This is a genomic window from Enterococcus asini ATCC 700915 (assembly GCF_000407365.1).
Classification (GTDB): Bacteria; Bacillota; Bacilli; order Lactobacillales; family Enterococcaceae; genus Enterococcus_C; species Enterococcus_C asini.
In genome coordinates this window covers 777,501-1,008,186 of sequence record NZ_ASVU01000001.1, presented here as the reverse complement: position 1 = coordinate 1,008,186, position 230,686 = coordinate 777,501, and the positions used below count along the sequence as shown (strand labels likewise).

Here is a 230,686-nt window from a genome sequence, read left to right as displayed (position 1 = left end):
GTAATATGACCGCACCAACCTATGCAGCATTAAAAACCGAACTATTAGAAGCACTGGATACCCACATCGATATCCTAAAAGACGCTTCTTACATCCAAGAAGGCCATTTGGATGGCATCATGTTTATGATGCGTAGCTTAGGCTTTATCTTTGACCGAGCACCAAAAGTTTTAGCAGAAGAAGATCCAGAAGAAATGAACTATCAAATGTTCCAGTACTACAGCCTTTTAACGGAGCTTAAGTACAATTTGACTCTGCATTTTCCGTATGCTCAAATCAACAATGTCTCTTTGTTAGAAATCGCAGATCAATTCCCAACCACCTACGAAAAAGAAATGAAGGACTGGTGGGAAAACTTAACCGGACTCTCCGTGGAAGAAACCAAGCAAACCATTGAAATCAAAGAATTTGAGTACTAGTAGTAAAAAAACGGAGGCTGTGACATAAGTCATTTTCAAGTGATAAACAGCGTACGCTTAACTACAATCAATAAAGAACATCCGGATGAGAAAAAACTGTGACACTCTTTGTGTCATAGTCCGTAGAGAGAACAGTACCATACGTGTAAAGAGAAACAGCGCGACTACGCTCCTTGCAGTCGCCTAGTACAGTTGAACTAAGCAAAAATCGCTAAGTTCAACTAGCAATTACGCTGACTTAGCTTGATTAAATCAAGGTTAGTCAGTGTTTGAGATTTTTAGCAATGAAAAGAAGGCAATCTTCCAATGTTTTAATGGAAGATTGCCTTCTTTTGCTTGCGTCTCACATTTGGTATTGTTCGGTTCGTAGGACGATGACTTAGATATTGTCACAGCTGTCTTTCTTACTCAATTTCAGGAAAGAGGTATTTCAAGACTGCCATGGTCAATCGGCGGCTTTTGCCTGCATACGGATAGACGTGCATGTGCATGGCTGGATTGAAATTGGCTTCGATAATTCCATAGGCTCCCGGGGTTTTGGCGGGAACTGTCAAGTCGGGAATAATCAGATCGATGCCACTGATCTTAGCCCCCAACGCATTTACCGCTGCCGCCGCCGCTGCTTGATAGTCTTGAGGAATTTCGTCTGTCATATCGATGGAGTCGCCACCGGTGGAAACATTGGAGTTTTCCCGTAAGTAGACAGTCACGCCAGTGGGCACCACCGAATCAAAGGTGTAGCCTTGCTCTGCTAGCATTAATTCCTCAATCGGTCCTAATTGGATCAATTCCAATGGGGAGCGATGATGGGTTCCTCGGAGTGGGTCTTGATTCTTTTGGGCCACTAACTCCCGTACGCTGTGTTGCCCATCCCCGACTACATTGGCCGGCACTCGCAGCATAATGCCTTTCACTTGCCCATCTAAAACAAAGAAACGGTACTCTGTTCCCGGTAAAAATTCTTCCACTAAAACAGCACTGTCTTCACTAAACGCGATGTTCAAAGCTTGTTCGTAATTGGCTAAGGTAGTTGGTTCTTTAAAAATCGAAATGCCCAAACCGTAATTCGTCGACTTTGGCTTCACCACAATGGCCCGATTTTGATAGTGAGGAAAAGCGCGCAAAGCACTGGCTATATCGTCATACTCCCCACCGGCGGGTACAGGAAATCCTGCCTGTTGGAGAACTTTTTTCGTGACGGTTTTATTGGCCATCATCAAAGGGACCACGTAGCTATCTTTACTGGTCATATTGGCATTTTTCACGTACTCCCGGCGCCCGGCAAAGTCCAATTGCAAAAATTGATCCGCCTGATCCAAAATCGTCCCTTTCACGCCCTTTTGGATGGCATCAAAGAGGAGAATCTGGGTAGAGAGTTCCATGTCCGTAAAGCCTGCCAATTGATACGGTTTCTCCCAGGCCAAATGCCGATATTCTTCGGCTAATTGAATCGCTACTGCTTTTTGTGAGCTAGCTTCGGCCTTAGCCAAAAGTTGAGCCGCAACGGTTAGCGTAGGATCTTGAAGACAGGCTTGACTCCAGCTTAAAAAGTCGGAAACTAGCGGCAAATGCAACTCTTCCATCATCTGCTGCATTTCTGCTAAGAGCCATTCCCCTTCTGCTTGATAGGCCGTCTTAGCATAAGGATGCTCTAAGGCCACGGCATCGTTTTGCCCAGCGCCTTGTGCGACCCATTCTGGTGTCTCTTCTTCTGGCAACCACAGCATCAAAAGTAAGAAGACTTGGAGAAACTCGGCCTGTTTTGCAGAGAAGCCATAGCGTTCGAAAGGCTGAATGTCGATGTCCCGCAACTCAATGTATCGAATCCCCGACTGCTTCAAATCTTGAACCCGTTTGCCACCTCGCAAACGCAAGGGAGCATAGTATTCCTTGTCTTCTGAAAGCTTCCCGGTCTCCACTAGCTTCGCAATATCTGCCAAGTACTGTTCCAGACTGCCATACGAGACTTTCACATCCTCGTGGTTACGGTAGCCATACTTGCTATTGCGAATACTCCGCAATGGTTCCACCGACGCAGGCTGGTCCATGAAGTAATTGGCCTCACTAATCGGCGCCGCTCCATAGAGATAAGTAATCAACCAATGATAGCGCAAGTAGTTTCTGGCAACTTTCATGTAGACCTCCGTCTGAAAGTCTTGAAAAGGTAACGTAGGTTCTTGCCCATGGAGGGCTTGCATCAAATCAGCACCAAATTCAAAATTGAAATGAATACCGGAAACCATCTGTTTGCGCCGCCCGTACTCCCGGGCTAAATAGCGCCGATACAAGACATCTTCAAAAGCGTCTAGTTCTGCCAGTTTGATTTCACACTCATTTTCCGGTAAGGCCGGGGGCATACTTAAAGGCCACAAAGCCTCTTGTTCCGGCAAAGAGCGATAGGCCACATCGTGAATAGCCGCCAGCCACTGCATCAACTCGGCCGGTGAATTCGTCACCGGGGTGATTAATTCCAACTGAGTCTCGGCAAAATCCGTCTGTATATAAGGGTGGTAATTGCGATTGCCAAACGTTGTCGGATGAGGGCTTTTAGCCAAAGAACCCGTGGAATCCACTCGCTGTCCTTCTCGCTCCACGCCAAAGCGAGCGCTCAAAGCTAAGGGCGCGACGTTAGCTTGTTGCAACATTACTTTAAAATCCATTTTGTATTGTCCTCGTTTATTCGTTTTATCCCATTCATTATAGAGTATCTTGCCTAAAAACCCTAGCCGAAAAGTTGCCTTCAGAAAAAACAAAACCCACCTGGACTAGTCGTCAGACTAGATCAGGTGGGTTTTGTTTTCTAGCTTATTGTTGTTTGCCAATAGGGCCAAATTGGCGCTGCAAGTCTGCTAACAGGCGCTCCCGGTTTTCCGTAGTGCCATTTTCAAAGCGGAGCACTTTTCCATCGTAGACAAATTCCGACTTGTTAAAACTCGTCAGGCGTCCAAGTTTTTCCGGGGTCAAATCATAGGCAGCCACATAAGCCGCAAATGCTTTGTGAAAGTTCCGAGACTTTTGGACTTCTTGTAAAACAAAGCCTAGCACCACCAGAAACAAAACAACACCGATTAAAATCCTTGGCCAACCTTGACCATAGACTATTGCTTTCACAGGGCCATACTTCAGGACCACCGCAATAATGACGGCCCCGACTAATGTAGAGAACAGCACTTTTTTGTTTTTCATAAAGGCCTCCTTTACAAGGTCTGGAACATCACTAGAAATGTGATGCCGTTATACAGGATATGGGCAATCATATTGCAACGAATATCCTTGGTCTTCAAATACAACATCCCCAAAAAGACGCCGATTGCCGAGTAGACTACTAGATAAAGGGACAACTGGGGTTCATGAAGCAAGCCAAAGAGTAAACCAGAACTCAAGACTGCCAAGACATCATACATACGTCCTTTTTGATTCCAGAAGAAATTCATAAAGATGCCCCGGTATAGGAGTTCTTCGATAATCGGCCCTAAAACCGCACCGTAAAGCGTCACGCCTAAAACATGATTCAAAAACATCTGATCCACCACTTGTTGATTTTCCGCCGTGCCTTGGGGCAGTAGCGGAGAAACCAAAATCAAGAAAGCGTAAATTCCCACCACGGTTAAAATAATCCAGCCGACTTTCCCTTTAAAGGAAAGATTTTCCCCGAAGCCTCGAGGATTGTACTCTTGAAGTTGCCCTTGGTAATACTTGATGAAGTAGACCATCACGGCTAAAAATACTAAGGAGATGACGAGGGCATAGGCTATCTCGGATAAAGGGCGTCCGATTAATCCTTCAATTCCCATAATCATCGTGGATAAATTTTGAATAAAGACGAGGGCGATAAAAATCCCGATTCGTCCCGGTAATGAGCGTCGTTGGTTCATCGCTTCTCTTCCTTTCGTTTCTTTTACTACCTTATTCTTGAATCAAGCCTTTAAATAAGCCAATCACAAATTGGTTTGGATCAAAGACTTCTAAATCATCGATGCCTTCCCCAAGGCCGACTAATTTCACCGGCAAGTGCAACTCGTTACGAATCGCTAAAACAATCCCACCTTTGGCCGTACCATCTAGCTTGGTCAAGACGATGCCAGTTACGTCCGTGGTTTCTTTAAATTGTTTTGCTTGGACCATAGCATTTTGCCCGGTAGTAGCGTCCACAACCAACAAGACTTCATGAGGGGCAGCGGGTACTTCTCGCTGGATCACCCGTTTGATCTTGTCCAATTCTTTCATTAAGTTAACTTTGTTTTGCAGACGGCCGGCGGTATCCACCAAAAGCACGTCATAGTGTTCGTCCTTGGCTTTCTTCACCGCATCAAAGACCACTGCCGCAGGATCCCCACCGGCATTGTGTCGGATGACTTCCACACCCGAACGCTCGCCCCAAACTACTAATTGGTCAATCGCTCCGGCCCGGAAAGTATCTGCCGCGGCCATCAGAACTTTTTTACCCGCCATGCGGTATTCATAGGCCAGCTTCCCGATACTCGTGGTTTTTCCCACGCCGTTGACCCCTACAAAGAGCATCACCGTCAAATCGTTTGGCTGAATATTCAACGCGTGGTTCTCGTCTTCGCCGGCTTCATCATAGAGATTTACCAGTTTTTCGATAATGACGTTTTGAACTTCTTTAGGCTTCTTAACGTTTTTTAGTTTAACCTCTTGGCGCATTTCGTCGGCGATGCGCATAGCTGCATCAAAGCCCACGTCGGCACCAATCAGCGTTTCTTCGACTTCTTCAAAGAAATCCTCATCCACGCTACGGAAATTGGCAAAGAGTTCGTTTAAACGTTGGCCAAAGGTTTTCCGGCTTTTCTTCAAGCCCTTGTCGTATTTCTCAGTGATTTCGGCTTGTGTTTCAGGAACGATTGGCGTTTCTTCTAGGGCAACTTCTGTCTCTGCCGGCACTTCTGTTTCCGCAATCGCTGCTTCCAGCACTTCTTCAGAGCTTGCCGGTGTCTCAGGCTCACTGACAGCCTCTTCTGGAATTGTCTGACAAATTGTTTCCCGTGAAACATTTTCTTCTGGAATGCTGTCTGGTTGCGGTTCTTCGGAGGTGGTTTCTTGCTCTTCAGCCACTGGTTCGGTCTCTGGAACTGCAATTGATTCTTCTATTGAATCTTGGGTGTCCGCTTCAACTTGTTCAGATACTCCTGTACTTTGTTCCGCTGCGGGACTTTTTTCTGGTGTTACTGGCGCAGACGTAGCCAGTTCTTCCTCAAGGGCCGGTTGCTCCTCTAATGTTGCTTCTGGCGTTGCTTCCGATGTTTCCGGTTGTTCCTCAGAAGTTTCAGCGGAACTTACCGGCTGTTCGCCCTTTGCGGCAGCTTCGTCTTCGAGCGCTTGTTCTGATTTTAACGCTTCTTCTTTGGGTTCTTCTTTACCCATGAGCGCTTTTTTGATCTTATCGAAAAAACCCATCATTCATTCCCTCCCAACACGTATTGTTCAATCACTTGGGCTACTCCGTCCTCTTCATTAGAAGCGGTAATGACATCTGCTTGTTCCTTCACCTGGGGAACAGCATTTTCCATGGCCACCCCGATACCGGCAAAGGCAATCATGGGCAGATCATTTTCTTCGTCGCCGATGGCCATGACTTCTTCTTGGCGAATGCCTAAATCCTCGATCAACAACTGAATTCCGTATGCCTTGGTGATTCCCTTAGGCATAAATTCCAAAAGTACATCCCGGGTTTTAATGACTTCGTAGCCTTCCCGGATGCTGTCTGGAATTTTGGCAATCTGTTGATCCAGGTAAGTTTGTTCATAGGCGACTACCGCCTTATTGTACAAGGCTTCAGGGTCTAATTGCGCTACCGTGGTCTTTCGGCAGTCCAGTAAAGGATTTAACTGTCCGTAAATCGAAGGATAACTTGGAGCAGTGGGTAAACTCCACACTACTTCTTCTGATACCACATCGATCGGTAAGCTTAAATCCCGACCTAATTGTAAGAGTTCATTGACTTGTTCAAAGGACAAAGCGGCTTTTTCCATCACAGCACCGGTGTCGTTATTTTGCACCAAGCCACCGTTAAACGTGATGCTATAGTCTCCAGGTTCCTCTAAGTTCAACTCTTTTAAATAGGGGCGAATCGCCCGTAATGGTCGTCCGGTACAGATGACGATTTTCACACCTTGATCTTTAGCCGCCTGTAACGCCACCTTATTTTTTTCAGTGACGACTTTTTTGCCATTTAACAATGTGCCATCCAAATCGATGGCGATTAATTTAATCACGAATTTCGTCCTCCTTCCTTGGGACTTCCCGCTACGATTTTCCCGCCTTCCCGCACATCTTCTAAACGCACGGAGACGATCTTCGATACCCCGGATTCCTGCATGGTGACCCCATACAAGACATCGGCAGCTTCCATGGTGCCCTTGCGGTGGGTCACCACGATAAATTGAGTATCGTTTTGGAAGCGGCTGAGATAACTACCGAAGCGGGTCACATTGGCCTCGTCTAGCGCAGCTTCCACTTCATCCAAGACACAAAACGGCACCGGCCGCACTTGGATGATGGAAAAGAGCAAAGCAATCGCTGTTAGCGCTCGTTCCCCACCGGATAAGAGGCTGAGATTTTGCAGCTTCTTCCCCGGGGGCTGAGCTTCAATCTCGATTCCGGTATTTAATAGGTCCTCTGGGTCGGTTAGCAAGAGTTCTGCTCGACCGCCGCCAAACATATTCGGGAAGACTTCTTTGAATTTCAGGCGAATCGCTTCGAAGACCTCACTGAAACGTTGCTTCACTTCTTCGTCCATTTCGGACATGGTAGCGAAGAGTTGCTCCTTGGCCTGTAAGAGATCGTCTCGTTGGCCGACTAAAAATTGATAGCGCTCATTGACTTGTTCAAACTGTTCAATGGCATTTTCATTAACCGGTCCCAAAGCTTCAATGGCCTGTTTCAGATTCCCAATTTGATTTTTAGCTGACTCCGGATCGTCCACGACACCGTAGCGCTCTTGGCCCAATTCAAAGGTCATGGCGTAGTTTTCTTGCAAGTAAGCCAAAAGATTGTCCAAGCGAATATCCGCCCGGTTCTTTTCTACTTCTGCTTTGGTTTTTTGGGAAAGCAAGGCTTTTTGCTCTTGGTTTTGTTGACTGAGTTTTCCGTCGCCTTCCGTGATTTCCCCTTGCAATTTTATGCGCTGTTGACGCTTTTCCTGCAAGGTTTCTTTGATACTACTTTGTTTGGCCGCCAATTCTTGGACTTGTTTTTCCAAGGATTCTTCGGTGACTTCATGGCTGGAGAAATCGCTGTTCAACACTTGTAATTGCAGTTCCAAACTTTCTTTTTGCTTGGTTACACTGTCTAGTTCACTGCGTTTTGTTTGGATTTGTTCTTTTAGATGGAGGATTTGCTGCTTGGTCACCGCCATTTGGGCTTGGCTCTGAGCCAAGGTTTGGCTGAGCTCTTCTCGTTTTTCTTCAATCAAATCTTCGGTGCGGCTGATTTCTTGCATCTCTTGATTGATTTGTTCCCGGTCGGCCTCCACTTGTTTTTGCGCTTGCAAGTAGCTGGCCCGCTTTTCTTCGTATTCCGCTAAGAATTCTTGGACTTCCCGGTTTTCAAAGGTAAAGACGGACTGTTCTTGTTCCAAGCGTTGCAATTCCCGGTCATTAGTCTGACGCTGATGTTCCAACTCTTGTAAGTCCATCCGCCCTTTTTCGCCGGTTTCTCGCAGACTTTCCAACTGTTCTTGCTGGCTTTTCACTTGTTTTTCCAAGCGGGCTACTTGGGCTTCCGTCGCTTGTAGGCGGGCGTCTAACTGCTCTTGCGTCTTCTTTAGCTGTTGCAGTTCATTGCCTTGGGAGAAGAGATTGCCTCCATTGCCTTTCTTCGTAGCCCCACCGGTCATGGAACCCCCGGCGTTCATCACGTCTCCTTCTAAGGAAACCACCCGATAACGATAGTTTACCCCTCGAGCGATGGCATTGGCACTGGCCAAGTCTTCTGCCAAAAGGATGCCGCCTAATAAGTTGCCCATGATGTTTTGTACCCGGGCATCGAAGCGGACGACTTCTGAGGCGACTCCGATAAAGCCAGGCAAGCCTTGGACATTGTTTAAAAGGCTCCCAGGCACTTGCCGGGGTTGAATCGTGGTTAAAGGCAAGAAGGTCCCGCGACCGCCTCGTTGTTGTTTCAAAAAGGTAATGCCTTGGCGAGCATCTCGTTCGGTTTCCACGACGATGTGTTGGGCACTGGCCCCGAGTGCAGTTTCAATCGCCAAAGCGTAGTCTTCCGGTACCTCCAAAAGCTCTGCCACGGCCCCTACGATCCCTGTCAGTTCTTGGCGATGCTTCAAAATCATCCGTGGACCTTGGTAAAAGCCACTGTAGTTTTCTTGAATGTCTTGTAAGCTCTTTTCTTTGGCACGGTTTTGTTGTACTTGACTCATTAAGTCGTACATTTTCTTTTGCTCACTGTCTAACTGGAGCTTGCTAGTCTTAGCTTGCTCTTGTAGCAGCAAATACTCTTTGCGCTGGTGATCCAAGGCTTCCTTGGCACTTTCCAGCTTCGTAGCCAGCGCTTGTTGTTCCTTGCGACTGTGGGTGATTTTACTGGTTAATTCCCCTTGTTTTTGCAAGGCTTTTTGGTTTTTAGCGGCTTCTTGGGAGTAGCGCCGTTCCAAATATTTCAGGTCATTGCCGATATTGGCATGTTCCTGCATTTTTTCCACGTACTGACCTCGGAGATCCTCTAAGACTTCCTTGGTAGGCCGCTGGTATTTTTCCAGTTCCCGCTGTTTCTGGGCAATGGTTTCTTCCAGTTCTTGTTGTTCCCGATTTTTCTGGGACAAGGAACTGATCTGTTCGTTGATGTCCTCTTCTAAAGCCGTGATCCGTTCCCCGGCATTCTGGATATTTTGTTGGTATTCCTTCGTGCTTTGCAACGTATTCTTGGAGCGTTCGGCTAAAAGGGCTTGTTGTCCTTCCGCTTGCTTCAACGCTTCCGTCAGCGCTAAGAGTTCTTGGTTGGCACTTTCCAACCACTCGTCCAGCTCACTTCGAGTATGTCGTTGTGCGGTAAGGGCGCTTTCCTTGGCGTGGATGGCTTGGCCAATCCTTGTTAAGCGTTCGTTTAAAAGAGCCACTTGGTTATCTTGGCGCTCCCAGTTGGCTTTTTCTTTTTCGATTTCAGTTACCGTGTAGGCCACATCGACTTGAGTCAAATCAGACTTTAATTCCCGGTATTTTTTGGCAATCCGCGACTGCTCACTTAAAGGCAAGAGCTGGTCTTCTAATTCATAAACAATGTCTTGCACCCGGCTTAAATTGTCCTCGGTTTCAAAAAGCTTTTGCTCGGCTTTTTTCTTCCGTTGCTTGTATTTTAAAACCCCAGCGGCTTCTTCAAAGATGCCTCGGCGGTCTTCCGGCTTACTGGCGAAAATCGCCTCCACCTTGCCTTGGGAAATAATGGAGAAAGACTCCTTGCCCAGACCGGAGTCCATAAACAAATCTTGAATGTCTTTTAAGCGGCAAGCTTGCTTATTGATGAAAAAATCACTTTCACCAGTCCGGCGAAAGCGACGGGACACACTGATTTCACTGTAATCCAAAGGTAGGTAATGGTCACTATTGTCTAAGACCACCGTTACCTCGGCGATATTCAAGGCTTTGCGAGAATCAGAACCGGCAAAGATGATATCCGGCATTTTTCCCCCACGCAAACTTTTCACGGACTGCTCGCCTAGTACCCAGCGGATGGCCTCCGTGATGTTGCTTTTCCCTGAACCATTGGGACCGACGACTGCGGTCACGCTATTCTCAAAATCGATCACCGTCCGGTCGGCGAAGGACTTGAACCCGGCGATCTCGATTTTCTTTAAATACACAAATAGTTGCTCCTTTCAACAGTCCCCTACATCCCCGAGGCTTAGGGCCAGAGCCTAGGACTACTTCCCTAGACTCTGTAAAGCGTTGGCGGCGGCTGCTTGCTCCGCCAGTTTTTTGGATTTTCCTTGGCCGATGCCGATCATCTTGTCGTCACAGTAGACTTCTGTTACGAAGATGCGCTCGTGGGCCGGGCCTTCCTCTTTGATCAAACGATAATCGATCAACACATCGCCACTTTTTTGCAAGACTTCTTGCAAGCGTGTCTTGTGATCCCGCTCATGGGAAAAAGCACCAGCTTCCACTTGTGGATAAACGACGGTTTCTAAAAATTGCAAAACGGCTGCCAAGCCTTGGTCCAAATACAAAGCCCCTAAAAAGGCTTCGAATAAATCACAAAGCAAGGACGGGCGTGTGCGTCCCCCGGAATTTTCCTCCCCTTTGCCTAATTTCACAAAGGCGTCAAAGCCGCAGTCCGTGGCAAATTGAGCCAAGCTTTCTTCCCGCACGATGGCCGCCCGGGTCTTGGTTAGTTTGCCTTCCGGTAGATTGGGATATTCCCGGTAAAGGTATTGGGAGACGAGTAGTTCTAAAACCGCATCTCCTAAAAATTCCAGTCGTTCGTTGTCCGATAAGTGTAAGTTGCGATGCTCATTCACATAAGAAGAATGGGTAAAGGCTTGCTCTGCTAGATTGATATCGTGAAAAACGATGCCGAAGCGTTCTTCCAGCAGTTTCGCTAACTGATTGTCCATTGGTTTTCAGTCCCTCTTAATTATTCAATACTGTACCATTATACTGTTTTTTTCCCAATAAGAAAATCGCTAGGAAAAAAAGACCTCACAAAGTTGGCAACGTTTTTTGCTTCCGGGCAAAAGGCCGTCCCCGCCTCTTTGAAATCCTCTGAATTATACCACGCAGAAAAGAAAACAACGCGAAGGAAACACAAGCTTTGAGGAATTTTCATAAAGCTATGAAAAAATCGCGTAATTTTTATCCTTAATCCCCCCTATACTAGGGTCATGCCACAGCAAATCAGCACCAAACAGGAGTGGCACACACTAGGAATAGGAGGAATTTTCATGAACTACTACAACCAAACACCAGAAAAAACCTTGCAACATTTAGACACGACGCGAAAAGGCCTCCCGGAGACAGAACGCCACGCACGAGCAGTTCGCCTTGGGCCCAATAAACTAAAAGAAAGCAAACAAAAACCACTATGGCAAAAAATCGGCAAGCACTTCATTGACTTGCTAATGATTGTCTTAATCGTCGCCGGTATCTTAAAAGGAATCACCGGGGATTATGTGGAAATGGGCATCATCTTCGCCGTCGTCCTAATCAACGGCTTAATCGGCTACTTCCAAGAGCGCAAAGCCGAGGCTTCCTTGAATGGTCTAAAGCAAATGATGGCCCAAGAAGCCGTGATTTTAACGCAAGGTCAGCGGAAAAAAGTCGCCGCTGAAAGCTTAGTCCCTGGGGATGTGTTGCTCTTACACAGTGGCGACATCTTACCGGCGGATGTACGCTTACTGGAAGCTCACGACCTATTAGTAGAAGAAGCGGCTTTAACCGGGGAATCACTGCCCATTGAAAAAAGTACCAGGGTCTTAACAAGTTCCTTGCCTTTAGGAGACCGGGTCAACATGGCCTTTTCCGGTACGCAGATTCAAGCCGGCAGCGCCGTGGGAATCGTCACCAACATCGGGGACGACACGGAAATCGGGAAAATCAACCACGCCTTACAAAGTGTTGCGCCTCAAACCACGCCCCTAATTCGCAAGATGAATCAGCTGAACCAGCAGATTTTTAAAGGCTTAATGCTCTTCATCGTCTTTCTGATTTTCTTCACCACCTTGCGCTACGGTATGGAAGCAAACCTACTCCTCTCCGCCGTAATCGCCTTAATCGTTGCCGTAGTGCCAGAGGGATTGCCCGCCGTGTTGACCATGATTCTCTCCATGGGCGTCAAGGAAATGTCCGAGCAAAAAGCGATTGTCAAAAGCATGCCCGCAGTAGAAACTTTGGGCTCCATGACCGTGATTTGTTCCGACAAAACAGGAACCTTGACGAAAAATGAGATGACCGTCACCGACATCGTTTTACCGGCTGCACCGACTACGGTTACCACTAGAGACTTGACCTTGATTATGAACAACTGCCAAGACTTGCGCACCTCCGAAAGCCAAGACGTAACCAAGCTGCAAGGAAACCCTACGGAACTCGCTTTGTTGCGCTACGCCGCAAAGGATCAGCAGCCCCTACTAGCCCAAGAGCAAAAGATTCCTTTCCACTCGAAGCACAAGTACATGGCTACCGCTCACCTTATCGATCATAAACTGACACTCTTTGTCAAAGGCGCGCCAGAAGTCTTATTAGAAAAAGCAAACTTAACAGACGCCGAGCGGATTTACTGGCAAGAGCAAATCGCCCAACTGGCCCAAAAAGGGCAGCGAGTGCTAGCCCTGGCTCAAAAGTTCCTCGCCCCAGAAGCCATTATCCAAGATGAGTTGGCCGACTTGACCATTATGGGTCTAGCGGGTATCATCGACCCGCCAAAGGGAGCCGCTATTCACGCCATTGCAGAGTGCCAGCAAGCCGGCATCGTCGTGAAGATGATTACCGGCGACCACAAAGACACTGCCCAAGCCATTGGACGCCAAATCGGCCTGAAACACGACGCGGCGCTAGAAGGACAAGACATCGACCGCCTTACCGACGCGGACTTGGCGAAAGCCGTGAAGCAAACCGATATCTTTGCCCGTACTACTCCGGAGCACAAATTGCGGATCGTCACAGCCCTCCAAGCCCAAGGGGAAATCGTGGGCATGACCGGCGACGGAGTCAATGACGCTCCCGCACTAAAGAAAGCCGACATCGGAATCGCCATGGGTATCAAAGGAAGTGAAGTCACGAAAGAAGCCGCGGACATGGTCCTAGCCGATGACAACTTCGCCACCATCGCCCGGGCGGTAAAGGAAGGCCGGCGCATTTTTGACAACTTGAAGAAGACCATCAACTTCTTCTTACCTTCCGCACTGGCCCAAGGACTACTAGTCATCTTCGCTTTACTAACCGACCGCCCACTGCCTTTGTCCCCGGTGCAAATTCTCTGGGTGAATATGGTCACCACGATTACTTTGTCTTACGCCTTAGGATTTGAAAAAGCGCACAAGGATACCATGAAGCGCCCGCCACGAAACCCGCAAGAGAAGATTCTCTCCTTGCACAGTATCGCCCGCATCCTATACGTGTCCGTCTTGGTTACCATACCGGCGTACCTCTTCAGTAGCCAAGTAGCCAACCCGGTTGTTGCCCAGACCATGCTTCTCCACAGCATCGTCCTCGCCCAAGCCCTGTACATGATCAACTGTCGCGAACTACTGGACACTTCTGTGAATAAAAGCATGCTGAAAAACAAAGCATTGTGGATTTCCCTAGGAGCTCTGGTCTTAGTCCAAGGTTCTCTGCTGACCCTCCCAATTATGCAAAGCATGATTGGCACGACTTCCCTGACACTTATGCAGCACCTCGTTCTCCTAGCCGGTGCCCTACTGATTTTCTCCATCGTGGAGTTGGAGAAAAAAGTCTTGAAGCAATTAGCGAAAAAACGCCAAGAACAAACTGCATAAAAAAAAGGAGCAAGTTGCCTCATTAGCAAACTTGCTCCTGTTTTTTTCATTACCGTGTAGCTTGTCCTTTTTCATACTTCAAAAAGTAAATGAAGCGTAACACGAGAAACCACACAGGGGTGAAGAGTGCCGCCAAACGAGTTTCTGGCGACCACAGTAAAACTCCGGCCACAAAAAGTAGAAAAGCGAAAATCAAAAGATTGCTCAAGGGATAAAAAGGCATCTTAAAGCCGTGGCTTTGCTTACCGCGCATGCTGCGACGATATTTCATATGCGTATAAGTCAAAATCCCCCAGATAAATAAGAAGCACGTCGTAGCGATACTAGTAATAATCGTAAAGACTTGACTAGGCATGAAGAAGTTCAGCACCACGGCACTGAAAATCACCAAAGCAGAAAAGAAGATGGCATTAGCCGGAACTTGATGTTTCGTCAATTTAATAAAAGGTTTCGGGGCGCTGCCTTCTTGCGCCAAGGAGCGCATCATACGTCCGGTACTGTAAATGGCGCTGTTACAAGCCGAAGCCGCCGCACTGAGCACTACTAAATTGATAATGGTAGCTGCCGCCGTAATCCCCACCTCGGAAAAGACTTCCACGAAAGGACTTTCAGAAGCCACAAGAGAGTCCCAAGGATAAATGGCCATAATCACAAACAGTGAGCCTAAGTAAAACAAGATAATCCGAATAGGAATATTGTTAATGGCTTCCGGCAAGACTTTTTCGGGATCTTTGGTCTCTCCGGCTACTAACCCTACCAGTTCAATCCCCACAAACGCAAAGGTAACCATTTGGAAAGAAAGCAAGAAGCCCTTAGCTCCTTTAGGAAACCAGCCCCCATGACTCCAAAGGTTGGCGATTTTCACTGGACCGGCGGATGTGGGGTAATGAGTGATAATCATATAGGCGCCAATGGCAATCAAGGCGACGATGGCTACTACTTTGATCAAAGCAAACCAAAATTCCAACTCCCCAAATAGCGACACGGCAATCAGATTGAGCGCCACTAAAATCACCAAAGCACAGATTTCCGGCAACCACTGGGGCAAATTAGGAAACCAATAGCCCACATAAAGCCCCATGGCCGTTAAATCCGCCATGGCGATGGCAATCCAGCAAAACCAATAGGTCCACCCAGTAAGAAAAGCCCATTTCTTGCCTAAATATTCCGCTACGAAATCCAAAAAAGAATGATTCTCCGTATTGGATAAAAGCAGTTCCCCTAGCGCCCGCATAATCAAAAAACAAATGCCCCCAGTAATCATGTACGCCAGTAAAATCGACGGGCCGGTTTGTTGAATCGACTTCCCCGAACCTAAAAACAGTCCGGTACCAATCGCCCCGCCGATGGAAATCAGTTGCACGTGGCGATTTTTCAGACTGCGAGATAGTTCTTGTTGCGATTGTTCCATGAGTAAAAATCCTCCTAAGTCGGCCTAGCAGTGCGTAAGGTTTGCCACTAGCTACCACCAACTCTATTTACAGATAATTTTATCGAACTTACAGAAAATTTACAATAAAGACTTTCTTGCCCCAGAATCCAACACAAAAAAAACGGAGATTCCCCTCCGTTTTCTCACTTATAAATACCAGTTTTGCAACCAAGTCCGAAAAGCTGCCAATTCCCTTTCCGTGGGCACCATGGAGAGATAGATGACCGTGGCTTTGGTCTCCGAATCCAAGGGAAGATTGGACAAAATCAAGTGCTGGCTTCCCAAATCTTCTGGCAACTCTCCCGGGCTGACTTCTTGGAGGGAAACTCGTTTGCCACCTAAATCCTGTAACTCTTGAAGCAAGAACTGTTTCCAAGCCGGTTCCCCTTGGAAGACCAAGAAAGCTTGCCGCACTTGTGCGTTCACCTGAGCTTTAGCCGTCTGAATCAGCAACACCAGATTGCTCACCGCATGATTGGAAACTTCTGTAATACCAGAAAGTTGTCCGGCCGCCAAGCTTGTGGCTACTGATTGAAAGAGCTGAGGAAAGCGCGCTTGGCAGACGCTTAAGACTTCCTCGTATTCCCCAAGAAATTGATCCGTGAGACTCTTGGACTCGTAGTATTTCACCTGAAACAAAACCAAATCCTCTAGTAATTCCTGGTTCTCCACCAGAGCACGTCCTTCAGTCAGACTCGCCAAATAATCCCGGGCGTTTTGAAAAAGGTGCCCATAGGAACTTCGTAAAAGCGCAGAGCCATCAGGAGCAATCAAGTAACTCCAACTTTCCAAAAAACAAAAGTAGGCGAAGAAGGCCTCATCGCCTTTTAACAATACCCCTTCTTTTGCATAAAGGCCCTGAATCTCTTTTCGATAGATTTGAGCCAATGCGTCCTCCTCATAGTGAAGTGTTTCAATGGGACAACCGGCTTTAATGCGAATGGTATTGATAAAAAACCAACAGATGCCAAAGATTTCCTCGGTTTTGGCTGCCTTTTTCTGTCGCTGTAAACTGGCTAAAAAATCCCGATAATTGGACTCGTGCACTTGATAATCCTCGAAAAAGAAATGCTGGTGAGTAAATGGCGTCAACAGCCGATGATAAAAAATCCGTAAAGCCGACTCCTCCCCGACCCAGCTCAGATTGCGGGTGGTCAGTTTGATTTTCAGCTGAAAAGTTGCCAATTCTCGGTTTAGCTTTTGCACTTGTCGTTTCAAGGTTTCATAGGAGACTCCTTGCTCCATTAAAAAGTTCACCACGGCAATCTGACGTTGGCGCAGCAATTCTTTTAGTACCACCATGGCCAAGGATTGTTCCATGTAAAACTCCCATACCTCTTGTAAGGCAGTCGGTTGATTGGTCGTCAAAGATACCCCACTATTGCCCTGAGCCTCTAGTAGCCAGTCTTTAGGGAGTTCATAGCGCAGCGTCTGTAAGTCATGGAAAATCGTCCGCTGAGAGACCCCTAGACGTTCAGCCAAATCCTTTGTGGTCATTTGCCCCGTATTTACCAGTTGCTCCAGAATACTGATTTTGCGGCGTACATCTTTTTCGCTAATCAACTGCTTTGCCAGTGAGTACATGAACTTCCCTTCTTTCTGCTTTTATTGTAGCATGGCGCTTTCATAGAAAGACACTCAAAGACATTTCTTTACAAAGTAAGACAACAAAACAGGCAGACTCGCGTCTGCCTGTTTTGTCTCTCAATAGTTTGGTACAGAAAGTGGTATAGATAATAGCAACTGTTAGTTCTTAACAGCCGCTCGATACCCAGCGGTTTCCGCCTCATTTCCATAGACAAAGTGTCCCGGAATGATTTCGACAAATTTCGGTTTGTCCACGGAGTAGTCGTGCATGTTTGGATCATAGACATGCAACTCTTTTTTACGAGCCAAGATTGGGTCCGGTACTGGTACGGCGGACAACAAGGCTTTGGTATAAGGATGCAGAGGATTGCGGAATAATTCTTCCGCTTCCGCCAACTCCACAATCCGACCGGAGCGAATTACTGCAATCCGATCAGAGATGAAGCGCACCACTGATAAATCATGGGCAACAAAGAAATACGTAACGCCTTTGTCCCGCTGAAATTCTTTTAAGAGGTTCAAAACTTGTGCCCGAATGGATACATCCAAGGCAGAAATCGGTTCATCGGCTACTACCAATTCCGGTTCCATGATCAAGGCACGGGCAATTCCGATCCGTTGTCGTTGTCCCCCGGAGAATTCGTGAGGGTAACGGTTCAAGTGTTCCGGCAATAGACCTACTCGTTCGATCATGTTTTCAACTTTTGCTCGCCGATCTGCATCGGAGTCAAACAGATGGAAATTATACAAACCTTCCGAAATGATGTAATCCACCGTCGCCCGTTCATTTAAGGAGGCAGAAGGATCTTGGAAGATCATTTGAATTTTCCGGATGATATTCGATTCTTCTTTGGCAGTCAATTTTTTATTGATTTTCTGCCCTTCAAAGATGATGTCTCCGTGAGAGGTCTCGTTCAAGCCTAAAACTGCCCGACCGATCGTTGTTTTACCGGAGCCGGACTCCCCAACTAGTGAGAAAGTTTCGCCTTTATAAATATCAAAGTTGGCATCTTGCACCGCTACGAATTTGTTGCGACCTTCGCCAAAAGTAATTTCTAAATCTTTAATGGATAATAATACTTCTTTGTCCTTAGATTCCAATTGGTTGTCCTCCCTCTTCAAGATCTTTTGCCTCATAGTCCTCAGGTGCGATCTCTTCTTGAAGGGCCACTAGTTTTTCATGAAGTCCTTGGATCGCAGCCGGTTTTTCCACTTTTGGTGCCCGGGGATCCATTAACCAGGTTTTGGCAAAATGAGTCTCGGAAACTTGGAACATCGGTGGTTCTTGTTTAAAGTCGATTTCCATGGCATAAGGATTCCGTGGAGCAAACGCATCCCCGGCGATATCCTTGTACAAAGAAGGCGGTGTACCTGGCACGGAGTAAAGCTCCGAACCTTTTTGGCTCAACTGAGGCAAGGAAGATAGCAAAGCCCACGTGTATGGGTGTTTTGCGTTGTAGAAGATGTCTTCCACTGTCCCGGTTTCGATGATTTGCCCGGAGTACATCACCGCTACTTTATCGGCAATTGCTGCTACCACGCCTAAGTCATGAGTGATAAAAATGGTGGTGAATTTGTACTCTTCTTGTAATTCCCGAATCAAGTCCAAGATTTGGGCTTGAATGGTCACGTCTAGTGCGGTGGTCGGTTCGTCACAGATCAATACTTTTGGCCGACATGCCAAAGCAATGGCGATAACCATCCGTTGACGCATTCCCCCGGAGTATTGGAAAGGATATTCATCGTAACGTTTTTCCGCATCGGGAATCCCCGTGCGTTTCATCAGTTCGATGGCCATTTTCCGGGCTTCTTTTTTGTCTTTGCCTTGGTGCTTGATAATGACTTCAGAAATTTGCGAGCCGATGGTTTTAATCGGGTTCAAGGAAGTCATGGGATCTTGGAAAATCGTTGCGATTTCTTTTCCTCGGATGCCTTCCCATTGTTTGTCTTTGGTTAAGTCGCTTAAGACTTTGTCGTGGTAACGAATGGTTCCATTTGTGATATGTCCATTTTGTTCCAACATACCGGTAAACGTCTTCGTCAAGACGGATTTACCAGAGCCGGATTCCCCTACGATGGCTAGCGTTTCTTGTTCTTTGATTTCCAAAGAGACATTACGAATCGCTTTTAATTCACGATTACGGACGGTGAAGCCCACGGAGAGGTTTTCAACGGATAATACAGTTTCTTTTTCCATGATATCCCTCCTAATTACATATGTGTCCGTGGATCGGCAGCATCCGCCAAGGTTTGGCCGACGATATACAACGATACCGAAACGAGCGCCAAGACAGCCACAGGGATCCAAAACAGATACGGATAGTTACTCATATTTGCAGTGTATTTTGAAATCAGTTTTCCTAGGGAAGGTACATTGGCACTCAGACCAACTCCCAAGAAGGACAAGAATGTTTCATACGAAATGAAAGACGGCAATGCCCGCGAAACATCGGTTACGATAACCGAAGTCAAGTATGGCAAGATGTTCCGGAAAATCATGCGCATCGTTGGTGTGCCCAATGTTTTGGAAGCCAAGTTGTACTCCCGATCTCGCATGATCATTACTTGAACCCGAATAAAGTAAGCCGTAGCCAACCAACTGGTCAAGCACATAGCGAAAATCAAATTCCAAAAACCACTACCAAAGGAATAAGACAAGACCATGATGATCAACAATTGAGGAATGTTAGAAAAGATGTTGTAGATTTCGATCATGAAACGATCGATTTTCTTCGACGTGCCCCAAATTGCACCTACAACCACCCCGATAATCGTACAAACCACGGTTGCGATCACACTGATGGAAATGGAGGTTTTCGCTCCCGCCCAAACTGCGTCAAACAAAGAGTGACCGTTGGCGTCGGTACCGAACCAAAATTCGGCACTAGGTGGATTGTAACGTTTGCCAAAGTCATTGATTCCATCCACATTCATATAGTCATAACCAGATAACATTGGCTGGATGAAAGACATTAGGAGGATTGCCACCATTAAGACCAACATGGCAATCGCTACTTTACTAGAAAAGAACTTGCGCCATACCGCCCGCCAGTATGAGTAAACGGGGGCATCGATGCGTTCGGAGGCGTGTTCGTCCATTTTGACGAAACTAAAGTCGTTATTCGTTTGATTGACTTCCAAGTTACTTACCCCCTTTTTCGGAAAGTTTAATTCGTGGATCCACTAAGGTCATGGTGATATCCCCTAGAAGAATCGAGAAGATTGAAATCGTCGTGAAGATAAAGACTAAGCCGATAACGATTGGGTTGTTATGAGCTTTAATCGCATCCGGCAACATTTTCCCCATCCCTGGTGCGGCGAAGACCGTTTCGGTAATAGTCGCCCCGGCGATGGTTCCGATGACTGCGGATGGAATCCCGTTAACCAATGGAATCGCGGCATTTTTGAAGATGTGCTTGCGACTGATTTCCCCGGCACTTAAGCCTTTTGCTTTGGCAAATTTCACGTAGTCGGCGGATTGTTGGTCAATCATGTAACGTCGTAACCAAATGACAATCCCGGATACGGACAAAAGCCCTAAAATAATCGTTGGCAAAATATAGGAACGAATGTCTTGTGCCCCTAAAGTTGGGAACAAGTCTGGTAGGCCAAACGCACTAGAACCGATAAAACGGAAGAAGTAAATGAAGGCCAATGATGGTACAGAAATCAAGACGGTCACGATTGCCACACCGAATTTATCCGGCCATTTGCCCTTGTAACGGGACATAATCATGGACATCGGCACGGCTACCCCATAAGAAATCAAGACAGCGATAATCCCCATACGCATGGAGTTGCCGATCATGGATGGATCTTGTTTGTTATTTAGCGTAATCGTGTAGTTATCCGAGAACATGTTCTTTTCTCTGGTGGATAAGTTTGCCGTCATTTGATATTGACGGGAATAGATATTCATAGCCGTTTTAGAAGTCTTGCCATTTTCAAAAGTGACTTCTTGGGAATCGGCCTTCCCTTGGTCCCCACCGATAACTTGGGTTACAGGTTGTCCTGCGAAAGTTGGATAAGAAGTTCCCAGATTGAGATGGAAAATATTTTGGTGAATAAATGGAAACTCACCGTTGAAATAAATTTGGTATTTGTATTTCGTACCACTACCTACGACAGACCAGCCGGCTAATGGATCATTGGTGATTTTGTAGCCACGCTTCATGTCTTTGTTATCCGGGTCATTAATTTTCCACGGATGGTCCACTTGGATTAAATTTTTATAGAATCGGAAGACCCGGGTCGTCAAAGGCAATTCTTTAATCGCATAATAGCCCTTGCTAACTGGAAATTGTTCCAGCTCATAGCCGTTTGCCTTCGCCCATTCTTTAAAAATCTTAGTATTGGCAGCAGTATCCTCAGCGGTTACTTCTGGGTGGTCCTTTTTGACTTCTGCAATCAATTTACTGGACGGCAGATAATCCAAATAACCCATTTTGCTAAACGCCGTATTCTCGTAGTCTTTTAAATCATCCGGTTTGGATTTTAATTTCCCATAAGTGACGTCGTTTTGAAAAATGGTCTTTCGAGGGATCAGACTGTAAATCACACCGTAAGTTAAGGTAGTAACTAAAAAGATACTTAGGATTGATCTCAGGATCCGAAAAAACAGGTATCGTTTCACTATGAATCTCCTACTTTCTATACACTTATAAGTTAAGCCAGAACCGCTTAGAAGAATAAGCACCTGCTGTTTTAAAAAAACAATCACAGCAGGTCTTATTACTACTCAGCTTCAGCTAGACTTTATCATTCATGTAAAAAAGGCTAGTAAGCATTCGCCGTTAGCCTTTTTTACCGGTGAACCAACTATTTAGATGAAGCTTGCTCCCTGTGAGAGACAAGGAGCAAACCCTTTTGAATCATGTTTTTACTTATTCTGCTTTGGCAGCTTCTTCACGAGCTTTTGACCACTCGTCATGAGCTTTCGTCCATTGATCTTGGCTAACCGCTTCGTCTTGGACTTCCATGTATTTGTAGCGTCCTAGACCTAAACCGTCATATCCTAGACCAGAGTAACCAAAGGCTGTGGAGAATGGTACAACGTTTGATACAGATGGGACTCCTTGGCTAGCAAAGATTGGCACTTGGATAACATTTTCCACCAACCATGCTTCTGCATCAGCGTAAGCATCGTAACGTTTGTTTACATCGTCAGTAATAGCAGACGCTTTATCTAACAACGCATCGTATTCAGACAATTTCAAGGCTTCTTTGGCTGCCTTACCAGTGTCTTCGCCTTCAAGGGTTGTATCAGCATCAAGACCTAATGTAGTCAACATATCCCCAGAGTGAGAGTTGTAGATATTCAAGTAAGAAGATGGGTCCATATAGTCAGGTCCCCAACCAGAAGCAGTAGAGATATCGTAGTCAGTTGCGGCAGAAGAAGTTGCTTGGTAGGTTGCTGCATAGTAGGCATCTTCGTTTAGCAATTGGATGTCGATTACGACGTTTTCTTTGCCTAGGGCATCTTCTACGGATTGTTTCATGGATTTATCCGCATTTATGAGCACTTCAGCTGTTTCTTGTTCTGGCAAGTCCAAGTGAATTGGGAATTCTACGCCTTCCGCTTCCAACTCAGCTTTCGCTTTAGCGAAGTATTCTTTGGCTTTATCTACGTTGTACGTACCGTCTTGACCTTGCGCCAAGTTGATATCCCCAAAGGCTTCTGCATCAGCCGCTTGAACTTTCTCTTGAACCACTGCACCGAAGTCTTTGCCGTCGATGGTTACAAAGTCAGTTGGTACTAAGGTGTTGCGCAAGGCAGCTGCAGCACCGTCATCCCCAACGCTTTGTGCCCGATAAGCAGTTTTGTTGAACGCGAACTGGAAGGCTTTCCGGAAGTTCAAGTTCATGATTGCTTTTTGAGTATCTTCTTTTTGTTTGTCTGTTTCTTTAGAAGTGTGCTCATAAGCTTGACGGTTAAAGTTGAAGGTCATGTTAAAAGTAGAAGACCCCGGCAAAGCGAAGTTGACGTTGTCGCCATTTTCCGCTTGGACGTCTTTGTACCCAGCAGAGTTTGGATAAACCCGTGCTTCTGTTAAATCGCCAGCTTGGTATTGTTTGTACAACCAGTCCGGATCAGATCCGTCGTTGTAAGTTAATTTCACGCTATCGATATTCACGTTGTCTGGATCCCAGTAGGATTCATTTTTCGTGTATTCGATGGAAGATTTCGCTGTGTTGCTTGCCAACAAGAATGGCCCATTGTAAAGGATGGAGTCTGGTTCTGGTAGACCGAAGTCATCCCCTTTTTCATTTAAGAACTCTTCGTTGATTGGATACAAGATCCCGTAAGTTAGTTTTGAAGGCCAATAAGTTTCTGGCGCATTCAATGTGTATTCCAAAGTGTAATCATCGACTGCTTTTACACCCACTGTGGAGAAGTCGTCTGTCTTCCCAGCGATGTAATCAGACAATCCTTTGATGCTGTCAGCTACGATGTACAAAGTTTCGGATTTCTTTTCAACTGCATGTTTCAAAGCAGTTACCCAGTCATTCGCCGTTACGTCCGCACCGTATTCGTTGCCCTCAGCGTCCACCCAAGGTACACCTTCACGGATCTTGTAGGTATAGGTCAAACCATCTTCGCTGACTTCGTATGATTCAGCCAAAGCTGGTACTAAGTTGCCTTCTGGATCCCATTCATATAACCCGTCCACGAAGTTAGAATAATGGATACTGTTACTTTGGCGTTGAGAGAAGGTGTAGTCCAGGGTTTCGATGTCCGTCTTAAATACATAGTTGTATTCACTTGCCGCACCTTTGTCCCCTGAGTCACCAGAGCCGCCTTTGGAACTATTACCGCCACCGCCACAAGCGCTTAACGCGATTGCCGTAACAAATAAAGAACCGAGTACTTTTTTCATTTTCATGTCCATACCTCCAATTTTCCTTTTTTTCATAATCAACCGCTTTATGAAATTAGTGAGATATTATCGGAATAACGATGGTTTGTCAATTCAAAAAAGTCTATTATTTTTGAATTATCAGAAAAATGTGTCGTAAAAAAAAGCGAACTTCTTCAGCGCATACTCTTTTGTTTGCTAGGAAAACCTAGAAACAATCTGGGGATTTTTAGTAATTATTAAAATCCCAGCGTGAAAAAATTCGTATTTTAAAGTTTGCTGCACACATCAACTTTTTTTTCGAATTTAGTTGTTTTTTTAGCCAATTCGAAACGTAGGTTTTTCCATCGACGCACCAGTTATCCTTAAAAATATCTACGTGTAATTATAATAAAAAAAAAGCCAAAAGTCTATAAAAACAAACACTTTCTAATCGAAAAGTAGGTATGACCCGGAAAAAAGTCGGTAAAATCCGGGAAAACGCCTTATTTTCTGCTTTTTTTCAGAAAACACGGATAAAGAGCTCCCACTGCCATGTAAGCTAGTCGCAAGGGAAAATCAGCCCGCTAAAAATCATTACCACCCGTCTAACGGGTGGTTTGCTCTGCGGGTGTAACCCCTTGTTGCTATGGCTACGCCTAAAGACGTTATCCTTCACTTTGTTCAGGCTCAATGCCCTTGGCACTTTCACTTACCGGTCAAACCGGTTTATTTTTTTCTGAAGCCACCATCTGAAAATGGGTCTTCATATTCTCGTACACTCAATTTATCGAGTGCGATATCGTGTGATTCCTGTTCCCGAATATACTTTGCGATTGTTTTTTCGTTTAATCCCACGGTACTAACATAATATCCTTCTGCCCAAAATTTTCGATTGCCATACTTATATTTCAAGTTGGCATGACGATCAAAAATTTGTAAGGCACTTTTGCTCTTTAAATAGCCAACAAATGAAGAGATACTAATTTTGGGTGGAATACTTACCAATATATGAACATGATCTGGCATCATATGTCCTTCGATAATTTCGACTCCTTTGTACTTGCACAAGAGTTGGAAGATCTCAATTAAATCTCGCCTTACTTGATTGTAAATTACTTTCCGTCTATACTTTGGTGTAAATACAATATGATACTTACACATCCATTTTGTATGCGCTAAGCTGTTTGTTTTATTTGCCAAAAATCCCATTCCTTTCAATTGAGCCTGAACAACCCAATTGTACGACAGGAATGGGATTTTTGGTGGCATAGCCACTGATTCTCTACCCGCATAGCGGGTAGTTTTTTGTTTCGGACGCTGTGCGACCTCAACAGGGCTCCACGCCCAACTAACGAAAAAAGAACCGCTCCTAGCGGTTCTTTCCAAGGGCTTATTTATTCAAGCGATTGTAGACATAGTCCACGGCGCCGCCCACTGTTTCGATTTGTTCTGCGTCTTCGTCAGAAATTTCGGTACCGAACTCGTCTTCAAGTTCCAATACAAATTCCATGACACTGATCGAATCAGCGTTCAGATCGTCTTTAATACTCATCTGATCCGTTACTTTTTCAGGATCGATCTCAAAATGGTTTGCGATAACTCCCGCTACTTTAGAAAAAACTTCTTCTCGCGTCAATTGCATTCACCTCCACGCTTTTGACCAACAAGCAAAGATAGCTAATAGTCATTTTACTTTTTTTGGCAAACTTTGTCCAGAACATTTTGCAAAGAGATGACAAAGATGTCAATCAGATTGCACTTCTGGCGCGATGGTGCCCGTTTCAAATTGGGTTACTAAATCCCCTACCACATTGGTTTCCAGCATGGTGTGAATCTGTTTAATCGTATTGGCCACTGCCTCAGGACCGGTTGCCCCGTGGGTTTTGATCACCGGAGCCTTCAAGCCGAAGAGCACGGCGCCCCCGTACCGGGAATAATCCAAGGCGTCTTTTAAAGAGTACAGACTGTCCTTCATGAAGAAAGCCCCCATCTTACCCTTGGTACCAGAGTCTTTAATGGCATCTTTTAGAAGAGCCATTAAATTCAAGGCAGTTCCTTCGATGGATTTTAGCACCGCATTGCCGGTAAAGCCATCTGTCACCACCACGTCAGCAACTCCGTTCAGTAATTCCCGAGCTTCCACATTGCCGATAAAGTTAATGCTTGGTTCTGCGCTTAACAGTTGAAACGCTTTTTTGGTCAGCTCGCTACCTTTGGTTTCTTCCGTGCCGTTGTTTAACAAGCCGACTTTCGGATTAGTAATGTTGCGGACGTTTTTCGCGTAGAAAGAACCTAAAATGCCGTACTGCAATAAGTGTTCTGCCTTATTGTCCGCATTGGCGCCTAAATCAAGCATATCGAAGCCTTGGTCTTTGCCCATCACCGGTAAAGTCGACATCAAGCCGGGGCGTTCCACCCCTTTAATCCGCCCCACAATAAACAAGCCGGCTGCCAAAAGCGCACCGGTATTGCCGGCAGAAAAGATCGCATCGGCCTCTCCGTCTTTCACCGCTTGGGCGGCTAGTACCATGGAGGCTTGTTTTTTCCGACGAATGGCTTTCACCGGTTCGTCGTCGCTGTTGATTTTTTCATCGGTATGGATAATCTTGACGTTTTTTTCATCGTCCAAGTATTTTCTAATCTCGGCTTCTTTGCCGTAAAGTTGGAATTCAATATCTGGGAAGTTTTTTTTCGCCAAAACAACCCCTTCAATGATTGCCTTTGGTGCATTGTCGCCACCCATGGCGTCCACTGCGATTCTCATCATTTGTTTCAATCCTCCTGATCAAGCATTGTAATTTCTTCAAAGTATAGCATAGAACTTCCGGCGATTGAAAGACTCCGCCGGCTTCCCTGGTTCTCTTAATCAAAAAAGGCCTTTTCTGGGTCACTGATTTCTGCGGCTAGCTCTTGATAGTCCGGCAAAAGCTGCCAGTCTTTCATCTGCCAAACGCTCTGGGCCTCGCTACGTGCGACTTCTAAGATATTGGCATCTGCAACTAAGTCCCCAGCCACAAATTGTGGCAAGCCAGATTGACGGAAACCAAAGACCTCTCCCGGTCCCCGTAGTTCCAAATCCTTCTCACTCAAGACAAAACCGTTGTTGGTTTCGGTCATGATCTTCATGCGCTCTTTGCCCATTTCATTTTTCGGTTCCGCCACTAAGATACAAAAGGAAGCCTCGGCTCCTCGGCCCACCCGACCTCGTAATTGGTGCAACTGAGCCAAACCGAAGCGCTCCGCATCCATGATCAGCATCACCGTGGCGTTAGGAACATTGACCCCAACTTCAATGACCGTGGTGGAAACTAAAACTTGGGTTTTACCGTCTTTAAAGTCCGTCATAATGGCGTCTTTTTCGGTATTTTTCATCCGGCCATGTAACAAACCTACTTGGTAGCGGTCGCCATAAAAAGCGGCTAAGTGATCGTGGATTTCCACGGCATTTTTCACGTCTAACTGTTCCGACTCTTCAATCAAAGGACAGATGACATACATCTGGTGACCCCGGCCGAGTTCACTTAAGCTCCAGTCCAAGACGCTATCTAGCTGCCCCGGGCGTACCCAGCGCGTTTCAATAGGAATCCGGCCTGCAGGTAACTCGTCAATAATCGACACGTCCATTTCCCCGTAGGCCGTAATCGCCAAAGTCCGAGGAATCGGCGTCGCGGTCATAAAGAGGACATCTGGTCGCCAGCCTTTTTCCCGTAAGACTTTCCGCTGGTTCACCCCAAAACGGTGCTGCTCATCGGTGATCACCAGACCCAGATTGGCAAACTCCACCCCTTCTTGGATCAAGGCATGGGTCCCTACCACGATATCAATGGTGCCATTGGCCAACTCCTCTAAGATAACCCGCCGTTCTTTCGCCGGCGTAGAGCCGGTTAAAAGCGCCGTGGTGACTTCTAAAGGATCAAAGAGCTGGTTTAAGCTTTCGATATGCTGTTGCGCCAAGATTTCTGTCGGCACCATTAGCGCCCCTTGGAAGCCTGCGGTCATGGTGGCGTACAAGGCAATCGCCGCCACCACGGTTTTGCCGCTCCCCACATCCCCTTGCAACAAGCGCTGCATGTGCTCCGGACTCAATAAATCGCGACAGATTTCATTGGTAACTTTTTGCTGAGCCGCCGTTAACGTAAAGGGCAAGCTGGCAATAAAAGCCTTTAAGCGTTGATTGTCGTATTGAATGGCTAGCCCTTGGGACACGGACTTTTCCCGGATTTTTAAGCCTTGAAGTTTCATCTGAAACAAGAAGAACTCTTCAAAGACTACCCGGCGCTTGGCTTGGTGATGCTCGGCTGGGTCTTTTGGAAAATGCATGGCGTACATGGCCGCAGCCTTATCCATTAGCCGGTATTTTTCCCGCAATGCCAAGGGTAAATTTTCCTTGATTTGATCGCCATAGTCGGCAAAGGCTTGCCGAATCAAAGGGATCAAGGTCTTCTGTTTCACCTTTTGGGAGACGTGGTAAATCGGCGCAAAGTCCCCTTGATGCCCACTGCCGAGAATCTTCATGCCGGTTAAGGCCTTTTTCTTGGCATCCCATTTGCCATAAACCGCCAGCTCTTCCCCTAAGACGACTTGGTCTTTTAGGTAAGGCTGATTGAAAAAGGACACGCTAAAAACACCGTGGTCTTGCATCATGCGAAAGCGTAGGACGGACTTTTTATAGCCGAAGCGATTCAAGACCGCTGGAGCCACTACCACGCCTTTAATCGTGACTTTCTCCTGATCGTTAATCTCTGCCAGTGTTCGCTCTTGAATGTCCTCATAGCGGAAGGGATAGTAGCCCATTAAATCCCTCACTGTGGTGATTCCTAAGGCTGCCAAGTCTTGGGCTCGCTTTTCCCCCACACCTTTTAAGTATTGTACAGAGACTGCTTCCATCTACTTCCCTCCCTTATTAAAAAGAAGGCTCGGACAAAATCAACTGTCCCAGCCTCCTTTCCAAATCATTCTTTGTTGTTTGTTGTTTCTTATTCCGCCGCAAAGAGATAAGGATAAACCGGTTGATTCCCATTGTGAATCTCGATTTCCAAATCGCTGTGGGTTGCCACTAGTGCATCGGCAATTTTTTGTGCTTCTTTTTCGTCGGCTTCATCCCCAACGATGATCGTAACGATTTCGGTGTCTTCTTCCACCATCGCCGTTAAAGTATCGATAGCCGTTTGCAAACGATCTTTTTCGGAGTAGATGATCTTGCCGTCAACCATGCCGATAAAGTCACCCTCGGTAATGGTCACGCCGTCGATGGAAGTATCCCGAATGGCGTGGGTTACCGAACCGGAAACCACACCAGCCAAAGCTGCCGTCATATTGGCTTTATTTTCATCCAAGTCTTGTTGTTCATTAAAGGCCAACATTGCGGTCATCCCTTGAGGAATCGCGCGACTTGGTACTACAGCTACTGGAATTTCAGCAACTTCTGCTGCTTGTTCCGCCGCCATAAAGATGTTCTTATTGTTTGGCAACAAGACCACTTTGTCCGCATTGACTTCTTCAATGGCTTTCAAAATGTCCTCGGTGCTTGGGTTCATGGTTTGGCCACCGTTGATCACATAGTTTGCCCCAAGACTCGTGAAGAGCTCTTGCAACCCACTACCGGCTGCAATGGCAATCACCCCGTAAGGAATGCGTTCTTTTGGTGTTTCCACGAAGTTTACCACTTGTTCATCGTGTTCCAAGATGGTTTCGTGTTGCACCCGCATATTGTCCACTTTGACCTTGATCAAAGAACCAAATTTTTGGCCATAGTTCATGACTTCCCCTGGGTGTTCCGTATGCACGTGAACTTTGATGATTTCATCATCGTTAACTACCAAAAGTGAATCCCCGATACCGTCCAAATAATTCCGGAAAGTGTCGTAATCAAAGGTACTGTCCACGGTAGGACCTTCCCCGATTTTCACCATGATTTCGGTACAATAGCCGAACTTGATGTCTTCTGTAGCCAAGTGTCCTTGGACGCTGCGGTGGTGTTCCGCATTAACCATTTCATCCATGGCTGCAGGAGTTGGTTCGAAGGTTTCGGTAGCTTCGTATTCCCCGCTTAAAGCAGCTAAAAAGCCTTCATAGACAAAGAGCAAGCCTTGGCCACCACTGTCCACTACGCCGACTTCTTTCAAGACTGGTAAAAGGTCTGGCGTTTTCGCCAAAGCGCGTTTTGCCCCGCTGACCACGGCCTCCATAACTGCTACACAGTCGTCGGTTTCTTTGGCTTTGCGTTCCCCGTATTCCGCGGCCACGCGAGCAACCGTTAAGATGGTTCCTTCCACCGGTTTCATTACCGCTTTATACGCAGTATCTACCCCGTGGGTGAAGGCATGGGCCAAATCTTCTGCGCCTAATTCCACCACATCGGGAATCTGTTTTGAAAAGCCTCGAATCAATTGAGATAAGATAACCCCAGAGTTTCCTCGGGCGCCCATTAAAAGGCCTCGAGCAAAGACTTGGGCTAATTTTCCCACGGTATCAGCGGGAGAATCGGCCACGGCTTTCGCTCCAGACTCCATGGACATATTCATATTGGTCCCAGTATCGCCATCGGGCACGGGAAAGACATTCAAAGAGTTGACGTATTCGGCGTTTACCTGCAAGCGATTGGCACCGGCCTGCACCATTTCTGAAAACTGGCCGGCACTAATATTCGTTACTTTCACTGTAATCCTCCTTCAAATCGATCGTCATGGGTAAATGACGGATCTCCTACCTAGTCCGGTAGTACTCGTACCCCTTGGACAAACACGTTAACAGAATTCGCGGTGATCCCTAACATGGTTTCCAAATTGTACTTCACTTTCTCTTGCACATTGCGGGAAACCTCAGAGATTTTCGTACCGTAGCTGACAATGGTGTACACGTCCACTGCGATGCCATTTTCTTCTTGGCGCACGACGACCCCTTTGGAATAGTTTTCCCGTTTTAAAATTTCGTTGATATTGTCTTTGATTTGTTTTTTGCTAGCCATGCCGACAATCCCGAACACGTCGGTCGCCGCACCGCCTACAACCGTGGCGATCACTTCATTGGTAATTTCAATCGTACCGGCTTGAGTCTTAATTTTGACAGCCATGAATAAGCCTCCTTCGACGCAGAATGCGCCCAATTATTTCTATAATATTCTATCATAGGCCCGGGGGAAATAAAAGCCACGCCCCTTTGCAAAAAGCATTTGCTCATGAAACTGCAACGTTACAAATTTACATGGTTTCTCCGGACTTGTCAATGTTTCATGGAAAATCTGCTTGCAAAGTTTCCGGAATTGTGGTAAATTCTTTTGGTATGAGCGAAATCTGCGCTCCAACATCAGAGCAAAGGAGGAAACGAATCACATGGCTAAAGTTTGCTACTTTACAGGACGCAAAACAAAAAGTGGAAATAACCGCTCCCACGCGATGAACGCTACAAAACGTACAGTTAAACCTAACTTGCAAAAAGTACGCGTGATGATCGACGGGAAACCTAAGAAAGTTTGGGTCTCTGCTCGTGCTTTGAAATCAGGAAAAGTTGAGCGCGTTTAATTCACAATTTGCAACCGCCTGTTGATCAGGCGGTTTTTTTGTGCCTTAAATCACGCCCCTTTCCCAGACTTAGGATGCTCCCTTTCTTACCATCCTATTCATCTGTATCTTCCGCTGGCAGCTTGCCGGCGTTTTTTTTACCCGTTTGCGCTTTACGCTTCTTAGTATTTTCCTAAATCCCCTGCATCATACAGGTGCACTTTTCTCAATCCCGGGGAAATATGGTAAACTTAGCAAAGAAATTTTTAGAAGTAGGTGACTTGAATGTTTGCTTCCCAAAAGCAATTCATCAAAGAAAATAAGCGCTATTTATTGGCCAGTTTTGGCCTGCCTTTTTTGATTATGGCCTTCATTTATTTAACTCTGGGCATCTATCCAGGAAGTGCCCGTAGCGTCTTAGCCAGTGACGCCTTTTCCCAGTTTTCCAATTTTCACGCCAGCTTTCGCAATATGCTCTTAGGCAAACAAGGCTTTTTCTACACTTGGAATGCCTCCACGGGGCTGAATTACTTGTCCTTAGTTTCCTATTACTTAGGTGGCGTCTTCACTCCCTTGGTGATTTTGTTTCCCAACCAGTACATGCCCGACGCTTTGTACTTTCTCACCCTCTTAAAAATCGGTTCCGCAGGGTTGACCTTTTGGCTCTATGCCAAACATACCTTTAAACTACCCTCTCTGGCACAGGTGAGCCTAGCTGTCTTTTATGCATTAATGTCCTTTACCACGGCCCATTCGGAGTTGATCATGTGGTTGGACGCTTTCGTCTGGTTGCCACTGATTATCTGGGGCATCGACCGCATCCTAGCAGGAAAAAGTCCACGACTGTTATTTTTCAGTTATTTCATTTTATTCGTTACCAGTTTTTACATGGGCTTTATGGTGGCCATCTTCTCTGGCTTGTACTTTATCACCCGCTTTTTCATGGCTCCGAAAAAGCAGTTAAAAGCCTTGATTCCTTATGTACTTACCGCGGGACTAGCTACCGGGGCAGCGATGATCATGATTTTACCCGCCGTCTTAGACTTACAGGCTAATGGGGAAACCCTCTCCACCATTACCAAGCTCAAAACAGAAGCCACGGCGCCCTTGGACTTGATTATGAAGAATATGATTGCCGTCTATGACACTACGAAATACGGCTCCATCCCCTTCATCTTCGCCGGTCTGCTTCCTTTGGCCTTGTGTCTATACTATTTTATTAGCCGCAAAGTTCCTTGGTTGCACAAAGTTCTCTACGGCGCTTTATTCGCCATTTTGATTGCGAGCTTCTACCTAGTCCCATTAAATCTCTTTTGGCACGGGATGCATGCGCCAAATATGTTTTTATTCCGTTATGCCTTCTTGTTTTCCTTCTTAGTGGTCATGTTGGCGGGCTACGGCTGGGAGCAATTAAAAGACATCCATTGGCAGACTTTTGCCAGCTTGTTGCTCATTATGATGGCGGTCTTTTCTTTGGCCTATGGCTTGCGACCAAAGGGAACCTATACGTATGTAACGATTGCTTCCTTGATTTTGACCCTTGTTTTTCTAGTGCTTTACCTTTTATTATTCACCTTCAAAAAGTTAAATTTCTTTACCACGAAGCAGTTCACGATTCTCCTCTTGGTCTTGACCTGTCTTGAGGTAGGCGTCAATACAAACGGCATGTTGCGAGGCATCTTGCAAGACTGGAACTACGCTTCTCGCAGTCTGTACACGGAACCTTATCCGGAAATCAAAGAGTTGGTAGATGACAATGCCGCCGACAATCCGGATAGCTTTTACCGCTTGGAAAATCTCGATGCGGTTTCTTCCAATGACGGCTTGAACTACGGTTACAGTGGCATTAGCATGTTTTCTTCCATTCGCAATCGCCATTCCTCGGCTTACTTGGAAAAACTGGGGTTCCGCTCCCGTGGTACGAACTTAAACATCCGTTACGGCAACAACACCTTGATCATGGACAGCTTAATGGGCATTAAGTACAACCTGACCAAGGAACCTTTGAACAAATACGGCTTTATCAAAAACGATCACACGAAAAACTATATGTCCTATGAAAATGACAATGCTTTGCCATTAGGCTTTTTAACCGATCCTGCTGCCGCAAAAGTCGAGCAACCGGACAATGACAATTTAACTAGCCAGACCAATCTTTTAAATGGCTTAGCCGGCTTACAAGAGCAATACTTTAGTTTCCAACCAATCGCGTTAACCGAAACCAACAACGCCACGGTGACTCAGTCCGGGATTTACACGACCATTACCGAAGAAGAACCCAATGTGGCCAAAGACGTCACGTGGCAAGTCACGATCCCGGCTCACAGTCAAGCCTACCTTAGCCTGTATCCGCAAGATTTTGCGCAGTTGAAGAGCTCCACAGTCACCCTGTTGGTCAATGGCACTCAGCGAAAAAGCCAGTTGAGCATCACCGGTCAGTACTATGATCTAGGCTACTATGACACCACCACTACGGTGACTTTCACCGCTAGCTTCTACGGTACCACTAGCATCGGCCTGCAAAACCCGCAAGTCGTGCTGTTAGACACCGTGGCCTATCAAAAAGCGATGACTGCTTTGAAAGACCAAGGAGTCGACTTAAAAGTTGGCAAACAAAGCGCCAAAGCCACAGTGGATGCAAAGGAAGACCAACTTCTCGTCACCACGATTCCTTACGAAAAAGGCTGGAGCGCCACCATCGACGGCCACCCCGTTGAGATCACGGCTTTCCAAGATGCCTTTGTTTCAATCAAAGTCCCAGCAGGCAAACACGACATTGCCTTTAGCTACTTGCCTCAAGGCTTAAAAGCAGGGAGTCTTTCCTTTGTTCTCTGTCTTGCCCTGTTCCTCTTTTACGATTACACTTATCGCAAGAAACAGCGCCTAAACTAAATCCACGAAAAAGCACTCCTTGACTATGGCTGTAAAAGGCCCTTAGTCAAGGAGTGCTTTTTGATTGGATAAATTCCTTATGAAGCTTTTAAAACCCCTCAGAAGGCTTCTGAGAGGCTTTCAGGATATTTCCTGAAAGAAAGACTGACTATTTTCAGTCAAGCCCCTCAAATCGTAGGCTCACGAGCTAGTTGTCTGCATCTGCTTCGTAACACACTTTCGCCAAATACAGGCCTTCTGGATGTGCGGTAGGCCCGGCCAAATTCCGATCTTTGCCGGCGATGATTCCCGGAATGCTGTCCACGGCTAAGCGCCCATTGCCGATTTTCAGCAAAGTCCCCACTAAGATCCGAATCATCTTGTACAAAAAACCATCCCCGCGAAAAGTAAAAGTCAACTGATCACCGGCTTCATTCACCACCATGGAGGCTTCGTGGATCGTCCGCACCTTGTCATCCACCGAACTCCCACTAGCACAAAAGGACGTGAAGTCATGGGTGCCCAATAAGTCCGGCAAGGCCTGACGAATCCGCTCCAAATCTAAAGGATAAGGGTAATAGCTTGCGTAATGCCGGCGAAAAGGACTTCGAGGCTTGCCGATATCCACTTTAAACTGATAGGTCTTCTCCACCACCAAGTAGCGGGCGTGGAACGCTTCTGTGACTTGCTCCACACTAGACACTGCAATGTCTTCCGGAGACTGGGTATCTAAAGCGTAGCGCATGCGCTCCAAAGACCGTTCATAAGGGAAATCAAAATGAATCACTTGCCCTAAGGCGTGAACCCCGGCATCCGTGCGACCGGATCCATGAATCATAATCGGCTGCCCATCCGCCATACGGGTCAAGAGTGCCTCCAACTCCGCTTGCACCGTACGGCCATTGGGTTGCCGTTGAAACCCACTAAAATTCGTGCCATCGTAAGCGATAATCGCTTTGTAACGTACCATGTCTGTTGCATCCTTTCTCATTCTTGCCAGAAAAAGAGACTGCGACTTGTGTCACAGCCCCCATGATTATTTTCGTAATAAGACCAGACCTACCGTAAAGACTGCGAAGACGACAATCGTCAAAGTATCCCGCAAGTGCCAGTCTAGTTTGCGGTATTTCGTGCGACCTTCCCCGCCGTTGTAGCCTCGAGCTTCCATGGCCGTAGCCAAGTCCTCCGCCCGATTAAAACTAGAAACAAACAAAGGAATCAACAGCGGAATGACCGCCTTCATCTTTTGGATCAAATTGCCTTCCCCAAAATCCACGCCCCGAGCCCGTTGCGCATTCATGATTTTCTCCGTTTCATCCATCAATGTAGGCACAAAGCGTAAAGCAATGGACAGCATCAATGAAATTTCATGGACGGGAAAATGCAAGACCTTCAAAGGACGCAAGAGATACTCAATGGCATCGGATAATTCCAAAGGTGCCGTAGTCAAGGTCAGCAAGGTGGACATGAAGATGATTAAAATAAAACGACAGAAGATGAAAATCCCGTTCATCACGCCGTATTGTGTCAAAGTAAAAATCCACCAGCTCCAATAAACGACTCCTCCCGTAGTAAAGAACATCTGCAAAGCTACGGTAAAGAGGATCAACCAAATCAACGGTCTCACACCCCGGATAAAGAAGCTCAAGCTGATCTTAGAAAGCAAGACACAGCCTAAGGTAAACAGTCCCGCAAAGAGATAACTCTGCCACGTATTGGCAATAAAGATTACCCCGATAAAGTAAAAGCTGGCGACTAATTTTGCCCGAGGATCAAGCTTATGAATAATCGAGTCACCGGGAATGTAGCGCCCAAAAATCAGTTTATTCATCATGGGACAGCCCTCCCATCGCAACCAGTTGATCCGCCAATTCCTCAGCAGTCAAAGGCAAGTGGTCGAAGGTCAAGCCTTTTTGCACTAATTTTTCCGCAAAGGCGGTGGCAGTAGGCACACCGATTTGCTTCTCTTCTACCCAGCCCACATCTTCAAAGACCGTTTGCGGTGTGCCACACTTGACCACCCGGCCTTTTTCTAAGACATAAACATAATCGGCAAAATTCGCCACATCATCCATTAAGTGGGTTACCAAAACGATGGTCATCTGTTGCTCCTTGTGCAAGCGCCAGAACATCTCCATCATTTCTTTGCGGCCTTGAGGGTCAAGCCCTGCTGTAGGTTCATCTAAAACCAATACTTCCGGTTCCATGGCCAAAACTCCCGCAATGGCCACCCGGCGCATTTGTCCGCCGGATAGTTCAAAAGGCGAACGCTCTAAGTAGCTTTCATCCAGTCCGACCAACTCCAAGTAACGAGCCGCAAGCTTCACGGCTTCTTCATCGGTTGCTCCGAAGTTTTTAGGACCAAAGGCGATATCTTTTGCCACCGTCTCCTCAAAAAGCTGGGCCTCTGGAAATTGAAACACAATCCCCACCTTTTTACGAATCGGTTTTAAGTTTTTATTGTCGGTTTCCGGAGTAATCGTCCGTTCTCCGATTTTTACCAAGCCTGCTGTAGGCTTCAAAAGTGCATTTAAGTGTTGCAACAAAGTGGACTTGCCACTGCCCGTATGCCCCACTAAAGCCGTATAGGAGCCTTCTTTGACTTCTAAATCAATATCAAACAACGCCCGCGTCTCAAAGGGTGAATTGGGCTGATAGGTAAAGCCTACTTGTTCAAAACGGATGTCCATAACCAGTCCACCATCCCTTCCTCAGTCAGATACTCAGCGGGCACGGGAATCCCTCGCGCCTTTAATGCCGCCTTCAACTTCTCAGGAAAAGGCAAATCCAACCCTAGTTCCACTAATTTCGGCCCCGCAGAAAAAATCTTTTCCGGAGTTCCTTCGTCGATCAAGCGGCCTTCCTTCATAACCAAGACCCGATTAGCATTAGCCGCCTCATCGATATCATGGGTAATGGAAAGCACGGTTAGATTGCTCTGTTCCTTGATTTTCTTAATCGTGGCGATGACTTCTTCCCGTCCTTCTGGATCTAACATACTGGTAGCTTCATCCAGGATGATAATATCCGGGCGCAAGGCGACTACCCCGGCAATGGCCACCCGTTGCTTTTGGCCACCAGAAAGCCGCGCCGGTTCCCGGGTCTTAAAGTCCGACATCCGCACTTGTTCTAAGGCGTCCGCCACTCGCACCAACATCTCTTCTCTGGGGATTCCTTGGTTTTCCATACCAAAAGCCACATCGTCTTCCACCGTGGAGCCGACAAACTGATTATCCGGATTTTGAAAGACCATACCGACCATTTTGCGAATGTCCCAGATATTGCCTTCATTCAAGTCCATATTCCCCACTTGAATACTTCCGGACTGAGGCAACAACAAACCGTTAATGGTCTTTGCCAAAGTAGACTTGCCACTACCATTGTGACCGATGATGGCCACCCATTCTCCCCGTTTGATTTCCAAAGAAACCTCTGACAAAGCCGGGCGGGGAGTATCTATATCATATGTAAATGTAATATCCTGCAAATTAATGATGGAATCCATGTGCATTTCTCCTCATTCGAACTAAACAGGCCACAAGCGGCCAACACTATAGCTAAATCTATCAAAAAAAGCCTGGGAATTCAAATCATTCCTGTCTTTACACCTAAAAAAGACGAATAACGCAGGAATTTTGGGTAAAAAAAAAAGCACTTTATGATGAGAGCTTACATCCCGACTAAAAGCCGGGATGTAGCGCTGAGCTAGACTCGGAAAAGTTGACAAGCCCTTCCAACATCATAACACTCTAAAAATTCATCCATAAAGTGATGTTAAGTGTGATCTTAAACTAATTCCAAAATAACCATTGAAGCAGCATCGCCGCGACGTGGTTCGGTTTTCAAGATACGAGTGTATCCACCTTGACGATCTGCATAACGAGGAGCAACATCATTGAAAAGCTTTTGCAAAGCAGATTCAATAACGATTTCTTCGTTTTCTTCACGAACGCTAGCAACTTCATTGCGAACAAAAGCAGCTGCTTGACGACGTGCGTGCAAATCTCCACGTTTTCCAAGAGTGATCATTTTTTCAGCAGTTGAACGAACTTCCTTAGCACGAGCTTCGGTAGTGACAATGCGTTCGTTAATGATTAAATCGGTAGTCAAGTCACGCAACATCGCTTTACGTTGGCTTGATGTGCGTCCTAATTTACGGTAACTCACGTGGGTTTCCTCCTATTCCAAATTACTTCCTAATCGTCTTTACGTAGCCCTAAGCCAAGGTCATGCAATTTTGCTTTGACTTCTTCTAGAGATTTCCGGCCCAAGTTACGAACTTTGATCATTTCAGGTTCGGACTTGTTGGTCAATTCTTGAACAGTATTGATGCCAGCACGTTTCAAACAATTGTAAGAACGAACGGATAAATCTAATTCTTCGATGGTCATTTCCAACATTTTTTCTTTTTGTGTTTCTTCTTTTTCAATCATGATTTCCACGTTTTTCGCTTCATCAGTCAGATTCACAAAAATATCCAAATGCTCCGTCATGATCTTCGCAGCTAGACTCATTGCTTCTAATGGCAAAATGGATCCGTCTGTCCAGATTTCCATGGTTAATTTATCGAAATCATCCCGACGTCCAACCCGTGTGTTTTCAACTTGGTAGTTGACACGACGAACAGGGGTATAGATTGAATCAACCGGAAGAACGCCAATTGGCATATCTTCTTTTTTGTTTTCATCGGCTTGGACATACCCACGACCAGGTTTGACAGTCAAACGAGCATGGAATGTTGCGCCTTCAGAAACACTGCAGATGTACATATCTTTGTTCAAGATTTCTACATCGCTGTCAACGATAATATCGCCTGCTGTGACTGTTGCCGGACCAGCGATATCGATTTCCAGGGTTTTTTCTTCTTGAGTGTACATCTTCAGGGCGAGGCCTTTGATGTTCAAGATGATCTGTGCCACGTCTTCCCGTACACCTTTGACAGTTGAGAATTCGTGTAAAACACCATCGATCTGGATGCTGGTGATTGCTGCACCAGGTAAAGAAGACAACAAAATACGACGCAGGGAATTGCCTAAAGTAGTTCCATAGCCTCTTTCCAGAGGTTCTACGATGAACTTGCCATAATCTTTTTCTTCATCAATCTTTGAGATTCTTGGTTTTTCGAATTCAATCATTCTTATCATTTACCCCTTTCAAAACGAAAAGTGTCTTGCTTAATGACGTTACTTTTAGCACTCAAATGAGCAGCACTCATTAAACACGACGGCGTTTTGGAGGGCGGCATCCATTGTGAGGAACTGGAGTTACGTCACGGATAGCAGTTACTTCTAAACCTGCTGCTTGTAATGCACGGATTGCTGCTTCACGTCCTGAACCAGGTCCTTTAACGGTTACTTCTACGGTTCTCAAACCATGTTCCATTGCTGCTTTAGTAGCTGTTTCAGCTGCCATTTGCGCTGCGAAAGGAGTAGATTTTTTGCTTCCTTTAAAGCCTAGAGAACCTGCTGATGACCACGCTAATGCGTTTCCGTGAACATCAGTGATCATAACGATTGTATTGTTGAATGTTGAGTGGATATGCGCGATACCAGCTTCAATATTCTTTTTCACACGGCGTTTGCGACTCACTTTTTTTGCTGCCATGAAGTTTAACCTCCTTCACTTAGAAATTATTTTTTCTTACCTGCCACTGTTTTAGAAGGGCCTTTACGAGTACGTGCGTTGTTCTTCGTGTTTTGTCCACGAGTTGGCAACCCACGACGATGACGGATTCCACGGTAAGAACCGATTTCCATCAAACGTTTGATGTTCAAGTTAACTTCACGACGAAGATCCCCTTCAACTTTTAGCTTATCTACTTCCGCACGAATGGCGTCTGTTTGTTCGTTGGTAAGGTCCCGAACACGAACGTCTTCAGAAACACCAGCGTTAGCTAATACTTGTTTCGCAGTTGTGTTCCCAATCCCATAGATATAAGTAAGGGAAACTACTACGCGTTTATCACGAGGAATATCTACTCCTGCAATACGAGCCATATTTTGTTACACCTCCGATTATCCTTGACGTTGTTTATGTTTTGGATTTGCTGGGCAAATCACCATAACCCGACCTTTACGGCGGATTACTTTACAATGTTCGCACATTGGTTTTACTGATGGTCTTACTTTCATGATAATACCTCCTGTAGTTTTACGGAGTACAATTATTTAAAGCGGTAAGTGATACGACCCCGGGACAGATCATAAGGAGAAAGCTCCACTGTCACCTTGTCACCAGGTAAAATGCGGATATAATGCATCCGAATCTTGCCAGAGACGGTAGCCAACACTTGGTGTCCGTTTTCCAACTCCACTTTAAACATTGCATTCGGCAAAGTTTCGACGACTGTACCTTCGATTTCGATCACATCTTCTTTTGCCACGCACAGTACCTCCTTGTACTTGTGATTTTCACACGATAAAATGGCGGAAACACCGAAGTTCCCACCTAAGATTCTCAAAAAAGTTGCCTCTAACACAAGGCTAGAAGTCGGACTGACACATTGTATCACAGAATGTCAAACTTAACAAGAGAAAACTTTAAGGCTGCAAGTCGGTAACTAGCGATGTCGTTACTCGATGATTTTTTTAACATCGTTAAATACAGCATCGATTTCACGATCGCCATCAATAGACTGCAATAAACCTTGGTCTTTGTAATAGCTTAAGATCGGTTCACTACTTTTGATATTGACAGCAAGACGATTTTTGACCGTCTCAGGCTTATCATCTTCTCGTTGGTAAAATTCATGGCCTCCACAGCGATCACAAGTTCCTTCGACCTTTGTTGGGTTGAAGATTTTGTGATAGGTAGCGCCGCAGTTGCGACAAATGTAACGTCCGGCTAAACGTTCAACGAGCGTTTCTTCAGGGACATGGATTTCGATAACTGCGTCAATCTTCTTGTTTAGGTCCGTAAGCATTTGATCTAGCTCTTTGGCTTGATCCAATGTCCGAGGGTACCCATCCAACAAAAAGCCATTTTCAGTATCGGGTTCTGCTAAGCGTTCTTTCACGATACCATTCGTTACCGCGTCAGGAACGAGCTCCCCTTTGTCCATGTATGTTTTTGCTTCCAATCCAAGCTTTGTTTCTTTGGCAATGGCTGCCCGAAACATATCGCCGGTGGAAATTTGGGGAATTTTATATTCAGCAACGATCCGTTCTGCTTGGGTACCTTTACCAGCACCTGGTAAACCCATCAATACAAGGTTCATGCTAACTACTCCTCCTATTTAAAGGGTGCAACGGTGTTGAGGAAAATCCTCAACCCGCTAACACATTAATTGTTGATAAAGCCAGTATATTTTCGTTTCAACATTAAGCCTTCTAACTGTTTAGCAGTTTCCAGCGCAACACCGATCACGATTAATAAACTTGTTCCGCCCAACCCGATAGATTGAGGGAGGTTCCAAATCATTTGCGCTACGATTGGCAACAACGCAACGAGACCTAAGAAGATCGCGCCCACTGCACTTAAACGCATCAACAAACCAGAAACATACTCTTCCGTACCTTTCCCAGGCCGTACACTTGGAATGTAGCTGCCTTGCTTTTGCAAGTTTTCCGCTAATTTCTCAGGGTTTACTTGAACAAAGGCATAGAAGAAGGTGAAGGCAACGATTAAGACAGTATAGATAATCGCACCTGGAACGGTATTGTAACTGAAGATTTGGGTCAAAACTTGATACCAATCTTTGCCCGCATTATTGCTAGCTACCGCCTGCAAAATAGCATTTGGTGTGGCAATAAAGGATGAAGCAAAGATGACTGGGATTACCCCAGCAGCATTTACCTTGATTGGCAAATAACTACTAGTAGGTGCACCGGCAACTCGTTTGGTATATTGAATCGGAATTTTTCGTTCCGCTTGTTGAACATAGGTCACCAAAGTTACGATTACGAGAATCGCGATGACTAACAAAATCATGAAGATCGCGGACTTCCAGATTTCAGAGGATTCGATATTAATGAAGTAATCTTCAATCAAACCTTTGATATCTGTCGGCATCCGGGAGATAATCCCGGCGAAGATGATCATGGAAACGCCGTTACCGACGCCTTTTTCTGTAATTTGTTCCCCTAACCAAGTCACGAACATGGTACCTGCCGTTAAGATCAGGCCGATGATCATGAAGTTCTTCACGGAAGTATCCGTTACAAACCCTAGCTGGGTGAAGGAATTAAAGCCAAAGGTGATCCCGATTGATTGGACAAAGCCCAAAATCAGGGTCAATACTCGGGTCGCTTGGTTCAACTTCCGGCGTCCAACCTCACCTTGTTTCGACCATTCCACAAACTTCGGTACGATATCCATCTGCAAGAGTTGGATTACGATGGAAGCTGTGATATAAGGTGAAACCCCCATGGCGAAGATCGAGAAGTTTTGCATGGCGCTACCACTTACGATATTCAACATGTTTAGGAAAGGCAGTTCCGAAATGGTTTGCAATCGACTGGCATCTACGCCCGGCACCGTAATATGGGCGCCTAAGCGAAAGACAAACAGTGCAAAGATCGTAAAGAAGAGTTTCGAACGAATCTCTTTTACTTTAAACGAGTCCCGCAACAGTTTAATCATTAGATCACCTCGATTGATCCGCCAGCAGCAACAATCGCTTCTTCAGCTGCTTTTGAGAATTTAGCTGCTTTCACAGTTAATTTCTTAGTCAATTCGCCGTTAGCTAACACTTTGATTCCTGCTTTTTCGTTTTTCACAAAGCCGGCTTCAACCAAAGTAACAGGGGTTACTTCAGCACCGTCTTCAAAACGATTCAAGACATCTAAGTTGATAACTGCATATTCTTTACGGTTAATGTTGGTAAATCCACGTTTTGGCAAACGACGGAACAATGGAGTTTGTCCCCCTTCAAAGCCTAGACGTACACCACCGCCGGAACGAGCTTTTTGCCCCTTTTGTCCACGGCCAGCTGTTTTCCCGTTACCAGAAGATGTTCCGCGACCTACGCGATTGCGTACTTGACGAGAACCTTCTGAAGGTTTTAATTCATGAAGTTTCATAGGTTTGGCACCTCCTTAATCAAAATAGTTCGAAGCTAAAATTAAACTTCTTCAACTTCTACCAAGTGAGAAATAGTGTTAACCATGCCTTTGATTGCTTCATTGGCAGGTTTCACTACTGTTGAGTTCATTTTTTTCAAACCTAGCGCTTTAACGGTGTCTCGTTGATTTTGAGGACGTCCGATAACGCTGCGTTTCAAAGTGATTTTCAAATCAGCCATTATATTTGTCCTCCTTATCCGATCAATTCGTCAACGGAAATGCCGCGAAGTTCTGCAACTTCTTCAGCCCGTTTCAATTGTGTCAAACCTTCAACGGTTGCCCGCACTACGTTGATTGGGGTGTTAGAACCTAAAGATTTAGACGTAACATCGCCCACACCAGCTAATTCTAGGACCGCACGAACCGGGCCACCAGCAGCTACTCCAGAACCTTCTACAGCAGGTTTCATCAAGATGCGGCCGCCGCCAAATACGCCGATGACTTCGTGAGGGATTGTAGAACCAACCATTGGTACTTCAACCAGGTTTTTCTTCGCATTTTCGATTGCTTTGCGGATTGCTTCTGGTACTTCTTGTGCTTTACCAGTACCAAATCCAACGTGACCGTTTTTATCGCCCACGACAACCAAAGCAGCGAAACGCAAACGACGTCCACCTTTAACAACTTTGGTTACACGGTTGATAGCAACCACGCGGTCTTCTAATTCCAAATGTTTTGGATCAATATAAACCATGAATGGTGTTCCTCCTTCTCTTAAAATTCTAGTCCATTTTCGCGAGCAGCTTCAGCCAAAGCTTGCACGCGGCCATGGTAAAGGTAACCACCACGGTCAAAGACTACTACTTTAACGCCTTTTGCTGCGGCACGTTCTGCGACTAATTTTCCGACAGTTTGTGCTTGTTCAACTTTTGTTCCACCTGAAATTTCTTTATCCAAGGTAGAGGCACTTGCTAGCGTCACACCCGCTACGTCATCAATTACTTGTGCGTAGATGTTTTTGTTAGAACGGAAAACGTTCAAGCGTGGGCACTCAGCAGTACCAGAGATTTTGTTACGGACACGACGATGACGCTTTTGACGTGTTTTGTTTTTATCTGGTTTTGTAATCACAATTGTCACCTCTTTGTTTTTGCTGGCCTAGGCCGCGAATCGTAAACTTTGCAGCCTACGATTATTTACCAGTTTTACCTTCTTTACGGCGTACGTATTCGCCAACATAGCGAATCCCTTTGCCTTTGTAAGGTTCTGGAGGACGAACGCCGCGGATGTTAGCTGCTAATTCGCCAACAACTTCTTTGTCCGAGCCTTTTACGATGATTGAAGTATTGTTTGGTACTTCAATTTCGATACCAGCTGGTGCATCGATTTCAACTGGGTGAGAGTAGCCCACGTTCAAGACAAGTTTTTTGCCTTGTAATTGTGCACGATACCCAACCCCTTGAAGTTCCAATGCTTTTTGGAATCCTTCAGAAACACCTACGACCATGTTGTTGAAGTTGGCCCGGGTAGTTCCGTGGATGGTTTTCATTTCTTTTGTGTCATTTGGACGTGTAAATGTTACTTCGTTTCCTTCGATATTCATTGCGATATCAGAAGAGAAATGACGAGTTAATTCACCCTTTGGCCCTTTGACTGTAACGTTGTTGCCATCTTGCTTGATTTCAACACCAGCAGGCAATACAACGATTTTATTACCGATACGACTCACTTGAAGACACCTCCTTGTGTAATTATTTTATTACCATACGTAAGCGACAACTTCGCCGCCGATGTTTTTCGCCCGAGCTTCTTTGTCGGTGATAACACCTTCAGAAGTAGACAAGATCGCGATACCCAAACCGTTCAATACTTTTGGTACTTCGTCAGCTTTGACGTAAGCCCGCAAGCCTGGTTTAGAGATACGTTTCAAGTTGGTGATGACGCGTTCGCCGTTCCGTCCATATTTCAGGAAGACGCGGATTACGCCTTGTTTGTCATCTTCGATATATTCAACATCGCGGATGAATCCTTCTTTTTTCAGGATTTCAGCGATATCACGTTTGATTTTTGAAGCAGGTACTTCCAACGATTCGTGTTTGACCATGTTGGCATTACGAATACGAGTTAGGAAATCTGCGATTGGATCTGTCATGACCATTGGATGATTTACCTCCTTTATGCGAGTTTTCTTGGTTTACCAGCTAGCTTTCTTCACGCCGGGAATTTGTCCTTTATAGGCAAGTTCGCGGAAGCAAATACGGCAAAGTTTGAATTTACGATAAACTGAATGTGGACGTCCGCAACGTTCGCAGCGAGTGTATTCTTGACTAGAGAACTTAGCAGGACGTTTGTTTTTAGCAATCATTGATTTTTTAGCCACGTAGTTCGCCTCCTTTTTTTATTTTGCAAATGGCATGCCTAGTTGCGTTAACAATTCACGGGATTCTTCGTCTGTTTGTGCAGTTGTCACAATTACGATGTCCATCCCGCGGACTTTATCTACCATGTCATAATCAACTTCTGGGAAGATTAATTGTTCTTTGATACCTAAAGTATAGTTACCGCGACCATCAAAAGCCTTTTTGCTGACGCCGTGGAAATCACGGACACGAGGTAAGGAAACACTTACCAATTTATCAAGGAATTCATACATGCGTTCGCCACGCAATGTAACTTTAGCCCCGATTGGCATTCCTTCACGTAAACGGAAACCAGCGATTGATTTCTTAGCTTTCGTGATCAATGGTTTTTGACCAGAGATCAAAGCCAATTCTTCAACTGCTTTATCCAAGTTTTTCGCATTGGATACGGCATCACCCACACCCATGTTGATCACGATCTTGTCAACTTTTGGTGCTTGCATTACGGAAGTGTAATTGAATTTTTCTGTCAAAGCCGGAACGACTTCTTTAGTATATTTTTCTTTCAGGCGGTTCATTCGTTTGCTCCTCCTTTCCTACACGAGATTATTTATCCAGAACTTCGCCGGTTTTTTTAGAAACGCGGACTTTTTTGCCGTCAACTTCTTTGTAGCCGACACGGGTAGTTTGACCGTTTGAAGGATCAATCACCATCACGTTGGAAACATGAATCGGTGCTTCGACTTCAAGGATCCCACCTTGAGGAGCAGCTTGAGAAGGTTTTTGGTGTTTCTTCATCACGTTAACACCTTCGACAATCACTTTATCTTTCTTAGGAAACGCTGCAAGTACAACGCCTTCTTTGTTTTTGTCTTTACCAGTGATAACTTTTACTTTATCGCCTTTTTTTACAAACATTACTGTTTCGCACCTCCTTTGGTAATAGATACAAATTACAATACTTCTGGTGCTAGAGAAACGATCTTCATGAAGTTGTTTTCACGCAATTCACGGGCCACTGGGCCAAAGATCCGAGTTCCCCGAGGGCTCTTATCGTCACGGATAATAACCGCAGCATTTTCATCGAATTTGATATAAGAACCGTCAGTCCGACGAGCTCCTGTTTTAGTACGAACGATGACGGCTTTTACCACGTCACCTTTTTTGACAACTCCACCTGGCGTTGCTTGTTTAACCGAAGCAACAATGACGTCCCCGATATTTGCAGTCTTGCGGCCTGAACCACCAAGAACTTTAATCGTAAGGATTTCCCGGGCACCTGAGTTGTCCGCAACTTTTAAGCGGCTTTCTGCTTGGATCACGATGTGTATCCTCCTTTCAGGTTGTGCATATCACTCTATATCGGAAAGTCTCCGTGATTAGATAACCACTGCTTTTTCAACAATATCAACCAAACGGAAACGTTTAGTAGCTGATAATGGACGAGTTTCCATAATGCGCACGATATCGCCAACTTTTGCTTCGTTGTTTTCATCGTGGGCTTTGTATTTCTTAGAGTAGTTCATGCGTTTGCCGTAGATAGGGTGATTCTTTTTGGTTTCAACCACAACAGTGATGGTTTTATCCATTTTGTCAGATACCACGCGACCTTGGTAAACTTTGCGTTGATTTCTTTCTTCAGTCATACGCTAAATGGCCTCCTTCCACTCTTACTTAGATTGTTCACGCAACACAGTTTTGATGCGTGCAATCGATTTGCGAACTTCTTGGATACGTGCAGTGTTTTCTAATTGACCGGTTGCTAGTTGGAATCGCAAGTTGAACAATTCTTCCTTCAATTGCTTTTCTTGATCAAGCATTTCGGCAGTGGTTAATTCTCTGATTTCTTTAACCTTCATTCGATTCACCACCCATTTCCTCACGTTTTACGATTTTAGTCTTGATTGGCAACTTGTGAGATGCAAGACGTAATGCTTCACGAGCGACTTCTTCTGGAACCCCAGCAATTTCAAACATGATCTTGCCACGTTTCACAGGAGAAACCCATCCTTCAGGAGCCCCTTTACCGGAACCCATCCGAACGCCGATTGCTTTCGCTGTGTATGATTTGTGAGGGAAAATTTTGATCCATACTTTCCCGCCACGTTTCATGTAACGAGTCATAGCGATACGAGCAGCTTCAATTTGGCGGTTAGTGATCCAGTGAGATTCAACAGCTTGCAAGCCGTATTCACCGAATGCTACTTCTTTACCGCCTTTAGCTTCGCCCCGCATTTTTCCACGGAACTCACGACGGTGTTTCACACGTTTAGGTACTAACATGTTTATTTCCCTCCTTTCTCAGTGTTTTGAACGTTCTTTTTCGCTGGCAAGATTTCGCCGCGGTAGATCCACACTTTCACTCCTAATTTTCCGTAGGTAGTGTTTGCTTCTTCCCATGCGTAGTCGATATCGGCACGCAATGTATGAAGAGGAACAGTTCCTTCTGAATAACCTTCAGAACGAGCGATATCAGCACCGTTCAAACGGCCAGATACCATAGTTTTGATCCCTTTAGCGCCGGCACGCATTGTCCGTTGGATCGCTTGTTTTTGTGCACGACGGAATGCCACGCGGTTTTCTAATTGACGGGCAATTCCTTCGCCAACTAATTTTGCATCAAGATCCGGTTTTTTGATTTCCACGATGTTGATGTGGACCCGTTTGCCGGTCAACTTGTTTAATTCTTTTCTTAGGTTTTCGACTTCAGAACCGCCTTTACCGATCACCATACCTGGTTTAGCTGTGTGAATAGAAACGTTCACGCGATTTGCAGCGCGTTCGATTTCCACTTTAGACACAGCGGCATCAGCAAGTTTGGTCGCAATAAATTTGCGGATTCTTAAATCTTCGTGTAGGAATTCGCCGTATTCTTTTTCAGCATACCATTTCGCATCCCAGTCACGGATGATGCCAACGCGCATTCCAATTGGATTTACTTTTTGACCCACTGAATGTCCCTCCTTATTTTTCTGATACGACTACAGTAATATGACTTGTTCTTTTGTTGATTGGTGAAGCAGAACCTTTCGCCCGAGGACGGAAACGTTTCATAGTAGGTCCTTCGTTAACGAAGGCTTCAGAAACGATTAGGTTTTCAACATCTAAGTCAAAGTTATTTTCTGCATTCGCTACTGCTGACATCAAAACTTTTTCGATGATTCCGGCAGCTTTATTTGGTGTAAACTTCAAGATTGCAATTGCTTCTCCAACATTTTTCCCGCGAATCAAATCGATCACTAGACGGGATTTGCGAGGAGAAACGCGAACTGTTTTGGCAGTTGCTCTTGCTGATGTGATTTGTTCAGCCATTTGAAAATCCTCCTCTCAAATTTAACGTTTGGTTTTCTTATCGTCGACAGCGTGGCCACGGTAAGTTCTAGATGGTGCAAATTCACCTAATTTATGTCCTACCATGTCTTCTTGGATGTAAACTGGAACGTGTTTACGTCCATCATAGACTGCGATAGTGAAACCGATGAAGTTAGGGAAAATCGTGGAACGACGAGACCAAGTTTTAATAACTTTTTTCTTTTCGGCGCCTTCTTGCGCTTCAACCTTTTTCATCAAATGTTCATCGACGAAAGGTCCTTTTTTCAAACTACGACCCATGGTGACCCTCCTTTACAAAATGTAGATATCTGGTCAAATAGATTATTTAGCTTTACGACGACGTACGATAAGCTTGTCGGATTTGGCTTTTTTATCCCGAGTCTTGTAACCCAATGCAGGTTGACCCCAAGGAGAAACTGGTGCTTTCCGCCCGATTGGTGCTTTACCTTCACCACCACCGTGTGGGTGATCGTTAGGGTTCATTACGCTACCACGAACGGTAGGACGTTTACGCATCCAACGAGAACGACCAGCTTTACCGATGTTGATCAATTCGTGTTGTTCGTTACCAACAGAACCGATTGTCGCACGGCAAGTAGCCAAGATCATGCGTACTTCACCGGAGTTTAAGCGGATCAATACGTATTTGCCTTCTTTACCCAATACTTGGGCGCTTGTACCAGCAGAACGGATTAATTGTCCGCCTTTACCTGGTTTCATTTCAATGTTGTGGACAACAGTACCGACTGGAATGTTTTCCAATGGCAATGCGTTGCCGACTTTAATATCCGCTTCAGGACCGGATACTACAGTCATACCAACTTCTAGTCCTTTTGGTGCTAAGATGTAAGTTTTCACCCCATCTGTATAGTGCAGCAACGCGATGTTTGCTGAACGGTTTGGATCATATTCGATGGTTTTAACAACAGCGATAACGTTGTCTTTGTTACGTTTGAAGTCGATCAAACGGTATTGACGTTTGTGACCGCCACCTTGGTGACGTACAGTGATACGCCCGTTGTTGTTACGACCGGCATTATTTTTCAATGGTGCCAACAAAGTCTTCTCTGGTGTAGATGTAGTAATCTCAGCAAAGTCAGAGCTTGTCATGTTACGACGACCATTTGAGGTAGGTTTGTACTTTTTAATCGCCACGTCTGTTTCCCTCCTATGGTTTAATTTGGGACGCTTTATTCAGCGTCGAATAATTGAATGTCTTTAGAATCAGCGGTCAAAGCCACGATTGCTTTCCGACGTTTTTTAGTGTAACCAGCATATTTGCCCATGCGTTTGAATTTAGGACGCACGTTGATGATGTTCACATTGGCAACTTTCACACCATCAAAAGCTGCTTCAACAGCTTGTTTTACTAAAGTTTTGTTTGCGCGAGTGTCCACTTCGAAAGTGTATTTCTTTTCGTCCATAGCAAGCATGGATTTTTCAGTGATCACTGGGCGTTTGATAACGTCTAGTAAGTTCATTATGCAAGCACCTCCTCGATCTGAGTAAGAGCAGTTTGAGTTGCTAACATTTTATCGCTAGAAACGATGTCCAAGACGCTGATGTTGTCTGAAGAAACAACAGTAACGTTTGGCAAGTTACGAGCAGACAATGTTGCAAAATCGTTGTCGGCTTCAAGCACGACTAAAACTTTGCTGTCGATTGCTAGGTTAGCAAGCACTTGTTTGAATTCTTTCGTTTTTGGTGCGTCGAAGCTCAATGCATCAACAGCAACCAAGTTATTAGCAGCAACTTTTTCTGACAATACAGATTTCATTGCTAGGCGACGAACTTTCTTAGGCAGCTTGTAGCTGTAAGAACGTGGAGTTGGTCCGAAGACTACGCCACCTCCGCGCCATTGTGGTGAACGGATTGAACCTTGACGGGCACGGCCAGTACCTTTTTGGCGCCATGGTTTACGGCCACCACCGGATACTGCACTACGGTTTTTAACCGCGTGAGAGCCTTGACGCAATGAAGCACGTTGCATGATGATTGCATCATAAACAACTGATTCATTAGGTTCGATTCCGAAGATTTCTTCTTTCAATGTGATTTCGCCGTTTTGGCTTCCATCTTGTTTGAATAATGCTACGTTAGGCATTCCTTAGTTCCTCCTTCCGTCTCTTTTATTTTGCTTTAACAGCGGATTTAATGGTAATCAATGATTTCTTCGCGCCTGGTACGTTACCTTTAATCAAGATAACATTACGTTCAGCATCAACCCGAACGATTTCAAGATTTTGCATCGTTACGCGGTTGCCGCCCATACGACCAGCCAAGTGTTTGTTCTTGAAGACCCGGTTAGGTGCTACTGGACCCATTGAACCAGGACGACGGTGGTAACGAGAACCGTGAGCCATTGGGCCGCGGCTTTGTCCGTGACGTTTGATAACGCCTTGGAATCCTTTACCTTTTGAAGTCCCTGTAACGTCGACGATATCGCCTGCAGCGAATGTGTCAACTTTGATTTCTGATCCAACTTCTAAGCCCTCAAGCTCGACATTCTTGAATTCGCGAATGAAGCGCTTAGGAGCCGTGTTTGCTTTTGCAACATGACCTTTCGCAGGTTTGTTAGACAAAACTTCACGCATATCTTGGTAACCGACTTGAACTGCTTCGTAACCGTCGTTTTCGACAGTTTTCACTTGTAGGACTACGTTTGGCGTAGCTTCTACAACTGTTACAGGGATCAATTCGCCAGATTCAGTGAAGATTTGAGTCATTCCCACTTTTTTCCCTAAGATTCCTTTGGTCATGATTACACCTCCATCTTTTTAATGATTATAGTTTGATTTCAATATTTACACCGCTTGGCAAGTCTAGCTTCATCAAAGCATCAACTGTTTTTGGTGTAGGGTTCACAATGTCAATCAGACGTTTGTGAGTACGCATTTCGAATTGTTCGCGAGAATCTTTGTATTTGTGAGTCGCGCGGATCACAGTGTACAAGCTGCGTTCAGTTGGCAACGGAATTGGACCTGACACAGAAGCCCCAGTTCTCTTTGCCGTTTCAACGATTTTGTCCGCGGATTGATCCAGAATACGGTGTTCATACGCTTTTAATCGGATACGAATTTTTTGTTTTGCCATGTTTTTCCCTCCTTCGCCTATTTTAAAAAGTAGACATAGCTCCACGAAAATTTCCAACTCGCCCTTCCGTGGCAAAGCTTCCGGGCGTGTCGCAACCTCTCGTTTCATAGCCGGCAGAATAAAACCTTATCCCACCAGTGCTTTTCGCGCTTTCGCAAACAGCACCTTTCTGATTATATTACATTCTAACCTTGATAGCAAGCTTTTTTCATTGGTTTTACAAGGTTTTCTGGGATTTTATCAGGTAAGGGGTTTCATGCAAAAAGAGTTTAATTTTTTATTAATGGACGCAAAAAAAGCTCGACATCGGCCGTCGAGCTTCGTAAAAATATCTGACTGTTTTTTATCGATTTTGGAGAGTACTTTGCCAATTTTTAGGCAATAATTCATAATCTACAGCTGTGCGCCAAACCCCTAGTTGATCTTGCCAACAATCTTTGCGCACACCTACCTTTTGAAAGCCCAGAGATTCATAGACATGCTGAGCTCGTTGATTCTCCAGCATAGTATCCAAGCGTATCTTTTGGATTCCCTGAGCGAATAGAGAATCGATTAACAGACGCAAGTAGCATTTGCCTAACCCTTGCCCTTGAAAATCCTGCCGACAAATTTTAATCCCAATCTCTGCTGTGTCATGCCCTTCCATAGAATAGTACATCTCCCCAATCGCCTCTGCTCCCCGTAGCAAAAGCAAGCGGCGACCCGTAGCTAGTCCATCACCACTTAAACTTTCCGCGACTTTCTTTTCTGTGGTGCCAATACCTCTAGGAAATCCGGCATGAACCATTACTGCACCATCGTTCCACCAAGTCGCTAACTGTGTCGCATCCGTCACCAAGGCTGGTCGAATGGCTAAATCCCCATATTTTAACACTTCCATAAATTACTCCCATATTTACGCCTTACATTCACATACTACTGTATAAGTATAGCAAAGCTATTAGGAGACATCCTGAGAATTTTTCCCAAATCACCAGACAAAAAGACCCACAACTAGGAAATCCCATGCCTCACTGCGCAGAAACGGTTATCCTAGCTGCGGATCCTATTAGTTAGTTAATGAAACTCTTTGCGGAATGTCCGCTTCATGGCACTACGAAGTGGGAAGTAGACTACTGCCACAATCACCACGGTCAGAGTCACATTGATCAGCGTTGCCGGTAGTTTGGCCGCTGCCCCCACAAAGGCCGGGCCAAAATCCGCTCCTGCAATCAAGTTCATCACCGTATTTTTAATTTGAGTCATGCTGACTTTGGCGATTCCCGTGATAATCCCAATCACGATTATTTGATAAAGCTTGGTAGGATGCTTTTTAAATAGTACAAAAGCCCCATAAGCCGCTGCCCCCACGATAAAACTTTCCAAGATGAAATAAGGTGCTTCCGTGGCATAACCATTCATTAAATCAAAGATAAAAAAGCCCAAGCCTCCTGCTAGAGAACCTTTGACATACCCTAACAACAACACCGACAACAACAAAACGGCATTGCCTAAATGAACAAAGGCCCCTGTCGGCAGAGGAATTTTAATATAGGTTCCAATCACAGTCAAAGCCGTGAACAAAGCAACCAAGACGATGCTTTGAATCTTCGTATCTTTTTGCATATTTCTCCTTCTTTCCAACTACTAGTCTTGTTCTGGGGTGATGCGGTGTTCCGCGGTGTTGTACGCCCCATGCCACACATGGCCTACATAAGGGTTGACCTGTACCCCTTGTTTAATCGCTTGCGCCACAAATTTCTTTCCTAGAGCCACGGCTGCCGGGACAGACAAGCCCTTCGCCAACCCTGCCGTAATCGCCGCGGCAAAGGTACAGCCGGCACCGTGATTGCGGTCGGTTTGATAGAGTTCATTTTCCAAGAGAACAAAGTCTGTGCCATCGTAAAGCAGATCCACTGCTTTGTCCCCACCCAGACGATGGCCGCCTTTTACTACGACGTTTTTCGCCCCTTGTTGGTGAATCAGACGCGCGGCTTTTTTCATATCCTCAATGCTAGTCAAATCCCCCATTTCGGATAAAATTCCCGCTTCCAATAAATTCGGCGTAGTCACTAAGGCTACTGGTAACAAGTACTCTTTAATTGCTGCGACACTTTTTGGCTGCAAGATTTGCGCCGTTCCTTTACAAGCAATCACCGGATCGATGACGACTTTGGTTTCCGGATAGCGGGCGATGTATTCACTGGCTAAGGCAATATTGGTTTCATTGCCCATCATCCCTGTTTTCAGTGCCGCCACGGGACCACCGGCAAAGACAGAGATCAATTGCTTTTCCAGTAAGTCGACCGGCATCTCCGTTACTTCATGGGACCACCCTGAATCAGGATCCATGGTTACGACAGAGGTCAAACTGGAAAATCCAAAGACCCCATATTCTTGAAATGTTTTTAAATCTGCCTGCAAACCGGCACCACCGGTTGAATCGGAGCCGGCAATCGTTAAGACTTTTTTCATTTGGCACACTCCTTTTTTGTCAATGGCACTTCTACGTTAAGAAGAGTATAGACCGCCCATCTCTTGACGAAAACAGCCAATTGGTTTATTTTGGAGCCAACCAATTAAATTTTCTGACGATTTCACGAAAGGTGGTGCCTCTGGTTTGAAACCTTTGGATCGCAATAGTAAAGCCCCTTTATTCCAACAGATTATCAAACAAGTCATCGAGGACATCCAAAACGGCCGCTTGCAACCCGGAGACAAACTCCCTCCGGAACGGCAGTTGGCGACAGCTTATCAAGTCAACCGTTCCACGGTAAATCATGCATTAGAAGAGTTAGCGAGCCTAGGTTGGATTACCCGGCGCCAAGGCAGTGGCACGGAAATCTCCCAAGGCCCCTGGGGCAGTCGCCAAACACCCCATTACCAATGGCAAGCATTACTCCAACGAGCCCCCTTCACCCCGGACCCGTATTTAACCGAGCTCAATACCGCCAAGGCGCGCCCGGATGTTTTGGATCTCTATACGGGGGAATTACCGGCTAGCTTGATTCCCGACTTTGCCTTTCCCGCCATGCGTTGGGAAAAGATTTTAGCCGCCGAACAACAAGTGACTGCAACAGGCTACGAGCCTTTAAAAGAAGCCATTCTCCACAGTTTGACCCAGACGTTTTCTTTAGCGTCTCACAATCAGGATCTGTTAATCACCTCTGGTTCCTCCCAAGGAATTTCCTTGATCTTGCAAACCTTGCTGGCGCCTACTGAAGCCGTGGCGACGGAAGAACCTTCTTTTCTTTTTGCACTGCCCTTATTTCAGTCCTTGGGAATCCCCTTGGTGGGTATCGCCTGTGACGAAGAAGGGATTCTCCCTGACGCGTTGGAGCGCAGTATCCTTAGTAAGAAGATTCGCTTTTTGTATTTGAATCCGACTTTTCAAAATCCAACCGGGCGCGTGATGAGTCTGACCCGGCGCAAAGCTGTCGTCGAGCTCTGTCGCAAGTATTCCTTGCCAATTATCGAGGACGATGTCTTTGGGGAGTTGGACTTTGCTACTCCTTTGCCCAAACTCAAAGCACTGGCACCGGAATTAGTGATTTATTTGGGTTCCTTGTCGAAACTCTTCGGGACCTCCATTAAAATCGGCTGGCTTTTTGGTCCTGTGCCTTTAATTGCTAGCCTGGCCCATGCCAAACAACGCCTGGAAGCCGAAACCACGATTTTCCCACAGCTCTTGGCTACCAGTGCCCTTCAATCTCCAGAATACCCACTCAATCATCACTCTTTGATGACTACTTTGGAAACCCGGGCCCAAGCTTTCCAAAGAAATGTTGCACCTTTTGCAGAAGACTGGCAAATACGTTCCATTAAAGGTGGCCTCTACACTTGGCTAACTTGGCGCCACGAACCTTTACAGAGGAAAGATTGGCAACTTTTTCTGGAGGCGGGTCTTTTAGTCGCCCCGGCTTTTCTCTTTAGTAAAGAAACCAATTCCTTTCGCTTAAACTACACCCGCCTGGAAACCGCCGACTTGCCGGATTTTCAGAGACGGTTTACAGTGATTAGCGAACAACTAAAATTAAGGAGCGCAAAAAGATGACAGATACCTTGAACCTACTCCAAAACCACCGGACCTATCGCCAGTTCGATGAGTCTTATGAATTATCTCCAGAAGAATTACAAAACATACTAAACAGTGCTCGCCAAGCCCCTAGCTGGATGAATGGCCAACTTTATAGCATTATCGTGGTCAAAGACCCTTCAATCCGGGAAAAGCTCGTAGCCCTAAGCCCCCGCAATCCTCATATCCGCAAAAGCTCAGTGTTCTTAGTCTTTTTAGCGGACTTAAAACGCACGCAAAAAGTCGCTGTTCAGCACCAAGCGGACTATCATGTGGGCGATAGCGTGGATCCCTTATTAGTCGCTACTGCCGATTGCGCCCTGGCTTTGGAAAACGCCGTGGTTGCTACTAGTGCACTGGGCTTAGGTAGCGTCGTAGTTGGCGGGATTCGCAATGAAATCGATGCCGTAGCCGAACTCTTACACTTGCCAGATTACGTGTTTCCCGTGGCTGGCCTTTCGATTGGGAAGCCTGCTGTGGACATGGAAGTGAAACCCCGCCTGCCAGAAAAGGCCGTGGTACACTTCGACACGTATCAAGACTACGACTATTCTTTAATTGAAGACTACGATATCACCATGAAGAAATTCGGTGAAAAACGGGAAACCAAAGATTGGACCCAGAAGTTTTTAGACGTATACAGCGCTGAACCCACAGGTAAAATCGATGCTTTCCTAAAGAAACAAGGCCTACTGAAATAACCCTTCCCCCTTGAACAGGAGCTAAATAAACCGGAATGAACCAATAAAAGAAGTGTTCATTCCGGTTTATTTGCGTACAAAAAAAGCAGTCGCAAAATGCGACTGCTTTTAAATTTGTCTAACCTTTGCTTACGCTTGGATAGAAGTTACAACGCCTGAACCAACAGTCCGGCCGCCTTCACGAATAGAGAAACGAGTTCCGTCTTCGATAGCGATTGGGTGGATCAATTCAACTGTCATTGTAACGTTATCGCCAGGCATTACCATTTCAGTACCTTCTGGCAATTCAACAACACCGGTAACGTCAGTTGTACGGAAGTAGAACTGAGGACGGTAGTTAGTGAAGAAAGGAGTGTGGCGTCCGCCTTCTTCTTTCGTCAAAACGTAAACTTCAGCAGAGAATTTTGTATGTGGAGTGATTGAACCTGGTTTAGCCAATACTTGTCCACGTTGGATGTCTTCACGAGCAACCCCACGAAGCAATGCACCAATGTTGTCCCCAGCTTCAGCGTAGTCCAACAATTTACGGAACATTTCAACACCAGTTACAGTAGTTTTCGCAGTTTCTTCAGCGATACCTACGATTTCAACTTCATCGCCGACGCGGACTTGTCCACGTTCAACACGACCAGTTGCAACAGTACCACGGCCTGTGATAGAGAATACATCTTCCACTGGCATCATGAATGGTTTGTCAGTATCACGAACTGGAGTTGGGATGTATTCGTCAACTGCAGCCATCAATTCCATGATTTTTTCTTCGTAGACAGGGTCGCCTTCCAAAGCTTTCAAAGCAGAACCAGCAACAACTGGAGTGTCATCGCCTGGGAAGCCGTATTCGGTCAATAGGTCGCGAACTTCCATTTCAACCAATTCCAACAATTCTTCGTCGTCAACCATGTCCATTTTGTTCAAGAATACAACGATGTAAGGAACGCCAACGTTACGAGACAATAGGATGTGTTCACGAGTTTGAGGCATAGGACCATCAGCAGCAGATACTACCAAGATCGCGCCGTCCATTTGAGCAGCACCAGTGATCATGTTTTTAACGTAGTCCGCGTGTCCTGGGCAGTCCACGTGAGCGTAGTGACGAGTGTCAGTTTCGTATTCAACGTGAGCTGTAGAGATTGTGATCCCACGTTCGCGTTCTTCAGGAGCACCATCGATTTGGTCGTAAGCAGATGCTTGAGCCAAACCTTTTTTAGCCAAAACTGTAGTGATTGCAGCAGTCAAAGTTGTTTTACCATGGTCAACGTGTCCAATAGTACCAATGTTTACGTGTGGTTTGGAACGGTCGTATTTTTCTTTTGCCATTTTAGAATGTTCCTCCTAAAGTTAAGTTTTTTGTTTTTGATAGGTAGAAGAAAATCTTCTGCCCTTATCATCGATAATTATTTTACACAAATCCCAGGAAAAAGCTAGTTTTTCCTGAAATCTGCTGGGAGTATCCAAAGAAACTCTAAAGATTATTCAGCTTTGCCGCCGTTTTTCTTAATGATTTCTTCTTGGATAGATTTCGGTACATCTTCGTAGTGGTCAAAGACCATCATGAAGGTACCGCGACCTTGTGTTGCAGAACGCAAGGTTGTTGCGTAACCGAACATTTCAGCCAATGGTACGATCGCATTAACGATTTGAGAGTTACCGTGAGCTTCCATACCTTCGACGCGCCCGCGACGAGCAGTAACGTGGCCCATAATATCCCCTAAGTAGTCTTCAGGAACAGTGATGGTAACTTTCATCATTGGTTCCAAGATTACTGGATTAGCTTTCTTCGCAGCAGCTTTCAATGCCATGGAAGCGGCTACCCGGAAGGCAGTTTCATTGGAATCGACATCGTGGTAAGACCCATCATAGAGTTTTGCTTTGATATCAACCAATGGATAGCCAGCCAAGACACCATTTTGCATGGATTCAGCTAGACCTTTTTCAACGGCTGGGATGTATTCACGAGGAACCACACCACCGACGATTGCGTTTTCGAATTCGAAACCTTTACCTTCTTCGTTTGGTGTAAATTCAACCCAAACGTGACCGTATTGACCTTTACCACCGGACTGACGGACGAATTTCCCTTCAGCTTGGGTAACAGGGGCACGGAATGTTTCCCGGTAAGATACTTGAGGCGCACCAACGTTTGCTTCAACTTTGAATTCACGACGCATCCGGTCAACTAAGACGTCCAAATGCAATTCACCCATACCGGAGATAACTGTTTCGCCAGTTTCCACGTTGGTTTCCACTCGGAATGAAGGATCTTCTTCTGCAAGTTTTTGCAAAGCAACCCCCATCTTGTCTTGGTCTGCTTTTGATTTAGGTTCAACGGCAACTTGGATAACCGGTTCAGGGAACTCGATAGATTCCAAGATTACTGGAGAATCTACTGCACATAAAGTATCACCAGTTGTGGTGTCTTTCAAACCAACGGCAGCAGCGATATCGCCAGAGTAAACTTTGTCGATTTCAGTACGGCTGTTCGCGTGCATTTGTAGGATACGACCGATCCGTTCTTTTTTGTCTTTAGAAGCGTTCAATACGTATGAACCACTTTCCAAGACACCAGAGTAGACACGGAAGAAGGTTAGACGACCAACAAATGGGTCAGTCATAACTTTGAAGGCCAATGATGCAAATGGCGCTTCGTCGTCGGCTGGACGAGTTACTTCTTCGTCAGTCTTAGAATCGATCCCTTTGATTGCTTCGATATCTAATGGAGAAGGCAAGTAATCAAGAACGGCATCCAACATCAATTGAACCCCTTTGTTCTTGAAGGCAGAACCAGCTAAAACTGGGAAGAAGTCAACGCTGATGGTTGCTTTACGAATCCCGTCTTTCAATTCTGCTTCGGTGATTTCTTCACCTTCTAGATATTTCATCATCAAGTCTTCATCAGTTTCAGCTACTGCCTCCACCAATTTATCGCGCCATTCTTGCGCTAACTCTTTGTAATCTTCAGGAATTTCTTCTTCTTTGATTTCGGTACCTAAGTCGTTAGTGTAGATTTCGGCTTTCATGGTAACGAGGTCAATGATCCCTGTGAAATCATCTTCCGCACCAATTGGTAATTGGATTGGGTGAGCATTTGCTCCTAGACGATCGTGCAAGGTAGAAACAGAATACAAGAAGTCCGCACCGATTTTGTCCATTTTGTTACAGAATACGATACGAGGTACCCGGTATTCTGTAGCTTGACGCCAAACGGTTTCGGTTTGAGGTTCAACCCCTGATTGAGAGTCCAAAACGGTAACCGCACCATCTAGTACCCGCAATGAACGTTGTACTTCAATAGTGAAGTCCACGTGTCCTGGGGTGTCGATGATATTTACGCGATACCCTTTCCACTGTGCAGTTGTCGCAGCGGAAGTAATGGTAATCCCACGTTCTTGTTCTTGTTCCATCCAGTCCATCTGTGAAGCACCTTCGTGGGTTTCACCGATTTTATGGATTTTACCGGTATAGTATAAGATCCGTTCAGTGGTGGTAGTTTTACCAGCATCCACGTGGGCCATAATACCGATATTACGAGTTTTTTCTAGTGAAAATTCTCTAGCCATACTACGTTGTACTCCTCTCTAGATATGGGACTAAACGCTTAAAGCAAAGTTTCTAAAGGGCGAGGTGAGTCGCCACTTAGAAATCTTACCAGCGATAATGTGCGAATGCACGATTGGCTTCCGCCATTTTGTGTGTATCTTCGCGTTTTTTCACAGAAGCACCAGTGTTGTTAGCAGCATCCATGATTTCTTTAGCTAAGCGTTCTTCCATTGTGTGTTCCCCACGCAGACGAGCGTAGTTCACGATCCAGCGAAGACCTAAAGTCGCACGACGTTCAGGGCGTACTTCAACTGGCACTTGGTAGTTAGAACCGCCGACACGACGAGCTTTAACTTCCAAGACTGGCATAACGTTTTTCATGGCTTGTTCGAAAACTTCCAATGGATCGTTTCCAGTAGATTCCTTGATAGTTTCAAAAGCATCATAGATAATGCTTGATGCGATCCCGCGTTTTCCATCAACCATGACACGGTTGATTAAGCGAGTCACTAATTTTGAGTTATAAATAGGATCTGGTAAAACATCACGTTTTGCAACAGGACCTTTACGAGGCATCCGTAACTCCTCCTTTACGATAATTTGATAGTGTTAGTTTGAATATGTGCTTAGGCTTTAGGACGTTTGGTACCGTATTTAGACCGAGATTGTTTACGATCTGTAACACCAGCTGTATCCAAAGCGCCACGAACGATATGGTAACGTACCCCTGGTAAGTCTTTTACACGGCCCCCGCGTAACAAGACCACACTGTGTTCTTGCAAGTTGTGACCGATACCTGGAATATAAGCTGTTACTTCGATCAAGTTAGACAAACGAACACGGGCAAATTTACGCAATGCTGAGTTCGGTTTCTTCGGTGTCATAGTCCCCACACGAGTCGCAACCCCACGTTTTTGTGGTGAGTTCACATTCGTTTGAGTCTTCTTGAAACTGTTATATCCTTTGTTCAATGCAGGTGAATTTGATTTTTCAACCTTGGATTTACGAGGCTTCCGTACTAATTGGTTAATTGTAGGCATACCCTGATTTCCTCCTTCCTTGATTCGCTTTCTAGTTCCACACATCCAGGTGGTTCCTTTTTGGCGATAAAAAATAATGCATTGCTGCACGCTTATCAGATTGTGCTCATTCTGACAGTCAGCACGTCTCACTTTGAGACCTGTACACAAAGCACCTTTGATAGAATAGCATAGGTAAAAATCTCTGTCAAGCACTTGAAAATAAGTTTTCATGATTTTCCGAGAACAAGTCCTTGGTTACAGTTATCTCTACTATAAAGTGAGAAAGGCTACCAATTCTGCTCAAAACCCTTTACAATAAAGCCGTCCTTTCCTAGCACTTCCTAGGAAACGAGCGAGAAAATGACGAGGTGACAACTATGAATTTCAAGCAAATGGTCGGCATTGAAGCCGCCAAGTATGTGCAAGACGATATGATTGTCGGTTTAGGAACTGGTTCGACAGCCTATTATATGGTAGAAGAAGTCGGCCGCAGAGTAAAAGAAGAAGGCTTAAAAATCACAGGGGTAACGACTTCTAAAGCTACAGAAACCCAAGCTCTTGAACTAGGTATCCCGTTGCGCTCCGTGGATGCCGTGCCTTACGTGGATTTGACCATTGATGGCGCCGACGAAATCGATGAAAATTTCCAAGGAATCAAAGGTGGCGGTGCAGCCTTACTCTTTGAAAAAATCGTCGCAACCTATTCCAAAGAAGTCATTTGGATTGTGGATCAATCAAAAATGGTTCCCACACTGGGTGCTTTCCCCCTACCCGTGGAAGTCATCCCTTATGGTAGCCAACAAATCAAACACATCTTAACCGAACGGGGCTACCAGCCCACTTTCCGGACCACGAACGACGGGGAATTTTTACGCACGGATAGCAACAACTTGATTCTTGACTTACATCTCGGAACCATTGCAAAACCCGAACAATTGGCCACAGAGCTCACAAATATGGTCGGCGTCGTCGAACACGGCTTGTTTTTAAATATGGTCAATCGTGTTATTGTTGGTGGCGATTCAGGCGTCGTAACCCTTGAAAACCCGAAGTTTCTGTAAATTCTGACAATAGCCATTTTGTCAGATTCCTTAATTAATCATCATATTTAATAAAAATTCTTCTAAAATACGGTATCTTTTTGCTTTTTTTTATGCTAAGTTTTCCTTGAATACAAACTTGGAATAGGAAGGATTAGCAATGAGTAAAATTGGATATGTTAGGACAACGATTACGGACCACGATTACCAAACGCAACACGACTTGCTCCAGGATTTTGGCTGCGATCAGATTTTCTTTGATACCTATGAAGCACTCTCCCCTGAGCTATCCCCTACTGAATTGGACACAGTGGTGGCCCAAATGCGCAGTGGTGACGTCTTAATCACAGCGGACCTTTCCCGTCTTGGACGCTCCACCCGGCAATTGACCGAATTAATGAGTCTCTTGCAAAAGCGCAACATCCACTTAGTCAGCCTGGCAGAAAACATCGACACCAGAGAACCTATGGGGGCCATTTACTTCAACTTAATGGAAGGCCTGGCAGAAATGGAAAGCGTTTTGATCAAGGAACGGACTTTAGTCGGCTTGAACAACGCTCGCAAAAAAGGCAAAATCGGCGGCCGGCCAAAGATTGATCCAAAAACGGTGAAGAAGATTCGTCAGCTTTACTTCGACAAAAAAGAGACCATTCAGTTTATCTCCACCAAATGCGGCGTCTCTGTGGGCACTTGCTACAAGTACATCAACTTACCCGAAGAAGAACTGGGCAAGATTTTGAGTAAGTAAACCGATCACTGGGGAATCCCACTTAACAAAAACCGAAAGCGACTGGACATTTCCACTTGTCCAGTCGCATTTTTTTGCTGTTTCAATGGAAATATCCCGGGAAACATTGTACAATAAACGAGAAATTGAAAATTTCAGAAATCTGAAAACACAAAGGAGAGTTTTTCATGCCAAAATTAGTTTTCTCTCGTCACGGTTTAAGTGAATGGAACGCATTGAATCAATTTACTGGTTGGGTTGACGTTGATCTAGCTCCAGAAGGCGTTGAAGAAGCCAAAGCAGGCGGCCGTAAAATCAAAGAAGCCGGCATCGAATTCGATGTAGCCTTCACTTCTGTCTTGAAACGGGCAATCAAAACTTGTAACTACATCTTAGAAGAATCCGATCAATTATGGGTACCAACTGTTAAATCTTGGCGCTTAAACGAACGTCACTACGGTGCGTTGCAAGGATTAAACAAAAAAGAAACTGCTGAAAAATACGGTGATGAACAAGTTCACATCTGGCGTCGTTCTTACGACACTCTACCTCCACTTTTGAGCCCTGAAGATGAAGGTTCTGCAGCTAAAGATCGTCGTTATGCCGATCTTGACCCACGGGATATCCCTGGTGGCGAAAACTTGAAAGTTACTTTGGAACGGGCATTGCCTTTCTGGCAAGACCATATCGCACCTGCTTTGTTGGATAACAAAACAGTCTTGGTTGCGGCTCACGGTAACTCGCTACGGGCATTAGCAAAACACATCGAAGGCATTTCCGACGATGATATCATGGATCTTGAAATCCCAACTGGTCAACCACTTGTTTATGAATTAAACGACGATTTGACCGTTGCGAAAAAATACTACTTATAAGATTGCCTGTTGAGGAATTTCCTCAATCGACACTTCCATAGTCGTAACAAAAAACCAGCTTCCCATGGGAGGCTGGTTTTTTGTGGTTTATTTTGGCTGAAGTTACGCAATCGCCGTTTCCAAACCGACTTCGATCATTTCGTTGAAGGTGGTTTGGCGCTCTTCTGCCGTAGTTTCTTCCCCGGTGATGATGTGATCACTCACAGTGCAAATGGCCAAAGCTTGTACGTGGAATTTAGCGCCCAAGTAATACAATGCCGCCGCTTCCATTTCCACGCCTAAAACGCCGAGTTTTGCCAGCTCCATGGTTTCGGTCAAATCGTCCTTGTAGAAGGTATCTTCTGACAAGACGTTCCCCACGTGCACGGTAAAGTTCCGGGCTTTAGCCAGTTCGTAGGATTTCAGCAGTAAGTCAAAATCTGCAATCGGTGGATAATGGAATGCGTGGAAATTCTTTTGCACCATGGCAGAGCTAGTCGCCGCTCCTTGGGCAATCACTAGATCCCGCACGTGAACCTCTTCGGCCAAGGCCCCACAGGTACCAACTCGAATCAGTTTTTTCACCCCATAGGATTGAATCAATTCTTGGGCGTAAATCGTAGCAGACGGCATCCCCATTCCTGTGCCTTGCACGGAGACCCGTTCTCCTTTGTAAATCCCTGTATAGCCCAGCATTCCCCGGACTTCATTGTAACAAATCGCATCTTCTAAAAAGGTTTCCGCAATGTATTTTGCCCGCAATGGATCCCCAGGTAACAAGATTTTGTCTGCAATCTCCCCAGGTTTTGCACCAATGTGTACGCTCATCTGTTTTTCTTCCTCCCTGTCTTAAAGTGCTTCGTCCTTATAAAGCGGCTAAGGTTTCCTTAACCAGTGTTTTAAACTGGCTCTTCACTCGCTCGGTCGTCGCTACTACTTCTTCGTGGTTCAAGCTGGCTTGCATCCCAGCAGCCAAATTGGTAATGCAGGAAACACCTAGGACTTTCATGCCCCCGTGAACCGCCACGATCACTTCTGGCACCGTGGACATCCCCACGGCATCGGCGCCAATGGTCCGAGCAAAGCGAATCTCTGCTGGTGTCTCGTAAGTTGGTCCAGAAAAGCCCATGTAGACCCCTTCTTTCAAGGTCAAACCTAACTTTTCCCCCACTTTTTGAGCAGTTTGACGATAGCTTGGAGTAAAGGCCTGACTCATATCGGAAAAGCGTGGCCCTAATTCCTCTTCATTTGATCCGATTAACGGGTTTGCACCCATGAAGTTGATCTGATCATTGATCAACATCAAATCCCCAGGCACAAAGTTTTCATTCACGCCCCCACAAGCATTGGTCACGATTAGCGAATGAGCCTTTAAAGCTTGCATTACTCGCACAGGATACGTCACTTCTTGCATGGAATACCCTTCATAGTAATGGAAGCGACCTTGCATAGCCAGGACTTGCTTGCCGGCTAAGGTGCCATAAACCAATTGTCCCGCATGGCCCACCACGGTGGATACCGGAAAATGGGGAATCTCCGTATAAGGCACCCGCACTGGGTTTTCGATTTCTTCGGCTAATTCCCCTAGCCCGGAGCCGAGAATCAAGCCGAAGTCCACGGCGCCAATCCCTGCTCCTTGTAAATAATTCAATGTCTCTTGTACCTTCTTTGTCAATCCAGTCATAGGTCCCTCCTATTTTAAAGCGGCTAAAAAGCTCGTGCCATTTTCAGTCGCAGGCACGGCAAAGTTTTCTGCAATCGTTGCGGAAATATCCGCATAGTGTCCTTGAGGCAATTGTCCTTGCCCTTGAAGTTGCTTACTATAAACCAACAATGGCACGTATTCTCTGGTGTGGTCGGTTCCTGGGAACGTTGGATCATTCCCGTGGTCTGCGGTAATCATCAGCAGATCATCCTCTTCCATGGCTGCCAAGATTTCCGGCAAGCGCAAGTCAAAGTCTTCAATCGCATGGGCATAGCCTACTACATCCCGGCGATGACCATACAAAGCATCAAAGTCCACCAAGTTCGTGAAGCTCAAACCGGTAAAGTCTTCTTTCATCACGTCTAATAGCTTGTCGACCCCATCCATGTTACTCTTTGTCCGCACTGCTGCAGTGATCCCTTGACCGTTGAAGATATCGTTAATTTTCCCCACGGCGATCACGTCTTTGCCATTGTCTTTCAATGAATCCAAGACTGTCTTGCCAAATGGATCCAAAGCATAGTCATGGCGATTGCTGGTCCGAGTGAAGTTTCCTGGTTCTCCTACATACGGACGGGCGATAATTCGACCAATCATGTAAGGATCATCTTTGGTGATATCCCGAGCGAATTGGCAAATGCGATACAACTCGTCTAAAGGAATGATTTCTTCATGAGCGGCAATTTGCAACACGGGATCCGCCGAAGTGTAGACGATTAAGTCCCCGGTTTTCATTTGATGTTCCCCGTAATCTTTAATGACTTCAGTACCGGAATATGGTTTGTTGCAGACGATTTTCCGACCAGAGAAGTCCTCGATTTGTTTGAGTAATTCTTCAGGGAAGCCATCAGGAAAGACCCGAAACGGTTTTTGGATATTCAAGCCCATGATTTCCCAGTGGCCGGTCATCGTGTCTTTCCCCACGGAGACTTCTTCCAATTTTGTAGCATAGCCTTGATGATCCGCCACACTAGCCACGCCAGCCAGTGGTCGAATCGTCCCGAGGCCTAGATTTTCCAAGTGGGGAATGTTTAGCCCCGCTTGTTCCGCAATATGGCCTAGGGTATCCGCTCCCACATCACCAAAACGATCTGCATCCGGCGCTTCGCCAATCCCTACTGAATCCATGACAATCAAATGTACACGTTTAAACATCTCGCAACCCTCTTTCTTTTTTTTACAAAAGGGCAGAACAAAGCAACAATGTCCCTTAGTCCCACCCTTAATTTGTGTTGCTTATTTAGATTTGATATAGTTGGTCCCATTTGCCTTAGGACCAGAGGCTTTCCCTAAGAATAACACCAAGACGACAATCGTCAAAACATAAGGTGCAATTTGCAAATACACGTCTGGAATAGAGGAAATCACGGGGATATTTTTCCCGGCGATACTGATATTTTGGGCAAAGCCGAAGAAAATCGCGGCCCCCATAGCTCCTAAAGGATTCCACTTCCCAAAAATCATCGCCGCCATGGAGATAAACCCTTGTCCGGCAATCGTGGTAATGGCAAACCGGCCGGAGATGGATTGCGCAAAGATTGCTCCCCCCATACCGCCTAGAAAACCGGAAATCAAAACTCCGGCATAGCGCATAAGGTAAACATTGATCCCTAATGTGTCCGCTGCTTGGGGATGTTCCCCCACGGAGCGCAAGCGCAAACCGAATTTCGTCTTAAAGATCACAAACCAAGCCAATACCGCTACCAGAATCGCAAAGTACGCTGGTAAAAAGGTGTTCTTAAAGAGCAATGGACCCAACACCGGAATTTTTTCCAGACCGGGAACGGTAAAGTATCCCAAACGGCGGGTAATCCCATCTGTTTGTCCTTTACCGTACATTACTTTTACCAAGAAAATGGCCAAAGCCGGCGCCAACATATTCATCACGGTACCACTGATAATATGATCCGCGCGAAAATTCACCGTCGCCAATGCATGCAATAAGGAAAACAGCACACCGGCTAACCCAGCCACGATAATGGCCAACCAAGGAGTGGCTGCCCCAAAGGTATCTGCCATTTCCAAGTTGAAGACCACCGCAGTGAAAGCCCCGATGACCATGATTCCTTCCAAGCCCACGTTGACGATCCCACTACGCTCGGAGAAGACGCCTCCTAATGCGGTCAAAATCAGCGGCGTGGAGTAAATCAAGGTTTGCGTAATGATTGAAGCAATTTGATTCATATCCATTAGAGCACGCCTCCTTCCTGGTCTTGGTCACTTGGTTTGGTTTCGATTTCTTCCACCACAGCGACTTGTCGCTTGTTGCCAAAGAATTTGGCCAAGACAAAGCGAATCACAAAACTAATTCCCACAAAGAAGATAATAATGGCAATATCCACATCCACCAATTCAGAAGGAATATTAATCATCTGCATCCCCGCGCCTCCTAGTTTCAAGACACTGAACAACAAGGCGGAAAGCAAGATACCGATGGAACTACCGGAACCTAACAAGGAAACCGCCATGCCATCAAACCCGATACTTAAAGAAGATCCTTGACTGAAATAATACTGGAAGGTCCCAAGACCGTAGATTACGCCCCCGAGGCCGGCTAAGAAACCGGAAATCACCATGGAGAAAATAATCGTCCGCTTGCTACTCATACCGGCATACTCGGAAGCATCTGGGTTCAAGCCCACAGAGCGAATTTCAAAACCAAGAGTGGTTTTCTTCATCAAAAACCAAGTCAAAACTAGAAAAATCAGTGCTAGAAAAATCCCGATATTCAAGCGAGAACCTTGGGTCAAGTTACGCAAGAATTCCGTTTGCAAGGTGGCGTTTTGCCCTACCAACTTGGTTTTCCCGGTGTTACTGATCAAGTCTTTACTCATAACATGAGTCACGATATGATTGGCCCCATATAGGATGATGTAGTTCATCATAATCGTCACGATTACTTCACTGGTGCCAAACAACGCTCGTAAAACTCCGGGAACGGCCGCCGCCAAAGCGCCGGCTAGTGCCCCCACTAACAAAACCACGGGAACTAAAAGACCTTTGGGAACATCCGGCAAGGACAAGGCTAGCCAAATACTTGCCACCCAGCCACAAAGTGCTTGCCCGGAAAGCCCGATATTAAAGAAGCCGGCCGAGTTGGCCACGGAAAAGCCTAAAGCCGTAAAGATTAAAGGTGCCGCCGTCACGAAGATTTCCCCGATATTGCGGGGATTGATCTGATGGGTCTGAGGATTTAAAAAGGCCGTTTTAAACATTTGACTGTAGCCTTCAATCGGATTGTAGCCGAATGCGGCCATGACAATGCCTCCGATTAAAAAGCCTAACAAGACGGCAATCACCGGTACCAACAGATTGCGAATCTTTTCTGAGGTATTAGACAATTGGCTCACCTGCTTTCGTTTCTAATTCAGCGCGGGCTTCTTCAAGAGAATACCCTGCCATAAGCAAACCAAGTTCATTTTCACTGGTTTCTTTTGGATCCACAATCCCGACGATTTCCCCACCGTGAAGCACGGCGATACGGTCGGAAACATTCATGATTTCGTCCAATTCAAAACTGATTAACAAGACCGCTTTAAACTTATCCCGTTGTTCAATCAAACGCTTGTGGATAAATTCAATCGCCCCCACGTCCAATCCCCGCGTCGGATTGGCTACGATTAAAAGATCCGGGTCGCGACTGACTTCCCGAGCGATAATCGCTTTTTGCTGATTCCCGCCGGAAAGTGCTTTAGCTGGTACCAATTCATTGGTAGTCCGCACGTCAAACTCTTGAATCAATTCCCGGGCTTTGCTATTCATCTCCCCGTAGTTCAAGACGCCGTATTGACTCATAGGAACTTGGTAATAGGTCTGTAGCGCCATGTTTTCCGACAAGGACATATCCAAGACCAAGCCATACTTGTGCCGGTCTTCAGGAACGTGACCAACGCCGTGTTCCGTGATAAAGCGCGGGCGCTTATTGGTCATGTCTTCACCGTCAATCATGATCTTGCCGCTTTCGACTTTACGCAATCCGGTGATAGCTTGCACCAATTCCGATTGACCATTACCATCGATGCCGGCAATCCCTAGCACTTCCCCCGCCCGGACTTCCAAGCTCAGATTTTTCACCGCTTCTAAGCCTCGGCTTTCCTTAACCGTGAGATTTTCCACGGAAAGGATGACTTCTTTTGGTGTTGCGGTGCGTTTTTCCGTTTTAAAGGAGACCGACCGTCCTACCATCATGTCTGCTAATTCTTGGGAGCTAACATCGTTTACGTTTACCGTACCGATACCCTTGCCTCGACGAATAACTGTACAGCGATCCGCCACGGCTTTGATTTCGTCCAACTTATGGGTAATCAGAATAATCGATTTCCCTTCGGCAACGAGCTCTTTCATGATTTGGATCAAGCCTTCGATTTCTTGAGGCGTCAAGACGGCAGAGGGTTCATCAAAGATCAAAACATCGGCCCCGCGATACAAAGTCTTCAAGATTTCTACCCGTTGTTGCATCCCCACGGAAATATCCCGGACCAAGGCATCGGGATCCACGGCTAAACCATAACGACTGGAAAGCTCTTCAATCGTTTGCCGAGCTTTCTTCCGATTCAAGACACCTAAGGAATGGGGCTCACTACCTAAGATGATGTTTTCCGTCACACTAAAAGCATCCACCAGCATGAAATGTTGATGGACCATGCCGATTCCTAAGCGATTGGCTTCGGTGGGACTGGTGATTTTCACCGTTTGACCATTGATGAGGATTTCTCCTTCTGTAGGTTCTAACAAACCAGAGAGGATATTCATCAAAGTGGACTTGCCGGCGCCGTTTTCTCCTAAAAGCGCATGGATTTCTCCGGGACGCACTTGCAGATTGATATCATCATTGGCTTTAAAAGGGCCAAATTCTTTGGTAATATGCCGCATCTCAATGACATATTTTGTTGTTTCCGTCACTTCACTCACATCCTTTACTTTCTACACGCTTACCGACGATTTGGGCAAACCAAGGAGCTTGCGATCCCCTCCTTATGACAGCCGGCATTGCCCACAAGCTGTCATAAGGATAGGAACACACCTTACAAAAAAAGCGCTGCTGGTCTAACTGGAACAGCTTATCTGCACTTTTCAAGAAAAAAGGTCTTGCCTGTCAAACAGACAAGACCTCATTTACCCATTAGTCTTTTGGTGTTTCTGGTACTTCGATTTTGCCGTCGATAATGTCTTTTTTAGCAGTTTCGATGGCTGCTTTTCCTTCGTCAGAAACAGCGCCCGGTGTCAAATCAACCCCGCCGTCTTTCAAACCGTATTCCAAGTGTTCGCCACCAGGGAATTTGTCGTTCATCGCTTTATTCGAGATATCTTGAACAGCCGCGCCAACACCTTTCAAAGTAGAAGTCAGAGTACAGTTAGACTCAGTACCATCTTTAGAAGTGAATTTGCCGTCTGCTTCTTGGTCCCGGTCAACCCCGATAACCCAGATTTTGCTTTCTTCTAGTTCCGCATCGGTTTTTTGTTCGTTGGTTGTGATTGCTTCAGTAAAGACCCCAACCCCAGTACCACCAGCTGCGTGGAAGATCACGTCTGCGCCATTGGTAATCATGGAAGCGGCGATTGATTTCCCTTTGTCTGGAGAGCTAAAGGAAGCAGCGTATTGTACGTCTACTTTGATGTCTTTGCCCAATTCTTTAGCGGTATCTTCTACCCCTTTAACAAAACCAGCTTCAAAACGGTCGATAACCGCTCCTTCTTCCCCACCGACAAAGCCAACAGCGTTTGTTTTGGTTGTGTAAGCTGCAGCAATCCCTGCCAAGTAAGACGCTTCGTTGTCTTTAAAAGTTGCAGATACTACATTGTCTTGACCTTCGATCACATCATCGATCAAACCAAAGTTCACGTCAGGATTTTGCATCGCTGCGCTAGAGATATCGTCTTTCAACAAGTAGCCAATCCCGAAAATCGTGTGGAACCCATTTGTCACAGCAGTGTTGATGTTGTTCGCATAATCGGCAGCATCATCGGATTGGAAGTAGTTATAACCGCCAGCACCTTTTTCCAAACCATTTTCCTTACCCCATGCTTGTAAACCTTCCCAAGCAGATTGGTTAAAGGATTTGTCGTCTACACCACCGGTATCGGTGATTAAGGCTACGCTGTGGGCTGCATCATTGCTGCCGCTACCGCTCGTTTTTGTATCTGAGCTAGAGCTAGTTCCGCCCCCGCCACCACAAGCTCCTAGTACCATGACACTTGCCAGTACTACTGCGCCTACTTTCCATACATTCGCTTTTTTCATTTCTGTAAAGCCCCCTAGTTGAATTATTGTATTCAACGGCCACTACACTAGTAAGTGTCGCCGAGTGAATCCTAGTTTAAAGATCTTGGTTGGTAAATGAGTATGGGAGTAAATCTCCCACGGTCGTCTCCTTGATAACCCCTGCGTCCCCAATGAGGGTCACAGGCATCTCTGGGGTACAAAACTCCGCCATCACTTGACGACAAGCCCCACAAGGAGAAATGGGTGCCGGTGTATGTCCGGCGACCACTAAATGTACAAAATCTCGTTTGCCTTCCGAAATCGCCTTAAAAAAGGCCGTTCGCTCCGCACAATTGGTCAAACCAAAAGAAGCATTTTCAATGTTAATCCCTTGGTAAACCGCTCCATCGGCGGAAACTAAACAGGCCCCCACAGGAAAGTGGGAATAAGGCACATAAGCTCGATCCAAGGCGGAAACTGCAATATCAATCCATTCCTGCTGTGCTTTCATCGCTACTTCCTCTTAATATCCTTCGCCTTTAGCTCCAGTGATAATTGCCACGCTGGCACTGGTACCTAAACGATTGGCTCCAGCTTCGATCATCGCCATAGCTTCTTGGGCACTGTGAATGCCTCCAGAGGCTTTGACACCCATGGATGATCCCACGGTTTCCCGCATAAGTTTTACGTCTGCTGCAGCGGCCCCGCTAGTGGAAAAGCCGGTGGAGGTTTTGACAAAGTCGGCCCCAGCTGCTTGAGCGAGTTCACAAGCTTTGACGATTTCTTCTTTGGTTAAAAGAGCCGTTTCGATGATGACTTTCACCAATGCCCGGTCCTTCGCTGCCGCAACTACGGCTTCGATATCTTGTTGAACCTTCTTGTATTGTGCCGATTTTAGAGCACCTACATTGATCACCATGTCGACTTCATCAGCCCCATTGTTGATGGCATCTGTCGTTTCATAGGCTTTGACCTCTGAGGTATTCGCTCCTAGAGGGAAGCCAATCACGGTACATACGGCTACTGGTTCTCCCGCCAATTTTTCCGCTGCCAGCTTCACCCATGTTGGGTTGATGCAGACGGAGTAAAAATGATATTCCTTCGCTTCTTCAATCACTTGCAAGACATCTTGTTCTGTTGCGTCTGCTTTTAAAATTGTGTGATCCATCATTCGGTTTAATTCCATTTTTCCATCACTCCTTATTCTGTAATGATATCATGAATCAACGGTGGCTCCACGGCGGAAGCCCCGATCACGATATTTTTGTAGAGCCGTTCTTTGACCTCGGTGACCTCTTTTGAATCCGCATAAATCGTCACCAAAGATTCTCCCACAGCCACCGCATCACCAATCTTCTTGTGTAGTTTCAAGCCCACACCATAGTTAATGGTATCTTCTTTGGTTTGTCGGCCGGCACCTAGTAGCATGGCCGCTACGCCGATTTCATTGGCCACAAGTTTTGTTACGACCCCGGCTTCTTTTGCTGGAAGTTCGATTTGGTACTTCGCCGTCACCAAGCGTTCCGGCTGGTCCACCACACTGGCGTCGCCCCCTTGGTTTGTGATCATTTCTTTGAATTTTTCCAAAGCACGACCAGACGTCAAAGCTTCTTCTAGCAATTCTCGAGCTTCCGTGAGGTTTTCCGCTCTTTTGGCCAAGACCACCATTTGGGCGCCAAGGATATAACACATTTCCAAAAGATCTGCCGGACCATGACCTTGCAAGGTTTCAATGGCTTCCACCACTTCCAGGCCATTGCCCACGGCTTCCCCTAAAGGCTGGGACATATCGGAAACTACGGCCATCACTTGCCGCTTGGCTAGCTTGCCAATCCGAACCATGGTTTCTGCCAGACGCTTCGCTTGGGTCAAGTCCTTCATAAAGGCTCCTTCACCGGTAGTCACGTCTAAAACGATGGCATCGGCTCCTGCCGCGATTTTTTTGCTCATAATGGAGCTGGCAATCAAGGGAATCGAGCTAACCGTGGCCGTCACGTCTCGCAAGGCATACAGTTTCTTGTCCGCCGGTGCCAAATCTCCGGACTGACCAATCACCGCCACTTTGCTTTCATTCACAATGCGGATGAAATCCTCATCGGCAATCTCGATTTGAAAACTGGGAATCGACTCCAGCTTGTCCAAAGTCCCCCCGGTAAAGCCCAAGCCACGACCAGACATCTTCGCCACAGGTACCCCCACAGCCGCCACTAAAGGAGCCAGAACCAAAGTCGTGGTATCCCCCACGCCACCAGTCGAATGCTTGTCCACCTTGATGCCCTCAATGGAAGACAGGTCGATGACTTCTCCTGAGTGAGCCATAGCCAAGGTCAACTGGATAATCTCTTCGTCCGTCATATCCTCGTAGTAAATCGCCATAAGCAATGCACTCATTTGATAGTCAGGAATCGTCTCGTTCGTGTAATTAGCAATAATGTACTGAATCTCTGCTTGGGACAATGCCTTACCGTCCCGTTTTTTTTCGATTAAATCCACCATGCGCATGGGTTTTGCCTCCTAATCTTCGGTGCTATTATACAGGAAATAGCCTTTCAGTAAACCACTTTAGTAAAACAGTTTACCTAATTATACCCGAAAATAATAGCGCTTACAACTATGGATTTACAAAGGACTTAGCCCTTTGTACGCATCTGCACACTCTCACGAATAATTAATTTAGTATCAAAGACTTTATTCGGAATTCGCCGTTCTGGAAACTCAATGGCATCGATTAAAAACTTCGCTGCCGAAAAACCAATTTCAAAACTTGGTTGCTCAATAGTCGTCAAGGGCGGGGTAATGTATTGGGTCAGGTTCAAATTATCGAAGCCCACCACGGAAATATCCCCTGGAACCTGTTTGCCAATCTCGTAAATTGCTTGATAACAACCGATTGCCATGGCATCGTTGCCACAGAAAATTGCAGTGACTTCTTGTTGTTGCAGGAGTTGCTTGGCAGCCCGATAACCTCCAGGAACCGTTAGATTGCCACTGGTCACCAAGCGTCCTTTAAAGGGAATCCCGGCATCCTTTAAGGCATCCCGATAGCCATTGAAGCGCTCTTCTAATTGATAATAGCCGGTATTTTCCTTTAACATCCCGATTTCCCGGTGTCCTTGTTCGATCAGATAGCGCACCGCCTGATACGCCCCCTCATACTCTTTAACAATCAGCCGCCCCCCTTCTCGCTGGTTGATGCCCCGGTCGATTAAAATCATGGGCATCTTTTGAAAATAAGGACTCTTTACACTGTACTCTGGAGGTAATAAATGAGGCGTGGCAAACAAGACCCCATCTACCGAGCGATGGCGCAATTCTTCTAAATAGTTGATTTCCTTTTCCTGACTCTGCTGCGAATTACACAGCACCACCATATATCCCAAAGCATTAAAATATTGCTCTGCACCTTCCACGATTTTGGAGAAGAAGTAATCCGTGATATCCGGGATAATCATTCCCACGGTCTTTGATTTACGGTTAATCAAATTGGAGGCAAAAAAATCCGGCTTGTAATTGTGCTCTTTGACAATCGCCCAGACCCGATCTCTGGTTTCTTGGCTAAAGCGTGCCCCTTTATTATTCAAAATCTGCGACACGGTGGTCACCGATACCCCTGCCATGGCGGCGATTTGCTTAATGGTCAATTTCACTTGGCGTTCCTCCCAGAAAACGGTCTGCTGCACCTACACAGCCGTAGTGATCCCTTACCTACAGAAGGACCTACTCAGCCTCAGTGTAGCAAAATTTGCCACAAAAAAACAGCGTTCTCAAGAGAAAGAACGCTGTCTGATTGAATTAGTTTTTCACGCTACGCAGAATGTAATAACCTTTGTCTTTGGTTACGATTTCGCAGTTGCCAAAAACTTCCTGCATTTTTTTCTTTGCGCTAGGTGCCCCTTGCTTTTTCTGAATGACCACGGTCAAGCTCCCCCCGGGAAGTAACAAACCTTCAGCCCCGGTGAGAATCTCATGAACCACAGTTTTCCCCGCACGAATCGGGGGATTGGATACAATAGCGGCAAAAGGCGCTTCATGTACCTCCTGATACAAATTCGACTGGTGGATATCCACTGCCGTAATTTGGTTTCTTTGGGCATTTCTCTGAGCTAAGTCTACCGCTCGTTCATTGATGTCGATCATTTCCACTTGGCGCCCGGTGGCTTTTTGCAAAGACAGACCAATGGGACCATAGCCGCACCCCACATCCAAAAGAGGACCTGCCGGTAAGTCAGCATCCGTGAAGTTTTCCACCAAAACCCGGGAACCATAGTCCACGGTACCGCGGGAGAAGACGCCACTATCCGTCACAAAATGGAAGCGACTGCCCTTTAATTCAAAGTCCCACTCCACAAAGTCGTGGGCTAAGTCTGGTTTTTCAGAGTAATAATGATTCGTCATAGTGTTTATCCAATCAATTTGTTTTTAATATCTCGGGCGATTAAGCCTCCATATAGATGATACCCGAATTTAGACGGATGTAAACCATCTTCAGAGATAAATTCCAAAGGTGCTGGATAGACCATTTCATGATGGTACATATCGATGAATTTCGCCCCGGTAGCTAGTGCAATGGCCTTCAAGTTTTCATTGAACAATTGCAAGACGGCAGGATCGGCAGCCGGTTTCTTTTCACGGTCCACGACGCCTAAGCCCATTAAAATGACTTTTTCTGGATCAAATTTTTTGACCATGGCTTCCATGGTTGCTTTGTACGTAGCCACTTGTTCTGGCCGGTTCAAAGCGTCATTGATTCCTACATTGATGACCACAAAGTCGGCGTCAGCGGCCACTGCTTCCTCAATGCGAGCTGCGACTTCCGGACTGCCTTCTTTCGGGCGACCTAAGTTGATCACTTCATAGCCGGGAAAACCCATGCCGGTTAGTTCATCGGTGATAAAATCATCCAAAATACTGCTGACTGCTCCTTGGTACATCCCCGCTGCGATACTGTCGCCAATTACGACTATTTTTTTCATTGTAACTCCTTCTTTCTCCGTTTTACGCTTGTTGCCTACGTTGGATTTTGTCCACTCGTCACAAGACGCTCCAGTATCATAGTAGCACGGACCGTTCTTTCCTGCATTTATTTGCCCTCTTCAGCCCATTTATGGCGGTTTTATGGTAAACTGGTTCCGTGTGAATTTTCACCGGATACTTCCGACAGCTAGGAGCAAAAAGATGTCTGAAAATATGAATTACTACCGGATTCCCAGAAAAGAGTGGCAACACTTTTACAGCAGTGGCAACACGCCTTTGACCCAAGAGGAACTGGACAATATCAAGAGTCTCAATGACCGCATTTCCATGCAGGATGTAGAAGACGTCTACATTCCCTTGTGTCATTTGATTCACCTATATATGAAAGAAGCCGAATCCCTAACCTTGAGTAAAGGCCTCTTTTTACACCGCTACGTTAAGACACCACCTTTTATCATCGGCATTGCCGGTTCGGTGGCCGTGGGCAAGTCCACTACGGCCCGCCTAGTACAAACCTTACTCTCCCGGCTTTTTTCCCGACGAGACGTGCAATTGATCACCACGGACGGCTTTTTGTATCCAAATAAAATCCTCCAAGAACGAGGAATCATGGATCGCAAAGGCTTCCCAGAAAGCTACGACATGGAACGCTTGATCCAGTTTCTAAACGAAGTCAAATCCGGTAAACCCAATATTCCGGTGCCTACTTACTCTCATACGGTTTACGATATCGTGGAAGGACAATACGACATCATTGATCAGCCGGATATCTTGATTGTAGAAGGAATCAATACTTTGCAACTCCCCCAAAACCAACAGATTTACGTCAGCGATTTCTTCGACTTTTCGATCTTCGTGGACGCGGATCCTAACTTAATCGAGTACTGGTACTTGGAACGCTTCGAACAACTTTTGGACACCGCCTTTTTGGATCCTTCCAATTATTACTACCAATTCGCTATTGGGGATCGGAAGGAAGCCTTGGATATGGCGCGAGGAGTTTGGGAAAATGTTAATTTGAAGAATTTACAAGAGTATATCTTGCCTACTCGCGGTCGAGCGGATATAATTCTTCATAAAATCAAACACCATTTGATTGATGAGATCTACCTACGGAAATACTGAGTCTGCTGTACTGGGCCTTGTGCCCATTGCAATAAATAAAATTTATGAATCGAGGGATTACTTGTGACAAACGTTGACAATATGCCGAACGTGGAAAAAATCATCGTATTGGACTACGGTTCTCAATACAACCAACTGATTACCCGTCGAATCCGGGAATTCGGGGTTTTTTCCGAACTGCTGAGCCACCGCATCACCGCTGAAGAAGTCAAAGCCATCAATCCTAAAGGAATCATCCTTTCCGGCGGACCAAACAGCGTCTATGACGAAGGTGCTTTTGGTATCGACGAAGAAATTTTCAAACTTGGAATCCCCATCTTAGGGATTTGCTACGGGATGCAACTTTTAACCGACCGTTTGGGAGGTAAAGTCGAAGCCGCAGTAAACCGCGAATACGGGAAAGCCGAGTTGGAAGTAATCAGTGACGATGCTCGCCTCTTCCAAAACACACCAAGCAAACAAATCGTCTGGATGAGCCATGGGGACTTGGTTACCCAAGCACCAGCTGGCTTTGATATCGTCGGCACCAGTGCTGATTGCCCGATTGCCGCTATCCAAAACTTAACGGACAATCAATTCGGAATTCAGTTCCACGCAGAAGTGCGTAACTCCGAATACGGCAACGAAATCTTGAAGAACTTTGCTTTTGATATTTGTCATTGTAAAGGCGACTGGAGCATGGACAACTTTATCGACATGCAAATCGCCAAAATTCGCCAACAAGTCGGCGATAAAAAAGTCCTCTTAGGCCTATCCGGCGGTGTGGACTCCTCTGTGGTTGGGGTACTCTTGCAAAAAGCCATTGGCGATCAATTGACTTCCATCTTTGTGGATCACGGTTTATTGCGCAAAGGCGAAGGCGACCAAGTGATGGAAACTCTTGGGGGCAAATTCGGCTTGAACATCATCCGAGTTGATGCCAAAGAACGTTTCTTGAGCAAACTAGCCGGTGTTTCCGATCCAGAACAAAAACGCAAAATCATCGGGAACGAATTCGTCTACTTATTTGACGACGAAGCAACGAAACTGGCCGGTAAAGAAGGCATCTCCTTCCTAGCTCAAGGTACTTTGTACACCGACGTCATCGAGTCCGGTACCGAAACCGCTCAAACCATCAAGAGCCACCACAATGTCGGCGGCCTACCAGAAGACATGCAGTTTGAATTAATCGAACCGTTAAACACCCTCTTCAAAGACGAAGTTCGGGCGCTAGGAACTCAATTAGGCATGCCAGATGACATCGTTTGGCGCCAACCATTCCCAGGCCCAGGTCTTGGGATTCGCGTCCTAGGGGAAATCACCGAAGACAAACTAGAAATCGTCCGGGAATCCGATGCCATCTTGCGAGAAGAAATCGCCGCAGCCGGCCTCGACCGGGAAATCTGGCAATACTTCACCGTCCTTCCAGGCATCCGCTCTGTGGGCGTAATGGGGGATGGCCGGACTTACGATTACACAGTAGGCATCCGGGCAGTCTCTTCTGTGGACGGCATGACCGCTGACTTCGCCCGGATTCCATGGGACGTCTTGCAAAAAATCTCTGTCCGCATCGTTAACGAAGTGGCTCACGTCAACCGTATTGTGTATGATATCACCTCCAAGCCACCAGCAACTGTGGAGTGGGAGTAGTGAAAAGATAAACAAAACGGCTTTGAAACCAATGTTTCAAAGCCTTTAATAAAATAATCGCAAACAATTTGCAAACAAAAGGAGAAATAAGATGTGTGATGATATTTTTATTAAAACAATTATTGAAAAATTACCTAAAATAGATGATAAAAACGCTTGGGACTTACTTGGTTTTGTAAATGAAAAGAAAGAAGTTTTCCCATTTGGAAATGATTCAAAAATAATAGGACGATTATTTGAAGTGATAGTATATCCATATTTGCTTGAAGTTGCAGAGGAGTTAGGATATAAGTTGTTTGAATCTAAAAAACAGACAGTCTATCCAGATTTTTATTTCTTGAAACCTGATAAGAAAAGAATTGCACTTGATATTAAAACAACTTATCGACAATTTGATAAACAAGGTCAAATTAAAGAGTTCAATTTTACAGCTGGAAGTTTTACTAGTTACTTAAGAAATGGAACTAAAAATATTGATGGTAATTATAGTGATTATGATAAGCATTATATTCTAGGTTTTCTATATTCAAGGAATGAAGGTGAAAGTATTAGAAAGGTTAATTTAGAATCAGAAGACATTTCTTCAATAGTACCAGCTTATAAAGATGTAGAATATTTTGTTCAAGAAAAATACAAAGTAGCTGGTACAAGTAAAGGAAGTGGAAATACAGATAATATTGGAACCTTTAAATCTAAAATAATTAAGGATTTTCAAGATGGTAATGGTCCTTTTAGTAAATTAGGGAACGACCTTTTCCATATTTATTGGGAAAATTTTCCTAAATATAAAGATTCTCAAGAAGTAAAAGATAAACTCTTTAATAACTTAGAGACATTTACAGAGTGGGGAAAAGAAACTAAACAATTATCAACCGAACAATTAACACGACTTGAAAAATATTTATCAGTTGAAACAAATAAAGAATGTGAATAATAAAAAAGGATACACTTTGTATCCTTTTTTATTTAGAATAATAGAATTTATTGTTGTTCGTGATAAACTTCTTCTAAATTCAAATTTTTATCACTTATTACTAAAGCTTCTATCATTTTATTTCTATTAGATTCTTTTGCTCCTAAGTGATAAAAATGTTCAGTAGTCAATAACTTCCCGTCAGTCCATTTTTCCATATGTGTATTTTTTCTGTATTGATTTTCATACCACATACTAAAAGCATAACCAGCTTTTCCTTTTTGAGTAAGTTCTGCAAGTAATACTGCATATTCTTCACTCCAAGAATCGTAATACCCATCATAACGATCGATATATGGAGGGTCTAAATAAACAAAGTCATTTTCTTTCATCATCTTAAACGCTTCAGTAAAGGGCATACAGATAAATTGCCAATCTTTACCCTTCATTATTTTTTCAACCCATGCAACTTGATTTACAATTTTTGTAATTAATGCTTTTTGAAATCTCTCTGGTTTTCGCCCAAAAGGAACGTTATAATTCCCTTTATTATTAAAACGTATCATACCGTTAAAATTTGAACGTTGTAAAAATAGAAAATCTAGGGAGCTATGTTCTTCGTTAAATCTATCTCTGACTTCATAATAATAAGAGGTCTTGTCAGCTGGTGTACTAGATAGTTTAGTTGCTTCATTTTCTAAAAAAGTTCTAACTATTTTAGAAGTAATCTTCTTTGATTGAATATCTTTGTAAAATTGAATGATGTAGGGGTTGGTATCACTAAAAATAGCCCTCTGAGGCTCTAAATTAAAACCTACTACACCAGAACCCATAAACGGTTCAAAGTATGTTCCTTCACCATCCCACTTTATTGATTCAGCAATGAATGGAACTAACTTAGTTTTTATTCCTTGAATTTTGATAGGTGGGACTTTAGGTGTAATAATTTTTTTAGGTAACACTTGTAATCTCCTTTCTTACTGTTCTACACGTCTTCCTATTATACCATTTTTTAGACTTTTTTCCTTCCAAAACTGATTATAAACTTTTCCTCTTTTTACATCACTATTATCAAAATTCAAAATATTATTCAACTTATTAGCAACTTCTCGATTCATATTTGGATACAAATGCCCATAAGTTCCTAATGTAGTTTTAATATCTTCATGTCCTAACCTATCACGAATTACAAGAGCATTTTCTCCTAAAGAAATCAATAGACTAGCGTGCGAATGTCTTAAAGCATGGGTTTTTATTCTATGAACTCCAGCCAGTTTGGAATGACGTGTAATTATATGGCTTGTTGCACTTTTGTTGGTTGGTAATCCATTGTAGGAGAAAACAAAATTAGTAATAATATTTTTTTCTTGAATTTCCTTCCACTCACTCAAATATTGTAAAGTTGTATCATCAAGAGCTATAACTCTGTTACTAGCTAATGTTTTTGGCTCAGTTATATAAAATTCATTAGATGTTTTATAATACATATTCTTATTAACTTCTAAAGTTTTCTCAACAAAATCAATATCTTCCCATTGTAGAGCTTGAGCCTCCCCAATTCTAAGCCCTGTCATGAAAAGGGCATAAATAAGAGTAAAGGCAAATCTATCATAATAATCTTGTAAATCAAATGTTGAAAATACTTTCTCAGCTTCGTCTTTTGTCCAGAAGTCCACTTTTTGCCTTACTTTTTTTACATTTCCAACTTGTTTTGCAATATTTTTTTGTAATAATCCTAGTTTTACTGCAAGGTCTAGACTCTTTTGAAATAGTCCATGTATGGCTCTTACATAACCAGATGAATAATTAGACGAAAGATTATTTTGCCACTTCTTGACCATTGGAGCAGATATATCTCTCAACTTACGATTAAAAAAATATTTCAAATGAATTTCCATTGAAGACAATCTACTTTCAAACGTCTGTGGTTTGACTGATTGTTTATAGTCTGGCTTGAAATAAGTTTCGTAAAATTCTCTATACGACATAGTTGAATTTTTCTTAACTGCTGAATCAGAAAAATCATTCATATAGGCTTCATAACCTTTTTTAGCCTCTAGTTGATTTTTATATCCTCGTCCCCAATGCTGGAGTCGTTTCCCATGTTCGTCGTAACCTAAACTAGCCACAAAATACCACAATCCAGATTTTTTATCTTGATATACATGGGAAATTTTAGGCATGATTCTTTTCCTCTAATTCTTTGGTATTAATAGGAAAACCTAGTATATGCTCAACGGATGATAGCGGAACACGTCCTAATCGTTTAGAAGAGTAATAGTGGATTTGAGTCAATATCTTGGACACATTTTAGTAGAGACGGTTACGCCATTTTTTCTTTTGCTAACTCTTCAAACTCCTGAGGGGTTAGATAGTGAATCGAGCTGTGAATTCGATTCCGGTTATAAAATCCTTCAATGTAACTAAATAGTGCTCGATTCGCTTCTTCGAAGTCTGAGTAAGTCGTCGTGTATACTTCTTCTTTTTTCAATGATGCATGGAAGGACTCAATTCCTGCATTATCATAGGGTGTTCCTTTGCGACTATAGGAATGTCTTATTTTATTGTTTTCAAGCCAACTTTCCACTTCGATTGCTGTATATTGACTACCTAAATCGGTGTGTAGAATCATTCCTTCTGGAATGTGGTACCGTTGTTTCGCTTGATTGAGTGTTTGTAACACACAATCGACAGTCATTCGCTTAGAAAATGTATAGCTAATAATCTTTTTCGTGTGTAAATCCATAATTGAAGATAAGTAACACCAACCATTTTTCTTAGTTGGAATGTAGGTGATATCAGCTACCCATTTTTCACAGATAGTTTTAGTAGAAAAGTCCTGATTTAAGATGTTCTCTTTTAAAACAACCGGCTGAACAGACCGTTGAGGTCTGTATTTCTTAACCACAATTGACCTTAGATTTAATTGTTTCATCAATTTTTGAACATGCTTAAGAGATACTGAAATTCCTTCTTTTAGCAACACTTGATGGATTTTTGTTGCACCATATCTCTGTTTATGATCAAAAAAGATCGTTGAAATCTTCTTTTTCAATTGGTTATTTCTGACTTCTGTAGCTGTTAACGATTTATTTTTATAAAAATAGTAGACGCTCCTAGGAATTTCTAATAACCGACACAACAAAGAAACAGTGTAATCCTTACACCATTTTTCAATGAATCGGACAAGTGACTTCAGGTCTTTCGAGAGAATATGGCTGCGGCTTTTTTTAATATTTCAAGTTCCTCTTTCAAACGAGCATTTTCTTTTCTCAAATCAGCCGCTTCTTTTCCGGTTAGTCCTGTGGACGGATCAGGTAAGTATAAATTCTTCCACTTATAAATCGTCGCTTCAGCTAAGCCATATTCTTTCGCCAACCCTCGAACAGAACGTCCAGTTTGATTTAGTTCAACAATCATCTGTTTAAAATTTTCTTCATATCGGGTCATAAAATCCATCCTCTCGTAGATAAGTTTAATTTATTTCTGTCTCTACGAAAAGATGTCTAAGATTTGATACTAACACTATAGCCATAACCTTTATTTACAAGGTATAGCTTAGCTCTACGTACAATATCGGCTGATTGTGATGGCCCGAATCCCATTTTTTGAAGTTCATGTTTTGTTATGGTCTGCATATTGCTTACCTCCTTTTCTTGTTATACTGTTCAAAAATTACGATATTTTCAAAATCACCATTTTCAATTTTATAAGTTTTAGTATAATGTGGCTCAATCCCTATTAGTTTCTTTGCTGAATGATAGGGCATCTTGATTCTTTTAGGGTAATGTATCCCCTTGCTTTTTCGATAGATTCTAACTCCTTTAGGATATAACCACAACCTACTTCCTTTTACATATTTTTTCTTACTTGAATTTTCTTCTGAAAGTTCGGCATTTGTTAAATATGCTGATAAATATGCCCCTATGTTATCAATATTTTTCAATCTTTCAATTCTACACATCCCAAGCCCCCATATAGATTCAAACTCTTGATAGGGAAGATATAGACTAGATGAACTACTTTTCAATAATAAATGAAGATGAAATCCATGCCATTTTATAATATCATTACCCTCTATACCGTGTGGTTCTAAAATTGCAATATAGTCTAATTTTTCTTTATATTTATAATTCAGTCTTTTAATAAATTTATTAAACTCTTTATATATCAACGATGGTTGTTTTGCTATGATAGTATCTTTGAATGTCAATGTTGCCCACAGTTCATTCTTTCGTCCTGAAAAATTTGCATTTATAAGATACCTTAATTTTTTCATTGTTTGCTTAATTGAGTTTTCACTCTGGTTTCTTGTTTCTGTGTGTTCATAATATTTGATTTCCCCTGTCGATTTTATAACATATCGGTCAGAATCAATCTTCAAGATATTGTTTTGCCTATTTGATTTTTGTAAATACTGTACCTCATATATATCATTCATAAGTGTAACAGTAACAAAATCATCAGGATGAATTGAAAAATCTTTGCTGTCGTCCATACGACCACCTCGCCTATGATTTTTCAAGATTCTCTTATTGTTTTATTAAAAACAAGCCAATCATCAAAATTCGTTCCGATTTTTGAAGACCCTAAAAAGTTATTGATGGTCGCTCCGCTTAAATGCTTAAAGCATTTGCTCATCAACAACTTTTTAGAGTGCCATTAGGACATGTTCTCTAATATAGCCTTATCCAAAACATTCAAATAATCCATACTATTTTGTGGCAGTAAAGGAGCTTCAAAATAAGTTGGTTTCGTGTGTTGTCCATCAATCATAATATAACCCGCTCCAATTTCCTTTACAGTCTGGAATTCATTATCAGTATGCCCATATAACATAGTCCTTGCATAACTCGAAAGATTCCCCATACCAATACGCACGCCAAATTGATCTCTTTGCTGCCCGGTTAACCCATTATTTGAATTAGAAGATATGTCTGGTCGTTGCATAATCAACACTATCTCTATTCCCACCATACGCCCTTTTAGAAGCAGGTTATTAAAGTACCCAGTAATTTCTTTTGCAACTTTAGGATTAGCAACAGATAAGACAGCCGAAAATTCATCAATGATAACCACTAAAGGTTTAGCATTGTCAATATCTGTCCAAGTTTTGCCAAAAGAGTGTTCGTCTTCAGTAAACCATTCAGAATACCTACGTTCCATTTCATCATTAACTTCTCTTAGTAATCTTGCTATTTCGTTATCTGATACAGCAAGATTTTGCACCTTTCCATATTTCTTCAAGTCTATTCTTCGACAAATGATAGCTAAATCTGCCGATTTTGGGTCACATACATATATATCACAGCCTCCGCCTTTACCTTTTATCCTTAAATAATCAAGTATTAACATACTTACAAGGTAAGTTTTGCCAGAACTAGTCGAACCACATATTAACGTATGGCAAGGTCTGGAGAACTCCATTGAAATTTTTTCTGTAAACTTAATAGTATTATTTAGGACTTCTCGAGAAGAAAAATCTAACCTATTATCAGGAAAACGGTCAAATATATACTCACAATAAGTATTATTATTTACAATGTCCTGCAAAGGTAAATCTAGTAGAGCTTGAAAATGATTTGCAAATTGACTAGATTTATTAGTGAATATGTCAGCATTTTTTTTGAAGCGAATAAGAATTTGCTCATCGGTAACTAAGTAGCCAATTTCAGCAGATATATCATCGTTGTAAAGGTTATTATGAACAATGAATTTCCTGATTTTATAGTTCAAACTAACTTTGTATCTATAAAAAACAAATCCCACACATAAGATAGTTACTGTTGCAAAGAATACAGTCAAAAAAATGTATTCTGTATTCAAGAAATACTGAAAAATTAAAACTAAGGTCAGTACCAGTGTTATGAACAATAAAATTCTTTTCCTCAACAGAATCGGAGACTTAGAAAATGCGGTTATTATCTTATAATTACTATTCATCATCAACAACCTCAATCCCCTCTGCTTTGAAAGAACAAGCTACATACTTGTAACTATCTCCAGCCACATAGGCACTACCTGTCAACCCAATAAATTCAACTAAACAGTTCTGAGGAATTGCTTTAGAATCTTGGAAAAGAGGTTTAGAGTGTTCAATCTTTACATTAAAACGTTCAAACTGTTTTTCTATTGCTACACATTCATAAGAATACCCAGCTACTGTTTCTGTTTTTTTACGACTCCCATTCTCCTCAATATAGAGAAAATAAGGTTTTTGGTTAACTAGAATTTTCGCTCCTTTTATCGTCTCTTCTGCATTCAAAATTGGTCTAATCATTGTTAGTCCTCCTTTATATATTTTTAAGTGTTGTAATTACATCACGACACTATTATAAAATAAGTGTCGTGTTTTGTCAACACACAAAATTAAAATAAAAAAAATAGGCTTGAAGCCTAAATTTTTCCGTGACGCACTAAAAGAGAACCCCTCACTATCATTCTGATAACAAAAGAAGTAGTTACATAACTTGTTTCTGTATATAGAGGTAAAATCTTTTTTAACTCAGCAATACCATCAATAGTAGTTTGATTTACTTGTAAATCAGTTCGAGTTTTTGGGGCACTTCGTTCTTCAACTTGAGACCCAAATTTTAATACTTTATCCCAGTTTTTTTCAGCAGTAATTTTTTTCGAATCTAAATAAGCTTGATTCACGACAAATCCATTAGTAAGATGAAGATTATCAAATTCTCCAGTTGCTTTTATTTCTTTTTTAAGAGTATCGATACTATTTCGTGTTTCTATTGCCAGTCTAACAGCTAATCTCACTATATCACCACCTTTTTATTACTAATACTATTATACAAAAAATGTTGTGTTTTTGCTACACATTATTTTCAACTCTGCAAACAATTTGCAAACAACAGAAATTAATTCTAATAAATTCTTATAAAAATAATTAGTATAAATCCTTAATTTTAAACTATATCAAACCTTATCAATTTAGAAAACGATAGAGTGGGAATAAAGAGCCAACAGAATATGGCTGAACGGTTCCTGTAAATCAACATTTTCCAATCATAAAAAGCCCTTGTCAGCATAAAATGCTGGCGAGGGCTTTTCTTTGCGCATTTTTTCGATTGCATATCAATTACACTTTTGCTTCCATTTGACTTTAAAATAGAGAGCGTTACCATAGAGGAAAAGCCAATTTGGATTGGAGGCAACTTTTCATGGCAAAAAAAGAATTTTTCAAAGAGGTCTTGCTGTTTAGCCTGAAGTCTTTTGTCCCGTATCTCGTGCTTTTGTTTCTGGGTAACCAATGGCTGAATCTGCATCGTTCTTTTTTCATTTGCCCAGTTATTTTTGCTAGTACGTTAGTCGCAGCCTTTTTTAAAACGAAGAAACAGTATCAACAACACATAACTTAACCTCTCAAGACGCGACCATGCCCCTACTAACAACAGTAGCAGTCATGGCTGCGTCTTTTCTCTGACGATGGCGTCATTTGATATTTTTCTGGCATTTTTTGATGTTCAGGGATTGATGAATTCTCGCTATACTTACCTCATCAGTTAAGTCAATTACCCATAGGAGGAATTTCAAATGACAAAAACAGCGTTAATCACAGGTGCAACCGGCGGATTAGGCCACGAGTTCGTAAAGCTCTTTGCTGCCAATGGTGACAATCTCGTTTTAGTAGGTCGAAATGCCAAAAAGCTTGCAACTTTAAAAGCAGAAGTAGAGAATAAATACCAAGTGACAGCAATGACGATTGCCGTTGATTTTTCGGAGGAAACAGCGGCCGAAAAGATCTATGAACAAGTGAAACAAGCGAAAATTCAAGTGGATTATCTTGTAAACAATGCCGGTCTTGGTGGCCAAGGAAGTTTTCTAGAGCGGACTATGGATCAGGATATTTCCATGATGCGGGTCAATATGCTCGTTCCCACTAAATTAATGAAGTTGTTTATTCCAGAATTCGTCAATCGCGGTACTGGAAAAATACTGAATGTCTCCTCTTCAGCGGCACTGATTCCCGGACCGCTCCAAGCGGAATACTATGCCACAAAAGCCTATGTGACTTCTTTAAGCAATGCCATTGCCTACGAATTAAAAGAAACTGGCGTGACGGTTACCACCCTAATGCCCGGGGCGATTGAAACCGGGTTTGCCAAAGCCGGTGGATTAACCCAAACAAAGATGTTTGCTAAAGGTGCCAGCCCTGCCGTTGTAGCCCAAGAAGGCTATCAAGCAATGTTGGCTGGTAAACTAAATGTCTTTTCCGGACTGTCCAAAGTACAACGACCTTTCGTTGGCTTAATGCCCTTAATGCCTAAGAAAGCCATCATGGGGTTTGTTGCCAATCAACAATCAAATCCAGGCTAAGGTGAGTGTGTATGCAAAAATTTATCGTAAATGGTCAATACCAACAGTTACTAAAGCAACATCATTTTGATGTGGGCAAAGTGTTGAAGACTGCCCATTTGCCGGAAAATCTGTTTACCCGGGAACAGATTCGCCTTACAGAACCGGAATACTATGCTCTGATGAATGCCATTAGTCAACAAGCCCCAGATGAACAAACATTGATGAATCTGGCGACTTATGATGGCATCGAAACGTTCTCGGCACCGATCTTTGCGGCCTATTGTAGTGAGAATGGTCTGAAATGCATCCAACGTTTAGGACGCTACAAACAATTGATTGGCCCGATTTTGTATCAAATAACACAGGCGAATAAAAGTGTCACAATCACCTTTTCTTCCCTTAACAATTTGCCGATTGACTCAAAATTCTATCTGGCTAGCGAGTTTCTCTTTTTGATTCATCTGCTTTCAAAAGCAACGGAACAACGAATTGTCCCTTTGCAAATCACCTCGACTTTTTCGGATTTTGACGAGGCTTTTGTAGCACTAGTGGGATGCACCCCAGTGACCTCTGGAAGCAATAGCATCACATTTGCCGAAGAGACTTTGCAGTTGCCTTTCATTACCGAGAACAAGACCATGCGAGACTACCTCATGCCGGAATTAAATCGGCGTTTATCCGAGTTAGACGTAGATGATTCCTTTAGTGCCCAAGTGCGCAGTGCACTGGTGGATTTATTACCTGCGGGAGAAAGTGCCATCGAGGATGTTGCGCGAAAATTGACGATCTCTAAGCGCACACTCCAACGCAAACTAAAAGAAGAACAAACTAGTTTTCAAAAACAGCTTAACAGTGTCCGGGAGATGCTGGCCAAAAGTTACTTAAAAAATACGACTCTCTCCTCGGATGAAATCGCCTATCTTTTGGGGTATTTGGAGGTCAATTCCTTTTTGCGGGCCTTTTCTGTCTGGACCGGCCAGAGCATCAGCGAATACCGGCGAAAAAATGCCCAATAATACTCATCCTCCCCTCTTGAAACGGTGACAGAGTCAAGAGGGCTTTTTGATTTTGCGTCTTTGTCTACGCAAATAGAAAGCGCTTTATTTGTTAGCCTAACGCTCCTCCAAATAGGCTATAATAAAAGAAAACGAGTAGGTGAGACGATGAAAGTCTTGATTGTGGAAGACAACCGACAAATCGTGGACGTTTTGACCCGTTACTTGCAAGAAGCGGGCTACGAGACTGCCGTCTGTTACGATGGTGAAGCGGCCCTCACGTATTTTGAAGGAGAGCCAGTCGATTTTATTTTATTGGATATCATGTTGCCCGGCGTGGATGGCTTTACCATTTGCCGGAAAATTCGCGAGACCTCCACGGTGCCGATTATTATGATTACCGCCAAGACAGAGGACGCAGATCGGATTCTTGGCTTAGAAGTTGGCGCAGATGATTACATCATTAAGCCCTTCTCCCCGAAAGAAGTTCTTTCTCGTATGAAGGCGATTTTGCGGCGGATTCATTTTGAGCAGGATCGTCCCTCGGCCAAGCTTTTTTTGAACGGGATTGAATTACAGTTAGAAAATCGCAAAGCTTTTTACCGGGGACAAGAAATCCGTTTGACCAAAAAAGAGTTTGAAATACTGGCGTTGTTTGCCCAATACCCTAACAAGGTCTTTAGCCGGGACAATCTTTTGGACACGGTGTGGGGCTATGATTACTATGGGGACAGTCGCACCGTAGACAGTCACATCAAACGTCTCCGGGCCAAACTCACCGCAGCCCACGTAGCAAATTGCAGCATTGAAACCGTCTGGGGTGAAGGCTATCGTTTTGGGCTAAGCCTATGAAGAAAATCGCCAATCGCTTAATTTTACAGTCCGTTAGCCTGCTATTGTTTTTTGCGCTGATTATCGCCATTCTCTTTGGGGTATTGTTTTCCCGGCACACGGAGGAACTGCACCAAGAAGAATTGGTCCACCGAAGTGAATTAATCAGTGATACCTTGGCGGATTATTTCAAGACAGACACCAGTAGCACGTCGCAAAGCCACGGTCAAAACAATGGCCAAGGCGGCTATGGGGCTTTTTTGCGCTTTATGAATCAAATTGCCGGAGAAGCGGTCTGGGTAGTGGATGACGACCTTCAGCCCGTGATTAGTGACCATCATCAAGATGGAACACCCAATACGCCCCTACCAGAACAAGCACAAGCCTTGGTACGCCAAACTTATCAAAACAAAGAAACCAATGTCACAAAAGACTATCAGTTTCTGCAATTGAATGAGCTAATGGTGGTCACCCCGATTTTAAGCGGACAACAAGTACTAGCCGTGGTGGTGATGCACTCCCAAGTGAACGCCATTCATAAAAATCAACTATCCGGCTACGTTATGCTCCTACTCAGCCTCTTAGTCTCCGTCCTTTTAGCTAGTTTACTGGCTTGGCGATTGGCCAAACGCTTTGTCCGCCCAATCGCGGAAATGCGCGCCTATGTGGATAACCTGGCCCACGAACGGTTTGAAACCCAGCTGAAAATCGATACTCACGATGAGTTGCAAGAATTAGGAGACCAGTTGACCCTTTTAAGCCAGCGCCTAGCCGATGCCCAAGAAGCCCGCAAGAAGAAAGCCCAGTCTGAAAAAGACTTTCTCTCGCAGATTTCCCATGAATTGCGCACCCCGGTCATGGTGATTAAAAGTTCGCTGGAGGCCATGGAGGAAGGCTACCTGAACGCTCAGGAAGAAAAAGACTACCGGCACCAACTACTCATAGAAGTGACCAGTCTCGAGCGCTTAGTCAATGACTTACTGGAGTTAAGTCGTTTGGAATCCACGGAGTTTCACTTGCAAAAAGAACCTTTGGATTTGTTGGATTGTCTCAATGATGCCTTGCGCAGCTATCGGATTCCGTTTAAGGAAAAACAGCAAACTTTGCAATTCACCAATCACCTTGCCCAGAAAAAACTGATGAACGGGGACTATCAGCGCATTACTCAAATGCTGAAAATCATTTTGGACAACGCCCAGAAATACTCCCCAGAAAAAGCGGTGATTCAGTTGAATTTAGGCATGTCAGAGGAGGATTTGGAAATTATCCTGGCAAATCCCCTGCTCGACTCTAGCCTAGATACCCAACAGCTTTTCGATTCTTTCCAAAGGGGGCGCAATCCAGGGCAAAACGGCACCGGCCTTGGCTTAGCGATTGCCAAGCAGGTCGTCTTGCGCCATCAAGGGGTGATTGAAGCCCAAACACCCCCGGGGCAATTTGTGATTCGGATTCAGTTTCCGACTCTCTAGTTGCCATACTTTTGCCACACTTTTTTCCTACAATCAAAATAGGGAAAGGAGGAGGTACTCATGAAGAAGCTTTTCACCACCTTTTTGCTTGCCACCGCGTTTTTATTCACTGGCGTCGTCGGGGATGCTGCTCAGAGAAAAACCACGCAGCTACAGTCCCAAGACCATTTACCCAATTACTGCTTACTGATCAAAGATGAGCGGGCACCTCAGGAAAATTGTCCCATTGGGCAAGATCCCATTGTCCGAACCCACCACAAACAGCGAGCTGCCAAACAAGCCACTTTAGCCAAACAAAGACACCAAACAACCGTGCCAAAAGCGAATCAAACACCCCCAGCAAAACAACAAACAGAACAACCGACAAAACAAGGCGTTCAAGATGGCACGGGGCCAGTCCGCCTCCAAGATCCGCTAAATGAAAACTGCCCTAACCCAGTCCCACCGGCAGCCGCAAATGAGCCAACTACCGAACCTGTCCCAACTGCCCCAACCCCAAACGCTACTGATCCAGTAGTCTGCCCGCAACCTCAGGACGGTACAGGCAATCAATATGGCAACACTTATGACGAGCCCCCTGCACAAACCCCAAGACACAACCGTCAAAATACCCCAACCACCAATCAGCACGGACACGGTCAACGGGAGGGCAGCGGCACGAGAGGACAACGAGGACACCACACAGGCAAATAATTGACCTAACTAACAAAAAAGCGAAACCCTATCCCCCATCTCCCAAAGCTAGAGCAAAAAGCTAGCAGTAAGAGGTCGGTGTCAAAAAGGGCTTCGCTTTTTATCGTGGTCCCAACGCCCACGACTCGGTAAAAAGAAGAGTATTTCCTTGCACTTCTTTTATCGCGATGACTAAAAAGTGGTAGTATGGTAGACAGGAAAAAGTCCTAGGAGGAATGTGCCATGTTCGATTATCACAACTATTTGAAACAGCCGGATGCCTTATCGTTTGATGAAGCCTTGTCCCTCTATCAAGACATCTACGGTGTACTGGAAAACCCCGATGCCGATTTACACGAGCTTTGGCAAGAAGTCATCACTGCCGCCTTGGCTTACACAAAAATGCGCACGGAATGGAATTTTTGGTCTACTGCGGAAAAAAATGCCAAGGACCCTTTGCGCACCAGCTTACACAACACCTTCATCATCAATCTAACGGCCTTTCACCGTTTCTGCGGAAAACTCGAGTTAGATGACAGTTGGCTAGCAAAACTAGGCCCTGTAGAACAGCGAAAAAAATGGGGCGACTTCGCCGGCTACCTCGTTTGTTTGGAAACTATACGGGGGCGGTGAACACGGCAGTCGCTACATTCCCGTTATTAAGTGTGAATTTTAAAAGTCGCTGGCCCTATCGCTGACCAACAAAAACGACTCCGATTATTAACAATCGGAGTCGTTTTTTTATTATTTTTTATCCTTGGGTAGTCGGTAAAATGGATTCCACTTCTGAATGAGGACGAGGGATCACATGGACGGAGAGCAATTCACCAACCCGTTGTGCGGCTGCTGCTCCGGCATCTGTGGCGGCTTTGACTGCACCCACATCGCCCCGTACCATTACTGTGACAATTCCGCCACCAACCCGTTCTTTCCCAACTAAGGTTACGTTTGCCGCTTTTACCATGGCATCCGCCGCTTCAATTGAGCCAATCAAGCCTTTTGTTTCGATCATTCCTAATGCATCTGATTTCATTTTTTGTTCCTCCTAATTTTTTTTAATAGTTATTTTTGTCCCTGGAATAACTCCCAGAGCATTGGCTTCTTCTGTATCAATATGACACTCCAAGCCAGAATTCGCTTTTGCGCGAATTACCACATTGTTTAATACGCCGCCTCGCTTCCCAGAAAAAGCAATGGAGACGACCTCGCCGTCTTGCACGCCAAAGCGCCCGGCATCTTCTGGTAGCATATGGATATGACGCTGGGCAACGATTACCCCTTTGTCGATTTCCAAAGAGCCGCTCGGTCCGACAATCGTAATTCCCGGAGTATCCTGCAAATCACCGGATAGGCGTAACGCCCCAGGAATTCCTAGTTTAAACGTATCACTTTGCAAAATTTCAATTTGCGTTTCTGGACGGACCGGCCCGAGAATTCGAATATTTCCAATCATTCCTTTAGGGCCACAAATCATAACCGTCTCTTTGCAGGCATATTGGCCAGGTTGCGAAAGATCCTTTAACTTGGTCAATTGATACCCAGGGCCAAAAAGCTTATCTAGTGCTTGTTGCGAAAGATGGATATGGCGATTAGAGATCCCCACCGGAATCAGTCCATCCTCTGGAACCTTTTTGGTAGCCGGCATTCCAGGGTTTAGTCTCTCTAAAAGAACACTGAGTAATTCATCGTAATTATCCATTTATTTCAACCTTTCGTTCACTCATTCATCTGGGATAAGACTTTCCGGACAACCTCCGCAAGATTATCTAAGTCACTGCTAGAGAATTCATGATTTTTTTCTTCAAAGCTTTGTTGGATGCTAGCTGGGCTGGCTGTTGAGACACTGCAGGAAGACGTGGCTTTTGCACAGGCCTTTTCATCGATTCCCCCGTTTAATTCGGGATGTTGAAAACTCGTGTCATCCTGAACCAAGGTAGTAACATCCTTCAATCCATAAGCAACTTTCTTAATGTTTAACAGATGTTTCGGACTCACATTTTCAGAAACAGAGCTGCCACCAAACGTGCCACAGCCTAATGTAAATGAAATTGGTAAGCCGGTACTGATGCCTGTTCCGCCTTGGCTTCCTCCCGTATTCACCAAAATCCGGGAAGCTGGTTTAGCCGCAAATTTAAGGACGATGTCGCGATTGTTCGTGTGCAAGCTCATAGTATGCCCAATCCCATTTTGCAAGAGATCGATGCTTAGTTGACAAGCTTCTTCCCAATCATTCACCACGTAGAAGGCAAGTACAGTGGTTAATTTTTCATAGGACAAAGGATTGCCTTCACCTACACCTTTTTGTGCTCCAATTAACACTTTAACCGTGGCTGGCACGCTAAACCCAGCAGCTTCAGCAATAACTTGCGGTGAGCGACCAACAAATTTCGCATTCATCGCATGACCATTTTTGAATAAAAGCTGACAGACTTGATCCGTCTCTGCCGGAGTCATGAAGTAACCGCCTTGCTTTTCTAGCTCTCGTACGACTTCTTCCTTATTGCAAGTTTCGCAGATAATCGATTGTTCCGACGCGCAGATTGTCCCATTATCAAAAGTCTTGCTGGCAATGATTTTGGCTACTGCACTTTTGACATCCGCTGTGCGCTCGATGTATGCTGGTGAATTTCCTGCACCTACACCAATCGCTGGCTTACCTGAACTGTACGCCGCTTTGACCATGCCTGGTCCCCCAGTAGCGATAATCAAGCTGACTTCTTTTGCATGCATCAATTCATTCGTGGAGGCCATTGTTGGCGTAGAGACACAGCCAATGATGCCTTCAGGAGCACCGGCTGCCACTGCTGCCCGGGCTAACATATCCGCCGCTTTTTTAGTGCAATCTGCCGCAGCTGGATGCGGTGCAAAAACGATGGCGTTCCGGGCTTTCAATGCAATCATCGCCTTGAAAATAACCGTTGAAGTTGGATTGGTGGAAGGAACGATGCCCATTACCAAGCCAACTGGTTCTGCCACATCAAGCAGACCTTTAGTGGTATCTTCATTGATGATACCCACCGTTTTTTCATCCTTGATTTCTTCATAGAGTAAGGTCGCCGCCGCATGATTTTTGTAGGTTTTATCGGCAACTTTCCCAAACCCGGTCTCATCGACTGCCGCTTTCGCCAAGCAGACCGCAAACTTTTCCGCGGCTTCCTTCATAGCCTTAATGATGTCATCTACTTGTTCTTGCGTGTAAGTTGAAAAAGCAATGGCTGCTTTTTGACCGGCCCGGGCTAAATCCCGCGCTTCCTGAACAGAACATAAATCCTTGTCAAATTTATTCATTTTGATACTCCTCTACTTTTACTAGTTCTTATTAAAGTAGTCGATCAATGCTTCAATAAGTTTCTCTTTATTGGTTCGGTAAATGTCTTTTTTCGAAATTGGGAAATCGACTTGTTTTTTCGCCAGTTTTCGCAAGTCGATTACTTTCATTTCGGACAGGGCTGCATTGCTCTGCTCTCGATCGCCTATTTCTAACCAGTGTTGTAAATTAGCTTCCGTGGTTGCGAGGAGACTTTCTGTGGCCACAATCCCTGTGTCTTCTGGAACTAGTATGCTTGTTTGTTCCACTAAAGTCGTTGGTTGATGGTCACTTGTCGCGAGCACTTCTACAGCTTCTGTCTGAGTCTCTTTATCAAAAGTTTCCGCTTCTAAACCATCCTGCTCGCTCACTGGTTGCTCATAAGTCGAAGTCGTCAATAAACCACCGATGTTTTCCGCCGGCCGCGGAATCACATGCGTGGCATACAGCAAGTCACAACCCAAGTTTTCCACCGCGCTAGCAGCGGCCTCTACCGCTGTCTTCACAGCCGCCACATCGCCTACAATCGTGACCGTTACCAAGCCACCGCCAACCAACTCTTTTGACCACAAGCTCACTTCTGCGGTCTTTAACATGATATCGGCTGATTCAATAGCGCCAATTAATCCTTTTGTTTCCACTAATCCTAATGCTTGCATGACTTACTCCTTCCTATAAGAGGTCTGCCCAATTGGCTGGATAAGTCGCATAAAATATTTTGGCCTTATTCGGTGAGCCCCAGGTTACTCGACTATTTTTAGGGACAAACAATACATCCCCCGCTTCTGCCGTATAGGTGATGCCATCGATTGTCACCTGCAAGGTTCCTTCAATCACATAGTCAATCTCTTCATAAGTTAATTCCCAGTCAAAGGACGAATGATCGATTTCCAAGAAACCAGCGCTAATTTGTGATTCCTCTTGGCCAATCAACTCCTGACAATGCACATTGGCGTTAGGATTCCCTGTTTCAAAGACTGCCATTTTGACACTTTTTCCCTGAATGCTCTTTAAGCCATTGCTATGTTTTTTGCAGACATAAGGCAAGGACGGTTCTTGACTATCAGCTAATAGGGCACGTAGCATTGCTACAAAACCTTCTTTGGATAGCTGGTCCGGCAGACAAGCTGCAACCTCAGAGTAGTCTTGAGGTTGTAGTTCAATTTGGTAGGTAGCGGCTAGGTCTTTTGCCGAAGGAGTCACAATGGTATTCGAATCAATGCCGATTTGTTTCCTACCCATTTCGTGTGCTTGGATGATATCTTCCGCACAAATTAATTTTTTCATACCCTTGAATCCTTTCTAAACAGATTCACAACTTTCATCAATAATTCCAATAACCGCCGCATCAACTGGGATCGCATCATCCTCTAACATGCGTCGGGCGGCACTTCCGGTCGTGATTATGACTCGATCACCGATTCCCGCTCCGATGACATCGCAAACAATCATTCGTTCCCCATCACGAGAACCTCCGACTATTTCAGCAATCATCAGTTTCATGCCGTTCAATTTTTCTGCTTTTCTGGTCGCCCAGATATTATCAATCAGTCGCGCGGTCACCATTCTTTGTTTTTCTCTCTTCTTTTGATTTCCTCGATAGCGGCGAGCACTGATGCGGTGTCGCCGAATATCGCTAGCATAATCATATTTTGCGGGCAACTCCCACGAATATCTTCCACTGTCACTCCCACTGCTTTTTCGGCAATATCCGCGGCACAAACCATTTCAATGAGCTTTCCTTGGACCAGTCCAATCGCATCTGGGGCGTCCAATTCCGCTCTAGGACCTGAGCCTTTGCGACGATTTAAGATGGCGAGTGTTCCTTCACCGGGAGATTTGATAATTCTACACTCCATGATTTGTTCCTCCTACATCCTCGAATCCTTCAATCCAATGCTTCATCCGTACAACTCAAAGCAATGCCTAGAGGTGTCACAAACATGGGATTAATCGGTTTAAAAGTTGGAATACCTGTCTTCTTCTCAATGATGCCTTCAATGCCCGTTAAGCAAGTGGTCCCCCCTACTAGATACAGCCCGTCTACTTCATAACCGGCGACTTGTTCCAAGATAATCGTGGCAATTTTTTCAACGACTGGCTTTAACGTCACCAGTAATTCCTGATGGTGGGCTACATCTCGCTTGAACAACTCCGCTTCAGGAATTGACATCTTATACGCTCCGGCCGTCACCAAGGTCAAATGAGTGCCGCCAGTAGCTTCATCGGCTACTTTAATCACTTCACCGTCCTTGATGATAGAAATCCCCGTCGTACCACCACCGATGTCCACCACTGCGCCATTTTGAATATCGAGCACTTGGTTCGCCGCAGTTGGCTCATCCAATAAATTCGTCAATTCAAAGCCAGCACTTTGGACAACATTTTTGATGGCACCACTATCTAAGGCATCCGTTCCCGGAGGAATCGCTGCGGCAGCATAACGCAATTCTGTTTGCAACTTGCTTTCTATCTCTTCTTTCAGTTCACGAACTATCGTGACCGCTCCGATGTAATCAACTACCATTCCATCTCGTACCACGTCCGCATATCGGTAAGCACCGGCAACCGGCTGACCTTCTTCATCCAACACGGCTAGAACAATGCAGGCGGTCCCTAAATCCACCCCGGTAAAATACTGGCCACTTTTACTAGGTCGAGGGCTCTTGATTACGGTTTCAAAACGAGCAACCAATTCATTACAAGTCTCAATTTCCAACACGTCTATCATTCATTTGCTCCTATCAATTGTTCTTTTTCTCTTTCGATTAGCTGTATCAAGTGGATTACTTGTTGCCGTTGTTTATCCGTTACTCGCGCCATTAACAGTTGCGCATAGACTTGGCTCCGTTGCAATTTGATCAAAATTTTCCCTTGTGGCGTTACTAAATCTGCTGTCGTTAATTGGCTCCAGTCACACTCAGACTCTTCTTCGAAACCTTCCAGCTCTTCTTCTTGTTCGATTGCAGCAGGCAACTCGGCAAGTTTAAAAATCCGCTGAGCGACTTTCAAATCAATTGCTTGCGCTTTTAGCCCCGCCGCTTGTAATTCCAAAGTCAAGAGTTGAAACGTGGCCTGCAAGGTCGCTTCTGCTAGTCGCGTGTCTCCCAAGTTAGAAGTGCTAGCAGTGTCAGCTTCTTTACCGGAAAGAATCTTGATTTGATGATCCAGGAGATACTGTCGTGCCCCCGGGGTCAGTCGACTTTCTGCACTAACGTAAAAGGTTTCCAAGGGTGTTTGCCGATGTTTCTGCTGAATTTCTTGCTCCGTAATGAAATGCATCAGTAACCACCTCGCCAAATTCTCCGATACAAATCTTCAAGTTCGATTTGTGTAGGAACCCGAGGATTGGTTAATGTACACGTATCCTTCATGGCTGCTTGCGCCATTTCAGGGATTGCTTGCATAAACTCTTCCTCGTCGATACCTATTTCGGTGATTGAACTAGGAATAGCCATTTGTTTGGCTAAGCGCTGAATGCCCGCAACTAACAAAGTCACGGAAGATTTTTCGGTACCTCCATGAATGCCCAGTAGGTTTGCCGCTTGCGCATATTTAGTTAAACAAGGCTGTTCTTTCGTTTCATTGAGTCCGGCGTTATAAGCAATCACATAAGGTAAAAGGACCGCATTTGCCCGTCCATGAGGAATATGGAATCGGCCCCCTAATGCATGAGCAAGGCTGTGACAAATGCCCAATGAGGCTTCGCTAAAGGCCATCCCCGCTAAGCAAGAGGCATTATGGACTTTGGCGCGCAACGCCTCATTTTGTCCATCACGATAGACTTTCACTAAGTCTTGCCAGATGATTCCCATGGCCTTTTCCCCACAAGCATCCGTGAAATCGGTCGCCTGAGTGGAGACATAGGCTTCTAATGTATGGGTCAAAACATCCATTCCCGTATCGGCCGTCACACTGCTAGGAACGCTCATAGTAAAGACGGGATCTAAGATGGCAAACTCCGGCGTCATCGCATCGTCAACCAAAGCAAATTTGCTATGATTTGCAGGATCCGAAATGACCGCAAAGGAGGTTACCTCACTACCCGTACCACTGGTGGTTGGAATCGCAATCATCTGTACTGTGGCTTTCTCGATTCCTTGGGTATAAATTTGGCGTACTGCTTTTGCCGTATCCAAGGCTGAACCGCCACCTAGAGCAATGATGGTATCCGGCTCGCAGACTACTGCTTGGGCTACCCCTTTTGCAACGACGTCAATCGTTGGATCCGGCACCACCTCCGAAAATACTAGGTAGCTGCGTTGACTAGCATCTAACAGGTCTGTAACCAAGGCCACTTTCCCTGAACTTGCCATGAAGGGATCACAAATCACCAATATTCGTTGACCAATAAGGGACGGAATTTCGGTGATACTCTGCTCTCCTGTAAAAATTTTCGTCGGCATTTTAAAACTTCCCATTTTCTCGCCTCCTCTCTACTGTAAATATTTCTTTAGTTCTTTTATTGCTTGCGGATCTGCTAAGTCTACACAGATGATTTTTTCAGTAATCCCGCAAGCTAATAGCTGTTCCTTTGCCTGAAACAGCGCACTTTGTTCACATGACTCAAAAAAAGTCACCACGCCAAGAATCGGAATCCGAAAAGCCTTAGCAAAATTAGGAGGATAACTTCTCCTAGTCGCTGTTACTGGCTGAAGGAAAAGACCATTTTTGGCTGATTGCTGCAAAGCAATCACATGCTTATGCATCCAAGGACTTTCTAGGTAACTATCCGGTACGATAATTGTTTGATCGTAATAGACGATATTGGCCACCCGTCGCAAAGAAGTAGGGCTGTTTTCTAGAGCTTGCGCGATTACATGCTTGCTACTATTACGAGGGCCGACTAGTAAGGTTCGTTGCTTCATGTGCGCGTCACAGGGACTACTTCAAAGTGCAACGTCTCTTTAAAGGCGCGTAAGACTTCTGCTAGGGCAACTTCCACACTTTGAACATCTCCGGTGATTACCACCGAGCCAGTGAAGCGATCGAGAAACCCAATCATGACATCTGCTGATTTGGCCGCCGTGTCTGCGGCAATCAGTGCCGTTTCAAAGGGTGAAACGGTCAAAATACCAATCGCACCAGTAGCCTCAATTCCTAAAGACTGGTAAATGTCTGTCACGGGTGAAGCAATCACATGGGCCAGAGTAATCTGCTTGCCGGGAACCGATTCTTCAATTATGCGTTGTCCCATTATTTCCCCCATTGACTATGCTCTCCCCTTCTTAGTGACGTACTACCCGTACCGGAAAATCGTATTCCCTTATCCAGGCTTCAATTTGATTTAGCTCTGCATCAGATAAACTAGGATCTCCTTCCACTGGATAGTCGATTCCTAATTGACCATATTTGTTGACTCCTAATTTGTGGTAGGGCAATAAATCAATTCCTTTAAAGTTTGGCAAATCTTTGTACGGCATCAAAAAACTGATGATTTGCTGAATTTCTTGCTGACTATCATTAATCAGCTTTAACATTGGCATCCGAATCTGTACTTGATGGCCTCGTTGCAGTAATTCTTGTAAGTTCTCCAAGATTTTTTCATTACTAATACCCGTCAATTCATTGTGGCGCACAGGATCCATGTGTTTCATGTCGTACAAAAACAAGTCAATGTAATCTGCTATTTCCAATAGTTTGTTCAAACGCAAATGGCCACATGTTTCCACGGCTGTGTTTAACCCATCCGCTTTACAAGCACTTAACAAGGCTAATGCTGCTTCCGGTTGCGCCAAGCATTCGCCTCCGCTCAAGGTGACACCGCCACCAGACATCTCATAAAACGCATCATCTTCATGAATGACCGCCATCAAATCAGAGATTGTCCGAATTTGACCCGTGATGTTCAAGGCTGTCATGGGGCAAACTTCCACACATTTTTGACAACCATTACATGCACGATCGCGGTGGACTTGGTGATGTCCTTGGGCATCCATATAATGAATACCCATCGGACATGCTTCCACGCAAGCACCACAATCATTGCAAATACTTTGTTGGTACATCACTTCAAATTTGCGATTAATTCCTTCAGGATTGGCACACCATTGGCAACGTAACGGGCATCCTTTGAAAAAAACGATGGTTCGAATTCCGGGACCGTCATACAGACTGTATTTCTGAACATTAAAAACCATGGCCTGCCGTTCAATTCGTTCTTTTTTCACCATAACCATTCGTTTTCATCTCCAGATTCTCTTTTAAAATTTCGTCAGCATCGTCCGACTGATGATTTCATCTTGAACATCCTTGCAAAGTTCAACAAAGAAGGCACTATACCCAGCCACTCGAACAATTAAATCACGGTATTGTTCTGGATGTTTTTGTGCTTCAATTAGGGTTTCATTGTCCAAGTAGTTAAACTGCATTTCCCCATTTCCTAAATGACAAGCAGTTTTCAACAAGGTGATCAAACTTTCTTCTCCTTCTGGTGTATCCAACATGCCAGCCATGATCTTAAAGTTGTGCACCATCCCAATGTTCATGGTATCATTGGACATTTTTGAAATTGATTTGATAATCGCTGTCGGCCCCTTGTAGTCAGCGCCTTGGGTTGGACTAATCCCATCTGATAATGGCACCCACGCCTTCCGACCATTGGCAGAAGCCCCGGTCATTTGACCAAATGGTGTATTGTTCGAAATCGACAACGTACCATGGCTTAAAACAGAGTACAGTGTTTTATACTTACGGTGTTCCGATTCGGTGAAACAAATCAAGTCAGCGGCAATCAAATCGGCGTAGTCATCGTCATTCCCGTATTTAGGTGCTTTGAGGCAATCCGTACGAATTTGGTCGTAGCCTTCAAAATCAGCTTTCAATGCTTCGTTTAATTGCTGTAAGGTGTATTTCTTTTCATCGAAGACCAATTTCTTAATCGCTGCCATGGAATCCGCATAGGTTGCTAAGCCAGACCAAACTACTCCTGGTCCGAAGTTATACATCGCACCACCGGAAGAAACGTCTTTCCCTTTTTCCATACACCCTTCATACATGATTGACATCAATGGTTTCGGTGCTAAATCCCGGTGAACTCGTTGCGAAATCACCGTTGCCACATCCGTCCATTTGGTAATGTATTTGATTTCGGCTTTAACTGCTTCTTCAAATTGTTCATAGGTAGTGAAGCGGTCCAAGGCCCCCATATCCGGGCAAACTTGCTTGCCGTACCACAGTGGTACCCCGTGATTCATCACTAGTTCAATACAGATTGGCCATTGGGTATACGCAGTGGACGTCCATTGGTAAAGTCGTCCAGATTTTTGTGGTTCCACACAACCCATTAAGCAATAGTCTCGGGCATCTTCCATGGAAACCCCTTTAGCCAACATCATTTTGATATGAGTATCGTCAAAGTGACATGCTGGGAAGCCCATACCAGCTCGAACAACGTCAACAATTTTCTTCAAATACGCTCGTGGTGAGTGGGCATGAATTCGACAAGCCAGTGAAGGTTGGTACACTTTAACGTGACGCACTGCATCCATCAAAAGGTAGGTCAATTCATTTGTTGCATCCCGACCTTGACGAGTCACCCCACCGACACACATATTGACGAATGGCTGATATCCCGCAAAGAATTTTGAGCCACCTTCTGAGGTGATCCACATCATTTCTGACATTTTAATCAACATACATCCAGCTAATTCAAAAGCTTGGTATTGGTTCATCCGGCCTTGCTCTAAGTCCGCTTTAAAGTATTCGTACATGTATTGGTCCACACGGCCGATAGACATCCCTGTTTGATTTTCTTCTACAACAAGCAAGGATTCGATGGTCCAAACTGCTTGAATTGCTTCCCAAAATGTATCTGGTTTATGAGCGGGAACTTTCGCATTGACCTTCGCAATCATTTGCAATTCAGCTTTACGTTTTGGATCGCTTTCTTTCATTGCCAATTCGGCTGCGTATTCTGACATGCGGCGAGCGTAAATCATAACGCCTTCTGTGGTATCAATGATCGATTTGTAGAAGTAAATTTTCTCGATATCATCTGGATTTTCATAATCCAAAGATTCCAAGTGTTCTTTCGCTTCATTTTGAATATCGATCATGCCTTTTTTCATTAAGATGACGTCGTAGCCTGGATTAGAGTCCCCACCACCGTTGATGGCATGGTACGAGCAATCAGAAACAAAAGACTCTCCGGATAGTTCCCAAACCCCAGCTTCTCGGTATTGGTCTTCACAGTACTCGTCGACTGATTTTCCGGCCCAGAATGGGAATAATTCTTCTCGCATAATCCGCTTGTCTTCATCAGAAATATAAAATGGATCTTGTGCCCGGGTGCCGATTGTATCGATTTCATCTTCCATCCAGCGCCAAGCAATATCTGGTGAAAAAGCGCCGGCCCGCGGTTTGCCATTTGGTGCCCCAACGATTAGTTCGTGGTCTTGGATAACCAAAGGTGCGGTTTCACAGCAGTAGCGGAAGCATTTCGCCCGCAAAAGAATTTTCGGCATCCCCGGATTTTCTTTCGCAATTTTCGTAATGGCCCGTGCCCGATAAGTGGTAATGGACGGCACTTGCGTCAAATAATTGTCTTTCAAAGCTCGTAAACGTGGTGTAATCCCATCAGGAATGCCACTAAATTCTTCTGTGACTAATCTTTCGGTAGTCGGTACTTCTTTGGTCACTTCGTCAGATACCGAAGCAAACATCTTCATTAACGCTTGCCGTTCTTCGTAGCTTAATTCTTTCGTAGCTTCAGCTAATTTTGCTGAAAATTCGTTAATGTCCATTTGAATCCCTCGCTTCTAATCATGATTAATCAATAATTTTCCTTACTATTTTTTCCAGTAATTCCCACTCTGTGAATGCTGTGGTGACAGGAATTGCAGGCTGCTCTTTGACCTTGGTATAGCCAATGGCCCGTTGATAGGTCAAATCAAATGCCGTAATATTTTTCGCCGTATAACCTCGACCAGTCGTCAACCCGCCCAAGATTAGCGATACAGGCAAAGTTGAGTCCAAGCCGACACTGGTAAAACTTGCCGGTCCATTTACAATCATGCGGCCTACTGGTTTTTTCAGTGCAAATTCTTGGATTACGGCTTGATTGTGGGAATGAATCGCTAAAGTATGCCCTGTTTCTTTTTCTCTTAATAATTCCAGACATTTTTCACAAGCATGAATCCAATCTGGCTCTAAGTAAAAGGTCAAAATCGGACACTTTAATTCAGTAGCAAATGGATTTTCATCAAAGATATAGGGTTGCTCTGACACCAAAACCTGTGTCGTATCGGAAACAGTGAAGCCCGCTCTTTTGGCTAGCTCCGAGGCTGCTTGACCAATACACAAAGGATTGACTTGGTTTTTTCCCACAAATAAGAATTGAATTAACTGTTGCTCCTCTTGCTCATTCATAAAATAAGCACCGGCTTGGCTCAGCTCTTCTTTCAATTGGCCAGCAATCACACCTTCTGCAATCACAAATTGCTCGGCTGCCGGCAATAAGCCATTGTCAAACCCTCGACTCGTTACAATGGCCTTGGCAGCTTCTTTCAAATCAGCAGAACGCTCAATGAAAACCGGGGTCCCACCAGTGCCCCCATAAATTAATGGCTTGTTGCTACTTTCTAATAAAGTGAACAACTCCGGACATCCCAATGCCAAGATCAGCGCAACAGCTGGATGACAGCTCAAGGCTTTTATGCCCGCCTCCGTTGAAGTTTGCAAATAACTAAGCGCACCAGCCGGTAAGCCGGTAGACTCCGACAAGGAAGCAAGCTTTGTAAACATGTGGGCCACGGCCGCTTCTGTATGACTTTGTGGCACTAAAATTACTGCGTTGCCGGCCTTTAATGCGATTAAAGCAGCATATAAACCGTTTATAATCATGTTTTCTCGAGGCAAGATGACTGCCACTACCCCTAAGGAAACTCCGATTGTTTTAGGCCCAGACTGATCTTGATTTGCTAAAATCCCCACCACTTGTTCCGTCAATAATGGTTCTTTTAATTGACTGAAAAAGATCTTGGCAAACTGAACTTTGTCTTCGCGACACCCGGTATGGCGTACGCCTAACTCTGAATCAATCAATTCAGGAATTTCTGGCAAAAGCTGCGAAAAAAATGCCTCTACTATTCGATCCAGGTCTTTTTGATCGTATTCTTGCAACAGAGTATGAGCATCCCGGGCCGATTCTACGAGAATCCGCGCCTCTTGAATGGATTGAAGATCTTGATCTACAAATAGCATCGTGCCCACCCCCTCTTTATTCTGGTAACAGATTTTCTAATGAATAGCGTGTAATGATTTTTCCCAGATCAAAATGTGGGCTAGGAATTACCACTGAGCTGTAGACCTCTTCTCCCATGGCTTCCACGGCCGCCACTCCGACTTCCACTGCGGTTTTACACGCAGCCACATCCCCTTTTACGATGACGGAAATATAGCCGGATGCGACATTTTCATAGCCCACTAAGTCGACGTCTGCCGCTTTGCACATGGCATCTGCCGCTTCTAATACAAAAACTAGGCCAAAGGTTTCAATCGCCCCGATTGCTTCGTAAGTTTTCATGTTTTCCCTCCAGGTTCTTATAGATCGATGTCATGAACAGAAACGATGTCCCCTACTTCTGCAATCGGTCGGGGCATTACATTCTGTGCGGTCAGTTTACCGATAGCTTCGGCAGCGCGGGCCCCAGCAGCTACGGAAGCTTCCACAGCCGCTACATCCCCTTTAATCATCACGGTAACCAAGGTTGAGCCGATATTTTCGTATGAAATCAATTCAACATTGGCGGCTTTTAGCATTTCATCAGCCGCTTTTAGGGCTGGAACTAAGCCTAGAGTTTCGACCAAACCGAGTGCCTCTTCACCTCTATATCTCATCGCGTGGCCTCCTAATTTCTGCGATACTTCTGATCTACGTATTTGTCTACTGTGTGACGCCCATCTTCTGTGATGGCATAATGCATGACCAAATTATCTTTTTCATCCAAGTTATAACTGGACATCTCCACTAAGCCGTTAGCTTCTAAGGCTAGTAAATGATCCAGATACATTTTTGAATTGAACTGTTTTTCATTTCCGTAATCTGCTCGTAAAGCATCCATAACGGAGTCCACATTGACAGTCTTTTCATCGTACATTTGGTTAAGTACAGCCATTCTGCTTGGTAATAGCATTTTATGCATCTCCTTTTCTAAACAAATCTAAAGGATTCATGGTTACGATAATCGCACCTAAGACAATCACCACAGAACCAACAACAATCGTTGGGGTCAAGGTTTGGCCTAGGAACAAGACACAGAATAAAACACCCCAGAATGCATACGTAACGTTTAAGGACATCCCAATGGCACAACCAACCATTGAATTGGCTTTGTACCAACAAACGAAGGAAACTGCAGCGCTTAACCCGGATAAAATCAACCATAAGATTGGTGTACCTGCGGCTAAAGTCCCACCTAATAAGTTCATGCCCCCAACTAATGGAACAATCAAAATCAAAACGACCAAGCCGGAGATCAACTCTCGCAAGTTCACCGCCACATCGGTATCGATCATTGCACCACCGAAACTGGAGAATACTCCTTCTAAGCCCCAGGCAATCGCTGCAATCAAAGCACAAATAATGCCTAAGGTGAAGTTTGGTGCGCCTTCTGGTTTAACAAAATTGATAATAATCGCACCGAACACACACAGCACCATGCCAAACACCACACGTTTTGTCGGTCTTTGCTTCAAAAAGATCCAGGCAAATAAGGCCCCAAACAGGCTACAAGTAGCAGAGATTGGAATTGCGTATGCCCCTGCCATAGCTAAACCAATCAAGTACGCCCCATTGGCAATCGGTCCACCTAATAAGAAACCAATGACTAGCATTTGACCAGGTTTCGTTTTCAAAGTACGTAGTAATTCTTTCAAACGCCCTTGTTTTGCGTTATAGATTAATAGCCAAATACCCGCGAACAGATCATTTAGGCCGGAGCAAACAAATGGTGCCGCTAAAAAGCCGGCTGCACTAACCAAAGGATCAAAACCACTGGCCACCATTACTAACGTCGAATAGATACCGTAAGTTAAGCCGGAGATTAGCCCATTGGCGATTCCCGAGATGCGGAATTTTTTTCCAACGGCATTCATCTTTGTTTCAGCAGATACTTGAGTTTGAAGTACACTTTTATCGCTATTCATAGGTTTTCCCCTTATTCTTTAACTGAAGTATGTGGCAAGATGCTTTCCACTTCACTATGTGGTCGTGGAATCACATGAACCGATAACAACTCGCCCACACGTTGGGCTGCCGCAGCTCCAGCATCCGTCGCTGCTTTCACAGCGCCTACATCGCCTCGTACCATTACGGTTACAATGCCACCGCCAACTAGTTCTTTACCAATCAGTGAAACATTAGCTGCTTTCACCATGGCATCTGCTGCTTCGATGGATCCTACCAAACCTTTTGTTTCCACCATACCTAGCGCATCGAATTTCATATAATTATTCCTCCTGTTTTGCTACCATACTGTAGCGTTTTTTTATGCACATTTACTATAAGCTTGTCCCTTATGGTGGAGGTCAATAGGAAAACAAAAAAATATTGTGCAATAGAACACAATCTAACGTGTAATACACCCCGATAGTTCTCAATTAGATTCATTAAGTGAGAATTAAAACTGTTTGGTATCTGAATTACCCCGAAAAAGAAAGCGCTATCTTAAATAAGAATTGAAATCATTCTTCTTAACAACTGAAATTTGGAACGGCAGTTGGTACAGATAAAAATACAATTTTCTTTTTCAAAATATTTTTCTCCCTGTTATCTTACATTTGTTACGATTGTTTTCATTGCAAATGATTAATTTGAAAGCTCTTTCAATATGAGGTGATTTTTATTAATGACTGCTAAATCAGCATTTCCAGCTACTACTTGCCCTCACTCTTCAAAGGCTCTCCCTAAGGTCAAGGTTATAAGTTATTTTATTTTTTCTGTAGCTTCCATAAAAACATTCAAAAAAGAAACGAGTTAAGCCTGCTTGAACCCATCTTTTTTATCATCATTGTCTAATCAAACAAGCATTGGCTAGTATTGATTACAGCGCTATTTTGCCTTGTTCAAAATTCAGTTAAAACACTGAACAAACTTACTTTTAGCGAGTCACAATTTATTTTTTCAACTGTTGTTTCGACACAATTTTGTCGCCAAACAGGATGTTTTTTACTAGAAATCGTTATTTAAAATGATAATTAAATTAGAATAATATTTGAAAGCACAAAAAAACCGGATTCAAAAAATCCGGTTTCGTGCTTATTTGGGACAGGCTCTATTTTGCAACGGGAATCATGATCTCCGTCACAAATTTTTCTTGATTTTTCAGTGACCAATAATCAATCACAAACCGTTCATAACAGCCTGGACCTAGCGTGTAGTCATGCTCTTTTGCCCAAGCTTCCATGTGGGCATACTTCTCACTACTTTCTCCAGGGTTTCCCCGATGGTACATACACAGATACATCTGCCCACCAAAATCCTTTAGGGGCAAGGTGTGCTGATTGTTCTTACAGGGCTTTTGAGTCACTATTACTTGCTGGCACTTCCCTGCGGCTTTTTCCTGGTAATCATCAAAATAAAGCACCACAGGACCGGTTATTTCACTATTGTGCTGTTCTAAGTAGTTAATCCAAGTAATATTGATGATTGATTTTTTGTAATCGTATTCAAAAGGCTGTTCCATAAAATAATAGTAATCTTGCTCAATGTACTTTAAACTGATATCCGAAATATCATTTTCGGTGGCCATGACCCCCTCATTCAATAAATTCAACCAATCGGAGACGGATTGATAACAGTTTTGAATGCGTTCTTCTTCTTTTTTCAACTCCGTTAACTTGCTCAAAAAATTTTGTTGATGATAAAAATAGTTTGCCGTATCTCCTACACCAGACATCTCATTTAGGCGAAAACCCATTTGTTTGTAGTACTTTAATATCGGGATCATATGCATCGTGTCTTCACTGTAATACCGATACCCATTACTAGGACAAACATAGTCCGGTGCCAACAAGCCCAATTCTTCATAAAAACGCAGGGTTTTTCTGGATACTCCACAAGTTGAAGCAACTTCGCCAATCGTATGCAATTTGCTCATAGCCACCCATACCTTTCCTATCATTGAACAATTTCTACAATCTATTATAGGCCTCTTGTAAATCTTCTGTCACCCTTATTTTTGAATAAATAACGAGATTTTCATTAATTATGTATCCCCTATCATTTTTCGAACTATCATAAACAGCCAGTAAAAATGGAAAAAAAAGAGAACGCATGTGAATTTATGAACTTTAAAGAACCTATTCTCACATACCCCTAGCACTTTACGCTGAGTTGGATTCGCATTTTTCCCCTAATTGTTCAGCAACCAATTTAAAATCAAGTATAATAAAATAGAAATTAATTTCGAAATTTCCTTAGCGATTACTTGCTTATTGATTATCTTAAAAAGGAGACCCTCATGGAAGAATATCAAAAGGACCGCTACAATACTTCGGCGGTCACTTTAAGTAAAAAACTCACTCGGCGCAATTTTTTGCCGGTAATTTGTCAAAATCTGGCAGAAGCTAAGGAGAAAGCTTTGACCTGGATTGAGCCGGATAAAACAGTAGGCTTTGGTGGTTCTATCACGGTGGAAGCCATGGGCATTATTCCTGATTTGTACGCTCGGGGTCAAACTATGATTGACCGGGAACAGACGAAGACGCCAGCGGAACGCTACCAAGTGATGCGCCAAGCGTTGACGGCGGATTATTTTTTGACCAGTATCAATGGCATCAGTGAAGATGGGGAATTGGTCAATGTCGATAGCGTCGGCAATCGTGTGGCGGCGCTGACTTTTGGGCCGGACAAAGTTTTTGCCTTTGTCAGCATGAAAAAGGTCTACGGCGATTTGGAAACTACCTTAGCCATGGTGCGACGGCAGACGGCGCCTTTAAATGCTTGGCGCTTAAACTTGCAGCAGACGCCTTGCATCAAGAAAGGCACGTGTGGCGATTGCCTCCAACCTGAGTGCATCTGCAATACCATCGCCATTACTCGCCGTTCCATGGCCAAAGACCGCATCGTGATTTTCTTGATTCTGGAAGATACGGGCCTATAAGCTGACTCACAAAAAACCAAGCGGAGATCGTTCCCCGCTTGGTTTTTTGTTTGCTTATTTTTCGAATTCGTCCAAAATTTGGCGGACTTCTGCTGTGGATTTTGTCTCCATCAGGCGAATGCGCAAGTCATTGGCTCCCGGGAAGCCTTTGACATAAATCTTGAAAAAGCGATGGAGACCGACGATGGAACGCGGCAATTGTTCTTGATACTGATCTTGTAAGTCCAACTGCAAGCGCAATAGCTGCAATAACTCTTGGGACGAGTGCTCTTGAGGGATCTTTTCAAACGCATAAGGATTTTTGAAAATTCCCCGACCAATCATGATGCCGTCAACACCATACTTTTCGGCCAGCTCCTCCCCGGTCTTTCGATCCGGAATATCCCCATTAATCGTCAAGAGCGTCTCAGGAGCGATGGCATCCCGCAGTTTCACCAGTTCCGGAATCAGCTCCCAGTGAGCCGCGGCTTTGCTCATTTCTTTGCGGGTACGTAGATGAACCGACAGATTGGCGATGTCTTGTTTTAATAGGTGGCTGATCCAGGCTTGCATCTCACTTAATTCGGTAAAGCCAAGGCGGGTTTTGACGCTCACGGGTAGGCCCCCGGCTTTAGCGGCTTGAATCAATTCCCCCGCGACTTCCGGACGTAAGATCAAGCCACTCCCTTTGCCCCGCTCCGCCACATTGGGCACGGGACAACCCATATTCAGATCGATACCGGCAAAGCCCATCTCGGCTAAGGCCACACTCATTTGGCGGAAATGCTCGGGATTGTCTCCCCAAATATGGGCCACCATGGGCTGTTCATCCTCGGTAAAGACCAGTCGTCCCCGGACGCTGGCCAAACCATCTGGATGGCAAAAACTATCGGAATTGGTGAATTCCGTGAAAAAGACGTCCGGTGCCCCGGCTTCTTGTACCACATGGCGAAAAACCACATCTGTCACGTCTTCCATAGGTGCTAAAATAAAAAAAGGGCGCGGCAATTCTTGCCAAAAATTAGCCTTCATTCTCGTTTCCTCCTTGTGGGATACTTTGGCCCACGGTTTTGCAAAATACAGTTATTATACTCGCTCTAGCAAATTGAGGCAAAAATCCCGTCCGCCAAAAATTACTTTTATCAAAAATCGAGATAAAATTAGCAGATTTTCGCATTTCACGCTAAACTATTTAAAGAGACACTTATATAAACGAAATTAAGACAAAACGGGGGATAAAAGATGGAAGAATTCAAAACCGCTATGGGGCACTTACAGGAGAAATTTGGGAACAAAGACAACTTAATCGGGATTTCAACGATTGCCTTGGAACCAAGTACAGATGGGCAACCACAACCGGACGCCCGCTTTGTGGATGCCTATTATGAAGACGGGGCTTTTTACACCGTAACCTATGCCACCACGAAAAAAATTCAACAGATTACCGCCAATCCCCATGTAGCCCTTTGCTATGTAGTGGACAGCTTCACCGCCACCGGCCGTGGAGAAAACTTAGGCTGGGTGAAAGCCGAGAAAAATCTCGAACTTGCGGCTAAGCTCCGGGAAATTTTTGCCGAATGGTACCAAGACGCCAACAACGACGAAGATCCTAACACTTGCATCTTAAAGGTGACTTTGGAACAAGGCTTGTGGAATTTTCCTCACGAAGGACGGAGTACCGCCATTGATTTCATGGCAAAAACCGTCGTTCACAAGGGATGATTTCCCCTTAATCATTCAACAGATACACAAAAGATGAGCAACGCACTCGTAATGCGTTACTCATCTTTTTGCTTGCTATTTTTTAACGATCATATTCACCGCTTGTTCAATTTTTTGATGTTGTACTTCTGTATCAGCCGCAGGATTTTCCAGACAATTTTTCAAGTTTTCTGCCACAATCAATCCCATGACCCGGTCCACACTGGAACGCACGGCACTCAGTTGGGTGATGACATCCCCGCATTCCGTTCCTTCTTCAATCATCTTTTGAATGCCCCGCAACTGACCTTCCGCTCGTTTCAAACGATTGAGGATGCTCTTATCGCAGGTGGTAGCCATTAGGCGATATCCCCTTTCCAAGCAGACATGCCGCCTAGCACATTGGTCACTTGATAGCCTTGTTGGCTCAAGAAATTGCTAGCATTGGCAGAGCGGGCGCCAGAATGACAGATCACATAGTAGTTTTGGCCTTTGTCCAATTCTTCAAAGCGGGCACCTAATTCACTCAAAGGCAAGTTCGTCGCTTCTGGGATATGCCCATTGGCAAATTCGTCCACTTCCCGCACGTCGAGAATCGCTAGTTTTTCTTTCTTTTCCTTTTGGTAAAATTCGTCATTTGAAATCGTGTTATACATGTTTAATTTCCTCCTTTTTAACTGTGCTGTACAAAGCAAATGCCCCGTCCAGATTGCGAACATTAAAGCCCGCTTGTTTCAAAATCCGTTCTCCCAGATAGCTCCGCAAGCCACTGTGACAAGTGATGATGTATTCCTTTTGCGGATCCAATTCCACTAGACGACAACGTAGATCATCTAAAGGAATGTTCACGGCATTTGGGAATTGACCGTTTTTCGCCAATTCGCCAGGATTACGGACATCTAGTAAGATTTTCCCAGCAGCCAATTCGTCGTTTAATTCATACCATTGTACGCTGTCGCTGAGGCCTTCTGCCAAGTTCATGGCCGCATAGCCCAACATGTTCACTGGATCTTTTGCAGAGCCAAATGGTGGTGCATAGGTGAATTCCAACTCTGGTAAGTCAAAAATCGTCAATTCCCCTTTGATTGCGGTAGCCAAGATATCCAAGCGTTTGTCCACGCCTTCTGCCCCAATCCCTTGGGCACCGAAAATCTTCCCGGTTTCCTTGTCAAAGACTAGTTTCAATACCAAATCTTTTGCTCCCGGATAGTAGCCGGCATGGCTCTTGCCGGATACATGAACCACCTGAACCTCGTAACCTGCCGCTTTTGCAGCTCGTTCACTCAAGCCCGTGGAAGCCGCAGTCAAATCAAAGACCCGCACGATAGCCGTGCCGATGCTGCCTTTGTTTTTCCGTGGCAAGCCAGCGATGACATCCGCCACTTGGCGCCCTTGGCGATTGGCTGGAGAAGCCAGCGAAATCAACGCATCTGCGCCGGTTATTTGTTGTTTCACCACAATGGCATCTCCCACGGCATAGATCCCTTCTTGATTGGTTTGATAATTTTCATCCACGAGAATGCCGCCACGAAGGCCTAATTCAATGCCAGCTTCTTTCGCTAGCGTGTTTTCCGGCTGAACCCCCACGGAAAGAATCGTCAAATCAGATTCCAACGTACTGCCATCTTCTAGCACAATTTCTTGTCCTTGATTGGCAAAAGCCGTAGCGGATTGAGAAGTGATTACCCGTACTTGATTTTTTTCCAGCTCGGCGGTGACATAAGCCGCCATTTCTTCATCCAATGGTGGCAAGACATGAGGTGCTTTTTCCACGATGGTTACGTCTAGTCCACGTTTCCGGAGGTTCTCCGCCATTTCCAAGCCGATAAAGCCAGCGCCAATGACCGTAGCTGTTTGTGGCTTCTTCGTTGTTACATAGTCCATGATGCGATCCACATCCGGTACATTGCGCAAGGAAAAGACATTTGTCGCATCCTTTAAACCGTCAATCGGTGGAATAAAAGGTTTCGCCCCTGGAGAGAGAATCAAATAATCGTAGCATTCTGTAAAGCTTCGGTCTCCGTTCTTCACCGTAACCGTCTTCGCTGAAGGTTGAATTCCCACCACTTCATGTTCCGGCCGAACATCCAAAGAAAAGCGCGCTTGCAATGCTTGAGGGCTTTGAACGATTAAATCTTCTCGTTCACTGATTTCCCCTGATACATAGTAAGGCAAACCACAGTTGGCAAAAGAAACATAGGGCCCCTTTTCCAAAACTACGATCTCCGCGTCCTCCATTAACCGGCGTAAACGTGTGGCCGCCGACATGCCCCCGGCTACTCCACCGACAATTACAATTTTCGTCATCTTCATTTTCCTCCCCTAGTTGGTCCAGTCCAGCGATTCATGCCGCCGGTGACATTGATTACTTGATAACCTTTTTGTTTTAAAATTCGCGCTGCCTGCTTGCTGCGCATACCTGATTGGCAAATCACATAGACGGGTTGCGCTTCTTTTTGCCGATAATCGGCAATTTTGTTTAAAGGCACGTTCTTTGCCGATGCAATATGCCCCCCTCGGTATTCACCGGGAGTTCGTACATCTAATAAAATCAGGTTTTTACCTAATTTCCCAGCCAGTTCACTTGTTGAAATACTGGGAATGCGATTAAATAAGCCAAACATTTCGTCACTCCATTTCTTATACCTGCATGGGTATATTAAAAACCATTCTCTAAAGAAAGTCAATGGAACTGCTCCGAGAAAATTACCTGCGGAACAGTTTCAGAATGTTTTATACCCCCCGATGGTATCTTGCCATCCAATGATTTAAATGGGAATCCCGTGGTTACTAGGGTTTCCTCGCCCGCTTTCGTTACCTTCTAGGTACAAAGCACAAAAAAGTAGCCACAAGCGGGATCTTGCAACCCCATTTGTGACTACTTTTCTCTTTATTCAAAGGGCAGCTGCCAGTAAAGCTTTAAGCTGTTTCATGGTTTGCCACCCGTATCCAGCTGCGCCCCCAGCGGCCAGTAAAAGCAGACCCACACGCCGCCAAATAGGCATCGTTTCCGGTGCAATGGGAGCGAAAGTATCCACTACAAGTAAGCCAAACAATCCTAGAAAGAAGCAGCCGATAAACCCACATTGGACTAGCTTAAAGCCTATCGCCAGTCTTGGAGCAAGTACGTGGTTGATCTGAACTAGTTTCAGCAGGCATTTTAGCATGACGCCAAAAAACAAGCCAAAGACCAGGAACAGAATCCCTGCAAACAGCCAATTCCCTTCAATCAGTGCCCTAAGACAACCATAGCCCATCACCCCGGCAATCCCACCACTGAACAAAATTACCAGTACCAACACTACCTTTGCCACTAATTGGGGCAACCGGTCGAAAAAGGCCATGGCCCCCATCACTACTAAGCCAAATAAAAATTCCACCATCTTTACTCCCCCAAGTGCCCCTAGTAGTCCTGACTAGGACTGCGATTTTTTGCGTTTTTTCACCGCTTCGGTCAATAGGTATTCAATCTGGCCATTGACACTGCGGAATTCGTCTTCCGCCCAAGCGGCGAGTTGTTCGTATAACTCTGCGGATAAGCGGAGCGGCGCTTGTTTCTTTGGCTTTGATTTTTTACTCTCACTATCCAAGACACTCCGCTCCTTTCTGATTCATTCTCATTCACATCTTAATACAGGGAGCCACTATTGACAATCGGTTGGGCATCACGGTTGCCACACAAGACCACCATCAGATTGCTGACCATGGCTGCCTTGCGCTCTTCGTCTAGCTCGACCACACTTTGTTCGTTTAACTTTTCAATGGCCATTTCCACCATCCCCACGGCGCCTTCTACGATTAACTGGCGGGCGTCCACGATGGCAGAGGCTTGTTGCCGTTGCAACATCGCTGCCGCAATCTCCGGTGCATAAGCCAAGTGGGTAATCTTCGCTTCCAAAATCTCAATCCCTGCCACATCTACTTTGCTTTGGATTTCTTCCGCCAGTTTTTGACTGACCTCTAAGCTAGAACCCCGCAAACTTTTTTCATTGGCATCTTCATCATCCGTGGCATCATAAGGGTATAAGCGAACGATATTACGCAAAGCTGAGTCTGATTGAATGGACAAGTACTCACTGAAATTATCCACATCAAACATAGCTTTCGCCGTATCCTCAATGCGCCAAATCACTACGATACTGATGATAATCGGATTACCTAATTTGTCATTGACCTTTTGTTTGTTATTGCTCAAGGCCATCGTTTTCAACGACAAACGTTTTTTCGCTACTGTCGCTTGAGCCTTTTTCGCCCCAGCCGTAAGCTCCATATCGCTCTCCTGGTTTCCTAATAGGTCGCCACTACTTTTTGGCACCGGTGCCGCCACCATAAAAGGATTCGCGAAATAAAAACCGGCACCTTTCAAAGTCCCGACATACTTCCCAAATAAGGTCATTACCAAAGCTTCATTGGGATGAATGACCTTCAAGCCGGCAAATAGCAACCAAACAGGCAAACACCAATAAAAAATTCCGATGGCCATCATCCAGCCCCCTGCTACTACCGTGTCCGGATTATCCAAGCGAAAAATTCCCAACACAAACAACACAATGGACAATACAATCCCCAACAAGTTTAGCAGCAACACAGGCATCCCACTTTTGGCTTGCAACAAAATTTCTTCCGTCGGTGTTTTCAACGCTACTTTATTTTCATTCATCTCTTTCTCCTCCTTTGATATCATTTTGATATCACATAGATTACACCCATAGTATAGCACGGTTGCAAAAAGGGGGCAATGGAAACCGAACAAACAAAAAAACACCGACCTGCAAAACGCCAAGTCGGTGTACTCTGTAAAAATTTATTTTGCCACGTTTGTTTCAAACAATGGGCTAACTGGTTTGTTTTCGTGGATCCGTTTAATAGCTTCACCCATTAAGGCGCCCACGGAGATTTCATCGATTTTGTCGATGCGACGGTCTTCTGGCAAGTAGATGGAGTCGGTGACTACCAAACGTTCGATAGCAGAGTCTTCAATCCGTTGCAATGCTGGACCGGATAAAACAGGGTGGGTACAAGAAGCATAGACGCTCTTCGCACCAGCTTCTTTCAAAGCATTTGCCGCTAGCGTAATCGTGCCAGCCGTATCGATCATGTCGTCGATTAGGACACAAGTCTTGTCTTTTACGTGACCGATGATGTTCATCACTTCTGCCACATTGGCTTTTGGACGACGTTTGTCAATAATCGCAATCGGCGCTTTTAAGAATTCCGCCAATTTCCGCGCCCGTGTTACACCACCGTGGTCAGGGGATACGACAACAACATCGTCGCCTTGGATGCCTTTATCTAAGAAATAGTTGGCAATCAATGGCGCACCCATCAAGTGATCCACTGGAATATCGAAGAACCCTTGGATTTGGGATGCGTGTAAATCTAAGCAAAGCACACGATCTGCGCCAGCTTTTTCAATCATATTGGCAACTAGTTTGGCAGTGATTGGTTCCCGGGACCGAGCTTTCCGGTCTTGGCGGGCATAGCCGTAATAAGGCATGACCACATTGATCGTCTTTGCACTCGCCCGTTTCAAAGCGTCAATCATAATCAACAATTCCATCAAGTTGTCATTGACTGGACTTGAAGTGGATTGAATCACATAGACATGGGCACCACGAATACTTTCTTCGATGTTTACTTGGATTTCCCCGTCAGAGAATTGATTAACGGAACATTTTCCCAATTCAACCCCAACTGCTTCTGCAATTTTTTCGGCTAAGGGACGATTGGAATTCAAGGCAAAAATCTTCAATCTTGGATCAAAATAATGGTTAGACATGAGAACCTCCGCTTTCTTGATTGTTGTCATCGAGCTGTCGAAAACAAAAAAAGACTACTAGATACCAGTGTTTACTTCCTAGTAAATAGTAGTCATTTTCTGTAAATAAATCAAGTTTTTTTACAGTTTCCTTTACAACTAATTAAAGTATGGGAATTTTTTGGCAAAGTCTGCCTTATTCTCCTGACGCGCCCGGGCAATCCCCATGGCACCTTCTGGAATGTCCTTAGTAATCGTAGACCCTGCCGCGATCATGCTGTTAGGGGCTACATTAACCGGGCCGATCAAATTCACACTCGAACCCACAAAGCTGTGATCTCCCACGGTTGTTTGATGTTTGTTCTTCCCATCATAATTCACGAAAACCACGCCGCAGCCTACATTGATGTCTTTGCCCAGGATGGCGTCTCCCACATAGGTCAAATGGCCGACTTTGGTGCCTTCCCCAATCACTGCCTTTTTGACTTCCACAAAGTTCCCCACATGGGCTTTTTCACCGATTTCTGCTTTTGGTCGTAAGTGAGCGTAAGGGCCCACATCCGAGCCTTTGCGCAAGATGCTTTCTTCCACCACGGAGGTTTTCACCGTTACATCGTCTTCAATGATACTGTCGGTGATCTGAGAATTAGCCGTAATCAAGCAGTTTTCCCCGATTACCGTTTTCCCTTTCAAGTATACCCCAGGTTCAATGACGGTTTCCGCACCGATGACTACCCCGTCATCGATATACGTTGCTTTCGGATCAATAAAGCTGACCCCATTAAGCATGTGTTGGTGGTTGATTCGTGCCCGCATTAATTCGTTGGCCTTAGACAAAGCCACGCGATCGTTAACCCCCAGTGATTCATCGAAGTCTTCTGTCAAATAAGCAGCGACATTTTTGCCGGCTTTTTTAAGGATTTCGATGATGTCGGTTAAGTAGTATTCCCCTTGCGCATTGTCCGTATCCAATTGGCTCAACGCATCAAATAACAACTCGTTGTCAAAGCAATAGGTTCCAGTATTGATTTCTTGAATCCGAGCTTCTTCCAAGGTCGCATCCTTTTGTTCCACGATTTTTTCGACGATGCCTACATGGTCCCGCACAATCCGGCCATACCCCGTGGGATCCTCCGCTTTAGCGGTCAAAATTGTAGCGCTAGCGTTTTTCCCTTGATGGTATTCAAAAAGGTTGTTCAAAGTCTCGCTAGTCAATAAAGGCGTGTCCCCACTAATGACCAAAGTCGTGCCTTTCTTACCTTTCAAAAAAGGCTCTGCCTGCAAAACGGCGTGACCGGTACCTAGTTGTTCCGCTTGTAGGGCATACTCACTGCGATCCCCTAGTTGTTTTTTGACCAACTCGGCCCCGTGACCGACGATGGTGATGATTTCATTAGGAGCAGTTTCCGTCACCCGATTCATAATATGTTCTACCATGGGCTTGCCACATACCGGATGGAGCACCTTGTAGAGTTTTGATTTCATGCGTGTTCCTTTACCTGCCGCCAGGATAATTGCGTAACGTTCTGTCATGGTTATTCCTCCAAGTATCTGGTATTAAATGGCCGCGCACCACCCATACCTACCAATTCACTTTTATAAAAATCTACGTCTAAGTTTAGCTCACTAGGCAATAGTTTTCAACTATTGGGAGATAGACCAATGCAAAAAAGGGAATTGTCCCCTAGACAATTCCCGCTCACACTTTGACAAATCTCGACCCTTACTCGATTTTTTTAATCCTGCTATTTTTTAAACTGTTTTTTTAAGGCCAACGTGTTCGCTTGCGACTGACGCTCTTCCTCGACGGCTGCGTTTTTTAACAAATGATAAAAACCTTGGCACAGCACATAGCCGACTCCTCTGCGGGTGCGCAGCGTCTTGCCCTCAAAACCAAATTCCAAAAACTTAGCCTTCATATTGCGAATAATAATCGAAATCTGGGCCAATTTTTGCTCCACTTCCGCTTCAGGCCAAAGCATGCTACAAATTTCCTCTCTAGTTAAAGGATTGTTTTCCCGCTCCATTAAGCGATAAAAGATTTTTTGCTCTTGGTCACTGAAATTCTCCTGTAGATTCCGTAAAAAATCTCCAGGCAATGTCCCTTCCCCTTGACCTGGCGCACACTTAGCGAATGAATTCAATAAGTAGCGATTTTGTAAGCCACTGGAGCGTAAATCGACCTCCCCAGATTCCGACATTCGCTGGTATAGAGGTCCTAGTAATTTCTCCCGCATCTTCGTAGGTGAGTCCGTGGGCACTAGCCATGCATCCACCCCCAACTCCGTCCACAAGGCCTGTTGCTTTTCATCCGGTTCCTCGTGATCTCGTCGCACGATAAAAATATCATAGGCTTTCAAATGAGGCATCACCAACGAGACATCTGGCTCCGATAGACTCTCACTTAAAATCACGATTTTAAAAAAGTGCAGTAACTGGCTCACGTCAAAGTCTGCCTGTAATAAATCTAAGATGCTACAGGAATTAAACACCTCAAAACTCAATTTTTGTAAATCCTGTTGCAACTGAATATCCGCTAAACAATTTTTTGTTAAAATTAAAATTTGGCTCATCCCGCTTCCCCCTTTGTTCTACTGCCGAAAACCTGACAAGGACAAGCATTACTCCCAAATCCGCCACTGCCCTTGCCACTCCTTACGAGTAACTAGCCATATCAAAAAATCCCCACGATTTTTTTTAATACAAATTGAATTTGCTTGCTCAATTAGGTCTTCTATAGAAAGTTACGCCGTTTTTTTTAAAACGTTTAGCAGGGAATCAAAATCATCCCCTGTTTAAATGCACTAAAATGACCTTTACGAATACCTGATCCTTGTTATTCCCGATTATTGCGCCTTAGCTTTTTTCAAATATGACATTCCAAGCAAAAAACGTTAAAAAAAATAGCCTAATCAGAAAGCGCCGCATTTTGACAAGTTCATAAAGAACAACGAATCCATTCAGCCACCCCACCATTTTCCTTTATTTTTTTGCGACTGCTTTTTACTATCTTAAGCCGCCTTTTTTAAAGAACTAAAGGGCTACCTCATTATAGTAATTCTTGTTTTTTATTCAGTCAATCTAAGTTTTTTTACAAAATCCGACAAATTTTAATTTAAAAAACTATGTATTAAAGAACACGAAATTAAAACAATGTTTATGTTTTATATCTTTAAGAAAAACCCGTATATTTTTGTTCGTCCCGCGACCTTTCCTTCCATCAATCGCCAAATTTTCATTTTAAAATGTTATTTAAATTTCTTCTATCTCCTCTATTTCGAAAAACCATTTAATATTACATTTTCCTAAATCCACTTTTTTCTCGGGCTCAAAAAATCTTCTGCTTCCCAGGAAACGACAAAAAAACCCACCGGCGACAAACAGCCACCGGTGGGTTTAGACAGATTATTCTTCGAAGTAATTTCCTGGTACGACATTGATCGTCTTCGTACGAGTATCGACATTTTCCACGAATAAAAGAGAGCTGTACTCATTGATTGCTCGCGTTCCTTTAAATTTTGCTTCTGCAAAAACAGTAACGCCCACGAGTTCACACTCAAACTCTTCAATCAGGCTCTTCATACCATTAACGGTACCGCCGCCTTTCATGAAATCATCCACTACGAGCACCCGAGATCCTCGCGCTAAGCTACGTTTTGAAAGCTCCATTTTTTCGATGCGCTCAGAAGAACCAGAAACGTAATTCACGCTGACCGTGGAACCTTCCGTAATTTTAGAATCCCGTCGAACGATTACGAAGGGCACGTTTAAATAATACGAAACTGCTTGGGCAATCGGCACACCCTTGGTAGCAACCGTCATCACTGCATCGATTTTTTCTCCCAAGTACTTGGAAGCAATAATGCGTCCCACCTGGCGTAATAGCTCAGGCTGTCCCAATAAATCCGATAGATAGACATAGCCACCAGGCAACAAACGATCCTGCTGACTCATCTCTTCGCATAAGTCTTCAATGTATTTCCGTGCGTCTGCCATGCTGATTTCCGGTACAAACAAGACCCCGCCGGCTGCTCCTGGAATAGTCTCCAAAATTCCTGTTCCTCGCATTTTGAAGGTCTTCTTCACAATCGCTAAATCTTCGGAAATAGAGGACTTAGCTGATTCGTAACGTTTCGCGAAGAAAGTCAAAGGAATCAGTTGATGGGGATGTTCCAACAAGTAGTGGGTCATGTCGATTAGGCGCTCACTGCGACGTATTTTCAAAATTGTGTACCCCCTGTTATTTTCTCGCCTTATTATACTGGTTTGCAACGAAAAAAGCTATCTTTTTACAGAATTTCGTAAAAATAGTTCGTCATTTGTTATGATTTCTTTTACGAATAGGCATTTTCACCATAAAAATCCGAAATACCGATTATTACTCTTAAGTGGCCCTTGAATAGAAATCCGGAAGCCTCGGTTTCTTCCCCTTGAAGATGCAATCTCTTGTTTTACTATTACGACTTACCAATTACATCGACCAAAAACATGAAAAACCACCACCAAAAAATGGTGGTGGAAATAAATCAGGCTTGAAATTCTTAACGCCACTTACCTCGTTTTGGTTGATGCTGATTAACATAGCGTTTCGCATCTTTTTTTATCCGCTTTGGTGAATCATCGATATCTGTTTCCCACGGATAAAGCCCGGCTTCATCCTGTTCAAATTGAGACAAGTCTTCCGGCTCTTGCTAACGCTTCTTTTTTGTCAGCTGCTGAATTAGAAAACCCAAAGACGTAACCAACAAGAAAATGATTAACATTACCTGACGCAAATTTACCTTCGAGATAACTTCAGCAAACTTGTTAAGAAGTTCAGACATACTGTATTTCCCTTCTTTCAGCTGGTTCACTGGCCAATAGTTTCAACAAGCGACCACTGATTTGATGGTAGTCACTATCTGATACAGAGCCTTTCAATAAAATCAAACTTTGATCGGTCACTTCTTCCAAGATTCTTTCCACATAGCAATCCATATTTTCGAAGTGCTCTGCTGGAATCGTTGTCCCAGCCACTACTGTTTTCATTCCCTCGCCATAAGCCAGTAACAAATCAGCTCCTGAAGCATCAATAATTGGAATCAAGCGTTTGTGCAGGATCTCAGTATGTTCCCCCAAATCTGCCACTTGTCCCAAAACCAAGAGCTTTTTACCACTGTAATAGAGCGTTTTTTCGGAAAAAGCCCGAATGCCATTAATCATAGAAGGAATCGCCGCATTATGTGTATCGTCAATAATTGCCACCTCTTTGCCATCCAAGTAGCCTGTGTGAGAAGCCATTACTTTTGGCAAACTTTGGAAAGCTAGCAATCTAGAAAGATAGGCTTCCGGTTCTAAGCCCAAGCTCACCAAAGTTAAAAAGATAGCCAGAGAATTTTCTGCCATTCCTTCACTGCCCATGGTCATCTGGTAAGTATAGCGCCGATTTTGATACTCCACCGTCACTTCCGTTAATTCTTTAAGTGACTTCAACTGAATTAAACGCAGATCAGCTGTTTCCGCTCCTTTTAGGCTATAAGTCAGTAAGGTTACCTGTCTTTCTTCGGCTATCTTTTTCACAATACCGAATGATTCTTCTTCCATATCCTGATTTAAAATGGCGGTGCCACCGGGTAAGAGGCCTTCAAAAATACGCCCTTTGACTTTGGCGATTATAGACAAATCTTTCGTTCCACGCATATGAGCATAATCAGCAGAAGTGACGATTGCAATATTCGGCTGAATCAAATTCGCTTGTGGTCCTCGATCACGACTGTTTAATGCATTGATTGATACTTCAAGAACTGCCGCATCTGGACTTTGGACCAACTTGTTCAGATATAAAGGAATTGCGAGACGTGTATTGTGATTGCCTCGATTGCTGAGCACTGTGAAATCAGCTTGCAGCAGATGTTCTAGCATCAACCGGACCGAGCTTTTGCCGACCGATCCTGTAATGGCAACCACTGGGCCTGCAAAACGATTACGCAGGAAGGCCGATACCTCATGCATAAACTCCCAAACATCTGGTACGATAAATTGTGGTACCTCGTCGATTAACTGCTCGTAGATACTATCGGTAATCACGAGTCCTAGATGTCGCCCACGGAATTTGATAAAGCTTGCTCGATTAGGGAAAGGTGATTTTCTGGTAGTAATTTCTTTTATTTTTTTATCAGACAAATCAAGAAATGCTAGCTCAGGATGTCGGCCTACTGGTACGTGTCCTGGATAGTATTCGAAGTCTTGAATGTGTAAGTCTTTCACTAGCTCTTCATTTAAAAACTGGCCAGTAAAATTGGCAAAATCTGCAAAATGAAGCCCCACTCTTTCTTCTTCCGATAGCTTTTTAAGTAGAAACTGGTTCTCGTTTGGCTCCGCTTTTTCAGGAGTAATTGTCTCGGAAATGACTTTTTCAACTTCTTGGGTCTGTTCGTTCATTTGATCCATCGCCTCTTTCATTTGGAATTTTGCATCCTGTAACAACCAAGTGTAGTTAATTAACCCTGATAAAAAGTGCTCCGCATCATCAATTCGCATTCTTGTGCGATCGTGCCGAGCATAGAAACCATGGGCAATTGTTTCTGGTCGTGCAAAATAAATGGCATATTCTGGCCACATGACCCCGGTTCGCAGTTCATGAAGCGCACGTTTCTCCGTTACTTCCCTCAATCTACGATACTCCTCCTCACTAAAAAGTTCCCCAGCATAGGCGGATTCCTCTATCCGACAAAACATTTTGTTGGCAGCTGAAAGTAATTCCAAAAATGTTGGATACGCAGTGTCGCGCCCTTCCATAAAGCGCAAATTCTCCAACGCATTTTTCACACCGAATTCGTAGTATTCTCGCTTAGGCAAATATTGAGTCAATTCATTGACCGAGTAACTGAGCCAATGGTCATGATAGCGCTCATAATTATCCGCTACATAACGATCCATTAAGCGTTCACCCAACTTCAACCAGCGCTCATCTCCGGTTAACGGATACGTACGCATGATGGCAAATAAAGCTTCCCCATTGTAATAAATGATCCGAAACTTTTCCTTAGTGCTTAAGTCTTCTCGTAAAACGTGGCGAGTCCGCCCCTCTTCATCAATAAAGCTATGCATTCCCTCTAACAAATTGAGCATGGCTTCGTGATAAAAGTCGTAGCCTGTTAATGTTTCATACTTGGCTAAAGCCAGAACGACTACTGCCTGGGCGCCTAATTTCAGATCATAGCCTTCTTTGACTTTTTCTCCGACATACAGATGGCCATCAACAGCTAGACAAAGATTCTTTAGTCCCCAATCCAACCCTTTTTCCACCTTTTTTAAGAGCTCCTCTGTGGAATGGGCAGTCTGCTGCTTTTCCGCATACTCTATTGTTTCTAACAATGCATATAAGCTAGAAAAATGGCGGACGCTATTGTATCCAGTCAGCTGTTTGTCATAAGCCGGGTAATAACCATAAGTAAATTTTCCATCTTCCCATAATTGCTCAAAAAGAAAATCAGTTCCCTTTTCAATCGCTTCGCTAAGAAACATTTCTTGATTTTCCTTTGTTATTTGACGCATTCCGCGACCATAACCCGTCTCCGTTAAGGGTAGAATCCGTCCATCTTCAACAAAGACACCTGTTGTATCAAAAAGCACCCATTCATCATCAAAGTAAGCCCACACATCCGGTATCACACGGTCAAATCGCCGTTTGATATATCCTTTAATATTTGCCAAGTTCAATTGAAGCTGGGCAGAATTCACCCCAATCTTATGTGACTTGACGGGGGTCAAAAGAGCATTTCCACTAATTTCATCAGGAAGAAAACTACAACTACCATCCTTTTTGAATGCCACACCTTTGCTAAAGTAGTTATTTCGACTAGTTTGAGCAAACCGTCGAATACCTTCCTCCGCGGGAACCCATTCAGTCTGTGTTTGGATTTCTATTTTCGTCCAACGAATTAATTCGGGCATTTTGCTAAAATAGCGTTCGACTTTGACCCAAGCCCGCTCAAAATCTCTTCCACTAGTCCGCCAGACATGGCCCCTTCTATTTTTTCCACAAGTTGTGATATATAAAACTGTCTCCTCCTGTGGTGCCCTCGCTTGTTCCAATAAATAGCTTTGTACCGCTTTCAGAATTTCATGCTTTTTTTGCTCCATATAATCACTCCTCTATAAATTAGTTATTCAAATTTCCTTTAAAATTACTTTTTTTAAAGGAACTAATTCGATTTTTTTCACAAATCGCGCATTTATTACACACTGATACGTAAAAATCCTTTTATTGACCTTAAATGAACTTATCCAAAGTCAATAAAAGGACTCCATGTATAGATAAGTAATTTAAATTAAACCGGCTTCTGTAAAAGCTTCAGGTATTTCGTTTTATTTTTCATGAATGAATTTAGTTACTTTGGTGTAGTTTTTCCTTGGTAGTAGGGAAATTGATCATAAAAATTTGGAAATAGTACACCTCCGTAATAGGAGGATGAGTCCTGTTTTAATCCTCATCCTCTTATTACTTTGGTGACACTAAGAACTACTTAGCTTTTTTATTTCTATTGCGTTTTTTAAATAATCCCAGGCTAGTCAGCATCGCACTAAGACCAGCTGCTGCAATGGTCGGATCCATTTCTGAGCCGGTACTAGGGAATTTCTTCGTAGTAGATCCACCCGATGATGAACTACCGTTACTGCTAGTTCCAGGTAGGCTTGGACGTTTAGTCCCTCCATCAGAATCGCTATCAGAATCTCCATCTCCGTCGGCGTCTCCATCAGAGTCTCCATCAGAGTCTCCATCTCCATCCGCATCAGCATCCGCATCGGCGTCGGCATCCGCGTCGGCATCGGCGTCGGCATCCGCATCCGCGTCAGAATCTGCATCGGCGTCGGCATCAGAATCTGCATCAGCATCGGCGTCAGAATCTGCATCCGCATCTGCATCAGCATCAGAATCAGCATCTGCATCAGCATCAGCATCTGCGTCGGCATCTGCGTCGGCGTCGGCGTCGGCATCTGCGTCGGCATCCGCATCCGCGTCAGAATCTGCATCGGAATCCGCATCAGCATCGGCGTCAGAATCGGAATCCGCATCGGAATCCGCATCTGCGTCAGAATCCGCATCTGCGTCAGAATCCGCATCTGCGTCAGAATCCGCATCTGCGTCAGAATCTGCATCGGCATCGGCATCCGCATCCGCGTCGGCATCGGCGTCGGCGTCGGCGTCGGCATCTGCGTCAGAATCTGCATCGGAATCCGCATCCGCATCGGCATCCGCATCTGCGTCAGAATCGGCATCTGCATCGGCGTCGGCATCCGCATCGGCATCCGCATCTGCGTCAGAATCGGCATCTGCATCTGCGTCGGCATCGGCGTCGGCGTCGGCGTCGGCGTCGGCATCTGCATCTGCATCGGCGTCAGCATCGGCATCCGCATCTGAATCAGAATCCGCATCAGCATCGGCATCTGCATCCGCGTCAGCGTCAGCATCGGCGTCGGCGTCGGCGTCGGCGTCGGCATCTGCATCCGCGTCAGCGTCAGCGTCTGCATCGGCGTCGGCATCGGCGTCGGAATCCGCATCCGCGTCAGAATCTGCATCGGCATCGGCATCCGCGTCAGCGTCAGCGTCGGAATCGGCGTCGGAATCGGCGTCGGAATCGGCGTCGGAATCGGCGTCGGAATCTGCATCTGCATCTGCATCTGCATCGGCATCGGCATCCGCATCTGCGTCAGAATCGGAATCAGAATCCGCATCAGCATCGGCATCAGCATCGGCGTCAGAATCGGAATCCGCATCGGTATCGGTATCAGAATCCGCGTCAGAATCCGCATCGGAATCGGAATCGGAATCCGCATCAGAATCGGAATCCGCATCAGAATCGGAATCGGTATCGGTATCAGAATCTGCGTCAGAATCGGAATCAGCGTCTGCATCGGCGTCGGCATCCGCGTCAGAATCGGCATCCGCATCGGCGTCGGCATCAGCATCAGCATCAGCATCGGCGTCAGCATCTGCATCTGCGTCGGAATCGGCGTCGGCATCCGCATCCGCATCGGCGTCAGAATCAGAATCCGCGTCAGAATCCGCATCGGAATCGGAATCGGAATCGGAATCGGAATCAGAATCTGCGTCGGAATCTGCGTCGGAATCCGCATCAGAATCAGCATCAGAATCGGCGTCAGAATCGGAATCCGCATCGGCATCGGCGTCAGCGTCAGCATCAGCATCCGCGTCGGAATCAGAATCAGAATCGGCGTCAGAATCTGCGTCAGAATCCGCATCAGCATCGGCGTCAGCATCAGAATCTGCGTCGGCATCCGCGTCGGCATCCGCATCAGCGTCGGAATCAGAATCAGCGTCAGAATCTGCGTCGGCATCCGCATCAGCATCGGCGTCGGAATCAGAATCAGAATCTGCGTCAGCATCAGAATCAGAATCAGAATCTGCATCAGAATCCGCATCAGAATCGGCATCCGCATCAGCGTCAGAATCCGCATCCGCATCGGCGTCGGAATCTGCATCTGCATCTGCATCAGAATCGGCATCCGCATCGGCGTCGGAATCTGCATCCGCGTCGGAATCAGAATCAGCATCAGAATCTGCATCAGAATCCGCGTCGGCATCAGAATCTGCATCAGAATCCGCGTCGGAATCAGAATCCGCGTCGGAATCAGAATCAGAATCTGCGTCAGCATCGGAATCCGCATCCGAATCCGCGTCGGAATCCGCGTCGGCATCGGAATCTGCGTCAGCATCGGAATCTGCATCCGCGTCGGCATCAGAATCAGAATCTGCATCAGAATCCGCGTCGGCATCAGCGTCGGCGTCAGCATCAGCATCAGCATCAGCGTCAGAATCGGCGTCAGAATCGGCGTCGGAATCCGCATCAGAATCTGCATCAGAATCGGCGTCTGCGTCTGCATCGGAATCGGAATCAGAATCTGCGTCGGAATCTGCATCTGCATCAGAATCGGCGTCAGCATCAGAATCCGCGTCAGCATCGGTTTCGTCTGGATCGCCTTCTCCAGTAATTAACCCTACCGTAGCTTTCAAGTAATCTTGTAAATAAGAATTCTTAATCTCTACCGTAGCAGCTCGATTAACATTCAAAATTTCAATGTCATCTAAAAAGGCTGTATTAAGTAGTTCTACATTTGTTAGCGAACTTAATCGCCGAATTCTTGTATCATTCGTAATTGTATTTTGATTCAACTTCACATTGGTTAACCTAGGTAGGTCTTGAATATAAAGATTGTACTTAAAGAAAGTATTGGAAATATCCACACTTTCCAAACTACTCATGTTCTCGAACCGACAAGTACTGTCCGTAATGTAGCAGCTTTCCATACTTAACGTTTTTAGTGAAGTGTTCTCTAAGTCAACTCGATCGATGGCTACATTATAAAAAGACAAATCGGTTACGGTACCCGCGCTAAATGAGTAAGTTTTCTTCCCGTTTACTTCCACGTCAATTTTGCCATTACTATTGGCGTATAATTTCACTTCGGCCCCGGCTGGAATTGAATAGTCCACTTCGTTGCCATTAACAGTAACCGTCATCATCCCAGTAGCAGTTTTCGAATAAGGCGCTACTACGCCGATAGCATCGCCAGTTGGCGCAAAATATGCGGTAGTTCGTTCACTACTGGAACCATGATTGAGGTGAATTTCGCCATCATCGTTTGGAATCGTAAATTTACAGTTGTGATAAATCATTTCACTCCCGCCTTGCTTGCGGGAGGCGTTGTCGTAATACTTTATGTCATTATTAAAAGTACAGTTGTAGGCTTGTGCCAAATTCAAATTATCGCTATCTTCAATCGTTAGCTTGCCATTAAAGGTCGAATTCCGGAGTTCAACCTTCGTTAGATCGCTACAACTATCGATTTCAAACGAGCCCATTGCAGTCACATTGTTTGCAGTAAATGATCGCAATCGATTCATTCTGATTTCTGCACCATCGCTGATAAACACGTTATTTAAATCAAGGGAGGTAGGATTTTCAATCTCATACACTTTACCATTTGCTTTTATTGTTAAGCTACTTGCTGAAGACGAGATACCAACCGTGGCACCGTTCAGTACATTAATGGTCTGCACGGCTCCATGTTTGTCCGTATACGTAATCACGCCTGTGACCGTAGACTTAGCTCCTACTTCCACTTCCTCTGCAAGAGCGTCCAGTATTTGTACAGAGGTTAGGCCGATACCACTTACCCCAGTGGCGACCAATCCCAAAATAGCCATTTTTGCTAGCTGTTTTTTTCTTCTTTTATTTGCCAACAACTTCTTAAAATCTATCCTTTTCATCGTACTCCTCCTGTATTGGATTTTTGACAACTTTCCACCACTTGCTGTTTCAAAGTGATTCTTGTTTATCAAGTCCGACAAAACCGGGGTATTCACTGGGTAACCAAACACCAGCTTGGACTTTCTTTGCTCTCTCATTGCCGATGAGTTGAATCAAATGCCGACAATCTGCTTCCCTGTGTAGCCAGATTGTGGGTGAGACAGCAAGGAACTTCACGATCCCAATTTTCTTGATTAACAAAAAGTTGCTTCCATCAAAACTCGTTTCGCCTCCTTTTACTTCTGCTCGCACCGCTAACCCATTCCCATCAAGTGCGATAGCTTTAAGTCCAATATCGAGTAATTAACAAAACAAGTCCGAATACTCTCTTCGAAAAGAAATAACAAAAGAGGAAAATACCCAGACTTGAATCATTACTATTTTCATTTTATCACGGGAAGAAAACCGAAAAACAAGACTTCTGATAAATATGATTTAACCAGCTTGCTATACAAGATTAAACCCGTAATTATAGCTTTTTAAATAGTTCTACTCTTACAACCTCCTTCCTTCTCCATTTATAACCAAGGATTATCTTTATCATAAACACCCTATTTTTTCGCGATTCATGATTAATGATCGTTTCATTTCAAAATATTATATAACATTGTAACGATTTTCTTGTCTTGCCGTTCAATTTTCTTTAAACAGTTCTCATTTTAAATTTCAAAGACTTAAACTCTGTCTTTTCTAAACGAAACCTCTTTAAACTCTCTTAAAAAGAGCTACACAAAAAAAGCCAACCACCAAAATCAAAAAAGATTTTGGCAGTTGGCTTTTTGCATTCGTTTTAACTAGTTCTCTTTTAGGCGGTGTTTCCGTTGAAAACTGATGACGATTCGTTTCGCCAGATTAACCAATAAGAAGAGACCGATAAAGACCAAAGTAATCGTAGCTGCTGGCGGAGAATTCCAATAAAAGGAACCTACTAAGCCTCCTAGCATACCCACTAAACCGACCACAATGCTAATAAGGATGACAATGTTAAAACTCTTGCCAATCCGCATACTGATGGCCGCCGGTAAAACCATAATAGCCGAAATCAGCAACGCTCCCGCAATGGGAATCATTACGGCAATCGCCACCCCGGTTAAAACATTGAACAGCATGGACATGAGATGTACCGGTAGGCCGTCCACATGGGCCACGTCTTCATCAAAGGTCAAAACATACATTGGTCGCTTGAATAAGGCGAACAAAATCGCTGTTAGGACAAATAAAACGCCTAAAGTAATCACTTGTCCGGTGGTAATCGTCACAATGGAGCCAAAAAGATAGGACTGAATACTTGTCGCGGAATTTCCCGGGGATAGATTCATCAAAACCAGAGCCAAAGCTAAGCCCCCGGCCATTAAAATCGCAATGGAAATTTCCGAGTAGGTTCGATACAAGCTCCGCAAATACTCCATTAAGACTGCGGCGATGACTACCACGATTAAAGTTGTCAGGCTAGGATTGAGATTAAGGAAAAATCCTAAAGCCACTCCCGCTAAAGAAACGTGGGAAAGTGTATCGGCCATCAGTGACTGGCGCCGGATTACCAGAAAGACCCCTAACATGGGCGCAATACCGGCAATAAAGACAGCCGCCCACAAGGCCTTAATCATGAATTCATATGAAAACAACGCCATGGAGAGTCCTCCTTTCGCACCAAACGGATTTGTCGATCCGCATATTCTTTAATGTCTTGATGGTCATGGGTGATCATCAAAATCGCCTTGCCGTGTTCGTGGGCATTATGCCGTAGCAACTTGTAAAACTTGTTGCGGCTCTCCTCGTCCATCCCCGTGGTCGGCTCATCTAGGATAAACAGATCCGGATCCGTGGCAAATACCCGAGCTAAGCTGATGCGCTGTTTTTGGCCACCAGAAAGGGCTCCAATGCGTTTGTGGCGCATTTCCCACATGCCTACAGCTTCTAGCGCCCGGCGCACGTGTTCTTTGTCCTTGGAGGAAAGGCCCTTAAACCAACGCCCTCGAGGAAAGCGCCCGGACTGGACTAATTCCAAAACTGTGCTAGGAAAGCCGGCATTAAAAGAAGCGACTTGCTGGGGGATATAACCAACGCTCAGTTTGGCTCCTTCTGTATTGGTCTTAGCCATGGTCACTTGCCCTGCCGCCGGTTGCAACAGCCCCAAAGATGCTTTGATCAAGGTAGACTTAGCGGCACCATTTTCGCCAGTTAAGATCACGAATTCTCCGGCATCCACATGATAAGATATTTTTTCTAAGACTGGCTCTTCGTCGTAATAAAAGCTCAAGTCGGAAACGTCTAGATAGCGCACGTTGCGCCTCCTTTTTAAAATAATGTCGTTCTTTTTATTATAGCATGCAAGCAGAAGTTCCCACCCATTTGACTACTTAATGCTCGCCTTTAAAGCGGTGAGGTTTTCCTCCATCACGGTGAGATACGTTTTTCCTGCTTTGATTTGTTCATTGGTCAAGCTCTCCAAAGGGTTCAAGACCATTAATTTGATGCCGGTTTCCGTGGCCAAGGTTTCTGCGACCTTAGAATTGGCATTTTCTTCAAAGTAAATCACGTCCACCTGCTGTTCTTCGGCGAATTGTTTTAATTCCGCCAAGCGTGTAGGAGTTGGCTCTTGATCAGGAGAGACGCCGGCAATCGATTTTTGCGTCAAACCGTATTGATGAGCCAAGTACCCAAAAGCCGCGTGTTGCACAAGAAAAGTCTTATTTTTCGCATTGGCAAAGGCCTTTTGGTAAGACTGATCCAAGGCCGCTAGTTTTTCCGTGTAAGCCGCGGCATTTTTCTCAAAGGTAGCTTGTTTGTCTGGGTAGCGCTCACTTAGTTCCTTGGCGATTTCCGCCACTTCCTTTTGGGCCATCACTGGATCCGTCCACACATGAGGATCTTTTCCTTCATGTTCATGATCGTGGTCATCTTCTGCTTCTTCGGCGTCATCCTCTGAGTCCGTCGTCGCAAAGTCCAACAGCTCAATCTCGTCGGCGGCTTCAATTACCAGATTTTTGTCCGATAGGCTGTCCTCGATATTCTCCACCCAAGTCTCAAAAGTTTCGCTGTTGTAGACAAAGACGTCCGCATCACTGATTTTTGCTAAGTCTTGTGCGCTAGGTTCATAGTCATGGGGCTCTGTCCCCGCAGGAATCAAGAGTTCCACTTCCCCTTCATCCCCCAGCACTTCTTTGGTAAATTCGTACATCGGATAAAAAGTCGCTACGGCTTGGATTTTATCCTGGTCGGTTTTCTGTGTCTCCGGCGACTTGGCTCCACAGGCCGCTAACAGTAAGCTCCCTAGCACTAAGCTCGCACCTAAAAAAACTCGTTTCATCTCTTTTCCTCATTTCCTTTATTTGGCAAATCGTAAATATTCCGTTTTAACCCAGGGCTTACTGTACCAAATAAAAAAAAGCCCGTCAACCGAAACCGTAAATGTTCCGATTTAGGACTTTTATTTCCTGGTAAATCGTAAGGATGTTGCGAGTATTCATATGAAAGGAAAGTAATTTGGCAATCCTACTTCAACGTCCGTACCAAATAAACTTCCTCGCAAAAACCTTTTAGTGCATTGTAAACTCGCTGGGCCCGAGACTGCTTATGACATAAAGCAAAGACCGTGGGGCCACTGCCACTCATCAAAGCGGTATCCGCTCCGTATTTCAACATCCGATCTTTAATCTGCTGAATAATCGGATGCCGAGAAATGGTGATGTCTTCCAAACTATTGCCCATTGTAGCCAACATTGTCGGATAATCTTGCGTCTCAATTGCCATTTTCAAGCCGGGAATATCCGGGTGATGAATCTTGTCCACGTCCACTTCTGGAAAAACCGTACGGGTGGAAACACTGATTTTGGGCTTCACCAAGACAACCCAACAAGCCGGCATGGGCGTGATTGGTTCCACGATTTCCCCTTTGCCAGTGATATAAGCCGTGTGCCCGTACAAACAATAAGGAACATCCGTGCCGATTTCCACACCAATGGCCACCAGTTCCTCCAAGGAAAGATTCAACTGCCACAGTTTGTTCAATCCTCGTAGTGCCGCGGCGGTATCCGAACTGCCGCCACCAAGGCCTGCTGCCACTGGGATTTGTTTTTGAATGTCAATCTTGATCCCTTGAGTGATACCATAACGACGCTTTAAAAGCGCTGCTGCTTGATAGACATTATTGCGCCCATCTACCGGGAGAAAGGCACGGTTTGTCTCGATTTGAATACGGTCTTCTGCCAAACTTGTCAGCGTTAAACGATCGACTAAATCCACGCTCGCCATCACCATGGCCAGCTCGTGATAGCCGTCTGGGCGTTTGTAAAGGACGTCTAAGCCCAGGTTGATTTTGGCCGGAGCCTTCTCGATGATCTCCATCCTTTCACCTACCTTAACAAAAAAATCGTTGTACTGATTTTATCACAAACTCCTCGGTCTGACACTTTTTCATATAGGATGGAAGAAAAGCAAGGAAAGACACCTTATTTGAATTGCCAAATCAGTTGCATTTCCCACAAAGTACGGCATACAATAAAAGTATCAAAAAGAGAAAGTAGGTTGATACGATGGCAAACTTGATTCCAGATTTTGATGATCTCCATGCATTGCGAGCAAATGGTGAAGATCTAGTAGGCAAACTCATGAACAATTTTTGGCAAGACCGACAAATCGCAACCGACATTAAAGAATATCCTGATCGCTACGAAGTCAAAGCGGACCTCCCTGGCATTCAAAAAGAAGACATTACCTTGCACTATGGAGACGATGTCTTATCCATTGCTGCTGTTCAAAAAACCAGTAGTGAGGAAAAAGACGATGAAGGCCGTTACTTGCGCCGGGAGCGTTCCAGCAGTAGCTATCAACGTTCTTTCACCATGAAAGACATCGACGAAGAAAAGATTAAAGCAACTTTTGACAATGGCGTCTTGCATTTGACTTTGCCGAAAAAGACGTTGGCGGAACAACCAGGCAAAACGATTCCCATTGAGTAATACCCCTAAATGAAGAAAAGAGCCCCACCTTCTCAGCCGAAAACAAGCGGAAGAAGGGGGGCTTTTTTGCTTAGGTGTTAAGCTACTGTGTTTTGACTTGAGTATCCAGGAAATTTCTGGTACGTTTCATCCATGAAAACATTACAAGAAAAACTCCGGGATTTGCCGGACAAGCCAGGGATTTACTTGATGAAGGATCTCCACGGAGACATCTTTTACGTGGGGAAGGCGAAAAACCTGAAAAATCGTGTGCGTTCCTACTTTCATCACAATGGGCAACACTCCAAAAAAGTTCAACGCATGGTCTTTAACATCCACGACCTTGAGTATCACACCGTGGATACGGAGTTAGACGCTTTGCTATTGGAATGTCGCCTGATTCAAAAATACCATCCTTATTACAACCGGGTGATGAACGCTCAGCAAAATTACGCCTATGTTTTGGTTCAGGAGGCGCATTTGCAGATTTTGGCGGAAGCACCGGAAAATATTCCCGCAAATAGCCAACTACTGGGACCCTTTCGTCAGTACAAACAACTGCCTCATTTGGTGCAACTACTGACGGATACTTATCTGTTGCCTGATGTGAACTATGTGACTCATCTCGCCGTCAGTCGTCAATTACCGGAAATGCCGAAACGTTTGCTTACAGAAAAGAAAGAACAAATTTTAGGCTTTTGGCAAGGCGGAAAGACGGACTTTTTAACACTTCTAGACCAGCGCATTGCTAGCTTGGCAGCCCAGTTAAACTTCGAATCGGCCCAACAGCTGCAAGAATTGGCAACCAGCGCTCGCTATTTTTACGAACAACAGCAGCGGATGAATGCCTTTCAAGCAATTCCTCAACAGTTATTTGCACTTCCCCTTACCACAAGACGAAAAAAGCTCTATCAAATCAGTTATGGTCAGCTAGTGGCGACAGAGATTTTGCCTTTAAAAGCGGCGGAAAACTTCACCGCCACCCCTTTATCCGCACCTCTCTCTTTAACAAAAACCGATATCGATCCCCTGTTGATTTTAATGAGCTATCTGGAACACCACAAAAAACACGACTAGACACCGAGTGCGGGCCTGTCGTGTTTTTTTGTTGAGTTACCCTTTGACTGTTACATAACCGATTTGAGACTGTTCGGCAATTTCACCAGTTTGTTCCAAAGTTACTCCGGCAATCTTTTCTCGGTTGGTGAAGGCCACCACCACATCGGTGCCTTTCCCCGCGGCTTTCACCGCTGTGAGATCCATGACTGCCAGTAAGGTTTCAGAAGTCACACTAGCACCTTCTGTGACTTTCACATCGAAAGGTGCGCCGTTTAATTCTACGGTATCTAAGCCCATGTGAACCAAGACTTCCGCCCCAGCTGGAGTCAAAATCCCAATCGCGTGTTTTGTAGCGAAGATGCTGGTAATTGTACCGGCGACTGGCGCGTAGATTTCTTGGCCTTTAGGTCTTACCGCAAAACCGTCACCCATCATTTTTTGAGAAAAGACTGGATCAGCCACTTCCCCAATCATGATGACTTCCCCTTCCACTGGGGCATAAATCATCTCTTGGGTCACCATGTCTGGCGTTGCTACGGCAGTGCTAGCGTCTTTGGTATCCATTACGGAAACCGCTGGACCACTTCCAGCGCCACCAGCTGTCGCCATTGCCAAGCCCCCTTCATCGTATTCCGGTTCTAACTTGTTTAAGGCTTTGACGTTTCGGAACACATAGGTCATCACAAAAGTAATCACCATGGTCACAAGCATGGAAGCAAAAACCATGGGATAATTGTTTATTTTGAAGGATAAGAAGCCTGGCAAACCGCCGACCCCGATTCCTAGCGCCCGAGTATTGGTTATGGTAATCAGCATCCCCCCAATAGCGGAGCCTACCATTGCCGCAATAAACGGATAAACGTATTTCAAATTAATCCCGAACATCGCCGGCTCGGTAACCCCCAGATACGCGGAAATCGTTGCCGGAACGGAGATTTGTTCTTCTTTTTTATTGCCCCGATGTTGGAAGTAGACCGCCAATACCGCCGTCCCTTGGGCAATATTGGAGAGCATGATCATCGGCCATAAGTTGGTGGAGCCAAAGTCTGCTACCAGTTGGCTATCAATCGCCAAAGTCGTGTGGTGCAAACCGGTGATCACCAATGGCGCATAAAGTCCCCCAAAGATCAAACTGAACAACCAGCTGAACGAAGAAGTTAAGCCAGCATTGACCACGAAGGAAATCCCTGAACCAATCTTCCAACCAATCGGCCCTAAGATCATGTGCGCCGCTAAAATCGTTGGTAGTAATGAGAATAGTGGTACAAAAATCATAGAAACAGCTTCTGGAATGTGTTTTCTAAAGAATTTTTCCAAATAAACCAATAAGAACCCTGCTAACATCGCCGGAATTACTTGGGCTTGGTAGCCAATCTTATCAATGGTAAAGAAGCCAAAATCCCACGTCCAGTTTTGCGCGATATCTGCCGCACTGGTACCATTCACGGCATAAGCATTCAATAATTGCGGTGACACTAACGTAATCCCTAACACAATCCCCAAAATCTGGGTCGTCCCCATCTTACGGGTGATGGACCAAGTGATCCCCACTGGTAAGAAGTGGAAAATCGCCTCACATGGGAGCCATAAAAAGCCGTTGACCCCATTCCAAAAGACGGAACTTTCCGTAATCGTTTGACCGCCTAGGGCATCCAGTGGTACCCCTTCCAAAAAGTTCCGGAAACCGAGCATCAAACCACCGACAATAATGGCTGGTAACAGCGGGGTAAAGATTTCCGCTAAAACACCGATGATTCGTTGCACGATATTCTGATTTTGCTTCGCCGCCACTTTGCTTTGTTCCTTGGAGACGCCTTCAATTCCGGAAATTGCCGAAAAATCATTGTAAAAATCGGCTACGTCATTCCCGATAATTACTTGAAACTGACCGGCGTTGGTAAACATCCCTTTCACACTAGGAATCTCTTCAATCGCCTTTTCATTTGCCTTGCTTTGATCGTTTAAGACAAAGCGCATGCGGGTGGCACAGTGAGTCACTGCCGCCACGTTTTCCTTGCCACCAATGTCCGCCAATAACTGTTTGGCATCAGCTTGATACTTCCCCATACGAGTAAGCCCCTTCCTTTTTCCTTTTCCAAAAACAACAACTTGTATATATATGTCCGTTACAATCCCATAATACCTTTTTCATTTTATTTATGCAAGCGTTTTATTTTTATTGTGTCTGTTTTTCGAAAAAATTCGACACTGTTACTTATTTGACAAAAAATCCTTACATTAAAGACTTTTTTTTACGATCCGCTCAAATTTTTTCCAGTCTCTTTTTTATTTTTGAATTCCCTCCTCGTTTTTCAGAAAAATAAGGGATAACGATTGAAATCGTTGCCAAATTCCGTTATAATTATTTTGCATGTATAGACAAGTAACTTGAACGTGGCAATCCAGAAAGGAGAAGTAGGACCCGGCAGACTGATTGAAAGCTGAGCCTGGTGTCCGAAAAAACAAGATGAATCTAGCGACGATCACTTTAGACCAAACATGGCAGGTTGCTTTGCCAAATGGCCAACAACGCTCCTTTAGTGGGTCCCCTCAGGAAAATGCTTTGGCATTGCAGGAATTCTTAGCCACTGAGTCACTGGAAGGTGGCGTAATTCACTGCGAAAAGCCCCTTATTTTGCAAATGGAAACCGGCGTTTTCGAACTCAGTCAATGGCTTACGGAACACTTAAATCAGCCTTTCGTCACCAATCCTACTACCGATTTTGACAAAGTAGCCGCAGAAATTCCTTGGCGACTGGACTATTACGGTTATCGCCCAGGAAAAGACGAATATTCAGTAGAATCATTGCTCACCGTGGGCAATGGCTTTATGGGCTTACGGGGGACCACACCGGAAATGGAAATTTCCGACGACTGCTACCCTGCGACTTATCTGGCTAGCTTGTACAATGAAGCCGACTCCAGGGTGAGTGACCGCACCATTACCAATGAAGATTTCGTCAATGCGCCGAATCTGCAAAAAATCTACTTGGTCATCGAGGGGGAAAAAGTCCTCCTCACTCAGGATACCCTCAGTCACTTCAAGCGTTCTTTACATCTCAAAGACGGTCTTTTAACGAGTGAGGCTCTCGTGACGCTTGCTGACGGTCGGCAATTAGCCATTGAAACAGCGAAAGTCGTAAGCATGGAACAAATCCACTACTACAGCCTACGCTACCGTTTTAAACCGCTGAATTTCTCTGGCAAAATCACACTGGTCACGGAAGCAGATGGCGCAGTCTACAATTACAATGTGGCCCGCTATCGCAGTTTGACCAATCATCATCTGGATGTTTTGGCTACGCAGGCCACGGGAGATAAAGCACTTCTAATCGCTCGTACCAAAGCCTCTAAGATTACCATTTGGCAAGAATCTCAATTAACTAGCTCCACCTTGGACTTGTCCAATTTAACTAATGAAACTAGCTCAGAAAAAGTCAAACAATCCTTAACCTTAGACGCTGCTATGGGGCACTGGCAAGAAGTCGAAAAGACCGTCTCCGTTCACGTGTATCGGGCAGAAGAAAAGGTACCGGAGCAAGACTTAGCCCAAAGCGAATTTCCGGCTTTCAGTGACTTACTACAAGGTTCCAGCAGTGCTTGGCAAACGCTCTGGGAGCAAGCCGGCATCACGGTCACTGGCGACTTAATGAGTCAAAAACTCTTGAATCTGCACACCTATCACCTTTTCGTGGCGGCCTCGCCTACTGGCAACCGCCAACTAGACGCTTCTGTGACCGCCCGGGGACTCCACGGGGAAGCCTATCGGGGGCATATTTTCTGGGATGAGCTTTTCATCTTACCTTTTTACATCTTGCACTTCCCGGAAACGGCCAAAGAGCTTCTACTTTACCGGTATCGAAGACTTCCAGCAGCCAAAGAAGCGGCGCAGCAAATCGGCTTACAAGGAGCCATGTTCCCTTGGCAGTCGGGACTTACCGGTAGCGAGCAATCCCAAGAGCTGCACTTGAATCCTATCAGTGGTCAATGGAAAGAAGACCACAGTCGCTTGCAACGCCATGTGTCTTTAGCTATTGCTTATAACGTCTGGCAGTATTTCCACAATACCGGGGATACGGCCTTTATGCGGGACTACGGCTTGGAACTCTTACTAGAAATCGCTCACTTCTGGCAAAGTATTGCTCGTTGGGATGAAACCAGTCAGCGCTACGACATCAGTGGTGTCATGGGGCCAGACGAATTCCACGAATCCTATCCGGGAGCCGAAAAAGGTGGCTTGAAAAACAATGCCTACACCAATATGATGGTGGTCTGGCTCTTCACCGAGGTTTTGAGTTTACAGGCAAACTTTGACTCGGCGGAATTTGCTGCGGTGCAAGAAAAGACCCAGCTTACAGATGAACTCTTGGCAAAAATGGAAGATATCCGGCACAAATTAGCGTTAGATATCAATCCAGAAGGCATCATCGCCCAATTTGACGGGTATTTCGCTTTGAAAGACTTGGATTGGGACCACTATCGTAAGACTTATGGCAATATCTACCGCATGGATCGCATCTTAAACGCGGAAGGCAAATCCGCAGACGACTACAAAGTAGCCAAACAAGCGGATAGTCTGATGATTTACTACAATTTCTCGAAGAATCAAGTTCAAGACATTTTGACGAGTCTCGGTTATGATCTACCGGAAAATTACGTGACGGAAAATCTCCACTACTACTTGAAACGCACTTCCCATGGATCGACCCTCTCCCGGGTGGTTCACGCCCAGCTGGCGGCCATGGTAAATGAAGAAGAGCTGGCTTGGAAGCTGTATCAAGAAGCCTTGTCTTCAGACTATCGGGACATTCAAGGCGGCACCACCGCAGAAGGCATCCACGCCGGTGTCATGGCGGCTACCCTCTTCATTCCTTTGACGACCTTTGCTGGCATGGATATTAGAGAAGACCTCTTGACCTTCAACCCGGATCTCCCTGTGGCCTGGTCTTCCTTGAGTTTTCGGATTACCCGCCTAGGCATCGACTATCAAATTTGGATTGGCCCTGGTGAGATGCGGGTCACAGCCAGTCAAGATACCCAGATTATCATCGGCCAAAAGAACGTGCACCTTTTGGCCAATCAACCCCATGAGGCCCTTTACGGCTTCACGGAAAATCCTTAATAAAAAACTACTAAAGGAGTAACTCACATGAAAAAAGGTTTTGTATTCGACTTAGACGGCGTCATTACTGATACGGCGAAGTACCACTTTATCGCTTGGCGGGATTTGGCCAAAGAAATCAATATCGACGTGGACTTGAAATTCAACGAACAATTAAAAGGCATTAGCCGCATGGATTCCTTGGAGCGCATCTTGGCGCACGGTGGTCGCAGTGACGACTTCACCCCGGAAGAAAAAGCCGCTTTAGCAGAAAAGAAAAATACTCATTACGTGGAATTGTTGCAATCCTTGACCCCAGCAGATCTTTTGCCTGGCGTTCATGACTTTTTAGACGGCGCCCAAGCAAACCAAGTACCATGCGCTATCGCTTCCGCTTCTAAAAATGCGCCTTTCATCTTGGAAAAACTCGGGGTTGCTGATCGGTTTGCAGCCATTGTCGATCCTGCTAGCTTACACAAGGGCAAGCCAGATCCCGAAATCTTCGTCAAAGCCGCAGAACTATTAGGTTTTCAACCAGAAGAATGTGTGGGCTTTGAAGATGCACAAGCCGGCCTAGATGGTATCAAAGCTTGTGGCATGTATGCTGTAGGCGTCCTTTCCGGCGAGCCTCTCCACGGAGCGGACATCACCGTGCATCAATTAACCGAGCTAGATATTCCTGAATTACTCCAAAAATAAAGAACGGAGATTGTTTTCCCTTGAAAAAATCTCTATAATTGAGTTCGAATACCATGAGGAGGTTGCGCCATGAATAAGTTCCGTGAGATATTTTTGGATCTCGAACAAAAAATCGTCAATCAAGAATACCCCCCCCAGAGCTTGCTCCCCAGTGAGAATCAGCTCATCCAAATTTACGGTGTTTCACGTGAAACGATTCGCAAAGCGTTAAACCTGTTAAAGAACTCCGGCTATATCCAAAAGAAACAAGGCAAAGGCTCCATCGTCTTGGATATGAATCGCTTTGATTTTCCGATTTCTGGTTTGACCAGCTTTAAGGAATTGCAAAATGCCCAACACATCCCCAATGAGACCAACGTGGCGGAACTGCGAAAAATCGCCGTTTCACCGAAACTCCACGAGATTACCGATTGGCCCGTGGCTTCCGAAGCTTGGAAGCTGATTCGCCAGCGGAAAATCGACAATGAAGTGGTCATCTTGGACCGAGACTATGTCAATGCCCAAATCATTCCAGAAATTCCCATTAACAAGGCCCAAGACTCTTTATTTCAATACTTTGAAAACGATCTGGGGCTAGAAGTCTCATACGCGCAAAAGGAAATCACCGTAGAGCCGGTGAATAAAGAGATTCGAGACTTAATGGACTTGACCACTGAGGATCAACACGTGGTTATCGTCCGCAGCCTAGTGTACTTGGAAGACACCCGCTGTTTCCAATATAGCGAGTCCATTCACCGCTTGGACAAATTCCGTTTTGTGGACTTTGCCCGCCGCCGCAAGGTTTAATAAAAAAGCACCGGACACTGTTAATCCCAGTGTCCGGTGCTTTTTCTTTATTCTTCTAAGACTTCTTCTGCTAGAGATGGGCCTTTGTTCTTACCTCGGCCGATTAACAACAAGAGCTGCATCACGGCCAAATAGAAACTGCCCTCTTTCGGATAAGCGAAATAGCAACCCGTCCAAAAATCGGCAAAGGAATCTTTCCCTTGATAATTTAGGCGAAAATCGTAAAAGACATTGCCATAGTTGTAGATGACATTCATCACCCGCTCTTGGAAAAATGATGTGGGGGCTTCCCCCACATGAGCCAAAGGTACCATATTTAGATCAGCAAAGTGGAAGCCAGCTTTCTGCCACACGGTCAACATATTTAAGACCAAAAAGCCCGCTGCTTCTTGAGGTAGCCCCTCTTGCAAGCGCAAAAGGTCATAAGAGACCCAGTTGGCATCGATCGGTTGCTCCGTGATAAAGCCCACCACGTGATTTTGCTGGTCTTTTAAGACTCCCACCGGTGCCGACAACAGATAGTCCACATCAAAGCGACCACTGGCAAAGTTTTTTTCCGCCTTGCCTCCTAGCCAGTCATTGGAAACCTTTTGCAAGGCTGGTAAAAGATCTAAAGGTAAGTGTTGGTAATAGGTAAATTGATAACCTTGAGTTGAGACTTTGCGGAAGCTTTCTCCTTTGCCAAAGTCGTTTGGTTGAGTCAGGTCCAAGGAACCGGACTCCCCAATTTTGGTAAAGTCATAACCCAAATCATGAAGGGTCACCACGTATTCCTCGCTCACCTTATAAAAGGCTAGCTGATAGCCATAGAGATCGGCTTCCTTTAAAAATGCCAAGGTGGCTTCCCGGAACAGCGTGGCTTCCCCGATTGGATTGCCTAAAATAAAGAGCCGATTGCCCTTAATCTGGAACCCAAAGACGACCCGGTCTTCCCCTTCCACTTGGTAATAATACAAGCGATAGCCCAAAAAGAGCCGGTGACTGGAATTCGTGCCGGCATACTTGCCTAAAAAAGCAGTGAAGCGATACGGATCAAAGGACACGCCTAATTCTTTTTCGCTAACCGACAAGTATTGTTGTAAGCCAAACAAAACCAGTAAAGACAATGCCAAACCAATCAATCCTGCAAACCAAATGTCTTCTGAAGGGAATAAGATGAAGCGTCCGCCGAGGATTTCATTGTTCCACCAGCTACCTCGATGCACGCCGGCGACGCCATAGACTACTAACAAGGTCCCAAAGAGCACCGCATCAAAGATCATCGCCCCCCAGGAGTAGACGAATTTTTCCCGGTAAAATTCTTTTCGTGCTAACCAGACCAAAAAGATGACCCCACAATAGACGAAAAATAAGTGAGGTGAGCGCGTCCGGGTAATGGTGTTTAAAATCCCAAACAGCAGCACCACCAAAGTGGGCAAATACGCTTTTTTCACCTTGGCGTACAGCGCCCGGGCCAAGCCCAGCAACAAAAAGCCCACTAGAAGATTCAAGGTTTGATCTAGGAAGTTAAAAGAAAAGGGCAAGATAAAACGGAAGAAACTACTCACGGCAGACAGATTTTTCACCGTGGCCAACAAGACCATCATAATTCCTGAGAAGTACACTCCAATCACCACGATAAAGTGGGCTGCTTTTTGTAACATCAGCTTAGGCAGATTATCAAAGAAGCGGTTCAAGCGCACGCTACTTCTCGTTAAGAAAAGCAAGATTCCAGAAAGAAAGGGTACTAAGTAATAAAACAAACGATAGTATAACAACCAAACCAAGGTCTGATTCTGGGAGAAGCCTAGATTGCTCATTCCTAAGATCATCATGACATCAAAGGTTCCCATGCCCCCGGGGACCATGGTAAGCATCCCAATCAAGGTAGCAATCAAAAACATCGGGTACACATCGGTTATGGCAAACTCCAAGCCCATGAAATACCCAATGGCCAGGAAAATCCCCAATGCACAGGTCCACTGACAAAAAGAAATCGTCACTAATTGCAAGACCCCTTTAGGAAACAGATCCGCAAAAAGGCGTTTGCGCCGCAGATAGGAAAAGAAAAGCAAGCCCGGAGTTAAAAGACTGCCAATCAACAACCACAGCCAATAACTACGAAATTCCGGATGCCAACCAAAGCCATAAATCTGCACCGCCAAAAGCAAGGACCACAAGGATAGCCCCGTGACCATAAACAAAGCCACTTTTGAGACCACGGCTAAGACTTGCTTGCGCTCTGTGCCTTTGCCGTAGAAATTGGCCCGCAGACTGGCGCCCACGACCCCGCCAAACCCGGCGAGATTGTTAATCGTATTCGTCGTCCAGGCCGACACAAAGAAGTCTCGCCAGCTCATTTTGGGTTTTCCCTGAGCCTCCAAGGTCTTAACCGTCACCCAGTCATAACCCAGCGTGGGTAAAACCGCCAACAAGCCTAAAGCCCCCATGGCAATCAAGGAACCGGTATTCTGCTGGCTGATGGTAGTTCCTACTTCTTGCCAGCTCATCCCGTGGGCAATATTGATGACCTGATTGGCCACAAAAATTAAAATCGAGCCAAAAAACAACAGCCGCAATAGCAGGCTATGTTTTTTTATGATCGCATATATTCGTTGCAAAGTTGCTTTCATTCGCTTCACTCCTTGAGTAAATGGTACTTTATTCCGGCAAATTTGCCAAATCAAATCAGTGAGCCAAAACCAAGTTCCGGTAGGCCTCCTCGGAGAAATCCTCCTGAGTCACCGCTTTTTTGATCCCTTCAGACAGAACCCGGGCAGCTAGCAGCCCCACAATGTTCAAATCGGCTTTAACCTCTCCCAAGGAAAAAGCGTAAATCGTGTCCCCGTCCGCCATGGTGTTTACCGGACTAATGGCCCGCGCCAAGCCACTGCGAGCCATGGCAGCGATTTTATTCATTTCCCCTTCATTGAACTGAGCGTTGGTAAAAATTGCCGCCAATGTGGTATTGGTACCGGTTTGTAGTGCAATCATCTGTTTGTACAACTCGGCTTCCGTGGACAATAAATTCTGCCGTTTAGAATCCAGTAAGCCTCGAATCTGCTTGCCTGATTCCCAATCGAAAACATCTCCAAAAGCATTGACCACCACCATGACACCGACTTGTAACTCTCCAAGTTGTGCGGCGTGAAAAGCAATCCCTGCCTTCTGGCTTTGGCCCATGCCATACAGTTTGCCCACGGCAGCCCCGGTTCCGGCACCGACACTCCCACTCACTGGTTCTCTCCCTGCTTCTGCCGCCAGACAAGCCCCATAAGCCATCTTGGCATCCGGGCGTACTCGGCCATCCCCTAAGGTTAAATCAAAAATATCGGACTGGACCACCAAAGGTACCACCCCACCAGGCACGGCAAACCCCCGGTTGCGTTCCTCTAAGTATTTCATGACCCCATCGGCTGCGCCTAAGCCATACGCCGATCCCCCGGCAAAGACTAAAGCATTGAGTGATTTCGTATCCGTATAAGGCGATAACAAATGAGCTTCCCGACTGGCCGGGCCACCGCCACTGACATCGATTCCCCCGGTGTTTTCCCCGGAAAAAAGCGCCACGCTTACCCCGGTCATAGCAGTATAGTCCTGCGCTTGACCAAACGTTACCCCAGCAATCTCAGATATCTTAATCTCCTGTAATCCTTCCCCCATGAGTGAACCCTCCTGCATGTCATTTTCTCAAGTATAGCATAGCACTGCCTCTGCGCCTTATTAAGACCTAGAGTGCACAAAAAACGCCTCAAGAGTAACTCTTGAGGCGTCGTGTTTATTTCGCGTAATCCACTGCTCGGGTTTCCCGAATAACAGTGACTTTGATATGACCTGGATAATCCAAGTCGTCTTCGATTTTCTTGCGGATATCCCGTACGAGACGTACCGCATCCAAATCGGATATTTCTTCTGGTTTGACCATCACTCGAACTTCCCGACCGGCTTGGACGGCAAAGCTGGATTCCACTCCTGGGAAACTGTTGGAGATATTTTCCAAGTTTTCCAGACGGCGGATGTAGTTTTCCAAGGACTCACTACGAGCACCTGGCCGTGCAGCTGACAATGCGTCCGCTGCGGCTACCAAAACAGAAATAACTGAAGTAGCTTCCACATCCCCATGGTGAGAGGAAATGGCGTTGATCACAACTGGGTTTTCTTTGTACTTCGCAGCTAATTCCGCACCGATTTCCACGTGAGAGCCTTCGATTTCGTGATCCAAAGCCTTCCCGATATCGTGGAGTAAACCAGCTCGTTTTGCCAATTGAACATCTTCGCCCAATTCCGCCGCTAAGACGCCAGAAAGTTTGGCAACTTCGATGGAGTGGTTCAAGACGTTTTGACCGTAACTGGTTCTGAAGCGCAGACGTCCTAAAATCTTGATCAAGTCCGGATGCAAGGTATGTGCACCAACCTCGAAGGCTGCTTGCTCCCCGTACTCCCGAATGCGTTCATCCATTTCTTTCCGGGATTTTTCCACCATCTCTTCGATACGAGCTGGATGAATCCGCCCATCTTGGATTAGTTTTTCCAAGGTCATGCGGGCGATTTCCCGACGAATCGGATCGAAACCAGATAAAACGACTGCTTCTGGTGTATCATCAATGATCAAATCGATCCCGGTCAAGGTTTCTAAGGTACGGATATTCCGCCCTTCCCGACCGATAATGCGACCTTTCATCTCATCATTTGGCAAGGACACCACCGAAACCGTATTTTCTGAAACCGAGTCTGCTGCACAACGTTGAATGGCCAATGACAAGAGATTCTTCGCCTTGCGATCGGCTTCTTCCTTCGCCCGTTGTTCGGATTCCTTCACCATCAATGTTAATTCATGGTTCAGTTCTTCTTCCGTCGATTTCATGATGATTTCTTTGGCTTCATCTCGAGACAAGGCAGCAACACGTTCTAGTTCTTGCTGTTGTCCTTCAATCAGTTTTTCGACTTCTTGTTCTCGCTCGTCAATTAATTGCTGTTTTGCACTAAGTTTCCGCTCACGATCCTCCAAGGAGTGCTCGCGCTTTTCGATGGTCTCATCCTTACGATCCAAGACCTGCTCTCTTTGGAGTAAGCGATTCTCTTGTGATTTGATTTCAAGTTTGCTTTCCTTCAACTCACTTTCGATTTGCCCGCGATACTTCTGGTTTTCTTCCTTAGCTTCCAACAATGCTTCTTTTTTTAGAGTTTCCGCTTCTTTTTTGGCATTTTTCAAAATACCTTGTGCGGAATTTTCTGCCCCGGCCAATTCTTCGGCATGAAGTTTCTCATGTTTATTTTTGGCGTAGACGTACCCTGCAAAAAGCCCAACAATTAAACCGATGATAGCGAGGAGAATGTAAAGTCCCATTAAATCCACCTCCGTACTATCGTATTTAGTTATTCTTGTAGTTTTTTGATAAACTATTTTCAATCATTATCAACATGCCTACAGTCGCATGCGTGCAAAGTGCACAACTTTATTCTAATGTTTGTAACTGGTACTGTCAACTTTTAAAAAAACTCTTAAGCGCCCGGAAGCCTTAGAAAATCAGTTATTTCAGCGCTCTCATGAAAAAGAAAACATTCGTCACTTTGCCCCTTGTGGTTTACTCAACCGAGCGCAAAAAATAGTCCAAAGCGAGTCAATGATTTGATTCGTTATAGACTATAGACAGCTTTCTTTGTTCGCATTTTTTTAAAATGTTATGCTACCTCGCGCTACTCTCCCTGTGAAGTCGCCAAAGAATTCATTAAAAAACACTGATCTTATGCAATGGTCTGTGATTTTTCGCTATAATAACCAAAAACACAAATGGAGCACACCAACGAATGAAACTTCGAAAAGGAATCTTCTGCCTCTTACTTTGCCTCGCTCTCTTTCAACCGGTCACAGCCTACGCCACAGCCGGTGGTCATAGGGGTGGCTCTTCCGGAGGGCACAGTAGCACAGGAGGGAGTAGCCGAGGCTCCCATAGGATTATCCGCTCTGGCAATCGCGTTTGGATCGGTGGGCGCTCTGGCTCTGTTCTTTCCTTTGTCCTTTTTACTGGCGGAATCTTAGGCATTACCTTTTTAAAACGAAAACGCCAGCAACATGCCCTAGCCCAAACGGATCGTAATGACGTTTTAATTGCTATGTCTGGTTCGGAACAAGAAAAACAAGCATTACTCCAAGAGGTTGCACAAACCTTCCAAAAGATTCAAGCAGCCTGGGATGCGGGAACACTCGAAAGTGCAGCTCGTTGCTATACCCCACGGCTTTACGATGAACATCGACGGGTTTTAGCCGACAATCGTGAAAATGGCCTCCACAATCATACCCAAAAAGTTTCCTTAGTGCGCATTAGCAACTACCGCCAACTGGGCACCGACAGCTTTTCCCTTACGTTTGGTTTTTCCTGTCTGGATTACACCGAGGATCAAGCCGGGCGAATCGTCACAGGGGATGCGAAGCGTAAGCAATACTTCTTGCAACGCTGGTTTTTCAACTATGATGCCGAAAAGAAACTTTGGCAAGCCGACTTTATCCAACCTGTGGACCTAGCAAATTAACGCCTCATGAAAAGGACCGCAATCAAATTGATTGCAGTCCTTTGTTTGTGTTTCTTATTCGTCAGTTAAAGGCAATTCTTCTTGGCCTTCCACAGCCACGACTTCTTCTTCATCCCCGATACCATAAGCCGCTCGCACCAATTGGTTGATTTCAGCTTTCATCTCAGGATGTTCTTTCATATAGTTCTTAGCATTATCCCGGCCTTGGCCGATACGATCGCCCTTATACGCGTACCAAGCGCCACTCTTGTCCACGATGTCTTTGTCCACCGCCATGTCCAAAAGCTCCCCTTCTTGGGAAATCCCTTGGCCGTACATAATATCCACTTCCGCCAATTTAAATGGTGGCGCTACTTTATTTTTTACGACTTTGATCTTCGTCCGGTTCCCAATGATATCCGTACCAGATTTCAATTGTTCCGCCCGGCGAACTTCCAAACGAATCGTTGCGTAGAACTTCAACGCCCGTCCCCCAGGAGTGGTTTCTGGATTCCCAAACATAACCCCGATTTTTTCACGGATTTGGTTGATGAAGATGGCAATCGTCTTGGTCTTGTTAATCGAACCGGACAATTTCCGCAAAGCTTGGGACATCAAACGAGCTTGCAAGCCCATGTGAGAATCCCCCATTTCCCCTTCGATTTCGGCACGAGGTACTAAAGCCGCTACCGAGTCCACTACGACGATATCTACGGCACCACTGGAAACCAGTGCATCCGCGATTTCGAGTCCTTGTTCCCCAGTGTCTGGTTGAGACAAGAGCAATTCATCGATATCGACCCCAAGTTTTTGGGCATACAAAGGATCCAGCGCGTGTTCCGCATCGATAAAGGCTGCGGTCCCACCGGATTTTTGTACTTCCGCAATGGCGTGGAGTGCCACCGTGGTTTTACCAGAACTTTCTGGTCCATAAACTTCGATAATCCGTCCACGAGGATAGCCACCGACACCTAGCGCCACGTCAAGGGCTAATGAGCCACTTGGAATAACGGCGATTTGTTGGTCGATCTTTTCCCCTAATTTCATTACGGCACCTTTACCGTAATTCTTTTCAATTTTCTTTAATGCAGCATCTAAGGCTGTCTTACGATCATCTGCCACTGGATGGCCTCCTTATTTTCAAGCATTCGCCATGAAGTCATTTTAATGTACTCTCATGATAGCTTTTCCTCACTAAAAAAGCAAGAAAAAGCGAACATATTTTCGCATTTCTTTAGAAAACTTAATCCCTGACTATTCAGCCAATAATGCCCGACGCAACAAGTCCAAGCCCGCCATCACGGCGCTGTGACGAACGTAGGCCCGATCTCGGGTAAAGTGATATTGATGGCTTGTGACCCCTGACACCGTCGCTAGAGCAATCCACACCGTTCCAGATGGTTGACCTTCCAGCGCATCCGGTCCCGCCACTCCGGTAAAGCTTAACGCATAATCTGTCTGCGCTTTGGCCCGCGCAGCCGTCGCCATGGCCTCGGCACACTCTTGACTGACCGTACCGAACTGGTCAATCAATTCTGGGGCAATGCCTAAGAATTGCTCTTTGGCTTCCGGAGAATAGGTCACAAAGCCCCCTGGAAAGACGGCAGATACGCCGGAAACATTTCCTAAGACACTTTGAAACTGCCCCGCAGTCAGACTCTCAGCCGCGGTAATCGACTTACCCTGTGCCTTTAGCAAAGAAACGACGACTTCTTCTAAAGTTGTTTCCTCTCCGTAGCCGTAAAAATACTCGCCCACGCGATTGATTATCGCCTCCTCCGTCTGATCCAAAAGAGCTGCACCTGTCGCTTCATCCTGACACTTCACCGTCAAACGCACGGTCACCTCATTCGGCTTAGCGTAAGGGGCAATCGTGGGATTCGTCTGCTCGTCAATCAAATCCGCCAATTCCGTCACCAAACGCGACTCCCCGATGCCATAAAAACGCAAAACCCGTGACAATAGACGCTCCTGTTGAGGCATTTTCTTAGCGAGTAACTCCTTAGCATACCGAAGAAACATCGGCTTCAACTCACTAGGAGGTCCTGGTAACAAAAGATACGCGGTGCCTTGAGGTTTCTGATAAAAAATCCCAATCGCCAGCCCCGTATCATTGGGCAATGACTCCCCATGCTCAAACACCAGGACCTGACGCAAATTATTTGGCGTCATCTGACGGTGAGCTTTCGCAAAGAATTCTTGGAGTTTTTGTAACCCGGGACCGTCTTCCACCAGCGCTTCCCCGACAAATTCCGCCACCACATCTTTCGTCAAATCATCCGTCGTCGGTCCTAAACCTCCGCAAAGCACCACGAGCTCACTGCGCGCATCGGCCACTTCCAAAATTTCCTGCAGGCGCCCGCCATTGTCTCCCACAACGCTGTGATGATAGACGTCAAATCCCATCCCCGCCAATTCTTCCGATAAAAACGTGGCGTTCGTATTGGTAATCTGTCCTAATAATATTTCCGTACCTACTGCAATGATTTCAGCTTTCATGTTTGCCTCCTGAGTATAAATAACTACAAAACTCTTTTATACGTCATTTTTTTCTTTATCACAATCTCTTCTACTCATTATTATCTGTTTCCACTTTTAAATCAACGAAAGTTTACGACGCAGCCCAAACCATACACCAAAGACACCACAGCAAAATACCGTGGTGTCTTTTTAAATACTATGAAAAAAGTTGGATCAAAAAGCCAGATAAGATTAAGACGAGAGCGCCACCGAGACGATTGCCCATTTGCGCAAAGGCGATTAAGTTCATCCGGTCTGCAGCACTCAGTACCGCAACATTACCGGTACCACCCATGGAGTTATTACAGAAGCCAGCCGTAATTGCGGCTTCTACAGGATATAACCCGAATAGTTTGCCCACAAATCCCGCTACGACAGAAATCGTAACGACACTTGTCAAGCACAATACCACAAATTGCCAAGTAAAGGCATCAGCCAGCACGTTTAAGTTTAACAAGGCAATCCCGATACCTGCCAAAACAGCAGCCGTCAAGTTTTTCACGATCAATTGATTAAACATCGTTGCCGCATCTTCATAATACTTTGGTAGTAAGTTGCCGACTTTACAGATGACAACGAAAATAATGATAAAGGCATAAGCGTGAATTTTTGGTATAAAGTAATTGCCGATTTGACCTAGCATAAAGAAGGCTAGGGCCACCATTAAACCAACACCCATTTGTTGGATATTGGGTTTTACAGGTTCACTCTTCGTATCGCCTAAATCACCCTTGGCCATCATTTCACCATGGCCGTTTAGTTTATTTCCTGATTGACCAATCCGCGCGGTTAAAGCAGCACCGATAATGGCTAAGACATTGGTCATGGCTGTGGCAGGAATCAAGCGAGAGATGACATCTGCCGCATCAGTATGCAGGAAGCTACCATAGATACTTGAAAGTGGCACAGCCCCGGCACCAACACCTCCGGCCATGGCTGGTAAGGAAACGTACAAGACAGAATTTCCAAAGCCATTTCCAATCAGCATCCCCACTAAACCAACGGCTAAAAAGGATGCAACCATGGAGATTAAGGCTACTGGGATAAAACGAACAGAGGCTTTAATCAGCAAGTCACGATTCATCCCTAAAATCGCACCGGCAATCAAGGCTGCAATATAGAAGTCTAAAAAGCCCATATCTGAAACAAACGTTTTGGTGGAGTCCACCACTTCTTTTGGTAAAATTCCAAAGGTTGCAATGGCTGCCGAAGCAAAAATCGCAAAGACGGAGCCACCGCCTAAATAATCTTTTACAATAGGGATTTTCGTCCCCATGTAATGGAACAAATTACCCAAGATTACCAATACGGCAATCGGACCCATCATACTTGTTGGTAATTTTCCTAATGCAATGACGACGATTAAAATCGCCACAATCACGAGATACAACGGCAAAGAGATACCGCTGATTTTGGTTTCCCAAAACCAGCCACTTCTCTTAGTCGTTTTTACATCATTTTTCATTTTCCTTATCCTTTCACGAATCGGCCTATGCTTCTGTCAAATCAGTATATTCAGGCACCCATTTTGCTTGGTCCACTGCTGTTTTCACATCATCAATCGGTTCACGATTTAAATTTTGAGATAAGACGGAAGCAACCACTGTTTCGGCAATCGTCCGAGAAAATTCGTTAAGTTTCGAAACTGGAGGCAAGATAGAAGCCCCTGGTTTGGTCACGTCAACAATACCACCTAAGGCATGACTTGCATCAGAAATTGTTTGGCTCGTTACACGCATTGCAGTAGAAGCAATCAGACCTAAGCCTAGACCTGGGTACATTAACGCATTGTTTGCTTGCCCGATTTCATAGGTAACGCCATTGTATTCCACATCAGCGGCTGGAATCCCAGTCCCTACTAAAGCGCGGCCGTCTGTCCATTTGATCAAATCTTCCGCAGTCGCTTCTGCTAGTTTCGTTGGATTGGACAATGGCATGATAATTGGACGTTCTGTATGAGCGGCCATTTCCTTCACGATGCTTTCGGTAAAGGTACCAGGTTGAGTCGAAGTCCCAATCATGATGGTTGGGTGGATTGCTTTTACGACTTCTTCTAAACTAGTCAATGCTTCACTGTTAGCAAACTCACTCCGTTTTCTAGCAAATGGTGTTTGGCCTGGAGTTAAGTCATCCATGTCGTCAAACAACAAACCTTGTTTGTCCACTTGGTAGAAATGTGTGCGGGCTTCTGCTTCTGGAATACCGGAACGAACCATTTCGTCCAATAGAATTTCCGCAATCCCAACACCGGCTGTACCAGCACCATACGTTAACACGATTTGATCTTTTAATTCCGCTTTGGAAATATTCAAGCCTCCAAGCACACCGGCTAATACAACAATCCCTGTTCCTTGGATGTCGTCATTGAACGTTGTGATTTTATCTTGATATTTGGCTAGGATATTGGCAGCATTGCCTCGGCCAAAGTCTTCCCAGTGCAACAACAATTCAGGGAAAAGTTCTGTGGAAGCAGAAACAAATTGATCGATAAATTCCATGTATGCTTCCCCTTGAAGACGTTCATGGCGATTGCCTAGGTACAAGGGGTCATTGAGCAATACTTGGTTATTGGTTCCAGCATCAATGGAAACAGGTAAGACTTGATTTGGATTAATCCCGGCAGCTGCTGTGTAAACCATTAATTTCCCAATCGCGATGTCGACACCGTTGACACCCCAGTCACCCATACCTAGGATCCCTTCCGCATCAGTTGCAACGATGAGACGAATGTCACGACCATCCGCTGCATTTTGCAAAGTTGCTTTGATATCTTCTGGTGCATCTACAGAAAGAAAAGCTGCATCTTGGGGTTTTACAAAGATTTCATTGTATTGTTCGATTGAATCGGCAACCACTGGATCATACACAACTGGCATAAATTCAACGATGTGTTGTCCCATTAATTTGTAGAATAACGTCCGGTTCGTATTAAAAATATTCATCAAGAAGATCCGTTTTTCTAGATCACTTGGTTTGCTTAGATATTGACCATAAGCTTGGACGGATTGTTGTTCTAAGGTTTGCACTGTCGCTGGCAACATCCCAGTTAAACCATATTTCGCCCGTTCTTCCTTGGTAAATGCTGTTCCTTTGTTTAAAAATGGATTGTTTAATAAATTGGCACCTGTTAACATCTGTTTTTCCTCCTAATTCTTGTCCTTCATTACGATGGCAAGTATAGGCGCCTAAATATCTTATAGTCAAAACCAATGAGAATGATAAAAATTATTTATATGAAAAAAGATGTGCTCATTTAAAAAGCAAGTCATTTGCTATAAACGAAATTTCAGGATAGGATAAAAAATATTTATATGTATTTTGGAGGAATTATGAATATAAAAGACCTGGAATACTATCAGCGTTTGGTGTACGAAAAGAGTTTTTCAAAGGTTGCGGACTTTTACCAAGTCAGTCAGCCCACGATTACGTATGCCATTAAACGCTTAGAAACCGAATTAAACGTGACCTTATTAGAAAGGGATCGTTCCCATAAAAATATCAGCTTAACCCCGGCAGGCCAGCAGTTTTCCTAACACGTGAACAAAATCCTCCGAGAATTACGGATTGCCAAAAGAGAGATGAGTCATTTTAATACCGAACAGATTCCCTTTGGCCTGCCGCCAATCATCGGCAATTACTATTTTCCAAAGCTGTCGAAACAATTATTAGACCAAGATATTCTGCAACATTTAAAAATCATTCGTGACGGCTCTGAGAACCTACTCCGACAAATTCGCTTAGGGCAAATCGACATTGGCATTATCGGCTCTATTAATCCCCTCACGGAAGATGATTTAAAATCCGAACTGCTAAAAGAAAAGAAATTCCAAATCATTGTGGCGAAAAATCACCCGTTAGCCTCGAAAACTCAAGTAGCGTTTCGCGATTTACTCGATGAAAATTTCGTACTCTTAAGTGAGCGTTACGTCCATCTCTATGCTTTTCAACAACTCACGGCCGCCAGTGGTTTTGAACCTCATGTGGTCTATCAAAGTGACGACTTGCAAATTTTAAAAAGTATGATTAAAGACGGTGTCGGTATTGGCTTTCTAACAGAAATCGCCATCCAACCGGAAGACAATCTCTTGGCCATTGATCTGATTGATGATAATCAACCCCTTTTTTACATTTCCATGGTGCAAAGAAGCGCCGAGATATCCACACCCCTGCACAAAAGCTTTACGGAATTGATTCGAAGAGTTTTTATGGAAGACTTGGATAGTTAGTTAATGCCCCCACACCGAGCTGCAAGGTAGCTTGGTGTGGGGGGGTGTTATACATCGATTAAAAATTATCTTCTTCAATTATCTTGCTCTGATTTCCGTATCTTATCTTGATTAATAAATACAATACCAGATTAATCTTAGGAGGATGAATATGGAGGCAAAACAATCTTTTGTAAGAGTAACAACCGGAGACATTGAAGACGATAGTAAAACAATCAGTATGGAAATTAGTGGCATGTCAAAGATGGCTGTATATCATCAGGATTTACTATTCGCAGCTGCAACCAGCATCTTAGAAACAACTGATCAAAAAATTTTCTATGAAGAAGGCTTGGAGAAAGAGTACTTTGAATTGCTAGAACGGCTTCACGAAGCAGTAACTTACTTGGAATAACAAAAAAGGCTTAGTTACTCAATCAAGAGTAACTAAGCCTTTTTTCGTCTACTGAATACCAATCAAATAACGATAAAATTTAGAATCCAATGGGTGCTCTAAAAGAAACTCAGCTTCTACAACACTACGCTTCGTACCATCTTGAGTTGGTTTCATAAGCTCATGAATCGTTTCTCGAATTGGATTGACAGTTCCCATAAAATAGAAATCTGTTCCCTCATCATCTGATTTTTTGATGAACATGTAAATTTCCCAGTCAGCCGGTTCGAGTAATATTTTTACTTCTGGAGAATTGATCGTCCTAGGTGATTTCGTGTAGTAGAGAATGTGTTGCGGGTCTATTATTGTATCTTCATAGGCCATCCTTGCTCCTTTGAAGTTCTCGCCTTTTTCTAAGGTCATGAAGATGACAAACTTTCCATCCTTATACGTATAGCCACCAATATTTTGATCAACCATCTGTTCTTGCCAATTCAATAATCGTAAGACATCTCTTCTGCGGTACTTTCTATATAATGTCAATGGTTGCTCAGTTTCATATTCGGCATTTTTTATCAGCGCAGCCCCGAGCAAATCATTTATCAGAAAAGCGTAGTAACTATTTTTCAGTGCTCGTTCAAAAGCTGTACTGCGAAAAATTTTTTTATCATGGTAGCTAATCAGCTCCGCTCCAGAGTAGTTCTTCCTACTGCTCCCTGTATAAAACTCTAACGATAAGGTACGCAAAGCAGACAGGATCGTTGGAGTATCGGAATTTAGCCCTTCATCCAATAATAATTCCTGAAAATCTGTCGTTGTTATTACTGGTTTGTTTAGTAATGCTTTTAATAGGATTAGCTCATGCCGTCGCATCCCCGGCAACAATTCCCTTGACATAAACATCAACTGCTTATTTTCTTCTGGTGTGATTGTTCCTTCGTTTTCATTCATTTTTACCAAGAAATCATAATACGAACAGTATTTAGTCGCAATGATTGATGGATCCACTACACCATGTTCTAGAAAATCTTTCAAATAAGGAACTCTGTTAATACGATTTTTGAGATTTTTAAAAATTTCTCTTAAGGATTTAACATCATCAAGTTTTACAGCATCAATCGATTGATAAATCCGTTCTTTTGCGATTATTTCAAAATTCACTGATGATGGTCCAGTGATATAAGTAGTATCAAAAGTATCTTTTCGAAGATTATTTTTATTACGAGTAATGTCTCCTGATAAAGCCATGGGAATCATATAGTTATTTTGATAGTTACCAATAAAATCAATAATTGTCACAAAATCTTTCGATGGATCTTTTCGCAGACCACGACCTAATTGTTGAATGAAAATGATGCTCGATTGTGTGTTACGCAACATAATTACCTGATTAATTTTCGGGATATCGATCCCTTCATTAAAAATATCGACTGTGAAGATATACTGAATTTCCCCATTCTCCAGTTGTTCCACAACCCGCTCTCTTTCTTCTATGCTATGATCACCGGTCAAATAAGCTGATTTGGCATCTTGCTCGTTGAACAGCTGACATAGCTTCTGAGCTTCTTCTTTACGACTACAAAATACCAAAGCTTTGGGATCATTGCGAGAGCAACCATAGTAGTTAATTTTTTTCAACAAAAACCGCGCACGTTCGGTATTTGCTAAATATTTCAACTCGGTTGATTCGGTAATTGTTTCATAATCAGTAACACCAAAATAATGAAATGGACACAGTAAATCTTCTTCCAATGCCTCTTGTAAACGAATCTCATAGGCAATATTGTAATCAAATAGCTCATAGATATTAAAATTATCCGTTCGTTCTGGTGTTGCCGTCATGCCTAAAAGAAACTTTGGAGCAAAATAGTCGAGGACCTTTAGATAGGAATCAGCTCCCGCCTTATGCACCTCGTCGATTAACACGTAGTCAAATGCTTCACGTGAGAATTGCTGTAAGTTTTTATCCCTTGAAATACTTTGAATTGTTGCAAATAAATACTTTGCCTGAAGCTCTTTGGATGTTCCAGACAAAACACCATAATCGCTATCCGGTCCTCCTAGAATTCTTTGAAAGGACTCTTTTGCTTTATTCAAGATTTGCTCGCGGTGAACAATAAACAACATGTGTTTAGGCTTTACCTGCGCTACATCAAGACCAGCTAAATAGGTCTTTCCAGTTCCTGTAGCAGAAATGATTAGTCCTTTTTTGGCACCGCTTTCTCGTAGTTCTTTCAAATTTTCTAAAGCAAGTTTCTGCATCTTATTTGGATAGATATAACTTTTCTTTTCCATCACATCAGTCTCTGTTAATAATGACACTGACTCTACTTTGGGCCGTGGTTTATACTCCTGCTCATAGCTGGCAATCCATTGCTTAGTCAAAGGAACAGCTTGGACCCACTCTTCTTCTAAGTGTTTTCGAATATCAGAAATGATCTCTCCATGATCTCTAGTGGTAAGCAAAATATTCCATTCATAATTCAGTTTTAAAGCATTCATTGTCAGATTGGAACTACCGATAACAAAAGACTGATAATCCTCATGTTCAAATAAATAGCCTTTGGAATGAAACCCATTTTTCTGAGAAATACGGACTTCTAGATTAGGAATTTCTAGTAGTGAATAAAAAACATAAGGATCATTAAACCCTAAATACGTAGAAGTTAATAACCGCCCCTCTATTCCACGATCTGCTAAATCCGAAAAATGTGATTTTAATGCATTTAGTCCATCCTGTGTGACGAATGCCACAGAAAATGTAAAGGTTCGACACTCATCAATTTCTTCTTGAAGTACATTCAAGAAGAAATCTTTCTTTTCAGGCTGATTTACAATAAATTTCGGATCAAGCTTTGATCCTTCAATACTCTTATCGATGAATCCTTTGTAAAGTGCTTTTTTCACCAACTCTATATCAGTCATAGAAATACCCCTGAGCTACTAATTTTTTTACGGTTGGAACATCTACCGGCGCCCATTCCAATGTCTCTAACTCAGTCACTGGTAGCCATTTGAGAGCAACATGTTCTGTGAGAATTGGTTCACCTTTTTCCAAATGACAAATCATTGTTTTCATCTTTACCGTACCAAATTCATAATCATAACTTGATTCTTCAAATACTTCTGGTTCAATCTTAACTTTTATTTTTAGCTCTTCCTGCAATTCTCGACTCAAAGCTTCCCAAGGTGTCTCGCCCTTCTCAATTTTTCCACCTGGAAATTCCCATAGGTAAGCTAGAGAACGCCCAGGTCCACGTTTACAACATAATATCTTTCCCTCACGAATTAAAATCGCCCCAACTACATTAATTTGTTTTCCCATATCCTCACCTGTTTCTATTATCTACTCATCAAAGAACTAAAAACCTTACCACTTTAGAATCCCATAAAAAAACAGTAAGATCAAGAAATAGCTTAGAGCATAGCGAGCTATAACCTCTGTAATTTACAACCGAGAAAAAACAGCCCCTTCCACCTTCATAGGCTTCCAGAGCTGTTCCTCAATTACTATTACTAACCTCTTACATCGATCCTTTAAATACCGCGGTATTTTTCGCGAAGTAGTCCACCCCGGAGTAAATGGTGAAGACCAGACATGCGTAGAGCATGATTTGATCTAGCGGGAAGCCTGCCATACTAAATGGCAAGTTGTTAATGAACAAGAGGATGATGGCCACCATTTGGGTAGCGGTTTTGACTTTGCCGGGCCAAGCGGCTGCCATGACTTCCCCGTGTTCCACGAGTAAGAGACGCAAACCAGTAACGGCTAATTCCCGACAAACGATGATGGCAACGACCCACGCGGGCGCTTTGCCTAATTCTACCAACATGATGAAGGCGGTCATGACTAACATCTTGTCTGCCAAAGGATCGGCAAACTTGCCGAAGTTGGTCACCAATCCGCGGGAACGGGCGATTTTGCCGTCCAACCAGTCGGTGATACTCGCTACGGCAAAGATGATAGCTGCTACTAGATGGGTCACTGGCAAGCTAATATCTCCGGCGTGTAAGGTACCCCAGTCTAAAGGCAACGCTAAAATCAAGATAAAGATTGGAATCATACAGATTCGAATCACGGTTAATTTATTCGGTAAATTCACGCTAATTCCTCTTTCCTATTGTGCGGCTTGTTGATAGCCGATTGTCAGATTGATATTTTTACGCAAAGCCGCCATGCCTTCTTCGGTGAAGACAAGGTCTTGTCCGCCAGCTTTAATGGCCACGTTGGCACTGGCGCCTAAGACAATAGTAGCGTTTTGAGTATTTTCCGGTAAGGTAGTGGACTGCTTGTCTCCTACTTCCAAGGTGTACTGATAAACGTAGCCACCGTTTACGATAACCCCTACCCAGCAGCGTCCAGCCGTACTTTCAAAGTCTAGCTGCAAAGGATTGGTCGCATCGGTGATAGTCATATTGGCTTCTGAATCCGTATTGCTCGTAGTGGTGATAACCATTTGCTTTTCCGCCGAGCTTTCCGTCGTGCTAGCCTCTGTTGAAGAGCTAGCTTTAGGGGCTTCACTAGAAGAAGAGCTAGTCGCTTTTGGCTGCTCCACCGTCACGGAAGAACCAGGATCTTTGATCAAGGAGTCTTCATTACGGTCTTGGATGGTCATCCAAACAACCACGCCGATAATCGTGACTGCTACTAAGGTGAAGAAAATCACCGGCAGTAGGCGAATTACAGGGCTTGTGGTACTTTCCTCCACGTGAAGGGCTTTACGCGAGCCTTTGACCGTTTCCGGTTGTGGTCGTTTGGGTAGAGGCGGTTCAAAGCTTGCCTTGCCATCTAATATGGCTACAAGGCGCTCACCATCTTCTCCTACCGCTTGGGCGTATTGCCTGACGAAAGCCCGCACGTAAAACGTCCCAGGTAAACTCTCCAAGTCACCAGCTTCGATGTCTTCTAGGTAGCGTCGCTGAATCTTCGTGATCTGTTGCAGTTCGTCTAAGGATAGATTTTTATTTAAACGGGCTTGCCGCAATGTTTGTCCGATTTTTGTTGCTTCGTTGGCCACGGGGTCATCTTCTCCAGTCTATTAATACAGCCAGCCGCCGGTCACCGGAATGGTGGTACCCGTCGTATACTGCGCCTCTTTTGAAAAAAGATACGCCACTGCTGCTGCGATTTCAGATGTCACTGCTAGTCTGCCTAAAGGGATGTCTGCGCTAAGCTCCTGTAACTGGTCATCAGTGAATTGGTGATTCATCTGGGTTGCCACCGCTCCTGGGGCCACACAGTTCACCGTGATGCCCAAAGACGCGACTTCTTTAGCATAAGCCTTCGTAAAGCTTTGCTGAGCACCTTTGACTGCGCTATAGACGGTTTCCATACTGCTCCCTGCCAAGCCATAAACAGAGCCGATAAAAACGACTCTTCCTCGGCCGGATTGACGGAGTTTATCTTCAAGAGACGCTAAGAGTAGCATAGGGGTTTCCACATGAACTTTCCACAAAGCGGTCATGTCCTGTTGACTGTGCTCTGACAGTAAGCCGTATTTCGTAAAACCAGCCGCAAAAACCACTCCATCTACTTGGAATAAATCCGCTAAAAATGGCGCTATTTCCCGATAGTCTAGCATATCTAAGCATACCATAAAAAAATCTTGGTGAGGATAGCTTTCCCGTAGTTCACTAACAAATTTTAATACTTTTTCCACATTGTGATGGTAGTGGCAATACAAGGACCAACCCTCTTTTGCCAAGCGACGGCAAACGGCTTCTCCAATGTCCCCAGAAGCGCCTAAGACTAAGGCTGCCGGCATTAATTTTCCTCCTCAGGATACAAATAATACGTGACAAAGGCGTCTTGGTTGATCAGAACTTTACCCGCGGCTAAAACATCCGCCAACGTAACCGAAGCAATCACCTCAGGCACATCGAAAACCGTCAGCTCCTCGAAAAGGCTTTGGGTAAATTGATTGGCAATGTACTCTAGTGAGTTTAAGGATTGGAAGTATTTTCCTAGCATCTTCTTTTTTAGTAGCGCTAGATTGGCTTCGTTTACTTCAGGATCCGTAGCGAAATGCAACAGAATCTGCTGAACTGCTTCGATCATGACTTCTGGTGCATCACTATCCCCAAAGAAAGCAGCAAAGCTAAATTCTCGGTCCAAATCATACTCAAAGCCAAAGGAATCATCGATGACTCCTTCATCATAAAGCCGTAAATAATTGCCAGAAGTATTGCCAAAAAGCAATGCCAAAAGCAGATTAATGCTGTAACGAAAACGGAGCAATTCCCGCGAGTCTTTGGGTAAATCCCCCATTAAGCCTTTGATTCCCAAAGCTCCTTTACTACGGCTCAATGGTAGTTTGCGACTACCTGTCCGTTGAAGGTTAGCCAAGCTTTCTTCTGGAAATTCTCGGCGAATCGGTGTTGCTTCCGGGAATTCTTTACCGGTTTGGTTGGCCTTAATCCAGTCCATGGTTTCTTCGGGGTCAATGTTGCCCACTACCAAAAGTTTCATATTGCTCGGCTGGTAAAAGGTTCGGTAGCACAAATACAAATCTTCCGGTGTGATTTTATCGATGGTCTCCACGGTTCCTAAAATGTCAACGGCCAAAGGATGATTCGGGTACATTTGGGCAAGTAATCCAGAAAACTGTAAAAAGTATGGATCGTCTTGGTACATGCCGATTTCTTGGCCGATAATGCCTTTTTCTTTCTCTACACTTTCCTTAGTGAAATAAGGCTCTTGCACAAAGTCTAGCAAAGTTTCCAAGTTTAAACGAATCTGATCCGTAGCGGAAAAGAGGTAGCTCGTCTTCGTAAAGCTCGTGAAGGCATTAGCGGAAGCTCCCTGCTTGCCGAATACTTGAAAGACATCCCCGGCTTCTTTTTCAAAGAGTTTATGCTCGAGAAAATGAGCGATGCCATCAGGAACGGTCACCGGCTCGCTTTCCCCTAAAGGGACAAAGCGATTGTCCAAACTGCCGTAGTTAGTGGAAAAGAGGCCATAGGTTTTGTGGTAGCCGGCTTTTGGCAACAAATAAACGGTTAAGCCATTGGGCAAAACTTCGGTATAGAGAGTTTCATTGATTTGGTCATAGGTAATTTTATGCATGTTTGCCCGCTCCTTCTAAGAAATAAACGGCCTTCAGCTGAAGTTTCTGGGCGATGGCCTGAACTTCTGCTTTGGTCACCTGATCGATGCCCGCCAGGATTTCCTCATCGCTCATAGCCGCTTCTGGCAACCAGTTATCTAAATAACTAGCTTCAATCAACGCTTGGGGATTGTCCAAAGACAACAAGAACGAATTCTTCAACATGGCCTTGGTTTGAGCCAATTCCTCTGGGGTAATCTGGCCTTGTTGCAAACTCTCCAACTGTTGGGCAATCAAGTGCAATACCCGCTCTCGATTGTCCCCGTCGATACCGGTTTGGACATTGACAAAGCCTCTAAACGTATCATAAGAAGAAGAGGCGTAGTAAGCCATGCTTTCTTTTTCCCGGACGTTTAAGAACAGGCGAGAATGGGGAAAGCCGCCGAATAAGCCGTTAAAGACCATTAAAGCAAAACGCTCCGGCTGGCCGTAATACACGTCCATGGCATAACCTAAATTAAGCTTAGACTGGGTCAATGGCTCTTGTTCTTGTTTTTCGGCAATCACATTGTCCGTTTGAGGATAATAAAAGATTTCCGGATGAACCCGGGAGGTCGCAGAAAATGGCAAAGACTTCATAAAGCGTTCCCCGTCTGCTTCCGTCACGTCGCCTACTAAGAAGACGTCCACTTGGTCTTCTTGAAGCATCTTTTCGTAAGTCACCACCAAATCTTGGCTGGTCAAAGTAGCTAGTGATGCCAAAGTCCCGTAACTAGGCACTTTTTGATCCTCATCCCCTTGGAAGAAGAGGCCCTGCAATTCTTGGGCCGCATAGGCTTGCTTATCCTCGGCGATGCTCTTTAAATAAGCGGTCAAATTTTCCTTTTCCGTGGCAAATGTCCCTTCGTCAAAATGACCTGCTTGAATATTGGGCGCAAATAAAATCTCTTTGATAAAGTCCGTCGCCCGGTCTAGTAGCTGGTCGACTCCCAGATACTTGCCATTGACTAGATTCATGGACAAATTAACTTGATGTAAAGTGCCTTTTTTGTTCATGGAAACCCCAAAACTAGCCCCGTAAAGCTCCGCCAATTCACTGCTTAAAGCCGTTTGGGTGGGGTACTTTTGGCTGTTGGTCTCCAATAAACTCGTCAATAAAGTCCGCGCGGCCGCTTGTTGCCCATCTTGCCGCGCCGAAAAACGAATGTAGATCCGAATGGTTTTGAATTGTTGTGTCGGAATCAGATGAAAATAGACTCCTGGTTGAATCTCTTTTGTCATGATGATGCCCCTTTGAATCGGCAGAAGCCCCCGCCGAGTTTTCCTATCTGCTACAGATTATAGCATAGGCCACCCTTTTCAGCCGAATGCTTCACCTAGCAAGACCTTATCAGTTCAGTTTTTAGTCCCTCTTCGCTATACTGGATAAAAAGGAGAAAGGTGGTTATCTTTTTGATCAAAGAATTTAAAGAGTTTATTATGCGAGGGAGCGTCCTCGATCTAGCAGTTGGGGTTATCATTGGGAGTGCTTTTACTGCTATCGTGAACAAAGTCGTGGAAGGTCTAATTACCCCATTGATTGGGTTAGTGATTTCCCAATTCACCAAAGGGCAAAATCTGGACGAAGCCATGAACGTGTTAGACGTGAAACTTAATGGTGTTACCTTTAAGTTTGGCGATGTAATCAGTGCTATTATTACTTTCTTAATCACAGCCTTCGTTTTATTCCTGATTGTCAAAGCCGCTAACAAAGCCAAAACATTTGGCCGCAAAGAAGTGGAAGAAGAACCGGCAGAAATCGTGACTACCGAAAGTCTGTTGACAGAAATCCGCGACCTCTTGGAAGCCCAAGAAGCACAAAAAACGACTACGGTAAAAGTCGACGCTACCAAAGACCCACAAGAGTAAGAAAACATAAAAAACGCCTGAACCACTGTTTAACAGTAGTTCAGGCGTTTTTTTGGACAAAGAAAAAGAGTCTGACCACAAACGCCAAACTCTACCTTCTCATATACTAACCTAGAAACTCGATTTCTACGGTGCGGGTCAGAACATCTGAGTAGCTATAGGAGACCCGTTCAAAGGAATTTTCTTCCTGATCCAAATCAACTACAAAGACAGATGGATACGTTTCTGTCAAAATACCTTTGCGCTCAGTCTGACGCTTGCGGCCAGTTTGTGCTACGACCATGATTTCGCTACCGATCCGACATTCCAAGTCCTTCTTGATTGACGCTAAAGTTGTTGGCATTGCGTTCACCTCAGGAGTGATTGTACCATATCAGAGGGAAAATTTCAAGTTTATCATAACAAATTCCCATTGACAATCACTCTACACCAAATTCTCTAGAATCTCTAAAAAACTTGAAAAAAACTGACCTTTTCACTCTCTTTTTCCCACTTTTTTTGATAACTTTGTTAGAAATGAAACCGTTTTATAACAGAGACCACTAATTTTTTAAATGGTAAATGATCTTTCGTCGCGCTCTTTCATAGGCTAATTTGACTTTTTTAGGCGACTGATTTGCATAGGCAGCGATAGTCTCAAAATCGTGTCCTACTATGTACGCCGTAAAAGCCAGCTCTTCTAAAGGGGATAACTGATCCCCGAGATCTTCCAAGGCCTCCGCCACAATCAACTGCTCGTCGGCGGCCGGGACTTGCTGGGCTAACCCAAACTGCACATCACAGCCTTCATCGGCCAAGGAAGTCTCAAAAGGAACCGCATCTGTCTGGCTTTTACGCTTATAGGCGGCCTGTTTCCGTAAATGACTCTTGATACAATTATCAAAATTTCGCTTGAAGTACGCTCCCAAGGTCACCCCGATTTTCTCATCGTAGTGGGTCAGACTTTCGGAAAAAGCAATCAAGCCCTCTTGTAGCCAGTCATCACAGTCGAAGTCCTTTACAAAGTAAATTCCTTGCAACTTAAAGACAATCGGCCGATATTGCAAAAACAACTCCATAAATGCCTCTTCGTCCCCGGCTCTGGCATCCTCCAGTAATGTCATAACAAAAAACCCCCTTCCAAGAAAATCTTGAAATGAGGATATCATGATAAAACATCTTATTTTCTCATAATTGCTACCTTTTTTTCTTCTTGGACAGGTCTTGCAAGGTTTTTTCTAATTCACTTAACTGTTCTGCCGTCCAAGGAGAGTTCCGGCGGTAGTTTGTGAAGTGCAAGTCTTCCTGATGCCCACGAATGGTGCGCTCGGTTTTGGCAATCGTTTGATACAATTCCCGAGCCGACGTGCGCAAAGCCCCTTGAGAGAAAATCACCCACTGCTCCGCTAAGTCACTAGTTGCCACAGTGACCTGGGTTAAGCGAGTATTCAACTCCCCAGCGATGCGCTCGATGTAGCTGTCCGCCGTCTCCCCTTCTTCCGTAAAGACGACCTCCAGTTGGTATTTTTGGTAGCGTTTGGTCACGCCTGGGACAAACTGGGCATCAAAAACCACGATGATTTCGATGCCCTCGTATTTGGCAAAATTCGAAATCTTGTTTAGTAAAGCATCCCGAGCGTCTTCCAGCTTGTCTTGATTTTTTAACAAGACCAATTCTGGCCATGCCCCGATCATATTGTAGCCGTCGATAATGAGCAGCTCTTTTTTCATAGCTGCCCACTTCGCTTCCGGAAGGCTTCATAGATCAAAAGACCCGTGGCCACTCCGGCATTCAAGCTTTGGACGTGTCCGGTCATGGGAATCGTCAACAGTTCATCGACTTCTTTTGCTAAGCCTGCGCTCATGCCCCGGCCTTCATTGCCAATAATCAAGGCAATCTTTCCTTGGGCGTTCCAATTACGGTAGTCCGTACCATCCATGGCGGTGCCAAAGACCCAAAATCCAGCTTCTTTCAATTGTTTCACCGCTTGGCTAAGGTTAGTCACCCGTGCCACTGGAACGTGTTCCACAGCGCCTGTAGAGGTCTTCACGACGATGGGCGTAATGCCTACTGCCCGATGTTTCGGGATGATGATACCATTGACTCCCCCGGCATCTGCCGTCCGTAAAATCGAGCCGAAATTATGAGGGTCTTCAATCCCGTCAAGAATCAAGTAAAATGGGTTTTCTTCGGTGGTTTGTTCCAAAAGTTCCGGCAAAGACAAATACTGATATGGTGTAATCGCCAAAACCATCCCTTGATGTACCCCGTGATCACTCATGGTATCCAGCTTTTGCTTCGGCACCCATTTCACCGGTACCGCTTGTTCTTGGGCGATTTGTTTTAGTTCCGTGATTTTATCACCATGGGCATCTTCCAATAAGAAGAGCTTATTCCCTCGACCTTCCTTCAAGGCCGCCACCACGGCATGATGGCCAAACAAGAAATTATCGGCTAAGCTATCTGCTTCAGGGTTTCCTTGGCGTTCTGGAGTCTGGTTTCCGCCCTTGTGTGTGCCGTGTTTCCCGGAGGCATTTGACCGGCGTTTCTTTTGGTCTCCTCGGTTATCTTGGTACCGTTTTTTGTTGTTTTGTCTAGCGCTCATTTTCTTCACCTACCTTTTCAATACACCATTTGATCAGGGTCTCTAAGCGTTCTTGTTGCTGAGTCAAGTGCAAGTAGCCCATTAAGGATTCGAAGCCCGTGGCGATGCGATACGTGGTAATATCGGCATTTTTAGCGCTAGTGTGGCTTTTGCTATTGCGCCCTCGTCGGTAAAACAGTTCTTCTTCTTCCGTCAAAATTTCGGCTTGGAGCATGGCGTCCATCAAGAAGGCTTGGGCCTTAGCGGAAACATAGTGCGTCGCCATTTTGTGCAGCTGATTGGGCCGGGTCTGCCCAGTGGCTACCAGATAGTCCCGAATGTAGACCTCATAGACCGCATCCCCTACATAGGCCAGCGCTAAGCCGTTTAATTGTTTATAATCTCTCATGCTTCTCTTCTCCATCGGGTTCCTTGAGGAGTATCCTCTAGAATGATCCCTTGTTCTTTCAGTAAATCCCGAATCTCATCACTTCGGGCAAAGTTTTTGTCTTTTCTAGCTTGGTTGCGTTCTGCGATCAATTGATCGACTTCCTCGTCCAAATACCCTGCCGCAGCAAAGACGATGCCGAAGACTTGAAGCCAAGCGGCAAATTTTTCCAAAGCACTTGTGAGGACTGCTTCCGAGACTGCTTCCCGTTCGCTGTAAGTATTCAACCATTTTGCCAGTTCATAAACTACGGTAATACCATTGGCGCAGTTAAAGTCATCGTCCATCTCTGCTACGAAACGTTCTTCTAAAACTAGTAATGTTGCCAAATCGGCTTCATCAGTGGCAAGTGTGCTGCTAGCTTGAGCCAGCCGGAAAGTGGCATTTTCTTTGGCTGTATGCAGGCGTTGCAGATTCACCGCTGCTTCTTGTAAAACCGTCTCGCTATAGCGAATCGGCCGGCGATATTGGGTCGTAGCCATTAAGAAACGAATCACTTGTGGGTCAACTTGTTGAATCAACTCATGAGCAGTGATGAAATTCCCCAAGGATTTACTCATTTTTTCATTGTCGTCTCCGATGGTCACATAACCATTGTGCATCCAGTAATTGGCAAAAGTCTTGCCGGTTTTAGCCTCGCTTTGGGCGATTTCATTTTCATGGTGGGGGAATTCCAAATCTTGACCGCCTCCATGAATGTCGATGGTTTCCCCTAAATGCTTCGTCGCCATAACGGAGCATTCAATGTGCCAACCGGGACGCCCAGCCCCCCAAGGAGCTTCCCAAGAGATTTCTCCTTCTTTGGCAGACTTCCAAAGGGCAAAGTCTAATGGATCTTCTTTAATGGCTTGTTCCGTACCCGTCCGTTGACTCGCCCCAACTTCTAACTCATCAATGGACTGGTCACTGAGCTTGCCATAATCTGGAAACTTCCGCGTGCGATAGTAAACATCGCCAGAAGCTTCATAAGCAAAGCCTTTGTCAATCAAGTCTTGGATAAACTCGATAATATCCGGGATGTGATCCATCACCCGGGGGTTTAAAGTCGCCGGTTCGATATTCAACGCCTTCGTATCTTCAAAATAAGCTTCAATAAAGCGGTCCGCCAACGCTTCCGGGGTAATGGCCGCTTCTTTGGCCGCCCGAATGATTTTGTCATCCACGTCGGTAAAATTGGTTACAAAATCCACGGCGTACCCGCGATATTCAAAGTAACGACGAATCGTATCAAAAGCGATAAAACTCCGGGCATTGCCGATATGGATGTAATTGTACACGGTAGGACCGCAGACATAAATCTTGACTTGTCCCGGAGTAATCGGCTTAAATTCTTCCTTTTTCCGGGTCAATGTATTATAAATTTTGATCATCAACTCTCACTCCATTCAATCGCACGACTTTCGCAGGTGAACCCACAGCAGTCGCATTATCTGGGATATCTTTTAACACAACGGAACCCGCACCGATTTTGGCATTTTGGCCAATGGTAATCGGCCCCAAAATCTGAGCATGAGCGGCAATCATGGCTCCTTTTAAAACGGTGGGATGACGCTTGCCGCAATCTTTCCCGGTGCCCCCCAAAGTCACCCCGTGGAACAAGACCACCCCTTCTTCCACCACAGCCGTCTCCCCAATCACGGTCCCCATACCGTGATCAATAAACACTCCAGAGGCAATTTCCGCCCCGGGATGGATCTCGATCCCGGTTAAGAAACGCCAAAATTGGGCGGTTAATTTTGCGAGTAAAAATAGACGCTTGCGATACAAAAAATGCGACCAACGATGCCAAAACAACGCATGAAACCCTGGATAGGTCAGGACCACTTCTAAAGTCGATCTAGCCGCCGGGTCATTGGCCTTAGCGACGGCTATAGCTTTTTTGAACCAGCTCATCTTGCTCACTCCTCTCCCTTGAACCCCCTTGTCTCCCAACAAGGTTTGCACTCAAATTACTAAAAAAAGCGTCTTTTAAATAAGTCTCCTTATTTAAAAGACGCTTTTTCGCGTGGTTCCACTTTTCTTTACAAGGATTGCTCCTTGCCTTTTAGTGGGTAACGGTCACTACCCGTATCCGCTTTTGACGGATCCACTCCCAGATGCATTTCCCGCAAGTTTTTAGCTCTCTTCCAGCAAGTGAGAACCTCTCTGTGAAAAACCTCGGCGGTACTTCGTCTGTTCAGCGTGTTTCGCTGTTTAGTTGTTTAATGCTTTTTCTAGTTTTCCTAAGGCTTGTTCTTTGCCTAAGATTTCAATGGTGTTTGGCAAATCTGGTCCGTGCATTTGACCGGAAACGGCGATTCGAATTGGCATAAAGAGATTTTTCCCTTTTACACCCGTTTCTTTTTGAACAACTTTAATGGCCGCCAAGATATTCGGTGCAGTGAAGTCGGTCAATTCACTTAATTGTCCTTTAAAGGCGCTTAGGACGGTTGGCACGGTTTCTTGTGCCATAATGTCACGGCCTTCTTGTTCCAATTCAGGATGTTCATCGAAGAACAAACCGGAAAGTTCCACGATTTCTGCCGCATAACTCATTTGTGGTTGATACAAAGCGACGATCTTCTTCACCCAAGCTTTTTGTTCAGCAGAAGGTTCAGCCGGAATCCGACCAGCTGTAAACAAGAATGGCAAGCACATTTCGGTTAATTCATCCAAGTCCATCTCTTTGATGTAATGATTATTAACCCATTCTAGCTTCTTGCCATCGAAGGCTGCAGGGGATTTGCTCAAGCGTTTTGGATCAAACATCTTGATTAATTCCGATTGTGAGAAGAGCTCGTCTTCTCCCACTGGTGACCAACCTAATAAAGCGATGAAGTTGAACATAGCTTCTGGTAAATAGCCCAATTCTCGATACTGTTCGATGAATTGTAGGATGGATTCATCCCGTTTAGACAATTTCTTACCGGTTTCAGCATTGATGATTAAAGTCATGTGGCCGAATTGTGGTGGCGTCCAACCGAATGCTTCGTAGATCATCATTTGTTTTGGTGTGTTAGCGATATGATCATCCCCTCGTAAAACGTGGGTGATTTTCATCATGTGATCATCCACCGCTACGGCGAAGTTGTAAGTTGGCATGCCATCGCGTTTTTGAATGACAAAGTCGCCACCTACATTATCGGATTCAAAGTGGATATCCCCTTTGACCATGTCGTGGAATGCGTACTCGGTATTTTTTGGTACGCGGAAACGAATCACGGCTTCTAGACCTTGTGCTTCTTTTTCAGCTTGTTGTTCAGGCGTCAAGTGAGCACATTTGCCACCGTAATGAGGCATTTCTCCCCGGGCCCGCTGTGCTTCCCGCTCTGCTTCTAGTTCTTCTTCAGTACAGTAACACTTGTACGCCCGATTAGAAGCTAGAAGTTGGTCGATTAACGGTTGATAGATTTCGCCTCGTTCTGATTGGCGGTAAGGGCCATATTCCCCGGGATTTTCTGGAGATTCATCCCAATCCATACCCAACCAAGCCAAGTTTTCCAACTGGCTCTTTTCACCATCCGCGATATTCCGCTTTTGGTCAGTGTCTTCAATCCGAATAATAAAATCGCCATCGTTGTGACGAGCAAATAAATAGTTGAACAGTGCTGTTCGGGCATTGCCGATATGCAAATGTCCTGTTGGGCTTGGCGCATAGCGCACGCGGATTTTACTCATTTTATCTCTTCCTTTTAGTGGATTTTTCCCTATACGTTTCAAATTGTACAATCATTGTCCTCATTAGTAAAGTATCATCGTCAGGACTTGTGATTTCGTTGGTTGCGGGAATTGGTTTTCCCATTCGTGGCGGAATTGCTTTCTGTATCAATCCCTCGTCCAGAATGAGCCGGTTTAGCAAAAATCATGCGACCTGCCGCCGTCTGTAAAGCACTGGTAACCACAACTTTAATACGTTCGTTCATGTAGTGTTGGCCGTCTTCCACCACCACCATGGTGCCATCGTCGAGATACGCGACCCCTTGTTGGCGCTCGGTCCCTGCTTTGACCACCAAGACTTCCATGTCTTCTCCTGGAATTACTACGGGTTTCACCGCATTGGCCAGTTGGTTGATGTTTAAAACCGGCACATTTTGGAACTCGGCGACCTTGTTTAAGTTGTAATCATTGGTGACTAAAGTCCCATCTAAGAGCTTCGCCAATTTGATTAATTTGCTATCCACTTCTTGAATCTCTTCGAAGTCGCCGTCGTACATTTCCACGGAAATATCCGTTTCTTTTTGCAACGCATTTAAGATATCCAACCCTCGGCGACCACGGACACGCTTCAAGCTGTCTCCGGAATCGGCAATGTATTGCAATTCATACAAGACAAAATTAGGAATCAAAATCGTGCCTTCGATAAAGCCGGTTTTGGCGATGTCATACACCCGACCATCGATAATCACGCTAGTATCCAAAATCTTGTATTTCCGAAAATGATCGTCGGCATTCCGTTCCAAAAGCTCTTGCTCTGCCACCGGTTCGTTGCGTTTTTTCGAAGAAGTGAAGATTTTTTTCCATTCTTCAATCCGGGTAGTGCTGATTTGAAACCCTAGATACCCTAGTAAAATCATGATTAGAAAGGGTGCTACGCCTTTCACAAAAGGCACATCCCAGTTGTAAAAAGGCAATGAGATGATGACCCCGATTAAGAGACCGATGATGGTCCCAATGGCGCCAAATAGTAGATACGTGAGGCTGAGCTCACTGAGTTTTTTCTCGATGTAGGTAAGAGCGGTGGAAATGTGTTTCACCAGGAATAATGACAATAAATAAAAAATAATGGCTCCGATTAACAGATTGGTGACCACATTATCCAACCATTGATTGCCTCCTTGACCGATTGCCGTCCAGGCATAGGGCATAAAGGAGACCCCCAAACTTGCTCCAGCCACCACCAGTAAAACTGTGATGACGCGTTTTTCCATAAACTTTCCCTCCTTGAATTCTTTCATAACTGTAATTTTTTTGACTGTTCTTGAGCTAAACTAACATGTCCTAAGTGGACGACGACTTAGCCGAAAACTCGTTTTAACGTTTCGCCAATCGTCGCCACCGGTACGACTTCGATGCCTTTTGGTGGCACCCAGCTACCGAGATTGTTCTTCGGCAGATAGACTTTGGTAAAGCCCAGTTTTTGGACTTCTTTTACCCGGGACTCGATATTGCTCACCCGGCGGACTTCTCCGGTTAAGCCGATTTCCCCGATAAAGCATTCCCGGGGGTCCGTTCCTTTTTCCTTGTAGCTAGAAGCGATGCTCACCGCTAGTGCTAAGTCAATGGCGGGTTCGTTTAATTTCACTCCCCCAGCGGCTTTCAAATAAGCATCTTGGTTTTGTAGCAAAAGCCCGGCTCGTTTTTCCAGCACCGCCATGATTAGTGACACCCGATTGAAATCTAGCCCCGCCGTGGTGCGCTTAGCATTACCAAACATGGTGGGAGTTACTAAGGCTTGAATCTCCACCAAGATTGGTCGGCTTCCCTCCATAGCGACTACGATGGCCGAGCCGGTAGCCCCTTCTAAGCGTTCTTCCAAGAAAACTTCGGAAGGATTAACCACTTCTCGTAAGCCATTTTCGTGCATTTCGAAAATACCGATTTCGTTGGTGGAGCCGAAACGATTCTTCACCGCCCGGAGAATCCGAAAACTGTGATGCTTTTCCCCTTCGAAATACAGCACCGTATCTACCATGTGCTCCAACATCCGGGGTCCGGCGATGGAGCCTTCCTTGGTCACGTGACCTACGATGAAAATCGTAATACCATTGGTCTTAGCGATTTTCAACAGCTCGGCGGTAGTTTCCCGCACTTGGCTCACGGAACCGGCTACACTAGTGATATCCGGCTGAGTCATGGTTTGAATCGAGTCGATAATCACATAATCCGGCTCGATTTCCCCGATGGCACGGCTGATTTCATGCATATCCGTTTCGGCATACAGATAAAACTCCGTGTCGATGCTCCCCAAGCGTTCTGCACGCATTTTGATCTGGTCGGCACTTTCTTCCCCGGACACGTAGAGGACTTTGCCCCCTAATTCCGCTAACTGCTGGGAGACTTGTAATAGCAAGGTGGACTTGCCGATTCCGGGATCCCCACCGATTAAAATCAAGGAGCCCGGCACCACGCCACCACCTAAAACCCGATTGAGTTCACCTAGTTTGGTTTTCACTCGGGGTTCTTTCTTTGGTACTACGTCGGCAATCTTCGTCGGCCGGGTCTTTTCCCCAGTCAAGGAAGCCCGCACTCGGCGATCGTCCGTGTCTTGAATGGTGACCTCTACTAAGGAGTTCCAACTACCACAATTCGGACATTTACCTAAGTATTTCGGCGAAGTATAGCCGCAATGTTGACATTCAAATTGAACCTTGGCTTTCTTGGCCATAAGACACCTCCGTCCTGCTTCATTTTACCACATAAGACTAGGCAATAGATAACTTCACCCTTGCCCAGAAGAGCCAAAGCCCCCGGTGCGTTCCTTGTTGCTAACGTCTTGATCCGCTTTTAAAAACGGTAAAAAGATCCCTTGCCCGATTCGCTCGCCTTTTTTGATTTTCACATCCAATGGACCAAAGTTGGTGAACTGAAAGTAGATATGACCTTCATTGTCTGGATTGTTATAGTAATCGCTGTCGATAACGCCCACCCCATTGGTCAAAACCAAAAAACGTTTCAAGGGATTGCTAGACCGATTGCACAATTGCAAAAACTCGTCTGCTCCCATATAGGCTTTAATACCTGTGGGTACCAAGCTTGGCTTGATGGCTTTGGCAATCGTTGCTGCTTCCTCTTTTTGCACCAGACCTTTTAAGACCGGTAGTAATCCCCCTCGCCAAATACTAGGGATAACCATGTCCGCTGCCGCCTCAAAATCATACCCCGCCGCATGTTTCGTTGCCCGAACCGGTAGCTGAATTCCTTCCTTTTCATAGGCACTGACCACTTCAAATCCACGTTTCTTCATGTCACGACTCCTTCTTCATTCTTAATAGCTTATTTTAGCACACCCCTGTCTATTCAGTGGCGATATCACAAAGAATTACAGGAATTTTCATAAAAAGGCTGATTCTCGCTCAAAGACGGCTAAAGAACCATTTTTCCAGTGTTCCACATGAAACATCCCTGAAGCAAATGTGCACATTTTCAACATTCTTTGAGGAAAATTATCTGACAATTGTCATTTTGAAGATGAAATCTCATAGAAAACCTTGTACAATGGAAAGAAACAAATTGTGGAGGGGATTTTGTGCGGCAATCATTGGAACAAGCGCAACGAATCGTGATAAAAATCGGAACGAGCTCCCTGATCTACCCCAATGGCAATATCAACTTGGCAGGCATCGACCAACTGGCCTTTGTCTTAACGGATTTAGCCAATCGAGGCAAAGAAGTCCTCTTGGTATCCTCCGGGGCAATCGGCGTGGGTATGAACAAGCTAGGTTTGAAAACACGACCGGTCTCCATTCCGGAGCAACAAGCGGTAGCCGCCGTGGGCCAAGCCGAATTGATGAATATCTACAATCACCGCTTTTTGACTTACAGCCAAATCACCGCTCAGGTCTTATTGACCAGAGATATCGTAGAGTTTCCGGAAAGTCGCCGCAACGTAACCAACACCCTTAACCAACTGTTGGTCAAAAAAATCATCCCGGTTATCAATGAAAACGACACGGTCTCCGTGGAAGAAATGGATCACCAAACCAAATTTGGGGACAATGACCAGCTTTCCGCCATTGTCGCCCAAATCATTCAAGCGGATTTATTAATCATGCTTTCCGATATCGACGGCTTTTACTCGGGAAATCCCGCGGTGGATCAACAAGCGATTTTGTATCATACCGTCCACGAGATCACCCCAGAAATCATGGAACAAGCTGGGGACAAGGGCAGTCAGTTTGGCACCGGGGGGATGGTCAGTAAGCTCGCCGCCGCAAAACGGATTTTAGCCCAAAACAGCCTTATGGTCTTAGCCAACGGAGAAAAGCCCCAAGTCATCTTTGATATTTTAGCCGGTGAGGAAATCGGCACCTTGTTTTGTACCAAAGAAAAACTAGAAAGGTCGTGAGAAAATGGATTTAACCCTTTTAGGTCAACAAGCCCAAGCCAGCGCCAGAAAACTCGCCCTCCTAGACACGAAGGAAAAGAATCGACTTTTAGGCGCCATGGCCCAAGCACTTGTAACCGCCACCCCGGAGATTTTAGCGGCCAATGAAAAAGATTTGGCCCAAGCCGCTGCTAATGGCATCTCAGAAACCATGCAGGACCGCCTGCGCCTAACCAAAGAGCGAATTGCTGAGATGGCGGCGGGAATCAAAGAAGTGGTGGACCTTCCTGACCCAATCGGTGAAGTAGAAAAAATGTGGAAGAATGAGGATGGGTTGCTAATCGGCCGGCAAAAAGTGCCTTTAGGCGTGATTGGCATTATTTACGAGTCCCGGCCCAATGTCACTACGGATGCGGCCAGTCTTTGCTTTAAAACCGGCAATGCCGTAATTCTCCGAGGGGGCAAAGAAGCGTTTGCCTCGAACCAAGTGTTGGTGGAAATCCTCCAACAAGCTTTAATCAAAGAAGGATTCACCCCTCATGTTATCCAGTTTGTCACGGATACCAGCCATGAAGTTGCCACGGAAATGATGCGTCTGACGGAGTATTTGGATGTTTTGATTCCCAGAGGTGGCGCCGGCTTAATCAAGCGAGTCAAAGAAACGGCGACCGTGCCTGTGATTGAAACTGGCACCGGCAATAATCACGTGTATATCGATAAAGATGCCCAGTTAGACATGGCCGCAGCCATCGTGGACAACGCTAAAACTCAGCGTCCTTCCGTATGCAATGCCATGGAAACACTGCTGATTCACGAAGCGGTGGCGGCGGAATTTCTCCCAGTCATCGCCAAAAAACTCGCTCAACACCAAGTTGAACTCCACGGGGATGAGCGAGCTTGCCAGTATGTACCAGAAGCCCTCCCTGCCACGGAAGCCGATTGGTCAACGGAGTATTTGGACTACATCCTGGCGATTAAAGTGGTGGACAGTTTGGAGGAAGCTATCGCCCACATCAATCGCTACAACACGAAACACTCTGAGGCCATCGTCACAGACAATTACTTTGCTTCCCAAAAATTCTTACAAGAAGTCGACGCGGCGGCAGTCTATGTCAATGCCTCCACCCGTTTCACTGATGGCTTCGTCTTTGGTTTTGGGGCCGAAATCGGCATTTCCACTCAAAAACTTCACGCCCGAGGACCCATGGGACTAGAAGAATTAACCTCTACCAAGTACATCATCTACGGAGAAGGACAAATCCGCTCCTAAAATCGAACACTACCAAAAGAAAAAACAGCGCGGAAAACGGCTCTGGGTTATTCCCAGTCGATGTTTTCCGTGCTGTTTACTTTGTGGTATTCGTTTATTTCACCGTGCCCATTTTGTTTAAGGGCCAGAAGATGAATTTGGCATTGGATGTGATGCTGTCTTCTTCGATTGCTCCAAAAACACGGCTATCTTTTGAAACCGTACGATTGTCCCCTAAAACAAAGAGACGATCTTTCGGTACTTCAAAGGTAAAGTCCTCCGTAAAGAGCTGGCCTGCCGGCAATTGACTCTTAAACTCATCTAAATAGTCTTCGTCGTATTTTTTGCCATCGATGTACAGTTGATCGGATTTGTATTCCACCGTTTCGCCCCCAAAGGCAATCACCCGTTTGATGTACTCCTTGTCGGCATCCGGTGCGTGGAAGCTCACCACGTCAAAGCGTTTCACATCCCCGATTTTTAGCCCAATCAAGCGTTCCGAATCCTGTAAATTAGGATCCATAGACGCCCCGTGGACCTCCACCGGCGTAAAGATAAATTGCCGCAATCCTAAGACGATTAAAATCAAGGCGACAAGCCATAGTAAATCTTTCCAAGTGAACCAGGCAGATTTTTCTGCAGTTGTTTTCATAGTCGTTTCCCCTTATGTTTGCTCCTGAAATAACTTCAGGTGAATGCTTGCGATTTTTCTACCTAAACTATCTCTAATAAGTGTATCAAAACTCCGAAACGAATACACGCAGAATCACTTTTTTTCGCATTTTGTTAAGATTTCCCAGAAAAATATCCGTCTCAAGGCTGATGGCGACAGGTGCCAGGTTTGCTATGCTAGGGATGTAATGAAACAGACTTTCCTAAAGGAGGAAAACCTCATGAGTAATCTAAGTAACCAATCCACCCTTGTCAAAATTCTGGCCGTTGTGGGCTTATTAGTCGTAGCTGGTTTTGTGTTAAATGTCGTGCTAGGCATCGCCGGTGGCCTGATTGCCTTATTCTTCCGCTGGGGGATTCCCTTGTTGATTGCCATTTGGCTGGTCAACTGGTTAACCAAGTCGGCGAAGAATAAAAACCGTTATTAAGAAAGCAAACGAAACTTCCCCAAAAGCAAAGCAAACAGGAAACCCCGGTACGCAAGAATTAACTTGTGTACCGGGGTTTTGCTTACCCTAAAGCAATATCCAAAATCATCATGATAATAAAGCCTAGCATCGTCCCGAATACGGCGAAATGACGCTTGCTACTGGATGTGACTTGGGCTTCTGGAATCAATTCTTCCACCACCACGTAGATCATCGCTCCCGCGGCAAAGGATAAAGCGTAGGGCAAAAGTACCGTAACCTTCGAGACCAACAACGCTCCTAATACGCCGGCAATCGGCTCCACAATTCCTGAAGCTTGGCCGTAAAAGAAGGATTTTCGCCGACTAAGGCCTTCTTGACGCAAGGGAATGGAAACTGCGGCTCCTTCTGGAAAGTTTTGAATCCCGATTCCTAATGCTACCGCAATCGCTGCAATGGCAGCCGCTGCTGGATCATCAGCATTTGCCGCCGCCCCAAAAGCCACCCCTACGGCTAGACCTTCCGGAACATTGTGCAAAGTAATCGAAAAGACTAGCAAAATCGTGCGCTTTAAGTGACTGTGAATCCCTTCTTGTTCGTGGTTGGGACCAAAGTGCATGTGAGGAATCGTCTTATCCGCAATGTAAAGGAATAGCCCCCCTACCCCAAAGCCAATGGCCACCACAAGCCAAGGGACATCCCCATTTTGTTCGGCCCACTCAATGGCTGGATCGAGTAAAGACCAAAAACTCGCGGCAATCATCACCCCGGAAGCAAAGCCCAGCATGAGATTGAGCACATCTTTTTTGATTTCTTTAAAGAAGAAAACCAAAGCTGCCCCTAATGCGGTCATGCCATAAGTAAAGCCACAGCCCACGAGCGCCTGCTGCCAAGGGGCTAATTGTACAAACCAATCCAAATCAATAACCTCCTCTAACTCATCATTACTATATTAAAGACCCGTATTTCTAGGGTTCTTTCAGTTCGTTTTAATTGTACCATATATTATTTTTCGTCGCACCTAATAATTTCTAGTAAAAAAAGTGGGGCTAACACCTGATGCTCTTTATCCGGTGAGTCAGTTTTGACTGAATTCCAAAATGAGCCAATTCGTAAAGCCAGACATAGTATTTTCGGCTACAAAAAAAGAAACGCCCCTAACAGAGCGTTTCTTGATCCTTAACTACGGAAAGCAAAAATAATGTGTTTTATCCCAAACATCAGGAAGTAAAAACCGATTAAAAAGCTCAGGGTCAACGCTGAAGAAAGTGGATTTAAGAACAGGTAAATCCCCAGAATCACTCCGAGAACATTGAGTATCAGCGAGAACCAGTAATACCAAGAAGCAACTTTTCGAGCCGCATCTAAATTGAACAGATTGAAAACCGAGTCGATGATAAACCAAATGGCAAAGACAAAGGGCAATGCCAAAACCCCAGCTCCGGTATTAAAGAGCAAGAAAATCCCAATCAAGATGTCCAGAATTCCTAAAACAATTGGTAGTTTCGCCCGAGAACCAGTCAGCTCCTCTAAACGACTGCGGAAAAACAACTCAAAAATCCCCTTGAGAAATGAAAAAATTGCATAGACCACCACGATCGTCATTAGATTCGCTAAAGGCCGGCGAAAACTAATCACCGCCGTCACTACGAATAAAATACCTAATACTAAAGAACCCCAATCAAAACTTTTTTTCGTTTCCATACTTTCCCTCCTTTCTTAAAAGAGTACCGCAGCTTATGAGATTGGTCAAAGAATAGCCTCATTTTCCATTCATTTATTGTCCGCTTCGCTTTTTTCTGAAAAAGACGAGGTCACCTTGCAAGTTTCTGGGAATCTGGCTATAATGCTAGGAGTTAGACAAAAAGGCTACGGGTTCCTCCGGTGAACTGGGGGAACCCTTTTTTAAAAAAAGAAATGAGGGAAAGCAATTGATCACTGTTAGTGATGTTAGTTTACACTTTTCGGATCGCAAGCTCTTCGACGACGTGAATATCAAATTCACCCCGGGAAACTGTTACGGCTTAATCGGAGCCAATGGAGCTGGGAAATCCACCTTCTTGAAAGTCCTCTCCGGTGAGATTCAACCTTCCACCGGGAGCGTGAGCTTAGGTCCCGATGAACGGATGGCGACGTTAAAGCAGAATCACTTTGACTACGAGGAATACCCCGTTATCGAAACTGTCATTATGGGGCACAAACGCCTTTATGATGTGATGAAAGAAAAAGACGCCATTTATATGAAGGAAGACTTCAGTGATGAAGACGGCATTCGCGCGGCGGAATTAGAAGGGGAATTTGCGGAATTAGGCGGCTGGGAAGCTGAACCAGAAGCCGCAGTCCTCTTGCAAGGCTTGAACATCACGGAAGACTTGCACCAACTACCAATGAAAGAGTTAACCGCGGGCCAAAAGGTCAAAGTTCTCTTGGCGCAAGCTCTTTTTGGCAAGCCTGATGTCCTCTTACTGGACGAACCCACCAATGGACTGGATATCCAATCCATCAACTGGTTGGAAGAATTTTTGATTGACTTTGAAAATACCGTGATCGTGGTTTCCCATGACCGGCACTTTTTAAACAAAGTCTGCACCCACATGGCAGACTTAGACTTTGGCAAGATCAAACTCTTTGTCGGGAACTACGACTTCTGGTTGGAATCTAGCCAGTTGGCACAAAAACTCCAATCACAACAAAACGCTAAAAAAGAAGAACAAATCAAAGAACTCCAAGAATTTATCGCCCGCTTTTCCGCCAATGCCTCCAAATCTAAACAGGCGACTTCCCGGAAAAAAATGCTGGATAAAATCACCTTGGATGATATCCAACCTTCTTCCCGGCGCTATCCTTTCGTAGGCTTTAAACCAGAGCGAGAAATCGGCAACGATCTTTTGCAAGTGGACAATGTCAGCGTGACTATAGATGGTAAGAAGATTTTGGACAATATCTCCTTTACCTTAAACAAAGACGACAAAGTGGCTTTTATCGCCAATAACGATATTGTGACTACTACCCTGTTCAAAGTAATCATGGGGGAAATCACTCCGGATACCGGAACTGTGCGCTGGGGTGTGACCACTAACCAATCTTACTTGCCAAAAGACAACAGCCGTGAGTTTGACAATGACTTGACGATTTTAGACTGGTTGCGCCAGTTTGCTTCTAAAGAAGAAGACGACAATACTTTCTTGCGTAGCTTCTTGGGACGGATGCTCTTCTCCGGGGATGAAGTCTTAAAACCTGTTTCCGTCTTGTCCGGGGGCGAAAAGGTTCGCTGTATGCTCTCAAAACTCATGCTTTCCAAAGCCAATGTCTTGGTCTTGGATGATCCTACCAACCACTTGGATCTGGAATCCATCACCGCGTTAAACGATGGCTTAATGGGCTTTACTGGCTCGATTCTCTTTGCCAGCCATGACCATCAATTTATCCAAACCTTGGCCAACCGGATCATCGCCATTTCCGATAAAGGTGTAGTAGACCGAGCAGAAACCACCTATGACGAATTCTTAGAAAATCCCGAAGTTCAAAAGCGGGTAAATGAGCTATTTGCATAAATATTCATAAAAACCCAGTTGAAACTCTCCTTGTAGAGATGTTTCAACTGGGGCTTTTTTGCACTCGCCCTCTGTTATACAACAATCCAAACCTGCTATTTACCCACTTAAAAACTTTGTGAAAAATCACAAAAGAAAAAGCCGCCTCCCAAAATCATTGGGAAGACAGCCCTGTAAATTTTTATTTGCATCGTTTTTAATCCTTAATCCACCCGTTCTTGTCCAAAGGTGAAGATGGCGATACAGCCTAAGCCCGTGTGGCTAGCAATCGTTGGTCCTAAGGGGAAGATGCCACTGTCTTGGACGTCGATTTTTTCTTTCAACAGCCCCATGACCTTCTCAGCAGCCTCTAAATCCCCAGAATAAGCCACGTACACCGTTTGATTCTCCTTAGAGACTAAATGGTCCACGGTCTCATCCACGACCTTCTGCAAGGCTTTATTACGGCCCCGGACTTTCCCGACGTTTTGGAGGGTACCTTTTGCATCCACGTGGATAATCGGCTTGATATTTAATAAACCGCCCATGGCAGCTTGAGAACGAGACAAGCGACCCCCACGGTACAGATGGCTCAAATCATCCACGGTCACCCAAGATTGCAAGTTCATTTTATGCTCATTGACCCAGGCCATGACTTCTTCCATACTGGCGCCTGCTTGCTTGCGTTTAGCGGCTTCCAATACGATAAAACCTTCCCCCATACTGGCAGCCAAGGTATCCACCACTTGGATATTTGCTTCAGGGTAGTCTTCTTTTAAGATGTCCACAGCTTGAAGAGCGCTGTTATAAGAGCCGCTCATGCCAGAGGTGAAACACAAGTAAAGAATCGCTTCCCCTTTTTCGCAGTAAGGCATGAAGAATTCGATATAACGACCAACATTGATTTGTGACGTGGTCGGTTGTTGTTTATCCCGTAAACTTTGCAAAAACTGTTCGTAATCAAAACTCTTGCCCAGATCATCGAAATATTCTTGACCATTGATATTGACGATCATGGGAATAAAAGCAACATCCTTTTCAGCTAACAACTGATAAGGTACATCGCAACATGAATCGGTCACGATTTGATACATGAAACAACCCCCTTTAGTAAATTACTGTCCCTAGTGTACCACAAAGCACGGTTTACCGGGTATCATCAGGGGTGTAGCTTTTTTTCAAAAACGGCCAAAGCCTCCTGATAAGCCTGTAAAACTTCTGGATCTTTTTCTTGTGCTTGTCGCTGGGTCAAACGCTCTTGCCACAGGGCCGCGTCTTTTTTGCCTAAACGGCTGATGCTCCACAAAGCCGTGGCCCGAATCACCGGCCGTGGATCTTCCTGGACCAACTCCCACAACAAAGGCAAGCTTTCCTTATCCCCCGTGTTGGCCAAGGCGATAATGGCATTTCTTTGCAACGGCTTTTTCCCTCGCCAAGCGCCCGCCAAATGACCAAATTGCTGCTTAAACTCCTTATTTGAAAGCTTCAGCATGGGCCGAAGCTTTGGATACACCTCGTCTACTGCCGGCTCCATTTCCTGGTGAAAATGAAAGTCCTTGTCTTGATTGTAAGGACAGACTAGCTGGCAAATATCGCAACCGTAAATCACGTTGCGGATCTTTTTCCGGTATTCCTCAGGCATTACGCCCTTGGTTTGGGTCTGATAGGAAAGACACCGTTGCGCATTCATGCTGCCATCTCCCAGTAGCGCTTGGGTAGGACAAGCTTTGATACAGCGAGTGCAATCCCCACAACCAAAGACCCCCGGCTCATCCGGTTCCAAGGCGATATTGGTGACAATCTCACCTAAGTAAACAAAAGAGCCATATTCTTTTGTGATCAACAGGCCATTGCGGCCAACAAAGCCTAAGCCTGCCCGCTGTGCCACCGCCACATCCACAAACTCCCCTGTATCCACTTGGGGAGCAAAGCGCCAAGTTTCCGCATCTGGTGCTTGTAACGTCTCAATAAAAGCCACCAACTGCTGCATTTTCTCTGCCAAAATCTGGTGATAATCCACACCCCAAGAAGCCCGGGCAAACATCCCCCGCTTCTCATCTTTCGGAATTTCTTCTCTAATCTTCGTAGGATAGGCCAAGGCGATGGCGATAATCGACTGAGGCCCTTCAAAGGTCAACTCCGGATAAATCCGTTCCGGGATATTTTGATGTTCAAAACCGGAATTATGGCCTAGTTCCCGTTGCCGGTTTAAAGGCTCTTCCAACTCGGTAAAAGGCATTGCTGTGGTAAAGCCGATTTTATCGATGCCTAGACGGCGACTCTCAGCGATGATTTGTTCTTTGAGAGTTTGTAGGGCCATGGTAGATTTCCCCTTTCTAATGAATCTATTGCGAGGATTGATATTTTCCTCCTACTGACCGCTCATTTTCTGCTCTATTGTATCAAGAAACCAACTGATATGATAGAAACTACCACCATTCTGCCTTGTCTAAAGAAGGAGAATCAACGCTAGCTGTGCTATAATTGAGTGATTAATTCCTGTTTAAGGAGGCTATCATGGAATCCGTATATGCTCATATCCAAAAAAATTATGACGAACTTTCTAGCACCGAACAACTAGCGATTGACTACATTTTGAAATACCCTGACCTCGCCAATCTGAAATTAAAAATTATTCAAGAAGCGCTTCATATTTCTGCTCCTACGATTATCCGCGCCATAAAGAAACTTGATTTTAAATCCTTCACAGAATTTAAGTACGCACTACTAAATGGGCATCAACGACAAATTCAAATGAAAACTGAAGCCGATTATGCTTCAATCTTGACGATTATGCGTGAAGATGTAGAGAAAACACTGGCGATGATGGATGAAACAGCAGTCAAACAGATAGCAAACCATATCCTTTCTGCACGTAGAATTTTCTGCGTCGGAATTGGTTCTTCCGCTACTGTCGCCAATTCCTTTAATCATAAACTAAAGAACCTAGGACTCTGGTCAAATGACTACACAGAAGTCTTCCCCATTCGGGATATTCCAGATATCGCTCGACCAGAAGACTGTATTATTGTTTTTTCATTGAGTGGCGCAGAATCACAGATTGTCAAAGTGATTTCCGAAGTGAAAGTCAAAGGTTGCCAAATTATCTCAGTAACTGGTTTTTCTAGTAACCCACTTGTCTCGTTAAGCGATATCGCCCTGATGACCCATCAATCTGTCCAGAATCGAAAGAAGCTCCGTTCTCGCCTAATGTTGACTGTAGCAAGTGAGGTCATCTTTGAAACAATCCTTTTATTAAAAACTACTTAGCGCTAACCGAATTAAACTATCAAGAGACAAAAAAACTGCTTTTTACTGGAAGAACTTTCCAGTAAAAAGCAGTTTTTTATTACAATTTTCCGAGTTCGTCTCCTTGGTTGACCGAAGTCCTTTTGGTCAATTTGTGGGAGTTCAACTGCTGGCCGGTTATGATCACCATAATCACGGTGTCTTTTCCGGCAACCTTAACAGTAGCCCGATCCATTTTTGCCAATGGCGTACCAATTTCTACATGATCCCCTGTTTTCACGTAAACTTCAAATGGCGCACCGTTTAGTTCCACCGTATCGATTCCCATGTGGACCAGTACTTCTTGTCCGCCTTCCATCGTCAATCCTAAGGCGTGTTTCTGTTCGATAATTGTGGTGACTGTACCTACTACAGGGCTAACAATTTCATCTGAACTAGGAATTACTGCAACCCCATCCCCCATCATCTTCTGGGCAAATACAGGATCCGCAACTTCTTCTAATGGGATAAACTCACCTTTTACTGGAGAAAAGATTCCTTTTTTCTTTCCAAATATCACTCTGATCATCTCCTTATGCGATCAAATCAATCACTTCATAAAAATTTTCAACAATATCAGTCGCTTCCTCTTTTACCATGGTAGCTGCGTGTGCCATACAAAAAGATTGGCTTGATTCTTTGAACATACTGATATCATTTTCTGAATCACCAACGGAAATAAATGTGATTCCATACTGTCTTTTCAACATTTCCAACGCATGGCCTTTGGTAATATTAGGTGGCGTGATTTCTATTCGCTTCTCACCGCTCTTACAGATAGACAACTGAGGAAATTTTTCCTGTAATTCACTCAATAACTCATCTGTCTCCCCTAATTTAGGCCTGATATTCATTTTATAAATTTTCTTTTGCTTCAAAAACTCAAATAAATGAGGTGGTTCAACTAACTCCATATTCCACAACTTAGCAAAATCATCTGTTTTGTGTGTCCCGATCCGCTGTTCACCATCCAAGGCATCAAAGACAATCTGATTGGATTGAATAAAATCTAACACCTTTACTAATACGCTAGGTTCAATCGATTGCTCAAAAATCCGCTGACCATTGACTTCAATAATTCCGCCATTGAAGCCAATGCGAATATCACAATCGAGGTTAATCTGTTCTTCAATATAGTGAATTTCCTTAACAGAACGTCCAGTTGCGATAGCGATTGGCATTTCTTGTTTCAACACCGCTAACGATTCACGATCTTGAGGAGATACGTTGCGGGAATCTTTAACAAAGGTGCCATCCAAATCTGTTACAAATATTCTTTTTTTATCCATACCTATCAATCCGCCAATCCGAGAATCTCTCTGATTTCGACTTTTAGCTGGTTAGCACGACCACCGTAAATCGATTGCATTTGCATACCAGATTTATTGAACCCCATCGCATTTAAATCCTTGGTAATATAAGCACTATCGACTACAGTATCGTCCTTTACATTGATTCGCAACCGAGTAATACAAGCATCTACATTTTCAATATTTTCTGGTCCACCGTGTGCCGAAATTAACGCCTCTGCTTGATCATGTAAGGTCATTTTCGCTCCACTAGGAATTGGAGCTGCTTGTCCTTGGGCTTCCTTATCGATATCTTTAAGCGTCTTCACACCCATCTTCTTGCGGGTTTCATCTTTGCCATGGAGAGCAATCGTTGATGGATCATCATCACGACCAGGTGTTTTAAAATCAAATTTCTTAATAGCAAAAGTGAAAACTATGAAGTACATTGCAAAACAGAAAATTCCGATGATTGGTAATAACCACCATTTCGTACGAGCTCCTTGTAACACGCCATAGATTAAAAAGTTAATCAAACCATGACCAGTTGGCGTTAAGAAAGCTGCCCCTGCCACATTGGCAATCAACATTGTAGTACCTGCTAAAACTGCATGAATCCCGTACAAAGCAGGTGCAACGAATAAGAAAGTAAATTCTAATGGCTCAGTAATCCCAGTTAAAAATGAAGTCAGGGCGGCTGCTAGTAAGAGTGAGCCAACTGTCTTTTTATTTTTTGGTTTAGCGGTCACATACATTGCCAAGGCAGCACCCGGTAACCCAAACATATTATAGATAAATTTACCAGAAGAAAAACGAGTAATCATTGGATCAATTGGCCCATGACCGGATAAGGCTGCCATATAGGCATTGATTGTTCCTGCGTATTCTTTTCCATCAATCATGAAGATTCCGCCTAGCTCAGTCGTTCTAACTGGCCAATTTAGTCCATGATGCAAGCCAAAAGGTAGTAGCAAACGTTCAATAACCCCATAACCAAATGTTCCTACATAACCTGATTTCAAAATGGCAACCGACAATGCCGTGATTGCGGCCTGTACAAAAGGCCAGACGAAGAAAAAGCCCAAGGCAACAATAGCCATTACTGGAATAATCAAGATAGGAACCAAACGAGGTCCACTAAAGAAGCCAAAAACTTGTGGAACTTGAATTTTGATGGCTTTTTTATGAACCAAATACACGATTACACCTGTAATAATCCCACCAAACACATTTAAATCCATTGTTTGGATTCCCAGAACGGTCGTCTGCATGTGACGTGCTAACATTTCGCTAGCATTTTCCGCACTAGTATCAACCAATGTTCCGCTGACTTTCAATAAAAAATTCAATGTATTATGCAATACCAAAAAGCCTAATAACCCAGATAAAGCAGCAGAACCTTTTTCTTGTTTAGCCAAACCCACAGCTACCCCTACCGCAAAAATAACTGGTAAGTTACTAAAAGCAACGTTCCCTAACATCTCTAGGAACCCCATCACTATTTGCAGCGTTTGATTAGCCATCCAAGGATGCATCTCTACCGTACTTGCATTTGTAAAGGCTGACCCAATTCCTTTCAAAATACCAGCAGCAGGCAACACTGAAACCGGTAACAAAAATGAACGGCCGAACATTTCAAAAACCCGTAGGAATTTGTCTTTTCGACTGACATGATTAACCGTGCTTTCCATTTCTATCATTCCTCTCTTTCTGTTTACATCCCCATCATAACGTGATTAATTAAAAAAAGGAAAAAAGGTAATCAGAAAGAAGAAGAAGGAAAAAAACTAGCTTTTAAGTAAAAAACTACTTTAAGTTATTCGCCCTTTAAGATTTCTAGAAATCTCGATAAAATCAGTTTTTAATGCCTTAAAAAAACATTTTTCAAAATTTCCCCTCCTGAACAAATCAGATAGAATTGATTGCTCAGTAATTTTATACTCTTTCTCCATAAATCTCTCAAAATGCAAAAAAAAGCTCTGTAGATGCGAGATATCCCGCATCTACAGAGCCGATTACAATCAAGTAGATTGCTTTAAATTTGTGCCCAAACACTTTCCAAAATATTGGTTTGGTTGCGGTCTGGTCCCACAGAGAAAGTGGAAATACGCACGCCCACCAATTCGGAAACTCGACGGACATAGTTCCGGGCATTTTCCGGTAAATCGGCCAAAGTCTTGCAGCCGGTAATGTCTTCTGACCAACCAGGCAATTCTTCGTAGACCGGTTTGCAACGGTTCAATTCTTTCAAGCTAGCAGGATAGTGATAGATCAATTCCCCGTCTAATTCATAGGCGGTACAGATTTTCACCGTTTCCAAGCCACTTAATACGTCAATGGAGTTCAATGAAAGATTGGTAATCCCGGAAACCCGTTTCGAGTGGCGCATCACTACGGAGTCAAACCAGCCAACCCGACGAGGACGTCCAGTAGTAGTACCGTATTCGTGGCCTACTTCGCGAATTTGTTCGCCGATTTCATCGTTTAATTCCGTTGGGAAAGGACCGTCTCCCACACGAGACGTGTAGGCTTTGCAGACCCCAACGACTTTGTTGATCTTCGAAGGTCCCACACCGGAACCGATCGTTACCCCACCGGCCACTGGGTTAGAAGAAGTCACGAAAGGATAGGTTCCTTGGTCGATGTCGAGCATGACCCCTTGCGCCCCTTCAAACAAGACCCGTTTGCCTGCGTCTAAGGCGTCGTTTAAAATCACGGAAGTATCCGTTACGTATTTCGCAATTTCTTGGCCGTAGCCGTAGTATTCTTCAAAAATATCTTCAAAAGCCAAAGCTTCGGAATCAAACATCTTCACGAATTGGCGGTTCTTTTCTTCCAAATTGATCTTCAAACGTTCTTCAAAGATTTCTTTGTCCAAAAGATCCGCAATCCGGATGCCTACCCGCGCAGCTTTGTCCATGTAAGCAGGACCGATTCCTTTAATCGTGGTGCCGATTTTGTTGTCCCCTTTGGCATCTTCTTGCAGTTGATCCAATTTAATATGGTAAGGCAGAATCACGTGGGCTCGGTCGGAAATTCGCAGATTGTCGGTGCTTACCCCGTGTTCTTTCAAGTATGCTAATTCTTGTACCAATGATTTCGGATTGACCACCACGCCGTTTCCGATGACACTGATCTTTTCCTTGTAGAAAATCCCAGATGGAATCAAATGCAATTTATAAGTAACCCCATCGAATTTAATCGTGTGGCCTGCATTATCGCCACCTTGATATCGTGCAATGACTTCGGCGTTTTCACTTAAAAAGTCCGTGATTTTGCCTTTTCCTTCATCGCCCCATTGTGTTCCAACAACTACTACAGAGGACATATCTCCACCTCATTCTTTTTATTAAATCCAGAACTATTGTAGCAGTTTATCGGGAAAGATTCAACGAATTATCGAATAATATAATTTCAATTAGCACTTTTAAAAGCAAAACACGAACATTAATCTTCTAGCACTGATTTTTCAGGCAAACAAAAAGCGGGACCCAAAATGAGAGTCCCGCTTTTTTACTCGTCTTCCCGATAAGACAAGGAAGAAAATTTGTTGTATTCCTTAATGAACATCAATTCCACTGTCCCCCGAGCACCGCTCCGGTTCTTTTCGATAATGACTTCGATGATGTTTTCCCGAGAACTGTCCACGGGCATTTCATCCGGATCATCGGTATCCCGTTGGTAGTAATCATCTCGATACAGAAATGCCACGATGTCCGCATCTTGCTCGATGGACCCAGATTCCCGGATATCACTTAGCACCGGGCGCTTGTCTTGCCGCTGTTCTACGCCCCGAGAAAGCTGAGACAAAGCGATGACCGGCACTTTTAATTCCTTGGCGATCTTTTTCAACTGCCGAGAAATCTCGGAAACTTCCTGTTGGCGATTTTCCCGACCGGTTCCTTCAATCAGCTGCAAGTAATCGATCATAATCAAGCCTAAATCCTTTTTCTCTTGAGCCAAGCGGCGACATTGGGCCCGGATTTCCGATACCTTAATCCCTGGAGTATCGTTGATAAAGATATCCGCTTTGGACAAGCTCCCCATGGCGATAACCAGATTGCTCCATTCCTCATCGGTCAACTGCCCAGTCTTTAAATGTCCCGCATCAATTAAGCCTTCCGCACAGAGCATCCGTTTCACTAGAGACTCCGCATCCATTTCCAGACTGAAAATCGCCACCGCTTGATTGGTTTTGGTCCCGATATTTTGGGCGATATTCAAGGCAAAGGCGGTTTTCCCCACAGCGGGACGGGCCGCCAGAATGATCAATTCCCCAGCTTGTAAGCCCGCCGTCATCTTATCCAAAGCCGGATACCCCGTGGGAATCCCGGTGATAGTCTCATCGGACTGAGCTAGTAAGTCAATATTTTTAAAGGTCTCTTGTAAGACGTCTTCAATCGCTAAAAAGCCACTACTGTTGCGATTTTCCGCCACTTCTAAAATCTTGCGTTCAGCGTCTTCCACGATATTGGCCACGTCTTCATCCTGTTGGAAGCCACTGGTGGCAATCTGGTTAGCCGCTTGAATCAAGCTTCTGAGCACCGATTTGTCGTTGACGATTTTCGCATAAAAGGACAGACTGCCGGCATACGGGGTGGCTTGACTAAGCTCTACTAAATACCCGATGCCCCCAACGTTTTCCAAAGCATTGTTGCGTTCCAACTCTGCTTTCAACGTCACTACATCGATTGCTTCCCCACGATCAAATAACGCCACCATTGCTGAAAAAATCAGCTGATGCCGACGCTGATAAAAATCTTTTGCTTCTAAGACTTCCATCGCATTGTTGATCTCCTCGGGATCCAAGAACACGGAGCCTAGTACGGCTTGTTCCGCTTGAATATCCTGAGGGGGCATGCGATCTTGCCACATTTCATCCATGAACTTCCTCCTACTCGTTTCTCTATTCTACTTGATATAGAAGACAAAAACAATTGACTCTCCTTCGCAGAATCCATAAGAATCGGTAAAATTTTTCTCCCACCAAGACCTGAAACCAAAGGAAAGAGGACCCCTTTAAAAGAGTCCTCCGCAATACTTCTAGTTGGTTATTTGATTACTCGGCGACCACGTGCACGTTTAAAACAGCCGTCACTTCACTGTGGAGTTTAGCCGGTACTTTCGTATAGCCTAAGCTACGAATTGGATTTGGCAAGTCCAATTTCCGTTTGTCGATTTTTAGTTTGAATTGCTTTTGCAAAGCATCGGCAATTTGCTTAGATGGAATCGATCCGAACAAGCGGCCGTCTTCTCCGGCTTTGGCTTTGATTTCCACTACGGTGTCTTCCTTTTCTAACTCCGCCTTTAAAGCTTTGGCTTCTTCCAAAATTTCCGCATCGTGTTTCGCTTGGGCCTTTTGTTGTCCCGCTAAAACAGAGATATTGCCTTTATTGGCTTCTTTTGCCAAGTTATTTTTAATCAAATAGTTCTGAGCATAGCCAGTCGGTACTTCTTTAATCTGACCTTTTTTTCCTTTGCCCTTTACGTCTTGTAAGAAAATGACTTTCATGATGTTTCCTCCTTTAAAACCTGCTGTATTTTATTATAAAGCATCTCTTGGACTTCGTGTAGTGTTTTATCCTTGATCTGGGTGGCCGCATTGGTAAAATGCCCGCCACCGCCCAAATCTTCCATAATCACTTGCACGTTGACTTTCCCTGTGCTCCGGGCGCTGATAGCCACCTGATGTTCACTGCGACGAGTAATCACAAACGAGGTCTCCACACCATTCATAGATAACAGTGTATCGGCGGTTTTTGCCGTGGTCACATTATCATACAAGTGATCTTCTTCCCCGCAAACTACCACAATATCCGGAGTGATAAACTGACTCTTCGCCACCAGCTCACTGATTTCCAAGAATGAGGTCAAATCGGAACTAAGTAAATATTGAATCAAATCCGTGCTGGCACCGTTCGCTTTTAAATAACTAGCGATATCAAACGTCCGAGGACTAGTTCGTACCACAAAATTCTTCGTATCCACAAAAATCCCCGCCAACATCAAAGTCGCAGTAAAGCGATCCAAAGGTTTCCGGCCACCCTCGTATTGAATCAATTCCGCCACTAATTCCGAAGCCGAAGAGGCCGAAGACTCGATATAAGTCAGCAAAGGCTTCGTGGGAAACTCTTCTCCCCGACGATGATGATCGATAATCGCCACTTGTTCAAACCGATCGTAAAGCTCCTGAGAAATCGACATGGAAGGTTTATGATAATCCACCATGACTAAGAGACTATTAGGCTGCACTTTCTCCATGGCCTCTTCAATGGTGATCAGCTTCGCTTCCATCTCAGGATGTTTATGAATTTCTGCGATGCAGCGCTCCACATCGGGAATCAGCTCCGCTTCATTCACCACGATATAGCTGCGTTTCTGCTGGAAATCCGCCAAACAAGAGACCCCAAAAGCCGAGCCAATGGCATCCATATCCGGAAAACGATGGCCCATGATAAAGACATCTTCGGACTGTTGGAAAATCTTCTTTAAAGCGGTATTCATAGCCCGGGAACGAACCCGGGTGCGCTTAGCAGTGCTAGTAGTAGTGCCTCCGTAGAATTTCGGTTTGGCACTTTCCCGCACATCTTTTAAGACCACCTGATCACCACCACGAACCAAAGCGATATCTAAGTTATTTTGCGCCGTGTCCCCGATTTTCTCTAAGGAATCGTCCCCATATGAGATCCCCATGCTAATGGTCAATGGGATATTCTGATCGCTGGCGGCTTTGCGCAACCGCTCCACAATGGAAAATTTATCCGCTTCCATCTTCATGATATCTTCCAAACGGGCCGTGAAGAAGAAGCGTTCCGCATTTAGCCGCTTATAGTAAATCTGATACTCATCGCCCCAATCGGAGATAAAAGTGGTCACAAAGGAATTCAGATAGGCCACTTCTTTGTCGTCCATTTGATCGATGGCATCGTCATAATTGTCTACCGAGATAAACCCGATGGCCACCTGTTGCACTTGCTGCCGGCGAATGGCGGTATTTTCACTGGTGATATCCATTAAGTAGACGATGCGTTTTTGAAAGTCAATCTGGTAGCGTAGGGTCTTTTTCTGTCCCACAACTTGACCGCTGACATTGCCTTTTTTGATGGCTGGTACCAATTGCTCATGCCATAAATCCGTATCCAATTGGTCATGTAGGTGAATCGCTTGTTCATTCATCCAACTAATTTCCAATTGGTCATCGTACATATACAAAGGAAAAGGGGCTTGTCGCGACAAATACTCCGAGTTTTCCTCCGCCAAATTTGCCGATTTGGTAATCCGCTCCGCTTCAGTCATTTTCAGTAGCTGCTGGACTCTGCGGTAAAGCAGATAAATCACCAAAGCACCGATACACAGAATCAGTGCGGTAACCCAGCGCCAGGGAATCAATAACACACAAAGAACCTGCAATAAGGTCAATAGCAGGAGGACTTTTGTGAATTGGTTCTTGGTCATTCCCTCACTCCTTTCAATGATCATCAGGAGTTTCCCCAACAATCAAAAGTGTATAAATATACATTATTGCTTTTTAAGCGAGTCCACTGACTCTATTTTAGCACAAGGAGCTGATTTGGGCGACGGACAACCTTAGCTGATTAGTTGAAAACCTCTCAAGGTAGACCACTTTTAAAATGTTTCACGTGAAACAAAAAACTCCTGACAAATAATTGTCAGGAGTTTGAGCGTTTGCTTAATCTTCAGTTACGAATGGTAGCAAGCCCATGATCCGTGCCCGTTTGATTGCAATCGTCAATTTACGTTGATTCTTGGAACCAGTACCGGTAACACGACGAGGCAAGATTTTTCCTCGTTCGCTGATGAAACGTTTTAGCAATTCAGTATCTTTATAATCGATGTATTCGATATGGTTTGCTGCAATATAGTCTACTTTACGACGTTTACGTCCGCCTCTACGTTGTTGTGCCATTTAAATTCCCTCCTATCAAGTTACCCATTTTTTAAAATGGTAGATCATCATCGGAAATGTCGATTGACGTGCCAGAATTGCTGAATGGATCAGCGGTATCCCGGTCGAAATTCGGCATTCCATTGAATGGTTGAGAAGATTGCTTTTGATTGTCAAAGGAGTTGTTACCGGAAGACTGCCCACCACTTGCTGCACCAAAGTTATTTTGGTTGCTGTTGAAGTTATCGCCACCTGCTTGTTGACGTTTTTCAGAGGCCGAACGGGATTCCAACAATTGGAAATTGTCCGCTACGACTTCAGTAACATAAACTCGTTGACCTTGCTGGTTTTCATAATTCCGGGTTTGGATACGTCCCGTCACCCCAAGCAATGTGCCTTTATGGGCATAATTGGCTAAGGTTTCCGCAGATTTACGCCAAATCACACAGTTGATGAAATCAGCTTCCCGATCGCCGGTTTGATTGGTAAAGTTCCGATTGACAGCCAGAGTAAACGTAGCCACCGCCGTTCCATTACCGGTATAACGTAGGTCAGGGTCTTTGGTCAAACGACCGACTAATACGACATTGTTAATCAAAAGAATTCACTCCTCTCCACATTTTCAAATTGTTTCACGTGAAACAATTCAGTTGTTTAAGCTTCTTCTTTCACAATCATGTGACGCAAGATATCGCCATTGATTTTAGCCAAACGATCAAATTCATTGATTGCAGAGCCAGTTGATGGAGAAGTAACTTTCACGATGTGGTAGATACCTTCACGGAATCCGTTCATTTCATACGCTAAGCGGCGTTTTTCCCAATCTTTTGATTCAACGACTTCAGCACCGTTGTCTTTCAAGATTGTATCGAAACGTTCGATCAAAGCAGATTTTGCTTCTTCATCAATGTTTGGACGAATGATGTACATGATTTCATACTTCGTGTTTTCCATTGATTTTCACCTCCCTATGGTCTTTGGCCCTCAGCTTGCCTGAGAGCAGAGAGAGCAACTGATGTATTCAGTGCTCACAAAGTAAAATTATACAGGAAACTCACCTAAAAGGCAAGTTTTTTCTGTCCTAAGACTACCTGACTTCTCCACTAGCAAATACGCCATTCCTCGCTAAAAAATCACGACTGTCGTAAAAAAATAGCACATCTCATCTTTGCTGCTTAAGTGGCGATCACTCAAAAAATACCCCTGTTAATTTGCTCACCAGCGCGTTTTAGTCAGAGAATCGATAAAAAGAGACCTGGCAAGCTTTAAACTTCTCTAAGAGCCTACTAGAGCCCTTAGCCGCATTTCTCCAAAAGCGCTCAACTTTCGTAATCAAAACCGGAAGAGGGAATACTGTTGCAGTCCTATAACTTATTGCAATTAACTTCGACTGGAACTTATCCACTGTGGATAAGTTTTTATAGTTTTATTTTCTTTTCTACGAGTTATTCCCAGTGGATAACTCAATTCAGCCAAAATCAAGGTTATCCCCAAATTGGAGACTGCACTTTTGTACCCACGAGTAAAGAGGGGTCAGATTTCGTTTCACTATACAAAACCAGACAATCATTACCACCCGTCTAACGGGTGGTTTGCTCTGCGGGTGTAACCCCTTGTTGCTATGGCTACGCCTAAAGACGTTATCCTTCACTTTGTTCAGGCTCAATGCCCTTGGCACTTTCACTTACCGGTCAAACCGGTTTATTTTTTTCTGAAGCCACCATCTGAAAATGGGTCTTCATATTCTCGTACACTCAATTTATCGAGTGCGATATCGTGTGATTCCTGTTCCCGAATATACTTTGCGATTGTTTTTTCGTTTAATCCCACGGTACTAACATAATATCCTTCTGCCCAAAATTTTCGATTGCCATACTTATATTTCAAGTTGGCATGACGATCAAAAATTTGTAAGGCACTTTTGCTCTTTAAATAGCCAACAAATGAAGAGATACTAATTTTGGGTGGAATACTTACCAATATATGAACATGATCTGGCATCATATGTCCTTCGATAATTTCGACTCCTTTGTACTTGCACAAGAGTTGGAAGATCTCAATTAAATCTCGCCGTACTTGATTGTAAATTAGTTTCCGTCTATACTTTGGTGTAAATACAATATGATACTTACACATCCATTTTGTATGCGCTAAGCTGTTTGTTTTATTTGCCAAAAATCCCATTCCTTTCAATTGAGCCTGAACAACCCAATTGTACGACAGGAATGGGATTTTTGGTGGCATAGCCTCTGATTCTCTACCCGCATAGCGGGTAGTTTTTTGTTTCGGACGCTGTGCGACCTCAACAGGGCTCCACGCCCAACTTAAAAAAAACCGCCACCTTCAAAAAGGTAGCGGTCAATTTAGAGCAAGTATTAGTCTTCTTCCGTTGTTTCTGGCGCTTCTGTTACATCTTCCGCTCCAGCGGTCTCCTCAACTTCTTCGACTTCTGGTTCCGGTTCGATTACGGCCATGGTCATGACTTTTGATTCGTCTTCCATGCGCATTAGACGGACACCCAATGTTGCCCGACCGGTTTGAGAAACATCCCCGACGTTAAAGCGGATAATGACCCCTTTATCGGTGATGACCATGATATCTTCATCCCCATCCACCGTGGTCAAGCCGGCTAATGGACCATTCTTCGCCGTGATATTTGCGGTCTTAATCCCTTTCCCGCCACGGCCTTTCACTGGGTACTCACTACCCGAAGTTCGCTTGCCGTAGCCATTTTCGGTCACAACTAGGACTTCTTTTTCCGGAGTAATCGGCGCAACTCCCACCACGTAATCCTCATCTCGCAGACGAATTCCTCGAACACCGGCTGCGGTACGGCCCATGTCTCGAACGGCTGCTTCGGCAAAGGTTACGGAATAACCTGTATGAGTACCGATGATGATATTGGACTCGCCATCTGTTTCCAAGACGCTGACTAATTCGTCCCCGTCTTTAAGCCCAATGGCGATTAAACCATTGCTACGGATATTGGCAAATGCTTCCACGGAAGTCCGTTTCACAATCCCTAGACGAGTACAGAAGAACAAGAAACGTCCAGAAGTCGGCCCACCGTTCACGGCAATAATCGTTTGAATCTGCTCGTTGGAGTCGATACCTAATAGATTGATCACCGGAATTCCTTTAGCGGCCCGGCCGTATTCAGGAATTTCATAGCCTTTTGCTTTAAAGACTTTCCCCATATTAGTAAAGAAGAGCAGAGTATCATGGGTAGAACAAGAAACTAGGGTCTTCACGAAGTCTTCATCGTGAACGCCCATGCCTTGGACACCACGGCCGCCCCGGCGTTGCGCTCTAAACTCGCTGTTAGAAACCCGTTTGATGTAGCCGTTATTGGTCAAAGTAATGACCACTTCATCTTCTTCGATTAAGTCTTCATCTTCTAGACTCAAGACTTCTCCGACTAAGAGTTCCGTGCGACGATCATCGCCAAAACGGGCAGCAATGTCTTTTAATTCCGTCAAAATGATTTCCAATACTCGTTCTGGACGAGCCAAGATGTCCTTCAAATCTTCAATCAATTTCAAAAGTTCTTGGTATTCGGCTTCGATTTTCCCCCGTTCCAAACCGGTTAAACGACGCAAACGCATGTCCAAAATGGCTTGGGCTTGGCGATCTGAGAGCTTGAAGCGCTCCATCATCGTGGTTTTCGCTTCATCGTCGGTATTGGATCCACGGATAATCGCGATGATTTCATCGATATGATCCAAAGCGATGCGCAAACCTTCTAAAATGTGAGCTCTGGCTTCCGCTTTTTCCTTATCGAAACGAGTCCGTCGAGTCACGACTTCTTGTTGGTGCTCGATGTAATTGGCCAAGATTTCTTTCAAGCTCAAAATCTTCGGCACGCCTTTTTCAATGGCCAACATGTTAAAGCCAAAAGAAGATTGCAAGGCGGTCATTTTGTACAAGTTGTTCAAGATAACAGACGCGCTCACATCGCGGCGTACGTCGATGACAATCCGCATGCCTTCTCGAGAAGACTCATCCCGCAAATCAGTGATGCCTTCGATCCGTTTGTCCCGGTGCAATTCTGAAATCCGTTCGATTAATTTGGCTTTGTTGACCATGTAAGGCAGTTCCGTCACCAAAATCCGTTCTTTCCCATTCGGCATTTCAGTGATTTCCACTTTGGCCCGCACAGTAATCGAACCTTTCCCGGTTTCATAGGCCCGACGAATGCCGGATTTGCCCATGACCAAGCCCCCAGTAGGGAAGTCTGGTCCCGGTAAAACTTCCATCAATTCATTGGTGGTCACATCGGGATTAGCCATCATCAATTCGATGGCTGCGGTAACTTCCCGCAAGTTGTGAGGAGGGATATTCGTCGCCATCCCCACGGCAATCCCGGTGGTTCCATTAACTAGTAAGTTCGGGAAGCGCGCTGGTAAAACTTCCGGTTCCCGTTCTGTATCATCGTAGTTGCTGACGAAATCCACGGTATTTTTGTTAATGTCTCGTAGCATTTCCAAAGCCAATTTACTCATGCGGGCTTCGGTATACCGCATAGCCGCGGCGCCGTCGCCATCCACGGAACCAAAGTTACCATGGCCGTCCACTAACATGTAGCGGTAGCTAAATGGTTGCGCCATGCGCACCATGGATTCGTAAATCGCACTGTCGCCGTGGGGGTGATACTTACCCATAACATCCCCGACGATCCGGGCTGACTTCTTATGAGGCTTGTCCGGAGTAACCCCTAATTCGCTCATGCCGTACAAAATCCGCCGGTGCACAGGCTTCAAACCATCTCTGACGTCTGGTAAAGCCCGGGCCACGATAACACTCATGGCATAGTCGATAAAGGAGGTCTTCATTTCACTGGTAAGGTTGACCTCTTGGATGTTCTCTTTTTGATCTTCCACCGTTTTTTCCCTCCTAAATATCCAAATTCTTCACGTAATGGGCATTTTCTTCAATGAAAGCCCGCCGTGGTTCTACCCGATCTCCCATCAGCATTTCAAAGATTTGATCCGCTTCGGCTGCATCGTCCACGGAAACTTGGAGCATCAAGCGGTTTTCTGGGTCCATGGTGGTTTCCCACAATTGGTGATCATCCATTTCCCCTAAACCTTTGTAACGCTGAACCGTCGCTTTAGGAGTTGCAGGTAGTGCCGCAATCGTCTCTTGCAGACGTTCTTCTGCGTCTTTGCCTGGTTGCACATAGGTGATGTTTTTCCCTTGTTTCACCCCGTACAATGGTGGTTGCGCGATATAGACATACCCAGCTTCCACAATCGGGCGCATGTGACGATAGAACAAGGTCAATAGCAGCGTCCGAATGTGAGCCCCGTCCACGTCCGCATCGGTCATGATAACCAATTTGTGGTAACGAGCTTTAGAGACATCGAAATCGCCTCCGAAACCGGTACCCATGGCAGTGAACAAGGAACGAATTTCTTCATTGGCTAAAATTTTATCCATGCTGGCTTTTTCCACATTCAAGATCTTCCCACGAATCGGCAAGATCGCTTGGAATTCCCGATTCCGACCTTGTTTTGCTGAACCACCGGCGGAATCTCCTTCGACGATAAACAATTCGCATTTTTCCGGATCATTGGAGGAACAATCGGCTAATTTCCCAGGGAGATTGCTGATTTCCAACGTACCTTTGCGACGGGTCATTTCCCGAGCGCGCTTAGCCGCCATCCGAGCTTTGGAAGCTACGATCCCTTTTTCGATGATTTGTCGGCCCACTGTTGGATTTTCCATTAAGAACTTCATGAAATGCTCTGAGAATAAGCGATCCACTACCGTCCGCACTTCGGAGTTACCTAGTTTGGTCTTGGTTTGCCCTTCAAACTGAGGATCCGGATGCTTGATGGAAATCACTGCGGTCAAACCTTCCCGGACATCTTCCCCGGAAAGATTTTCATCGTTATCTTTCATCAATTTTTGTTTCCGAGCGTAGTCATTAATGACCCGCGTCAAAGCCGTCTTAAAGCCGGATTCATGGGTCCCGCCTTCATAAGTATGAATGTTGTTAGCAAAGCTCAAAATATTCGTGTGGTAGCTATTGGTGTATTGCATGGAGACTTCCACAGCGATGTCTTGTTGTTCGTCTTCCAAGTAAATCGGTTCTGGATAAAGGACATCTTTGCCTTTATTCAAATGTTCCACGTAGCTCTTGATCCCGCCTTCGAAGTGATACTCCCGTAAAACGGGTTCTTCTGGGCGTAAGTCTTCAATGGAGATGCGTAAGCCTCGGTTTAAGAAGGCCAACTCCCGAACCCGAGTCGCTAGTTTTTCAAAGTTAAAGACGGTGGTTTCCGTGAAAATCTCTGGATCGGGAACAAAGTGCACAGTAGTCCCGTGCGCTTCCGTTTCGCCAATGACTTTCAGATCATCCACCACAGCACCACGACGGTATTCTTGGAAGTAAATCTTGCCTTCCTTGTAAACTTTAACGTCTAGGCTCGTGGAAAGGGCATTTACGACAGAAGCCCCAACCCCGTGGAGCCCACCGGAGACCTTGTAGCCTCCGCCGCCAAATTTCCCACCGGCATGCAAGATGGTAAAGACAGTTTCCACTGCTGGGCGACCGGTCTTTGCTTGAATCCCAATTGGAATGCCTCGGCCGTCGTCTTTAATGGTAATGCTATTGTCTTTTTCAACGATTACTTCGATTTTGCTGGCAAAGCCTGCCAAAGCTTCATCAATCGAGTTATCAACGATTTCCCAAACCAAGTGATGCAAACCTTCACCACTGGTAGAACCAATGTACATCCCCGGACGTTTGCGCACGGCTTCCAAACCTTCTAAGACTTGGATCTGGCTAGCGTCATAGGACTTGGCCCGTTCTTGTAAACTCTTCTCTTCTGACATTCATGCTACTCCTTTCAATACTCCAGGTGAGGTAGTCCGCCCACCTCGCTATGTAAAACTCTATCCTTGAAGTTCTGGTTGCAGAACTCCTTGGGTAACATAATAAATCGCCGGCTCCACCGTCATCTTATTTTTCACGTGTTCCAAAGTGGTGGTAGTTAAAAACGTCTGGACTTTGCCTTCAATCGTCTCTAGCAAATGCAATTGCCGAGAATCATCCAGTTCACTCATCACATCGTCTAACAAAAGAATCGGGTATTCTCCGGTTTCTTCTTTCATCAAGTCGATTTCCGCTAGTTTCACGCTTAAAGCGGTGGTTCGTTGCTGTCCTTGAGAACCATACGTCTGCACGTCCCGCTCATTAATGGCAAAGGCCACGTCGTCTCTGTGCGGACCTACTTGGGTACTCATACGAAACAATTCCTTGTCCCGGGCCTTTTTCAAAGCCTCGCCAAAAGACTGGGTAATTCCCTCCAAAGTCGTCTCTTCCCCAAAGGCTGAGGACAGGTACGTCAATGTCAGGGTTTCTTTGCCTTGACTGATCTTTTGGTGTAAACGATTGGCCCAATACTCCAAGCGCTGGATGAAATCTTGCCGCGCCAAGAGAACTTTGCTACCAAAGTCGATCAACTGCTCATCTAAAACCTCGAGGTACAGCGGATCGCTTTTTTTAGTGGCGATTTGCTTCAAATACTGATTCCGCTGCTTTAAAACTCGCTGGTACTGCACCAAGTTGTACAAGTAAATCGGATCAATCTGGCCGATTTCCATGTCCAAAAATTTCCGCCGCACTTGAGGAGAACCTTTCACCAAAGAAAGATCTTCTGGAGCGAAAAGAATCACGTTCATCTGACCCACGTAGCTGGAGAGTTTCTTTTGTTCGATATGGTTGACCTTGGTTTTACGACCTTTTTTGGTCAAAGTAATCTCCAAGGGCAAGGTACTACCGTGTTTTTCCAGCTCCCCGGCCAGATAGCTTTCCTCTTGATCCCAAGCAATCAGCTCTTGTTCGTTATTCGTCCGGTGACTGCGAGTCATGGCTAAGACATAGATGCTTTCCAAGAGATTGGTTTTCCCTTGGGCATTTTCCCCGAGAAAAATCGTAATGTTTTTCTCGAAGGTCAAATCCAATTCCCGATAATTCCGGAAGTTTCCTAGATGCAACTTATTCAGCCGCATCGTTGCGATCCTTTTTGGCCATAAAAAAAGTACCCGCCTCTGGTATTTCCACCATCATGCCAGGGTACAGCTTGCGGCCACGACGGTTATCCGGCTCGCCATCGATCAAAACGGTATTTTCCGCTAAGTACCACTTCGCAGCCCCACCACTGGAAATCACATTGACTTCTTTTAGGACTTGTCCCAGGGTCATATACTCAGCGTCTTGGCGTAAATAAATTTTTTCTTTCATTTTCAGCCCTCATTTCACCCGTAAACAGATAGTATTATTATACCTTTTTTCAAAGGAGAATACAAATTTATCTTGCTATTTTTCCCTCTCAGCAGAGTTAGTCATTTTCGATAAAAGAGATACAAAATCGAAAAAACCCCTCAAAAACGATTTTAGAGGGGTTTTTTTAGGAATGGCTTTTTATGAAAGTATGACAGTTGTTTTTCAGTTTTTCTGAAAAAAGCGGCGAATCATAACAGATTTCGCCGCAAATCGTCTCCCTAATAGGCAGCAGTGCCTAAATGGCCACTGCTGCCATCTGAAACCTTCTTAGTTTGTTCGAACTGGGGTGATCAGTTGGATGAAGTCTCCTTGACCTTCCGCTGGTTCCAAAGTGAAGGGGCGCACTGGAGAAATAAACTTAATCGTGATGCTCATATCGCCAAATGCCCGTAAAGCAGCTTTCATGTAGTCTGGATTAAAGGAGATGTCCAATGGTTCTCCGGTAATTTTTTCATAGTTCAAGTCTTCTTCTACTTTCCCGACTTCTGGGGAATTGCCGTACAAGATGACATTTTCTTCTGTAATGGACAAGCGAACGATGTTGTTGCGTCCTTCATGGGATAGCAACGAAGCCCGTTCGATGGCCGCCAAGAAGGATGGCACGTTAAATTCAATTTCCGTATCGAAAGAAGTCGGAATCAAGCGATTGGTGTCAGGGTAATTTCCTTCCAGCAAACGAGAGTAAAAGAGCATGTTCTTCGTTTTGAAAAGAACTTGGTTTTCCATAATGCTGATTTCCACGTCTTCTTCTTTATCACCTAATGAACGGGAAAGTTCTACCAAACTCTTCCCAGGAATCACGATATTAAAGGCGCCACCTTGTTCCATGGGGATGATCCGTTGGCTTAGGCGATGGGAGTCAGTAGCCACGGCTAAAAGCTTTTGGTTTTCTAAAACAAAGTGAACCCCAGTTAAGATTGGCCGGCTTTCGTGTTGCGAAACTGCAAAGACCGTTTCACTGATCAATTGATTTAACAGTTCCACAGAAAGAGTCATTTCATTGGTGCGTTCCACGATTGGTAGATGAGGATAGTTGTCTGCATCCAAGCCATTCACGATAAAGTTTGCCTTCCCAGAAGTGATGGAAACTTGGTTGTTTTCGATGACTTCTAACGTAAATGTATCTTCTGGAAGTTTTCGAACGATTTCAGAGAAGAAGCGGGCTTGTAACACGATTGCTCCTGTAGAAGCGATGTCCATGCCGGCTTTTTCATTGTCTTTGTCCAAAATGGTTTCAATGGAAATATCGGCATTGCTACCAGTTAAGACTAAGCCAGATTCTTTTAGTTCAATTTTTACCCCAGTCAAAATCGGGATTGTGGTTTTGGTCGAAATTGCCCGTTGCACGGTAGCCAGTTCTTGAATGAAGACTGCACGGTTTAAAGTAACTTTCATGTTCGGGGAACACTCCTTTTTATTTGAATGATTTTAGGAAAATAAGTAATAGAGGTCGTAGGCTCTGTGTGAACAGTGGATAAGTCTCCTAAAGCTAGATGAACACTGAGTTATCCACTGTGGAAAACTTGTGGATAAAATAAAGCAAAGTGCGCTTTTTTTCCACAACTAGTTGAAGAGGAGATTTTTAATCTCGGATACTTCATTTTGAATCGTAGCATCTTTTTCCAGCAATTGTTGGATCTTTTCGTGGGCATGAATAACCGTGGTATGGTCCTTGCCGCCAAAATCCGCACCGATTTTCGGTAAAGAATTGTCCGTTAGCTCCCGGGAGAGATACATGGCGATTTGTCTAGGAACCACGATGCTTTTCACCCGTTTTTTGCCCTTGAGATCTTTTAAGGAAATGTGGTAATACTTCGCCACTTCCTCTTGAATCTGCAAGATGGACAATTGCGCGGCGCCACCGTTACTTTTTAAGGCTTTTAGGGACTCAGCCGCTAAACTAGTGGTGATATCGGCGTTGTTCATAGTAGCAAAAGCCTGCACCCGTACCAAGGCGCCTTCTAATTCCCGGATATTGGAGTCGATTTGACCGGCGATGTAGCTCAAGGTGTCATCAGGAATCTCCAAACGTTCCGCTTCGGCTTTTTTACGCAAAATTGCAATTCGGGTTTCCAAATCCGGGGGTGTGATGTCCACGGATAAGCCCCAAGCAAAGCGGGAAACCAAGCGTTCCGGCAATGTCGGAATCTCACTAGGCAAGCGATCACTGGTTAAGACGATCTGCTTGTTGTTTTTGTAGAGCTCTTCAAAAGTATAGAAGAATTCATTTTGGGTTTCGACTTTGTTTTCCAAAAACTGGATATCATCTACTAATAGTAGATCCACGCTGCGGTACTCTTTGCGAAATTCGTCCATTTTATTGTTCTGAATGGAGGAAATAAAATCGTTGGTGAAGTTTTCACTACTGACATACTTGATTTTGGCTAAAGGATTGTTTTGCAACAACTGATGACCAATCGCGTGCATCAAGTGGGTTTTCCCAAGACCCACACCACCATAGAAGAACAAAGGGTTGTAGATCGAGCCAGGTTCTTCCGCCACCACTAAAGCCGCCGCGTGGGCCATTTGGTTGCCTTTCCCAATGACAAAAGTATCAAAGGTGTACTTAGGATTTAAGACGGAATTATTCGGATCTGGTTTCGGAGCAGGAGGGGCCGCTTTTTTCGGGGCCACGGCTTGCTCTTCCAACTCTTCAGGGACAACACATTTTGGAATAATTTCTTGATCAAATAAGCGGAAACTGATTTCCACAAACTTGCCAGCAATGTGTTTGTTCCAATAATGGATGTGATAAGGGGTAGGGACTTCAATTAAAAGTTGATCGTTTTCTAAAGAGATCGGCTTACTGGGTTTCACCCAAGTTTCGAAGCTCAATTCATTTAAGACATTTTTTAAACTATCTAGCATCAAGGGCCAGATGGTTTCGATAGATTGCATAGCTGTCCTCCTCGCAGGCAATAGACGTTAGATAAAACGAGGATAGGGGGTTTTTACCAACAAAAACCCACAAGCCACCTATGATGATTGCGAAAAGCTGCATCAAAATAAGAGGCTCGAGTTCCATAACCTTTTTAAATGTACTCCTAATTTATCACGTTCACGAAAAGTTTTCCACAGATTACGTTAAAAAAGCAGAGAAGAAAAAATGAGATTGAAAAGTATCCACAGGTGTGAATAACTAGGTGAAAGGGAAATCACAAGAGGGAAAAAAGAAATCCACAGGGACTAAAAAAATGGGGATAATCGCTCTTTTCCCAAAAGTAATCCACAAGTAGATGGGAAATAGTCTATCTGGTATATCAGCGTTCGTTGCACTTTTCCACATGAAAAATATTGATTGTGGAAAACTTTTCCAACCTGTGGGTATTTGGGGAAAACCGGTGAAAAAGATTGTGTGAAAAAAATGAGCCCAAAAAATTATCCACAATGATTTACAAGCAAAAAAAATGCTTGTGGATATCTTTTTTGCGGAAAAATGGCAGCAGAAAAAAGCCGTTTTTCGCCAAAAATCTGTGGAAAACTCATTTAACAGAGGACAGAGGATTTTTGAGGGAATGAAAAAACAATTGACAAAGTTGTAAGTTACTAGGTATACTATCAAAGTATGTCTGAAGTAAAAGAAGAATCGACTCTTATGGAGGTGGACAATAATGAAAAGAACTTACCAACCAAACAAACGTAAACGCCAAAAAGTTCACGGTTTCCGTAAACGTATGAGCACTAAAAATGGTCGTCGTGTGATTGCAGCACGTCGTCGTAAAGGACGTAAAGTCTTAGCTGCTTAAGCCACTGGACCCCAGTGGTTTTTTCTTTGGCCAAATCAACTGGCAGTCCTTCCGAATTCAACGGGAGAGGCTACCAGTTTTTTTGTATTTAACAGATGAAGTGAAGCGTCATAATATGGTATGATTGGAAAGTGAGTAAACGATTTTAGAAGAAATGAAGGATCTGTCATGAGAAAGGCCTATCGTGTTAAAACTGAAGAAGATTTTCAACGGGTTTTTCATAAAGGAGAATCCTGTGCCAATCGCAAATTTGTCGTTTACCGTTTGGCAAAGCCTGGACAAGCGCATTTTCGCGTGGGGCTTTCCGTGGGCAAAAAGGTGGGGAATGCGGTAATGCGCAATCGGGTCAAACGCATGCTGCGGGCCTCACTGCAAGAACTTGCCCCAGCCATCGAGGCAGAGCTAGACTTTATCGTCATCGCTCGGCCCTCTGTAAGCACTTGTGATAGCAAGGAAGTCATGCAAAATCTCCAACATGTCTTAAAGCTCGCAAAAATAATTTAATGTCATTTGGTAAAGGGGAATTCGTCCATTGAAAAACAAAAAACGTATTATCTTAATGGCGGGGATGCTGGCATTAGTCGTCGTCTTGTCTGCCTGTGGTCGAGGAGAGGTCACTGCTCAAAGTGAGGGCTTCTGGGACCGTTACATCGTCTACAACTTCGCTCAAGCGATTAAAGCACTATCCTTTGGCAATGCTGGGATTGGGATTATCTTATTTACACTAATCATCCGAATCATTCTCTTGCCTTTAATGCACTTCCAAAACAAGAGCATGCGTAAGACCCAAGACTTGCAACCACAATTAAAAGCTTTGCAACAAAAGTATTCTTCTCGGGATCCAGAAACACAACAACAATTGCGGGATGAACAACAACGACTTTACGCCGAAAATGGGGTCAACCCGTACATCGGCTGTCTGCCAATGCTGGTGCAAATGCCGATTTTGATGGCACTGTGGCAATCCATTCAACGGACACCAGATTTGACCCAAGGGAAATTCCTCTGGTTGGAACTAGGTAGTCGGGACCCGTACTTCATTTTGCCAATCTTGGCGGCAATCTTTACCTTCTTAAGTACCTACCTTTCTAGTATGAGCCAATTGGAACCTAATCCAACTACGAAGATCATGAACTTCGCCATGCCATTGATGATTCTATTAATGGGGATCAACTTGGCCAGTGGTTTGTCCTTGTACTGGGTAGTCTCCAATGCGTTCCAAGTAGTTCAAACTTTATTGATCAACAACCCATTCAAGATTCGTCGGGAACGGGAAGAATTGGCCCGGATTCAACGGGAAAAGGAACGGAGCTTACAGAAAGCTTTGAATCCGAAGAAAAAACGCAACAAAAAACGCTAATCGCTTTTAGAAAAACTGCTGTCTTTTAGATGGTGGTTTTTCTATACTATAAATAAGGATACTAAGGAGGTAGATAGCGATGCCAATTTATGAAGGCAGTACCGCAGCAGAAGCGATTCAAAAAGGGCTGGCGGCTTTAAACATCACCAAGGATGAAGCGGTGATTGAAGTATTGGAAGAAGCCAAAAAAGGCTTTTTGGGTATGGGGAAAAAGAATGCCCGGGTTTCCATTGAACCTTCCGTAACAGAAGAAATCAGTGAAGCAGTCACGGAAACCGTGGAAGAAGTCATAGAGGAAGCACAACCAGTGGCCCAAGTGACGGTTACCGAAACGCTGGAAACACCAGAACCCGTAGCAGAACCAAGCATTCAACAAGTTTTGTCCGAATTAGACGACGAGGCGGCTTTGACCCAGCTGGCTTTGTATTTGACGAATATCACCAAAGAATTAAATGCCCCGGCACTGGTTAAGATGGAACGCCAAGAAAATCTAATCGTCTTTCAATTAGACACACAAAAACAAGGGGTGCTGATTGGCAAACACGGTAAGATGTTAAATGCTTTGCAGTATTTGGCTCAAGTCTTCATTCACCGGGTGGCAAAAAACAAGCTTTCCGTAGTGGTGAATGTAGGGGATTACCGTCAAAAACGGCAAGCCATCTTGGAACGTTTGGCTCAACGTACTGCTGAGAAAGTCAAACGTACTGGACAACCGGTCTTTTTGGAACCAATGCCGGCTTTTGAACGAAAGCAAATTCATTCGGCTTTAAGTAAAGACGACGCCATTCAGACCCATTCGGAAGGTGACGAACCTTATCGTTATCTCGTAGTGGAGCCTGTCCGGAAATACTAAAATAAAAAAGGAAGTCGCAAGTAAAATTGCAACTTCCTTTTTTTGTAGGTTTTCGAAAAAAAACGAATGGGAAAAAGCTTGTTGTAAGGGGGCTTTGGCTCAAGGGAAAGCCCATGGTTCCGGGAATTTGCGGTGGCTTTTCCCCTTAGAATCTGATTGACATCCCTGTTAAATCCAAGTATAGTCTAGTAGAAATCATTCTTATCAAAGAAACTCCCTCAAGGATTCTTCTTTGATCGGAAAACCTCTGTTGCCAGCCATACAACGGGGGTTTTTTGTTGCCTTAAAAGTTAGACGAAGCATTAACCGCCGATTGTGGACTGGATGAATTGGACCACCGTGCCGTAAGCAAAAATTTGTGAGTGGGTCTGGCCATTTTCCGTATGGTGTTCGTGATCGAAGTGACAGTTAATCACCGCGTCGGCGCCGTAACGGGCGGCTTTTTCTTGGAGATGAACTTTGGCAGCATCCATGGCTTCATCCACGTTGACCTCAGCATCAAACAAATCCACGGTGAATTTTTCCGCTACATAGATCACGTCGCGAACCACATAGCTGCGATTGATATTCCCGGTGGAGAGGATGATCTCCTTCATTCGCCGAGCTGCTTCTTTTCCTTCATCGTACTTATCATCAAAACGTCGCATCGTACTCAACTCCTTTTCTCTTAGCCTAATTTTACCGTCTGAGGCTTCTTTAAGTAAAGCTAAAGGGTCTCGAGATTTGGGAAAAGGAGGCTTGCGGACTGGTAGGAATTGTGCTAAATTAGGAAAGAATTTAATAGCGACCAGCAGTCAAAGTGCAAAGTCAAATCAACAGCCGAGTTCCGGATTAGGAGGTCGGTGGCTTGGTGGGGCAGAGGCACTTTTTTTATTGGATTTTTTTAGAAAAGGAGCAAGTTTCATGGCTGAAATCACACAAGAATTTGATACGATTGCCGCAATTTCCACGCCACCTGGTGAAGGGGCGATTTCCATCGTCCGCCTAAGTGGGGATCAAGCAGTGGCCATTGCGGATGGAATCTACCACATGGGGCAAAAGCGCCTCACGCAGGTGCCTAGCCACACGATTCATTACGGACACATTGTAGACCCGAAAAATGAGAAGACCTTAGACGAGGTCATGGTCACCGTGTTGCGAGCACCGAAGACCTTTACGAGAGAAGACATCGTAGAGATCAATTGCCACGGAGGCATGGTGGTCACCAATCAAATCTTGCAATTGGTCTTGCGCTGTGGGGCGCGTCTAGCCGAACCGGGGGAATTTACCAAACGGGCCTTCTTGAATGGTCGTATGGACCTATCCCAAGCAGAAGCGGTGATGGATTTGATTCGGGCCAAGACGGATAAGGCCATGGACTTGGCTTTGACCCAGTTAGACGGCAACCTCTCTCATTTGATTCGCAATTTGCGCCAAGAAATCTTGAATACTCTGGCGCAAGTGGAAGTCAATATCGACTATCCGGAATATGATGATGTGGAAGAGTTAACCACGAAATTACTATTAGAAAAAGCCCAAGAAGTCCAAGGACAAATCGATGGCTTGTTGCAGACAGCACAACAGGGAAAAATTTTGCGGGAAGGTTTGAGCACCGCTATTATTGGCCGGCCGAATGTGGGCAAGTCCAGCTTGTTGAACTATTTATTAGATGAAGAAAAAGCCATTGTGACGGAAATCGCCGGGACTACCCGAGATGTGATTGAAGAATACGTCAACGTGCGGGGAGTCCCTTTGAAATTAGTGGACACTGCCGGGATTCGGGAAACCGAGGACATCGTGGAGAAAATCGGCGTGGAACGCAGTAAAAAAGCGTTAAACGAAGCGGATTTGATCTTATTAGTCTTGAACCAAAGCGAACCTTTAGCGGACGCGGATCGTCAGCTGTTACGTGCGACGAAAGGCAGCAAACGGATCATTCTTTTGAACAAAACCGATTTGCCACAGGCTTTGAATATGGCAGAAGTGGAGGGACTGACAGAAGATAGTGAAGTCTTTGCCATCTCCGTGCGGGAAAAATCTGGCTTGGACCAATTGGAAAACGCCATTGCTGCGTTGTTCTTCGCCGGGGGAACCGGGGAAAAAGATGCTTCTTATGTGTCTAATTCCCGCCATATCGCCTTGTTGGAAAAATCCTCTCAGTCACTAGGGGAAGTCGTTACCGGAATCGCAGCGGGGATGCCCGTGGACTTGGTGCAAATCGATATGACCCGTTGCTGGGATTATCTAGGTGAAATCGTCGGGGACAGTGTCCAAGACGAGCTGATTACCCAATTGTTTAGTCAATTTTGTTTAGGAAAATAAAGGAGCAAAAAATGGAATATCAAGCAGATTCATACGACGTAATCGTGGTGGGAGCTGGTCACGCTGGTTCCGAAGCCGCCTTAGCCAATGCCCGCATGGGAAACAAAACTTTGTTATTGACGATTAATTTGGACATGGTTGCCTTTATGCCTTGTAACCCTTCTGTTGGGGGACCGGCTAAAGGGGTCGTAGTTCGAGAAATCGATGCCCTAGGTGGGGAAATGGCGAAAAATATCGACAAAACCTACATTCAAATGCGCATGCTAAATACCGGGAAAGGTCCGGCAGTGCGCGCATTGCGAGCCCAAGCGGACAAGAAAAACTATGCTTCTACCATGAAGCAAACCATTGAAAAAGAACCCAACTTAACCTTGCGTCAAGGTCTAGTGGAAAAATTAATCGTAGAAGACGGCGTGTGCCAAGGGGTCGTCACCAATACTGGTGCTCGCTACAGTGCCAAGGCCGTGGTGATTACCGCAGGGACCGCACTTCGAGGAGAAATCATTATTGGGGAATTGAAGTATTCTTCCGGTCCGAATAACTCCCAACCTTCCGTGGGCTTAGCGGATAACTTGAAAGAACTCGGTTTGGAAATCGCCCGCTTTAAAACCGGAACGCCGCCGCGGGTAAAATCTTCTACTATTGATTACACGGTGACGGAGATTCAACCGGGAGACGAAACGCCAAATCACTTTAGTTACAGCACACCGGATGCGGCCTATAAAACCGATCAAGAACCTTGCTGGTTGACCTATACCAATCCTGGCACCCACGAAATCATCCAAAAAAACCTTCATCGAGCACCGATGTTTACCGGTATCGTGGAAGGGGTGGGCGCTCGGTATTGCCCTTCCATTGAAGACAAAATCGTGCGTTTTGCCGATAAAGAGCGGCATCAACTCTTCTTGGAACCAGAAGGTTTGGACACAGAAGAAGTCTACGTCCAAGGCTTGTCTACTTCCTTGCCAGAAGATGTGCAAGTGGATGTTTTGCGTTCGATTGCCGGTTTGGAACAAGTGGAAATGATGCGTACGGGTTATGCCATTGAATACGATGTGGTAGTCCCTCATCAATTGCGCCCAACCTTGGAAACCAAAGTCATCGAAAACCTCTATACCGCTGGACAGACCAATGGGACTAGTGGCTACGAAGAAGCAGCGGGGCAAGGTTTGATTGCCGGGATCAACGCCGGCTTGAAAATCCAAGGGAAAGATCCGTTGATTTTAAAACGTAGCGATGGCTATATCGGTGTAATGATCGATGATTTGGTTACAAAAGGTACCCAAGAACCTTATCGTCTCTTGACCAGTCGTGCGGAATATCGCTTGCTCTTGCGTCATGACAATGCCGACCTGCGCTTGACGGAAATGGGCCATGCCATTGGCTTAGTCAAAGACGACCAGTATCAAATCTTTTTGGCTAAGAAACAAGCCATCGAAACAGAAATCAAACGACTTCAAAACTTGCGCTTGAAACCAACGGCAGAAATGCAAGACTTCTTGGCAGCGAAAGGCGCACCGGCTTTGAAAGACGGGGTTTTGGCCGCGGATTTCTTGCGTCGACCAGAAGTCACCTATCAAGACTTGTTGCAGTTTATCCCTGCCGTGCCTGAATTAACGGCAAAAGAAATCGAACAAGTGGAAGTTCAATTGAAATACGAAGGCTATATCAAAAAAGCCATGGAAAAAGTCGAGAAATTGAAACGCATGGAAGCCAAACGCATTCCGGAAAACATCGATTACGATGCCATCAATGGTTTGGCCACAGAAGCCCGGCAAAAATTGAAAAAAATTCAACCGGAAACCATCGCCCAAGCCAGCCGAATTTCCGGGGTAAACCCTGCGGACATCAGCATTCTGATGATCTACGTGGAACAAGGCAAGATTGCCAAAGTGGAAGCGTAAAGCCTGGAAAATGCCGGAAAGAGCACGTTTTAGCGAAAGCTAGGGCGTGCTTTTCTGTGATGAAAATTGTTTCATGTGAAACAATGCCTTTCCATTGCAAAAACAGGTCTAGGCATTGCGAAATCAGTCATTTTGCGTTAAAGTAGAGAAAGCTGTGAAACATTTTGAAGTTTGTTTCACAATAGAAAGGAACGCCTATGTACCCTGAAGAATTTCGAAAACAATTACTGGCCGAGGACATTGCGCTCACGGATCAGCAAATGGCCCAATTCGATATGTATTTCCATTTATTAGTAGAGTGGAATGAAAAAATGAATCTCACCGCCATTACGGAGGAAAAAGAGGTCTATTTGAAGCATTTTTACGATTCTCTTTTGGTCGGGTTGAAAATGGCCTTAAATCCTCAAGCTGCGATTTGTGATGTGGGCTCCGGCGCGGGTTTTCCTAGTATTCCTTTGAAGATTTTGTATCCGGAGTTGTCCGTGACCATCGTGGACTCTTTGAAAAAGCGGATCACCTTCTTGCAGGAATTAACCGATCAATTAGGGCTCACTAATGTGCACTTGTATCACGATCGGGCGGAAACTTTTGGCCAAAATCCTGCATTTCGGGAGCAATTTGACTACGTGACGGCTAGAGCGGTGGCTCGGTTGAATGTTTTGGCGGAACTCTGTCTGCCGTTGGTGAAAAAAGATGGTTACTTTTTGGCGCTAAAAGCGGCTAAAAGTGACGAAGAGCTCCAAGAAGCCAAGCCGGCGATTGCACAATTAGGGGGCAAATTCATCGAAGAAAAGACGATGGCGCTACCTTTATCCGGAGACGAACGGCATCTTTTGGTGATTCAAAAGAAAAAAGTCACGCCTAAAAAGTACCCTCGGAAACCGGGATTACCTAATAAACAACCGATTAAATAAGAGAGCATCGACTGTTCTCAGGAAAAATCAAGGAGGCCCCTATGGCACGAATTATTTCGGTGGCAAACCAGAAGGGCGGCGTGGGGAAAACCACCACTACCGTCAATTTAGGCGCTTGCCTGGCATTTGAAGGAAAAAAAGTTTTATTAGTTGATATTGATGCACAAGGAAACGCCACCAGTGGCGTGGGAATTCGTAAACCGGATGTGGTAAAAGATATTTACGACGTCTTGGTCAATGAAGAGTCCATTGAAGAAGCGATTCTCCCAAGTAGTCGGGAAGGCTTGGATATCGTTCCGGCGACGATTCAGTTGGCCGGAGCGGAAATCGAATTGACGTCCATGATGGCTCGGGAATCCCGGCTGAAATCGGCTTTGGAAGAAATTCGCGATCGTTACGACTTTATTTTGATCGACTGCCCACCATCATTAGGCCACTTAACCATCAATGCTTTTACGGCCAGTGATTCGATTTTGATTCCAGTACAGTGTGAGTACTACGCCTTAGAAGGTTTAAGTCAGTTATTGAATACCGTGCGTTTGGTGCAAAAGCACTTTAATCCTGGCTTGAAAATCGAGGGGGTCTTATTGACCATGTACGATGCCCGGACGAATTTAGGTGCCGAAGTGGTGGAAGAAGTCCGTCGTTATTTCCAAGAAAATGTCTACGATACGATTATTCCGCGGAATATCCGCTTGTCCGAAGCGCCTAGTCATGGACTTTCCATCATTGATTATGATCCCAGCTCAAGAGGAGCCCAAGTCTACTTGGCTCTAGCAAAGGAAGTGTTAGCCCGTGAAAAATAAAGGAAAAGGCCTTGGCCGTGGGATTGACGCCTTGTTTCAAGATTTCAAAGATCTCGAAGACGTGGATGTGAAGATGGAAAAGGTGGTAGAAATTCCTTTAAGTGAATTGCGCCCCAATCCATATCAGCCCCGGAAGACCTTTGAGGAAGCTTCGTTGCAAGAATTGGCTTCTTCGATTTCCCATTCCGGTGTCTTCCAACCGATTATTGTCCGCAAGTCGGCAGTGAAAGGCTATGAGATCATCGCTGGTGAACGCCGTTTCCGAGCGTCCAAACTGGCTGGAAAAGAAACGATTCCGGCGATTATTCGGGAGTTTGACGAAGAGGCCATGATGCAAATCGCGGTCTTGGAAAACTTACAGCGGGAAGACTTGACTCCATTAGAAGAGGCCGAAGCTTACGAGATGTTGATGAAGAATCTCCAATTGACCCAAGCCCAAGTGGCGGAGCGTTTAGGCAAAAGCCGTCCTTATATTGCTAACTACCTACGGCTTTTGACCTTGCCAAAATTAGTCAAGGAAATGGTCCAAGACGAGCGTTTGTCCATGGGCCAAGCCCGGACCCTGTTAGGTCTAAAGAATAAGAATCAAATCTTGAAACTAGCCAATCGTTGTGTGAAAGAAAGCTTAACCGTGCGTCAATTGGAACAGCTAGTTTCCGCCATGAACGAGAAAAAAGACGTGAAAAAACCGGTGCCTACCCCGAAAGAAAAACCCTATTATTTGCGAGAAGGGGAAGAGCGCTTAATGGACAAATTCGGCACCAATGTAGCCATCACGGAAAAAGATGGCAAAGGCAAGATCGAAATCGAGTACTTGTCCCAAGCCGATTTGACCCGAATTTTGGATATTTTGCACATTCAATTTGACGAAGCCTGATGAAGAGCATAGGAGGATGTCTATGTACGATCTAGGGGATATCATCGAAATGAAAAAGCCTCATGCTTGTAAAGCCAATCGCTGGCAGATTATCCGCATGGGCGCAGACATTAAAATCAAATGCACGAACTGTGGTCATATTGTGATGCTGACCCGCCGTGACTTTGAAAAGAAAATGAAGAAAATTTTGGAGAAAGCCGAAGCTTAAGCACTCGGCAAGCTCCCTAACCAAACAGAGAAAGAGTGAAGTCATTATGGCATTAACTGCCGGAATCGTAGGTTTACCCAACGTGGGGAAATCTACTTTGTTCAATGCAATTACTAAGGCTGGAGCAGAAGCGGCCAACTATCCTTTTGCGACTATCGATCCCAATGTGGGCATGGTGGAAGTACCAGACTGGCGCTTGCAACGCTTAACCGAGTTGGTTCATCCGAAGAAAACCGTACCGACTACCTTTGAATTTACCGACATTGCCGGTATCGTGAAAGGTGCCAGCAAAGGGGAAGGCCTCGGCAACCAATTCTTGAGCCATATTCGCCAAGTGGATGCCATTTGTCACGTGGTTCGTTGTTTCGACGATCCCAATATCACCCATGTGGAAGGTCGAGTGGATCCTTTAGAAGATATCGACACGATCAACTTGGAACTGGTCTTAGCCGACTTAGAATCCATTAACAAACGTTACACTCGGGTAGCCAAAGTGGCGAAAACCAAAGACAAAGAAGCTGTGGCGGAATTAGCCGTCTTGGATAAAATCAAACCGGCTTTAGAAGAAGGACGTTCTGCTCGGAGTGTGGAATTCACCGATGACGAACAAAAAATCGTCAAAGGTTTGTTCTTATTGACCACTAAGCCCGTTCTTTACGTGGCCAATGTGGCGGAAGATGAAGTAGCCGATGCGGATAACAACCATTACGTGCAAGCGGTGCGGAATTTTGCGGCTTCTGAAAATGCCGAAGTAATCGTAGTTTGTGCTCGGGCAGAAGAAGAAATCGCAGAGTTGGAAGAAGAAGACAAAGCAGAATTCTTAGAAGCCATGGGTATCGAGGAATCCGGTTTGGATCAATTGATCCGGGCGGCCTATGATCTGCTAGGACTAGCTACTTACTTTACTGCCGGGGAACAAGAAGTGCGGGCTTGGACGTTCCGCAAAGGGATCAAAGCGCCTCAAGCGGCTGGTATCATCCACTCCGACTTCGAACGAGGCTTTATCCGGGCGGAAACCGTCTCCTTTGAAGACTTGAACAAATACGGCAATATGCACGCGGCAAAAGAAGCCGGTCGGGTCCGTTTGGAAGGGAAAGACTACGTGGTACAAGACGGGGACGTTATGCTGTTCCGTTTTAACGTATAATAGGTGAAAACCCTTTTTTACCACCTCATCCTGTGATACAATTTGCAATAGACTATTTAAGGGGGCAAAAGCGTGATGGAACCAGAAACGCTACGGCAATACGTTGCTGAAAACCGGGAGTTGGAAACCCAACTGACGAAACGGAACGAGCAATACATCTTCGACTTGAAAAAATCACTACATGCGGCCAACCTTTCCGAAAAGGAATTGACACTGGTCTTACATGAGATGTTACCTACATTAGTAGAGGAACAAAAAACCGGGAAAACTGCTCGGCAGTTATTCGGTACGGTATCCGAACGCACGGAAGCCATCCTAGCAAAACCGCAAGAAGCGCCTAAAGATACCAAACCTGTCTTAATGTGGGTGGACAATTCCTTGTTCATCTTAGGAATTTTTGGCGTAATGGTTGGGCTAATGGGCTTGTTTACGAATGGGAAAGCCCAAATGTACGGTGTCTTCAGCTTGCTGGTGGGCTCGGCTTTAGGGGGCTTTGTCTTCTACTTGTTCTACAAATTCTTCTATCAATACGAACAACCGGGAGCAGACAAGAGCAAGCGACCAAAACTTTGGAAAGCCATGCTTTTGATGATTCCAGTCTTCTTTATTTGGATGCTGCTGTGGAGTGTTACTAGCTTGCCGATGTTTGATGTGATCAATCCAATCTTGCCACCAATTGGCACGGTACTGATTGGTGGAGCGGCCTTGTTATTGCGTTGGTACTTGAAAAAGACCTTCAATATCCAAGGTAGTTTTACAACTATGACACCACGAGATAGATAAGATAGAAAAACGCCCTGACGAAATTTTCGTCAGGGCATTTATTTGTTTTGATTTATGATAATTGTTTTTGGCAACGGTCAATCCAGAACACTTGATAGTCTTTTTGTAGGAGTTGGCGCGTTGCAAGGTCGCTGACTTGGCTGATTGACTCCTCCCGGCACCAGTCGATGCACTGCTCATAGAGTTTGATCACCGCATCTGAGTAGTCCTCTTCGTCTAGTTGAACGGGAATTGTGGTCGCTCCTTTTAGGGAAGCGACAAAAGCGCGGGTGTGGCCATCGGTGATGACCCAGCCTTCGCAATTGGCAAACTTGCGGACAAAAATCGGGGTCATAGGGGAGCTGTCATACCAACTGATGACTTTCTGGACTTTGTCTTGGGATAGATAAAGTTGTGAGGGTTGTAATTCTTTCAGGGGTAGTTTCATGATCGTAACCTCCAAGCTTCTTTGTTATTATCCCATATTATCTTAAGCAGGCATAGGCGGTAGTGGGCAACTTTCCCGGCCTTTTCATAAGAATCCCCAGTGAGCGGTTGACTTACCTGGGGTTTTCTGTTAATTTCATTAATAAAATAAAATCGAGGAGTGGTAACGAAAATGTCCAACTGGGAAACGAAATTCGCGAAAAAAGGCTTGACCTTCGATGATGTGCTGCTGATTCCAGCAGAAAGCCATGTCTTACCAAATGATGTGGATATGAGCGTCCAATTGGCTAAGAATATCAAATTGAACATTCCAATCATGTCTGCAAGTATGGATACCGTCACCGACAGCAAAATGGCCATTGCCATGAGCCGTCAAGGTGGTCTTGGGGTCATCCACAAGAATATGTCCATTGCGCAACAAGCCGATGAAGTACGCAAGGTCAAACGCTCTGAAAGTGGCGTAATTATCGATCCATTCTTTTTGACACCGGAACATTTAGTTGCCGATGCGGAACACTTAATGGCAAAATACCGCATTAGCGGGGTGCCAATCGTAGAATCCATGGAAAACCGCAAACTGGTAGGGATCATTACTAACCGGGATATGCGTTTTGTGACGGATTATTCGATTCCAATTGCCGATGTCATGACCCAGTCCAATCTCGTTACCGCACCGGTGGGCACGAAATTAGCCGATGCCGAAAAAATCTTGCAAAAACACAAGATTGAAAAATTACCAATCGTAGACGAAGACGGTCGTCTCAGTGGGTTGATTACCATTAAAGATATCGAAAAAGTCATCGAATTCCCGAATGCTGCCAAAGACGAACATGGACGCTTAATCGTCGCTGCGGCTGTGGGCGTTACCAGTGATACCTTTGAACGAGCGGGAGCTTTATTAGAAGCTGGGGCCGATGCTATCGTAATCGACACAGCTCACGGTCACAGTGCCGGAGTAATCCGCAAGATCAAAGAAATTCGCGAAACTTTCCCAGAAGCAACTTTAATCGCTGGTAATGTGGCTACCGCCGAAGCTACAAAAGCTTTGTATGATGTCGGTGTAGACGTGGTTAAAGTCGGCATTGGACCAGGTTCGATTTGTACCACTCGGGTGGTTGCCGGTGTTGGGGTTCCTCAATTAACTGCGATTTACGATGCAGCCTCCGTAGCTCGTCAATACGGCAAAGCGATTATCGCCGATGGTGGGATCAAATACTCTGGGGATATCGTAAAAGCTTTGGCTGCTGGCGGTCACGCAGTAATGCTTGGATCGATGTTAGCCGGAACTGATGAATCTCCTGGTGAATTTGAAATCTTCCAAGGACGTCGCTTTAAGACTTATCGGGGGATGGGCTCTCTTGGTGCCATGGAAAAAGGCTCCAGCGACCGTTACTTCCAAAGTGGCGTTAACGAAGCCAACAAATTGGTTCCTGAAGGGATTGAAGGCCGGGTAGCTTACAAAGGGAGCGTCTCCGATATTCTCTTCCAAATGATCGGTGGCTTACGAGCTGGTATGGGCTATGTGGGTGCAGCCAACTTGAAACAATTGCGGGACGATGCCCAATTTGTTCAAATGAGTGGCAATGGTTTGAAAGAATCTCACCCTCACGATGTGCAAATTACCAAAGAAGCACCAAACTACTCCGTGGAACAATAAAACAGCAAAAATTAGTCAAAAACCGAGGCTTAGGCCTCGGTTTTTTTGTGGTTTCAAATCACGCCTCACCCTAAGAAAAAACAGGGAGAATTTACATCGGATTTTCATTGACTTTTTCACTTTGCGGGCGTAGCATATCATCTTGTTTGACCTTTTTTATGCGGGTTATCTTTTAATATGAGGAGTGTAAAAAGTGGATTATTTGAAACGGTTATTATTGGGGAAACCCTTGAAATCAGCCGAAAATGACGATCAAAATCTCAGTCGTTTTGCGGCCTTAGCGCTGCTATCCTCGGATGCTTTGTCCTCCATTGCGTATGGAACGGAACAAATCGTGGTGGTCTTAATCACCTTATCCGCTGCGGCCATCTGGTATTCCTTGCCGATTGCGGCCTTTGTCATCATCTTGTTGGTATCACTGACCTTGTCTTATCGGCAGATCATCCATGCCTATCCCCATGGTGGGGGAGCCTATGTGGTAAGTAGTGAGAATCTCGGGAAGAACGCCGGCCTGATTGCTGGGGGTTCACTGTTGATCGACTACATGCTAACGGTGGCGGTTTCGGTCTCAGCCGGTGCGGAAGCTATTACCTCGGCTGTTCCTGCGTTGTATGGACATCAGGTGATCATCTCCATTGTCATCGTGCTTTTGATTATGCTGCTGAACTTGCGAGGCTTGCGGGAATCAGCCACCTTCTTACTGGTGCCGGTGTACGCCTTTGTGGCGGTGATTTCGATTTTGATTGTGGTGGGATTATTCCAAATCATCTCTGGCAATCAACCGCTAAATGCCACCGCCGTTCCCGGAGCTGTGGTACCGGGGATTTCCATCGCTTTGATCTTGCGGGCCTTTTCTTCCGGTTCTTCTTCTTTGACCGGGGTAGAAGCCATCAGTAATGCGGTGCCTTTCTTTAAGAAACCTCGGGCGAAAAATGCCGCGGCGACTTTAGCGATTATGGCGACGATTCTCGGCTTCTTCTTCGTGGGTATTACCTTTATTAACTACTGGTACGGCATCGTGCCGGAAAAAGAAGTTACCGTCTTGTCTCAAATCGGGAAGGCTGTTTTCGGTCACGGCTTCTTCTTCTATGCTTTGCAATTCACCACGGCCTTGATTTTAGCCGTCGCAGCCAATACGGGCTTCTCAGCCTTTCCTGTTTTGGCTTATAACTTGGCCAAAGACAAATTCATGCCCCACATGTACCAAGACCGGGGGGATCGCCTAGGTTACTCCAACGGGATTATGACCTTGGCGGCGGGTTCCATTATCTTATTGGTCATCTTCCAAGGCTCCACGGAACGCTTGATTCCTTTGTATTCCATTGGGGTGTTTATTCCCTTTGCGTTGTCTCAGACAGGGATGGTCATCAAATGGCGCAAAGACGGTGCCGGTTGGTTGAAAAAATCCATCGCCAACATCGTGGGAGCGGCAATTTCGTACGGGATTATCGCGATTCTTTTCGTTTATCGTTTGCCAGATATTTGGCCTTTCTTCATCATTATGCCAATCTTGCTCTTTGTTTTTTACAAGATTCACGATCACTACAAAAAAGTGGCGGAACAATTACGCTTGGCAGAAGACGCGCCTTTGCATACCTTTGATGGTAATACGGTTTTAGTCTTAGTGGGCAATGTCACCCGGGTTAACGTGGGGGCGATTAATTACGCTCGCTCCATTGGGGATTATGTGGTAGCCATGCACGTCTCCTTGGATGAAGACGTGGAAAAAGAACGAGAGATCGAAGCAGAGTTCAAGGAGCACTTCCCTGACGTGCGCTTGTCCATCGTGCATTCTTCTTATCGTTCCATTCAAAATCCGATTATCCGCTACGTGGACTTGGTCAGTAAAAACGCCAAAAAGCACAATTACACGACTACGGTAATCATTCCGCAATTCGTACCTCGCAGACCATGGCAAAACATCCTGCACAACCAAACGAGCCTACGCTTGCGCTTGCGCCTGTCTTGGCGGGAAAACATCATCGTCAGCACCTATAGTTACCAGTTGAGAAAGTAAATAAAAAGGTGCTGTATATTGAGTAGTTTTCAAGTGGTAAACATTGAACGAGCTTAACTGTTATTAATAAAAAATATTCAGATGAATCAAATTTACAACAATCTTTGTGTCAAAGTCCGAAGAGAGAACAGTACCATACGTGAAAAGAGAAAAAGCAAATTACGCTGACTTAGCTTGATGAAATCAAGTTTAGTCAGCGTTTGAGATTTTTAGCAATGAAAAGACGGCTATCTTCCAATGAGTTTAATGGAAGATAGCCGTCTTTTGCTTGCGTCTCACGTTTGGTATTGTTCGGTTCGTAGGACGGTGACTCAACTTGTTTTAAGGAATCATGCGGAAGTCCGTCGCACCAAAGTACGTATACAGTGGTTTTTGGGACTGCTGCAACATCGTATCCACGGAAACGAACTCGTAACCTTCTGCCCGCATGGTATCGATGACTTGCGGCAAGGCTTGTAAAGTAGCTTCGTGAATATCGTGCATCAAGACGATGGAGCCTTCATACAAAGTGGATTTCAAACGAGCATTGATCGCATCGGCATTTTTTGATTCCCAGTCCTGTGAGTCGACGCTCCAGTGGATCAATGGTTTGCCGGCAATCTTGGCTACCCGCTGATCTGCAGCACCATAAGGAGCCCGCAGATTTTGCGGCAAGATGCCACATGCTTCAAAAATCGCTTTGTCGGTCTTTTGCACCTCGGCTTTGACTTCTTCATCAGACAGGGTGGTTAAGAGTGGGTGACTGTAAGAGTGGCTACCCACTTCATTTCCTTCGTCTACGATGCGTTTTACCAAATCTTGATTGGCTGCCACATTTTCTCCTAGTAAGAAGAAGGTAGCCGTGGCTTTCTTCTCCTTTAAGATGTCCAAAATCTTCGGTGTAGTTGCTGGATTAGGTCCATCATCAAAGGTTAAGGCCACGTATTTCTTATTTGGATCCAAGGCCGGTACGCTATCGTCTTTCAAGGTTGCTTGATCCACGAGAGCAGTGTTGATATAAGGCGCAATGTCCTTATACTCCAAAGTCATTTCTTTCACGCCAGTTTCATTGTCCGGTAAAGTGATGGTCAATTTTTCCGGTGTGTACTGAATCTTAGAATCTCGACTGATGCGAGGCATGTTCAAGACTTTGTCAATCATGGCCGATTTGTCTTTGGCTTGATCGAGGATCTTTTGTTGAATCACTTGTTGAATTCCTAATAAATCGGCGTCTTCTGGAATGAGTTCATTTACGGAGACGGGCTGACCGGTTTTGTGGAAGATGTATTGGGCATCGCCGGAAACGGTTTTGGCACCGTCAAAATCTCCAGCTTTGCCATTCCATTGGTAGTTTTCAGCTACCAATGTGTAAACATCCAACTGATCGGACACCGACTTCACGTCTAGTTTTCCCACTACGACGCTTTTACTGCCGTCTTTAATCTTTTTCTTGGCCTTCGCCATGAGTTCCTCTAAGGTCTTTTTGCTATCTTCAAAGGGCAGTTTGCCATCCGGATTTTCCGGCACGTACAGCACCTCTTTTAATTGGTCGCTGTTTTTTTCGCTTTTCTGACTGGCAATGCCGCTTTGGTTACGTTCTTCTTGAATTTCACTTAACAGCGTGGTAGCACCGTGCTCAAAGCGATCTTGAGCTTGGGCCTCTTGTTTTTTAGACTCATAAAAGAAGTATGCTCCCCCAGCAACCATGAGTACAACCAAGATACTGATTAAGGTAAAGATGTGTTTCCCATAACGATTTCCGGGTGATTGCTTGTTCTGTTTTTGATGCCGACTTGACCGAGTGATCACCTGATTTTCTGCCATTTTCATTAACCCTCCGTGTGGTACATAAGTACTGCTACTGTAACACTACCGTAACATGCTTTCAAGGGATTGGCGCAATGGAGACTACGCCTTGGTAATTTCTTTAATACCACCCATATACGGAACCAAAATATCTGGAATTGTAACGGAGCCATCCGCATTTTGGTAGTTTTCCAAGACCGCGGCCACTGTCCGACCCACGGCTAAACCAGAACCGTTTAGTGTGTGTAAGAATTGTGGTTTGTTGTTGTCGTCCCGGTAACGAATCATCGCCCGGCGTGCTTGGAAATCTTCACAGTTGGAACAAGAGCTGATTTCTCGATACGTTTCTTGGGCTGGAATCCAAACTTCCAAGTCGTAAGTCTTCGCCGCAGAAAAGCCCATATCTCCGGTAGAAAGTGCCATAACTCGGTAAGGCAAGCCTAGTTTTTGGAGGATTTCTTCTGCATTGTTGGTCATTTTTTCCAATTCAGCATAAGAATCTTCTGGTTTGGTGAATTTCACCATTTCGACTTTGTTGAATTGATGCAGGCGAATCAAACCCCGAGTATCCCGACCGGCACTACCGGCTTCAGAACGGAAAGAAGGGCTCAATGCGGTGAAGTAAACCGGTAATTGTTCTTGGTCTAAGATTTCCCCGTTGTAGTAGTTGGTCAAAGGCACTTCCGCTGTAGGAATCAAGGTCAAGTCGGTGTTTTCCAATTGGAAGACATCTTCTTTAAATTTTGGAAATTGACCGGTACCAAACATCGCTTTGCTGTTGACGATATAAGGGGTAATCATTTCCGTATAGCCTTGTTCATAGACGTGTAAGTCCAACATAAAGTTGTACAACGCCCGTTCTAAGCGTGCCCCTAAGCCTTTATAGTAGACAAAGCGACTGCCGGAAACTTTTGCTCCTCGTTCGAAGTCGATAATATCCAAGTCTTCGGCGATATCCCAGTGGGCTTTTGGCTCGAAGTCGAAAGTGCGAGGGGTTTCCCAACGACGGACTTCCACGTTATCGTCTTCGTCTTTTCCTACAGGCACATCGGCTGCGGGGATGTTTGGCAAAGTCGCAGAAATATGAAACAGTTTTTCATCGATTGCGGCGATTTCATTGTCGTAGCCTTTGATTTGTTCCCCCACGGTTTTCATTTCGGCGATTTTGTCTGCGGCATCGGCTTTTTCCCGTTTTAAGGTAGCGATTTGTGCAGAGACTTCATTGCGGTATTTTTTCAAGTCTTCGGATTTGACCAATAGACCACGACGTTCTTCGTCTAAGGCCATGAATTCGTCTAAGACTTCTCCTTTGACTCCCCGAGTAGCCAATTTGGCTTTTACTTCAGGCATATTTTGGCGCATCATTTTGACATCTAACATGATAGTTCCTCCTTTGAATTCTAAAAAAATACAATAAAAAAACTATCCCGTCCAAAGCAGATGCTTGGGACGAAATAGTTTGATTTCGCGGTACCACCCAAGTTCGGCAAAAATGCCGCCCTTGATGTCTCGTAACGGGAGACCACCGGCCTTGGATTAGTAAGGCGACGTATTACAAAACTGGATTCACAAGGGTTCCTTATTGGTTTGCAGCGACCACCAACTCTCTTAAAAGGAAACGCAAGCTACTAGGTTTTCGTCATTGTATTTAGCTGTCATAAGCATACTAGAGATTGGCTTTTTCGTCAATATTGGACAATTGTTGCGGGTTGACGTTGCGCACAAGAGGCAAGTGGATGATAAAAGACGTCCACTCGGGATTCGACTTGGCGTAAATATAGCCCCCGTGTAAAGCCACGATGCTTTGGGTAATCGCCAAACCTAAGCCGGTACCACCAGTGGCTTGATTACGGGATTCTTCCACCCGATAGAAGCGGTCAAACAAGGAGTCCAAGGATTGTTGTGGAATCTGAGCTCCATTGTTTTTCACCACGACCACAGCTTCCGTGCCAACCTTCTCGATTTCTACCACGATTTTGGTTGCGCCGGCTCCATATTTAAAAGCATTGGTAAAGAGGTTGTTAAAGACCCGCACTAATTTTTCGGTATCCCCATCCATGAGCAATTGGTTTTCCTTAGGCAAGACTTGAATCTCGATGCCTTTATTGTGGGCTTCTAGTTCAAAGTCTGCGGCTAACTGTTCCACTAGCTGCACCATATCAAACTGACTCATATTAACCGGTACCGTGGGCTGGCGAACTTTGGTGTATTCAAAGAGATTTTCTACTAAAGACTTCATCTGCTTGGCTTTGCTGTAGGCAGTATGGGTGTATTTTAGCAATTCCTCTTCCGAATGATACTGGCCATCTTCAATCAAGCCTAGGTAGCCGATGATGGAAGTCAAGGGGGTGCGGATATCGTGACTGACATTGGTAATCAGCTCGTCTTTGGATTGCTCAATCTTCCGTTCTTCCTCAATGGCCGTCACCGTACTATCGACTAAGCCATTGATACTGGAAACCACTCGGCTGAGATCCCCTCGCAGTTCAAAGGGGATGCGGTGGTCGTAATTCCCATTAGCGATGTAATGGAGCTCACTGATAATATGCCGCAGCTGCATTTGCCGATAGCGACGAATCAAGCGCCAAAATAAAATCAAGACATCTAATAGAAAGAAGAAGGGGACAATCAAATTCCGTCCGCTCCGAAAGAAGTTGGTATTTAAACGATAGGTCAGTGCTTCCTTCGTGTCCCAAATGGCATCATTAATAGAAGGAGAATTTTCGATAACCGAGGAAATCAACACTACAATGGCGACATTTAAGAGGAGTAGCAGGATCACCGTGACGATTCCTTCCGCCAAAAGTTCACTGACTTCTTTGGAGGTTAGCGTAATGCGTTTTTTCTTTTCTTTATTTTGCATCGATCTTATAGCCAACGCCCCAAACGGTTTGGATGATCTTCTCGCCACCAGTGGCTTCTTCGATCTTATCTCGTAAGTGACTCACGTGGACCATCACGGTTTTGGCAGAAACCACGCTTTCTTGCTTCCAAACACGCTCAAAAATCTCATCGGCACTGAAGACCCGATTTGGATGAGACGCTAGCAAGTATAAAATCCCAAATTCTAAGGCAGTTAGTTGAATTTCATTGCCGTCGACGGTTTTTACTTCATGGGAATCTTTGTTGATGATCAAAGAGCTGACTTCAAGGACGTCCGGTTGTTCCTGTTGCACGGTCATTTGTGTTCTCCGGAGCAAAGACTTCACCCGAGCCATGACTTCTAGGGGATTGAATGGTTTGGTGACATAATCATCGGCACCAGCTACCAATCCTCGAATTTTATCCATATCCGTAGTTTTAGCGGTTAAGAGGATAATTGGGATCTGGGATTCTTTCCGCAGTTCTTTAACTACTTGCATGCCGTCTTTTCCTGGCATCATAATATCGAGAATCAATAGTTCAATATCCGAGTTCGTGCGAATCTTGGAGAGTGCTTCATTGCCATCATAGGCTTTCACTGGTTCGTAGCCTTCATTGTGTAGATAGATACTGAGTAATTCGACGATTTCTTTGTCATCGTCTGCGACTAAAATTTTCATAATCGAAGAACCTCCTATTATTAGTGGTGAAACCTAGCTCACCTTTCCTTAATAGTAACAAATAAAAAGAATTTCGCCTATTTTTTTCTAACCCAGCAAGAAGGGGAGTGGAAGAAACTTATAAAAAAACTTGAAAATTACTGAAAGAAGAACAATATACACCCTCTCAAACCGAAAACACGAACAAAAATAGTGGCTACTAACGAGAATGTTTATAAAACGGCATAATGTTGATAGGGCAAGGTTTATCGTTGACATTCTACCAAAAACTTGGTATATTATCTCTTGTCCTCAACAAGAGGAAGTTCACCAATAAGGCCGTTGAAAATAACGAAAAAAAGTTGTTGACAACAAAAGCATTACTTGGTAAACTAACAAAGTTGCATCAGACAAAACGAAATGTCAATCATTAATTCAATAACTTGAAAAAAACTTAAAAGTTTTTGTTGACAAGTAGTTGAGCAAATGATATGATATAAAAGTTGTTGGAGCAACATAGTAGACCTTTGAAAACTGAACAAAAAGCAAAACAACCAATGTGTAGGGCGCTTTGATGTAATCAAAGCAAACAACATTTGCAAGCAATTGCTAGCAAAGTCAATTTTTAACAAATGAGCTTAAACGAGTTGAACTCGTTTCAAACACTTTTTATGAGAGTTTGATCCTGGCTCAGGACGAACGCTGGCGGCGTGCCTAATACATGCAAGTCGAACGCTTTTGTTTTCACCGGAGCTTGCTCCACCGAAAACAAAAGAGTGGCGGACGGGTGAGTAACACGTGGGTAACCTGCCCTCAAGCGGGGGATAACACTTGGAAACAGGTGCTAATACCGCATAACAATCAGAATCGCATGATTTTGATTTGAAAGGCGCTTTTGCGTCACTTGAGGATGGACCCGCGGTGCATTAGTTAGTTGGTGAGGTAACGGCTCACCAAGGCCACGATGCATAGCCGACCTGAGAGGGTGATCGGCCACACTGGGACTGAGACACGGCCCAGACTCCTACGGGAGGCAGCAGTAGGGAATCTTCGGCAATGGACGAAAGTCTGACCGAGCAACGCCGCGTGAGTGAAGAAGGTTTTCGGATCGTAAAACTCTGTTGTTAGAGAAGAACAAGGGTGAGAGTAGAATGTTCACCCCTTGACGGTATCTAACCAGAAAGCCACGGCTAACTACGTGCCAGCAGCCGCGGTAATACGTAGGTGGCAAGCGTTGTCCGGATTTATTGGGCGTAAAGCGAGCGCAGGCGGTCTCTTAAGTCTGATGTGAAAGCCCCCGGCTCAACCGGGGAGGGTCATTGGAAACTGGGAGACTTGAGTGCAGAAGAGGAGAGTGGAATTCCATGTGTAGCGGTGAAATGCGTAGATATATGGAGGAACACCAGTGGCGAAGGCGGCTCTCTGGTCTGTAACTGACGCTGAGGCTCGAAAGCGTGGGGAGCAAACAGGATTAGATACCCTGGTAGTCCACGCCGTAAACGATGAGTGCTAAGTGTTGGAGGGTTTCCGCCCTTCAGTGCTGCAGCTAACGCATTAAGCACTCCGCCTGGGGAGTACGGCCGCAAGGCTGAAACTCAAAGGAATTGACGGGGGCCCGCACAAGCGGTGGAGCATGTGGTTTAATTCGAAGCAACGCGAAGAACCTTACCAGGTCTTGACATCCTTTGACCACTCTAGAGATAGAGCTTTCCCTTCGGGGACAAAGTGACAGGTGGTGCATGGTTGTCGTCAGCTCGTGTCGTGAGATGTTGGGTTAAGTCCCGCAACGAGCGCAACCCTTATTGTTAGTTGCCATCATTCAGTTGGGCACTCTAGCGAGACTGCCGGTGACAAACCGGAGGAAGGTGGGGATGACGTCAAATCATCATGCCCCTTATGACCTGGGCTACACACGTGCTACAATGGGAAGTACAACGAGTTGCGAAGTCGCGAGGCTAAGCTAATCTCTTAAAGCTTCTCTCAGTTCGGATTGCAGGCTGCAACTCGCCTGCATGAAGCCGGAATCGCTAGTAATCGCGGATCAGCACGCCGCGGTGAATACGTTCCCGGGCCTTGTACACACCGCCCGTCACACCACGAGAGTTTGTAACACCCGAAGTCGGTGAGGTAACCTTTTGGAGCCAGCCGCCTAAGGTGGGATAGATGATTGGGGTGAAGTCGTAACAAGGTAGCCGTATCGGAAGGTGCGGCTGGATCACCTCCTTTCTAAGGAATATTACGGAGACTACACAGTGTTTTGCTTTTGTTCAGTTTTGAGAGGCCTACTCTCAACATAGTAATACGGGGCCTTAGCTCAGCTGGGAGAGCGCCTGCTTTGCACGCAGGAGGTCAGCGGTTCGATCCCGCTAGGCTCCATTGACGAGGTTGCTCGTCAAGCTTGTTCATTGAAAACTGGATATTGAAATACAAGAAAAACAAACCGAGAACACACACCGCATTTGGATGAAGAAATTCGTTCAATTGCTTATTCTTGAGTAACCTTCTATCGCTAGAAGAAGTGCTCAAAACCCGACCGTAAGGTCGTTAAGGTTAAGTGAATAAGGGCGCACGGTGGATGCCTTGGCACTAGGAGCCGATGAAGGACGGGACTAACGCCGATATGCTTTGGGGAGCTGTAAGTAAGCTATGATCCAGAGATTTCCGAATGGGGGAACCCAACATCTTTGATAGGATGTTACGAATAGGTGAATTCATAGCCTACTCGAGGTAGACGCA

226 protein-coding genes, 1 tRNA gene, 2 rRNA genes and 2 other annotated features (1 of these 231 running past the window's edge) are annotated in these 230,686 nt (G+C 45.0%); of the genes, 53 read left to right on the top strand and 176 right to left on the bottom strand.

Annotated elements, in window-relative coordinates; genetic code table 11:
* The first annotated feature begins 5 nt into the window (after nucleotides 1-5).
* The gene (locus I579_RS04915) at nucleotides 6-419 is read left to right on the top strand and encodes a hypothetical protein (protein WP_010754712.1); all 414 of its coding nucleotides are present in this window, start codon (nucleotides 6-8) and stop codon (nucleotides 417-419) included.
* Between the two features lie 404 nt (nucleotides 420-823).
* Here I579_RS04915 and gshAB read toward each other — a convergent pair whose 3' ends face one another.
* From gshAB to rnc, 7 genes are all read right to left on the bottom strand, one after another.
* Nucleotides 824-3,079 carry a bifunctional glutamate--cysteine ligase GshA/glutathione synthetase GshB gene (gshAB, locus tag I579_RS04910; RefSeq protein WP_010754713.1) on the bottom strand — a complete coding sequence of 752 codons (2,256 nt, stop codon included), beginning with the start codon at nucleotides 3,077-3,079 and terminating at the stop codon, nucleotides 824-826.
* 145 nt (nucleotides 3,080-3,224) lie between these two features.
* Entirely contained in the window at nucleotides 3,225-3,605 is a 381-nt protein-coding gene (locus I579_RS04905; RefSeq protein WP_010754714.1) for a hypothetical protein, read from the bottom strand.
* A gap of 11 nt (nucleotides 3,606-3,616) precedes the next feature.
* A complete protein-coding gene (locus I579_RS04900) occupies nucleotides 3,617-4,294 on the bottom strand; it encodes a CPBP family intramembrane glutamic endopeptidase (protein ID WP_010754715.1) in 678 nt (225 codons plus the stop codon).
* 31 nt (nucleotides 4,295-4,325) lie between these two features.
* Nucleotides 4,326-5,837, bottom strand: a complete 1,512-nt coding sequence (ftsY, locus tag I579_RS04895; protein WP_010754716.1) for a signal recognition particle-docking protein FtsY — start codon at nucleotides 5,835-5,837, stop codon at nucleotides 4,326-4,328.
* Complete coding sequence (locus I579_RS04890) at nucleotides 5,834-6,652, bottom strand: Cof-type HAD-IIB family hydrolase (protein WP_010754717.1); 819 nt, start codon at nucleotides 6,650-6,652, stop codon at nucleotides 5,834-5,836. Before I579_RS04890 ends, ftsY begins: the two co-directional genes overlap by 4 nt.
* On the bottom strand, nucleotides 6,649-10,251 hold the full coding sequence (gene smc, locus I579_RS04885) for a chromosome segregation protein SMC (protein WP_010754718.1): 3,603 nt from the start codon (nucleotides 10,249-10,251) through the stop codon (nucleotides 6,649-6,651). The genes I579_RS04890 and smc overlap by 4 nt, the downstream gene beginning before the upstream one ends.
* Nucleotides 10,252-10,311: 60 nt before the next feature.
* Nucleotides 10,312-11,004 carry a ribonuclease III gene (rnc, locus tag I579_RS04880; protein ID WP_010754719.1) on the bottom strand — a complete coding sequence of 231 codons (693 nt, stop codon included), beginning with the start codon at nucleotides 11,002-11,004 and terminating at the stop codon, nucleotides 10,312-10,314.
* A 327-nt stretch (nucleotides 11,005-11,331) separates the two neighbouring features.
* On the opposite strand from rnc, the gene I579_RS04875 reads away from it, so the two are divergent.
* The gene (locus tag I579_RS04875) at nucleotides 11,332-13,884 is read left to right on the top strand and encodes an HAD-IC family P-type ATPase (RefSeq protein WP_010754720.1); all 2,553 of its coding nucleotides are present in this window, start codon (nucleotides 11,332-11,334) and stop codon (nucleotides 13,882-13,884) included.
* Between the two features lie 49 nt (nucleotides 13,885-13,933).
* Here the strand turns inward: I579_RS04875 and I579_RS04870 are convergent, their stop codons facing one another.
* The 13 genes from I579_RS04870 to I579_RS04810 form a co-directional block, all read right to left on the bottom strand.
* Nucleotides 13,934-15,295, bottom strand: a complete 1,362-nt coding sequence (locus I579_RS04870; RefSeq protein WP_010754721.1) for an amino acid permease — start codon at nucleotides 15,293-15,295, stop codon at nucleotides 13,934-13,936.
* 168 nt (nucleotides 15,296-15,463) lie between these two features.
* On the bottom strand, nucleotides 15,464-16,900 hold the full coding sequence (locus tag I579_RS04865) for a global transcriptional activator MafR (protein ID WP_010754722.1): 1,437 nt from the start codon (nucleotides 16,898-16,900) through the stop codon (nucleotides 15,464-15,466).
* Nucleotides 16,901-17,062: 162 nt separating this feature from the next.
* Entirely contained in the window at nucleotides 17,063-18,040 is a 978-nt protein-coding gene (locus tag I579_RS04860; RefSeq protein ID WP_051091760.1) for an ATP-binding cassette domain-containing protein, read from the bottom strand.
* The gene (locus I579_RS04855) at nucleotides 17,994-19,100 is read right to left on the bottom strand and encodes an ABC transporter ATP-binding protein (RefSeq protein WP_010754724.1); all 1,107 of its coding nucleotides are present in this window, start codon (nucleotides 19,098-19,100) and stop codon (nucleotides 17,994-17,996) included. Before I579_RS04855 ends, I579_RS04860 begins: the two co-directional genes overlap by 47 nt.
* A gap of 14 nt (nucleotides 19,101-19,114) precedes the next feature.
* A complete protein-coding gene (gene oppC, locus I579_RS04850; protein WP_010754725.1) occupies nucleotides 19,115-20,044 on the bottom strand; it encodes an oligopeptide ABC transporter permease OppC in 930 nt (309 codons plus the stop codon).
* A gap of 1 nt (nucleotide 20,045) precedes the next feature.
* The gene (locus I579_RS04845; protein ID WP_010754726.1) at nucleotides 20,046-21,536 is read right to left on the bottom strand and encodes an ABC transporter permease; all 1,491 of its coding nucleotides are present in this window, start codon (nucleotides 21,534-21,536) and stop codon (nucleotides 20,046-20,048) included.
* Nucleotides 21,537-21,786: 250 nt separating this feature from the next.
* Nucleotides 21,787-23,781 (bottom strand): peptide ABC transporter substrate-binding protein, encoded by a 1,995-nt coding sequence (locus I579_RS04840; protein WP_174270023.1) that lies wholly within the window; start codon nucleotides 23,779-23,781, stop codon nucleotides 21,787-21,789.
* A 687-nt stretch (nucleotides 23,782-24,468) separates the two neighbouring features.
* A complete protein-coding gene (gene tnpA / locus I579_RS04835) occupies nucleotides 24,469-24,951 on the bottom strand; it encodes an IS200/IS605 family transposase (RefSeq protein ID WP_169337957.1) in 483 nt (160 codons plus the stop codon).
* Nucleotides 24,952-25,132: 181 nt separating this feature from the next.
* Complete coding sequence (gene acpP, locus I579_RS04830) at nucleotides 25,133-25,378, bottom strand: acyl carrier protein (RefSeq protein ID WP_010754729.1); 246 nt, start codon at nucleotides 25,376-25,378, stop codon at nucleotides 25,133-25,135.
* A 108-nt stretch (nucleotides 25,379-25,486) separates the two neighbouring features.
* Nucleotides 25,487-26,506, bottom strand: coding sequence for a phosphate acyltransferase PlsX (plsX, locus tag I579_RS04825; protein ID WP_034810824.1), 1,020 nt, complete (start codon nucleotides 26,504-26,506; stop codon nucleotides 25,487-25,489).
* A gap of 98 nt (nucleotides 26,507-26,604) precedes the next feature.
* On the bottom strand, nucleotides 26,605-28,629 hold the full coding sequence (recG, locus tag I579_RS04820) for an ATP-dependent DNA helicase RecG (protein ID WP_010754731.1): 2,025 nt from the start codon (nucleotides 28,627-28,629) through the stop codon (nucleotides 26,605-26,607).
* A gap of 89 nt (nucleotides 28,630-28,718) precedes the next feature.
* Nucleotides 28,719-30,401, bottom strand: a complete 1,683-nt coding sequence (locus I579_RS04815; RefSeq protein WP_010754732.1) for a DAK2 domain-containing protein — start codon at nucleotides 30,399-30,401, stop codon at nucleotides 28,719-28,721.
* A gap of 50 nt (nucleotides 30,402-30,451) precedes the next feature.
* Nucleotides 30,452-30,814, bottom strand: a complete 363-nt coding sequence (locus I579_RS04810) for an Asp23/Gls24 family envelope stress response protein (RefSeq protein ID WP_010754733.1) — start codon at nucleotides 30,812-30,814, stop codon at nucleotides 30,452-30,454.
* A gap of 259 nt (nucleotides 30,815-31,073) precedes the next feature.
* Between I579_RS04810 and rpmB the strand changes: the two genes are divergently transcribed.
* Together rpmB and I579_RS04800 are read left to right on the top strand one after the other, a co-directional pair.
* The gene (gene rpmB, locus I579_RS04805) at nucleotides 31,074-31,262 is read left to right on the top strand and encodes a 50S ribosomal protein L28 (RefSeq protein WP_010754734.1); all 189 of its coding nucleotides are present in this window, start codon (nucleotides 31,074-31,076) and stop codon (nucleotides 31,260-31,262) included.
* A gap of 264 nt (nucleotides 31,263-31,526) precedes the next feature.
* Complete coding sequence (locus I579_RS04800) at nucleotides 31,527-34,133, top strand: YfhO family protein (RefSeq protein ID WP_010754735.1); 2,607 nt, start codon at nucleotides 31,527-31,529, stop codon at nucleotides 34,131-34,133.
* Nucleotides 34,134-34,320: 187 nt separating this feature from the next.
* Here the strand turns inward: I579_RS04800 and truA are convergent, their stop codons facing one another.
* The 36 genes from truA to thiD form a co-directional block, all read right to left on the bottom strand.
* The gene (gene truA, locus I579_RS04795; RefSeq protein ID WP_010754736.1) at nucleotides 34,321-35,082 is read right to left on the bottom strand and encodes a tRNA pseudouridine(38-40) synthase TruA; all 762 of its coding nucleotides are present in this window, start codon (nucleotides 35,080-35,082) and stop codon (nucleotides 34,321-34,323) included.
* A gap of 66 nt (nucleotides 35,083-35,148) precedes the next feature.
* Nucleotides 35,149-35,946 carry an energy-coupling factor transporter transmembrane component T family protein gene (locus I579_RS04790; protein WP_010754737.1) on the bottom strand — a complete coding sequence of 266 codons (798 nt, stop codon included), beginning with the start codon at nucleotides 35,944-35,946 and terminating at the stop codon, nucleotides 35,149-35,151.
* Nucleotides 35,936-36,802, bottom strand: a complete 867-nt coding sequence (locus I579_RS04785) for an energy-coupling factor ABC transporter ATP-binding protein (protein WP_010754738.1) — start codon at nucleotides 36,800-36,802, stop codon at nucleotides 35,936-35,938. The genes I579_RS04790 and I579_RS04785 overlap by 11 nt, the downstream gene beginning before the upstream one ends.
* A complete protein-coding gene (locus I579_RS04780; protein WP_010754739.1) occupies nucleotides 36,778-37,617 on the bottom strand; it encodes an energy-coupling factor ABC transporter ATP-binding protein in 840 nt (279 codons plus the stop codon). The genes I579_RS04785 and I579_RS04780 overlap by 25 nt, the downstream gene beginning before the upstream one ends.
* A 281-nt stretch (nucleotides 37,618-37,898) precedes the next feature.
* Complete coding sequence (gene rplQ / locus I579_RS04775; protein WP_010754740.1) at nucleotides 37,899-38,279, bottom strand: 50S ribosomal protein L17; 381 nt, start codon at nucleotides 38,277-38,279, stop codon at nucleotides 37,899-37,901.
* A 29-nt stretch (nucleotides 38,280-38,308) separates the two neighbouring features.
* Nucleotides 38,309-39,247, bottom strand: a complete 939-nt coding sequence (locus tag I579_RS04770; RefSeq protein ID WP_034810508.1) for a DNA-directed RNA polymerase subunit alpha — start codon at nucleotides 39,245-39,247, stop codon at nucleotides 38,309-38,311.
* Nucleotides 39,248-39,326: 79 nt separating this feature from the next.
* Nucleotides 39,327-39,716, bottom strand: coding sequence for a 30S ribosomal protein S11 (gene rpsK / locus I579_RS04765; protein ID WP_010754742.1), 390 nt, complete (start codon nucleotides 39,714-39,716; stop codon nucleotides 39,327-39,329).
* Between the two features lie 26 nt (nucleotides 39,717-39,742).
* The gene (gene rpsM, locus I579_RS04760) at nucleotides 39,743-40,108 is read right to left on the bottom strand and encodes a 30S ribosomal protein S13 (RefSeq protein WP_010754743.1); all 366 of its coding nucleotides are present in this window, start codon (nucleotides 40,106-40,108) and stop codon (nucleotides 39,743-39,745) included.
* A gap of 18 nt (nucleotides 40,109-40,126) precedes the next feature.
* Nucleotides 40,127-40,243, bottom strand: a complete 117-nt coding sequence (gene rpmJ, locus I579_RS12640; protein ID WP_002288710.1) for a 50S ribosomal protein L36 — start codon at nucleotides 40,241-40,243, stop codon at nucleotides 40,127-40,129.
* 32 nt (nucleotides 40,244-40,275) lie between these two features.
* Nucleotides 40,276-40,494 carry a translation initiation factor IF-1 gene (gene infA, locus I579_RS04755; protein ID WP_010754744.1) on the bottom strand — a complete coding sequence of 73 codons (219 nt, stop codon included), beginning with the start codon at nucleotides 40,492-40,494 and terminating at the stop codon, nucleotides 40,276-40,278.
* 189 nt (nucleotides 40,495-40,683) lie between these two features.
* Nucleotides 40,684-41,328: an adenylate kinase gene (locus I579_RS04750; RefSeq protein WP_010754745.1), complete on the bottom strand. Its 645-nt coding sequence runs from the start codon at nucleotides 41,326-41,328 to the stop codon at nucleotides 40,684-40,686.
* Nucleotides 41,329-41,393: 65 nt separating this feature from the next.
* Nucleotides 41,394-42,692, bottom strand: a complete 1,299-nt coding sequence (gene secY, locus I579_RS04745; protein WP_010754746.1) for a preprotein translocase subunit SecY — start codon at nucleotides 42,690-42,692, stop codon at nucleotides 41,394-41,396.
* Nucleotides 42,692-43,132 carry a 50S ribosomal protein L15 gene (gene rplO, locus I579_RS04740; protein WP_010754747.1) on the bottom strand — a complete coding sequence of 147 codons (441 nt, stop codon included), beginning with the start codon at nucleotides 43,130-43,132 and terminating at the stop codon, nucleotides 42,692-42,694. Before rplO ends, secY begins: the two co-directional genes overlap by 1 nt.
* Nucleotides 43,133-43,173: 41 nt before the next feature.
* Nucleotides 43,174-43,353 (bottom strand): 50S ribosomal protein L30, encoded by a 180-nt coding sequence (gene rpmD, locus I579_RS04735; protein WP_010754748.1) that lies wholly within the window; start codon nucleotides 43,351-43,353, stop codon nucleotides 43,174-43,176.
* Nucleotides 43,354-43,367: 14 nt separating this feature from the next.
* On the bottom strand, nucleotides 43,368-43,868 hold the full coding sequence (gene rpsE, locus I579_RS04730; protein WP_010754749.1) for a 30S ribosomal protein S5: 501 nt from the start codon (nucleotides 43,866-43,868) through the stop codon (nucleotides 43,368-43,370).
* A gap of 20 nt (nucleotides 43,869-43,888) precedes the next feature.
* Complete coding sequence (gene rplR / locus I579_RS04725) at nucleotides 43,889-44,245, bottom strand: 50S ribosomal protein L18 (protein WP_010754750.1); 357 nt, start codon at nucleotides 44,243-44,245, stop codon at nucleotides 43,889-43,891.
* 61 nt (nucleotides 44,246-44,306) lie between these two features.
* Nucleotides 44,307-44,843 carry a 50S ribosomal protein L6 gene (gene rplF, locus I579_RS04720; protein WP_010754751.1) on the bottom strand — a complete coding sequence of 179 codons (537 nt, stop codon included), beginning with the start codon at nucleotides 44,841-44,843 and terminating at the stop codon, nucleotides 44,307-44,309.
* Nucleotides 44,844-44,873: 30 nt separating this feature from the next.
* Entirely contained in the window at nucleotides 44,874-45,272 is a 399-nt protein-coding gene (gene rpsH, locus I579_RS04715; protein ID WP_010754752.1) for a 30S ribosomal protein S8, read from the bottom strand.
* A 36-nt stretch (nucleotides 45,273-45,308) separates the two neighbouring features.
* The gene (locus I579_RS12635; protein WP_010754753.1) at nucleotides 45,309-45,494 is read right to left on the bottom strand and encodes a type Z 30S ribosomal protein S14; all 186 of its coding nucleotides are present in this window, start codon (nucleotides 45,492-45,494) and stop codon (nucleotides 45,309-45,311) included.
* 18 nt (nucleotides 45,495-45,512) lie between these two features.
* Nucleotides 45,513-46,052: a 50S ribosomal protein L5 gene (gene rplE, locus I579_RS04710; RefSeq protein ID WP_010754754.1), complete on the bottom strand. Its 540-nt coding sequence runs from the start codon at nucleotides 46,050-46,052 to the stop codon at nucleotides 45,513-45,515.
* A gap of 28 nt (nucleotides 46,053-46,080) precedes the next feature.
* Nucleotides 46,081-46,392: a 50S ribosomal protein L24 gene (gene rplX / locus I579_RS04705; protein ID WP_010754755.1), complete on the bottom strand. Its 312-nt coding sequence runs from the start codon at nucleotides 46,390-46,392 to the stop codon at nucleotides 46,081-46,083.
* A 35-nt stretch (nucleotides 46,393-46,427) separates the two neighbouring features.
* A complete protein-coding gene (rplN, locus tag I579_RS04700) occupies nucleotides 46,428-46,796 on the bottom strand; it encodes a 50S ribosomal protein L14 (RefSeq protein WP_010754756.1) in 369 nt (122 codons plus the stop codon).
* Nucleotides 46,797-46,853: 57 nt separating this feature from the next.
* Nucleotides 46,854-47,120 carry a 30S ribosomal protein S17 gene (gene rpsQ / locus I579_RS04695; RefSeq protein WP_010754757.1) on the bottom strand — a complete coding sequence of 89 codons (267 nt, stop codon included), beginning with the start codon at nucleotides 47,118-47,120 and terminating at the stop codon, nucleotides 46,854-46,856.
* A 24-nt stretch (nucleotides 47,121-47,144) separates the two neighbouring features.
* The gene (gene rpmC / locus I579_RS04690) at nucleotides 47,145-47,333 is read right to left on the bottom strand and encodes a 50S ribosomal protein L29 (RefSeq protein WP_010754758.1); all 189 of its coding nucleotides are present in this window, start codon (nucleotides 47,331-47,333) and stop codon (nucleotides 47,145-47,147) included.
* The gene (gene rplP / locus I579_RS04685) at nucleotides 47,323-47,757 is read right to left on the bottom strand and encodes a 50S ribosomal protein L16 (RefSeq protein ID WP_010754759.1); all 435 of its coding nucleotides are present in this window, start codon (nucleotides 47,755-47,757) and stop codon (nucleotides 47,323-47,325) included. The genes rpmC and rplP overlap by 11 nt, the downstream gene beginning before the upstream one ends.
* Nucleotides 47,758-47,759: 2 nt before the next feature.
* Nucleotides 47,760-48,425, bottom strand: a complete 666-nt coding sequence (rpsC, locus tag I579_RS04680) for a 30S ribosomal protein S3 (protein ID WP_010754760.1) — start codon at nucleotides 48,423-48,425, stop codon at nucleotides 47,760-47,762.
* Nucleotides 48,426-48,438: 13 nt separating this feature from the next.
* Nucleotides 48,439-48,786, bottom strand: a complete 348-nt coding sequence (gene rplV / locus I579_RS04675; RefSeq protein ID WP_010754761.1) for a 50S ribosomal protein L22 — start codon at nucleotides 48,784-48,786, stop codon at nucleotides 48,439-48,441.
* A gap of 21 nt (nucleotides 48,787-48,807) precedes the next feature.
* Nucleotides 48,808-49,086, bottom strand: a complete 279-nt coding sequence (rpsS, locus tag I579_RS04670) for a 30S ribosomal protein S19 (RefSeq protein WP_010754762.1) — start codon at nucleotides 49,084-49,086, stop codon at nucleotides 48,808-48,810.
* Between the two features lie 42 nt (nucleotides 49,087-49,128).
* On the bottom strand, nucleotides 49,129-49,962 hold the full coding sequence (rplB, locus tag I579_RS04665) for a 50S ribosomal protein L2 (RefSeq protein ID WP_010754763.1): 834 nt from the start codon (nucleotides 49,960-49,962) through the stop codon (nucleotides 49,129-49,131).
* 35 nt (nucleotides 49,963-49,997) lie between these two features.
* Nucleotides 49,998-50,288, bottom strand: coding sequence for a 50S ribosomal protein L23 (locus I579_RS04660; protein WP_010754764.1), 291 nt, complete (start codon nucleotides 50,286-50,288; stop codon nucleotides 49,998-50,000).
* Entirely contained in the window at nucleotides 50,288-50,911 is a 624-nt protein-coding gene (rplD, locus tag I579_RS04655; protein WP_010754765.1) for a 50S ribosomal protein L4, read from the bottom strand. Before rplD ends, I579_RS04660 begins: the two co-directional genes overlap by 1 nt.
* Nucleotides 50,912-50,936: 25 nt before the next feature.
* Nucleotides 50,937-51,566 (bottom strand): 50S ribosomal protein L3, encoded by a 630-nt coding sequence (gene rplC, locus I579_RS04650; RefSeq protein ID WP_010754766.1) that lies wholly within the window; start codon nucleotides 51,564-51,566, stop codon nucleotides 50,937-50,939.
* A 25-nt stretch (nucleotides 51,567-51,591) separates the two neighbouring features.
* On the bottom strand, nucleotides 51,592-51,900 hold the full coding sequence (gene rpsJ / locus I579_RS04645) for a 30S ribosomal protein S10 (protein WP_005880808.1): 309 nt from the start codon (nucleotides 51,898-51,900) through the stop codon (nucleotides 51,592-51,594).
* A 343-nt stretch (nucleotides 51,901-52,243) separates the two neighbouring features.
* Nucleotides 52,244-52,780: a GNAT family N-acetyltransferase gene (locus I579_RS04640; RefSeq protein ID WP_010754767.1), complete on the bottom strand. Its 537-nt coding sequence runs from the start codon at nucleotides 52,778-52,780 to the stop codon at nucleotides 52,244-52,246.
* 176 nt (nucleotides 52,781-52,956) lie between these two features.
* On the bottom strand, nucleotides 52,957-53,505 hold the full coding sequence (locus I579_RS04635; protein ID WP_010754768.1) for an ECF transporter S component: 549 nt from the start codon (nucleotides 53,503-53,505) through the stop codon (nucleotides 52,957-52,959).
* 21 nt (nucleotides 53,506-53,526) lie between these two features.
* On the bottom strand, nucleotides 53,527-54,354 hold the full coding sequence (gene thiD / locus I579_RS04630) for a bifunctional hydroxymethylpyrimidine kinase/phosphomethylpyrimidine kinase (RefSeq protein ID WP_010754769.1): 828 nt from the start codon (nucleotides 54,352-54,354) through the stop codon (nucleotides 53,527-53,529).
* 145 nt (nucleotides 54,355-54,499) lie between these two features.
* On the opposite strand from thiD, the gene I579_RS04625 reads away from it, so the two are divergent.
* Nucleotides 54,500-55,933 carry an aminotransferase-like domain-containing protein gene (locus tag I579_RS04625; RefSeq protein WP_010754770.1) on the top strand — a complete coding sequence of 478 codons (1,434 nt, stop codon included), beginning with the start codon at nucleotides 54,500-54,502 and terminating at the stop codon, nucleotides 55,931-55,933.
* The gene (locus tag I579_RS04620; RefSeq protein ID WP_010754771.1) at nucleotides 55,930-56,655 is read left to right on the top strand and encodes a nitroreductase family protein; all 726 of its coding nucleotides are present in this window, start codon (nucleotides 55,930-55,932) and stop codon (nucleotides 56,653-56,655) included. The genes I579_RS04625 and I579_RS04620 overlap by 4 nt, the downstream gene beginning before the upstream one ends.
* A 129-nt stretch (nucleotides 56,656-56,784) precedes the next feature.
* On the opposite strand, the gene tuf is transcribed toward I579_RS04620, so the two are convergent.
* The 4 genes from tuf to rpsL form a co-directional block, all read right to left on the bottom strand.
* Complete coding sequence (gene tuf, locus I579_RS04615; RefSeq protein WP_010754772.1) at nucleotides 56,785-57,972, bottom strand: elongation factor Tu; 1,188 nt, start codon at nucleotides 57,970-57,972, stop codon at nucleotides 56,785-56,787.
* Nucleotides 57,973-58,124: 152 nt separating this feature from the next.
* Nucleotides 58,125-60,212: an elongation factor G gene (fusA, locus tag I579_RS04610; RefSeq protein WP_010754773.1), complete on the bottom strand. Its 2,088-nt coding sequence runs from the start codon at nucleotides 60,210-60,212 to the stop codon at nucleotides 58,125-58,127.
* 85 nt (nucleotides 60,213-60,297) lie between these two features.
* On the bottom strand, nucleotides 60,298-60,768 hold the full coding sequence (rpsG, locus tag I579_RS04605) for a 30S ribosomal protein S7 (RefSeq protein WP_010754774.1): 471 nt from the start codon (nucleotides 60,766-60,768) through the stop codon (nucleotides 60,298-60,300).
* A gap of 50 nt (nucleotides 60,769-60,818) precedes the next feature.
* The gene (gene rpsL / locus I579_RS04600) at nucleotides 60,819-61,232 is read right to left on the bottom strand and encodes a 30S ribosomal protein S12 (RefSeq protein WP_010754775.1); all 414 of its coding nucleotides are present in this window, start codon (nucleotides 61,230-61,232) and stop codon (nucleotides 60,819-60,821) included.
* Between the two features lie 359 nt (nucleotides 61,233-61,591).
* Here rpsL and rpiA point away from each other — a divergent pair, with 359 nt between their 5' ends.
* The 3 genes from rpiA to I579_RS04585 all read left to right on the top strand — a co-directional run bounded on the left by rpiA (nucleotide 61,592) and on the right by I579_RS04585 (nucleotide 63,856).
* Nucleotides 61,592-62,275 (top strand): ribose-5-phosphate isomerase RpiA, encoded by a 684-nt coding sequence (gene rpiA, locus I579_RS04595; protein WP_010754776.1) that lies wholly within the window; start codon nucleotides 61,592-61,594, stop codon nucleotides 62,273-62,275.
* A 139-nt stretch (nucleotides 62,276-62,414) separates the two neighbouring features.
* The gene (locus I579_RS04590) at nucleotides 62,415-63,002 is read left to right on the top strand and encodes a recombinase family protein (RefSeq protein WP_010754777.1); all 588 of its coding nucleotides are present in this window, start codon (nucleotides 62,415-62,417) and stop codon (nucleotides 63,000-63,002) included.
* Between the two features lie 167 nt (nucleotides 63,003-63,169).
* Nucleotides 63,170-63,856 carry a 2,3-diphosphoglycerate-dependent phosphoglycerate mutase gene (locus I579_RS04585; RefSeq protein ID WP_010754778.1) on the top strand — a complete coding sequence of 229 codons (687 nt, stop codon included), beginning with the start codon at nucleotides 63,170-63,172 and terminating at the stop codon, nucleotides 63,854-63,856.
* Between the two features lie 102 nt (nucleotides 63,857-63,958).
* Here the strand turns inward: I579_RS04585 and deoD are convergent, their stop codons facing one another.
* The 13 genes from deoD to I579_RS04520 all read right to left on the bottom strand — a co-directional run bounded on the left by deoD (nucleotide 63,959) and on the right by I579_RS04520 (nucleotide 76,715).
* The gene (gene deoD / locus I579_RS04580) at nucleotides 63,959-64,663 is read right to left on the bottom strand and encodes a purine-nucleoside phosphorylase (protein ID WP_010754779.1); all 705 of its coding nucleotides are present in this window, start codon (nucleotides 64,661-64,663) and stop codon (nucleotides 63,959-63,961) included.
* 37 nt (nucleotides 64,664-64,700) lie between these two features.
* Nucleotides 64,701-65,519, bottom strand: a complete 819-nt coding sequence (locus tag I579_RS04575) for a purine-nucleoside phosphorylase (protein WP_010754780.1) — start codon at nucleotides 65,517-65,519, stop codon at nucleotides 64,701-64,703.
* Nucleotides 65,520-65,528: 9 nt separating this feature from the next.
* Nucleotides 65,529-66,695: a phosphopentomutase gene (gene deoB / locus I579_RS04570; RefSeq protein ID WP_010754781.1), complete on the bottom strand. Its 1,167-nt coding sequence runs from the start codon at nucleotides 66,693-66,695 to the stop codon at nucleotides 65,529-65,531.
* Between the two features lie 81 nt (nucleotides 66,696-66,776).
* Nucleotides 66,777-67,730, bottom strand: a complete 954-nt coding sequence (locus I579_RS04565) for an ABC transporter permease (RefSeq protein WP_010754782.1) — start codon at nucleotides 67,728-67,730, stop codon at nucleotides 66,777-66,779.
* Entirely contained in the window at nucleotides 67,730-68,881 is a 1,152-nt protein-coding gene (locus I579_RS04560) for an ABC transporter permease (protein WP_010754783.1), read from the bottom strand. The genes I579_RS04565 and I579_RS04560 overlap by 1 nt, the downstream gene beginning before the upstream one ends.
* The gene (locus I579_RS04555) at nucleotides 68,874-70,412 is read right to left on the bottom strand and encodes an ABC transporter ATP-binding protein (protein ID WP_034810826.1); all 1,539 of its coding nucleotides are present in this window, start codon (nucleotides 70,410-70,412) and stop codon (nucleotides 68,874-68,876) included. The genes I579_RS04560 and I579_RS04555 overlap by 8 nt, the downstream gene beginning before the upstream one ends.
* A gap of 250 nt (nucleotides 70,413-70,662) precedes the next feature.
* Nucleotides 70,663-71,781, bottom strand: a complete 1,119-nt coding sequence (locus I579_RS04550; protein ID WP_010754785.1) for a BMP family lipoprotein — start codon at nucleotides 71,779-71,781, stop codon at nucleotides 70,663-70,665.
* Between the two features lie 76 nt (nucleotides 71,782-71,857).
* The gene (locus I579_RS04545; protein ID WP_010754786.1) at nucleotides 71,858-72,253 is read right to left on the bottom strand and encodes a cytidine deaminase; all 396 of its coding nucleotides are present in this window, start codon (nucleotides 72,251-72,253) and stop codon (nucleotides 71,858-71,860) included.
* Nucleotides 72,254-72,265: 12 nt separating this feature from the next.
* Entirely contained in the window at nucleotides 72,266-72,928 is a 663-nt protein-coding gene (deoC, locus tag I579_RS04540) for a deoxyribose-phosphate aldolase (RefSeq protein WP_010754787.1), read from the bottom strand.
* A 14-nt stretch (nucleotides 72,929-72,942) separates the two neighbouring features.
* Nucleotides 72,943-74,244, bottom strand: a complete 1,302-nt coding sequence (locus I579_RS04535; protein WP_010754788.1) for a pyrimidine-nucleoside phosphorylase — start codon at nucleotides 74,242-74,244, stop codon at nucleotides 72,943-72,945.
* A gap of 128 nt (nucleotides 74,245-74,372) precedes the next feature.
* On the bottom strand, nucleotides 74,373-75,389 hold the full coding sequence (locus I579_RS04530) for a LacI family DNA-binding transcriptional regulator (protein WP_010754789.1): 1,017 nt from the start codon (nucleotides 75,387-75,389) through the stop codon (nucleotides 74,373-74,375).
* A gap of 145 nt (nucleotides 75,390-75,534) precedes the next feature.
* A complete protein-coding gene (locus I579_RS04525; RefSeq protein WP_010754790.1) occupies nucleotides 75,535-76,137 on the bottom strand; it encodes a class I SAM-dependent methyltransferase in 603 nt (200 codons plus the stop codon).
* A gap of 5 nt (nucleotides 76,138-76,142) precedes the next feature.
* Nucleotides 76,143-76,715, bottom strand: coding sequence for an SGNH/GDSL hydrolase family protein (locus I579_RS04520; protein ID WP_010754791.1), 573 nt, complete (start codon nucleotides 76,713-76,715; stop codon nucleotides 76,143-76,145).
* Between the two features lie 202 nt (nucleotides 76,716-76,917).
* On the opposite strand from I579_RS04520, the gene coaA reads away from it, so the two are divergent.
* From coaA to I579_RS04505, 3 genes are all read left to right on the top strand, one after another.
* Nucleotides 76,918-77,841, top strand: coding sequence for a type I pantothenate kinase (gene coaA, locus I579_RS04515; protein ID WP_010754792.1), 924 nt, complete (start codon nucleotides 76,918-76,920; stop codon nucleotides 77,839-77,841).
* A 63-nt stretch (nucleotides 77,842-77,904) separates the two neighbouring features.
* On the top strand, nucleotides 77,905-79,470 hold the full coding sequence (gene guaA, locus I579_RS04510; RefSeq protein ID WP_010754793.1) for a glutamine-hydrolyzing GMP synthase: 1,566 nt from the start codon (nucleotides 77,905-77,907) through the stop codon (nucleotides 79,468-79,470).
* 91 nt (nucleotides 79,471-79,561) lie between these two features.
* Nucleotides 79,562-80,404, top strand: coding sequence for a type II restriction endonuclease (locus I579_RS04505; protein WP_010754794.1), 843 nt, complete (start codon nucleotides 79,562-79,564; stop codon nucleotides 80,402-80,404).
* 47 nt (nucleotides 80,405-80,451) lie between these two features.
* Here the strand turns inward: I579_RS04505 and I579_RS04500 are convergent, their stop codons facing one another.
* The 9 genes from I579_RS04500 to I579_RS04465 form a co-directional block, all read right to left on the bottom strand.
* A complete protein-coding gene (locus tag I579_RS04500; protein ID WP_010754795.1) occupies nucleotides 80,452-81,345 on the bottom strand; it encodes a DNA adenine methylase in 894 nt (297 codons plus the stop codon).
* Between the two features lie 15 nt (nucleotides 81,346-81,360).
* Nucleotides 81,361-82,566: a tyrosine-type recombinase/integrase gene (locus I579_RS04495; RefSeq protein WP_010754796.1), complete on the bottom strand. Its 1,206-nt coding sequence runs from the start codon at nucleotides 82,564-82,566 to the stop codon at nucleotides 81,361-81,363.
* Nucleotides 82,559-82,690, bottom strand: coding sequence for a DUF3173 family protein (locus I579_RS12630; RefSeq protein ID WP_233419259.1), 132 nt, complete (start codon nucleotides 82,688-82,690; stop codon nucleotides 82,559-82,561). Before I579_RS12630 ends, I579_RS04495 begins: the two co-directional genes overlap by 8 nt.
* A gap of 16 nt (nucleotides 82,691-82,706) precedes the next feature.
* A protein-coding gene (locus I579_RS04490) for an IS3 family transposase (protein ID WP_155854775.1) occupies nucleotides 82,707-83,833 on the bottom strand; the annotation gives its coding sequence in 2 pieces (ribosomal slippage) (nucleotides 82,707-83,605 and nucleotides 83,605-83,833; 1,128 coding nt in all).
* A 56-nt stretch (nucleotides 83,834-83,889) separates the two neighbouring features.
* Nucleotides 83,890-84,021, bottom strand: coding sequence for a DUF3173 family protein (locus I579_RS12625; RefSeq protein WP_010754797.1), 132 nt, complete (start codon nucleotides 84,019-84,021; stop codon nucleotides 83,890-83,892).
* A gap of 5 nt (nucleotides 84,022-84,026) precedes the next feature.
* Nucleotides 84,027-84,881: a rolling circle replication-associated protein gene (locus I579_RS12925; RefSeq protein WP_010754798.1), complete on the bottom strand. Its 855-nt coding sequence runs from the start codon at nucleotides 84,879-84,881 to the stop codon at nucleotides 84,027-84,029.
* 164 nt (nucleotides 84,882-85,045) lie between these two features.
* On the bottom strand, nucleotides 85,046-86,329 hold the full coding sequence (locus I579_RS04475) for an FtsK/SpoIIIE domain-containing protein (RefSeq protein WP_010754799.1): 1,284 nt from the start codon (nucleotides 86,327-86,329) through the stop codon (nucleotides 85,046-85,048).
* Nucleotides 86,319-86,663, bottom strand: coding sequence for a hypothetical protein (locus I579_RS04470; RefSeq protein ID WP_010754800.1), 345 nt, complete (start codon nucleotides 86,661-86,663; stop codon nucleotides 86,319-86,321). The genes I579_RS04475 and I579_RS04470 overlap by 11 nt, the downstream gene beginning before the upstream one ends.
* 116 nt (nucleotides 86,664-86,779) lie before the next feature.
* Nucleotides 86,780-87,154, bottom strand: coding sequence for a hypothetical protein (locus tag I579_RS04465; RefSeq protein ID WP_010754801.1), 375 nt, complete (start codon nucleotides 87,152-87,154; stop codon nucleotides 86,780-86,782).
* A 404-nt stretch (nucleotides 87,155-87,558) separates the two neighbouring features.
* On the opposite strand from I579_RS04465, the gene I579_RS04460 reads away from it, so the two are divergent.
* The 7 genes from I579_RS04460 to I579_RS12890 all read left to right on the top strand — a co-directional run bounded on the left by I579_RS04460 (nucleotide 87,559) and on the right by I579_RS12890 (nucleotide 93,296).
* Nucleotides 87,559-87,756, top strand: coding sequence for a hypothetical protein (locus I579_RS04460; RefSeq protein WP_010754802.1), 198 nt, complete (start codon nucleotides 87,559-87,561; stop codon nucleotides 87,754-87,756).
* A gap of 175 nt (nucleotides 87,757-87,931) precedes the next feature.
* Complete coding sequence (locus I579_RS04455; protein WP_010754803.1) at nucleotides 87,932-88,714, top strand: SDR family NAD(P)-dependent oxidoreductase; 783 nt, start codon at nucleotides 87,932-87,934, stop codon at nucleotides 88,712-88,714.
* A gap of 11 nt (nucleotides 88,715-88,725) precedes the next feature.
* Nucleotides 88,726-89,712, top strand: coding sequence for a helix-turn-helix domain-containing protein (locus I579_RS04450; protein WP_010754804.1), 987 nt, complete (start codon nucleotides 88,726-88,728; stop codon nucleotides 89,710-89,712).
* 147 nt (nucleotides 89,713-89,859) lie between these two features.
* Complete coding sequence (locus tag I579_RS04445) at nucleotides 89,860-90,543, top strand: response regulator transcription factor (protein WP_010754805.1); 684 nt, start codon at nucleotides 89,860-89,862, stop codon at nucleotides 90,541-90,543.
* Nucleotides 90,540-91,991: a sensor histidine kinase gene (locus I579_RS04440; RefSeq protein ID WP_010754806.1), complete on the top strand. Its 1,452-nt coding sequence runs from the start codon at nucleotides 90,540-90,542 to the stop codon at nucleotides 91,989-91,991. Before I579_RS04445 ends, I579_RS04440 begins: the two co-directional genes overlap by 4 nt.
* Nucleotides 91,992-92,051: 60 nt before the next feature.
* Nucleotides 92,052-92,684: a hypothetical protein gene (locus tag I579_RS04435; protein ID WP_010754807.1), complete on the top strand. Its 633-nt coding sequence runs from the start codon at nucleotides 92,052-92,054 to the stop codon at nucleotides 92,682-92,684.
* A gap of 222 nt (nucleotides 92,685-92,906) precedes the next feature.
* The gene (locus tag I579_RS12890) at nucleotides 92,907-93,296 is read left to right on the top strand and encodes a hypothetical protein (protein ID WP_010754808.1); all 390 of its coding nucleotides are present in this window, start codon (nucleotides 92,907-92,909) and stop codon (nucleotides 93,294-93,296) included.
* A gap of 118 nt (nucleotides 93,297-93,414) precedes the next feature.
* Here the strand turns inward: I579_RS12890 and eutM are convergent, their stop codons facing one another.
* The 21 genes from eutM to I579_RS04325 form a co-directional block, all read right to left on the bottom strand.
* Nucleotides 93,415-93,696, bottom strand: a complete 282-nt coding sequence (gene eutM / locus I579_RS04425) for an ethanolamine utilization microcompartment protein EutM (RefSeq protein ID WP_010754809.1) — start codon at nucleotides 93,694-93,696, stop codon at nucleotides 93,415-93,417.
* Nucleotides 93,697-93,708: 12 nt separating this feature from the next.
* Entirely contained in the window at nucleotides 93,709-94,362 is a 654-nt protein-coding gene (locus I579_RS04420) for a phosphate propanoyltransferase (RefSeq protein ID WP_010754810.1), read from the bottom strand.
* Between the two features lie 17 nt (nucleotides 94,363-94,379).
* The gene (locus I579_RS04415) at nucleotides 94,380-95,951 is read right to left on the bottom strand and encodes an acetaldehyde dehydrogenase (acetylating) (protein ID WP_010754811.1); all 1,572 of its coding nucleotides are present in this window, start codon (nucleotides 95,949-95,951) and stop codon (nucleotides 94,380-94,382) included.
* A 21-nt stretch (nucleotides 95,952-95,972) separates the two neighbouring features.
* Entirely contained in the window at nucleotides 95,973-96,629 is a 657-nt protein-coding gene (locus I579_RS13070) for a BMC domain-containing protein (protein WP_010754812.1), read from the bottom strand.
* Between the two features lie 13 nt (nucleotides 96,630-96,642).
* A complete protein-coding gene (locus I579_RS04405) occupies nucleotides 96,643-97,257 on the bottom strand; it encodes a cupin domain-containing protein (RefSeq protein WP_010754813.1) in 615 nt (204 codons plus the stop codon).
* Between the two features lie 15 nt (nucleotides 97,258-97,272).
* On the bottom strand, nucleotides 97,273-97,536 hold the full coding sequence (locus I579_RS04400) for a EutN/CcmL family microcompartment protein (RefSeq protein WP_010754814.1): 264 nt from the start codon (nucleotides 97,534-97,536) through the stop codon (nucleotides 97,273-97,275).
* The gene (locus tag I579_RS04395; protein WP_010754815.1) at nucleotides 97,530-97,829 is read right to left on the bottom strand and encodes a BMC domain-containing protein; all 300 of its coding nucleotides are present in this window, start codon (nucleotides 97,827-97,829) and stop codon (nucleotides 97,530-97,532) included. Before I579_RS04395 ends, I579_RS04400 begins: the two co-directional genes overlap by 7 nt.
* Before the next feature lie 29 nt (nucleotides 97,830-97,858).
* The gene (gene eutJ, locus I579_RS04390) at nucleotides 97,859-98,701 is read right to left on the bottom strand and encodes an ethanolamine utilization protein EutJ (RefSeq protein WP_010754816.1); all 843 of its coding nucleotides are present in this window, start codon (nucleotides 98,699-98,701) and stop codon (nucleotides 97,859-97,861) included.
* Nucleotides 98,698-99,252, bottom strand: coding sequence for a hypothetical protein (locus I579_RS04385; RefSeq protein ID WP_010754817.1), 555 nt, complete (start codon nucleotides 99,250-99,252; stop codon nucleotides 98,698-98,700). Before I579_RS04385 ends, eutJ begins: the two co-directional genes overlap by 4 nt.
* Nucleotides 99,252-100,391, bottom strand: coding sequence for a 1-propanol dehydrogenase PduQ (locus tag I579_RS04380; protein ID WP_010754818.1), 1,140 nt, complete (start codon nucleotides 100,389-100,391; stop codon nucleotides 99,252-99,254). Before I579_RS04380 ends, I579_RS04385 begins: the two co-directional genes overlap by 1 nt.
* Nucleotides 100,392-100,406: 15 nt before the next feature.
* Complete coding sequence (locus I579_RS04375; RefSeq protein ID WP_010754819.1) at nucleotides 100,407-100,838, bottom strand: EutP/PduV family microcompartment system protein; 432 nt, start codon at nucleotides 100,836-100,838, stop codon at nucleotides 100,407-100,409.
* On the bottom strand, nucleotides 100,835-101,179 hold the full coding sequence (locus tag I579_RS04370; protein WP_010754820.1) for a BMC domain-containing protein: 345 nt from the start codon (nucleotides 101,177-101,179) through the stop codon (nucleotides 100,835-100,837). Before I579_RS04370 ends, I579_RS04375 begins: the two co-directional genes overlap by 4 nt.
* Before the next feature lie 19 nt (nucleotides 101,180-101,198).
* On the bottom strand, nucleotides 101,199-102,149 hold the full coding sequence (gene cutD / locus I579_RS04365; RefSeq protein ID WP_010754821.1) for a choline TMA-lyase-activating enzyme: 951 nt from the start codon (nucleotides 102,147-102,149) through the stop codon (nucleotides 101,199-101,201).
* 24 nt (nucleotides 102,150-102,173) lie between these two features.
* Entirely contained in the window at nucleotides 102,174-104,714 is a 2,541-nt protein-coding gene (cutC, locus tag I579_RS04360; RefSeq protein ID WP_010754822.1) for a choline trimethylamine-lyase, read from the bottom strand.
* Between the two features lie 25 nt (nucleotides 104,715-104,739).
* The gene (locus I579_RS04355) at nucleotides 104,740-106,173 is read right to left on the bottom strand and encodes an aldehyde dehydrogenase family protein (protein ID WP_010754823.1); all 1,434 of its coding nucleotides are present in this window, start codon (nucleotides 106,171-106,173) and stop codon (nucleotides 104,740-104,742) included.
* A gap of 16 nt (nucleotides 106,174-106,189) precedes the next feature.
* Nucleotides 106,190-106,495 carry a BMC domain-containing protein gene (locus I579_RS04350; protein ID WP_010754824.1) on the bottom strand — a complete coding sequence of 102 codons (306 nt, stop codon included), beginning with the start codon at nucleotides 106,493-106,495 and terminating at the stop codon, nucleotides 106,190-106,192.
* 17 nt (nucleotides 106,496-106,512) lie between these two features.
* Nucleotides 106,513-106,809: a BMC domain-containing protein gene (locus I579_RS04345; RefSeq protein ID WP_010754825.1), complete on the bottom strand. Its 297-nt coding sequence runs from the start codon at nucleotides 106,807-106,809 to the stop codon at nucleotides 106,513-106,515.
* Between the two features lie 11 nt (nucleotides 106,810-106,820).
* The gene (locus tag I579_RS04340; protein WP_233419258.1) at nucleotides 106,821-107,087 is read right to left on the bottom strand and encodes a hypothetical protein; all 267 of its coding nucleotides are present in this window, start codon (nucleotides 107,085-107,087) and stop codon (nucleotides 106,821-106,823) included.
* Nucleotides 107,088-107,106: 19 nt separating this feature from the next.
* A complete protein-coding gene (locus I579_RS04335) occupies nucleotides 107,107-108,117 on the bottom strand; it encodes a DMT family transporter (protein ID WP_010754827.1) in 1,011 nt (336 codons plus the stop codon).
* A gap of 11 nt (nucleotides 108,118-108,128) precedes the next feature.
* Nucleotides 108,129-108,416, bottom strand: coding sequence for a BMC domain-containing protein (locus I579_RS04330; protein WP_010754828.1), 288 nt, complete (start codon nucleotides 108,414-108,416; stop codon nucleotides 108,129-108,131).
* A gap of 828 nt (nucleotides 108,417-109,244) precedes the next feature.
* On the bottom strand, nucleotides 109,245-110,093 hold the full coding sequence (locus I579_RS04325; protein ID WP_034810528.1) for a MerR family transcriptional regulator: 849 nt from the start codon (nucleotides 110,091-110,093) through the stop codon (nucleotides 109,245-109,247).
* A 339-nt stretch (nucleotides 110,094-110,432) separates the two neighbouring features.
* Here I579_RS04325 and I579_RS04320 point away from each other — a divergent pair, with 339 nt between their 5' ends.
* A complete protein-coding gene (locus I579_RS04320) occupies nucleotides 110,433-111,074 on the top strand; it encodes a lactate utilization protein (RefSeq protein ID WP_010754830.1) in 642 nt (213 codons plus the stop codon).
* Nucleotides 111,075-111,128: 54 nt separating this feature from the next.
* On the opposite strand, the gene I579_RS04315 is transcribed toward I579_RS04320, so the two are convergent.
* On the bottom strand, nucleotides 111,129-112,085 hold the full coding sequence (locus I579_RS04315) for a tRNA dihydrouridine synthase (protein WP_010754831.1): 957 nt from the start codon (nucleotides 112,083-112,085) through the stop codon (nucleotides 111,129-111,131).
* A 210-nt stretch (nucleotides 112,086-112,295) separates the two neighbouring features.
* Between I579_RS04315 and I579_RS04310 the strand changes: the two genes are divergently transcribed.
* Complete coding sequence (locus I579_RS04310; protein WP_010754832.1) at nucleotides 112,296-112,775, top strand: pyridoxamine 5'-phosphate oxidase family protein; 480 nt, start codon at nucleotides 112,296-112,298, stop codon at nucleotides 112,773-112,775.
* A 75-nt stretch (nucleotides 112,776-112,850) separates the two neighbouring features.
* On the opposite strand, the gene I579_RS04305 is transcribed toward I579_RS04310, so the two are convergent.
* The 18 genes from I579_RS04305 to ispE form a co-directional block, all read right to left on the bottom strand.
* Complete coding sequence (locus I579_RS04305) at nucleotides 112,851-113,114, bottom strand: metal-sensitive transcriptional regulator (RefSeq protein WP_010754833.1); 264 nt, start codon at nucleotides 113,112-113,114, stop codon at nucleotides 112,851-112,853.
* Nucleotides 113,114-113,410, bottom strand: coding sequence for a rhodanese-like domain-containing protein (locus tag I579_RS04300; protein WP_010754834.1), 297 nt, complete (start codon nucleotides 113,408-113,410; stop codon nucleotides 113,114-113,116). The genes I579_RS04305 and I579_RS04300 overlap by 1 nt, the downstream gene beginning before the upstream one ends.
* Nucleotides 113,403-115,061 (bottom strand): FAD-dependent oxidoreductase, encoded by a 1,659-nt coding sequence (locus tag I579_RS04295; protein ID WP_010754835.1) that lies wholly within the window; start codon nucleotides 115,059-115,061, stop codon nucleotides 113,403-113,405. The genes I579_RS04300 and I579_RS04295 overlap by 8 nt, the downstream gene beginning before the upstream one ends.
* A 2-nt stretch (nucleotides 115,062-115,063) precedes the next feature.
* The gene (locus I579_RS04290; RefSeq protein WP_010754836.1) at nucleotides 115,064-115,378 is read right to left on the bottom strand and encodes a rhodanese-like domain-containing protein; all 315 of its coding nucleotides are present in this window, start codon (nucleotides 115,376-115,378) and stop codon (nucleotides 115,064-115,066) included.
* A 270-nt stretch (nucleotides 115,379-115,648) separates the two neighbouring features.
* A complete protein-coding gene (locus I579_RS04285; RefSeq protein WP_010754837.1) occupies nucleotides 115,649-116,137 on the bottom strand; it encodes a hypothetical protein in 489 nt (162 codons plus the stop codon).
* Between the two features lie 33 nt (nucleotides 116,138-116,170).
* Entirely contained in the window at nucleotides 116,171-116,344 is a 174-nt protein-coding gene (locus I579_RS12620; protein WP_010754838.1) for a type II toxin-antitoxin system antitoxin, read from the bottom strand.
* A gap of 38 nt (nucleotides 116,345-116,382) precedes the next feature.
* Nucleotides 116,383-117,414 (bottom strand): SPFH domain-containing protein, encoded by a 1,032-nt coding sequence (locus I579_RS04280; RefSeq protein ID WP_010754839.1) that lies wholly within the window; start codon nucleotides 117,412-117,414, stop codon nucleotides 116,383-116,385.
* A gap of 144 nt (nucleotides 117,415-117,558) precedes the next feature.
* On the bottom strand, nucleotides 117,559-118,533 hold the full coding sequence (locus I579_RS04275; RefSeq protein WP_010754840.1) for a ribose-phosphate diphosphokinase: 975 nt from the start codon (nucleotides 118,531-118,533) through the stop codon (nucleotides 117,559-117,561).
* Between the two features lie 138 nt (nucleotides 118,534-118,671).
* The gene (gene glmU / locus I579_RS04270; protein ID WP_010754841.1) at nucleotides 118,672-120,045 is read right to left on the bottom strand and encodes a bifunctional UDP-N-acetylglucosamine diphosphorylase/glucosamine-1-phosphate N-acetyltransferase GlmU; all 1,374 of its coding nucleotides are present in this window, start codon (nucleotides 120,043-120,045) and stop codon (nucleotides 118,672-118,674) included.
* 212 nt (nucleotides 120,046-120,257) lie between these two features.
* Entirely contained in the window at nucleotides 120,258-121,085 is an 828-nt protein-coding gene (locus I579_RS04265) for a helix-turn-helix domain-containing protein (protein WP_010754842.1), read from the bottom strand.
* Nucleotides 121,086-121,917: 832 nt separating this feature from the next.
* Nucleotides 121,918-122,736 carry a pur operon repressor gene (purR, locus tag I579_RS04260; RefSeq protein ID WP_010754843.1) on the bottom strand — a complete coding sequence of 273 codons (819 nt, stop codon included), beginning with the start codon at nucleotides 122,734-122,736 and terminating at the stop codon, nucleotides 121,918-121,920.
* 317 nt (nucleotides 122,737-123,053) lie between these two features.
* Nucleotides 123,054-123,188, bottom strand: a complete 135-nt coding sequence (locus tag I579_RS13120; protein ID WP_371168751.1) for a hypothetical protein — start codon at nucleotides 123,186-123,188, stop codon at nucleotides 123,054-123,056.
* Nucleotides 123,189-123,327: 139 nt separating this feature from the next.
* Nucleotides 123,328-126,213: a Mur ligase family protein gene (locus tag I579_RS12485; protein ID WP_162138695.1), complete on the bottom strand. Its 2,886-nt coding sequence runs from the start codon at nucleotides 126,211-126,213 to the stop codon at nucleotides 123,328-123,330.
* A gap of 802 nt (nucleotides 126,214-127,015) precedes the next feature.
* Nucleotides 127,016-130,723: an LPXTG cell wall anchor domain-containing protein gene (locus I579_RS12480; protein WP_211213875.1), complete on the bottom strand. Its 3,708-nt coding sequence runs from the start codon at nucleotides 130,721-130,723 to the stop codon at nucleotides 127,016-127,018.
* Between the two features lie 897 nt (nucleotides 130,724-131,620).
* Nucleotides 131,621-132,457 carry a metal ABC transporter permease gene (locus tag I579_RS04240; RefSeq protein WP_010754847.1) on the bottom strand — a complete coding sequence of 279 codons (837 nt, stop codon included), beginning with the start codon at nucleotides 132,455-132,457 and terminating at the stop codon, nucleotides 131,621-131,623.
* On the bottom strand, nucleotides 132,430-133,110 hold the full coding sequence (locus I579_RS04235; RefSeq protein ID WP_010754848.1) for a metal ABC transporter ATP-binding protein: 681 nt from the start codon (nucleotides 133,108-133,110) through the stop codon (nucleotides 132,430-132,432). The genes I579_RS04240 and I579_RS04235 overlap by 28 nt, the downstream gene beginning before the upstream one ends.
* Before the next feature lie 72 nt (nucleotides 133,111-133,182).
* Complete coding sequence (locus I579_RS04230) at nucleotides 133,183-134,136, bottom strand: metal ABC transporter substrate-binding protein (protein ID WP_010754849.1); 954 nt, start codon at nucleotides 134,134-134,136, stop codon at nucleotides 133,183-133,185.
* 185 nt (nucleotides 134,137-134,321) lie between these two features.
* Nucleotides 134,322-135,173: a 4-(cytidine 5'-diphospho)-2-C-methyl-D-erythritol kinase gene (ispE, locus tag I579_RS04225; RefSeq protein WP_010754850.1), complete on the bottom strand. Its 852-nt coding sequence runs from the start codon at nucleotides 135,171-135,173 to the stop codon at nucleotides 134,322-134,324.
* Nucleotides 135,174-135,361: 188 nt separating this feature from the next.
* Here ispE and I579_RS04220 point away from each other — a divergent pair, with 188 nt between their 5' ends.
* Both I579_RS04220 and I579_RS04215 read left to right on the top strand, forming a co-directional pair.
* Complete coding sequence (locus tag I579_RS04220) at nucleotides 135,362-135,787, top strand: Hsp20/alpha crystallin family protein (RefSeq protein WP_010754851.1); 426 nt, start codon at nucleotides 135,362-135,364, stop codon at nucleotides 135,785-135,787.
* A 132-nt stretch (nucleotides 135,788-135,919) separates the two neighbouring features.
* Complete coding sequence (locus I579_RS04215; RefSeq protein ID WP_010754852.1) at nucleotides 135,920-136,843, top strand: GIY-YIG nuclease family protein; 924 nt, start codon at nucleotides 135,920-135,922, stop codon at nucleotides 136,841-136,843.
* A gap of 36 nt (nucleotides 136,844-136,879) precedes the next feature.
* Here I579_RS04215 and treP read toward each other — a convergent pair whose 3' ends face one another.
* Nucleotides 136,880-138,892 (bottom strand): PTS system trehalose-specific EIIBC component, encoded by a 2,013-nt coding sequence (gene treP, locus I579_RS04210; RefSeq protein WP_010754853.1) that lies wholly within the window; start codon nucleotides 138,890-138,892, stop codon nucleotides 136,880-136,882.
* 400 nt (nucleotides 138,893-139,292) lie between these two features.
* Between treP and I579_RS04205 the strand changes: the two genes are divergently transcribed.
* The 3 genes from I579_RS04205 (at nucleotide 139,293) to treR (ending at nucleotide 143,411) form a co-directional block, all read left to right on the top strand.
* On the top strand, nucleotides 139,293-141,947 hold the full coding sequence (locus tag I579_RS04205) for a glycoside hydrolase family 65 protein (protein WP_034810838.1): 2,655 nt from the start codon (nucleotides 139,293-139,295) through the stop codon (nucleotides 141,945-141,947).
* Between the two features lie 27 nt (nucleotides 141,948-141,974).
* Nucleotides 141,975-142,625, top strand: a complete 651-nt coding sequence (pgmB, locus tag I579_RS04200) for a beta-phosphoglucomutase (protein ID WP_010754855.1) — start codon at nucleotides 141,975-141,977, stop codon at nucleotides 142,623-142,625.
* Nucleotides 142,626-142,694: 69 nt separating this feature from the next.
* A complete protein-coding gene (treR, locus tag I579_RS04195) occupies nucleotides 142,695-143,411 on the top strand; it encodes a trehalose operon repressor (protein ID WP_010754856.1) in 717 nt (238 codons plus the stop codon).
* Between the two features lie 47 nt (nucleotides 143,412-143,458).
* Here treR and mprF read toward each other — a convergent pair whose 3' ends face one another.
* From mprF to rny, 3 genes are all read right to left on the bottom strand, one after another.
* On the bottom strand, nucleotides 143,459-146,023 hold the full coding sequence (gene mprF / locus I579_RS04190) for a bifunctional lysylphosphatidylglycerol flippase/synthetase MprF (protein ID WP_010754857.1): 2,565 nt from the start codon (nucleotides 146,021-146,023) through the stop codon (nucleotides 143,459-143,461).
* Between the two features lie 55 nt (nucleotides 146,024-146,078).
* Nucleotides 146,079-147,053, bottom strand: coding sequence for a P1 family peptidase (locus I579_RS04185; protein WP_010754858.1), 975 nt, complete (start codon nucleotides 147,051-147,053; stop codon nucleotides 146,079-146,081).
* Between the two features lie 115 nt (nucleotides 147,054-147,168).
* The gene (gene rny, locus I579_RS04180) at nucleotides 147,169-148,737 is read right to left on the bottom strand and encodes a ribonuclease Y (RefSeq protein WP_010754859.1); all 1,569 of its coding nucleotides are present in this window, start codon (nucleotides 148,735-148,737) and stop codon (nucleotides 147,169-147,171) included.
* A 461-nt stretch (nucleotides 148,738-149,198) separates the two neighbouring features.
* On the opposite strand from rny, the gene I579_RS04175 reads away from it, so the two are divergent.
* Nucleotides 149,199-149,921: a TIM44-like domain-containing protein gene (locus tag I579_RS04175; protein ID WP_010754860.1), complete on the top strand. Its 723-nt coding sequence runs from the start codon at nucleotides 149,199-149,201 to the stop codon at nucleotides 149,919-149,921.
* Nucleotides 149,922-149,975: 54 nt separating this feature from the next.
* Here the strand turns inward: I579_RS04175 and recA are convergent, their stop codons facing one another.
* The 4 genes from recA to I579_RS04155 form a co-directional block, all read right to left on the bottom strand.
* Complete coding sequence (recA, locus tag I579_RS04170) at nucleotides 149,976-151,022, bottom strand: recombinase RecA (RefSeq protein WP_010754861.1); 1,047 nt, start codon at nucleotides 151,020-151,022, stop codon at nucleotides 149,976-149,978.
* Between the two features lie 132 nt (nucleotides 151,023-151,154).
* Entirely contained in the window at nucleotides 151,155-152,399 is a 1,245-nt protein-coding gene (locus I579_RS04165) for a competence/damage-inducible protein A (RefSeq protein WP_010754864.1), read from the bottom strand.
* 178 nt (nucleotides 152,400-152,577) lie between these two features.
* The gene (locus I579_RS04160) at nucleotides 152,578-153,885 is read right to left on the bottom strand and encodes a 2-hydroxycarboxylate transporter family protein (RefSeq protein WP_010754865.1); all 1,308 of its coding nucleotides are present in this window, start codon (nucleotides 153,883-153,885) and stop codon (nucleotides 152,578-152,580) included.
* A gap of 25 nt (nucleotides 153,886-153,910) precedes the next feature.
* Nucleotides 153,911-155,554 (bottom strand): malolactic enzyme, encoded by a 1,644-nt coding sequence (locus I579_RS04155; protein WP_010754866.1) that lies wholly within the window; start codon nucleotides 155,552-155,554, stop codon nucleotides 153,911-153,913.
* A gap of 195 nt (nucleotides 155,555-155,749) precedes the next feature.
* Between I579_RS04155 and I579_RS12975 the strand changes: the two genes are divergently transcribed.
* The 3 genes from I579_RS12975 to I579_RS04145 all read left to right on the top strand — a co-directional run bounded on the left by I579_RS12975 (nucleotide 155,750) and on the right by I579_RS04145 (nucleotide 157,040).
* Complete coding sequence (locus I579_RS12975; RefSeq protein ID WP_010754867.1) at nucleotides 155,750-155,953, top strand: helix-turn-helix domain-containing protein; 204 nt, start codon at nucleotides 155,750-155,752, stop codon at nucleotides 155,951-155,953.
* 45 nt (nucleotides 155,954-155,998) lie between these two features.
* Nucleotides 155,999-156,646 (top strand): LysR substrate-binding domain-containing protein, encoded by a 648-nt coding sequence (locus I579_RS04150; RefSeq protein ID WP_010754868.1) that lies wholly within the window; start codon nucleotides 155,999-156,001, stop codon nucleotides 156,644-156,646.
* Between the two features lie 151 nt (nucleotides 156,647-156,797).
* On the top strand, nucleotides 156,798-157,040 hold the full coding sequence (locus tag I579_RS04145; protein WP_010754869.1) for a hypothetical protein: 243 nt from the start codon (nucleotides 156,798-156,800) through the stop codon (nucleotides 157,038-157,040).
* Between the two features lie 48 nt (nucleotides 157,041-157,088).
* On the opposite strand, the gene I579_RS04140 is transcribed toward I579_RS04145, so the two are convergent.
* The 7 genes from I579_RS04140 to yfmF all read right to left on the bottom strand — a co-directional run bounded on the left by I579_RS04140 (nucleotide 157,089) and on the right by yfmF (nucleotide 165,346).
* A complete protein-coding gene (locus tag I579_RS04140) occupies nucleotides 157,089-159,944 on the bottom strand; it encodes a DEAD/DEAH box helicase (protein ID WP_010754870.1) in 2,856 nt (951 codons plus the stop codon).
* The gene (locus tag I579_RS04135; protein WP_010754871.1) at nucleotides 159,937-160,344 is read right to left on the bottom strand and encodes a (deoxy)nucleoside triphosphate pyrophosphohydrolase; all 408 of its coding nucleotides are present in this window, start codon (nucleotides 160,342-160,344) and stop codon (nucleotides 159,937-159,939) included. Before I579_RS04135 ends, I579_RS04140 begins: the two co-directional genes overlap by 8 nt.
* Before the next feature lie 199 nt (nucleotides 160,345-160,543).
* Complete coding sequence (gene pgsA, locus I579_RS04130) at nucleotides 160,544-161,122, bottom strand: CDP-diacylglycerol--glycerol-3-phosphate 3-phosphatidyltransferase (RefSeq protein ID WP_010754872.1); 579 nt, start codon at nucleotides 161,120-161,122, stop codon at nucleotides 160,544-160,546.
* 15 nt (nucleotides 161,123-161,137) lie between these two features.
* Nucleotides 161,138-162,037: a helix-turn-helix domain-containing protein gene (locus tag I579_RS04125; protein WP_010754873.1), complete on the bottom strand. Its 900-nt coding sequence runs from the start codon at nucleotides 162,035-162,037 to the stop codon at nucleotides 161,138-161,140.
* A 21-nt stretch (nucleotides 162,038-162,058) separates the two neighbouring features.
* Nucleotides 162,059-162,784, bottom strand: coding sequence for an elongation factor P 5-aminopentanone reductase (ymfI, locus tag I579_RS04120; RefSeq protein ID WP_016249777.1), 726 nt, complete (start codon nucleotides 162,782-162,784; stop codon nucleotides 162,059-162,061).
* Nucleotides 162,784-164,085, bottom strand: a complete 1,302-nt coding sequence (gene yfmH / locus I579_RS04115; protein ID WP_016249776.1) for an EF-P 5-aminopentanol modification-associated protein YfmH — start codon at nucleotides 164,083-164,085, stop codon at nucleotides 162,784-162,786. Before yfmH ends, ymfI begins: the two co-directional genes overlap by 1 nt.
* Nucleotides 164,078-165,346, bottom strand: a complete 1,269-nt coding sequence (gene yfmF / locus I579_RS04110) for an EF-P 5-aminopentanol modification-associated protein YfmF (protein WP_010755030.1) — start codon at nucleotides 165,344-165,346, stop codon at nucleotides 164,078-164,080. Before yfmF ends, yfmH begins: the two co-directional genes overlap by 8 nt.
* 171 nt (nucleotides 165,347-165,517) lie before the next feature.
* Between yfmF and mscL the strand changes: the two genes are divergently transcribed.
* Nucleotides 165,518-165,973: a large conductance mechanosensitive channel protein MscL gene (mscL, locus tag I579_RS04105; RefSeq protein ID WP_034811008.1), complete on the top strand. Its 456-nt coding sequence runs from the start codon at nucleotides 165,518-165,520 to the stop codon at nucleotides 165,971-165,973.
* Between the two features lie 106 nt (nucleotides 165,974-166,079).
* Here the strand turns inward: mscL and I579_RS04100 are convergent, their stop codons facing one another.
* The 11 genes from I579_RS04100 to I579_RS04050 all read right to left on the bottom strand — a co-directional run bounded on the left by I579_RS04100 (nucleotide 166,080) and on the right by I579_RS04050 (nucleotide 175,928).
* Entirely contained in the window at nucleotides 166,080-166,316 is a 237-nt protein-coding gene (locus I579_RS04100; RefSeq protein WP_010755032.1) for a Veg family protein, read from the bottom strand.
* A 199-nt stretch (nucleotides 166,317-166,515) separates the two neighbouring features.
* Nucleotides 166,516-167,076, bottom strand: a complete 561-nt coding sequence (locus tag I579_RS04095) for a sigma-70 family RNA polymerase sigma factor (protein WP_010755033.1) — start codon at nucleotides 167,074-167,076, stop codon at nucleotides 166,516-166,518.
* A gap of 73 nt (nucleotides 167,077-167,149) precedes the next feature.
* Entirely contained in the window at nucleotides 167,150-167,683 is a 534-nt protein-coding gene (locus I579_RS04090) for an NYN domain-containing protein (protein ID WP_010755034.1), read from the bottom strand.
* Nucleotides 167,680-168,558, bottom strand: coding sequence for a 23S rRNA (guanosine(2251)-2'-O)-methyltransferase RlmB (gene rlmB, locus I579_RS04085; RefSeq protein ID WP_010755035.1), 879 nt, complete (start codon nucleotides 168,556-168,558; stop codon nucleotides 167,680-167,682). The genes I579_RS04090 and rlmB overlap by 4 nt, the downstream gene beginning before the upstream one ends.
* Nucleotides 168,548-168,946: a Mini-ribonuclease 3 gene (locus I579_RS04080; protein ID WP_010755036.1), complete on the bottom strand. Its 399-nt coding sequence runs from the start codon at nucleotides 168,944-168,946 to the stop codon at nucleotides 168,548-168,550. Before I579_RS04080 ends, rlmB begins: the two co-directional genes overlap by 11 nt.
* Complete coding sequence (gene cysS / locus I579_RS04075; protein WP_016249775.1) at nucleotides 168,943-170,355, bottom strand: cysteine--tRNA ligase; 1,413 nt, start codon at nucleotides 170,353-170,355, stop codon at nucleotides 168,943-168,945. The genes I579_RS04080 and cysS overlap by 4 nt, the downstream gene beginning before the upstream one ends.
* Nucleotides 170,339-170,878 (bottom strand): serine O-acetyltransferase EpsC, encoded by a 540-nt coding sequence (gene epsC, locus I579_RS04070; RefSeq protein WP_010755042.1) that lies wholly within the window; start codon nucleotides 170,876-170,878, stop codon nucleotides 170,339-170,341. Before epsC ends, cysS begins: the two co-directional genes overlap by 17 nt.
* A 93-nt stretch (nucleotides 170,879-170,971) precedes the next feature.
* Nucleotides 170,972-171,174 (bottom strand) — a binding site (T-box leader).
* 4 nt (nucleotides 171,175-171,178) lie between these two features.
* Nucleotides 171,179-172,642: a glutamate--tRNA ligase gene (gene gltX, locus I579_RS04065; RefSeq protein WP_010755041.1), complete on the bottom strand. Its 1,464-nt coding sequence runs from the start codon at nucleotides 172,640-172,642 to the stop codon at nucleotides 171,179-171,181.
* An 80-nt stretch (nucleotides 172,643-172,722) separates the two neighbouring features.
* The gene (locus tag I579_RS04060) at nucleotides 172,723-173,892 is read right to left on the bottom strand and encodes a PIN/TRAM domain-containing protein (protein WP_010755040.1); all 1,170 of its coding nucleotides are present in this window, start codon (nucleotides 173,890-173,892) and stop codon (nucleotides 172,723-172,725) included.
* 86 nt (nucleotides 173,893-173,978) lie between these two features.
* The gene (gene radA, locus I579_RS04055; protein ID WP_010755039.1) at nucleotides 173,979-175,349 is read right to left on the bottom strand and encodes a DNA repair protein RadA; all 1,371 of its coding nucleotides are present in this window, start codon (nucleotides 175,347-175,349) and stop codon (nucleotides 173,979-173,981) included.
* Nucleotides 175,350-175,403: 54 nt separating this feature from the next.
* Nucleotides 175,404-175,928, bottom strand: coding sequence for a dCTP deaminase/dUTPase family protein (locus I579_RS04050; RefSeq protein ID WP_016249774.1), 525 nt, complete (start codon nucleotides 175,926-175,928; stop codon nucleotides 175,404-175,406).
* A gap of 282 nt (nucleotides 175,929-176,210) precedes the next feature.
* Between I579_RS04050 and proB the strand changes: the two genes are divergently transcribed.
* Both proB and I579_RS04040 read left to right on the top strand, forming a co-directional pair.
* Nucleotides 176,211-177,029 carry a glutamate 5-kinase gene (gene proB / locus I579_RS04045; RefSeq protein ID WP_010755064.1) on the top strand — a complete coding sequence of 273 codons (819 nt, stop codon included), beginning with the start codon at nucleotides 176,211-176,213 and terminating at the stop codon, nucleotides 177,027-177,029.
* Between the two features lie 4 nt (nucleotides 177,030-177,033).
* Nucleotides 177,034-178,278: a glutamate-5-semialdehyde dehydrogenase gene (locus I579_RS04040; RefSeq protein ID WP_016249773.1), complete on the top strand. Its 1,245-nt coding sequence runs from the start codon at nucleotides 177,034-177,036 to the stop codon at nucleotides 178,276-178,278.
* Between the two features lie 94 nt (nucleotides 178,279-178,372).
* On the opposite strand, the gene lepB is transcribed toward I579_RS04040, so the two are convergent.
* Entirely contained in the window at nucleotides 178,373-178,909 is a 537-nt protein-coding gene (gene lepB / locus I579_RS04035) for a signal peptidase I (RefSeq protein ID WP_010755061.1), read from the bottom strand.
* A 241-nt stretch (nucleotides 178,910-179,150) separates the two neighbouring features.
* Here lepB and I579_RS04030 point away from each other — a divergent pair, with 241 nt between their 5' ends.
* Nucleotides 179,151-179,357 (top strand): hypothetical protein, encoded by a 207-nt coding sequence (locus I579_RS04030; RefSeq protein ID WP_010755060.1) that lies wholly within the window; start codon nucleotides 179,151-179,153, stop codon nucleotides 179,355-179,357.
* Between the two features lie 82 nt (nucleotides 179,358-179,439).
* On the opposite strand, the gene I579_RS04025 is transcribed toward I579_RS04030, so the two are convergent.
* The gene (locus I579_RS04025; RefSeq protein WP_010755059.1) at nucleotides 179,440-180,255 is read right to left on the bottom strand and encodes a ZIP family metal transporter; all 816 of its coding nucleotides are present in this window, start codon (nucleotides 180,253-180,255) and stop codon (nucleotides 179,440-179,442) included.
* 260 nt (nucleotides 180,256-180,515) lie between these two features.
* Entirely contained in the window at nucleotides 180,516-181,040 is a 525-nt protein-coding gene (locus I579_RS04020; protein WP_010755058.1) for an HdeD family acid-resistance protein, read from the bottom strand.
* A gap of 227 nt (nucleotides 181,041-181,267) precedes the next feature.
* Between I579_RS04020 and I579_RS04015 the strand changes: the two genes are divergently transcribed.
* Nucleotides 181,268-182,890 carry an ABC-F family ATP-binding cassette domain-containing protein gene (locus I579_RS04015; RefSeq protein WP_010755057.1) on the top strand — a complete coding sequence of 541 codons (1,623 nt, stop codon included), beginning with the start codon at nucleotides 181,268-181,270 and terminating at the stop codon, nucleotides 182,888-182,890.
* 203 nt (nucleotides 182,891-183,093) lie between these two features.
* On the opposite strand, the gene I579_RS04010 is transcribed toward I579_RS04015, so the two are convergent.
* Together I579_RS04010 and queG are read right to left on the bottom strand one after the other, a co-directional pair.
* Nucleotides 183,094-183,963 carry a DegV family protein gene (locus tag I579_RS04010; protein ID WP_010755056.1) on the bottom strand — a complete coding sequence of 290 codons (870 nt, stop codon included), beginning with the start codon at nucleotides 183,961-183,963 and terminating at the stop codon, nucleotides 183,094-183,096.
* Nucleotides 183,964-184,028: 65 nt separating this feature from the next.
* Nucleotides 184,029-185,189, bottom strand: a complete 1,161-nt coding sequence (queG, locus tag I579_RS04005) for a tRNA epoxyqueuosine(34) reductase QueG (RefSeq protein ID WP_010755055.1) — start codon at nucleotides 185,187-185,189, stop codon at nucleotides 184,029-184,031.
* 197 nt (nucleotides 185,190-185,386) lie between these two features.
* Here queG and I579_RS04000 point away from each other — a divergent pair, with 197 nt between their 5' ends.
* Nucleotides 185,387-186,139, top strand: coding sequence for a MurR/RpiR family transcriptional regulator (locus tag I579_RS04000; RefSeq protein ID WP_010755054.1), 753 nt, complete (start codon nucleotides 185,387-185,389; stop codon nucleotides 186,137-186,139).
* Nucleotides 186,140-186,218: 79 nt separating this feature from the next.
* On the opposite strand, the gene I579_RS03995 is transcribed toward I579_RS04000, so the two are convergent.
* From I579_RS03995 to dnaA, 17 genes are all read right to left on the bottom strand, one after another.
* The gene (locus I579_RS03995) at nucleotides 186,219-186,686 is read right to left on the bottom strand and encodes a PTS sugar transporter subunit IIA (protein WP_034810310.1); all 468 of its coding nucleotides are present in this window, start codon (nucleotides 186,684-186,686) and stop codon (nucleotides 186,219-186,221) included.
* A gap of 4 nt (nucleotides 186,687-186,690) precedes the next feature.
* Nucleotides 186,691-187,446 (bottom strand): Cof-type HAD-IIB family hydrolase, encoded by a 756-nt coding sequence (locus I579_RS03990; RefSeq protein ID WP_010755052.1) that lies wholly within the window; start codon nucleotides 187,444-187,446, stop codon nucleotides 186,691-186,693.
* A 5-nt stretch (nucleotides 187,447-187,451) separates the two neighbouring features.
* Entirely contained in the window at nucleotides 187,452-189,137 is a 1,686-nt protein-coding gene (locus I579_RS03985; protein ID WP_010755051.1) for a PTS transporter subunit EIIC, read from the bottom strand.
* A 344-nt stretch (nucleotides 189,138-189,481) separates the two neighbouring features.
* Nucleotides 189,482-190,774 (bottom strand): adenylosuccinate synthase, encoded by a 1,293-nt coding sequence (locus I579_RS03980; RefSeq protein ID WP_010755050.1) that lies wholly within the window; start codon nucleotides 190,772-190,774, stop codon nucleotides 189,482-189,484.
* 185 nt (nucleotides 190,775-190,959) lie between these two features.
* On the bottom strand, nucleotides 190,960-192,330 hold the full coding sequence (dnaB, locus tag I579_RS03975) for a replicative DNA helicase (RefSeq protein WP_010755049.1): 1,371 nt from the start codon (nucleotides 192,328-192,330) through the stop codon (nucleotides 190,960-190,962).
* A 175-nt stretch (nucleotides 192,331-192,505) separates the two neighbouring features.
* The gene (rplI, locus tag I579_RS03970) at nucleotides 192,506-192,958 is read right to left on the bottom strand and encodes a 50S ribosomal protein L9 (RefSeq protein ID WP_010755048.1); all 453 of its coding nucleotides are present in this window, start codon (nucleotides 192,956-192,958) and stop codon (nucleotides 192,506-192,508) included.
* On the bottom strand, nucleotides 192,955-194,901 hold the full coding sequence (locus I579_RS03965; RefSeq protein ID WP_010755047.1) for a DHH family phosphoesterase: 1,947 nt from the start codon (nucleotides 194,899-194,901) through the stop codon (nucleotides 192,955-192,957). The genes rplI and I579_RS03965 overlap by 4 nt, the downstream gene beginning before the upstream one ends.
* A 235-nt stretch (nucleotides 194,902-195,136) precedes the next feature.
* Nucleotides 195,137-195,373, bottom strand: coding sequence for a 30S ribosomal protein S18 (gene rpsR / locus I579_RS03960; RefSeq protein WP_010755046.1), 237 nt, complete (start codon nucleotides 195,371-195,373; stop codon nucleotides 195,137-195,139).
* 31 nt (nucleotides 195,374-195,404) lie between these two features.
* A complete protein-coding gene (ssb, locus tag I579_RS03955) occupies nucleotides 195,405-195,950 on the bottom strand; it encodes a single-stranded DNA-binding protein (RefSeq protein WP_010755045.1) in 546 nt (181 codons plus the stop codon).
* Nucleotides 195,951-196,006: 56 nt separating this feature from the next.
* Nucleotides 196,007-196,306, bottom strand: a complete 300-nt coding sequence (gene rpsF, locus I579_RS03950) for a 30S ribosomal protein S6 (protein WP_010755044.1) — start codon at nucleotides 196,304-196,306, stop codon at nucleotides 196,007-196,009.
* 747 nt (nucleotides 196,307-197,053) lie between these two features.
* A complete protein-coding gene (tnpA, locus tag I579_RS03945; RefSeq protein WP_169337950.1) occupies nucleotides 197,054-197,536 on the bottom strand; it encodes an IS200/IS605 family transposase in 483 nt (160 codons plus the stop codon).
* Between the two features lie 191 nt (nucleotides 197,537-197,727).
* Nucleotides 197,728-200,232: a DNA gyrase subunit A gene (gene gyrA, locus I579_RS03940; RefSeq protein ID WP_010752696.1), complete on the bottom strand. Its 2,505-nt coding sequence runs from the start codon at nucleotides 200,230-200,232 to the stop codon at nucleotides 197,728-197,730.
* A 13-nt stretch (nucleotides 200,233-200,245) separates the two neighbouring features.
* Complete coding sequence (gene gyrB / locus I579_RS03935) at nucleotides 200,246-202,192, bottom strand: DNA topoisomerase (ATP-hydrolyzing) subunit B (protein WP_010752695.1); 1,947 nt, start codon at nucleotides 202,190-202,192, stop codon at nucleotides 200,246-200,248.
* Nucleotides 202,193-202,252: 60 nt separating this feature from the next.
* On the bottom strand, nucleotides 202,253-203,371 hold the full coding sequence (gene recF / locus I579_RS03930; protein ID WP_010752694.1) for a DNA replication/repair protein RecF: 1,119 nt from the start codon (nucleotides 203,369-203,371) through the stop codon (nucleotides 202,253-202,255).
* Entirely contained in the window at nucleotides 203,358-203,603 is a 246-nt protein-coding gene (gene yaaA / locus I579_RS03925; protein ID WP_010752693.1) for a S4 domain-containing protein YaaA, read from the bottom strand. Before yaaA ends, recF begins: the two co-directional genes overlap by 14 nt.
* A 309-nt stretch (nucleotides 203,604-203,912) precedes the next feature.
* On the bottom strand, nucleotides 203,913-205,040 hold the full coding sequence (dnaN, locus tag I579_RS03920) for a DNA polymerase III subunit beta (RefSeq protein WP_010752692.1): 1,128 nt from the start codon (nucleotides 205,038-205,040) through the stop codon (nucleotides 203,913-203,915).
* 168 nt (nucleotides 205,041-205,208) lie between these two features.
* Entirely contained in the window at nucleotides 205,209-206,543 is a 1,335-nt protein-coding gene (dnaA, locus tag I579_RS03915) for a chromosomal replication initiator protein DnaA (protein ID WP_010752691.1), read from the bottom strand.
* A 713-nt stretch (nucleotides 206,544-207,256) separates the two neighbouring features.
* On the opposite strand from dnaA, the gene rpmH reads away from it, so the two are divergent.
* The 4 genes from rpmH (at nucleotide 207,257) to jag (ending at nucleotide 209,604) form a co-directional block, all read left to right on the top strand.
* Nucleotides 207,257-207,391, top strand: a complete 135-nt coding sequence (gene rpmH / locus I579_RS03910) for a 50S ribosomal protein L34 (RefSeq protein WP_010752690.1) — start codon at nucleotides 207,257-207,259, stop codon at nucleotides 207,389-207,391.
* 168 nt (nucleotides 207,392-207,559) lie between these two features.
* Nucleotides 207,560-207,895 (top strand): ribonuclease P protein component, encoded by a 336-nt coding sequence (gene rnpA, locus I579_RS03905; RefSeq protein ID WP_010752689.1) that lies wholly within the window; start codon nucleotides 207,560-207,562, stop codon nucleotides 207,893-207,895.
* Between the two features lie 28 nt (nucleotides 207,896-207,923).
* Complete coding sequence (locus I579_RS03900; RefSeq protein WP_010752688.1) at nucleotides 207,924-208,751, top strand: YidC/Oxa1 family membrane protein insertase; 828 nt, start codon at nucleotides 207,924-207,926, stop codon at nucleotides 208,749-208,751.
* 79 nt (nucleotides 208,752-208,830) lie between these two features.
* Nucleotides 208,831-209,604: an RNA-binding cell elongation regulator Jag/EloR gene (jag, locus tag I579_RS03895; protein ID WP_010752687.1), complete on the top strand. Its 774-nt coding sequence runs from the start codon at nucleotides 208,831-208,833 to the stop codon at nucleotides 209,602-209,604.
* 302 nt (nucleotides 209,605-209,906) lie between these two features.
* Here the strand turns inward: jag and I579_RS03890 are convergent, their stop codons facing one another.
* A complete protein-coding gene (locus I579_RS03890) occupies nucleotides 209,907-210,251 on the bottom strand; it encodes a heavy metal-binding domain-containing protein (protein ID WP_010752686.1) in 345 nt (114 codons plus the stop codon).
* A gap of 256 nt (nucleotides 210,252-210,507) precedes the next feature.
* Between I579_RS03890 and mnmE the strand changes: the two genes are divergently transcribed.
* From mnmE to I579_RS03850, 8 genes are all read left to right on the top strand, one after another.
* Nucleotides 210,508-211,905 (top strand): tRNA uridine-5-carboxymethylaminomethyl(34) synthesis GTPase MnmE, encoded by a 1,398-nt coding sequence (gene mnmE, locus I579_RS03885; RefSeq protein WP_010755028.1) that lies wholly within the window; start codon nucleotides 210,508-210,510, stop codon nucleotides 211,903-211,905.
* A gap of 11 nt (nucleotides 211,906-211,916) precedes the next feature.
* Entirely contained in the window at nucleotides 211,917-213,809 is a 1,893-nt protein-coding gene (gene mnmG, locus I579_RS03880) for a tRNA uridine-5-carboxymethylaminomethyl(34) synthesis enzyme MnmG (RefSeq protein WP_010755027.1), read from the top strand.
* Nucleotides 213,810-214,006: 197 nt separating this feature from the next.
* Nucleotides 214,007-214,723, top strand: a complete 717-nt coding sequence (gene rsmG / locus I579_RS03875) for a 16S rRNA (guanine(527)-N(7))-methyltransferase RsmG (RefSeq protein ID WP_010755026.1) — start codon at nucleotides 214,007-214,009, stop codon at nucleotides 214,721-214,723.
* A 41-nt stretch (nucleotides 214,724-214,764) separates the two neighbouring features.
* Complete coding sequence (locus tag I579_RS03870; RefSeq protein ID WP_010755025.1) at nucleotides 214,765-215,529, top strand: ParA family protein; 765 nt, start codon at nucleotides 214,765-214,767, stop codon at nucleotides 215,527-215,529.
* Complete coding sequence (locus I579_RS03865) at nucleotides 215,519-216,406, top strand: ParB/RepB/Spo0J family partition protein (RefSeq protein ID WP_010755024.1); 888 nt, start codon at nucleotides 215,519-215,521, stop codon at nucleotides 216,404-216,406. The genes I579_RS03870 and I579_RS03865 overlap by 11 nt, the downstream gene beginning before the upstream one ends.
* Before the next feature lie 22 nt (nucleotides 216,407-216,428).
* Entirely contained in the window at nucleotides 216,429-216,614 is a 186-nt protein-coding gene (locus tag I579_RS03860; protein ID WP_010755023.1) for a DUF951 domain-containing protein, read from the top strand.
* A gap of 46 nt (nucleotides 216,615-216,660) precedes the next feature.
* Nucleotides 216,661-217,761 (top strand): redox-regulated ATPase YchF, encoded by a 1,101-nt coding sequence (gene ychF, locus I579_RS03855; RefSeq protein ID WP_010755022.1) that lies wholly within the window; start codon nucleotides 216,661-216,663, stop codon nucleotides 217,759-217,761.
* A gap of 75 nt (nucleotides 217,762-217,836) precedes the next feature.
* Nucleotides 217,837-218,544, top strand: a complete 708-nt coding sequence (locus I579_RS03850; RefSeq protein ID WP_010755021.1) for a DUF1129 domain-containing protein — start codon at nucleotides 217,837-217,839, stop codon at nucleotides 218,542-218,544.
* Nucleotides 218,545-218,596: 52 nt separating this feature from the next.
* On the opposite strand, the gene I579_RS03845 is transcribed toward I579_RS03850, so the two are convergent.
* Entirely contained in the window at nucleotides 218,597-218,971 is a 375-nt protein-coding gene (locus tag I579_RS03845; RefSeq protein ID WP_010755020.1) for a ParB N-terminal domain-containing protein, read from the bottom strand.
* 171 nt (nucleotides 218,972-219,142) lie between these two features.
* Here I579_RS03845 and guaB point away from each other — a divergent pair, with 171 nt between their 5' ends.
* Together guaB and I579_RS03835 are read left to right on the top strand one after the other, a co-directional pair.
* Entirely contained in the window at nucleotides 219,143-220,627 is a 1,485-nt protein-coding gene (gene guaB, locus I579_RS03840) for an IMP dehydrogenase (protein ID WP_010755019.1), read from the top strand.
* Between the two features lie 193 nt (nucleotides 220,628-220,820).
* Complete coding sequence (locus I579_RS03835) at nucleotides 220,821-222,644, top strand: APC family permease (RefSeq protein WP_010755018.1); 1,824 nt, start codon at nucleotides 220,821-220,823, stop codon at nucleotides 222,642-222,644.
* 321 nt (nucleotides 222,645-222,965) lie between these two features.
* Here I579_RS03835 and I579_RS03830 read toward each other — a convergent pair whose 3' ends face one another.
* The 4 genes from I579_RS03830 to croR all read right to left on the bottom strand — a co-directional run bounded on the left by I579_RS03830 (nucleotide 222,966) and on the right by croR (nucleotide 227,971).
* The gene (locus I579_RS03830) at nucleotides 222,966-224,447 is read right to left on the bottom strand and encodes a polysaccharide deacetylase family protein (protein ID WP_010755017.1); all 1,482 of its coding nucleotides are present in this window, start codon (nucleotides 224,445-224,447) and stop codon (nucleotides 222,966-222,968) included.
* A gap of 84 nt (nucleotides 224,448-224,531) precedes the next feature.
* Nucleotides 224,532-225,809, bottom strand: coding sequence for a serine--tRNA ligase (serS, locus tag I579_RS03825; RefSeq protein ID WP_010755016.1), 1,278 nt, complete (start codon nucleotides 225,807-225,809; stop codon nucleotides 224,532-224,534).
* A 62-nt stretch (nucleotides 225,810-225,871) separates the two neighbouring features.
* Nucleotides 225,872-226,081, bottom strand: a binding site (T-box leader).
* A 14-nt stretch (nucleotides 226,082-226,095) separates the two neighbouring features.
* The gene (locus I579_RS03820) at nucleotides 226,096-227,292 is read right to left on the bottom strand and encodes a sensor histidine kinase (RefSeq protein ID WP_010755015.1); all 1,197 of its coding nucleotides are present in this window, start codon (nucleotides 227,290-227,292) and stop codon (nucleotides 226,096-226,098) included.
* Nucleotides 227,282-227,971, bottom strand: coding sequence for a response regulator transcription factor CroR (gene croR, locus I579_RS03815; RefSeq protein ID WP_010755014.1), 690 nt, complete (start codon nucleotides 227,969-227,971; stop codon nucleotides 227,282-227,284). Before croR ends, I579_RS03820 begins: the two co-directional genes overlap by 11 nt.
* A 646-nt stretch (nucleotides 227,972-228,617) precedes the next feature.
* Here croR and I579_RS03810 point away from each other — a divergent pair.
* The 3 genes from I579_RS03810 to I579_RS03800 form a co-directional block, all read left to right on the top strand.
* Nucleotides 228,618-230,176, top strand: a 16S ribosomal RNA gene (locus I579_RS03810).
* A gap of 77 nt (nucleotides 230,177-230,253) precedes the next feature.
* Nucleotides 230,254-230,326: transfer RNA gene (locus I579_RS03805), tRNA-Ala, on the top strand.
* Between the two features lie 172 nt (nucleotides 230,327-230,498).
* A 23S ribosomal RNA gene (locus I579_RS03800) occupies nucleotides 230,499-230,686 on the top strand (it continues 2,726 nt past the right edge of the window).
* Together the 16S and 23S rRNA genes with 1 tRNA gene alongside form the textbook arrangement of a ribosomal RNA operon.

Bases quoted from the DNA above. Each gene is read 5' to 3' on its own strand.
- I579_RS03995 (WP_034810310.1), bottom strand. From the start codon at position 186,686: ATGATCAGAGTGATATTTGGAAAGAAAAAAGGAATCTTTTCTCCAGTA.
- rplO (WP_010754747.1), bottom strand. From the start codon at position 43,132: ATGAAACTTCATGAATTAAAACCTTCAGAAGGTTCTCGTCAAGTACGC.
- I579_RS12975 (WP_010754867.1), top strand. From the start codon at position 155,750: ATGAATATAAAAGACCTGGAATACTATCAGCGTTTGGTGTACGAAAAG.
- deoD (WP_010754779.1), bottom strand. From the start codon at position 64,663: ATGAGCGTACACATTGGTGCAAAACCTGGGGAGATTGCAGACAAAATC.
- I579_RS04030 (WP_010755060.1), top strand. From the start codon at position 179,151: ATGAGTAATCTAAGTAACCAATCCACCCTTGTCAAAATTCTGGCCGTT.
- gltX (WP_010755041.1), bottom strand. From the start codon at position 172,642: ATGAGTAAAATCCGCGTGCGCTATGCGCCAAGCCCAACAGGACATTTG.
- I579_RS12625 (WP_010754797.1), bottom strand. From the start codon at position 84,021: ATGCAGACCATAACAAAACATGAACTTCAAAAAATGGGATTCGGGCCA.
- deoB (WP_010754781.1), bottom strand. From the start codon at position 66,695: ATGTTTAAACGTGTACATTTGATTGTCATGGATTCAGTAGGGATTGGC.
- I579_RS04900 (WP_010754715.1), bottom strand. From the start codon at position 4,294: ATGAACCAACGACGCTCATTACCGGGACGAATCGGGATTTTTATCGCC.
- cutC (WP_010754822.1), bottom strand. From the start codon at position 104,714: ATGGACATTAACGAATTTTCAGCAAAATTAGCTGAAGCTACGAAAGAA.
- I579_RS04750 (WP_010754745.1), bottom strand. From the start codon at position 41,328: ATGAACCTTGTATTGATGGGTTTACCAGGTGCTGGTAAAGGTACCCAA.
- rpmB (WP_010754734.1), top strand. From the start codon at position 31,074: ATGGCTAAAGTTTGCTACTTTACAGGACGCAAAACAAAAAGTGGAAAT.
- I579_RS12925 (WP_010754798.1), bottom strand. From the start codon at position 84,881: ATGGACGACAGCAAAGATTTTTCAATTCATCCTGATGATTTTGTTACT.
- I579_RS04905 (WP_010754714.1), bottom strand. From the start codon at position 3,605: ATGAAAAACAAAAAAGTGCTGTTCTCTACATTAGTCGGGGCCGTCATT.
- eutJ (WP_010754816.1), bottom strand. From the start codon at position 98,701: ATGATAGACGTGTTGGAAATTGAGACTTGTAATGAATTGGTTGCTCGT.
- I579_RS04525 (WP_010754790.1), bottom strand. From the start codon at position 76,137: ATGACGAATCATTATTACTCTGAAAAACCAGACTTAGCCCACGACTTT.
- I579_RS04770 (WP_034810508.1), bottom strand. From the start codon at position 39,247: ATGATTGAATTCGAAAAACCAAGAATCTCAAAGATTGATGAAGAAAAA.
- I579_RS04915 (WP_010754712.1), top strand. From the start codon at position 6: ATGACCGCACCAACCTATGCAGCATTAAAAACCGAACTATTAGAAGCA.
- rnc (WP_010754719.1), bottom strand. From the start codon at position 11,004: ATGGACAATCAGTTAGCGAAACTGCTGGAAGAACGCTTCGGCATCGTT.
- deoC (WP_010754787.1), bottom strand. From the start codon at position 72,928: ATGGAATTAAACCGAATGATGGATCACACAATTTTAAAAGCAGACGCA.
- I579_RS03860 (WP_010755023.1), top strand. From the start codon at position 216,429: ATGTACGATCTAGGGGATATCATCGAAATGAAAAAGCCTCATGCTTGT.
- ychF (WP_010755022.1), top strand. From the start codon at position 216,661: ATGGCATTAACTGCCGGAATCGTAGGTTTACCCAACGTGGGGAAATCT.
- gshAB (WP_010754713.1), bottom strand. From the start codon at position 3,079: ATGGATTTTAAAGTAATGTTGCAACAAGCTAACGTCGCGCCCTTAGCT.
- cysS (WP_016249775.1), bottom strand. From the start codon at position 170,355: ATGATCAAAATTTATAATACATTGACCCGGAAAAAGGAAGAATTTAAG.
- mnmE (WP_010755028.1), top strand. From the start codon at position 210,508: ATGGCTGAAATCACACAAGAATTTGATACGATTGCCGCAATTTCCACG.
- rpmD (WP_010754748.1), bottom strand. From the start codon at position 43,353: ATGGCTGATTTGAAAATCACTTTGAAACGCAGCGTTATCGGACGTCCT.
- tnpA (WP_169337957.1), bottom strand. From the start codon at position 24,951: ATGGGATTTTTGGCAAATAAAACAAACAGCTTAGCGCATACAAAATGG.
- treP (WP_010754853.1), bottom strand. From the start codon at position 138,892: ATGGGGAAGTATCAAGCTGATGCCAAACAGTTATTGGCGGACATTGGT.
- cutD (WP_010754821.1), bottom strand. From the start codon at position 102,149: ATGGTTATGGTGAAAAAAGAACGAATTGAACGGCAGGCCATGGTTTTT.
- queG (WP_010755055.1), bottom strand. From the start codon at position 185,189: ATGGCCCTACAAACTCTCAAAGAACAAATCATCGCTGAGAGTCGCCGT.
- ispE (WP_010754850.1), bottom strand. From the start codon at position 135,173: ATGGAGATCATCGAGAAGGCTCCGGCCAAAATCAACCTGGGCTTAGAC.
- I579_RS04345 (WP_010754825.1), bottom strand. From the start codon at position 106,809: ATGAGATATAGAGGTGAAGAGGCACTCGGTTTGGTCGAAACTCTAGGC.
- I579_RS03820 (WP_010755015.1), bottom strand. From the start codon at position 227,292: ATGCAAAATAAAGAAAAGAAAAAACGCATTACGCTAACCTCCAAAGAA.
- I579_RS04330 (WP_010754828.1), bottom strand. From the start codon at position 108,416: ATGAAATTCGATGCGCTAGGTATGGTGGAAACAAAAGGTTTGGTAGGA.
- I579_RS04435 (WP_010754807.1), top strand. From the start codon at position 92,052: ATGAAGAAGCTTTTCACCACCTTTTTGCTTGCCACCGCGTTTTTATTC.
- I579_RS04455 (WP_010754803.1), top strand. From the start codon at position 87,932: ATGACAAAAACAGCGTTAATCACAGGTGCAACCGGCGGATTAGGCCAC.
- I579_RS04855 (WP_010754724.1), bottom strand. From the start codon at position 19,100: ATGGAAAAAGAAACTGTATTATCCGTTGAAAACCTCTCCGTGGGCTTC.
- I579_RS04635 (WP_010754768.1), bottom strand. From the start codon at position 53,505: ATGCAAAAAGATACGAAGATTCAAAGCATCGTCTTGGTTGCTTTGTTC.
- eutM (WP_010754809.1), bottom strand. From the start codon at position 93,696: ATGAAATCAGATGCATTAGGAATGATCGAAACAAAAGGCTTGATTGGC.
- I579_RS04535 (WP_010754788.1), bottom strand. From the start codon at position 74,244: ATGCGCATGGTGGATTTAATCGAAAAAAAACGGGACGGTAAGGCATTG.
- I579_RS04080 (WP_010755036.1), bottom strand. From the start codon at position 168,946: ATGAGAGATTATAAACAATTAAACGGCTTAGCGCTGGCCTATGTAGGG.
- I579_RS04000 (WP_010755054.1), top strand. From the start codon at position 185,387: ATGGAATCCGTATATGCTCATATCCAAAAAAATTATGACGAACTTTCT.
- I579_RS04315 (WP_010754831.1), bottom strand. From the start codon at position 112,085: ATGAAGGCTAATTTTTGGCAAGAATTGCCGCGCCCTTTTTTTATTTTA.
- tuf (WP_010754772.1), bottom strand. From the start codon at position 57,972: ATGGCAAAAGAAAAATACGACCGTTCCAAACCACACGTAAACATTGGT.
- I579_RS04555 (WP_034810826.1), bottom strand. From the start codon at position 70,412: ATGCGGCATATTACCAAAGAATTTGGCCCTTTTAAAGCCAATGATGAT.
- I579_RS03985 (WP_010755051.1), bottom strand. From the start codon at position 189,137: ATGGAAAGCACGGTTAATCATGTCAGTCGAAAAGACAAATTCCTACGG.
- I579_RS04575 (WP_010754780.1), bottom strand. From the start codon at position 65,519: ATGACTGGATTGACAAAGAAGGTACAAGAGACATTGAATTATTTACAA.
- guaB (WP_010755019.1), top strand. From the start codon at position 219,143: ATGTCCAACTGGGAAACGAAATTCGCGAAAAAAGGCTTGACCTTCGAT.
- I579_RS04550 (WP_010754785.1), bottom strand. From the start codon at position 71,781: ATGAAAAAAGCGAATGTATGGAAAGTAGGCGCAGTAGTACTGGCAAGT.
- rplP (WP_010754759.1), bottom strand. From the start codon at position 47,757: ATGTTAGTACCTAAACGTGTGAAACACCGTCGTGAGTTCCGTGGAAAA.
- I579_RS04150 (WP_010754868.1), top strand. From the start codon at position 155,999: ATGAGTCATTTTAATACCGAACAGATTCCCTTTGGCCTGCCGCCAATC.
- rpsL (WP_010754775.1), bottom strand. From the start codon at position 61,232: ATGCCTACAATTAACCAATTAGTACGGAAGCCTCGTAAATCCAAGGTT.
- I579_RS04090 (WP_010755034.1), bottom strand. From the start codon at position 167,683: ATGAAAAAAGAGCTGCTCATTATCGACGGCTACAATATGATCGGGGCA.
- I579_RS04785 (WP_010754738.1), bottom strand. From the start codon at position 36,802: ATGGACATCCGTTTTGAACAAGTAGGCTTTACCTATCAGCCCAATTCA.
- rpmJ (WP_002288710.1), bottom strand. From the start codon at position 40,243: ATGAAAGTAAGACCATCAGTAAAACCAATGTGCGAACATTGTAAAGTA.
- I579_RS04100 (WP_010755032.1), bottom strand. From the start codon at position 166,316: ATGCCAACAACTTTAGCGTCAATCAAGAAGGACTTGGAATGTCGGATC.
- rsmG (WP_010755026.1), top strand. From the start codon at position 214,007: ATGTACCCTGAAGAATTTCGAAAACAATTACTGGCCGAGGACATTGCG.
- radA (WP_010755039.1), bottom strand. From the start codon at position 175,349: ATGGCCAAGAAAGCCAAGGTTCAATTTGAATGTCAACATTGCGGCTAT.
- fusA (WP_010754773.1), bottom strand. From the start codon at position 60,212: ATGGCTAGAGAATTTTCACTAGAAAAAACTCGTAATATCGGTATTATG.
- gyrB (WP_010752695.1), bottom strand. From the start codon at position 202,192: ATGTCAGAAGAGAAGAGTTTACAAGAACGGGCCAAGTCCTATGACGCT.
- I579_RS13070 (WP_010754812.1), bottom strand. From the start codon at position 96,629: ATGCAAGCATTAGGATTAGTGGAAACAAAAGGATTAATTGGCGCTATT.
- I579_RS04290 (WP_010754836.1), bottom strand. From the start codon at position 115,378: ATGTTTGGCTTATTTAATCGCATTCCCAGTATTTCAACAAGTGAACTG.
- I579_RS03850 (WP_010755021.1), top strand. From the start codon at position 217,837: ATGGAACCAGAAACGCTACGGCAATACGTTGCTGAAAACCGGGAGTTG.
- I579_RS04205 (WP_034810838.1), top strand. From the start codon at position 139,293: ATGAATCTAGCGACGATCACTTTAGACCAAACATGGCAGGTTGCTTTG.
- I579_RS04295 (WP_010754835.1), bottom strand. From the start codon at position 115,061: ATGACGAAAATTGTAATTGTCGGTGGAGTAGCCGGGGGCATGTCGGCG.
- I579_RS04660 (WP_010754764.1), bottom strand. From the start codon at position 50,288: ATGAACTTACTAGACGTTATCAAACGCCCAGTGATCACTGAAAAATCC.
- I579_RS04870 (WP_010754721.1), bottom strand. From the start codon at position 15,295: ATGGAACAATCGCAACAAGAACTATCTCGCAGTCTGAAAAATCGCCAC.
- rplD (WP_010754765.1), bottom strand. From the start codon at position 50,911: ATGCCTAACGTAGCATTATTCAAACAAGATGGAAGCCAAAACGGCGAA.
- I579_RS03990 (WP_010755052.1), bottom strand. From the start codon at position 187,446: ATGGATAAAAAAAGAATATTTGTAACAGATTTGGATGGCACCTTTGTT.
- I579_RS03830 (WP_010755017.1), bottom strand. From the start codon at position 224,447: ATGGCAGAAAATCAGGTGATCACTCGGTCAAGTCGGCATCAAAAACAG.
- I579_RS04445 (WP_010754805.1), top strand. From the start codon at position 89,860: ATGAAAGTCTTGATTGTGGAAGACAACCGACAAATCGTGGACGTTTTG.
- I579_RS04460 (WP_010754802.1), top strand. From the start codon at position 87,559: ATGGCAAAAAAAGAATTTTTCAAAGAGGTCTTGCTGTTTAGCCTGAAG.
- rpsR (WP_010755046.1), bottom strand. From the start codon at position 195,373: ATGGCACAACAACGTAGAGGCGGACGTAAACGTCGTAAAGTAGACTAT.
- I579_RS04545 (WP_010754786.1), bottom strand. From the start codon at position 72,253: ATGAAAGCACAGCAGGAATGGATTGATATTGCAGTTTCCGCCTTGGAT.
- I579_RS04175 (WP_010754860.1), top strand. From the start codon at position 149,199: ATGAAACTTCGAAAAGGAATCTTCTGCCTCTTACTTTGCCTCGCTCTC.
- I579_RS04285 (WP_010754837.1), bottom strand. From the start codon at position 116,137: ATGGTGGAATTTTTATTTGGCTTAGTAGTGATGGGGGCCATGGCCTTT.
- I579_RS04420 (WP_010754810.1), bottom strand. From the start codon at position 94,362: ATGGATAATTACGATGAATTACTCAGTGTTCTTTTAGAGAGACTAAAC.
- I579_RS04185 (WP_010754858.1), bottom strand. From the start codon at position 147,053: ATGGGGGAAGGATTACAGGAGATTAAGATATCTGAGATTGCTGGGGTA.
- I579_RS04305 (WP_010754833.1), bottom strand. From the start codon at position 113,114: ATGGCTACCACCTGCGATAAGAGCATCCTCAATCGTTTGAAACGAGCG.
- rpsM (WP_010754743.1), bottom strand. From the start codon at position 40,108: ATGGCTCGTATTGCAGGAGTAGATATTCCTCGTGATAAACGCGTAGTA.
- coaA (WP_010754792.1), top strand. From the start codon at position 76,918: ATGTCTGAAAATATGAATTACTACCGGATTCCCAGAAAAGAGTGGCAA.
- I579_RS04380 (WP_010754818.1), bottom strand. From the start codon at position 100,391: ATGGGAAGTTTTAAAATGCCGACGAAAATTTTTACAGGAGAGCAGAGT.
- I579_RS04495 (WP_010754796.1), bottom strand. From the start codon at position 82,566: ATGCCTAAAATTTCCCATGTATATCAAGATAAAAAATCTGGATTGTGG.
- I579_RS04780 (WP_010754739.1), bottom strand. From the start codon at position 37,617: ATGGATTCCATCATTAATTTGCAGGATATTACATTTACATATGATATA.
- rnpA (WP_010752689.1), top strand. From the start codon at position 207,560: ATGAGAAAGGCCTATCGTGTTAAAACTGAAGAAGATTTTCAACGGGTT.
- I579_RS04325 (WP_034810528.1), bottom strand. From the start codon at position 110,093: ATGATAGGAAAGGTATGGGTGGCTATGAGCAAATTGCATACGATTGGC.
- rny (WP_010754859.1), bottom strand. From the start codon at position 148,737: ATGGGACTTTACATTCTCCTCGCTATCATCGGTTTAATTGTTGGGCTT.
- rpsF (WP_010755044.1), bottom strand. From the start codon at position 196,306: ATGGAAAACACGAAGTATGAAATCATGTACATCATTCGTCCAAACATT.
- rpsQ (WP_010754757.1), bottom strand. From the start codon at position 47,120: ATGACTGAAGAAAGAAATCAACGCAAAGTTTACCAAGGTCGCGTGGTA.
- I579_RS04415 (WP_010754811.1), bottom strand. From the start codon at position 95,951: ATGAATAAATTTGACAAGGATTTATGTTCTGTTCAGGAAGCGCGGGAT.
- mnmG (WP_010755027.1), top strand. From the start codon at position 211,917: ATGGAATATCAAGCAGATTCATACGACGTAATCGTGGTGGGAGCTGGT.
- croR (WP_010755014.1), bottom strand. From the start codon at position 227,971: ATGAAAATTTTAGTCGCAGACGATGACAAAGAAATCGTCGAATTACTC.
- I579_RS04450 (WP_010754804.1), top strand. From the start codon at position 88,726: ATGCAAAAATTTATCGTAAATGGTCAATACCAACAGTTACTAAAGCAA.
- I579_RS04095 (WP_010755033.1), bottom strand. From the start codon at position 167,076: ATGACATTACTGGAGGATGCCAGAGCCGGGGACGAAGAGGCATTTATG.
- rpsG (WP_010754774.1), bottom strand. From the start codon at position 60,768: ATGCCTCGTAAAGGTCCTGTTGCAAAACGTGATGTTTTACCAGATCCT.
- rplI (WP_010755048.1), bottom strand. From the start codon at position 192,958: ATGAAAGTCATTTTCTTACAAGACGTAAAGGGCAAAGGAAAAAAAGGT.
- rplE (WP_010754754.1), bottom strand. From the start codon at position 46,052: ATGAACCGCCTGAAAGAAAAATATACTAAAGAAGTCGTTCCGGCTTTG.
- I579_RS04810 (WP_010754733.1), bottom strand. From the start codon at position 30,814: ATGGCTGTCAAAATTAAGACTCAAGCCGGTACGATTGAAATTACCAAT.
- rpsJ (WP_005880808.1), bottom strand. From the start codon at position 51,900: ATGGCAAAACAAAAAATTCGTATCCGATTAAAAGCGTATGAACACCGT.
- rpmH (WP_010752690.1), top strand. From the start codon at position 207,257: ATGAAAAGAACTTACCAACCAAACAAACGTAAACGCCAAAAAGTTCAC.
- I579_RS04370 (WP_010754820.1), bottom strand. From the start codon at position 101,179: ATGGGGGAAATAATGGGACAACGCATAATTGAAGAATCGGTTCCCGGC.
- yfmH (WP_016249776.1), bottom strand. From the start codon at position 164,085: ATGCATAAAATTACCTATGACCAAATCAATGAAACTCTCTATACCGAA.
- I579_RS03845 (WP_010755020.1), bottom strand. From the start codon at position 218,971: ATGAAACTACCCCTGAAAGAATTACAACCCTCACAACTTTATCTATCC.
- I579_RS04385 (WP_010754817.1), bottom strand. From the start codon at position 99,252: ATGCATTTCATTACGGAGCAAGAAATTCAGCAGAAACATCGGCAAACA.
- I579_RS04350 (WP_010754824.1), bottom strand. From the start codon at position 106,495: ATGAAAACTTACGAAGCAATCGGGGCGATTGAAACCTTTGGCCTAGTT.
- I579_RS04140 (WP_010754870.1), bottom strand. From the start codon at position 159,944: ATGACTGATATAGAGTTGGTGAAAAAAGCACTTTACAAAGGATTCATC.
- secY (WP_010754746.1), bottom strand. From the start codon at position 42,692: ATGATTAAACTGTTGCGGGACTCGTTTAAAGTAAAAGAGATTCGTTCG.
- I579_RS04320 (WP_010754830.1), top strand. From the start codon at position 110,433: ATGGAAGAATATCAAAAGGACCGCTACAATACTTCGGCGGTCACTTTA.
- I579_RS04640 (WP_010754767.1), bottom strand. From the start codon at position 52,780: ATGGAAGTGTTAAAATATGGGGATTTAGCCATTCGACCAGCCTTGGTG.
- I579_RS04060 (WP_010755040.1), bottom strand. From the start codon at position 173,892: ATGGAAAAACGCGTCATCACAGTTTTACTGGTGGTGGCTGGAGCAAGT.
- I579_RS04160 (WP_010754865.1), bottom strand. From the start codon at position 153,885: ATGAAAAATGATGTAAAAACGACTAAGAGAAGTGGCTGGTTTTGGGAA.
- I579_RS04405 (WP_010754813.1), bottom strand. From the start codon at position 97,257: ATGAAAAAATTAATTTGTGCGGAAGATATCATCCAAGCACACGAAATG.
- I579_RS04275 (WP_010754840.1), bottom strand. From the start codon at position 118,533: ATGTCTAACCATTATTTTGATCCAAGATTGAAGATTTTTGCCTTGAAT.
- rpsK (WP_010754742.1), bottom strand. From the start codon at position 39,716: ATGGCAGCAAAAAAAGTGAGTCGCAAACGCCGTGTGAAAAAGAATATT.
- I579_RS04050 (WP_016249774.1), bottom strand. From the start codon at position 175,928: ATGAAGAAACGTGGATTTGAAGTGGTCAGTGCCTATGAAAAGGAAGGA.
- dnaA (WP_010752691.1), bottom strand. From the start codon at position 206,543: ATGCAATCTATCGAAACCATCTGGCCCTTGATGCTAGATAGTTTAAAA.
- rplX (WP_010754755.1), bottom strand. From the start codon at position 46,392: ATGTTTGTAAAAAAAGGCGATAAAGTAAAAGTTATCACTGGTAAAGAC.
- I579_RS04790 (WP_010754737.1), bottom strand. From the start codon at position 35,946: ATGATGAATAAACTGATTTTTGGGCGCTACATTCCCGGTGACTCGATT.
- dnaN (WP_010752692.1), bottom strand. From the start codon at position 205,040: ATGAAAGTTACTTTAAACCGTGCAGTCTTCATTCAAGAACTGGCTACC.
- I579_RS04505 (WP_010754794.1), top strand. From the start codon at position 79,562: ATGTGTGATGATATTTTTATTAAAACAATTATTGAAAAATTACCTAAA.
- I579_RS04220 (WP_010754851.1), top strand. From the start codon at position 135,362: ATGGCAAACTTGATTCCAGATTTTGATGATCTCCATGCATTGCGAGCA.
- I579_RS04840 (WP_174270023.1), bottom strand. From the start codon at position 23,781: ATGAAAAAAGTACTCGGTTCTTTATTTGTTACGGCAATCGCGTTAAGC.
- I579_RS04230 (WP_010754849.1), bottom strand. From the start codon at position 134,136: ATGAAACGAGTTTTTTTAGGTGCGAGCTTAGTGCTAGGGAGCTTACTG.
- recF (WP_010752694.1), bottom strand. From the start codon at position 203,371: ATGCGGCTGAATAAGTTGCATCTAGGAAACTTCCGGAATTATCGGGAA.
- I579_RS04470 (WP_010754800.1), bottom strand. From the start codon at position 86,663: ATGATTAGACCAATTTTGAATGCAGAAGAGACGATAAAAGGAGCGAAA.
- I579_RS04865 (WP_010754722.1), bottom strand. From the start codon at position 16,900: ATGTACTCACTGGCAAAGCAGTTGATTAGCGAAAAAGATGTACGCCGC.
- I579_RS12480 (WP_211213875.1), bottom strand. From the start codon at position 130,723: ATGGCTATTTTGGGATTGGTCGCCACTGGGGTAAGTGGTATCGGCCTA.
- I579_RS04010 (WP_010755056.1), bottom strand. From the start codon at position 183,963: ATGTATCAAATCGTGACCGATTCATGTTGCGATGTACCTTATCAGTTG.
- rplV (WP_010754761.1), bottom strand. From the start codon at position 48,786: ATGGCTGAACAAATCACATCAGCAAGAGCAACTGCCAAAACAGTTCGC.
- rpsE (WP_010754749.1), bottom strand. From the start codon at position 43,868: ATGGTTTATATTGATCCAAAACATTTGGAATTAGAAGACCGCGTGGTT.
- I579_RS04375 (WP_010754819.1), bottom strand. From the start codon at position 100,838: ATGAAGCAACGAACCTTACTAGTCGGCCCTCGTAATAGTAGCAAGCAT.
- I579_RS04165 (WP_010754864.1), bottom strand. From the start codon at position 152,399: ATGAAAGCTGAAATCATTGCAGTAGGTACGGAAATATTATTAGGACAG.
- yaaA (WP_010752693.1), bottom strand. From the start codon at position 203,603: ATGAAAGAAAAAATTTATTTACGCCAAGACGCTGAGTATATGACCCTG.
- plsX (WP_034810824.1), bottom strand. From the start codon at position 26,506: ATGAGAATCGCAGTGGACGCCATGGGTGGCGACAATGCACCAAAGGCA.
- pgmB (WP_010754855.1), top strand. From the start codon at position 141,975: ATGAAAAAAGGTTTTGTATTCGACTTAGACGGCGTCATTACTGATACG.
- I579_RS03870 (WP_010755025.1), top strand. From the start codon at position 214,765: ATGGCACGAATTATTTCGGTGGCAAACCAGAAGGGCGGCGTGGGGAAA.
- I579_RS04310 (WP_010754832.1), top strand. From the start codon at position 112,296: ATGGAAGAATTCAAAACCGCTATGGGGCACTTACAGGAGAAATTTGGG.
- rplC (WP_010754766.1), bottom strand. From the start codon at position 51,566: ATGACCAAAGGAATCTTAGGGAAAAAAGTGGGAATGACTCAAATCTTC.
- I579_RS04800 (WP_010754735.1), top strand. From the start codon at position 31,527: ATGTTTGCTTCCCAAAAGCAATTCATCAAAGAAAATAAGCGCTATTTA.
- I579_RS04440 (WP_010754806.1), top strand. From the start codon at position 90,540: ATGAAGAAAATCGCCAATCGCTTAATTTTACAGTCCGTTAGCCTGCTA.
- I579_RS04020 (WP_010755058.1), bottom strand. From the start codon at position 181,040: ATGGAAACGAAAAAAAGTTTTGATTGGGGTTCTTTAGTATTAGGTATT.
- yfmF (WP_010755030.1), bottom strand. From the start codon at position 165,346: ATGACAAAAGAGATTCAACCAGGAGTCTATTTTCATCTGATTCCGACA.
- rpiA (WP_010754776.1), top strand. From the start codon at position 61,592: ATGAATTTCAAGCAAATGGTCGGCATTGAAGCCGCCAAGTATGTGCAA.
- ftsY (WP_010754716.1), bottom strand. From the start codon at position 5,837: ATGATGGGTTTTTTCGATAAGATCAAAAAAGCGCTCATGGGTAAAGAA.
- I579_RS04040 (WP_016249773.1), top strand. From the start codon at position 177,034: ATGGATTTAACCCTTTTAGGTCAACAAGCCCAAGCCAGCGCCAGAAAA.
- I579_RS04300 (WP_010754834.1), bottom strand. From the start codon at position 113,410: ATGTATAACACGATTTCAAATGACGAATTTTACCAAAAGGAAAAGAAA.
- ymfI (WP_016249777.1), bottom strand. From the start codon at position 162,784: ATGCCGGCAGCCTTAGTCTTAGGCGCTTCTGGGGACATTGGAGAAGCC.
- serS (WP_010755016.1), bottom strand. From the start codon at position 225,809: ATGTTAGATGTCAAAATGATGCGCCAAAATATGCCTGAAGTAAAAGCC.
- thiD (WP_010754769.1), bottom strand. From the start codon at position 54,354: ATGAAAAAAGTCTTAACGATTGCCGGCTCCGATTCAACCGGTGGTGCC.
- I579_RS04280 (WP_010754839.1), bottom strand. From the start codon at position 117,414: ATGAATGAAAATAAAGTAGCGTTGAAAACACCGACGGAAGAAATTTTG.
- glmU (WP_010754841.1), bottom strand. From the start codon at position 120,045: ATGACAGAACGTTACGCAATTATCCTGGCGGCAGGTAAAGGAACACGC.
- I579_RS04400 (WP_010754814.1), bottom strand. From the start codon at position 97,536: ATGGTGACCGCGCGACTGATTGATAATATCTGGGCGACCAGAAAAGCA.
- I579_RS04590 (WP_010754777.1), top strand. From the start codon at position 62,415: ATGAGTAAAATTGGATATGTTAGGACAACGATTACGGACCACGATTAC.
- recG (WP_010754731.1), bottom strand. From the start codon at position 28,629: ATGGAAGCAGTCTCTGTACAATACTTAAAAGGTGTGGGGGAAAAGCGA.
- truA (WP_010754736.1), bottom strand. From the start codon at position 35,082: ATGGTACGTTACAAAGCGATTATCGCTTACGATGGCACGAATTTTAGT.
- I579_RS04155 (WP_010754866.1), bottom strand. From the start codon at position 155,554: ATGTTAACAGGTGCCAATTTATTAAACAATCCATTTTTAAACAAAGGA.
- I579_RS04520 (WP_010754791.1), bottom strand. From the start codon at position 76,715: ATGAAAAAAATAGTCGTAATTGGCGACAGTATCGCAGCGGGGATGTAC.
- tnpA (WP_169337950.1), bottom strand. From the start codon at position 197,536: ATGGGATTTTTGGCAAATAAAACAAACAGCTTAGCGCATACAAAATGG.
- dnaB (WP_010755049.1), bottom strand. From the start codon at position 192,330: ATGGATGAAATGTGGCAAGATCGCATGCCCCCTCAGGATATTCAAGCG.
- I579_RS03980 (WP_010755050.1), bottom strand. From the start codon at position 190,774: ATGTCCTCTGTAGTAGTTGTTGGAACACAATGGGGCGATGAAGGAAAA.
- I579_RS04240 (WP_010754847.1), bottom strand. From the start codon at position 132,457: ATGGCGTTGTTTTCATATGAATTCATGATTAAGGCCTTGTGGGCGGCT.
- jag (WP_010752687.1), top strand. From the start codon at position 208,831: ATGCCAATTTATGAAGGCAGTACCGCAGCAGAAGCGATTCAAAAAGGG.
- epsC (WP_010755042.1), bottom strand. From the start codon at position 170,878: ATGAGCTGGTTCAAAAAAGCTATAGCCGTCGCTAAGGCCAATGACCCG.
- I579_RS04565 (WP_010754782.1), bottom strand. From the start codon at position 67,730: ATGGATATGAATCAAATTGCTTCAATCATTACGCAAACCTTGATTTAC.
- rpmC (WP_010754758.1), bottom strand. From the start codon at position 47,333: ATGAAGGTTAAAGAAATCAGAGAATTAACCACTGCCGAAATGCTTGAT.
- I579_RS04860 (WP_051091760.1), bottom strand. From the start codon at position 18,040: ATGAGGCAAAAGATCTTGAAGAGGGAGGACAACCAATTGGAATCTAAG.
- I579_RS04215 (WP_010754852.1), top strand. From the start codon at position 135,920: ATGAAAACATTACAAGAAAAACTCCGGGATTTGCCGGACAAGCCAGGG.
- I579_RS04135 (WP_010754871.1), bottom strand. From the start codon at position 160,344: ATGGGAAAACAAATTAATGTAGTTGGGGCGATTTTAATTCGTGAGGGA.
- rpsS (WP_010754762.1), bottom strand. From the start codon at position 49,086: ATGGGTCGTAGTTTGAAAAAAGGACCTTTCGTCGATGAACATTTGATG.
- mprF (WP_010754857.1), bottom strand. From the start codon at position 146,023: ATGAAAGCAACTTTGCAACGAATATATGCGATCATAAAAAAACATAGC.
- I579_RS04355 (WP_010754823.1), bottom strand. From the start codon at position 106,173: ATGCTATTTGTAGATCAAGATCTTCAATCCATTCAAGAGGCGCGGATT.
- I579_RS04395 (WP_010754815.1), bottom strand. From the start codon at position 97,829: ATGGAGTGTAGAATTATCAAATCTCCCGGTGAAGGAACACTCGCCATC.
- I579_RS04875 (WP_010754720.1), top strand. From the start codon at position 11,332: ATGAACTACTACAACCAAACACCAGAAAAAACCTTGCAACATTTAGAC.
- I579_RS04475 (WP_010754799.1), bottom strand. From the start codon at position 86,329: ATGATGAATAGTAATTATAAGATAATAACCGCATTTTCTAAGTCTCCG.
- rlmB (WP_010755035.1), bottom strand. From the start codon at position 168,558: ATGAGCGCTAGACAAAACAACAAAAAACGGTACCAAGATAACCGAGGA.
- I579_RS04335 (WP_010754827.1), bottom strand. From the start codon at position 108,117: ATGAATAGCGATAAAAGTGTACTTCAAACTCAAGTATCTGCTGAAACA.
- I579_RS03890 (WP_010752686.1), bottom strand. From the start codon at position 210,251: ATGCGACGTTTTGATGATAAGTACGATGAAGGAAAAGAAGCAGCTCGG.
- I579_RS03965 (WP_010755047.1), bottom strand. From the start codon at position 194,901: ATGACCAAGAACCAATTCACAAAAGTCCTCCTGCTATTGACCTTATTG.
- I579_RS04145 (WP_010754869.1), top strand. From the start codon at position 156,798: ATGGAGGCAAAACAATCTTTTGTAAGAGTAACAACCGGAGACATTGAA.
- I579_RS04620 (WP_010754771.1), top strand. From the start codon at position 55,930: ATGACAGATACCTTGAACCTACTCCAAAACCACCGGACCTATCGCCAG.
- treR (WP_010754856.1), top strand. From the start codon at position 142,695: ATGAATAAGTTCCGTGAGATATTTTTGGATCTCGAACAAAAAATCGTC.
- rpsH (WP_010754752.1), bottom strand. From the start codon at position 45,272: ATGGTCATGACAGATCCAATCGCAGATTTCCTAACTCGTATTCGTAAT.
- I579_RS04340 (WP_233419258.1), bottom strand. From the start codon at position 107,087: ATGGCTGTACTTAACCAAATGTACGATGAAAAGACTGTCAATGTGGAC.
- I579_RS12890 (WP_010754808.1), top strand. From the start codon at position 92,907: ATGTTCGATTATCACAACTATTTGAAACAGCCGGATGCCTTATCGTTT.
- lepB (WP_010755061.1), bottom strand. From the start codon at position 178,909: ATGAAAACAACTGCAGAAAAATCTGCCTGGTTCACTTGGAAAGATTTA.
- I579_RS04265 (WP_010754842.1), bottom strand. From the start codon at position 121,085: ATGAGCCAAATTTTAATTTTAACAAAAAATTGTTTAGCGGATATTCAG.
- I579_RS04585 (WP_010754778.1), top strand. From the start codon at position 63,170: ATGCCAAAATTAGTTTTCTCTCGTCACGGTTTAAGTGAATGGAACGCA.